235 protein-coding genes, 1 other RNA gene, 1 pseudogene, 1 riboswitch and 1 other annotated feature (2 of these 239 cut by a window edge) are annotated in these 230686 nt (G+C 41.0%); of the genes and pseudogenes, 189 read left to right on the top strand and 48 right to left on the bottom strand.

The window, feature by feature from the left end:
• From gpr to AA0Y26_RS14430, 30 genes are all read left to right on the top strand, one after another.
• Positions 1-556: the 3' portion of a GPR endopeptidase gene (gpr, locus tag AA0Y26_RS14575; RefSeq protein WP_413362812.1), read on the top strand. It extends 464 nt beyond the left edge of the window; only the last 556 of its 1020 coding nucleotides appear in the window; its start codon lies off the left edge, out of view; its stop codon occupies positions 554-556.
• Between the two features lie 53 nt (positions 557-609).
• Complete coding sequence (gene spoIIP / locus AA0Y26_RS14570; protein WP_413362811.1) at positions 610-1392, top strand: stage II sporulation protein P; 783 nt, start codon at positions 610-612, stop codon at positions 1390-1392.
• Between the two features lie 577 nt (positions 1393-1969).
• Positions 1970-3796 carry a translation elongation factor 4 gene (gene lepA, locus AA0Y26_RS14565; RefSeq protein WP_413362810.1) on the top strand — a complete coding sequence of 609 codons (1827 nt, stop codon included), beginning with the start codon at positions 1970-1972 and terminating at the stop codon, positions 3794-3796.
• A 493-nt stretch (positions 3797-4289) separates the two neighbouring features.
• Positions 4290-5075, top strand: coding sequence for a nucleotidyltransferase domain-containing protein (locus AA0Y26_RS14560; protein ID WP_413362809.1), 786 nt, complete (start codon positions 4290-4292; stop codon positions 5073-5075).
• Between the two features lie 791 nt (positions 5076-5866).
• Positions 5867-6193: a geranylgeranyl pyrophosphate synthase gene (locus AA0Y26_RS14555; protein ID WP_413362808.1), complete on the top strand. Its 327-nt coding sequence runs from the start codon at positions 5867-5869 to the stop codon at positions 6191-6193.
• Positions 6194-6313: 120 nt separating this feature from the next.
• Positions 6314-7459, top strand: coding sequence for a radical SAM family heme chaperone HemW (hemW, locus tag AA0Y26_RS14550; protein ID WP_413362807.1), 1146 nt, complete (start codon positions 6314-6316; stop codon positions 7457-7459).
• A gap of 90 nt (positions 7460-7549) precedes the next feature.
• On the top strand, positions 7550-8572 hold the full coding sequence (hrcA, locus tag AA0Y26_RS14545; protein WP_413362806.1) for a heat-inducible transcriptional repressor HrcA: 1023 nt from the start codon (positions 7550-7552) through the stop codon (positions 8570-8572).
• Between the two features lie 18 nt (positions 8573-8590).
• Positions 8591-9178: a nucleotide exchange factor GrpE gene (gene grpE, locus AA0Y26_RS14540; protein ID WP_413362805.1), complete on the top strand. Its 588-nt coding sequence runs from the start codon at positions 8591-8593 to the stop codon at positions 9176-9178.
• Positions 9179-9289: 111 nt separating this feature from the next.
• A complete protein-coding gene (dnaK, locus tag AA0Y26_RS14535; RefSeq protein WP_413362804.1) occupies positions 9290-11122 on the top strand; it encodes a molecular chaperone DnaK in 1833 nt (610 codons plus the stop codon).
• Between the two features lie 160 nt (positions 11123-11282).
• On the top strand, positions 11283-12404 hold the full coding sequence (gene dnaJ, locus AA0Y26_RS14530) for a molecular chaperone DnaJ (protein WP_413362803.1): 1122 nt from the start codon (positions 11283-11285) through the stop codon (positions 12402-12404).
• 15 nt (positions 12405-12419) lie between these two features.
• Positions 12420-13361 carry a 50S ribosomal protein L11 methyltransferase gene (prmA, locus tag AA0Y26_RS14525; RefSeq protein ID WP_413362802.1) on the top strand — a complete coding sequence of 314 codons (942 nt, stop codon included), beginning with the start codon at positions 12420-12422 and terminating at the stop codon, positions 13359-13361.
• A gap of 77 nt (positions 13362-13438) precedes the next feature.
• On the top strand, positions 13439-14182 hold the full coding sequence (locus AA0Y26_RS14520) for a 16S rRNA (uracil(1498)-N(3))-methyltransferase (RefSeq protein ID WP_413362801.1): 744 nt from the start codon (positions 13439-13441) through the stop codon (positions 14180-14182).
• A gap of 16 nt (positions 14183-14198) precedes the next feature.
• Positions 14199-15533, top strand: coding sequence for a tRNA (N(6)-L-threonylcarbamoyladenosine(37)-C(2))-methylthiotransferase MtaB (gene mtaB / locus AA0Y26_RS14515; RefSeq protein ID WP_413362800.1), 1335 nt, complete (start codon positions 14199-14201; stop codon positions 15531-15533).
• Positions 15534-15703: 170 nt separating this feature from the next.
• The gene (deoC, locus tag AA0Y26_RS14510) at positions 15704-16372 is read left to right on the top strand and encodes a deoxyribose-phosphate aldolase (protein ID WP_413362799.1); all 669 of its coding nucleotides are present in this window, start codon (positions 15704-15706) and stop codon (positions 16370-16372) included.
• Between the two features lie 111 nt (positions 16373-16483).
• A complete protein-coding gene (gene rpsU, locus AA0Y26_RS14505) occupies positions 16484-16657 on the top strand; it encodes a 30S ribosomal protein S21 (protein WP_004227078.1) in 174 nt (57 codons plus the stop codon).
• A 494-nt stretch (positions 16658-17151) separates the two neighbouring features.
• The gene (locus AA0Y26_RS14500; RefSeq protein ID WP_413362798.1) at positions 17152-18483 is read left to right on the top strand and encodes an NfeD family protein; all 1332 of its coding nucleotides are present in this window, start codon (positions 17152-17154) and stop codon (positions 18481-18483) included.
• A 3-nt stretch (positions 18484-18486) separates the two neighbouring features.
• Positions 18487-19488, top strand: coding sequence for a flotillin-like protein FloA (gene floA, locus AA0Y26_RS14495; protein ID WP_413362797.1), 1002 nt, complete (start codon positions 18487-18489; stop codon positions 19486-19488).
• A gap of 22 nt (positions 19489-19510) precedes the next feature.
• Entirely contained in the window at positions 19511-19960 is a 450-nt protein-coding gene (locus AA0Y26_RS14490) for a hypothetical protein (RefSeq protein ID WP_413362796.1), read from the top strand.
• Positions 19961-20005: 45 nt separating this feature from the next.
• Entirely contained in the window at positions 20006-20242 is a 237-nt protein-coding gene (locus AA0Y26_RS14485; protein ID WP_413362795.1) for a hypothetical protein, read from the top strand.
• Positions 20242-21339 (top strand): sporulation protein YqfD, encoded by a 1098-nt coding sequence (locus AA0Y26_RS14480; RefSeq protein ID WP_413362794.1) that lies wholly within the window; start codon positions 20242-20244, stop codon positions 21337-21339. Before AA0Y26_RS14485 ends, AA0Y26_RS14480 begins: the two co-directional genes overlap by 1 nt.
• A gap of 3 nt (positions 21340-21342) precedes the next feature.
• A complete protein-coding gene (locus AA0Y26_RS14475) occupies positions 21343-22302 on the top strand; it encodes a PhoH family protein (protein ID WP_413362793.1) in 960 nt (319 codons plus the stop codon).
• A 98-nt stretch (positions 22303-22400) separates the two neighbouring features.
• Complete coding sequence (locus AA0Y26_RS14470) at positions 22401-24521, top strand: HD family phosphohydrolase (protein ID WP_413362792.1); 2121 nt, start codon at positions 22401-22403, stop codon at positions 24519-24521.
• Positions 24518-24991, top strand: a complete 474-nt coding sequence (ybeY, locus tag AA0Y26_RS14465) for an rRNA maturation RNase YbeY (RefSeq protein WP_413362791.1) — start codon at positions 24518-24520, stop codon at positions 24989-24991. Before AA0Y26_RS14470 ends, ybeY begins: the two co-directional genes overlap by 4 nt.
• The gene (locus tag AA0Y26_RS14460; RefSeq protein ID WP_413362790.1) at positions 24991-25341 is read left to right on the top strand and encodes a diacylglycerol kinase family protein; all 351 of its coding nucleotides are present in this window, start codon (positions 24991-24993) and stop codon (positions 25339-25341) included. The genes ybeY and AA0Y26_RS14460 overlap by 1 nt, the downstream gene beginning before the upstream one ends.
• Before the next feature lie 26 nt (positions 25342-25367).
• The gene (locus AA0Y26_RS14455) at positions 25368-25781 is read left to right on the top strand and encodes a cytidine deaminase (protein ID WP_413362789.1); all 414 of its coding nucleotides are present in this window, start codon (positions 25368-25370) and stop codon (positions 25779-25781) included.
• Positions 25762-26682 (top strand): GTPase Era, encoded by a 921-nt coding sequence (gene era, locus AA0Y26_RS14450; protein WP_413362788.1) that lies wholly within the window; start codon positions 25762-25764, stop codon positions 26680-26682. The genes AA0Y26_RS14455 and era overlap by 20 nt, the downstream gene beginning before the upstream one ends.
• Positions 26683-26853: 171 nt before the next feature.
• Positions 26854-27633, top strand: a complete 780-nt coding sequence (gene recO / locus AA0Y26_RS14445) for a DNA repair protein RecO (RefSeq protein WP_413362787.1) — start codon at positions 26854-26856, stop codon at positions 27631-27633.
• A gap of 161 nt (positions 27634-27794) precedes the next feature.
• Positions 27795-29297, top strand: coding sequence for a spore germination protein (locus AA0Y26_RS14440; RefSeq protein ID WP_413362786.1), 1503 nt, complete (start codon positions 27795-27797; stop codon positions 29295-29297).
• A complete protein-coding gene (locus AA0Y26_RS14435; protein ID WP_413362785.1) occupies positions 29284-30387 on the top strand; it encodes a GerAB/ArcD/ProY family transporter in 1104 nt (367 codons plus the stop codon). The genes AA0Y26_RS14440 and AA0Y26_RS14435 overlap by 14 nt, the downstream gene beginning before the upstream one ends.
• The gene (locus AA0Y26_RS14430) at positions 30384-31586 is read left to right on the top strand and encodes a Ger(x)C family spore germination protein (protein ID WP_413362784.1); all 1203 of its coding nucleotides are present in this window, start codon (positions 30384-30386) and stop codon (positions 31584-31586) included. Before AA0Y26_RS14435 ends, AA0Y26_RS14430 begins: the two co-directional genes overlap by 4 nt.
• Positions 31587-31692: 106 nt before the next feature.
• Here AA0Y26_RS14430 and AA0Y26_RS14425 read toward each other — a convergent pair whose 3' ends face one another.
• The 3 genes from AA0Y26_RS14425 to AA0Y26_RS14415 form a co-directional block, all read right to left on the bottom strand.
• A complete protein-coding gene (locus tag AA0Y26_RS14425; protein WP_413362783.1) occupies positions 31693-32061 on the bottom strand; it encodes a hypothetical protein in 369 nt (122 codons plus the stop codon).
• A gap of 80 nt (positions 32062-32141) precedes the next feature.
• Positions 32142-32609: a hypothetical protein gene (locus AA0Y26_RS14420; protein ID WP_413362782.1), complete on the bottom strand. Its 468-nt coding sequence runs from the start codon at positions 32607-32609 to the stop codon at positions 32142-32144.
• A gap of 229 nt (positions 32610-32838) precedes the next feature.
• A complete protein-coding gene (locus tag AA0Y26_RS14415) occupies positions 32839-34227 on the bottom strand; it encodes a glycine--tRNA ligase (protein WP_413362781.1) in 1389 nt (462 codons plus the stop codon).
• A gap of 419 nt (positions 34228-34646) precedes the next feature.
• Between AA0Y26_RS14415 and AA0Y26_RS14410 the strand changes: the two genes are divergently transcribed.
• From AA0Y26_RS14410 to AA0Y26_RS14370, 9 genes are all read left to right on the top strand, one after another.
• Positions 34647-35285: a helix-turn-helix transcriptional regulator gene (locus AA0Y26_RS14410; protein ID WP_413362780.1), complete on the top strand. Its 639-nt coding sequence runs from the start codon at positions 34647-34649 to the stop codon at positions 35283-35285.
• Positions 35286-35294: 9 nt separating this feature from the next.
• Positions 35295-36113 carry a pyruvate, water dikinase regulatory protein gene (locus tag AA0Y26_RS14405; RefSeq protein ID WP_413362779.1) on the top strand — a complete coding sequence of 273 codons (819 nt, stop codon included), beginning with the start codon at positions 35295-35297 and terminating at the stop codon, positions 36111-36113.
• Between the two features lie 221 nt (positions 36114-36334).
• Positions 36335-38158 (top strand): DNA primase, encoded by a 1824-nt coding sequence (gene dnaG / locus AA0Y26_RS14400; RefSeq protein WP_413362778.1) that lies wholly within the window; start codon positions 36335-36337, stop codon positions 38156-38158.
• A 33-nt stretch (positions 38159-38191) separates the two neighbouring features.
• A complete protein-coding gene (gene rpoD, locus AA0Y26_RS14395; protein WP_036157863.1) occupies positions 38192-39316 on the top strand; it encodes an RNA polymerase sigma factor RpoD in 1125 nt (374 codons plus the stop codon).
• A gap of 298 nt (positions 39317-39614) precedes the next feature.
• The gene (locus AA0Y26_RS14390; RefSeq protein WP_413362777.1) at positions 39615-40172 is read left to right on the top strand and encodes a hypothetical protein; all 558 of its coding nucleotides are present in this window, start codon (positions 39615-39617) and stop codon (positions 40170-40172) included.
• A gap of 314 nt (positions 40173-40486) precedes the next feature.
• Positions 40487-40840 (top strand): cytochrome c550, encoded by a 354-nt coding sequence (cccA, locus tag AA0Y26_RS14385; RefSeq protein WP_413362776.1) that lies wholly within the window; start codon positions 40487-40489, stop codon positions 40838-40840.
• Positions 40841-40933: 93 nt separating this feature from the next.
• Positions 40934-41629 carry a tRNA (adenine(22)-N(1))-methyltransferase gene (locus AA0Y26_RS14380; protein WP_413362775.1) on the top strand — a complete coding sequence of 232 codons (696 nt, stop codon included), beginning with the start codon at positions 40934-40936 and terminating at the stop codon, positions 41627-41629.
• Positions 41626-42747, top strand: coding sequence for a Nif3-like dinuclear metal center hexameric protein (locus AA0Y26_RS14375; RefSeq protein ID WP_413362774.1), 1122 nt, complete (start codon positions 41626-41628; stop codon positions 42745-42747). The genes AA0Y26_RS14380 and AA0Y26_RS14375 overlap by 4 nt, the downstream gene beginning before the upstream one ends.
• A gap of 12 nt (positions 42748-42759) precedes the next feature.
• Positions 42760-42978: a hypothetical protein gene (locus tag AA0Y26_RS14370; protein WP_413362773.1), complete on the top strand. Its 219-nt coding sequence runs from the start codon at positions 42760-42762 to the stop codon at positions 42976-42978.
• A gap of 50 nt (positions 42979-43028) precedes the next feature.
• Here AA0Y26_RS14370 and AA0Y26_RS14365 read toward each other — a convergent pair whose 3' ends face one another.
• The gene (locus tag AA0Y26_RS14365; RefSeq protein ID WP_413362772.1) at positions 43029-43997 is read right to left on the bottom strand and encodes a 4-hydroxy-3-methylbut-2-enyl diphosphate reductase; all 969 of its coding nucleotides are present in this window, start codon (positions 43995-43997) and stop codon (positions 43029-43031) included.
• 135 nt (positions 43998-44132) lie between these two features.
• Entirely contained in the window at positions 44133-44672 is a 540-nt protein-coding gene (vrrA, locus tag AA0Y26_RS14360; RefSeq protein WP_413362771.1) for a VrrA/YqfQ family protein, read from the bottom strand.
• 122 nt (positions 44673-44794) lie between these two features.
• On the opposite strand from vrrA, the gene AA0Y26_RS14355 reads away from it, so the two are divergent.
• The 5 genes from AA0Y26_RS14355 to glnA all read left to right on the top strand — a co-directional run bounded on the left by AA0Y26_RS14355 (position 44795) and on the right by glnA (position 50781).
• Entirely contained in the window at positions 44795-46096 is a 1302-nt protein-coding gene (locus tag AA0Y26_RS14355) for a DEAD/DEAH box helicase (RefSeq protein ID WP_413362770.1), read from the top strand.
• A 60-nt stretch (positions 46097-46156) separates the two neighbouring features.
• A complete protein-coding gene (locus tag AA0Y26_RS14350) occupies positions 46157-47068 on the top strand; it encodes a deoxyribonuclease IV (protein ID WP_413362769.1) in 912 nt (303 codons plus the stop codon).
• 293 nt (positions 47069-47361) lie between these two features.
• Positions 47362-48801, top strand: a complete 1440-nt coding sequence (gene dacB, locus AA0Y26_RS14345) for a D-alanyl-D-alanine carboxypeptidase/D-alanyl-D-alanine-endopeptidase (protein WP_413362768.1) — start codon at positions 47362-47364, stop codon at positions 48799-48801.
• A gap of 266 nt (positions 48802-49067) precedes the next feature.
• The gene (locus AA0Y26_RS14340) at positions 49068-49397 is read left to right on the top strand and encodes a MerR family transcriptional regulator (protein ID WP_413362767.1); all 330 of its coding nucleotides are present in this window, start codon (positions 49068-49070) and stop codon (positions 49395-49397) included.
• A gap of 28 nt (positions 49398-49425) precedes the next feature.
• Entirely contained in the window at positions 49426-50781 is a 1356-nt protein-coding gene (glnA, locus tag AA0Y26_RS14335) for a type I glutamate--ammonia ligase (RefSeq protein ID WP_413362766.1), read from the top strand.
• A gap of 98 nt (positions 50782-50879) precedes the next feature.
• On the opposite strand, the gene AA0Y26_RS14330 is transcribed toward glnA, so the two are convergent.
• On the bottom strand, positions 50880-51116 hold the full coding sequence (locus AA0Y26_RS14330) for a hypothetical protein (RefSeq protein ID WP_413362765.1): 237 nt from the start codon (positions 51114-51116) through the stop codon (positions 50880-50882).
• Between the two features lie 103 nt (positions 51117-51219).
• Between AA0Y26_RS14330 and AA0Y26_RS14325 the strand changes: the two genes are divergently transcribed.
• From AA0Y26_RS14325 to AA0Y26_RS14285, 9 genes are all read left to right on the top strand, one after another.
• Positions 51220-51966: a metal ABC transporter ATP-binding protein gene (locus AA0Y26_RS14325; RefSeq protein WP_413368225.1), complete on the top strand. Its 747-nt coding sequence runs from the start codon at positions 51220-51222 to the stop codon at positions 51964-51966.
• A gap of 11 nt (positions 51967-51977) precedes the next feature.
• A complete protein-coding gene (locus tag AA0Y26_RS14320) occupies positions 51978-52829 on the top strand; it encodes a metal ABC transporter permease (protein ID WP_413362764.1) in 852 nt (283 codons plus the stop codon).
• 3 nt (positions 52830-52832) lie between these two features.
• The gene (locus AA0Y26_RS14315) at positions 52833-53243 is read left to right on the top strand and encodes a Fur family transcriptional regulator (RefSeq protein ID WP_413362763.1); all 411 of its coding nucleotides are present in this window, start codon (positions 52833-52835) and stop codon (positions 53241-53243) included.
• Between the two features lie 97 nt (positions 53244-53340).
• Positions 53341-53562, top strand: a complete 222-nt coding sequence (locus AA0Y26_RS14310; RefSeq protein ID WP_413362762.1) for a phosphate-starvation-inducible protein PsiE — start codon at positions 53341-53343, stop codon at positions 53560-53562.
• Positions 53563-53787: 225 nt separating this feature from the next.
• Positions 53788-54318 (top strand): bifunctional adenosylcobinamide kinase/adenosylcobinamide-phosphate guanylyltransferase, encoded by a 531-nt coding sequence (locus tag AA0Y26_RS14305; protein ID WP_413362761.1) that lies wholly within the window; start codon positions 53788-53790, stop codon positions 54316-54318.
• A complete protein-coding gene (cobS, locus tag AA0Y26_RS14300) occupies positions 54315-55082 on the top strand; it encodes an adenosylcobinamide-GDP ribazoletransferase (RefSeq protein WP_413362760.1) in 768 nt (255 codons plus the stop codon). Before AA0Y26_RS14305 ends, cobS begins: the two co-directional genes overlap by 4 nt.
• Positions 55055-55627, top strand: a complete 573-nt coding sequence (locus tag AA0Y26_RS14295) for a histidine phosphatase family protein (RefSeq protein ID WP_413362759.1) — start codon at positions 55055-55057, stop codon at positions 55625-55627. The genes cobS and AA0Y26_RS14295 overlap by 28 nt, the downstream gene beginning before the upstream one ends.
• Positions 55576-55992 carry a bifunctional adenosylcobinamide kinase/adenosylcobinamide-phosphate guanylyltransferase gene (locus AA0Y26_RS14290; protein WP_413362758.1) on the top strand — a complete coding sequence of 139 codons (417 nt, stop codon included), beginning with the start codon at positions 55576-55578 and terminating at the stop codon, positions 55990-55992. Before AA0Y26_RS14295 ends, AA0Y26_RS14290 begins: the two co-directional genes overlap by 52 nt.
• A 197-nt stretch (positions 55993-56189) precedes the next feature.
• Positions 56190-56894 carry an O-linked GlcNAc transferase gene (locus AA0Y26_RS14285; protein ID WP_413362757.1) on the top strand — a complete coding sequence of 235 codons (705 nt, stop codon included), beginning with the start codon at positions 56190-56192 and terminating at the stop codon, positions 56892-56894.
• A gap of 107 nt (positions 56895-57001) precedes the next feature.
• Here the strand turns inward: AA0Y26_RS14285 and AA0Y26_RS14280 are convergent, their stop codons facing one another.
• Positions 57002-57328, bottom strand: coding sequence for an AzlD domain-containing protein (locus AA0Y26_RS14280; protein WP_413362756.1), 327 nt, complete (start codon positions 57326-57328; stop codon positions 57002-57004).
• Complete coding sequence (locus AA0Y26_RS14275) at positions 57325-58032, bottom strand: AzlC family ABC transporter permease (RefSeq protein ID WP_413362755.1); 708 nt, start codon at positions 58030-58032, stop codon at positions 57325-57327. The genes AA0Y26_RS14280 and AA0Y26_RS14275 overlap by 4 nt, the downstream gene beginning before the upstream one ends.
• A gap of 144 nt (positions 58033-58176) precedes the next feature.
• Between AA0Y26_RS14275 and AA0Y26_RS14270 the strand changes: the two genes are divergently transcribed.
• Together AA0Y26_RS14270 and AA0Y26_RS14265 are read left to right on the top strand one after the other, a co-directional pair.
• A complete protein-coding gene (locus AA0Y26_RS14270) occupies positions 58177-58794 on the top strand; it encodes a DNA helicase (RefSeq protein WP_413362754.1) in 618 nt (205 codons plus the stop codon).
• Between the two features lie 12 nt (positions 58795-58806).
• Positions 58807-59454, top strand: coding sequence for an alpha/beta hydrolase (locus AA0Y26_RS14265; protein ID WP_413362753.1), 648 nt, complete (start codon positions 58807-58809; stop codon positions 59452-59454).
• A 167-nt stretch (positions 59455-59621) separates the two neighbouring features.
• Here AA0Y26_RS14265 and AA0Y26_RS14260 read toward each other — a convergent pair whose 3' ends face one another.
• The 8 genes from AA0Y26_RS14260 to AA0Y26_RS14225 form a co-directional block, all read right to left on the bottom strand.
• The gene (locus AA0Y26_RS14260) at positions 59622-61793 is read right to left on the bottom strand and encodes an EAL domain-containing protein (RefSeq protein WP_413362752.1); all 2172 of its coding nucleotides are present in this window, start codon (positions 61791-61793) and stop codon (positions 59622-59624) included.
• Positions 61794-61979: 186 nt separating this feature from the next.
• Positions 61980-62186, bottom strand: coding sequence for a CsbD family protein (locus tag AA0Y26_RS14255; RefSeq protein ID WP_413362751.1), 207 nt, complete (start codon positions 62184-62186; stop codon positions 61980-61982).
• 66 nt (positions 62187-62252) lie between these two features.
• A complete protein-coding gene (locus AA0Y26_RS14250; protein WP_413362750.1) occupies positions 62253-62648 on the bottom strand; it encodes a hypothetical protein in 396 nt (131 codons plus the stop codon).
• Positions 62649-62683: 35 nt separating this feature from the next.
• Positions 62684-63184 carry a 23S rRNA methyltransferase gene (locus AA0Y26_RS14245; protein WP_413362749.1) on the bottom strand — a complete coding sequence of 167 codons (501 nt, stop codon included), beginning with the start codon at positions 63182-63184 and terminating at the stop codon, positions 62684-62686.
• Positions 63185-63679: 495 nt separating this feature from the next.
• Positions 63680-64258 (bottom strand): hypothetical protein, encoded by a 579-nt coding sequence (locus AA0Y26_RS14240; protein WP_413362748.1) that lies wholly within the window; start codon positions 64256-64258, stop codon positions 63680-63682.
• An 18-nt stretch (positions 64259-64276) separates the two neighbouring features.
• Positions 64277-65398 (bottom strand): flavodoxin-dependent (E)-4-hydroxy-3-methylbut-2-enyl-diphosphate synthase, encoded by a 1122-nt coding sequence (gene ispG / locus AA0Y26_RS14235; protein WP_413362747.1) that lies wholly within the window; start codon positions 65396-65398, stop codon positions 64277-64279.
• Positions 65399-65495: 97 nt separating this feature from the next.
• Positions 65496-65819: a hypothetical protein gene (locus tag AA0Y26_RS14230; protein ID WP_413362746.1), complete on the bottom strand. Its 324-nt coding sequence runs from the start codon at positions 65817-65819 to the stop codon at positions 65496-65498.
• Between the two features lie 49 nt (positions 65820-65868).
• The gene (locus tag AA0Y26_RS14225; protein ID WP_413362745.1) at positions 65869-66375 is read right to left on the bottom strand and encodes a DUF1189 family protein; all 507 of its coding nucleotides are present in this window, start codon (positions 66373-66375) and stop codon (positions 65869-65871) included.
• A gap of 112 nt (positions 66376-66487) precedes the next feature.
• Here AA0Y26_RS14225 and AA0Y26_RS14220 point away from each other — a divergent pair, with 112 nt between their 5' ends.
• Positions 66488-66967, top strand: a complete 480-nt coding sequence (locus AA0Y26_RS14220; RefSeq protein WP_413362744.1) for a DUF456 domain-containing protein — start codon at positions 66488-66490, stop codon at positions 66965-66967.
• Positions 66968-67089: 122 nt separating this feature from the next.
• Positions 67090-67695 (top strand): superoxide dismutase, encoded by a 606-nt coding sequence (locus tag AA0Y26_RS14215; RefSeq protein WP_413362743.1) that lies wholly within the window; start codon positions 67090-67092, stop codon positions 67693-67695.
• Between the two features lie 220 nt (positions 67696-67915).
• Here the strand turns inward: AA0Y26_RS14215 and AA0Y26_RS14210 are convergent, their stop codons facing one another.
• Genes AA0Y26_RS14210 through crcB form a run of 3 tightly spaced genes read right to left on the bottom strand, consistent with a single transcriptional unit; the run spans position 67916 to position 69748 of the window.
• Positions 67916-69034, bottom strand: a complete 1119-nt coding sequence (locus tag AA0Y26_RS14210; RefSeq protein WP_413362742.1) for an S-layer homology domain-containing protein — start codon at positions 69032-69034, stop codon at positions 67916-67918.
• A gap of 19 nt (positions 69035-69053) precedes the next feature.
• Positions 69054-69386 (bottom strand): fluoride efflux transporter FluC, encoded by a 333-nt coding sequence (locus AA0Y26_RS14205; protein WP_413362741.1) that lies wholly within the window; start codon positions 69384-69386, stop codon positions 69054-69056.
• Positions 69383-69748 (bottom strand): fluoride efflux transporter CrcB, encoded by a 366-nt coding sequence (gene crcB / locus AA0Y26_RS14200; protein WP_413362739.1) that lies wholly within the window; start codon positions 69746-69748, stop codon positions 69383-69385. Before crcB ends, AA0Y26_RS14205 begins: the two co-directional genes overlap by 4 nt.
• A gap of 201 nt (positions 69749-69949) precedes the next feature.
• On the opposite strand from crcB, the gene AA0Y26_RS14195 reads away from it, so the two are divergent.
• The 7 genes from AA0Y26_RS14195 to rocF all read left to right on the top strand — a co-directional run bounded on the left by AA0Y26_RS14195 (position 69950) and on the right by rocF (position 77913).
• Complete coding sequence (locus AA0Y26_RS14195) at positions 69950-72163, top strand: peptidoglycan D,D-transpeptidase FtsI family protein (protein ID WP_413362737.1); 2214 nt, start codon at positions 69950-69952, stop codon at positions 72161-72163.
• Positions 72164-72342: 179 nt separating this feature from the next.
• Positions 72343-73296 (top strand): PstS family phosphate ABC transporter substrate-binding protein, encoded by a 954-nt coding sequence (locus tag AA0Y26_RS14190; protein ID WP_413362735.1) that lies wholly within the window; start codon positions 72343-72345, stop codon positions 73294-73296.
• Between the two features lie 59 nt (positions 73297-73355).
• The gene (gene pstC, locus AA0Y26_RS14185) at positions 73356-74282 is read left to right on the top strand and encodes a phosphate ABC transporter permease subunit PstC (RefSeq protein ID WP_413362733.1); all 927 of its coding nucleotides are present in this window, start codon (positions 73356-73358) and stop codon (positions 74280-74282) included.
• A 1-nt stretch (position 74283) separates the two neighbouring features.
• Positions 74284-75162, top strand: coding sequence for a phosphate ABC transporter permease PstA (pstA, locus tag AA0Y26_RS14180; protein WP_413362731.1), 879 nt, complete (start codon positions 74284-74286; stop codon positions 75160-75162).
• A gap of 12 nt (positions 75163-75174) precedes the next feature.
• Positions 75175-76008, top strand: a complete 834-nt coding sequence (pstB, locus tag AA0Y26_RS14175) for a phosphate ABC transporter ATP-binding protein PstB (protein WP_413362729.1) — start codon at positions 75175-75177, stop codon at positions 76006-76008.
• A gap of 13 nt (positions 76009-76021) precedes the next feature.
• The gene (gene phoU / locus AA0Y26_RS14170) at positions 76022-76681 is read left to right on the top strand and encodes a phosphate signaling complex protein PhoU (RefSeq protein WP_413368223.1); all 660 of its coding nucleotides are present in this window, start codon (positions 76022-76024) and stop codon (positions 76679-76681) included.
• A gap of 344 nt (positions 76682-77025) precedes the next feature.
• Positions 77026-77913: an arginase gene (gene rocF, locus AA0Y26_RS14165; protein WP_413362727.1), complete on the top strand. Its 888-nt coding sequence runs from the start codon at positions 77026-77028 to the stop codon at positions 77911-77913.
• A 38-nt stretch (positions 77914-77951) separates the two neighbouring features.
• Here the strand turns inward: rocF and AA0Y26_RS14160 are convergent, their stop codons facing one another.
• Positions 77952-78689: an alpha/beta fold hydrolase gene (locus AA0Y26_RS14160; RefSeq protein ID WP_413362725.1), complete on the bottom strand. Its 738-nt coding sequence runs from the start codon at positions 78687-78689 to the stop codon at positions 77952-77954.
• 192 nt (positions 78690-78881) lie between these two features.
• Between AA0Y26_RS14160 and AA0Y26_RS14155 the strand changes: the two genes are divergently transcribed.
• Positions 78882-79010, top strand: coding sequence for a pyrimidine/purine nucleoside phosphorylase (locus tag AA0Y26_RS14155; protein ID WP_413362723.1), 129 nt, complete (start codon positions 78882-78884; stop codon positions 79008-79010).
• 53 nt (positions 79011-79063) lie between these two features.
• Here AA0Y26_RS14155 and AA0Y26_RS14150 read toward each other — a convergent pair whose 3' ends face one another.
• Positions 79064-79915: a DUF6612 family protein gene (locus tag AA0Y26_RS14150; protein ID WP_413362721.1), complete on the bottom strand. Its 852-nt coding sequence runs from the start codon at positions 79913-79915 to the stop codon at positions 79064-79066.
• 193 nt (positions 79916-80108) lie between these two features.
• Here AA0Y26_RS14150 and AA0Y26_RS14145 point away from each other — a divergent pair, with 193 nt between their 5' ends.
• The 8 genes from AA0Y26_RS14145 (at position 80109) to AA0Y26_RS14110 (ending at position 85909) form a co-directional block, all read left to right on the top strand.
• Complete coding sequence (locus tag AA0Y26_RS14145; RefSeq protein WP_413362719.1) at positions 80109-80300, top strand: hypothetical protein; 192 nt, start codon at positions 80109-80111, stop codon at positions 80298-80300.
• A 139-nt stretch (positions 80301-80439) separates the two neighbouring features.
• Complete coding sequence (locus tag AA0Y26_RS14140; RefSeq protein WP_413362717.1) at positions 80440-81207, top strand: hypothetical protein; 768 nt, start codon at positions 80440-80442, stop codon at positions 81205-81207.
• Positions 81208-81362: 155 nt separating this feature from the next.
• Positions 81363-81568: a binding site (T-box leader), on the top strand.
• A 49-nt stretch (positions 81569-81617) separates the two neighbouring features.
• Positions 81618-83003 carry an anthranilate synthase component I gene (gene trpE, locus AA0Y26_RS14135; protein ID WP_413362715.1) on the top strand — a complete coding sequence of 462 codons (1386 nt, stop codon included), beginning with the start codon at positions 81618-81620 and terminating at the stop codon, positions 83001-83003.
• Positions 83000-83569 carry an anthranilate synthase component II gene (locus AA0Y26_RS14130; protein ID WP_413362713.1) on the top strand — a complete coding sequence of 190 codons (570 nt, stop codon included), beginning with the start codon at positions 83000-83002 and terminating at the stop codon, positions 83567-83569. Before trpE ends, AA0Y26_RS14130 begins: the two co-directional genes overlap by 4 nt.
• A gap of 11 nt (positions 83570-83580) precedes the next feature.
• The gene (locus AA0Y26_RS14125) at positions 83581-83913 is read left to right on the top strand and encodes a DUF5071 domain-containing protein (RefSeq protein ID WP_413362711.1); all 333 of its coding nucleotides are present in this window, start codon (positions 83581-83583) and stop codon (positions 83911-83913) included.
• Positions 83914-84151: 238 nt separating this feature from the next.
• Complete coding sequence (locus tag AA0Y26_RS14120) at positions 84152-84664, top strand: RNA polymerase sigma factor (protein ID WP_413362709.1); 513 nt, start codon at positions 84152-84154, stop codon at positions 84662-84664.
• A complete protein-coding gene (locus AA0Y26_RS14115) occupies positions 84648-85499 on the top strand; it encodes a hypothetical protein (RefSeq protein ID WP_413362707.1) in 852 nt (283 codons plus the stop codon). Before AA0Y26_RS14120 ends, AA0Y26_RS14115 begins: the two co-directional genes overlap by 17 nt.
• Positions 85500-85516: 17 nt before the next feature.
• Positions 85517-85909, top strand: a complete 393-nt coding sequence (locus AA0Y26_RS14110) for a carboxymuconolactone decarboxylase family protein (protein WP_413362705.1) — start codon at positions 85517-85519, stop codon at positions 85907-85909.
• A gap of 610 nt (positions 85910-86519) precedes the next feature.
• Here the strand turns inward: AA0Y26_RS14110 and AA0Y26_RS14105 are convergent.
• Together AA0Y26_RS14105 and AA0Y26_RS14100 are read right to left on the bottom strand one after the other, a co-directional pair.
• A complete protein-coding gene (locus AA0Y26_RS14105; RefSeq protein WP_413362703.1) occupies positions 86520-86990 on the bottom strand; it encodes a glutathione peroxidase in 471 nt (156 codons plus the stop codon).
• Positions 86987-87427 carry a MarR family winged helix-turn-helix transcriptional regulator gene (locus tag AA0Y26_RS14100; RefSeq protein ID WP_413362701.1) on the bottom strand — a complete coding sequence of 147 codons (441 nt, stop codon included), beginning with the start codon at positions 87425-87427 and terminating at the stop codon, positions 86987-86989. Before AA0Y26_RS14100 ends, AA0Y26_RS14105 begins: the two co-directional genes overlap by 4 nt.
• Before the next feature lie 227 nt (positions 87428-87654).
• On the opposite strand from AA0Y26_RS14100, the gene AA0Y26_RS14095 reads away from it, so the two are divergent.
• A complete protein-coding gene (locus AA0Y26_RS14095; RefSeq protein WP_413362699.1) occupies positions 87655-88506 on the top strand; it encodes a DegV family protein in 852 nt (283 codons plus the stop codon).
• A gap of 8 nt (positions 88507-88514) precedes the next feature.
• On the opposite strand, the gene AA0Y26_RS14090 is transcribed toward AA0Y26_RS14095, so the two are convergent.
• The 3 genes from AA0Y26_RS14090 to AA0Y26_RS14080 form a co-directional block, all read right to left on the bottom strand.
• Positions 88515-89723 carry an MFS transporter gene (locus AA0Y26_RS14090; protein ID WP_413368221.1) on the bottom strand — a complete coding sequence of 403 codons (1209 nt, stop codon included), beginning with the start codon at positions 89721-89723 and terminating at the stop codon, positions 88515-88517.
• A 199-nt stretch (positions 89724-89922) separates the two neighbouring features.
• Complete coding sequence (locus tag AA0Y26_RS14085; RefSeq protein ID WP_413362697.1) at positions 89923-90414, bottom strand: hypothetical protein; 492 nt, start codon at positions 90412-90414, stop codon at positions 89923-89925.
• The gene (locus tag AA0Y26_RS14080) at positions 90415-90861 is read right to left on the bottom strand and encodes a hypothetical protein (protein ID WP_413362695.1); all 447 of its coding nucleotides are present in this window, start codon (positions 90859-90861) and stop codon (positions 90415-90417) included.
• Positions 90862-91018: 157 nt separating this feature from the next.
• Between AA0Y26_RS14080 and rpmG the strand changes: the two genes are divergently transcribed.
• The 4 genes from rpmG (at position 91019) to AA0Y26_RS14060 (ending at position 94227) form a co-directional block, all read left to right on the top strand.
• Positions 91019-91168 (top strand): 50S ribosomal protein L33, encoded by a 150-nt coding sequence (gene rpmG / locus AA0Y26_RS14075; protein ID WP_008408521.1) that lies wholly within the window; start codon positions 91019-91021, stop codon positions 91166-91168.
• A gap of 69 nt (positions 91169-91237) precedes the next feature.
• On the top strand, positions 91238-91825 hold the full coding sequence (locus AA0Y26_RS14070; RefSeq protein WP_413362692.1) for a 5-formyltetrahydrofolate cyclo-ligase: 588 nt from the start codon (positions 91238-91240) through the stop codon (positions 91823-91825).
• A complete protein-coding gene (locus tag AA0Y26_RS14065) occupies positions 91822-92022 on the top strand; it encodes a YqgQ family protein (protein WP_413362690.1) in 201 nt (66 codons plus the stop codon). Before AA0Y26_RS14070 ends, AA0Y26_RS14065 begins: the two co-directional genes overlap by 4 nt.
• Positions 92023-92334: 312 nt before the next feature.
• A complete protein-coding gene (locus AA0Y26_RS14060) occupies positions 92335-94227 on the top strand; it encodes an LTA synthase family protein (protein ID WP_413362688.1) in 1893 nt (630 codons plus the stop codon).
• A gap of 110 nt (positions 94228-94337) precedes the next feature.
• Here the strand turns inward: AA0Y26_RS14060 and AA0Y26_RS14055 are convergent, their stop codons facing one another.
• Positions 94338-94520: a DUF2759 domain-containing protein gene (locus AA0Y26_RS14055; RefSeq protein ID WP_413362686.1), complete on the bottom strand. Its 183-nt coding sequence runs from the start codon at positions 94518-94520 to the stop codon at positions 94338-94340.
• A 146-nt stretch (positions 94521-94666) separates the two neighbouring features.
• Between AA0Y26_RS14055 and AA0Y26_RS14050 the strand changes: the two genes are divergently transcribed.
• Positions 94667-95311 carry an MBL fold metallo-hydrolase gene (locus AA0Y26_RS14050; RefSeq protein ID WP_413362684.1) on the top strand — a complete coding sequence of 215 codons (645 nt, stop codon included), beginning with the start codon at positions 94667-94669 and terminating at the stop codon, positions 95309-95311.
• A 55-nt stretch (positions 95312-95366) separates the two neighbouring features.
• Here AA0Y26_RS14050 and AA0Y26_RS14045 read toward each other — a convergent pair whose 3' ends face one another.
• Positions 95367-95606 carry a DUF2626 family protein gene (locus tag AA0Y26_RS14045; protein ID WP_413362682.1) on the bottom strand — a complete coding sequence of 80 codons (240 nt, stop codon included), beginning with the start codon at positions 95604-95606 and terminating at the stop codon, positions 95367-95369.
• Between the two features lie 343 nt (positions 95607-95949).
• Complete coding sequence (locus AA0Y26_RS14040) at positions 95950-96669, bottom strand: helix-turn-helix transcriptional regulator (RefSeq protein ID WP_413362680.1); 720 nt, start codon at positions 96667-96669, stop codon at positions 95950-95952.
• A 233-nt stretch (positions 96670-96902) separates the two neighbouring features.
• Between AA0Y26_RS14040 and comGA the strand changes: the two genes are divergently transcribed.
• The 10 genes from comGA to gcvPB all read left to right on the top strand — a co-directional run bounded on the left by comGA (position 96903) and on the right by gcvPB (position 105530).
• Positions 96903-97898 carry a competence type IV pilus ATPase ComGA gene (comGA, locus tag AA0Y26_RS14035; RefSeq protein ID WP_413362678.1) on the top strand — a complete coding sequence of 332 codons (996 nt, stop codon included), beginning with the start codon at positions 96903-96905 and terminating at the stop codon, positions 97896-97898.
• A 4-nt stretch (positions 97899-97902) separates the two neighbouring features.
• Positions 97903-98952 (top strand): competence type IV pilus assembly protein ComGB, encoded by a 1050-nt coding sequence (gene comGB, locus AA0Y26_RS14030; protein ID WP_413362676.1) that lies wholly within the window; start codon positions 97903-97905, stop codon positions 98950-98952.
• Between the two features lie 11 nt (positions 98953-98963).
• Entirely contained in the window at positions 98964-99296 is a 333-nt protein-coding gene (gene comGC, locus AA0Y26_RS14025; RefSeq protein ID WP_413362674.1) for a competence type IV pilus major pilin ComGC, read from the top strand.
• Positions 99293-99724: a competence type IV pilus minor pilin ComGD gene (comGD, locus tag AA0Y26_RS14020; protein WP_413362672.1), complete on the top strand. Its 432-nt coding sequence runs from the start codon at positions 99293-99295 to the stop codon at positions 99722-99724. The genes comGC and comGD overlap by 4 nt, the downstream gene beginning before the upstream one ends.
• Positions 99717-100043 (top strand): hypothetical protein, encoded by a 327-nt coding sequence (locus tag AA0Y26_RS14015; protein WP_413362670.1) that lies wholly within the window; start codon positions 99717-99719, stop codon positions 100041-100043. Before comGD ends, AA0Y26_RS14015 begins: the two co-directional genes overlap by 8 nt.
• Positions 100044-100048: 5 nt before the next feature.
• Positions 100049-100444, top strand: a complete 396-nt coding sequence (locus AA0Y26_RS14010) for a competence type IV pilus minor pilin ComGF (RefSeq protein WP_413362668.1) — start codon at positions 100049-100051, stop codon at positions 100442-100444.
• Between the two features lie 200 nt (positions 100445-100644).
• Positions 100645-101157, top strand: coding sequence for a shikimate kinase (locus AA0Y26_RS14005; RefSeq protein ID WP_413362666.1), 513 nt, complete (start codon positions 100645-100647; stop codon positions 101155-101157).
• A gap of 128 nt (positions 101158-101285) precedes the next feature.
• Positions 101286-101378, top strand: a riboswitch (glycine riboswitch).
• A gap of 232 nt (positions 101379-101610) precedes the next feature.
• Positions 101611-102708 carry a glycine cleavage system aminomethyltransferase GcvT gene (gene gcvT / locus AA0Y26_RS14000; protein WP_413362664.1) on the top strand — a complete coding sequence of 366 codons (1098 nt, stop codon included), beginning with the start codon at positions 101611-101613 and terminating at the stop codon, positions 102706-102708.
• A 15-nt stretch (positions 102709-102723) separates the two neighbouring features.
• On the top strand, positions 102724-104067 hold the full coding sequence (gene gcvPA, locus AA0Y26_RS13995; protein ID WP_413362662.1) for an aminomethyl-transferring glycine dehydrogenase subunit GcvPA: 1344 nt from the start codon (positions 102724-102726) through the stop codon (positions 104065-104067).
• A complete protein-coding gene (gcvPB, locus tag AA0Y26_RS13990; RefSeq protein WP_413362660.1) occupies positions 104064-105530 on the top strand; it encodes an aminomethyl-transferring glycine dehydrogenase subunit GcvPB in 1467 nt (488 codons plus the stop codon). Before gcvPA ends, gcvPB begins: the two co-directional genes overlap by 4 nt.
• A 325-nt stretch (positions 105531-105855) precedes the next feature.
• Here gcvPB and AA0Y26_RS13985 read toward each other — a convergent pair whose 3' ends face one another.
• Positions 105856-106239: a rhodanese-like domain-containing protein gene (locus tag AA0Y26_RS13985; RefSeq protein ID WP_413362658.1), complete on the bottom strand. Its 384-nt coding sequence runs from the start codon at positions 106237-106239 to the stop codon at positions 105856-105858.
• A 94-nt stretch (positions 106240-106333) separates the two neighbouring features.
• Between AA0Y26_RS13985 and AA0Y26_RS13980 the strand changes: the two genes are divergently transcribed.
• Together AA0Y26_RS13980 and AA0Y26_RS13975 are read left to right on the top strand one after the other, a co-directional pair.
• Complete coding sequence (locus AA0Y26_RS13980; RefSeq protein ID WP_413362656.1) at positions 106334-107164, top strand: biotin/lipoate A/B protein ligase family protein; 831 nt, start codon at positions 106334-106336, stop codon at positions 107162-107164.
• Between the two features lie 239 nt (positions 107165-107403).
• Complete coding sequence (locus AA0Y26_RS13975) at positions 107404-109974, top strand: vitamin B12-dependent ribonucleotide reductase (protein WP_413362654.1); 2571 nt, start codon at positions 107404-107406, stop codon at positions 109972-109974.
• A gap of 204 nt (positions 109975-110178) precedes the next feature.
• Here the strand turns inward: AA0Y26_RS13975 and AA0Y26_RS13970 are convergent, their stop codons facing one another.
• Positions 110179-110943, bottom strand: a complete 765-nt coding sequence (locus tag AA0Y26_RS13970) for a TSUP family transporter (RefSeq protein ID WP_413362652.1) — start codon at positions 110941-110943, stop codon at positions 110179-110181.
• Between the two features lie 210 nt (positions 110944-111153).
• Between AA0Y26_RS13970 and AA0Y26_RS13965 the strand changes: the two genes are divergently transcribed.
• The 3 genes from AA0Y26_RS13965 to AA0Y26_RS13955 all read left to right on the top strand — a co-directional run bounded on the left by AA0Y26_RS13965 (position 111154) and on the right by AA0Y26_RS13955 (position 113091).
• Positions 111154-111528, top strand: coding sequence for a DUF4181 domain-containing protein (locus tag AA0Y26_RS13965; RefSeq protein ID WP_413362650.1), 375 nt, complete (start codon positions 111154-111156; stop codon positions 111526-111528).
• 215 nt (positions 111529-111743) lie between these two features.
• The gene (locus AA0Y26_RS13960; protein ID WP_413362648.1) at positions 111744-112217 is read left to right on the top strand and encodes an RNA polymerase sigma factor; all 474 of its coding nucleotides are present in this window, start codon (positions 111744-111746) and stop codon (positions 112215-112217) included.
• On the top strand, positions 112210-113091 hold the full coding sequence (locus tag AA0Y26_RS13955; RefSeq protein ID WP_413362646.1) for a hypothetical protein: 882 nt from the start codon (positions 112210-112212) through the stop codon (positions 113089-113091). Before AA0Y26_RS13960 ends, AA0Y26_RS13955 begins: the two co-directional genes overlap by 8 nt.
• 77 nt (positions 113092-113168) lie before the next feature.
• Here AA0Y26_RS13955 and AA0Y26_RS13950 read toward each other — a convergent pair whose 3' ends face one another.
• Positions 113169-114056 (bottom strand): DUF1385 domain-containing protein, encoded by an 888-nt coding sequence (locus tag AA0Y26_RS13950; RefSeq protein WP_413368219.1) that lies wholly within the window; start codon positions 114054-114056, stop codon positions 113169-113171.
• A 178-nt stretch (positions 114057-114234) separates the two neighbouring features.
• Between AA0Y26_RS13950 and AA0Y26_RS13945 the strand changes: the two genes are divergently transcribed.
• The 5 genes from AA0Y26_RS13945 (at position 114235) to AA0Y26_RS13925 (ending at position 118036) form a co-directional block, all read left to right on the top strand.
• Positions 114235-114672: a hypothetical protein gene (locus AA0Y26_RS13945; protein ID WP_413362644.1), complete on the top strand. Its 438-nt coding sequence runs from the start codon at positions 114235-114237 to the stop codon at positions 114670-114672.
• 30 nt (positions 114673-114702) lie between these two features.
• Positions 114703-115134: a type II 3-dehydroquinate dehydratase gene (aroQ, locus tag AA0Y26_RS13940; RefSeq protein ID WP_413362642.1), complete on the top strand. Its 432-nt coding sequence runs from the start codon at positions 114703-114705 to the stop codon at positions 115132-115134.
• Between the two features lie 14 nt (positions 115135-115148).
• Complete coding sequence (locus AA0Y26_RS13935; protein WP_413362640.1) at positions 115149-116207, top strand: M24 family metallopeptidase; 1059 nt, start codon at positions 115149-115151, stop codon at positions 116205-116207.
• 17 nt (positions 116208-116224) lie between these two features.
• On the top strand, positions 116225-116782 hold the full coding sequence (gene efp, locus AA0Y26_RS13930) for an elongation factor P (protein WP_413362638.1): 558 nt from the start codon (positions 116225-116227) through the stop codon (positions 116780-116782).
• Positions 116783-116893: 111 nt separating this feature from the next.
• Positions 116894-118036 carry a DUF4085 family protein gene (locus tag AA0Y26_RS13925; RefSeq protein ID WP_413362636.1) on the top strand — a complete coding sequence of 381 codons (1143 nt, stop codon included), beginning with the start codon at positions 116894-116896 and terminating at the stop codon, positions 118034-118036.
• 309 nt (positions 118037-118345) lie between these two features.
• On the opposite strand, the gene AA0Y26_RS13920 is transcribed toward AA0Y26_RS13925, so the two are convergent.
• Positions 118346-119011: a vWA domain-containing protein gene (locus AA0Y26_RS13920; RefSeq protein WP_413362634.1), complete on the bottom strand. Its 666-nt coding sequence runs from the start codon at positions 119009-119011 to the stop codon at positions 118346-118348.
• Positions 119012-119384: 373 nt separating this feature from the next.
• On the opposite strand from AA0Y26_RS13920, the gene AA0Y26_RS13915 reads away from it, so the two are divergent.
• From AA0Y26_RS13915 to AA0Y26_RS13855, 13 genes are all read left to right on the top strand, one after another.
• Complete coding sequence (locus AA0Y26_RS13915; protein WP_036158132.1) at positions 119385-119594, top strand: stage III sporulation protein AC; 210 nt, start codon at positions 119385-119387, stop codon at positions 119592-119594.
• Entirely contained in the window at positions 119591-119968 is a 378-nt protein-coding gene (locus AA0Y26_RS13910; RefSeq protein WP_413362632.1) for a hypothetical protein, read from the top strand. The genes AA0Y26_RS13915 and AA0Y26_RS13910 overlap by 4 nt, the downstream gene beginning before the upstream one ends.
• Before the next feature lie 9 nt (positions 119969-119977).
• Positions 119978-120877, top strand: coding sequence for a stage III sporulation protein AE (locus tag AA0Y26_RS13905; RefSeq protein ID WP_413362630.1), 900 nt, complete (start codon positions 119978-119980; stop codon positions 120875-120877).
• Complete coding sequence (locus AA0Y26_RS13900; protein ID WP_413362628.1) at positions 120874-121035, top strand: hypothetical protein; 162 nt, start codon at positions 120874-120876, stop codon at positions 121033-121035. Before AA0Y26_RS13905 ends, AA0Y26_RS13900 begins: the two co-directional genes overlap by 4 nt.
• 26 nt (positions 121036-121061) lie before the next feature.
• Positions 121062-121436: a hypothetical protein gene (locus AA0Y26_RS13895; RefSeq protein WP_413362626.1), complete on the top strand. Its 375-nt coding sequence runs from the start codon at positions 121062-121064 to the stop codon at positions 121434-121436.
• The gene (locus tag AA0Y26_RS13890; RefSeq protein ID WP_413362624.1) at positions 121426-121959 is read left to right on the top strand and encodes a SpoIIIAH-like family protein; all 534 of its coding nucleotides are present in this window, start codon (positions 121426-121428) and stop codon (positions 121957-121959) included. The genes AA0Y26_RS13895 and AA0Y26_RS13890 overlap by 11 nt, the downstream gene beginning before the upstream one ends.
• Before the next feature lie 195 nt (positions 121960-122154).
• Positions 122155-122643, top strand: coding sequence for an acetyl-CoA carboxylase biotin carboxyl carrier protein (accB, locus tag AA0Y26_RS13885; RefSeq protein ID WP_413362622.1), 489 nt, complete (start codon positions 122155-122157; stop codon positions 122641-122643).
• 14 nt (positions 122644-122657) lie between these two features.
• On the top strand, positions 122658-124025 hold the full coding sequence (gene accC, locus AA0Y26_RS13880; protein WP_413362620.1) for an acetyl-CoA carboxylase biotin carboxylase subunit: 1368 nt from the start codon (positions 122658-122660) through the stop codon (positions 124023-124025).
• 341 nt (positions 124026-124366) lie between these two features.
• Entirely contained in the window at positions 124367-124765 is a 399-nt protein-coding gene (locus AA0Y26_RS13875; RefSeq protein WP_413362618.1) for an Asp23/Gls24 family envelope stress response protein, read from the top strand.
• Positions 124766-124926: 161 nt separating this feature from the next.
• Complete coding sequence (locus AA0Y26_RS13870) at positions 124927-126555, top strand: glycerol-3-phosphate dehydrogenase/oxidase (protein WP_413362616.1); 1629 nt, start codon at positions 124927-124929, stop codon at positions 126553-126555.
• A 28-nt stretch (positions 126556-126583) separates the two neighbouring features.
• On the top strand, positions 126584-127393 hold the full coding sequence (locus AA0Y26_RS13865; RefSeq protein ID WP_413362614.1) for an MIP/aquaporin family protein: 810 nt from the start codon (positions 126584-126586) through the stop codon (positions 127391-127393).
• Positions 127390-128880, top strand: coding sequence for a glycerol kinase GlpK (gene glpK, locus AA0Y26_RS13860; RefSeq protein ID WP_413362612.1), 1491 nt, complete (start codon positions 127390-127392; stop codon positions 128878-128880). Before AA0Y26_RS13865 ends, glpK begins: the two co-directional genes overlap by 4 nt.
• A gap of 74 nt (positions 128881-128954) precedes the next feature.
• Complete coding sequence (locus AA0Y26_RS13855) at positions 128955-130085, top strand: M20 family metallopeptidase (RefSeq protein WP_413362610.1); 1131 nt, start codon at positions 128955-128957, stop codon at positions 130083-130085.
• Between the two features lie 150 nt (positions 130086-130235).
• On the opposite strand, the gene AA0Y26_RS13850 is transcribed toward AA0Y26_RS13855, so the two are convergent.
• Positions 130236-130883: a hypothetical protein gene (locus AA0Y26_RS13850; RefSeq protein WP_413362608.1), complete on the bottom strand. Its 648-nt coding sequence runs from the start codon at positions 130881-130883 to the stop codon at positions 130236-130238.
• Between the two features lie 191 nt (positions 130884-131074).
• On the opposite strand from AA0Y26_RS13850, the gene nusB reads away from it, so the two are divergent.
• From nusB to AA0Y26_RS13790, 12 genes are all read left to right on the top strand, one after another.
• Positions 131075-131455 carry a transcription antitermination factor NusB gene (gene nusB / locus AA0Y26_RS13845; protein WP_413362606.1) on the top strand — a complete coding sequence of 127 codons (381 nt, stop codon included), beginning with the start codon at positions 131075-131077 and terminating at the stop codon, positions 131453-131455.
• Positions 131456-131488: 33 nt separating this feature from the next.
• The gene (folD, locus tag AA0Y26_RS13840; protein ID WP_413362604.1) at positions 131489-132364 is read left to right on the top strand and encodes a bifunctional methylenetetrahydrofolate dehydrogenase/methenyltetrahydrofolate cyclohydrolase FolD; all 876 of its coding nucleotides are present in this window, start codon (positions 131489-131491) and stop codon (positions 132362-132364) included.
• A gap of 182 nt (positions 132365-132546) precedes the next feature.
• A complete protein-coding gene (gene xseA / locus AA0Y26_RS13835; protein ID WP_413362602.1) occupies positions 132547-133893 on the top strand; it encodes an exodeoxyribonuclease VII large subunit in 1347 nt (448 codons plus the stop codon).
• Positions 133887-134120: an exodeoxyribonuclease VII small subunit gene (xseB, locus tag AA0Y26_RS13830; protein WP_413368217.1), complete on the top strand. Its 234-nt coding sequence runs from the start codon at positions 133887-133889 to the stop codon at positions 134118-134120. The genes xseA and xseB overlap by 7 nt, the downstream gene beginning before the upstream one ends.
• A 2-nt stretch (positions 134121-134122) precedes the next feature.
• Positions 134123-135007: a polyprenyl synthetase family protein gene (locus AA0Y26_RS13825; RefSeq protein ID WP_413362600.1), complete on the top strand. Its 885-nt coding sequence runs from the start codon at positions 134123-134125 to the stop codon at positions 135005-135007.
• A 92-nt stretch (positions 135008-135099) separates the two neighbouring features.
• Entirely contained in the window at positions 135100-136989 is a 1890-nt protein-coding gene (gene dxs, locus AA0Y26_RS13820; protein ID WP_413362598.1) for a 1-deoxy-D-xylulose-5-phosphate synthase, read from the top strand.
• Positions 136986-137807 (top strand): TlyA family RNA methyltransferase, encoded by an 822-nt coding sequence (locus AA0Y26_RS13815; protein WP_413362596.1) that lies wholly within the window; start codon positions 136986-136988, stop codon positions 137805-137807. The genes dxs and AA0Y26_RS13815 overlap by 4 nt, the downstream gene beginning before the upstream one ends.
• Before the next feature lie 283 nt (positions 137808-138090).
• Positions 138091-138540, top strand: coding sequence for a transcriptional regulator AhrC/ArgR (gene ahrC / locus AA0Y26_RS13810; RefSeq protein ID WP_413362594.1), 450 nt, complete (start codon positions 138091-138093; stop codon positions 138538-138540).
• Between the two features lie 16 nt (positions 138541-138556).
• Positions 138557-140248 carry a DNA repair protein RecN gene (recN, locus tag AA0Y26_RS13805; protein ID WP_413362592.1) on the top strand — a complete coding sequence of 564 codons (1692 nt, stop codon included), beginning with the start codon at positions 138557-138559 and terminating at the stop codon, positions 140246-140248.
• A gap of 91 nt (positions 140249-140339) precedes the next feature.
• Positions 140340-141275, top strand: a complete 936-nt coding sequence (locus tag AA0Y26_RS13800; RefSeq protein WP_413362590.1) for a SpoIVB peptidase S55 domain-containing protein — start codon at positions 140340-140342, stop codon at positions 141273-141275.
• A gap of 241 nt (positions 141276-141516) precedes the next feature.
• Positions 141517-142308, top strand: a complete 792-nt coding sequence (gene spo0A / locus AA0Y26_RS13795) for a sporulation transcription factor Spo0A (RefSeq protein ID WP_413362588.1) — start codon at positions 141517-141519, stop codon at positions 142306-142308.
• 528 nt (positions 142309-142836) lie between these two features.
• Positions 142837-144167, top strand: a protein-coding gene (locus AA0Y26_RS13790; protein ID WP_413362586.1) for an IS3 family transposase whose coding sequence is annotated in 2 segments (ribosomal slippage) — positions 142837-143215 and positions 143215-144167 — 1332 coding nt in all. Because the reading frame shifts where the segments join, the coding sequence is not laid out codon by codon here.
• Positions 144168-144256: 89 nt separating this feature from the next.
• Here AA0Y26_RS13790 and AA0Y26_RS13785 read toward each other — a convergent pair.
• Positions 144257-145975 (bottom strand): methyl-accepting chemotaxis protein, encoded by a 1719-nt coding sequence (locus AA0Y26_RS13785; protein WP_413362584.1) that lies wholly within the window; start codon positions 145973-145975, stop codon positions 144257-144259.
• Positions 145976-146914: 939 nt separating this feature from the next.
• On the opposite strand from AA0Y26_RS13785, the gene AA0Y26_RS13780 reads away from it, so the two are divergent.
• From AA0Y26_RS13780 to AA0Y26_RS13770, 3 genes and pseudogenes are all read left to right on the top strand, one after another.
• The gene (locus AA0Y26_RS13780) at positions 146915-147151 is read left to right on the top strand and encodes a hypothetical protein (RefSeq protein WP_413362582.1); all 237 of its coding nucleotides are present in this window, start codon (positions 146915-146917) and stop codon (positions 147149-147151) included.
• Between the two features lie 385 nt (positions 147152-147536).
• Positions 147537-149102 carry a DUF342 domain-containing protein gene (locus AA0Y26_RS13775; protein WP_413362580.1) on the top strand — a complete coding sequence of 522 codons (1566 nt, stop codon included), beginning with the start codon at positions 147537-147539 and terminating at the stop codon, positions 149100-149102.
• Positions 149102-149782, top strand: a pseudogene (locus AA0Y26_RS13770) (glycerophosphodiester phosphodiesterase); the annotation flags it as partial. The gene AA0Y26_RS13775 and the pseudogene AA0Y26_RS13770, both read left to right, overlap by 1 nt.
• Before the next feature lie 68 nt (positions 149783-149850).
• On the opposite strand, the gene AA0Y26_RS13765 reads toward AA0Y26_RS13770, so the two are convergent.
• Positions 149851-150120 (bottom strand): DUF2627 domain-containing protein, encoded by a 270-nt coding sequence (locus AA0Y26_RS13765; RefSeq protein WP_413368215.1) that lies wholly within the window; start codon positions 150118-150120, stop codon positions 149851-149853.
• Between the two features lie 285 nt (positions 150121-150405).
• Here AA0Y26_RS13765 and AA0Y26_RS13760 point away from each other — a divergent pair, with 285 nt between their 5' ends.
• The 10 genes from AA0Y26_RS13760 to AA0Y26_RS13715 all read left to right on the top strand — a co-directional run bounded on the left by AA0Y26_RS13760 (position 150406) and on the right by AA0Y26_RS13715 (position 163230).
• On the top strand, positions 150406-151500 hold the full coding sequence (locus AA0Y26_RS13760; RefSeq protein WP_413362578.1) for a Leu/Phe/Val dehydrogenase: 1095 nt from the start codon (positions 150406-150408) through the stop codon (positions 151498-151500).
• Between the two features lie 81 nt (positions 151501-151581).
• Positions 151582-152997: a dihydrolipoyl dehydrogenase gene (lpdA, locus tag AA0Y26_RS13755; protein WP_413362576.1), complete on the top strand. Its 1416-nt coding sequence runs from the start codon at positions 151582-151584 to the stop codon at positions 152995-152997.
• 282 nt (positions 152998-153279) lie between these two features.
• Positions 153280-154278: a thiamine pyrophosphate-dependent dehydrogenase E1 component subunit alpha gene (locus tag AA0Y26_RS13750; protein ID WP_413368213.1), complete on the top strand. Its 999-nt coding sequence runs from the start codon at positions 153280-153282 to the stop codon at positions 154276-154278.
• Complete coding sequence (locus AA0Y26_RS13745; RefSeq protein ID WP_413362574.1) at positions 154278-155261, top strand: alpha-ketoacid dehydrogenase subunit beta; 984 nt, start codon at positions 154278-154280, stop codon at positions 155259-155261. The genes AA0Y26_RS13750 and AA0Y26_RS13745 overlap by 1 nt, the downstream gene beginning before the upstream one ends.
• Positions 155262-155270: 9 nt before the next feature.
• A complete protein-coding gene (locus AA0Y26_RS13740) occupies positions 155271-156605 on the top strand; it encodes a dihydrolipoamide acetyltransferase family protein (protein WP_413368211.1) in 1335 nt (444 codons plus the stop codon).
• A gap of 131 nt (positions 156606-156736) precedes the next feature.
• Positions 156737-158419: a methylmalonyl-CoA mutase family protein gene (locus AA0Y26_RS13735; protein ID WP_413362572.1), complete on the top strand. Its 1683-nt coding sequence runs from the start codon at positions 156737-156739 to the stop codon at positions 158417-158419.
• The gene (scpA, locus tag AA0Y26_RS13730) at positions 158416-160563 is read left to right on the top strand and encodes a methylmalonyl-CoA mutase (protein ID WP_413362570.1); all 2148 of its coding nucleotides are present in this window, start codon (positions 158416-158418) and stop codon (positions 160561-160563) included. The genes AA0Y26_RS13735 and scpA overlap by 4 nt, the downstream gene beginning before the upstream one ends.
• The gene (meaB, locus tag AA0Y26_RS13725; protein ID WP_413362568.1) at positions 160563-161645 is read left to right on the top strand and encodes a methylmalonyl Co-A mutase-associated GTPase MeaB; all 1083 of its coding nucleotides are present in this window, start codon (positions 160563-160565) and stop codon (positions 161643-161645) included. Before scpA ends, meaB begins: the two co-directional genes overlap by 1 nt.
• 123 nt (positions 161646-161768) lie before the next feature.
• Entirely contained in the window at positions 161769-162209 is a 441-nt protein-coding gene (locus tag AA0Y26_RS13720; RefSeq protein ID WP_413362566.1) for a BrxA/BrxB family bacilliredoxin, read from the top strand.
• A 64-nt stretch (positions 162210-162273) separates the two neighbouring features.
• Entirely contained in the window at positions 162274-163230 is a 957-nt protein-coding gene (locus tag AA0Y26_RS13715; protein WP_413362564.1) for an aromatic acid exporter family protein, read from the top strand.
• A gap of 25 nt (positions 163231-163255) precedes the next feature.
• On the opposite strand, the gene prli42 is transcribed toward AA0Y26_RS13715, so the two are convergent.
• Complete coding sequence (gene prli42, locus AA0Y26_RS13710) at positions 163256-163351, bottom strand: stressosome-associated protein Prli42 (protein ID WP_413362562.1); 96 nt, start codon at positions 163349-163351, stop codon at positions 163256-163258.
• 110 nt (positions 163352-163461) lie between these two features.
• Between prli42 and mce the strand changes: the two genes are divergently transcribed.
• The 5 genes from mce (at position 163462) to AA0Y26_RS13685 (ending at position 168366) form a co-directional block, all read left to right on the top strand.
• Complete coding sequence (gene mce, locus AA0Y26_RS13705; protein ID WP_413362560.1) at positions 163462-163875, top strand: methylmalonyl-CoA epimerase; 414 nt, start codon at positions 163462-163464, stop codon at positions 163873-163875.
• 2 nt (positions 163876-163877) lie between these two features.
• Positions 163878-165437 (top strand): acyl-CoA carboxylase subunit beta, encoded by a 1560-nt coding sequence (locus tag AA0Y26_RS13700; protein ID WP_413362558.1) that lies wholly within the window; start codon positions 163878-163880, stop codon positions 165435-165437.
• Positions 165438-165725: 288 nt separating this feature from the next.
• On the top strand, positions 165726-166718 hold the full coding sequence (locus tag AA0Y26_RS13695) for a hypothetical protein (protein ID WP_413362556.1): 993 nt from the start codon (positions 165726-165728) through the stop codon (positions 166716-166718).
• A gap of 34 nt (positions 166719-166752) precedes the next feature.
• Positions 166753-167865 carry a M20/M25/M40 family metallo-hydrolase gene (locus AA0Y26_RS13690; protein WP_413362554.1) on the top strand — a complete coding sequence of 371 codons (1113 nt, stop codon included), beginning with the start codon at positions 166753-166755 and terminating at the stop codon, positions 167863-167865.
• 15 nt (positions 167866-167880) lie between these two features.
• Positions 167881-168366: a chemotaxis protein CheW gene (locus tag AA0Y26_RS13685; protein WP_413362552.1), complete on the top strand. Its 486-nt coding sequence runs from the start codon at positions 167881-167883 to the stop codon at positions 168364-168366.
• A gap of 179 nt (positions 168367-168545) precedes the next feature.
• On the opposite strand, the gene AA0Y26_RS13680 is transcribed toward AA0Y26_RS13685, so the two are convergent.
• Positions 168546-168695, bottom strand: a complete 150-nt coding sequence (locus tag AA0Y26_RS13680; RefSeq protein WP_413362550.1) for a hypothetical protein — start codon at positions 168693-168695, stop codon at positions 168546-168548.
• A gap of 144 nt (positions 168696-168839) precedes the next feature.
• Between AA0Y26_RS13680 and AA0Y26_RS13675 the strand changes: the two genes are divergently transcribed.
• Positions 168840-169499: a reverse transcriptase-like protein gene (locus AA0Y26_RS13675; protein WP_413362548.1), complete on the top strand. Its 660-nt coding sequence runs from the start codon at positions 168840-168842 to the stop codon at positions 169497-169499.
• 175 nt (positions 169500-169674) lie between these two features.
• On the opposite strand, the gene AA0Y26_RS13670 is transcribed toward AA0Y26_RS13675, so the two are convergent.
• Positions 169675-170088 (bottom strand): hypothetical protein, encoded by a 414-nt coding sequence (locus AA0Y26_RS13670; RefSeq protein WP_413362546.1) that lies wholly within the window; start codon positions 170086-170088, stop codon positions 169675-169677.
• Positions 170089-170193: 105 nt separating this feature from the next.
• Here AA0Y26_RS13670 and AA0Y26_RS13665 point away from each other — a divergent pair, with 105 nt between their 5' ends.
• The 4 genes from AA0Y26_RS13665 to AA0Y26_RS13650 all read left to right on the top strand — a co-directional run bounded on the left by AA0Y26_RS13665 (position 170194) and on the right by AA0Y26_RS13650 (position 173547).
• Positions 170194-171114: a carbohydrate kinase family protein gene (locus tag AA0Y26_RS13665; protein WP_413362544.1), complete on the top strand. Its 921-nt coding sequence runs from the start codon at positions 170194-170196 to the stop codon at positions 171112-171114.
• 13 nt (positions 171115-171127) lie between these two features.
• The gene (locus AA0Y26_RS13660; protein WP_413362542.1) at positions 171128-171493 is read left to right on the top strand and encodes a DUF423 domain-containing protein; all 366 of its coding nucleotides are present in this window, start codon (positions 171128-171130) and stop codon (positions 171491-171493) included.
• Positions 171494-171749: 256 nt separating this feature from the next.
• Positions 171750-173087 carry a dihydrolipoyl dehydrogenase gene (gene lpdA, locus AA0Y26_RS13655; RefSeq protein ID WP_413362540.1) on the top strand — a complete coding sequence of 446 codons (1338 nt, stop codon included), beginning with the start codon at positions 171750-171752 and terminating at the stop codon, positions 173085-173087.
• A gap of 124 nt (positions 173088-173211) precedes the next feature.
• Positions 173212-173547 (top strand): hypothetical protein, encoded by a 336-nt coding sequence (locus AA0Y26_RS13650; RefSeq protein WP_413362538.1) that lies wholly within the window; start codon positions 173212-173214, stop codon positions 173545-173547.
• A gap of 32 nt (positions 173548-173579) precedes the next feature.
• Here the strand turns inward: AA0Y26_RS13650 and AA0Y26_RS13645 are convergent, their stop codons facing one another.
• Positions 173580-174101 (bottom strand): YdcF family protein, encoded by a 522-nt coding sequence (locus AA0Y26_RS13645; RefSeq protein ID WP_413362536.1) that lies wholly within the window; start codon positions 174099-174101, stop codon positions 173580-173582.
• 158 nt (positions 174102-174259) lie between these two features.
• On the opposite strand from AA0Y26_RS13645, the gene AA0Y26_RS13640 reads away from it, so the two are divergent.
• From AA0Y26_RS13640 to AA0Y26_RS13600, 9 genes are all read left to right on the top strand, one after another.
• Positions 174260-175312, top strand: coding sequence for a glycosyltransferase (locus tag AA0Y26_RS13640; protein WP_413362534.1), 1053 nt, complete (start codon positions 174260-174262; stop codon positions 175310-175312).
• A 758-nt stretch (positions 175313-176070) separates the two neighbouring features.
• On the top strand, positions 176071-176412 hold the full coding sequence (locus AA0Y26_RS13635) for a hypothetical protein (RefSeq protein ID WP_413362532.1): 342 nt from the start codon (positions 176071-176073) through the stop codon (positions 176410-176412).
• Positions 176413-176553: 141 nt separating this feature from the next.
• A complete protein-coding gene (gene dinG, locus AA0Y26_RS13630; RefSeq protein ID WP_413362530.1) occupies positions 176554-179340 on the top strand; it encodes an ATP-dependent DNA helicase DinG in 2787 nt (928 codons plus the stop codon).
• 75 nt (positions 179341-179415) lie between these two features.
• The gene (locus AA0Y26_RS13625; protein WP_413362528.1) at positions 179416-179898 is read left to right on the top strand and encodes a DUF5590 domain-containing protein; all 483 of its coding nucleotides are present in this window, start codon (positions 179416-179418) and stop codon (positions 179896-179898) included.
• Positions 179899-179912: 14 nt separating this feature from the next.
• Positions 179913-181106, top strand: coding sequence for a pyridoxal phosphate-dependent aminotransferase (locus AA0Y26_RS13620; protein WP_413368209.1), 1194 nt, complete (start codon positions 179913-179915; stop codon positions 181104-181106).
• Positions 181107-181135: 29 nt separating this feature from the next.
• Positions 181136-182431: an asparagine--tRNA ligase gene (gene asnS, locus AA0Y26_RS13615; protein ID WP_413362526.1), complete on the top strand. Its 1296-nt coding sequence runs from the start codon at positions 181136-181138 to the stop codon at positions 182429-182431.
• Between the two features lie 173 nt (positions 182432-182604).
• Complete coding sequence (locus tag AA0Y26_RS13610) at positions 182605-183315, top strand: DnaD domain protein (RefSeq protein WP_413362524.1); 711 nt, start codon at positions 182605-182607, stop codon at positions 183313-183315.
• 11 nt (positions 183316-183326) lie between these two features.
• On the top strand, positions 183327-183986 hold the full coding sequence (gene nth, locus AA0Y26_RS13605; protein ID WP_413362522.1) for an endonuclease III: 660 nt from the start codon (positions 183327-183329) through the stop codon (positions 183984-183986).
• Entirely contained in the window at positions 183983-184324 is a 342-nt protein-coding gene (locus AA0Y26_RS13600) for a YpoC family protein (RefSeq protein ID WP_413362520.1), read from the top strand. Before nth ends, AA0Y26_RS13600 begins: the two co-directional genes overlap by 4 nt.
• A 249-nt stretch (positions 184325-184573) precedes the next feature.
• Here the strand turns inward: AA0Y26_RS13600 and AA0Y26_RS13595 are convergent, their stop codons facing one another.
• Positions 184574-187285, bottom strand: coding sequence for a PBP1A family penicillin-binding protein (locus AA0Y26_RS13595; protein WP_413362518.1), 2712 nt, complete (start codon positions 187283-187285; stop codon positions 184574-184576).
• 25 nt (positions 187286-187310) lie between these two features.
• Entirely contained in the window at positions 187311-187925 is a 615-nt protein-coding gene (gene recU / locus AA0Y26_RS13590; RefSeq protein ID WP_413362516.1) for a Holliday junction resolvase RecU, read from the bottom strand.
• A 147-nt stretch (positions 187926-188072) separates the two neighbouring features.
• Between recU and AA0Y26_RS13585 the strand changes: the two genes are divergently transcribed.
• The 10 genes from AA0Y26_RS13585 (at position 188073) to AA0Y26_RS13540 (ending at position 198721) form a co-directional block, all read left to right on the top strand.
• Complete coding sequence (locus AA0Y26_RS13585; RefSeq protein ID WP_413362514.1) at positions 188073-188294, top strand: hypothetical protein; 222 nt, start codon at positions 188073-188075, stop codon at positions 188292-188294.
• 46 nt (positions 188295-188340) lie between these two features.
• Entirely contained in the window at positions 188341-188706 is a 366-nt protein-coding gene (locus AA0Y26_RS13580) for a YppE family protein (protein WP_413362512.1), read from the top strand.
• On the top strand, positions 188699-190981 hold the full coding sequence (locus tag AA0Y26_RS13575) for a DEAD/DEAH box helicase (protein WP_413362510.1): 2283 nt from the start codon (positions 188699-188701) through the stop codon (positions 190979-190981). The genes AA0Y26_RS13580 and AA0Y26_RS13575 overlap by 8 nt, the downstream gene beginning before the upstream one ends.
• Complete coding sequence (locus tag AA0Y26_RS13570; RefSeq protein WP_413362508.1) at positions 190978-192222, top strand: ribonuclease H-like domain-containing protein; 1245 nt, start codon at positions 190978-190980, stop codon at positions 192220-192222. The genes AA0Y26_RS13575 and AA0Y26_RS13570 overlap by 4 nt, the downstream gene beginning before the upstream one ends.
• A gap of 84 nt (positions 192223-192306) precedes the next feature.
• Positions 192307-192606, top strand: coding sequence for a cell division regulator GpsB (gene gpsB, locus AA0Y26_RS13565; RefSeq protein ID WP_413362506.1), 300 nt, complete (start codon positions 192307-192309; stop codon positions 192604-192606).
• Between the two features lie 53 nt (positions 192607-192659).
• Positions 192660-193046: RNase P RNA component class B (gene rnpB / locus AA0Y26_RS13560), an RNA gene on the top strand.
• Positions 193047-193202: 156 nt separating this feature from the next.
• Positions 193203-194879, top strand: coding sequence for a putative bifunctional diguanylate cyclase/phosphodiesterase (locus AA0Y26_RS13555; protein WP_413368207.1), 1677 nt, complete (start codon positions 193203-193205; stop codon positions 194877-194879).
• Between the two features lie 3 nt (positions 194880-194882).
• On the top strand, positions 194883-196022 hold the full coding sequence (locus tag AA0Y26_RS13550; protein ID WP_413362504.1) for a THUMP domain-containing class I SAM-dependent RNA methyltransferase: 1140 nt from the start codon (positions 194883-194885) through the stop codon (positions 196020-196022).
• A gap of 137 nt (positions 196023-196159) precedes the next feature.
• The gene (locus AA0Y26_RS13545) at positions 196160-198061 is read left to right on the top strand and encodes an ATP-dependent DNA helicase (protein ID WP_413362502.1); all 1902 of its coding nucleotides are present in this window, start codon (positions 196160-196162) and stop codon (positions 198059-198061) included.
• Between the two features lie 96 nt (positions 198062-198157).
• Positions 198158-198721, top strand: coding sequence for a DNA-3-methyladenine glycosylase I (locus AA0Y26_RS13540; RefSeq protein WP_413362500.1), 564 nt, complete (start codon positions 198158-198160; stop codon positions 198719-198721).
• A 154-nt stretch (positions 198722-198875) separates the two neighbouring features.
• On the opposite strand, the gene AA0Y26_RS13535 is transcribed toward AA0Y26_RS13540, so the two are convergent.
• On the bottom strand, positions 198876-199238 hold the full coding sequence (locus tag AA0Y26_RS13535; RefSeq protein ID WP_413362498.1) for a hypothetical protein: 363 nt from the start codon (positions 199236-199238) through the stop codon (positions 198876-198878).
• Between the two features lie 257 nt (positions 199239-199495).
• On the opposite strand from AA0Y26_RS13535, the gene AA0Y26_RS13530 reads away from it, so the two are divergent.
• From AA0Y26_RS13530 to AA0Y26_RS13440, 19 genes are all read left to right on the top strand, one after another.
• Entirely contained in the window at positions 199496-199768 is a 273-nt protein-coding gene (locus AA0Y26_RS13530) for a GNAT family N-acetyltransferase (protein WP_413362496.1), read from the top strand.
• 499 nt (positions 199769-200267) lie between these two features.
• A complete protein-coding gene (locus AA0Y26_RS13525; RefSeq protein WP_413362494.1) occupies positions 200268-203402 on the top strand; it encodes a BTAD domain-containing putative transcriptional regulator in 3135 nt (1044 codons plus the stop codon).
• 204 nt (positions 203403-203606) lie between these two features.
• Positions 203607-204830, top strand: coding sequence for a substrate-binding domain-containing protein (locus tag AA0Y26_RS13520; RefSeq protein ID WP_413362492.1), 1224 nt, complete (start codon positions 203607-203609; stop codon positions 204828-204830).
• A gap of 93 nt (positions 204831-204923) precedes the next feature.
• Positions 204924-205697, top strand: coding sequence for an ABC transporter ATP-binding protein (locus AA0Y26_RS13515; RefSeq protein ID WP_413362490.1), 774 nt, complete (start codon positions 204924-204926; stop codon positions 205695-205697).
• Positions 205675-206382 (top strand): ABC transporter ATP-binding protein, encoded by a 708-nt coding sequence (locus AA0Y26_RS13510; protein ID WP_413368205.1) that lies wholly within the window; start codon positions 205675-205677, stop codon positions 206380-206382. Before AA0Y26_RS13515 ends, AA0Y26_RS13510 begins: the two co-directional genes overlap by 23 nt.
• Before the next feature lie 13 nt (positions 206383-206395).
• Positions 206396-207259, top strand: a complete 864-nt coding sequence (locus AA0Y26_RS13505) for a branched-chain amino acid ABC transporter permease (RefSeq protein WP_413362488.1) — start codon at positions 206396-206398, stop codon at positions 207257-207259.
• Between the two features lie 4 nt (positions 207260-207263).
• Positions 207264-208313: a branched-chain amino acid ABC transporter permease gene (locus AA0Y26_RS13500; protein WP_413362486.1), complete on the top strand. Its 1050-nt coding sequence runs from the start codon at positions 207264-207266 to the stop codon at positions 208311-208313.
• Positions 208310-209341: a 3-oxoacyl-ACP synthase gene (locus tag AA0Y26_RS13495; RefSeq protein ID WP_413362484.1), complete on the top strand. Its 1032-nt coding sequence runs from the start codon at positions 208310-208312 to the stop codon at positions 209339-209341. The genes AA0Y26_RS13500 and AA0Y26_RS13495 overlap by 4 nt, the downstream gene beginning before the upstream one ends.
• A complete protein-coding gene (locus AA0Y26_RS13490; RefSeq protein ID WP_413362482.1) occupies positions 209325-210245 on the top strand; it encodes an alpha/beta fold hydrolase in 921 nt (306 codons plus the stop codon). Before AA0Y26_RS13495 ends, AA0Y26_RS13490 begins: the two co-directional genes overlap by 17 nt.
• A complete protein-coding gene (gene fabG / locus AA0Y26_RS13485; protein WP_413362480.1) occupies positions 210229-210969 on the top strand; it encodes a 3-oxoacyl-ACP reductase FabG in 741 nt (246 codons plus the stop codon). The genes AA0Y26_RS13490 and fabG overlap by 17 nt, the downstream gene beginning before the upstream one ends.
• Positions 210970-210982: 13 nt before the next feature.
• Entirely contained in the window at positions 210983-212461 is a 1479-nt protein-coding gene (locus AA0Y26_RS13480) for an AMP-binding protein (RefSeq protein WP_413362478.1), read from the top strand.
• A gap of 218 nt (positions 212462-212679) precedes the next feature.
• Positions 212680-212979 carry a hypothetical protein gene (locus AA0Y26_RS13475; protein WP_413362476.1) on the top strand — a complete coding sequence of 100 codons (300 nt, stop codon included), beginning with the start codon at positions 212680-212682 and terminating at the stop codon, positions 212977-212979.
• Between the two features lie 81 nt (positions 212980-213060).
• Positions 213061-213300 carry a hypothetical protein gene (locus tag AA0Y26_RS13470; RefSeq protein ID WP_413362474.1) on the top strand — a complete coding sequence of 80 codons (240 nt, stop codon included), beginning with the start codon at positions 213061-213063 and terminating at the stop codon, positions 213298-213300.
• Positions 213301-213318: 18 nt separating this feature from the next.
• Positions 213319-214566 carry an Nramp family divalent metal transporter gene (locus AA0Y26_RS13465; RefSeq protein WP_413362472.1) on the top strand — a complete coding sequence of 416 codons (1248 nt, stop codon included), beginning with the start codon at positions 213319-213321 and terminating at the stop codon, positions 214564-214566.
• Positions 214567-214588: 22 nt separating this feature from the next.
• Entirely contained in the window at positions 214589-215605 is a 1017-nt protein-coding gene (locus AA0Y26_RS13460) for an NAD-dependent epimerase/dehydratase family protein (protein WP_413368203.1), read from the top strand.
• Entirely contained in the window at positions 215605-216657 is a 1053-nt protein-coding gene (locus AA0Y26_RS13455; RefSeq protein ID WP_413362470.1) for a dihydrodipicolinate synthase family protein, read from the top strand. The genes AA0Y26_RS13460 and AA0Y26_RS13455 overlap by 1 nt, the downstream gene beginning before the upstream one ends.
• Positions 216658-216723: 66 nt before the next feature.
• Positions 216724-218016 carry a hypothetical protein gene (locus AA0Y26_RS13450; protein ID WP_413362468.1) on the top strand — a complete coding sequence of 431 codons (1293 nt, stop codon included), beginning with the start codon at positions 216724-216726 and terminating at the stop codon, positions 218014-218016.
• Positions 217985-218842, top strand: a complete 858-nt coding sequence (locus AA0Y26_RS13445; protein WP_413368201.1) for a Gfo/Idh/MocA family oxidoreductase — start codon at positions 217985-217987, stop codon at positions 218840-218842. Before AA0Y26_RS13450 ends, AA0Y26_RS13445 begins: the two co-directional genes overlap by 32 nt.
• Before the next feature lie 106 nt (positions 218843-218948).
• Positions 218949-220442, top strand: coding sequence for a carboxypeptidase M32 (locus tag AA0Y26_RS13440; protein ID WP_413362466.1), 1494 nt, complete (start codon positions 218949-218951; stop codon positions 220440-220442).
• 41 nt (positions 220443-220483) lie between these two features.
• Here AA0Y26_RS13440 and AA0Y26_RS13435 read toward each other — a convergent pair whose 3' ends face one another.
• From AA0Y26_RS13435 to AA0Y26_RS13420, 4 genes are all read right to left on the bottom strand, one after another.
• The gene (locus tag AA0Y26_RS13435) at positions 220484-222178 is read right to left on the bottom strand and encodes a b(o/a)3-type cytochrome-c oxidase subunit 1 (RefSeq protein ID WP_413368199.1); all 1695 of its coding nucleotides are present in this window, start codon (positions 222176-222178) and stop codon (positions 220484-220486) included.
• A gap of 37 nt (positions 222179-222215) precedes the next feature.
• Positions 222216-222710, bottom strand: coding sequence for a cytochrome c oxidase subunit II (locus AA0Y26_RS13430; RefSeq protein WP_413362464.1), 495 nt, complete (start codon positions 222708-222710; stop codon positions 222216-222218).
• A gap of 40 nt (positions 222711-222750) precedes the next feature.
• Positions 222751-222873, bottom strand: coding sequence for a hypothetical protein (locus AA0Y26_RS13425; RefSeq protein WP_413362462.1), 123 nt, complete (start codon positions 222871-222873; stop codon positions 222751-222753).
• 216 nt (positions 222874-223089) lie between these two features.
• Positions 223090-223545: a chemotaxis protein CheX gene (locus AA0Y26_RS13420; protein WP_413362460.1), complete on the bottom strand. Its 456-nt coding sequence runs from the start codon at positions 223543-223545 to the stop codon at positions 223090-223092.
• Between the two features lie 289 nt (positions 223546-223834).
• On the opposite strand from AA0Y26_RS13420, the gene AA0Y26_RS13415 reads away from it, so the two are divergent.
• The 4 genes from AA0Y26_RS13415 (at position 223835) to AA0Y26_RS13400 (ending at position 230474) form a co-directional block, all read left to right on the top strand.
• The gene (locus tag AA0Y26_RS13415) at positions 223835-227446 is read left to right on the top strand and encodes a dynamin family protein (RefSeq protein WP_413362458.1); all 3612 of its coding nucleotides are present in this window, start codon (positions 223835-223837) and stop codon (positions 227444-227446) included.
• A 12-nt stretch (positions 227447-227458) separates the two neighbouring features.
• Positions 227459-228265: a sulfurtransferase gene (locus AA0Y26_RS13410; RefSeq protein ID WP_413362456.1), complete on the top strand. Its 807-nt coding sequence runs from the start codon at positions 227459-227461 to the stop codon at positions 228263-228265.
• A gap of 60 nt (positions 228266-228325) precedes the next feature.
• Entirely contained in the window at positions 228326-229462 is a 1137-nt protein-coding gene (gene solA, locus AA0Y26_RS13405) for an N-methyl-L-tryptophan oxidase (protein WP_413362454.1), read from the top strand.
• Between the two features lie 106 nt (positions 229463-229568).
• Entirely contained in the window at positions 229569-230474 is a 906-nt protein-coding gene (locus AA0Y26_RS13400) for a stalk domain-containing protein (RefSeq protein WP_413362452.1), read from the top strand.
• A 143-nt stretch (positions 230475-230617) separates the two neighbouring features.
• On the opposite strand, the gene rnz is transcribed toward AA0Y26_RS13400, so the two are convergent.
• On the bottom strand, positions 230618-230686 hold the end of the coding sequence (rnz, locus tag AA0Y26_RS13395) for a ribonuclease Z (protein ID WP_413362450.1). It continues 870 nt past the right edge of the window; the window shows 69 of its 939 coding nt (coding positions 871-939); its start codon lies off the right edge, out of view; the stop codon is at positions 230618-230620.

Below are 230686 nucleotides of genomic sequence, written 5' to 3'. Positions count from 1 at the left end.
GTCCGGCTTTGAAACAAAGGAATTTGTTGAAGCGCTTGTCAATAAAATTAAGCCGGGTTTGGTAATCGTCATTGATGCGCTCGCAACTCGTTCAAGTGAACGTCTATGCCGCACGATTCAACTTACAGATACAGGGATCCATCCTGGTTCCGGCGTAGGGAATCAAAGGGCTGAAATTTCCAAGGAATCACTCGGAGTTCCTGTTACTGCTATAGGTATCCCAACAGTAGTAGAGGCGACAGTGCTTTTGGCAGATGCAATTGATACCGTTTTTCGTACGATTGCTGGCAAAATTGCCGAGAAAAATGCTCCGTCAAGCAAGCTGTCTGTGACACCGTGGCAGCCTAGTGCCTCTACACCGATTGACTATAATTTACTGAAGCCGATTTTTGGAGAATGGTCTACATGGACAAAGGGAGATCGTGTTCAGCTTCTTCAAGAAACGTTTCAAAATAGAGAACGTTTAATTGTTACACCAAAAGAATGCGACATCTGGCTAATGCATTATGCAATGCTTGTCAGCAATAGCTTGTTCCGTTGGATTAAAGCTATTTAAACCGTTCTAAACGTACCATCTCTTCCATAAGATAGGGGGGAGGAGATGGTGCGATGAATAATATAAAACGATTTCTACTTTTTCTGTTGATACTATTTTTAATGCCGATTATTACCGGGCAACTACCGTTTCCAAACAATGAATATGAATCGGTTCATGTGCCAAAAGAACAAAAACTAGTTTATGCCTCTACTGAATTAGCAGTACCGGAGAAAAAAGTATTACTCGTATTTACTCACTCCCATGAAGCGTATAAACCTATCGTGGAAGCAAGTACCGGCATGCAGGAAGTATATAATGAGCAATTGAATATTTTCTCCCTGCGTGAAATGATGGAGGAGTACCTTTCCTTCCAAGGGCTGCAACCTAAAACTTTGCCAGTCGATTTGATGACAGAGCTAAAAAAACAAGGTAAAACGATTTCGTCTGCTTATAAGGTAGCTCGTCCATTTATTGCTGATGAAGTTGCCCTCCAGCCATATGATATGATTCTTGATGTACACCGTGACTCAGCCGGCAAAAAAGTAACGACATTAACAGCTGGTGATCTTTCTTATGCTAAAGTGGCATTTGTTGTAGGGATGGAGCATGCGAATCATAAAAGTAATCTTGCCTACTCCGAAAAGCTTCATACAGTCATGAACAGCATTATCCCTGGAATATCTCGAGGAGTCATGAAAAAAGAGGGTGAGGGTGTGGATGGTATCTATAATCAAGATCTTTCCCCTCAAATGGTGCTTGTAGAGATAGGCGGGATAGATAATACCGAGGAAGAAGTGACACGTACACTATCCGTCTTATCAGAAGCGGTAGCGAAAGTACTGCAGGAAAGCTGATCTCCTTCTTATCAATGAATGTATAGAGGGATATCCATGAAGAAGTACAAAGGAACACTTAGGAAAACCCCATTTTAAAATCTAAATAAGTGGAACAACACGTAATATAGCAGTCTGAAAAGGCATGAAAACGGCAGCGCCCGAGTTCATGCCTTTTACTATTGGTAAGCTTCTCGAGCAGCCGGTGATGTTTCGTGTAAATATTTAACCATCAGAAATCGCTTTTTAGAACAATTCATGCATTACTGAACGAAAAAGGCGGGTTTGCCAGGATTCCTTCTGTTCCAATGTTGTAGTTTTTATGATGTTCATAGTATAATTCAGTATAGTTTAAATTCATTCAGCCAAATTTTCCATTGAGACAGCAGTGGAACCAAATGTAGTTTGGCTATTTTTTATTGAGGATTAATGCCTGCTGAATGAATTTATTGCCTCCGGTGGATGTCACGGACTTTAAAGAGAGCGGTGAAACGAGCCTGTTTGTGAGGGGGAGGGAAACCTGTGTCTTGTATAGGCACATCTTAAAGTCTAGGCGCAATTACGCCGAGGCGTAATTGATATAGGAGTGGACAAATACATGAATCGAGAACAACGTTTAAAACGACAAGAGAATATCCGTAACTTCTCTATTATCGCGCATATTGACCACGGGAAGTCAACACTGGCAGACCGTATTTTGGAGCAGACGAAATCCGTCACACAACGTGAAATGAAATCACAGCTGCTGGATTCCATGGATTTAGAGCGTGAGCGCGGTATTACGATTAAATTGAATGCCGTTCAATTAAAATATACAGCAAAAGACGGAGAGACATATACGTTCCATTTAATCGATACACCGGGACACGTAGACTTTACGTATGAAGTATCGCGTTCTTTAGCAGCCTGTGAGGGAGCTATCCTTGTAGTGGATGCAGCACAGGGGATTGAAGCGCAAACGCTTGCAAACGTATATCTGGCGCTGGATAATGACTTGGAAATTCTACCGGTTATCAATAAAATTGACCTGCCGGCTGCTGATCCGGAGCGTGTGCGTCAAGAAGTAGAAGACGTTATCGGTCTAGATGCTTCCGAGGCGGTACTTGCTTCCGCAAAGGCTGGAATTGGGATTGAAGATATTTTAGAGCAAATCGTAGAGAAAGTACCCGCTCCACAAGGAGATCCGGATGCACCATTACAAGCATTGATTTTTGACTCTGTTTACGACGCATATAAAGGAGTTATCATCTCGATCCGTATTATGAACGGTACAGTGAAGCCTGGCGACAAAATTAAAATGATGGCGACAGGTGCAGAATTTGAAGTTATCGAAGTCGGTATCCATACACCAAAAGCAGTGCCGCAAGCAGAACTTACAGTTGGGGATGTAGGCTATTTAACGGCTTCCATTAAAAACGTAGGGGACACGCGTGTAGGGGATACGGTTACATCGGCTGTGAAAGGGGCAGCGGAGCCTCTGCCGGGTTATCGAAAATTGAATCCAATGGTATATTGTGGTCTTTACCCAATTGACACAGCAAAATACAATGATTTACGTGAAGCATTGGAAAAGCTGGAGCTGAATGACTCGGCATTACAATACGAACCGGAGACTTCTCAAGCACTAGGGTTCGGTTTCCGCTGTGGATTCCTGGGTCTATTGCACATGGAAATCATTCAAGAGCGTATTGAACGTGAATTTAATATCGATCTAATTACGACAGCGCCTTCCGTAATTTATGAGGTGCATATGACAGATGGTGAATCAATCAAAGTGGATAACCCATCGATGATGCCAGATCCACAAAAAATTGACCGTATTGAAGAACCATATGTGAAAGCGACAATTATGGTACCGAATGATTACGTAGGGGCAGTTATGGAACTTTGCCAGATGAAGCGCGGTAACTTCATGACGATGGATTATATTGATACAACACGTGTATCGATTCAATATGAAATCCCGCTTTCGGAAATTGTTTACGATTTCTTCGATCATCTGAAGTCTAATACAAAAGGCTATGCATCATTTGATTATGAGCTGATTGGCTACAAGCCATCGAAGCTTGTGAAGATGGATATTCTATTGAACGGCGAGCAGGTCGATGCACTAAGCTTTATCGTTCACCGGGACTTTGCATATGACCGAGGGAAAGTGATCGTAGAGAAGCTGAAAGAGCTTATTCCACGCCAGCAGTTCGAAGTACCGATACAAGCGGCGGTTGGTCAAAAAATTATTGCCCGTTCGACAATCAAGGCCATTCGTAAAAATGTATTGGCAAAATGTTACGGCGGGGATATCTCTCGTAAACGTAAGCTGTTGGATAAGCAAAAAGAAGGTAAGAAGCGCATGAAGCAGGTCGGTTCGGTAGAAGTACCGCAGGAAGCATTCATGGCGGTTCTGAAGATGGACGATACGAAATAATACTTACTGTATCAAGGTTTAGCGGTATATTGGTTGGCATTAAAAAGTTGAAAAAGGTGGCGTTTGCCACCGATATGCCACCACTTTAAAAATATCGCCAGTAATTATAAGTCTTTAGCGAGGGAGTCGAAAATATAAGCGGCGTCCCTCGCTATCTTTTTATTAAATGGACATGGCGGTCTGCTGGAGAAGCTGACCTCTATGTCCTAATTTTTTTGCAATGGTACTAATAGGTGTGCTCTTTTCCATAATATTGTGGTGTAAAGAGTGATAATTGGATACGATACTGAACTTGCTGTTCGTGACCCCATGTATGCAATGTTTAGTTGTACGCCGTATTGACAAAAGTGATTGGTTATTTGATTGAGAACGAAATATAAGAACTTTTCTGTAAAGTCTTGTTAATTTAATTGACGAACCCTTTCCTAAAGCGTTAAGTTGAAATGAATAAAAAATGGAAATTGTTCTTCGGAGCTTATAAGGGGATATGCAAATGAATGAAATCATTGTAAAAAAATTGTTGGAAATAGAAGAGAAATTTCAAGTGAAAATTTTATATGCCATTGAATCTGGAAGCAGGGCTTGGGGCTTTCCTTCAAAAGATAGTGATTATGATATTCGATTTATTTATATTCACCAACCAGAATGGTATCTTTCCATCGATCCACAGGGGATTGGGGGAAAAAGAGATGTAATTGAAGAGCCGATTAATGATTTATTAGATATAAGTGGGTGGGAAATTACGAAAGCGCTAAGGCTTTTCAGAAAAAATAACCCCCCTCTTTTAGAATGGTTAAAATCCGATATACTTTATTATCAAAAATATTCATTCGTTGATAATATAAGATCTTTGGAATCTAAAGTGTTCTATCCCAATGCTATGTTGCATCATTATTTAAATATGGCAAAAAATAATTATCGTGAATACTTACAGGGAGAGCAAGTAAAAATTAAAAAGTACTTTTATGTACTTCGGCCGTTATTAGCCTGTAATTGGATAGAGAAATATAATATGACACCGCCGATTCGCTTTCAAGAATTATTGGAAGACATCATTCCTGATAGCGAATTGAAAAACGAAGTTGAACATCTTTTAAAGCGTAAGTTACAGGGAGATGAGTTAGACATTGAATCTCGTGTTGAAGTAATTAACAATTATATAGAACATGAAATAAAAAGAATTGAGAAATATGTTAAATCGCTTAATGTTGAATTGAAGGATCCGACAAAATTATTAGATGAATTATTTAGACATACATTGAACGAAGTGTGGAACTAATTGTTTAGTAATTGAATAACGAAAGAGTTATCTATTTATTTTACGATATGGGTTTTTAACTTTACTTTAATTAAATCAAAATAAACTAAATAAAGTTATTGAAGAGCCGTAAATGATAATATGACCCTCATTTTGCATAAAATTCTCTAAAAACAATTTGGGAGACGCTGTTATATCGTTTGTTGATATACGAATAGGATAGAAATCGATGTTTAAGAAAGTTTTTCCGAAAGTCTAAAAGCTGCTAGGCGAGTAAGGATTAATTTGTTGAACAGCTTATTGTATAAGAAGCCTTAGCTAAATAAACTATTAATGACCACTCTGTTATGGAGTGGTCATTTTTAGATACCTACTTAAAAGTTAGTACATTCGTGCTCTATAAAATGGCTGCATTTTTATAATAATTCTATTTTTAAAAATTTCTGAACAAAAATGATAGAAAAGAAACATTCTACATCATCGCACCCTAACAAATACAATAATTACAATAAAATATTTATAAGGTAAAAAATACTAATACCAAAAATTTCATATTAAAAATAATTTTATTTACAGAACTTTTATTAAATTTATGCTTGTTAGAAAACAGAGTTAATAGTAATATTAAGTTATAAAGAGAAATAGTGCTAAAAGCTTTCCAATTTAAATGGCTGTTAGTACATATGTTGCGTTCATTAGAGGTAATGTCAAAATTTAGGTTTTTATTTTTGGTATTAGGATACCAAAAACAACTAGGGCGTGGATGAGCACTGGCCATACTAGCTGCTAATTTATTTTAGGGAGATGATGTAATGACAAAGCAGATCGAAATTAATGTACCAGAGTGGTTCGAAATGGATGAATTGGCAACATTGGATACAATTGTTAGCCCAACTTCGGAAAATGTAGGCATATTAGTAGCAGGTGAAAACTTGAATTATACAAAAACTTGCTGCCCAACTGTTCGTTTATATTTAATGCAATTGATTGATGGAAAATTTGAGGTGACAAAGGAATTGGATGCGTTTCCATTCCATTCTAGAGATGAAGCTGTTCATTTCTCTGGAAAGCTGCGAAATATGAATGCAATTGATTTAGTAATGTTAATGAATAAAGAACAACCGATTTTTACAGCCTAAATATTACACATTTTCCGTATTCGCAAAGCAGCGAATACGTTTTTTTTGCATGAAAATTGTATTTTATCTCTGAATAGGTACAATGAAAAGGAACAAAGTAAAAATGAGGGAAGTGATTGTATGGCGCGAGGAGTGTATATTCATATCCCTTTTTGTCATCAAATATGTAATTACTGCGATTTCAATAAAGTCTTCTTTAAAAATCAGCCTGTTGATGAGTATATAGAAGCTGTAGGAAGGGAAATGGAGATGGCTGTAAGCAGAAAGCCAGAAGCATTTTCGCATATCGAGACAATTTTCTTAGGCGGTGGGACGCCAACAGCTTTATCAGCAGGACAAATTACACGTCTACTAGAGCTGGTTCGTACACATATCCCGATGGAGCATGTTGTGGAATTCAGCTCGGAAGCAAATCCTGATGAACTTTCTGAAGAAAAGCTATCAGCCTTACTAGCAGGCGGAGTCAATAGATTGAGCATGGGCGTTCAATCATTCGATCAGGGCTTGCTGCAGAAAATAGGACGAACGCATTCCAATGAGCACGTATATGAAACGATTGCATTAGCAAAAAAGGTCGGCTTTACCAACATAAGTATTGACCTAATGTATGGTCTTCCTCATCAGACAATGGAACAATGGGAGGAAACATTGCGATTAGCACTCGATCTTAATCTCCCACATTACTCAGCGTACTCGCTCATTGTAGAGCCAAAAACAATTTTCTATATACAATATGCCAAGGGGCGTCTTGCTTTGCCAACTGAAGACCTGGAAGCGGATATGTATGATGTATTGATGAAGGAAATGGAGGCCCGTGGTCTTGATCAATATGAGATTAGTAATTTTGCCAAACCAGGATTTGCTTCTATTCATAATAAAATTTACTGGGACAATGATGAATATGCAGGTTTTGGAGCCGGGGCACACGGTTATGTTGATGGAGTAAGGTATTCTAATCACGGCCCGATCAAAAAATATATTGAAGCAGTTGAATCGGGTCAGCTGCCAATTATTCATGAGCATGAAGTATCCCTGTTAGAACGGCTGGAAGAGCAAATGTTTTTAGGGCTTCGTAAAGTAGAGGGTGTAGGAACCGCTGTCTTTGAAGAGAAATTCAATGAAACCATTTGGACGAAGTATCGTACTGTAATAGAGGAGCTCAAACTCAAAGGACTTTTAGAGAGTGATGAGAAGGGAATCAGGTTAACACGCAAAGGGAGATTTGTTGGAAACGAGGTTTTTCAACAATTTTTACTTGAAGAGTAAACGATTTCGTTGACAGAAAAACAGGGATTTGTTAATTTATTATATAGTATTAGCACTCGTATTCGATGAGTGCTAACAGAGGTGATGAGCATGTTAACAAATCGGCAGTTACAAATTTTACAAGTAATCGTTGATGATTTCGTGTCGTCTGCCCAGCCTGTTGGGTCTCGCCAAATTTCCAAAAAAGACTGGATTACATTTAGTCCCGCAACAATCCGCAATGAAATGGCGGATCTGGAGGAGTTAGGTTTTTTAGAAAAAACTCATACTTCCTCTGGACGAGTACCTTCTGAAAAAGGGTATCGTTTTTATGTGGATCATTTATTGCAGCCACAAATCATGTCAGCAGATGAAGTGAGCCAAATACAATCTGTCTTTAAACGCCAAATTGTCGAGGCAGAGCAGCTCATTAAGGAGTCGGCGAATATTTTGTCTGAGCTGACGACCTATACAACGGTATTGCTTGGGCCTGATGTACAACGTCATAAAGTGAAAAGATTTCAGATTGTCCCGCTTTCGGAAGAGAGTGCAGTGGCTATCATCGTGACGGACAACGGGCATGTTGAAAATCGTGTGTTCACATTACCGGAAGGCTTTAATCCTTCAGATATTGAAAAAATGGTCAATATTTTAAATGACCGTTTGCTTGGCGTTTCGCTGCAGGACCTTCATTTCAAACTTGAGCTTGAAGCACTTTCTGTATTGAAACAGCATATTCATACAGCGGATGCAGTGATTCATTCACTGATGCAGGTAACAAGCGGCCAAAAGGAAGGTAAAGTCTATTATGCAGGTAAGACGAATATGCTCAACCAGCCAGAGTTCCATGATTTAAACAAGGTCCGCTTGTTTATGGAACTGATGGATAAGGATAGCCAAGTACAGAGCTTATTTAAGCCGATAGATACAGGCATTCAGATCCGGATTGGTTCAGAAAACAACCACTTAGCTATAGAAAATTGCAGCGTTATTACAGCTTCATTTGGAGCAGGGGATGAACATGGCTCAATCGCCATCATTGGTCCGACACGTATGGATTATCAGCGTGTGGTGACAATTATGGATTTGATGCGCCGCGGGTTATCAAACGCTTTATCCCACCGTAATGACTGACTCTAAGGAGGATATGACGTGTCTAATTCGACAGACAACAACGAAACAAAAGAAGAATTGAAGCAACAAGCATCAGCTGAAGAGGCAGTGGAAGCTGCTGAACAGCCAATGGAAAATGTAGAAGAAGCAGCTGAGGAAACTGCAGTAGATGAAAAAGAGCAGAAGATCGCTGAATTGACAGCAAAATTGGAAGAAGAGGAAAATCGTTATTTGCGCCTGCGTGCGGACTACGATAATATCCTGCGCCGTCATAAGCTGGAGCGCGAGTCAGCGGAAAAATTCCGTGCACAAAGCCTGCTGACAGACCTGCTGCCGGTGCTTGACAATTTAGAGCGTGCTCTACAGGTAGAAGTAACATCTGATGATGCGAATTCTTTATACAAAGGTGTAGAGATGGTATATCGTCAATTCCTGGATGCTGCTGGACGTGAAGGACTTGAGGCTATTGCCGCTGAAGGAGAAGCTTTCGATCCAAATGTGCACCAAGCTGTTATGCAGGAACAGGATGCAGAAAAAGAGAGCGGAATCGTTCTTCGTGAACTGCAAAAAGGGTATAAGTTAAAGGACCGCGTATTGCGGCCTGCCATGGTATCAGTGAACGAGTGATAAATTGGGCTTTGTCCTGGAGAAAGGATCCGGGGTAAAGGCCAGAACATTCAGTTAACTTTATAAAATGAACACCAATTGTGTGTGTAACTATTAGGAGGCAAACTTAGTATGAGTAAAATTATCGGTATTGACTTAGGTACAACAAACTCTTGTGTCGCTGTATTAGAAGGCGGCGAACCAAAAGTAATTCCAAACCCAGAAGGTAACCGCACAACGCCATCAGTTGTTGCATTCAAAAATGGAGAAAAACAAGTTGGGGAAGTAGCGAAACGTCAATCTGTTACAAACCCAAATACAATTATTTCTGTTAAATCAAAAATGGGTACTGCTGAAAAAGTTAAGGCAGAAGACAAAGAATATACACCACAAGAAGTATCAGCGATGATCCTTCAATATTTAAAAGGCTATGCTGAAGATTACCTTGGTGAAAAGGTGACAAAAGCAGTTATTACAGTTCCAGCATACTTCAACGATGCACAGCGCCAAGCAACAAAAGACGCTGGTAAAATTGCTGGTTTAGAAGTAGAGCGTATTATTAACGAACCAACTGCTGCAGCTTTAGCTTACGGCTTAGATAAACAAGACCAAGATCAAAAAATCCTTGTATTCGACCTTGGCGGCGGTACATTCGACGTTTCCATTCTTGAACTGGGTGACGGAGTATTCGAAGTATTAGCGACTGCGGGTGACAACAAACTTGGTGGAGATGACTTCGACCAAAAAATCATTGATTTCCTAGTAGCGGAATTCAAAAAAGAAAACGGTATCGATTTATCAAAAGATAAAATGGCGATGCAGCGTTTAAAAGATGCAGCTGAAAAAGCGAAAAAAGATTTATCAGGTGTAACATCAACACAAATTTCATTGCCATTCATCACTGCTGGTGCAGAAGGCCCGCTTCACTTGGAAGTAACATTAACACGTGCGAAATTCGACGACTTAACTCGTGATCTTGTAGAGCGTACAATTGTACCAACTCGTCAAGCTTTATCAGATGCTGGTCTAGCGGCTTCTGAATTAGACAAAGTAATCTTAGTTGGTGGTTCTACTCGTATTCCAGCAGTAGTGGAAGCAATTAAAAAAGAAACAGGTCATGAGCCGCATAAAGGGGTAAACCCTGATGAAGTAGTAGCTATGGGTGCTGCTGTTCAAGGTGGCGTATTAACAGGTGATGTACAGGATATCGTCCTTCTTGACGTAACACCACTTTCACTTGGTATTGAAACAATGGGAGGCGTGTTCACGAAATTAATCGACCGTAACACAACAATTCCAACATCAAAATCACAAGTATTCTCAACAGCTGCTGATAATCAGCCAGCAGTAGACATTCACGTATTACAAGGTGAGCGTCCAATGGCAGCAGACAATAAAACATTAGGCCGCTTCCAATTATCAGATATTCCACCAGCACCACGTGGTGTACCACAAATCGAAGTAACATTCGATATTGACAAAAACGGTATTGTATCTGTTAAGGCAAAAGACCTTGGTACAAACAAAGAACAAACAATCGTGATCCAATCTGACTCAGGTTTATCAGAAGAGGAAATCGAGCGTATGGTGAAAGATGCGGAAGCAAACGCTGAAGCAGATGCAAAACGTAAAGAGGAAGCTGAGGTTCGCAACGAGGCTGACCAATTAGTATTCCAAGTAGATAAAACAATCACAGACTTAGGTGAGCAAATTACAGAGGACGAAAAGAAATCTGTAGAAGATGCACGTGATGAGCTGAAAAAAGCGTTAGAAGCTGGCGAAATCGAAGGTATCAAGTCTGCAAAAGAAAAATTAGAAGGCATCCTGCAACCGCTTGTTATGAAAGTGTATGAGCAAGCTGCAGCCGCTGCACAAGCAGCACAAGGCGATGCAGGTGCTGATGCTGGCAAGAAAGACGACGGCATTGTTGATGCTGACTTTGAAGAAGTTAAGGATGACAAGTAATCCTATAATAAAGTAAGTGTGAAAAAGTCAAAGACCGAAATGCCGGCTTTGACTTTTTCAATGTTAGGATAAAATTTCATATAGTAAAGGTACTTTGCATATACATCATTTTTTTAACATGTTAAAATATACGTTATGTAAAAAGAGCGGAGAGTGAACGATGAGTAAGCGCGATTATTATGAAGTGCTTGGCCTGTCAAAAGGCGCAAGTAAAGATGAAATTAAAAAAGCATACCGTAAACTATCAAAGCAATACCACCCGGATATTAATAAAGAGCCAGGCGCCGATGAAAAATTCAAAGAAATTGCTGAAGCGTATGAAGTACTAGCCGACGAACAAAAGCGTGCTCGCTACGATCAGTTTGGACATGAAGACCCGCAAGCCGGCTTTGGCGGCGGAGGTTTCAATGGCGGAGGTTTTGGCGGATTTGAAGATATTTTCTCTTCATTCTTTGGAGGCGGCCGCAGACAAGATCCAAATGCACCTCGTAAAGGGGACGATTTGCAATTCCGTATGATGGTTGATTTTGAAGAAGCGATTTTTGGGAAAGAAACAGAAATCGAAATTCCGAAAGAGGAAGATTGTGAGACATGTAATGGAACAGGTGCAAAACCAGGCACGACTCCTGAAACATGTTCACACTGTAAGGGAGCCGGTGAAATCAATCAGGCAGTCGATACTCCATTTGGCCGTATGATGAACCGTCGCACATGTCCATCATGCCGCGGCGCTGGTAAAATCATTGTGGACAAATGTACAACATGCCGTGGTGCCGGAAAAGTACAAAAAACAAAGAAAATTAAAATCAACATCCCAGCAGGCGTGGATGACGGCCAGCAATTGCGTGTGAGCGGCCAAGGCGAGCCGGGCATTAATGGCGGTCCAGCCGGGGATCTTTATATTGTATTTAGCGTCCGTAATCATGAGCTGTTTGAGCGTGATGGGGACGATATCTACTATGAGCTGAAGCTAACATTCCCACAAGCTGCTCTTGGGGACGAAATCGAAGTTCCGACTGTGCATGGCAAAGTGAAATTAAAAATTCCTGCCGGTACACAATCAGGTGCTCAGTTCCGTATCAAGGACAAAGGGGTAAAAAATGTCCATGGTTATGGAATGGGTCATCAATATGTAATCGTGAAAGTCGTAACGCCTACAAAGCTGACAGAAAAGCAAAAGCAGCTGTTGCGTGATTTCGCAGAGTTGAGCGGTGATATCCCGGAAGAGCAGGGAAGCTCGCTATTCGATAAAATCAAAAAGACCTTTAAAGGTGAATCATAAAGGAGAGAGTTGCAAGTGAAATGGACGGAATTATCGATTCTGACAACAAATGAAGCCGTTGAAGCTGTATCAAATATCTTACATGAGGCAGGCGCTAGCGGTGTTGTCATAGAAGATTCAAAGGAATTGACAAAAGAACGAATTGATCAGTTCGGAGAAATTTACGCATTAAACCCAGAGGATTTCCCGAAAAATGGGGTTGTAGTTAAAGCGTATTTATCCGCAACGAGCTTTTTGGCGGAAACGGTAGAGGAAATTAAACTTGCAATTGCAAACCTTGTAAATTTCGATATTAACATCGGTGAAAATATCCTGACGCTATGTGAAGTGGACGAGGAGGATTGGGCAACGGCTTGGAAGCAATACTATCACCCTGTAAAAATTTCTGAGCGGTTCACGATTGTACCTACTTGGGAAGAATATAAACCTGTCAGCACAGATGAGCTGATCATTGAGTTGGATCCGGGGATGGCTTTTGGAACAGGAACGCATCCAACGACAGTTATGTGTTTACAGGCGCTTGAAAATGTAGTTAGCAAACATGATACGGTCATTGATGTTGGAACAGGTTCTGGTGTGTTATCTATTGGTGCAGCGATGCTTGGAGCTGAAAAAGTGCATGCGCTGGATTTAGATGAAGTAGCTGTAACTGCTGCACGTGAAAATGTAGAACTAAACAAAGTAGACGATGTTGTGCGAGTATTCCACGGCAACCTGCTTGATACAGTCAAGGAGCCGGCTGATGTCGTTGTAGCGAATATTTTAGCGGAAATCATTGTGACGTTTACAGATGATGCCTATTCCATTGTAAAACCAGGCGGGGTTTATGTAACAAGCGGCATCATCGGTGCAAAGAAGGATGAAGTGAAGGAAGCTCTTGAAAACTCAGGCTTTACCATTGAAGAAGTATTAATGATGGAAGACTGGGTAGCCATTATTGCACGTCGTCCACAGTAAAACATGCAGTGAAAGCTAGTAGACAGGGTCATTTGGCTTTGTCTACTTTTTCATTAGAACGAAGGAGGAAGTACAACATGCAACGTTATTTTGTGGACGGACCGGCAAGCGAAGAGGGAGTATTCCTCATTATTGGTGATAGTGCTCGGCATATCGGAAAAGTAATGCGGATGACAGCAGGCGAGGAAATCATCGTTGTTTCAGAAGGAACCGCTCATGTATGTGAAATTGTAGAGATTGGTGCAGAAGTTTCTGTAAAGCCGACTGGGCGTATAATTCCTTCTTCAGAAATGCCAGTGAAAGTAACCATTGCCTGCGGACTGCCTAAAGGTGATAAATTGGAGCTGATTACGCAAAAAGGGACGGAGTTAGGGATGTATGCCTGTATCCCTTTTGCAGCAGAGCGCTCCATTGTCAAATGGGATGAGAAAAAGGGCCGTAAAAACCAAGAACGGCTCCAGAAAATTGCCCAAGAAGCGGCTGAACAATCACATCGTACACAGGTACCTGATATAAGGATGCCTATTTCCTTTAAACAGCTGCTTGCCATAGTGCCGGAATATGACGCTGTATTCATAGCGGACGAGGAAGATGCAAAGGCCGAAAAACGCACAAGGTTTGCGGATCAGCTAAAAAAAGTGTATGATAATGAATCGAAATCAATTTTATGTATTTTTGGTCCGGAAGGCGGTATCTCACGCAAGGAAGCTGAGGCGCTTGTAGCAGCAGGCGCACAAATTATGTCGCTCGGACCGCGCATTTTACGGGCAGAAACAGCACCGTTATATGCATTATCTGCAATTTCCTATGAATTTGAATGAAAGAGGTGTAGGGGCCTTGTCAACAGTGGCTTTTCACACATTAGGTTGTAAAGTAAACCATTACGAAACAGAAGCGATTTGGCAATTATTCAAAGAGCAGGGCTATGACCGTAACGAGTTTGAACAACAAGCTGATGTTTATGTAATCAATACATGTACAGTAACAAATACAGGGGATAAAAAATCCCGACAAGTTATCCGCCGCGCAATCCGTCAAAATCCGGATGCGGTTATTTGTGTAACAGGGTGCTACGCGCAAACTTCGCCAGCAGAAATTATGGCAATCCCAGGTGTTGACATCGTTGTGGGAACACAGGACCGCCATAAAATGCTCGGTCTAATTGATCAATACCGCGAAGAGCGTCAGCCAATTAATGCAGTTCGCAACATTATGAAAAACCGTGTCTATGAAGAATTGGACGTTCCAGCTTTTACAGACCGTACACGTGCATCACTGAAAATTCAGGAAGGCTGCAATAACTTCTGTACGTTTTGCATCATTCCATGGGCGCGCGGCTTAATGCGTTCTCGTGACCCGCAAGAAGTAATCCGTCAAGCCCAGCAATTAGTCGATGCAGGATATCTTGAAATTGTTCTGACAGGTATTCATACAGGAGGATACGGCCAGGACTTCAAAGATTATAACTTGGCACAGCTTCTACGTGATTTAGAAGCACAGGTAAAAGGGTTAAAACGTTTACGTATCTCCTCGATTGAAGCGTCGCAATTAACGGACGAAGTGATTGATGTACTGCAAAACTCAAATATTGTTGTAAACCATCTGCATATTCCAATTCAATCGGGCTCTGATACCGTATTGAAGCGTATGCGCCGTAAATATACAATGGACTTCTTCTCTGAGCGTCTGCGTAAGTTGGAAAAAGCATTGCCGGATTTAGCAGTAACATCTGATGTGATCGTCGGGTTCCCAGGAGAAACAGAAGAAGAGTTTATGGAAACGTATAATTTTATCCGTGACCACAAATTCTCGGAATTGCATGTGTTCCCATTCTCTAAACGGACAGGCACACCAGCTGCTCGTATGGAAGACCAAGTGGATGAGGAAATCAAAAATGAACGTGTTCATCGTTTAATTGCCTTAAATGATCAATTAGCAAAAGAATACGCTTCCCGATTTGAAGGTGAAGTACTGGAAGTAATTCCAGAAGAGCGCTTTAAAGATTCGAACAATGAAAACTTGTATGTCGGCTACACTGCAAACTACCTGAAAGTGGTGTTTGAAGCGAGTGAAGACATGGTCGGCAAGCTAGTAAAGGTGAAAATTACAAAAGCGGGTTATCCATATAATGAAGGACAATTTGTCCGTGTACTGGATGCTGTAGAGGCCTAATTCTATCGAAAAAGCCGCCTCCTCTAATGAACGGGGAAGCGGCTTTTTAGATGGAAAAAATAAGGAAAAATAAAAAGATGATAGACTAGTCTGTCTATTTTATGTATTTCTTATTTGGTGTTATGATATAGTTGTACGTACAACTAACAGATAAAAAGGAGCAATTGACCATGACGCAAAATTATGCTGCAATGATTGACCACACGCTATTAAAGGCGGACACTACTCGTCCACAAATCGAAAAATTATGTGAAGAAGCGAAGAAGTATGTATTTGCTTCTGTGTGTGTAAATCCTACATGGGTGAAATACAGCGCAGAACTATTGGCTGGTACAGAGGTAAAAGTTTGTACAGTAATCGGTTTCCCGTTAGGTGCGTCTACTTCCGCTGTAAAAGCATTTGAAACAAAAGATGCTATTGCTAACGGCGCGGGTGAAATTGATATGGTTATCAATATCGGCGCATTAAAAAATGGTGAATTTGATGTTGTCCGAGATGATATTAAGGCAGTAGTCGAGGCGGCAAACGGTACATTAGTAAAAGTTATCATTGAGACATGCTTACTAACAGAGGAAGAAAAGGTGAAGGCTTGTCAATTATCGGTCGAAGCTGGTGCAGATTTTGTTAAGACATCAACTGGATTCTCAACGGGTGGTGCCACTGCTGAAGATATCGCTTTAATGCGTAAAACAGTTGGCCCGGATCTAGGCGTAAAAGCTTCCGGCGGTGTACGTAATTTGGAAGATATGAAGAAGATGATCGAAAATGGAGCAACTCGCATTGGCGCAAGTTCAGGTGTTGCTATTATGGAAGGATTAACTTCTCAATCTGACTATTAATTATAATAGTTTTTGTTGACTAATCTAAAATGATGCGTTATAATTCTTTAGTACACATTAACTTATGATGTTAATGAGTATTGACGTGTGTTCGGAGGGAGGGAAAGAGAGATGTCAAAAACTGTCGTTCGCAAAAACGAATCGCTTGAAGATGCTCTTCGCCGCTTCAAACGTACTGTATCTAAAAGTGGTACAATTCAAGAAGTTAGAAAGCGCGAGTTCTACGAAAAACCTAGCGTAAAACGTAAAAAGAAATCAGAAGCTGCACGTAAACGTAAGTGGTAATTTTCCCGGTAAAATCCCTACGTTCATAACACGCAATTCGAGATTTAACTGAGCAGACAAATGATATACCCCGAAGCTACTTGTGAGCTTCGGGGTATTTGTATTTCCAGAGAAAATAGTGTACAAAGCCAATTTGTCATATATTGAAGGAGTTCATGTTATGATAAAGGCACCTGGATTATAGAGAGAGATGGTACTTGATAAAGTATGTGTTTGTTATTTAATAAAACAGTCCAATATGAAAAATACACACTAGGAACATCCAAGCTTTTTTTCACTTTCTCGATATTTTTTTTATAGGTCGGCAATACTGTTGTAGGAAGAGTTGGTAAAAACCTTTAGGTGAATCAAAATAAATAGGAAGAGAAATTGAGTTATTTAATAAAGAAATAAGGAAATACATAATAAAATTGAAAGAAAATAAAATAAAATGAAACAAAATGCGATTTCAATCGTATAACAGATAGGATCACTAAAAAGAAAGGAGGAATTGGATGAAGCAAAGAAGAATTTTCGCGTGGCTTTTATTGATGACGCTTTCATTTGTGCTCCTCATTCCAACTATTTATGCGGATTCGGCAAAAGTTTTTCATGTCCCGGTAGAGAAAAATGTAGAAAAGGGCTTGTTTTCATTTTTAGAGCGGGCGATTAAGGAGGCAACAGAGCAAAATGCCGAAGCAATCGTGCTTGATATACATACTCCGGGCGGCTTTGTTGATGCAGCTGAAGAAATCGGTAAGCTGCTGGATGCCGTAGATGATGAGATAAAAGTCATCGCGTATATCAACTCTAAAGCTCACTCGGCAGGAGCCTTTATTGCACTGCATGCAGATGAAATTTATATGACAAAAAATGCAACAATTGGTGCTGCGGGGATTATTGACGGCGAGGGTAATACAGCCGAGCAAAAAGCGGAAAGTGCTTGGTTGGCAGCAATGGAAGCTGCAGCCGTTTCTTCTGGCAGAGATCCGCATTATGCACGGGCAATGGCGGATAAATCAATTGATTTAACAAAATACCGTGCCCCGGTCGGCGAATTTTTAACGCTCACAGCGGATGAAGCCCTTGAGGTGGAATATTCCGAAGGGACAGCAAACTCCCTGGAGGAAGTGCTGAATAAAGCTGGGTTAAAAGGTGCAGAGGTGGTAGACCTTGAACCGACGCTTGCTGAAAATATTGCTCGTATTGTGACCAACCCAATCGTTGTTCCTATTCTTTTATCCATTGCCAGTCTCGGATTAGTTGCAGAACTGTATTCACCGGGATTTGGGGTGCCAGGTACGATGTCATTAGCTGCATTTGGTCTTTTCTTCTTTGGTCATACAATTGCTGGCTTTGCAGGATATGAGTCGATCTTATTGTTTGTTATCGGCGTTATTTTTGTCATATTGGAATTCTTTGTTCCTGGAGGTATAGTCGGCATACTAGGAGGTGCGTTAATCATCCTTAGTCTGTTATTTGCAGGTGCTAGTGTAACACATATGGCATATTCAATCATTATTGCAATGTTTATTGCAGTTATAGGAATGGTGATTCTTATGAAGTTCTTTGGGAAGAAGATGCATATATTCAATAAGCTTGTGCTAAGGGATGCCACAACGACAGAGGAAGGGTATGTTTCCAATACCAACCGCGTCGAATTGATTGGACGGACAGGAGAGGCAGCAACACCGCTTCGTCCGGCAGGTGTCATCCGTGTAGGGAATGAACGAATTGATGCAGTGTCTGAAGGAAGCTTTATTAACAAAGGTAGTCAGGTGGAAGTAATTAAGGTAGAAGGTTCGCGCATTGTCGTGAGAGAAATTTTTAAGAAAATGGAGGAATAGATAATGATTATTGATGGAGCAACAATCGGCTTAATTGCCATGATCGTAGGCGCATTCATCGTCCTAGCGGTATTCTTTACACTTGTACCGGTCGCACTATGGATTAGCGCCCTAGCAGCGGGTGTTCGTGTAAGCATCTTTACATTGATTGGGATGCGACTGCGCCGAGTTATCCCGTCGCGTATTGTTAACCCGTTGATTAAGGCTCATAAGGCAGGCCTTGATGTCTCGATTAATCAATTGGAGTCCCACTACTTGGCTGGTGGTAATGTAGACCGCGTAGTAAATGCACTGATCGCTGCACATCGTGCCAACATTGAATTATCATTCGAACGCGGAGCTGCAATTGACCTTGCAGGACGTGATGTATTAGAAGCCGTACAAATGTCGGTAAATCCAAAAGTAATCGAAACGCCGTTTATTGCGGGTGTTGCAATTAACGGGATTGAAGTAAAGGCAAAAGCTCGTATTACAGTGCGTGCAAACCTTGATCGTTTAGTCGGGGGTGCCGGAGAAGATACAATCATTGCACGTGTAGGTGAAGGTATTGTATCAACAATCGGTTCATCTGAATCTCATTCTAAAGTGCTGGAAAATCCGGATATGATTTCTCAGACAGTCCTTTCAAAAGGCTTGGACTCAGGTACAGCATTTGAAATCCTGTCCATTGATATAGCGGACGTAGATGTCGGTAAAAATATCGGGGCAGAGCTTCAAATCGAGCAGGCCCAGGCTGATAAAAACATTGCCCAGGCAAAAGCAGAGGAACGTCGTGCAATGGCCGTAGCAAGCGAGCAGGAAATGGTTGCAAAAGTTCAGGAAATGAAGGCGAAGGTAGTAGAAGCAGAAGCAGAAGTTCCAATGGCGATGGCAGAAGCATTACGCAGCGGCAATTTTGGTATTATGGATTATATGAACTATCAAAACATTCAGGCCGATACATCTATGCGTGATTCTATAGCAAAAGTGTCACAAGAGAATAAACCGGAAAAAGGCGAAAAATAATCGAGGAAGGGGGGATCGCTAAATGGAAGGATTAATCATTATGATCGTCATGTTTGTGCTCAGTACATTATTTACAAAAGATAAGACAAAGCAAAAAGAGACGAAGCAAATGCCGCCGTTTAGCAATAAGCAGGTCCCTCAGGAACATAAAAGGGAAGAACCACGTCGGGAAAGACCGAAAGTACGTTCACTCGATGATTTTGCAAAAGAAGTTTTTGGGCAATTAAGCGAAAAGACAGAGCCGGCTCAAAATGACCGTAAAATAATCGAGGAACCCGTTTTGAAGCCTGCCATGGAAGTAACCCGAGGGGAACGTAAATCGACTCGTCCTGAGCTGGGTGCTTCAAGACCGATTATACAAAGGCAGAAGACAAAATCCCCTGTCATCGTGCCAAGCACGAGGGAGCAGCTAGTGCAGGCAGTGATTACCTCTGAAATATTAGGACCGCCAAAAGCGAAGCAACGTAAATAATACATGCCCCCTTTTTTGCATACACTGTAAGAAAGGGGGCTTTTTTTGAAATCATTTATGCAATTAGATGACGTGCTGGAATGGATTCAATTCCGCCAGATTCGCTGGAATGGGCTATATGAAGTGCGGCAGGTAGCGTCCGATATATTCAGCTGTTCTTTAGGGAAGTTTCAGCTGACAATTGAAGGGGAAGGGATACTCGTCCAGTATTTGACGGAGGGCGGCTTTTTATTGAGTGCTGAAATGATCAACAAAATTAAGATAGAAGAGCATGTGATGTAATGGACCGCCGAAAAGTGATTGTGTCGCTTAAACAAGGGCCACGGGCAGATCGTTTATTTCACCATTTACATAAAGAGCGCATCGTCATGAGACAAGTTCGTTTTTCAAATAATGAGGTGTCATTTGAAATAACGAGAGACAACCTGCCAGCGTTGCGCCGTGCGAGGCGATTTGCCGGCGCCAGCCTCAAACTTCAATATGAAGATCTTGATTCTGTTCTTCAAATTACATTAAAGACAATTGTGGGTATACTATTATTAATTGCAATACCCATAATATGTACGCAGTTTATTTGGCGTATTCATGTAACAGGGGCTACACCGGAGTTAGCACAAAAGGCAGAGCAGTTTATTGACAGAGAAATAGGTGTAGGGATTCCTTTAGTAAAGCAATCCCTGCCTACCGATTATGAAATTCGCCAGCAGTTGATGGCAAAGTTTCCGGAGCTGTCATGGGTTCACTTTATGAAAAGCGGCGGAAATATTACCATTTCTCTTCAGCTGGCCCCTAAAACAGAAGTGAAAAAAAAGTCGGACGAACCTATGCATTTGATTGCAAGTAATAGCGGTGTCATCACCCATTACTTCTTAACAAGCGGCGTCAGGCTGGTAGATGCCAATACAACAGTCTATAAAGGAGATGCTCTTGTATCAGGTATTCTGGAAGCAGGAGAAGAACAACTCGTCATTGGAGCCGAGGGAGAGGTGTATGCGGATTACTGGCTTGAGACGGCCTTTACATTGGATCGAAAGACCACCTATTATACGCCGACTGAATCTGCTTGGAAGCTGACAAACAATCAGGAAGAAATGTACATTGATGAAATGCCCCTTCCCGGGTGGATGAAAAACTATGTTCGCATTGTAAAAGAGCAAGGCTATAAAAAGCAGGAACACGTATTAAGTGAAGAGGATTTAGATACGATTATTCGTCCGCTTCTTCATAAAAAGATATTGCAGAGTCTTCCTCCTAAAACAACGATCAAATCGGAAAAAATTTTACAGGTTACATTTGATAATGATACAGTAAAGGGGCAAGTCCTTTTTTTGGTAAATGAAAATATCGCAACACCATACCCTATTTATCAAGGAGAATGATTTATGTCAGAGAAAATGTCGGAACTTTTAGTCGATAATCCAAATGAAGCAGTGATGCTGCTTGGGATGTCGGATGGAAATGTAAAATTAATTGAAGAAACTTTTAATGTACAAATCATCACACGAGGAGGGCTCATCCAAATCGTTGGTGAAGATGATGATAAAAAAGATTGTGCTACTGCCGTGCTGCATGGTTTATTGCAAGTAATCCGGAAAGGTATCAATATTGATCAGAGAGATGTGGCGACAGCTATTGAGATGGCTGGTAAAGGAACAATTGAGTACTTTGCGGAGCTTTATGATGAAGAGGTAGCACGGAACGCGAAAGGTAAGGTGATCCGGGCCAAAACAATCGGTCAGCGCGAGTATATTAAAGCCATTCGGCACAAGGATCTTGTTTTCGGTATTGGTCCTGCGGGAACAGGGAAAACATATTTGGCGGTTATCATGGCAACACAGGCACTAAAAAATGGACATGTAAAGCGGATTATTCTAACGCGTCCTGCAGTGGAAGCAGGAGAATCACTTGGCTTCCTGCCGGGTGATTTAAAGGAAAAGGTAGACCCTTATTTACGCCCGCTCTATGATGCACTTCATGATATTTATGGAATGGAGCAGACGCAGCGCCTTATTGAACGTGGAACGATCGAGATTGCGCCGCTTGCCTATATGCGTGGACGTACACTGGATGATGCCTTTGTTATTTTAGATGAAGCACAGAACACGACTCATCAGCAGATGAAAATGTTCCTGACACGTCTTGGCTTTGGATCAAAGATGGTCATTACTGGCGATAAAACGCAAATCGACTTACCAAAAAATCAAGAATCCGGATTAATTATTGCAGAGCGTACATTGAAATATGTAAAGGATATCCATTTCCAAATCCTCGAACAGGGAGATGTAGTAAGACATCCATTAGTAGCTAAGGTAATTCAAGCGTATTCTGATCAGGAGCTATAACTAATAAAAAAGCAAAATCCTATAAGGGTTTTGCTTTTTTTTGTGAAATCACCTGCAGAAATTGGTAGAATAGAGGAAGGTATAATAGGAGGTGCTGAATGGAGAAGCAATTGAAGCGTTTTTTGGACTTAATGGGCTTTCGTTCATTCTTAGCAATCGTACTGATCATCACGGCATTCCTGCAGTTTGGGTTGATGATGGACAGCGTACGGGGCGTTACATATGACATATCGATGGGCAGCTTGGCACCAGAAACAATTCGAGCAGCAAAGACTGTGGAAGATACAGAAAAGACAGAGCTCGAACGTACCAATGCTGAAAATGCAATAGCTCCTGTATATGATTTTAATCAGGAAATAGCAGAGCAAAAGGCAAGCCTGCTTACTTTGTTGTTCGATTTAGCAATCGAAACAAAGAAAGAACTGGCCGAGCAGGAGGAATTGTCACAAGCTGAAAAGCTGGAAGTAATAAAAGAAAAATTGAAAAATGTCACAGATAAACAAGATACTTTGTCGCTTACAGATGATGAACTAAGGGCGCTGCTTAATGCTTCTGACGGTCAGCTTATAGAAGCGAAAAATACTTTAGTAGATATTACGAAAGAATCGCTTGCTGAAAGTATAAGAAAAGAAAATCTATCTTCTGCACGTACGAATATAGAGTCACTTATTCGTTCTTCCGCGATTGCTAATTCATTGCTTTCGACAGCTATTACATTGGGCCGTAATTCGGTGGTCGAAACAGAAACATTGAATGAAGAAAAGACTGCCCTTGCAAAGCAGCAGGCACGTGATGCAGTAGAGCCGACAAAAATTTTGCAGGGCCAGATCATTGTACTTGAAGGAGAAATTGTCGACAGAGAAAAGTATCGGCAGCTTGAACTGCTTGGTCTTATCGACAGCCAGGCTTCCTTAAAGCCGATTGGAGGCGTCGTGATTCTCATTTTCCTGCAAATGGTCTTTCTTTTCGCCCTTTTTGATGGTTATAAAGGAACTTTAAAAGAGAAAAGTAACCATTTACTAGTGACAGTCATCGTCTATTTGAGTGCAATCCTTATTATGAAATTAGTTAGTCTCGTTTCAGACAATTTTGATGTAGTACTAGGGTTTATTTTCCCTACGGCAATGGCCACAATGCTCATAAGGCTTTTAACGAATGATCGAGTTGCTGTTTTAGTGACTCTGTTGATTGCATCATCTGCTGGTATTATATTCCAGGAGAATTATGCGGCTGTTTTACAGATGGACATTGCATTGTACATTTTATTTGGTGGGTTTGCTTCACTTTTCTTTATGAGAAGTGTAGAGAAAAGATCGCATATTTTACGTGCAAGTGCTATTGTAACAGTCATTAATCTCGTGTTTATTGCTTTTTATTTATTAATGACACAATCAGATTATGGATTAACCGAGATTATGTTTTATGTAGGAGCGGGGGTAGTCTCAGGTTTGCTATCAGGTGCACTGACTATGGGACTGCTGCCATTCTTCGAGTCAATATTCGGTATTCTATCGACAATGAGGCTGATTGAACTTTCAAATCCGAACCATCCATTGTTGAAGAAGATTTTAACAGAGACACCAGGTACCTATCATCATAGTGTGATGGTTGCCAATTTGGCCGAAACGGCATGTGAGGCAATCGGGGCAGACGGTTTACTGGCCCGTGTCGGGTGCTATTATCATGATGTTGGAAAAACACGCAGACCTGCCTTTTTCATTGAAAATCAGATGGGAGCCAATCCTCATGATACATTGACACCAGAATCAAGCGCAGATATCATCATTGCTCACACAACGGATGGTGCAGAGCTGCTGCGGAAACATAAAATGCCGCAGGAGATTATTGATATTGCCTTGCAGCATCATGGTACAAGCCTGCTGAAATTTTTCTTCCATAAAGCAAAAGAAGAAGGAAAGCAGGTGGTTGAAAATGATTTCCGCTATCCTGGGCCAAAGCCGCAGACAAAAGAGGCAGCGATCATCAGCATTGCGGATAGTGTAGAGGCAGCGGTACGCTCTATGAAGGAGCCAAGTGCAGAAAAGATACAAAAGCTGATTCAAGCCATTATCCAGGACAGAGTACAAGACGATCAATTTGATGAGTGCGATATATCGCTGAAAGAGTTAAAAATCATCGAGGATGTATTATGTGAAACGCTAAATGGAATTTTCCATTCGCGAATCGAATATCCAAAAGAAAAGCAGGAGGAATTATGATTTTAAATATCGATTTTTTAGATGAAACAAACGTTGTGAAAGAGGAGCATATTGCGCTTGTAGAGAAGCTTTTGCAACATGCAGCAAAAGTTGAGGGAATTGAAGAAGGTTCAGAGGTTTCGATTACATTCGTAACCAATGAAGCAATCCATGAAATTAACAGAGAATATCGTGATAAGGATCAGCCGACAGATGTCATTTCATTTGCCCTTGAAGAGCTTGGGGAAGGAGAGGTCCAAATTGTTGGGGAAGATATTCCGCGTATATTGGGAGATATCATAATTTCCACTGACCGCACGCGCGAGCAGGCAGAAGAATATGGACATTCTTTTGAGCGCGAGCTAGGGTTTTTAGCGGTTCACGGCTTCCTTCATTTACTTGGCTATGACCATATGACACAAGCGGATGAGAAGGAAATGTTCGGTAAACAAGATGAAATTCTCGGCTCTTTTGGCCTGTCTCGTGAGTAATGGATATTCGCAAGTTCATTAGATCATTTGGCTATGCGGCAGAAGGTCTTATGACAGCTATGCGGGAGCAGAATATTCGTTTTCATTACACAAGTATAGTAGTGGTATTAATCATCGGCTGGGTGACCGGTCTTTCTGTACTAGAATGGATTATTTTAGTTTTGGTTATGGCATTGGTAGTAGGAGCCGAACTTTTCAATACAGCGATTGAACGCGTTGTCGATCTCGCCTCCCCAGAACTTCATCCACTAGCAAAGCAGGCGAAGGATATTGCAGCAGGGGCTGTACTTGTATTTGCTCTAGCGAGTGTTATAATCGGAATGCTCATATTTTTTCCAAAGTGGTTTTAAAATGAGAAGAAAGGGGTTGTTCTCCTATGAACATGGAACAATTACTACAAGAGTCGAAAATTGCACGTGAAAAGGCATATGTACCATATTCCAAGTTTCAAGTAGGTGCAGCACTGTTAGCAGAGAATGGAACAGTATATCATGGGTGTAATATTGAAAACGCCGGGTATAGTATGACTAACTGTGCGGAGCGAACAGCGTTTTTTAAAGCGGTATCAGAAGGCGTAACAAAATTCAAAGCATTGGCAGTCGTAGCAGATACAGACCGCCCATGTTCTCCATGCGGGGCATGCCGTCAAGTGATGGCAGAATTTTGTAAGCCGGATATGCCGGTTTATTTAACAAATTTAAAAGGCGACGTACAACAAACAACAGTGGGTGAGCTATTGCCTGGCGCATTCACACCGGAGGATTTAGATTATGCAGCAAGTAAACGATAATGGCTTTAAATCGGGTTTTATTTCGATTATAGGCCGGCCAAACGTCGGAAAATCGACATTTTTAAACCGTGTAATTGGGCAAAAAATTGCCATTATGTCGGACAAACCGCAAACAACCCGCAATAAAGTACAGGGTGTATTAACGCAAAGCGGCTCGCAGATGATTTTTATCGACACACCGGGCATCCATAAGCCAAAGCATAAGCTTGGCGAATTCATGCTGAAGGTAGCGAAAAATACACTGCGTGAAGTGGATGTTATTATGTTCATGGTGAATGCGGAACAAAAGATTGGGAAAGGTGACGAGTTTATTCTCGAAATGCTGGAGGGTAATAAAACACCTGTGTTCCTTGTAATCAATAAAATTGATCAAATACATCCAGATGAGTTGGTGGATATTATTGCATCCTACAAGGATAAATATCCATTTGCTGAGATTGTACCGATTTCCGCATTACAGGGTAATAATGTAGAGAACCTGCTAAGCGCAATTGAAAAGTATTTGCCTGAAGGGCCTCAATATTATCCTGCTGATCAAGTGACGGATCACCCAGAACGCTTTATCATTTCTGAGTTGATTCGTGAAAAGGTCCTTCATCTGACACGTGAAGAAATCCCTCACTCCATCGCAGTAGTAATAGACAAAATTAAACGTGATGAAGAGAATCAAGATAAAATCCGTGTTCAGGCGACAATCATGGTAGAGCGGGACTCCCAAAAAGGGATTGTTATCGGAAAACGCGGAGCTCTTTTAAAAGAAGTCGGTATTAAAGCCCGCAAAGACATTGAAATGCTGCTTGGCTCCAAAGTATATTTAGAGCTGTGGGTAAAGGTACAAAAGGATTGGCGCAATAAGCAAACGCACCTCCGTGACTTTGGATTCCGTGAAGATGAATATTAATTAGTACAAGGCTCTTTCTTATATACAGAAATTGCTGTATATAGGAAAGGATCATATTATACGACTCTGTATATTTACTACGAGTCTCGTAACAGGTGGAGCATGGAAGAGATGCTCCACCTGTTTTTTCGTGTATAATAGGAATATATAAGAGAGTAAGGACGGGTGTGCATGCTGCATAAATGGGAAGGTATTGTACTTAAATCAAGAGCATACGGTGAATCAAATAAAATTGTTACATTACTTACGCGTGAGGCAGGTAAGGTTGCGTGCATGGCACGAGGAGCGAAGAAACCAACAAGCCGGTTAGCCGGCGTGACGCAGCCGTTTATGCATGGTTCGTTTTTAGTACAGCGTACGAGCGGAATGGGCACCCTGCAGCAGGGAGAGCATTTTAATACAATGCGTACTTTGCAGACGGATATCATTGCAACAGCCTATGCCAGCTATATTGTTGAATTAATCGACCGGCTCGTGGAGGAAGGCAAGGAGGAACCATTTGCTTTTGAACTGCTGCTGCAGTCGTTAACAGCTATTGATGAAGGGTATGATCCGGAAGCGATTACGCTGTTTGTTGACTGGAAAATGCTGCCGTACACAGGTGTGCAGCCAATCCTGCATTGCTGTGCATCATGTGGAGCAGTGGAGGGGGAATTTGCCTTTTCGTTTACGCAAGGCGGCTTCCTATGTCATAATTGCTTTCATTTAGACCCTTATATTATTAGGCTTTCACCTACACAATTAAAGCTGATTCGAATGTTTTATACAGTGCCAATTGACCAGGTAGGAAAATTAGAGCTGAAGCCTCAAACAAAACATTTTATCAAGAAAATTGTCACGACTATCTATGAGGAGCAGACAGGTATCCGTTTGAAATCCCGTTCATTCATTGAACAACTTGAAAGGACGCCGCAGCTTCAACCGATACGTAAAAATGAAAAAGAAGAGTAATAGGGCTGTCATCCTGCCTCACTAACAAAGTGAGAGGAGGTGACAGCTTTTTTTATTGAAATTGGCAAGTCGGTTAAATTACTCCTGTCATTTTTGAATAGTGAGGGTGTATCAACCCATACTAACAAGAATGGTATAGATAAACAGGAAAGGATGTTTATATGTCACCTATTTTTAAAAAGAGTGCAGGCAGCAAAGAAAACAAGAGCTCTTTACCAAATAGTTCAATCATCCAAAAAGCACAATCGGTATACTTTACACCAAGCATAGAATATAATCTGGACCTATTTACATCCTTGTTACAGAAAGATGCGGATTTTCTTCTTAAAAGGTTTAAAGTTTTTGGAGAAATACCAGCTGTTCTTATATGTTTAAAATCGTTGGTTGACATGGAGAAAATTGAACGTGATATTATCAAGCAACTTCAAGATAAACAGCATCCTGAAAACGGTCATATATCTATTACAACATATGTTATGGAAGAGGTGCTCTACTATACAGCTGTTGGAAAAGTAAAGAACTTAGCAGCTGGTTTGGAATCACTGCTTGCTGGCAAGGCTCTTATATTTATCGAAGGAATCGAGCAAGCGATGGCATTGGATGTTTATACACAAGAAAAACGAAGTATTGAACAACCGGAAACAGAGCGAGTTGTTCGCGGCCCAAGAGATGGGTTCATTGAATCATTACAAACGAATGTTGCCTTATTACGTTATCGTCTTCCTGTACCTGAATTCCGTATCGAACAAAAGGAAGTTGGTACACGTACGAAAACCAAAATAGCAATCTGCTACTTAGATGACATTGTAAATCCCGAGCTGGTAGAAGAGGTACGCCAAAGAATCGATAAGATTGAAATTGATCGTATTCTAGACGCGGGTTATATCGAGCATTACATTCAAGACGATATAAACTCACCTTTCCCGCAAGTCCAAAACTCGGAAAGGCCGGATAAGGTAGTGGGGAATTTATTAGAGGGAAGAGTAAGTATCTTGGTCGATGGCAGTCCGTTTGCACTGATTGTACCAGCGATTTTTGTACAATTTTATCAAACAAGTGAAGATTATAATGAACGTTGGATTATTACATCGACGATAAGAATGATTCGATTAGTCGCTTTAGTATTTTCACTGACGTTTTCTTCCTTCTATGTAACAGTGTTATCTTTTCACCCAGAGCTCATTCCTGCTAACTTTCTTGTTGCAGCTTCGAGCGGGAGGCAAGGTGTACCGTTTCCGGTAGTGATAGAAGTATTAATTATGGAACTTGCTATGGAAATCTTGCGAGAAGCAACTGTACGAATGCCTCAACAGGTCGGTGGAGCATTGTCTATCGTTGGTGTATTAGTTGTAGGACAAGCAGCCGTACAAGCAGGATTTGTCAGCCCGATTACCGTTGTCATCATGGCATTGTCGACTATCGGATCATTCGCCACTCCGTCTTATAATGTAGCCACGGCATTAAACCATATGTTAGCGCTCCGCTCATTTGGTGTTCCGTATATGACGCCTTTTTCTCCGGGAAATTATCAAGAGTTAAAAGACTCTTTTCTGCGTTTTCCTATTCAGTGGACAAAAGGAAGGCCTGATCACCTTCAGCCTCAAAATGTGAAGCGGGTTAAAAGAAGGCAAGATAAGACGGGGGGGAGTAATGATGAAATCTAGCGATGTAGTGACACCCGTTCAACTTGCAGTAACGATAATAAGCACAATGATAGGTGTATCTCTATTAGGCATTCCTAATTTTGTGACTGAAAAAGTAGGGACAGCTGCTCCCCTTTCAAGCGTGCTCGGAGTCTTGATGGGAGGGCTTGGCATACTGGCTATTACCTTACTAGGCAGGCGGTTTCCTAAACAGACACTGATCGGCTATAATCAAAAGATTTTAGGAAAAAAACTTGGCAATTTTTTTAGTATTGTCATTATCCTCTTTTTTCTCATCTTGATGGGAGTGGAGACTCGGCATTTTGCAGAGGTAATCGTGGGATCGCTGCTCCCTGATACGCCTATTTCTATATCTATATTTTTTATGATTTTCTTATGTGCTTCGATCAGTTTTTTGAGTGTTTCAACATTCGTATATATTCATTTTTTTTACCTGCCTTTTATCATTATCCCGTTATTAATTATATTATTACCATCTATCAAGAATATTACCTTTTATCATTTGTTTCCTATTACGGGGCACGACGTCTCTATTGGCATGCTTTTTAGTGGAGGAATGAATGTCACACAAGCCATTTCAAATTTTATGGTAATTGCTATGCTGATTCCCTTTATGAAAAATCCTAAAAAGTGTGTAAAAAGCGGGATATGGGGTTATGTAATCGGCAGTCTCTTTTTTATCATGACAATTACAATCGCACTCGCTGTCTTTGGCCCTGAAGAAATGAAGCATTTATTATGGCCGACATTAATCCTCGGTCAAATGGTGCAAATACCCGGGGATGTATTATCGAGAGTCGATGCTATTTTGCTGATTGCCTGGATATTTGCTGTGTTTACCACGTTGTTTTCGTATTATTTTTTATATGTTCGCGGTGTAGCAGAGTTAGTTCGTTCTTCAAAATATCGATTGATTTCAAGCCTGGGGTTTCCTTTTGTATTTATTGTGGCATTATTGCCAAAAGATATTTACGAGGTGTATTACTATGTATTGGAAGTAACATTAGGGGGTCTTATTTTAACGATTATCTATCCTATGTGCTTACTCATCCTGGCCATTATTCGTAAACAAAGGGGGATAGCAGAGTGAAAAAGATAGGGATGATCACTGTAGTTTTTATAAGCTCATTTTTATTATCTGCTTGCTGGGATCGATATGAATTAGAAGAACGGGCCACCATTTTAGGATTAGCCATCGATTTGGGAGATGCTAGTGAAATGAGTAAACTACCTAAAGTCACACATCTAGAAGGTGAAGCTCCTGAAAGCGTCAGCGATACAGTATATAAAGTTACAGCTCAAATAGCTATACCAGGTAAAATTAAATTGGGCCCTGAGGGTAGCACGGGTGAAGGTTCTGAGAAAACAGCCTGGGTCCTTGAAGCATACGGTCATACAATGAGAGATGCATTAGCTACTATGCAGCAGCAGCTCGCTGAAAGACTATATTTGGGACATTTGCAGATTATTGTAGTCAGTGAGGATCTGGCAAGGCAAGGAATCCTAGATATTAGTGACTATTTAAGACGTAATTCTGAGGTAAGAAGAACAGCGTGGATGATTATCAGCGAGGGCGACGCCCATTCTATCTTAACAATTGCACCTCCTATTGAAACAGTACCTGCTTTATATTTAGCTGACACATTAGATAATGCCGTTCGATTTGGAAAATTGCCAGAGGAATATTTGGGGAAATTTTGGATTAATCTTTCCGATGTAGGGGTCGAGGCAATCATGCCACTTGTTAAACCTGTAGGCAATGACCGGATTTTTGTCAGTGGGTTAAGCTATTTTAATGAGGAAAAAATGGTTGGGAGTATGACGCCTTTAGAGATAGGTGCGTATTTGGCCCTGCTTGGAGAAGCTAAGGGCGGGTACTCTTTTATGGTTTCTTTAGATGAAGCGGTTTATATTCTAACCTCACATAAGAGGCGGTCTACTATAGAAGTGGAACTTCAAAATGGTAACCCATCTGCTGCCGTTGACATCCGTATCGAAGCGTATATTGACGAAGAAATTAACAATGGCAAGCTCAATGAGAAAAAAATTACGGAAATAGAAAAGGAAGCCAACACTTATCTAGAAGAAGTTCTATCAAAACTTTTAGAAAAATTACAGAGTGAGCAGTCAGATGTTTTTGGAATAGGGGCCAGAGTGCGTGCGAAATACAGTGATTACTGGACAGAGGAAGTAAAGACGGCTGTGAAATGGAGAGAGATTTATAAAGACATGGATATTAAAACGAATGCTCACATACAAATCAAACGAACGGGGATGGAATGGGAGTAAAAATATGAAATCTGACCTCTACACTTGATGGATACACTCATATTAAACAGACGGATTAAAAGTGAAAACCACCAGTAGTTATACTGGTGGTTTCAAGGGGAGACTATCAGAAGTTAGTCATTGGGATACGTGAAAAGGTTGATTTGTCTTCTGTGTATGATACAAGTGTTTGATTCAGCAATAAACGAATGCGGTTTACTATTAGGATGACATTTGCTTTGTAGCAGTCAGGGCAGTTTTTTTGAATTTCTTTGAAAAAAAGATTGAGAACGCGCAGTTCGGAAACTGATAAGCGTTTCAATTGGATTGGGACACCTTGCTTGGGAGATAAATCCTGCATAAGATTAGCGAAATGGATATTGCGCAAGCTTATATCTTCCAAGCTTAATATCATTCGAATTGCTAACGAACGATGTCTCATATGAAAAGTTTTTTGGATTAATGTATTAAGCACTTTATAATTCTTGGCTTGCATTTTTTTCACTCCTCTTTACAAGAGTATATTTACCCTGCATTTTGAATAAGTAATCATTCAAAAAATTGTTCGGGTTTGTTTTATTCAATTTGACATAGCATAGGGATGATCTCTTCTTTCAGCTCCTGGAAAAATACCGCTTCATCCTCCCTGGAAAAACAGAATGAGTGCCTAGCTTGATATTGCTCATAGCATTGCTCGATGGTTGTACTGGATAGACGAAAGTGATGATTGAAATGTTCCCTATCCCGCACGTCACATAAATACATATACCCTCTAGTCAAGCGATATAGCTTGTGATACATGTCCGACAGCGTTGTATAACGTTCCTGGTGAAAACGCCCAGGACTTGTGGAGACATTAATAAAACGGCGATGAATCTCCTTTGCTTGCTGGAGTGCTTCAAGTTTCATATTAGCAGTAAATAAGAGGTGATTTCGTGAATTGTGCTCAGGCAGGTCACGGATGAGACATGCTGTAACAATCTCTTTCATTTGGTCATATAAATCCCGTGTTACAATCGCTTTCTCCTTCGGTCGAAAGAACATATTCAACACTCCCTTATAACCTTTTTCATTTATTATAACTAATAATGGAGAGTTTTGTTCATTTTGTTCTTTTTATTTTTGTAAAATTCAGATTACAGGACATGAATGGATCTTGATCAGATGGTATATAAGCGATGGTCTAGCTGGATGAAATTTTATTTATGAGGTTTTTCATTACGAAGCAAAAAAAGAACTTGATCCGTTTCAGCAGATCAAGTTCTTCATCATATTAGAATTGTAAATGTTTTTCGATGTAGGCTTTTACATCTGCAATTGGCATGCGGATTTGTTCCATTGAATCACGATGACGTACAGTTACTTGGCCGTCTTCTTTAGAATCAAAGTCGTAAGTGATACAGAATGGTGTACCGATTTCATCTTGGCGGCGGTAGCGTTTACCGATTGATTGTGATTCATCATAATCAACTGGGAATGCTTTGCGTAGTTCTGCCCATACAGCAGAAGCTTCGTCTCCTAATTTTTTCGATAAAGGCAATACCGCAGCTTTGAATGGTGCAAGGGCAGGGTGGAAGCGTAATACGTTACGCACGTCGCCGCCTTCTAATTCTTCTTCGTCATACGCATCGCATAGGAATGCTAACGTAACACGGTCTGCACCGAGCGAAGGTTCAATACAGTACGGAACGTAGCGTTCGTTTGTTACTGGATCGATATAGGTGAAATCCTCACCTGAATGCTCCATATGCTGTTTTAAGTCATAATCTGTACGGTCAGCGATGCCCCATAGTTCACCCCAGCCGAATGGGAAGCGGAATTCGATATCGGTTGTTGCGTTTGAGTAATGGGATAACTCGTCATCTTCGTGGTCACGCAGACGCATTGAGTCTTCCTTCATGCCAAGGTTTAATAACCAATCTTTACAGAAGTTTTTCCAGTATGAATGCCATTCAAGGTCTTCCCCGGGTTTACAGAAGAATTCAAGCTCCATTTGCTCGAATTCACGTGTACGGAATGTAAAGTTACCAGGTGTAATTTCATTACGGAATGATTTACCGATTTGTGCAATACCAAATGGTGTGCGCTTACGCATAGAGCGCTGAACGTTTTTAAAGTTTACAAAAATACCTTGTGCTGTTTCAGGGCGTAAGTAAATTTCGTTTGATGAAGATTCTGTAACACCTTGGTGTGTTTTGAACATTAAGTTGAACTGACGGATATCTGTCCAGTCATTTTTCCCACAGTCAGGGCAGTTGACTTCTAATTCATCCATCTTCGCTTTCATTTGGTCGAAACTCATACCATCGACGATAATTTCTTTCCCTGTTTTTGTTAAAGAAGCATCTTCGATCAATTTATCTGCACGATGACGTGCTTTACAAGCTTTACAGTCGATCATCGGGTCGTTGAAATTACCAACGTGACCAGAGGCTACCCACGCACGTGGATTCATTAGAATCGCAGCATCTAAACCTACATTATGTTCAGATTCCTGAACGAATTTTTGCCACCAAGCCTTTTTTACATTGTTTTTCAGTTCAACACCTAGTGGACCATAATCCCATGTGTTTGCCAGACCACCGTAGATCTCAGAACCCGGGAAAACAAATCCTCTCTGCTTTGCTAAGCTGACGATTGTTTCCATTGATTTTTGAGCCATCAAATATTCCTCCTATTTTTGAACCGGTAGACGGAAACAAAAAAGCACCCGTCCACCGGACATATGATATGCCCGGGGACGAGTGCGTATCTTCTACACCCGCGGTTCCACCCCGCTTGCTTTTCAGGAAATGCCAAGCGTTTTCGTGAATAGAAAAACACATGTCCATAAAAAGCCTCTTTCAAAAAGTCAGCTCGCGGGTGCCGTTTCATTTTTCGAGTGCAGGCTTCCACTATCCCTGCTCGCTGATTATTTGAAAAATTACTTATATCCCGTTCATCGCCTATTTAATCTATACTGTAAATATGCAATAAAACTGTATCGGTGTCAATACAGAACCTTCAGGATTTTATTCTTAGCAATCCCTTACAAAATAGTATATAATAATAATGGAAAAAGTATAACATTATTTGAGGCGGGTGAGTCCAATAGAACTCAATAAACGTCAGGACGCCATTTTACAAATTGTAAAGGAGAATGGCCCAATTACAGGTGAACATATTGCAGAGCGCCTTAATTTAACAAGGGCTACCTTAAGACCGGATTTAGCAATTTTGACAATGGCGGGCTTTTTAGACGCAAGACCACGTGTAGGATATTTTTATGCCGGTAAAAAGAATACCGTTTCCTTAACAGAGTCGATGATGAATTTAAAAGTAAAAGATTTTCAGTCTATGCCGGTCGTAGTATCTGAAAATATGATGGTTTATGATGCAATTTTGCACATGTTTTTAGAAGATGTGGGTACGCTGTTTGTGGCTGATAAGGACAATCACTTGCAGGGCGTATTGTCTCGAAAGGATTTGCTTCGTACAAGCATCGGAAGTCAGGATCTAAATAAAATCCCAGTCAATATTATTATGACGCGCATGCCAAACATTGCGTATTGTGAAAAAAAGGATTCGCTCATAATGGCAGCGAAAAAATTAATAGAACGTGAAATTGATTCCTTACCTGTAGTGAATGAAACAGAAGAGGGTCTTGAAATTGTAGGTCGTCTAACAAAAACTAGTGTTACGAGGGCGTTTATTTCACTAGCGGAAACGCATGAGCTGTAGGTGTAACGCATGGAGAAATTACGTTTTTTTGTCGTGTCTGATTCAGTCGGTGAGACAGGGGACCTTGCAGTAAAAGCAGTCGTCAGTCAGTTTAGGCCACATTTCGAACAGGTAGAGATCCGGAGATTTCCTCACATTCATGGGGTGGATCATCTACAACAAATTATAAGTATTGCTCAGAAACAAGATGCTATCATTGTTTACACACTTGTCGAAAAAGAGTTGCGCGCAGCATTGTATGGCCTAGGGGTCAAACACAATGTTGCCGTAATTGATTTACTTGGTCCTATGATGGATTTATTGGAGAATAAGATAAAGCAGAAACCGCTAGAACAGCCAGGTATTGTTCACCAGCTAGATGATTATTACTTTAAAAAAATCGAAGCAGTGGAGTTTGCGGTAAAATATGACGATGGACGTGATCCAAGAGGAATTCTACTGGCAGATATTGTATTAGTAGGGGTATCCCGTACGTCTAAAACACCGCTGTCACAGTATTTGGCAAATAAACGATACAAGGTGGCAAATGTTCCGCTTTTACCGGAAGTAGATCCGCCTGCTGAATTATTTAAAGTAGATCCTAAAAAATGCTTTGGTCTAGTTATTTCGCCTGGGCAGTTGAATAATATCCGCAAAGAGCGTTTAATGGCCCTAGGTTTAGGGGAAAGTGCGACATACGCACAGCATGAACGTATAGAAGAGGAGATTGCCTATTTCTATAAAGTTGTGGAAAAAGTCGGCTGTGAGGTAATTGATGTTACGAATAAGGCAGTTGAGGAGACAGCTAACTGCATTATTGATAGAATAGAACAAGAGAAGATGCTTTAAATCCTTAAAACCACCTCGACTAAAGGAGGAGGTTTTTTTAACGTTGACTAGTAAAAAAATATGGAATTATTTTGCGAATTGTTTTATAATAATAAAATTGTGGTAAAAATACTCACATAGAGACGATAGTGTGAAAAATGTTAAATTTTTTGTCGAAATTTAAAGGGATTTTTCATTTTATCTCGAATTGTGTTTAAGGACAAAAAAAGAATGGTGATAACATGACTGGGAAAATTCCTGAACATTTAATTGAGCAGATTCGTTCACAGTCCGATATAGTCGATGTCATCAGCGACTATATGCAGTTGACGAAGAGAGGTCGTAACTGGTTTGGGTTATGTCCATTCCACGGTGAGCAGACTCCCTCTTTTTCAGTGTCCCAGGACAAGCAGATTTTTCATTGCTTTGGTTGTGGAGCAGGAGGGAATGCCATTACCTTCGTAATGGATATAGAAAATATTCCTTTTCCAGATGCATTGGCCAAGCTGGCAGAACGAGTCGGTGTACAGGTAGATGTGCAGCCGCAACATACGGATGGAGCAAAAGGTCTTTCTCCAGCAGAAGTGAAAATGCGGGAGGCACATGAGTTTGCGACCGAGTTTTATCATCATTTGCTTGTCAACACAGAAGACGGGGAGCAGGCATTAAATTATTTAATGGAACGTGGTTTTACACGCGAGCTCATTGACACTCATAAAATCGGCTGGGCTTTACCTAAATGGGATGCTCTTGCAACACTTCTCGAACGTAAAGGTTTTACTTTAGAGGATATGGCAACATGCGGCCTAATTATTCATAAGGAAAGCGATAATAGTTATTTCGATCGTTTCCGAGGCCGAATAATGTTTCCAATTCGTGATGAAAACGGAAAGGTAATTGCGTTTTCAGGGCGAATCTTAAATAGTGATGCAGATGAAGCAAAATATTTAAATAGTCCGGAATCACCGATTTTTCATAAAAGTCAGGTTCTCTATAATCTCGATAAAGCGCGCGCATCGATCCGCAAGACGAGAAAGGTCGTCTTAATGGAAGGATTCATCGATGTGCTGGCTGCAAACCGAGCCGGTGTACACAATGCTGTCGCAACGATGGGTACGTCACTCACACCTCAGCATGTCCAAAAGCTCAAGCGCTTAGTGGAGCAAATTACGATTTGCTATGATGGGGATAATGCTGGTTTTGAGGCTGCCAAACGTGCGGCGGAGATGTTACATGTGGAAAGGCTGAAAATTGAGGTTGCGGTATTACCTGATAAACTCGACCCGGACGATTACATCAATCGTTACGGAGCCGAGAGCTTTACCAATCAAATATTAGAAAAACCGTTTGCCTATATTGCATTTATGATGATGCATGCAAGACGGGGTAAAAACTTCCAGTTTGAAAATGATACGTTCCAATACATTCATGAGGTGCTTGGACATTTAGTCGGAAAAACGTCTCCAATCGAGCGGGATCTATACATTAACCAACTCGCAAAAGAGACGAACATTACGAAGGAAGCAATTGAAGCCGAGTACCGCAAGTTTGAAGCGGAGCAAGTGAAGCATCATAAACAAACTGAAAAAAAAATAGGGCTGGTAAATCAGCAGCTTCCTGCACAAACTAAACCATTGACTGCTACAGAGCGTGCAGAACGCCTGTTACTTGCGCATATGCTTCATAATGTATATGTTGTTGACAAAATTTTGAACAGCGACGATCCAGCTCCGTTCATCCGGGATGATTATAAGACAGTTTTCATTAAGCTGGTTGGATTTTATGAGGAATATTCCTCTTCTGACTATCATCGTTTTGTTGAGGGGTTGGAGGAAGCTGAGCTCCGTAAAATAGTAATGGAGGCAGCCTTAGTGGAGCGGGACCCTGACCATGGTGATCAGGAAGTGGCTGATTGTCTGAAGCATATAAAGAAATACCGCATCCAAATGGAAATAGACAATTTAATTCATGAAAGTAAAGAAGCGGAGAAAATGTTTGATTATTTACGTGCTCGTGATTTGGTTGCTAGGCAGATTCAATTAAAGCGGCAGCTAGCAAGCATGTGATCCGATTCGGTTTGCATAGAAGGAGGAAGGTTTATGGCGGACAAGTCAGAACGTTCGAAAGAAACAGGAAATGAACTTACTTTAGATGAGGTGAAAACTCTTCTTAAAGCTAAAGCGAAACAAGATGGCGAAATTTCCATGAAAGAAATTTCAGAGAAGCTTGCATCATTTGATTTGGATACTGAAGAAGTGTTTAATTTCGCAGATGAAATTGAAAAGAATGATGTGCAAGTGGAAGGCAAGGAAGAATTTGAGGAAGAGGCGCTGTCAAAACAAGAAGCAAGCGAAGAAGCATTCGACTTAAATGATTTAAGTGTTCCTCCTGGTGTGAAAATTAATGACCCAGTTCGCATGTATTTAAAAGAGATCGGCCGTGTTGACTTACTATCTGCAGAAGAAGAGATTCGTCTAGCAGAGCGTATTGAACAAGGTGATGAAGAAGCACGTAAACGTCTAGCAGAGGCAAACTTACGTCTTGTTGTCTCGATTGCTAAACGTTATGTAGGGCGTGGCATGCTCTTCCTTGATTTAATTCAGGAAGGGAATATGGGCTTAATTAAAGCGGTTGAAAAGTTTGACCACCGAAAAGGATTTAAATTCTCGACATATGCTACTTGGTGGATCCGTCAGGCGATTACACGTGCGATTGCCGATCAGGCACGTACAATTCGTATTCCGGTTCACATGGTTGAAACAATCAATAAATTAATCCGTGTTCAACGTCAGTTACTGCAAGATCTAGGCCGCGAACCGACACCGGAAGAAATCGGTGAAGAAATGGATTTAACACCGGAAAAGGTACGTGAGATTTTAAAAATCGCACAGGAACCAGTTTCTCTTGAAACACCGATTGGGGAAGAGGATGATTCGCACTTAGGAGACTTCATTGAAGACTCAGAAGCCCAATCACCTTCAGACCACGCAGCTTATGAATTATTAAAGGAGCAGTTAGAGGACGTATTAGACACGTTAACAGACCGTGAAGAAAACGTTCTGCGCCTTCGATTCGGGTTGGATGATGGACGTACACGTACACTTGAAGAAGTGGGTAAAGTTTTCGGTGTCACACGTGAGCGTATTCGTCAAATCGAAGCAAAGGCTTTACGTAAATTACGCCATCCATCTCGCTCAAAACGTCTAAAAGACTTTTTAGAATAGGGTTTATTCAGCACCTTAAGAAAAATTTCTTAAGGTGCTTTTTTTATGAAGCAGATGATTTCAGCGAAGTGAGAGGCCGTATGAAAAACTCTTTCCACTTACTGACTCACAGTACGCTCAATTCGCATGCCTATATAAAGTATAAACATTTGTTCTATTTGAAAAGAAGAAAACTTATGCAATTAGACACCTGAAATTGGGTCGTCATATAGTATGTTGTTACTTTTTACGGATGTCGAATTGCGGCGGTATCTATTAGAATAGTTTTATAAAACATATAAATTCTGGAGAATCGTCTATGGCAAATCAACGTAAACAAATTATTATTAATGAAATTGCTTTTTGGAAGCAAAATAAACTATTGCCAGAGCATTACTGCGATTTTTTAATGACCCTTTATACAGAAGGAGAGTATCAAGGGAAAGAAATGATCGGTGATGCAAAGCAGTCCGTAAAAGCGCAGGAAAAACGGAAAGGAAGATGGGTTTTTATTCTCGTTCCTGTTTTAGCCATTCTCTTTTTTGCATTATTATTTACAATTGAGACGATATGGCTGATTAGTATTCCAGCAGGGCTGCTGGCTGCAGCAAGCATAGCTGGCGCATTTTACTATGCCAAGAAAAAGGAGCTATTAGCGCCTATATTATATATAAGCGGTGCTCTTATATTATTTGGGCTTTCGGTCAAACTAAGTTTAGCCTATTTTCCTGAAAACAATACCGCTTTATACAGTGTCCTCATCGGAAATTGTTTATTTTGGTTGTTGTCCGGGATGACAATGAAGCTCATTTACTTTACGGTTTCAGGAATACTTGGTTTCCTCGCTATCATTATCTATATGGGTGTAAATATGTAAAACAATGGATTACAAAAGCAGTATAACTTATTCAAGTGCTGTAAAATGAAGAATTTACAGAGATTTATTAATTTTTTAATTATATCAATATAACGGTATGACCTATTTCATCTGTTTTCTATACCTATTGTTTCCATGGAGAGGTTATTTAATCCAGTAAAAGGGTAATGACGCATAAATGTCAAAATTGTTACAAAGGGAAGAAAAGTTGGTGTTTAGGTCTTTTCGTTTCCTCGCTAATGCAGTACAATAATGATTGTTGAAATGATTCTATATTTATAGAAGAAGCTTTTAAATGAGGGAGGGTACACACTATGAGAAACAATCCACTTATTCCTTACGTTCTTATCATGGCATTCGGTATCGGACTTATTTTCTTCATGTCATTAGATGGAGCAGGAAGCAAGGATGAAGCACATGAAGCAGGCGAAGGCGGCGGTGAAACTACAGACGTAGCAGACATCGATGCAGCAGCAATCGTACAAAAATCTTGTGTCGGCTGTCACGGTGGCGACTTAACTGGTGGCATGGGTCCAGCTTTAAATACAGGTTTGGATGCTGAACATGTAAAAGAGGTAGTAATGAATGGTCAAGGCGCTATGCCTGCAGTCATTCAAGATGAAGCAGAGGCGCAAGCTGTTGCTGACTACATCGCTGGTTTAGAATAACCCAACTGAAAAATCCTTAGTCGTTTAGGCGACTAAGGATTTATTTTTTTATATAATGGTTTTGATACGGAATTAGAAAAGTGAGGGGTATATATGAACGCACAAAAGCTTTCAAAACGTCTAGAAGCAGTAGCATCGTTTGTGCCAACAGGTGCTGTATTAGCAGATATAGGGAGTGATCATGCGTATTTGCCGTGCTATTTGGTACATAAAGAGGTCATCAGCCGTGCAATCGCTGGAGAAGTAGTAAAGGGACCTTATGAGTCGGCTGTACGTCAGGTGCGTACGGAGGGATTGACAGAGAACATCACTGTGCGTTTAGCAGATGGGCTTGCTGCCGTACATCCGAATGATAAGGTGGATACGGTGACCATTGCTGGTATGGGAGGGCCGTTGATTGTTTCTATTTTAGAGAAGCATCCTGAGGCGCTTGAAAATGTCACACGACTTGTCCTGCAGCCAAACATTCATGCAAAAGTAATTCGGGAATGGGCATTGCAAAATGGCTGGGCTATTTTAAATGAAGAAATTTTGGAGGAAGACGGCAAGGTATATGAGATTCTTGTCCTGCAGCGAGGAGAAGAAACACTTACAGAAGCAGAAATTCTACTTGGCAAACAGCTAATCGCTGCTAAGTCCGAAGTATTTATAGAAAAGTGGACGAAGGAAATAGCCAATTGGGAGCGAGTTCTGCAATCCATCGAAAAAGCAGAGGCTACCCCTGATATCGAGAAAAAACGTGCAGAACTACATTACCTGATCAGATTAGTTAAGGAGGTACTGGCATGAAAACAGTAAATGGACATGAAATCATTCAACTTTTTGAAAGCTGGTCACCGAAAAAATATGCCTGCATGCCGAACGATCCGATTGGGCTGGCGATCGGCACATTAAACAAGCCTGTTTCAAAGGTATTGGTGACATTGGATGTTACACATGCAGTGGTAGATGAAGCGATTGAAAATGGATGTGAATTAATTATCGCACACCATCCCCCTATTTTTATGAAACTGAGCAATCTTCGCACGGACAACCCTCAAGGGCAGTTGTATGAAAAATTATTGAAAAACGACATAGCGGTTTATGCCGCTCATACTAATTTGGATGTAGCACCAGGAGGAGTGAACGATCTGCTTGCTGAAGCGCTCGGACTTGTAGAAAGCCGGATTTTAGAGCAGACATTCAGCGAGCAAATGATGAAACTCGCTGTCATCATTCCAGCCGCAGATGCAAAAGAAATGCGAAGCGTGCTTGCAAAAGCGGGAGCTGGGAAAATTGGCTTATACGATCATTGCAGCTATACACTTAGTGGAACTGGACGTTTTCGTGTATTAGAAGGAGCTGATCCATATTTAGGGGAAGTAGGGGAAACAGAAGTAGCAGACGAAGAAAAAATTGAAGTGGTTTTCCCAGAAAGCATGAAAAATAAAATACTAAAGGCTATGCTGAATGCTCATCCGTATGAGGAACCTGCGTATGATTTATGGTCTCTCGATATCGCAGTGAATGAACAGGGGCTTGGACGCATCGGTAAACTGGAGGAGCCGATGACTTTACAGCAGTTTGCGGAACATGTAAAGGCAAAGCTGGACGTTCCAGCGCTGCGTGTAGTAGGTAACCTTGAAACATCGGTACAAAAGGTGGCAGTCATCGGAGGAGATGGTAATAAGTATATCCGTACAGCAAAGTTTGCGGGTGCTGATGTATTTGTAACAGGGGATATCGGATTCCATGTTGCGCAGGATGCTGAAGTAAGTGGACTGAATATTGTGGACCCGGGACATCATGTCGAAAAAGTAATGATTAAAGGGGTAGCAGAAAAAATGGGTAAGATGTGTGCCGAGAAAAAGCTGCCTGTTGAATTTATGCAGTCTGCGGTTCATACAGAACCATTTAAATTCATCTAAGGGGCATTTGAAATGAATGAGAAACAAGCAGTAAGCAATGGGAAAATGTGGCTTATTATCGGCGTAGCAATTGCCGTAATTGGGCTACTATTTACAATAGCAATGAGTGTCGTAAGCAGCCAAAATATCGATCGTCTCGTAACACAGTGTGAAAATAGCGGTGGAGCGGCTGATGTAGTAAAAAAAGGATTTATACTTACGACAAGCTACGAATTTACCTGTAAAAAGTGAAAAAAGGGACCTGTTCGATAGAATTAGCTTATCGGACAGGCCCCTTTCTATTAATATGGCATTATTTTTTCGACCGGTTTCGGCTCTTTGATTTTCGGTAGAATTTTATCAAGTGTTACCGTACGGACAATGTCATGTGTAGACGGATCGTTTTTATCGAACTTCTCTAGGAAGTTGATCACTTCTTTTACGATCGGTGTAGGTGTGGAAGCTCCAGCAGTCACCGCTACCTTTTCAATATTCATCAGCCATTCAACTTTCAACTCGGAAATATCTCCGATTCTGTAAGAAGGTGTACCTGCAATTTCGACTGAGACTTGTGTCAAACGGTTAGAGTTGTTTGATTTTGGATCCCCCACAACAATTAGAAGTTCAGCATTTCCTGCTTGCTCTGCAACAGCTTCCTGGCGTACCTGTGTTGCTAGGCAGATTTCTTTATGCACTTCTACATGAGGGAATTTCTCTTTAAGACTTTCCATTAGAAAGGCTACATCCCATTGACTCATTGTCGTCTGATTTGTTACAAGAATCTTTTTGTTCTCAAGTTGTAATGTATCAATATCCTTCATTGATTGGACAAGATGTACATGGTCTGGAGCAACGCCGATTGCACCTTCAGGCTCTGGATGTCCTTTTTTTCCGATATAAATAATGTCATACCCTTCAGCTGATTTCTCGCGGATTAAATCATGTGTGACTGTAACGTCCGGGCATGTCGCATCAATTGATACAAGACCTTTACGCTTGGCAATTTCGCGAATTTCAGGGGAAACCCCGTGCGCAGTAAAAATAACTGTTCCTGTTTCTACCTTTTCAATGATATCTTTTCGATTTTCGCCGTCCAGTGTAATGATACCGTCCTGCTCAAAGGCATCTGTTACGTGTTTATTATGAACAATCATCCCTAAAATGTAGATTGGTCGGGGTAATGTTTTATCAAGTGCTGCATTGCGCGCAATCACCATGGCATCAACTACGCCATAGCAATAGCCGCGTGGATTAATTTTAATGACTTCCATGCTTCGAACTCCTTTCAAGCTTGTCTCTTTCATTATAACGGAGGCTGTTCATTAATACAAAGAAACTATTTATAAAGCGGAAACGGTCAGTAGGTGAGGAAAGTAAAAAAGGAGGTCTCGAAAGGAGGCCTCCTGTTATGGTTGGTAGATTTTTGGGAGAGAAGGTCTAGGTGTGTTATCTACAGGCTGACTTCTTGAGCGTGAAGCAGAGCTGCTAAAGGAGGAACCTGGTGCTCCAGCTGCAGCGGAGGTTGCGGCAGTAGTTGCTGAATTTGTTGCGGATACATCAGGCATGCTTTGGAATCCTTTGTATAGTTTGAAGAGAGCAGGTAGGTTTTTTAGCATTGGCATAGCCTGTTGAACATATGGGGCATACGTTTGTGCAGTTTGCATAAACTGACCTGTAGATTGTAAAAATTGCTCGATTCGGGATGGTGAGGCGGCTGCTCCAGCAGCTCCAAGCGCTCCAGCAGCTCCAACTGCCCCAGCCGCATTCGGCATGTTGCCCATGTTCGGCATGTTCGGCATGTTCGGCATATTACCCATATTTGGCATGTTCCCCATGTTCGGCATTTGAGGCATCTGTGGCATTTGCGGCATATTCGGTATATTATTGGGCATATTCGGGGGACCCATCGGCATTCGATATGGATTGTTTCGATAAAACGGATACATGCTTTTCTCCTTTCGTTCGCATTAATAATTGACGCAATGCTTGATTAAAGCTATCATATGCAAATGGTCTACTAAATGTCCGTTTCATGTTACAATAGGAAAGATGTTAGAGGAGTGAGTAAATGTCAAAATACACAGATTATCAACTTAAACCATTTTTGCAGGACGCCATTGCAGAACTGGGTTTTAAAGAACCGACACCAATTCAAAAAGAAATGATTCCGCTCGTATTAAAAGGAAAAAGCGCGATTGGACAAGCACATACGGGTACAGGAAAAACACATAGCTTTTTATTACCGATTGTCGAACGGATTGAAGAGGGAAGACAGGAAGTACAAGCGGTGATCACATCTCCTACGCGTGAACTTGCGCAGCAGATTTTTGATGCGCTTCAGCAGCTGATTGAAAAAACAAATATTCAGGCAAAACTGTTTATAGGCGGAACAGATAAACAACGTTCTATCGATAAATTAAAAACACAGCCTCATATTGTGGTAGGAACGCCAGGGCGTATTAAAGACTTGGTGAAAGAAGGCGCACTTCTTGTGCATACAGCCCCAATATTAGTAGTAGATGAGGCAGATCTTGCGTTTGATATGGGCTTTATCGAAGATATCGACGGCTTTGCCTCTCACATGCCGGAAAAGCTGGAAATGTTCGTTTTCTCTGCAACTATTCCTGAGAAGCTTCAACCTTTCTTGAAGAAGTATATGGACTCTCCTGTTCATATTCAGATGAATGATAAGCGGCCTGTAGCAGAAAATATTGAGTTTGTGCTGGTTCCTGTACGTTCAAAGTCTCGTAATTCACGTTTAATGGACGTTATTAAAGGGATTAATCCGTTCTTGGCGGTTATTTTCTGTAATACGCGTAAGACGGCTGAGCATGTCGCCGGATACTTGGCTGAGCAAGGTGTACGGGCAGGTCAAATTCACGGAGATTTAAGTCCACGCGATCGTAAAAAAATGATGAAACAAATCCGTGATCTAGAGTTCCAATATATTGTAGCGACAGACCTTGCTGCACGCGGCATCGATATTCAAGGAATCTCCCATGTAATTAATTATGAAATACCGGAAGATCTTGAATTCTTTATCCACCGTGTTGGCCGAACAGCACGGGCAGGGAATAAAGGAACGGCAATTACGCTTTACCAGCCTGAGGATGAAGATGCACTGGCTCGAGTTGAAAAAATGGGTATTCCATTTGTGCAAAGAGATGTGAAAAATGGTGAATGGACGGATCTAAAAGACCGTCATCAACGTAAAAACCGTGTGAAGCATGAAAATGAAATTGACTTAAAGGCTAAGGCGTTAGTTCGTAAGCCGAAAAAGGTTAAGCCGGGTTACAAGCGTGCGATGAAGTGGGAAATGGATAAAATCAAAAAACGCGAACGCCGCATAAAAAACCGCGGAAAAAAATAAAAAAAGATATTTAATGGAAAAGCCGATCCTCGGCTTTTCTATTTTTAGGAGGAGTAGCAAATGCTGATTGGTTCACACGTTTCGATGAGTGGAAAGAAAATGCTGTTAGGTGCCAGTGAAGAGGCTCTTTCTTATGGTGCTAATACATTTATGATCTATACGGGTGCTCCCCAGAATACGCGCCGTAAATCGATTGCCGAATTGAATATTATGAACGGGCTGTTTCATATGAAAGATAATGGCATATCAAATATTGTTGTGCATGCACCTTATATCATTAATCTTGGTAATACAACAAAGCCTGAAACATTTGAATTAGGTGTTAATTTCCTTCAGGAGGAAATCAAACGCACAGCTGCCCTTGAGGCAACTCAAATTGTCTTGCATCCAGGCGCTCATGTTGGGGCAGGAGTGGATGCGGGTATCGCTAAAATTGTAGAAGGGCTGAATGAAGTACTGACGGATGAACAGCCGGTACAAATTGCCCTGGAAACAATGGCGGGTAAAGGCTCCGAAATTGGCCGAACATTTGATGAACTGGCTCGTATCATTGACGGAGTCACACATAATGAGCGTCTATCAGTATGTATGGATACTTGTCACATACATGACGGTGGCTATAACATCATAGAGGATTTTGACGGAGTACTGAATGAATTCGATAAAATCGTAGGTCTAGACCGCCTGAAAGTATTGCATATCAATGACTCAAAAAATGTCCGCGGGGCTGCTAAAGACCGTCATGAAAACATCGGTTTTGGTGAAATCGGTTTTGAAGCATTGAAGTATATTGTGCATCACCCACAACTGTTGCATATCCCAAAAATTTTAGAAACACCTTTTGTCGGAACAGATTCGAAAAATAAAAAGGCACCGTACAAAGCGGAAATTGCCATGCTTCGCGATGGCGTATTTCGCCCTGAAGAAATAGAAGTGCTCCGGGGAGAAAAAGAGGGCCTTCTGAATTTATAATTCGGCTCAATCCTGAAATCCGTTCTTGCCAAAGGGAAAAAGCACATGTTTAGGTGCAGAGCTTATAATTTTAATAATTAACTTTTTTAGATGATCGAAAGTGCCGTTATCAGGTATTTTCGATCTTTTATTTTGTATGTGTTCTTTAGCTGGAAGCTTATATACCTATAAAATTGTACAGAATGGTTAGGATAAGGTTAGTATGAACTGCATTTTGGGAAGAGGAGTAAAGGTGTGTATTTTTCTTGAAAAATTTCCACCGATAGATGGTATAGTAAAGCTGGAGGGATGATATGAAAAAGAAAATTTTAATTGCTGTACTGACGTTTGTCATGGCCTTTATATCGGTATGGATGCCTTCGCAGGTAGATGCATCTATGAACCTGAGTGGGGCTGTTAGCAAAAGCTTAGGCAATGCAGGAGTAGGAGTTTCCGTAAGAGACGGGGATACGGGCCAAATAATGTATGAGTATTATGGAAATACCGCAAGGAAACCAGCATCGAATATGAAGCTGCTGACGGGAGCAGCTGCCCTGTCCTTGTTAGGGGAGAATTACCGTTATGAGACTACGTTATACATAGATGGCTATATGTCAAATGGCATATTGAATGGTAATGTTTATTTAAAAGGCAGTGGGGACCCGACTCTGCAATACAGTCAATTGACTACATTTGCCACAGCTTTGAAAAATTATGGTATTCATAAGGTGAACGGCAATCTTTATGGAGATGAACGAATTTTTACTGGTGAGCAGTTGACTCCCGGGATTGCTGCAGAAGATGAAAGCGATTATTTTGCTGCTCGAACAACTGGGCTTGTTCTGTCACCAAATGACGATTTTGACGCAGGGACAATTATAGTGCAGGTGACTGGCGGAACGGCAGGAAAAAAGCCAGCTGTTCAAGCATTGCCAAATACGATGGGTATGACGCTTTCTAATAATGCAACAACAGGCAGTAAAGGAACGCGTAATACATTGTCAATCAAACGGAAATACGGGACAAGTCAAGTTGTCATTTCAGGAAATATCCCAGCAGGAAGCTCCGTAAAGGAATGGGTTAGCGTCAACAATCCAACCATTAATACCATGTATGCAATGCAGCAAGCGATGAAAGATCGCGGTATTGTCTTTGCAAAGACACCGGCTATTGGGAGAGGAGCCGTTCCTCAGGGAGCTACACGTATTTACACAGTGAAGTCTCGTACTTTAAAAGAGATGTTCCCTGCCTTTATGAAATTAAGTAATAACAGCATGGCAGATATTTTTGTAAAGACCTTGGGTGTAGAAGCCTATGGAAAAGGGGATACACAGACAGGGGTAAAAGTTCTGCTGGAGTATGGTGAATCAATCGGCTTAGACATGGAAAACTGGTCATTTGAAGACGGTTCAGGGATGTCCCATCAAAATCGGATTTCTCCAAATGGCTTTACGGCACTTCTCTATCATGCACGTGGAATGCAGGCATATGACACGTATTACAGCTCATTACCGCTTGGAGGGGCAAATAACCGGCTCGTAGGCGGTTCGCTGCGTACGCGATTTACGCTTTCTGCTTATCAATACCGGGTTGCCGCAAAAACGGGGCATATTACAGGTGTCTACACTTTGTCGGGTTATGTAAAGGCAAAGTCAGGTAAGACCTATATTTTCTCCATTATGACGGAGAATCAAAGAAACTCTACTATTACAGGTATAGATGCTGTTGTGTCGCATATCATAAATCATTATTAACAAGAAATCGAATTGATTGGCTAGCTCAATCAGTTCGATTTTTTTTTGCGTGAAAATGTGACAAAAATTCGTCTGAAAAAATGTTGAATGATTGCGAAGGCAAACATAAACAGTCCTTTGAAGTATTGATAGAGCAGGGTTTACCTTATTGATATCAAAAATAGATAAAATTGTTCGAAAAGAGCTATGTTATAAAAACTAACATTTCGTTGCTGTCAGAGCTTACATGTATTATTGTTAAAAATGTGAAAGGCGAGGTGATGTAAATGTTCAAACAAGTTAGAAGAGCTATGCCGGTCCTTCCAATCAGCACAGTCATACAATTGACGAATTTAACCGCAAGACAAATTCGCTATTACGAGGAGCACGAGCTGATTATACCAGAACGTACAGAGGGAAATCGCCGCATGTTCAGTCTCGATAATATTGATGAATTACTGGAAATTCAGGAACTGCTGGAGCAAGGTATCAATATAGCAGGCATTAAAAAAATATTTGCTCTAAAAAAGGAAGCAAAAAAACGTACATTCCGCGGAATGGATTTGGATGAATTGGATTTTCGGTCAATTGTCCAAAAGGAACTGCAGCATTTATAGAGTTTACATATATTAGGGGGATAAGAATATGACAGTACAAGTAGAGAAAAAAGGAAAATACACAAAAGAGGATATTCAAAAGCTCGTAATTGAAAAACAAGTGAAATTTATTCGTTTGCAGTTCACTGACATTTTAGGAACAATCAAAAATGTAGAAATCCCTGTCAGCCAATTAGAAAAAGCACTAGACAATAAAATGATGTTTGACGGTTCATCTATCGAGGGATTTGTGCGTATTGAAGAATCAGATATGTATCTTCGACCAGACTACGATACATTTATGATCTTCCCGTGGACAGCAGAAAAAGGGAAGGTAGCACGACTGATCTGTGATATCGCTCGTCCGGACGGAACGCCATTTGAAGGAGACCCGCGTTCTAACTTAAAGCGTGTACTGAAGAAGATGGAGGATTTAGGGTTTACAGGGTTTAATTTAGGGCCGGAACCAGAGTTTTTCTTATTTAAATTAGATGAAAAAGGGCAGCCGACATTGGAGTTAAATGATGACGGAGGTTATTTTGACCTTGCACCGACAGACCTTGGTGAAAATTGCCGTCGTGATATTGTTCTCGAACTTGAAGAAATGGGTTTTGAAATTGAAGCTTCTCACCATGAGGTAGCACCTGGGCAGCACGAAATCGACTTTAAATATGCAAATGCAATAGAAGCATGTGACAACATCCAGACATTTAAGCTTGTTGTAAAGACAATTGCGCGTAAGCATGGTCTGCATGCGACATTTATGCCAAAACCATTGTTTGGAGTCAATGGCTCGGGGATGCATTTCAACCTTTCTCTTTTCAAGGGAGAGGAGAACGCTTTTTATGATGAAAAAGCAGATTTGCAATTATCCGACACTGCACGTCACTTTATGGCAGGGGTACTAAAGCACGTACACGGATTCACGGCAATTACTAATCCGACAGTAAACTCCTACAAGCGTCTGGTTCCTGGCTATGAAGCGCCATGTTATGTAGCATGGTCTGCACAGAACCGCTCACCGCTTATTCGTATTCCAGCTTCTCGCGGGCTGTCAACTCGTATTGAGCTGCGTTCTGTTGATCCATCAGCTAACCCATACTTAGCAATGGCTGTTATTTTAGAAGCCGGTCTTGATGGGGTAGCGAATGAGCTGACACCTCCAGCGCCAGTAGATCGTAATATTTACGTAATGAATACAGAAGAACGCAAACAGCATGGTATTGATAATCTCCCTCCTTCATTAGATGCAGCATTAGAAGCACTGTCAAAAGATGAAGTTGTTATCGCTGGACTGGGAGAGCATATCTACGAAAATTTCAAAGAGGCAAAAGAAATCGAATATGATATGTTCCGCACGACTGTTCATCCTTGGGAACGGGAGCAATACATGAAAATGTATTAAAAAAACAAAAATGCGTATGCAGGCTCTAAAATTTAAATATTAATTTTAAACAAGAAGCAAAGGGCAATCCGAAAAGTTTTCACTTTTCGGATTGCCCTTTATTGTATTTGTTTCAGGAATTGCTGGACTCTTTCAGCACCAACAATACTTTCGGCTTTTTTGATCACGGATTCCGGAACCCCTGTAAACAACCAGCTTGCCTGGGCATTCTGAAAAACCTCTCGTAATTTCTTAATTTCGCTTTTTCTCAAATCGACACCATTATCTTTTAGAAACTGCTGAACTTCACGTGTTGGACCTTCCATTAAAAAGCGGAATAATTCTAGCTTTTTCATAACCTCATCCTTTCAAGCGTAAAACCTTTACAAAGAACGTAAATTCACTTATACTAAAAAATTGTAAATCGTAATGATTTTGAATTGGAAAGAAGAGAAATCAATGACAAAGACAATTATTGAACTGAAAAATGTATCGTTCCAGTATGACTATACGCAGGTATTAAAAAATATTTCCTTTCGAGTAGAAGAAGGCGATTTCCTAGCTCTGCTAGGTCCCAATGGATCAGGAAAATCAACGCTGCTTAAGCTCATTCTAGGGCTGCTTAAACCAATGAGCGGCGAAATTGAACTGTTTGGCAAATCGGCGGGTAATTTTAAAAATCGGGAGATGATCGGATACGTTTCTCAGAAGTCTAATGCTTTTAACTCTGGTTTTCCCGCAACAGTACAGGAAGTAGTAAAATCCGGGTTGACAAAGAAAACAGGGCTTTTTAAGCGACTGCCAAAGGACAGGGATGAGCGCATCTTCAGAGCATTAAAGGCCGTGGGAATGGAGCAATTCGCCAAACGAAATATCGGCCAATTATCAGGCGGTCAGCAGCAACGAGTATTCATTGCTCGGGCACTAGTTGCTGAACCGAAGCTGCTTATTCTGGATGAACCAACTGTCGGTATAGATCATGAAAATGTGCAAGCATTTTATGATATGCTGGCTAAGTTGAACGAGGAACAAAATATTACAATGATTCTCGTAACACATGATGTAGATACTGTTTCAAACCGTATCAGCCATGTGGCTTGCCTAAATCAGACAATCCACTTCCATGGCTATAAAAATGATTTTGACGCGATTAGTCAGGACGAGCTCGATGCTTGGTACGGACATGCGGTACGAAAGATACACTAAGGAGTGCGCATATGATTGAAGCATTAATGAATTATGAATTTTTACAGAACGCCGTTTTCTCCGGGATGATCATCGGCATTATTGCCCCTCTATTAGGTGTATTTATTGTGGTACGGCGTCTATCTCTCATTGCGGATGCATTATCACATGTAACATTAGCCGGGATTGCGGGGAGCCTTTATTTAAGCCAGACATTTTCTGCACTGGCCTTATTAAATCCAATTTATTTAGGAATTGTTGCATCTGTCGGAGGTTCAATGCTGATTGAACGGCTGCGCCGTCTATACAAGCATTATGAGGAATTAGCCATTCCGATTATTATGTCGGGCGGTTTAGGAATCAGTGCTATCTTCATTTCACTGGCAAGTGGTTTCAATACGGATTTGATGAGCTATTTATTTGGATCAGTTTCAGCCGTATCTAGACAAGATTTTGCTGTTATTGCAGCAATCGCGATTATTGTATTTATCTTTTTATCTATCTTTTTTAAAGAATTATTTGTCCTATCGTTTGATGAAGAATACGCTAAGGCAAGCGGTCTGCCTGCAAAATGGATTCACTTATTATTCATGATTGTTGTAGCACTTGTCATTGCCGCAAGTATGCGGATTGTCGGTATTCTTCTTGTATCAAGTCTGATGACATTACCTGTCGCAGCAGCAATGCGACTCGCTAGAGGATTCAAGGAAGCGATACTTTACTCCATCATTTTTGGTGAGCTGTCAGTCGTGATTGGGCTAGTCAGTGCGTTTTATTTAAACTTGGCACCAGGTGGGACAATAGTCGTAACATCGATTGTAATTTTACTTATTGTTATTTTAGCGAAAAAATTATTCGTCCAATTTTCTGCAAAAGGAGTGTAGATAATGAATATCACACGAGCTTGGGAAATTTTGAAGGAGAATGGCTATAAAAAAACAGATAAGCGGGAGCTAATTCTCAATATGTTTTCAGAAACGACAAAGTATCTGACGGCACGAGATCTCTTGACAGTACTAAAACCTCAGTTTCCGGGAATGAGTTTTGACACAATCTATCGCAATTTGGCGACGTTTGTAGAGCTTGGCATATTAGAAGAAACAGAGTTGAACGGCGAGCGCAACTTCCGTATGCATTGCGAGTCTGACCATCATCATCACCATTTTATTTGTAGAGACTGTGGGAACGTTAAGGAACTTTCTCTATGCCCAATGGATTTACTTGGGGAAAAACTGCCGGGCTATGTTGTAGAAGCACACAAATTTGAAATATATGGGAAGTGCCCGAATTGCCAGTGAAATAAGCAATGCTTCCGATTATTTTCTAATAAAGTTGCCAAAACTCCGGGTTGTTATGCTAAAATGAGTATGCATAAATATTAGGAGGGGTAGTAAAATGGCAAAGAAAGTTAAAGAAGGTCATATTACAGAGGCACGCTTAGAAGAGGGTTTACGAATCCGCAACGAGCTATTCATTGAATTAATTGCCCAAGTACTTCACGAGCAATTAGTAATCGAGCGCCCAATTCTTCATGAACGCCTGGCGAATCTTGTAGACTTAAGCAACCATGACGATGAGTTGAAAGATACTTTATATGCATTAATCAACAAGCTGTAAGAAGCTACATAAGGAAAGAGACTTCGAAAACGGAGTCTCTTTTTTTTATTAGAATAAAGAGGATAAACTATTGTTATATAGGCGCGTGTAAAGGTAGAATGATCTGAAAATGTAAAGATGTTAGTATGCTGAAAAAGAGTATTGTTATTCTAGTTTTTCATCTTAGGTTAATGATTGTACGGCCGTAATGTGCTACAGTCAAAGGATAGGAAGGGGGGAGAGCAGGTGAGAGGCAAGTGCATATTTATAACAGGCGGCGTACGCAGCGGAAAAAGCGCATTTGCCGAAGAATACATTAAGTGGTATAAACAAAATTGCCAGGCTGTTTATATTGCTTCGGGGGTAGCATTTGATGAAGAAATGCAGAAGAGAATTCACCGGCACCAATGGGATCGCAGACAGGAATCATGGTTGACGCTGGAAGTTCCAGACTGCTTCCCAAATGCTTTTAGCCGATTACATAAGGGGCATATACTGCTATGGGACTGCATTACTACGTGGCTGACAAATATCTTGGTAGAAAGCCTGCCTGTAGAAGACATGTTAGAGAAATTAAAGAGACAGTTGAATGATTGGCGGGAAAAGGGGATAACGGTTGTAGTTGTATCAAATGAAGTACTTGACGCTGGAATTTCAGAATATGAATTCACAGGAAATTATCAGCAGCTTTTAGGAGAGCTGAATCAGTGGTTGGTTGCCTTCTGTGATGAGGCTTATGAATTGGACTACGGAATGGCGAAGAGGTGGAAAGGTTGAAGCAAGTATTAACAGGCTTAGTGCTCTCCCTGCAATTTTTCACAGCACTTCCAATAAGGAAAGCATTTAAGATGAATGCCAAGTCAGCAACGATTATGTATGGTGCCATACCACTGATTGGATTAGGGATAGGCGCACTTCAGGCGATTTTTTTAACAGTAAATGATACATATTTTTCATTATCACCATTATTCACTGCTATTTTAATGGTGGTTATTCATTTCCTGGCGACAGGCGGCCTCCATATGGATGGTGTGGTCGATACGGGAGATGCATATTTCTCCTATAGGAATCAAAAGAAACGATTGGAAATTCTTGATGACCCCCGAATCGGTGCATTCGGGGCTATGACGCTCGTGCTGTTTGTCATATTAAAAATCGGCATATTATATGAGCTGTTGCTGCGTGGCGTTCCGTTTCTTTACATCATACTTGTCCCTTTTATCTCAAGACAAGCTGTAATTTTAGTGTTTATCACAACGAACCCATCAAAAGAAACAGGGATTGCAAGTTATTTTAAAAAGACGGTGAATGAACAGACACTTTTATGGATGACTATTACCTATTTTATTGTCATTTTAGCATTAGCGATTGCGCTGCAGAACTGGATCCTGCTGATTCTTTGTGGAGTATTGTTAGTTTTTACAGGTGTGTATCGGTCTTGGGCAAAGCGAAATTTCGGTGGGATTTCGGGTGATTTACTCGGAGCAATTTTTGAATGGGCGGAGTTGGTTTTATGGTTCGTACTACTGTGCATCTTGTAAGACATGAGCTGACACAGGCAAATATAGAGAGGCGCTATATCGGCTGGACGGATCAGCCGATTATTCAACGGGTGAAGGCAAATATTTCTGTTACACCGGCTGTTGTATTCGGAAGCGATTTGCTGCGCTGCAGACAGACGGCATCCTGTTATTTTCCCGATGTACCTTTTGTAGCAGATGAACGATTACGAGAGCTGCACTTTGGAGATTTTGAGATGAAAACTTATGAAGATCTGCAGTATCTTCCCCATTACCGTTCATGGATTGATGATCCTTTTCAAGCGACACCGCCTCGAGGAGAGAGCTTTGCAGCCTTCCAGCATAGAGTACTGACTGCATTCCAGGAAATTACCGCTGCATATTCCGACGCAGTATTTATCGTTCATGGGGGCGTTATTAAGCTCATCCTGGCATCCTGTTTTGAAAAGAAATTCCATGAGGTTCATGCTGCTCATCGAACAATGTATACAGTAAGCTGGGAGGAGGGAAAGACATGCATGTCATTATCGGAGGCGCCTATAACGGTAAGCGAAACTATGTTTTAAAACAACTAGGAAATTGCTCTTATGTAATATATGAGGGTGAGATTCCAACCGGAATAGTTCCAAACCAGGAATATGTCATCATTTCAGATTTCGAAAAGCTTGTAGTGTCTTATAGCCATTATGACGAGTTAGAGATTGCGGAAATGATTGTTGCTGAACTGAAGAGCCTGCAGAAAAGATCAAATGTAATTTGTATTTGCACGGATATTGGGCGGGGCATCGTGCCTATTGAAAAGGAACAGCGCTTCATCCGTGATGCTTGTGGCAGGGTGTACCAACGGTTGTTCAAAGAAGCAGAGACTGTGACTCGAGTATGGTACGGAATTCCGGAAGTAATAAAGAACGGGAAGGATAGCTTAGTATAAATATAGGCATGAGCCATTTGTCAAAATGGTGTCATGCCTTTTTGTCATTATGCGGACATATCTATCGAATGTATATTCACTGCTAAGTTTTTAGCTGAATTTTATAAGAGTAAATAGTATTCTGATGATAGAGGCCGTGGAGAGAAGGAAGCATGATATACTTTACACATTATGACCTATACAAAGGAGTTTATCATATGCATGAAATGGAACAGTATTTTTATAATGGGGAAGTCCATCGAAGCCTAAAAGCGGCTAAGCAGGTAAAGGAAGTTGCACCCGAGCGAGAGGCAGCCAAGCAGTTTATCGCATTGTTTGAACGGTTCGGAGTGCCGGGGATTCCGAGCTATACAAAGAAGGAAGGACAAAGCGTAGAACGTGCGGATGAAACTTATCCAGAAATGGATGAAGTGTATGCTATTCGAACAATCAAAGATGAAGAATCTTTTTCAGCACGTATAAAGGAATTAGAATGTACAGCTAAAGAAGGAAGTGAGGAAGAAAAAGCAATGTCCCTTTTTACACAAGGGCAGCTATTCTTATTTGCTCATCATTATGATGAAAGTGTCCACTGTTTGATTCAGGCAGTGAAATATAATCCAAATAAAGCTGTATACTACGGTATTGCAGCGCAAACTATGAACCGCTTCAGCTATCCTCCCTTTGAGGTATTAGGTTATCTGGAACGCGCTATTGAATTAGATTCCGTAAATGCACGCTGGTATTGGAATAAAGCACTCGTACTGACAACGCTATATAAGGACCTGCAAAAAGAAATGTTTTTGGAAAATGCGTTAATTACATTAGAGAAGGCTCAGGCTTCCTTAAGAAAGGAACAAAAATCTCTCAAGGCTGCAATTGACAATACGTTCGAAACGATGAGAGATTATCTGTTTCAATAACTTTTTCATAGTAATAACCAGCTGAAAAATCGACAATCTTTAAAAAGGAAGCGGCGCCGCTTAAGCGCCGCTTGCTTTATGATGAAAAATGCTTAAATGTTTAGTTATTATTCGAAAAACAGTCGTAGAAGCGCCATAGAGGCCACTCCTACTAGTACTGTTTTAGAGAGGCTTTTTGTCCATACTGCTATTGCAAGTGTCGGAATGGCAGCGAAAAAATAAAAGCTATTAATCACAACAAAATGGCCTTTCTCCTCAAACATACTTTCAAAAACAAGAGCACTTAATATACAAATGGGTATGTATTTCAACCAGCGCAGCACTACATTAGGCAGCTCGACGCTTTTTACGAATAAAAAAGGAATAATCCGCGGCAGCCAGGTTACCAGTGCACACCCAAGCAGCAGCAGCAGCATATTGACAGATGTCGTCATTCTGTCATCACTCCTATCGTTGCGACAATGACTGTAGCAATAAGTACAGCCAGATGTCCTGGCATGAAGTAAAGCAGGCAGTATAGGGTTAGTGCCATAATGCCGATCAACTTCAGGTAGCGCATAATCTGATGGCGGGGGCTGCTTGCCAGATTCAGCACGAGGAGTGCAATAAACATTGCAGCGAGCGCATAATCTAGCCCCCAGCTCTCTGCATCGGGCAGCCATTTCCCGAGGAGACCGCCAATTGTACATGCTGCTACCCATGTTGAATAAGCCGTAATATTCAATCCGTCCATCCATTTGCCGCCGAGGCGGTTTTCCTGCGCGATTTTTGTGACGGCCACACCGAATGTCTCATCAGTCAATAGTGTCCCAAAGCCGACATTGCGTATTGATGAATACTTAGTAAAATAAGGGGCAACGGTAAGAGACATGAGAAGATGTCGCAGATTGACGATAAACGTTGTTAAAATAATTACAGTTACAGGAGCGCCGGCCAAATACAGGCCGCAGAAGATAAATTGGGCAGACCCCGCATACACGAGCAAGGATAACAAAAAAATCTCCATTATTGATAAATTCGAAGTAGTTGCCACGACACCAAATGCCAGTCCTATACTGACATAGCCAAGTAAGGTAGGAAGACAGTCCTTTACACCTTGGCGAAATGTGTCCGGTGTGGCTATGTATTGCGTTTCCATTTCACTAAATCCTTTCCAATGAGTAAGTATGAAGATGATTTTACAATATATTCTTAAAATTCACAACTAGACAAGATTATACGTGAAGAGCGGGGAAAGCTAAATAGAGAAGAAAAAAGACATTAACAAGTGCCTAAATTGCAAATGAATGGTACGATAATAATGGCAAATGCAACAGTAGCAAGGGAAGTGAAAACAGTGGAAAATACAACACAGCAGCAAGTGAATCGCTATATCGAAATTATATTTGTCCAGCTAACTGCTAAAGCAGACAGTAAGCAATTTGAAAAAGTAATCAAAGAGAATATCCTGACAAAGAAATCATCTGCTAAAGATGAAGTGGACTATTTTGACCGATTAATGTTGAATATCACTTATTTTGTTGAAAATAAAGCAGCATGGAACAAAATCATGAGAGATACATACGGGCTGGGGCAGGTGCCGAAGATGTCCTATGTAGAAAATGAAGCTATGACGCAGCAAATGCGCATCCGCCAAGCAATCGGGGAAAAGATGGACGACTATACAAAGTTATTCCATAGTCAATACAAGGCGCTTCAAGTGACGGAAGAAGCTGTCGTTTATGACTATGCTTACGCTTCTGTCGAGCATTCCTTACGCTATGACTTTTTAACATATGTAACAATGCAAAAAGATGCTAGAACCTTGCTTGAAGGAGACTTTGAAGAAACATTACGAATTATTGACGGCTATGTAGCTTATCATGCAGACCAGGCCGTAAATCAAATGGAATTATTGTAGGAGGAATTATATATGCAATCACCATATACATTTATTCATAAAGCACCGGCAGCCAGTGCGGAAAAACAACCTGCCATCTTTCTGCTTCACGGCTTAGGAAGCAATGAACAGGATCTGCTTCAGCTTGTTGGAGCATTTGAGGGCAACTGCCACATTTTCAGCCTGCAGGGACCAATCAAGCACAGCCCAGGCTATGCCTTTTATACATTTGAAGAGGAAGGCTTCCCGACTCGTGAAGTGTTTGATAAAGTCATTCAATTTACACAGTCATTCATTTTTGAAGCTATTGCCGAATATGATCTTGATATCGAAAAAATCTATGTGGTAGGCTTCAACCAGGGTGCAGTTGTAGCACAAACACTGGCCCTTATAATGGGAAGTGCTATCCGTGGAACAGCAGCATTATCCGGTTATATTCCGGAATTTGTAGCAGTAGAATATAACAAGCTTCCGATGGATAAATCAAAAATCTTCATTTCGCATGGGGAATATGACTTTGATTTCCCCTTCAAATGGGGAGAAGGCAGCGCTGCTTTCTTTAAAGATTTCGGAGCTGATGTAACGTTTAAATCTTACCCGGATGGACATGGAGTAAATGCAGAGAATCTTAATGATCTTGTAGCCTTCATTGCGGCTGATATTTCTCCAACTGTAAATTAAAAACACGGGATATACGCACCCCAGGCTGTCCGATAAGCTTGCTGAATTATTCTTTCGGCAGTCTCTTCTTTACTGAAAGTAGAGACAATCATAAGCTATTTATAAGAAAGACCATTCCGGTTAGACATGGAATGGTCTTTTTAATTACGCAGAGCTGATTTGTCTTTCTAGTTAATTAATTTTGCAGCATCCTTTAAATCGAGCGGTTTATGGAAGTAGTAGCCTTGCCCAGTATGACAGCCCATTTTTTTCAGGCTTTCAAATTGTTCAGGTGTTTCAATACCTTCAGCGACAGCGTTCATCTGCAGATTCGATGCCAATTGCACAATGGTATGCACTACTGCATGCATGCCCGGATTATCCATTGCATTGATGAAGCTGCGGTCGATTTTGATTTCACGGAAGGGAAGCTGCTGCAAATAGCTGAGCGACGAGAAGCCCACGCCAAAATCATCGATCGAGCATTCAATACCATGTTGCCGCAGCTCTGAAAGGATTTCCTTCGCCTTTGAAAAATCAACCAGCTCCATGCTTTCTGTCACTTCTAATTTAATTAGATGAGGAGGTACTCTATAGCGCTTAATCAAATTGACAACCTGTTTAACAAAGCGCTCCTCATAAAAGTGAACAGGGGAAATATTAATAGCAATCGGCACTGTTTTTTCATCACTATCAAGTCTCTTTCGCTGCCATCTTAACACCTGCTTCATAACAAGCTCATCAATCTTTTTGATTTTCCCTGTCTGCTCAGCAAGCGGGATGAACACGGCAGGGGAGACAGGGCCCAGCATATGGCTATTCCAGCGGCAAAGTGCTTCAAAACCTTCAATCTCCAAAGTATTGATATTGATTTTAGGCTGCAGTACCACATAAAACTCTTTGTGCTGAAGGCCGTATGTGAGTTGATTCCGCACATCCATCTCTAACTGCAATTTTACATCATTCTGCTCTTCAAAAAACGCTACATTGGTCCCTGATATCTGCCGGGATCTAGAAAGAGCCGTGTCCGCCTGGCGGATCACTTCGTCCAATTGGCTATTTGGAGAAAAATGAGTCATACCAATCTTTAAAGTAATATAAAACTCCTTCTCCAGTATAAGGAATGGTTCCTTTGTCAGCTGGCGGATTCTAGACTCGTATAATTCTGGCTGGTCAAAGCCTCTATTACTCGCAAAAACAATACAGGAGTTCGAAAACTTAGCGATAAATTCTTTGCCTTCTTTCAATGTATGCTCCTGAAGCCGTTCAACCATCTGGCGTAGAATCTCGTCTCCTGCGCTGCGGCCATATACATCAACAATGCTTGAATATTCACCAGGCTGGATGATAATGATGAGCCCTCTTTCGCCCTGTTCCATCCAACTTTCCATTTCGGTATGGAAATAATGAAGATTCGGCAGCTTTGTCTCAGAATCAAAATAGGCAAGCTGACGGAGCTGTTGTGTTTGGGCAATATATTTAATGGATAATGAAATAAGCGGTACAAGCCGATTTAGAAACTCTATCTCAATAGACTTAATGTTTGGTTCCTTATCGAAGTACATCGTAATAGAACCGATTACTTCATTGGCTGTGCCGCAAATCGGCTTGCCCCAACAATGGTTAATTTCCATTTTTAAAGGACCCTGTGCTATTTTCTTTGCAGCAGCCAGTTCTTTCTTTGTGAACTGCTTTACAAAAATAGCATTTCCGTTTCCGTTCATCATGGAGTTTAACTCCAGGCAATAAAGGACATTTGCAATTTCTAACGGGAGGGTACCGCTTGCCTCGGCCGTCATAGAAATATTGTCCTTCATTAAGTGAATCGAACAATATATATTGCGTGTATAATACGTTTCAATCTGAGTTGTAATTAGTTGCAAAATATGTGAAAGAGAATCACCTTTTTCGATTTCCAGATAGACTTCATGTTCAAGTTTAGACAGCATTTTAAATAGCTTCTCATATGTTACATCTTTACTATGCACCATAATATATTGAGCGGCACCCTCCTGATCGCACATAGGATGGGTTACTAACTCATGCCAAAAGGGACTGTCATCTTTTTGATAATGAATAACGGATGTTTCGTATGGTAATGCATGTTTTACGTGATAATCTAGCTCCGCTAAAAGATCCGCTGCAGTTTTTAAACCAGCAAAGCAAGATAGATTCTTACCGATTAATTCAGTTTCATCATATCCCGTCAATGCTGCAAACGGCTCATTATAATAGACGAAAGGGCGGTGTGGGTGATGGGCATCTAAAATAGCAACGCCTGTACTATATTGTTTCGCCATACTACAAAGAGAACTAAACAGCTCTTCTCTTGATAGGGGCATAGTATTGTGAATAGACATTCAGTGTCCCCCTACAATAATAATGAAAACGATGTCGAATACCGTAGTAAATGTAAGCAACTATTTACATATTATACCTCTTTATATGCAGGTGAAAAGAGGGATATTCAAAAAAAAATAGAATAAAATAAAAGAAAAACAGGAAAGATTGATGTATCTTTCCTGCATTCCTTGTCATTTTATAGTTTATTTGTTTCTACGTTGAAGCTCATCGTCCTCATGTAAGAGATTATCTTTCATCTCGGCCACTTCTTCCTGTGCCTCACCGCGTAAACGGTCTAAACGGCCTTCTGCACGAAGCTGTGGGTCGTTTGTCGCTTTTCCGAGACTCTCTTTTGCCTCGCCTTTTAGTTTATTACCTGCACCTTTCATCTTATCTGATAAATTTGCCATGTAAAAAACCTCCTTAAAGTTTCGGTCTTAAGACTCTTCCCTTTAGGAGGTGTATTAAACGTAAAACTAGTAGTTTTGAGGATCAGTAATAATTTTAAACTGTAAACCTTTATTATGATCGCTTACTTCATGTCGGATGCTATCTAAATCGACGAGCTGGTTTGACCCAACGAATTGAGCCAATGTATCTAACAGCTGGGAAAAAGCATTCGTGAACAAGGTACGCATATTGTCAAAATCAATATTGCGGAAATTGCCTTCAATATCGTATGCTTCAATAGAATTCAGCCTTTTGGATGCACCAGCAAATCGGTCGTCATATACAGTATACTGTTCATCTGTAATAACGATAATATGTAATACCTCGCCTGTCACTGTACGAAGCTCCACATTTGTTTTATGTTTTTTTACATCTGTGATTTCGTGAATGCCGTGTTTATGCTTGATAAAAAATAATGCCATGGTAAAACCTCCATCTGAATAATAAGCTAAAAAGCTTAGCTTGTTGTGTAGTAGTCATATAAATAATGTAATATTTCCTGACCATTTTCAGCCAGCAATGTGTCCCCATGATAGAGCACAGTTACACTTGCAGCTTCTTCCTGAATTATATGATTTTCCACTTCTAATACTACCGTTACTTCTCCGTGGAGGGCAAGATCGTTTTTATTATTTTCTCCAATGCCATAGGCGGCAAACAAGTCAGGCTGCCAAGTGCCTGTCACCTTTAAATAAGTTTTGTCCCCACTGCGTTCATAATACCACTGGACGTCACGTAAAATGGATTTAAATAAATCGTTCACTGTAAAGGTTTGGTCATTGTATGAAATATCTATCGCTCGAATAGAATGGACATCCTGTGAAATAGCTGTTGCCGCCTTGTCAGCCGCCTCATTAATACCCGATGCCGCATTTTTGATATCTGCCATTGTATCAGAGCATCCTGCCAAATATAGCGAAAGTATACTAGCTGAGCATAAAATGAAAATTTTCCGCATCGTCGCCCCTCCAACACTCCATAAATCTTTCACATCTATCTTACTAAATCTTTTAACAGGAAAAATGGTGACTTCCCAACTTTATGTGACTATTTTTCAACATATTTACATAACGGGACTGAGGACTTTCCAGTGAGCCCAATGTGGAATAGGGAAGGTCTGAAATAGCAAAAACAAGGATTGGTATAACAACTTTTTAGTTTCTCAAAAAATACATGGGAAGGGAAATGGGTTATGCATATTGATGATGAAATGCTGGACAAATTGGGGATATATTTCGTTTATCACGGAGTTTATGAAAAGTATGGTATTACATTTGAAAGTTTTGTTGAGCGGTGGAGGAAAGGGATATTAGAAATCTAATACAGGTAGTTTGCTGAAAGGTTTCCTAATTATTGTTTGAAGAGAAGATTTGTCAGACCACTAGCAGGACAAGCCTAGTAATGACGTAAAAAAGTGTAGGAAGCACATTCATCTGCTTTCTACACTTTTTTGTTAGAATTTCTTTTGGATCCAGTCGTTTGCCTCAAGCCAGCTGTTAACACGGATGACATTTGAAGGCACAGCTAATTGGTTGTAGGGTGTATTGAACAGAATAACAGGAATGTTCAATTCCTCTGCAATCATAACTGCATTATCATGCTTATCTTCAAAAAATGCATCTACTTCATGCAAGCGGGCAGCCGCAATTTTATCATGACTGCCGATCAGTTCAATATGATCATACGGCACACATTGTTCCTGAAACCATTTTGTTGTAATGTCAAAAACATTTTCCCCACGTGCAGAAATATAGTAGAGCTCATAACGGTTTTTCCAAGCACTTAAAATATTCTTTGCATCGGCTGCCAATTCACTAACAGCATACATAGAAGGCTCATTTTCCTTAAACCATGCATCAAACTGTGTTCGGTCAACAGGATGTGGAAACGCACTTAAAAAGTCATATTCCACTACATCGTCTAACGTAATGTTGACGTTGTACTGCTTATTAATATGAGGAATGAGAGTGGCAGGACATGTGACCGTACCGTCAATATCGATGCCAAAGCGTGGTTTTAATTTTGCAGCCACTAGAATCATCCCTCCTTATTATGCATTAACGTTTGCTTGTGCTTGTGCTTCTGCTTCACGTTTTTCTGCCATTTCAGCAGCCAGTTTATCGATTTCTTTTTTCAGTTCTTCTACCATTGTTTCTTCCGGTACTTTACGAACAGTTTTACCTTTCATAAACAGAAGACCTTCACCCCGGGCTCCTGCGATACCAATATCTGCTTCACGGGCTTCACCAGGACCGTTTACCGCACATCCAAGCACCGCTACTTTCAATGGTACATTTAATTTTGAAATATATTCTTCCACTTCATTTGCAATGGAAATTAAATCGATTTCGATACGTCCGCAAGTAGGGCAGGAAATTAATGTAGCCATATTAGACGCAAGTCCGAACGACTTCAACAGCTCACGTGCAACTTTTATTTCTTCCACAGGATCAGCGGAAAGGGAAATACGCAGCGTGTTACCGATTCCTTTTGAAAGAATGGCACCAAGACCGGCAGCAGATTTTACTGTTCCGGCAAATAATGTACCGGATTCTGTAATTCCTAAGTGAAGAGGGTAGTCAAAAGCCTTTGCCGCTTTTTCATACGCTTCAATTGCCAAGTTTACATCCGATGCCTTCATTGACACTATGATGTCATGGAAATCAAGATCCTCTAAGATTTTGATATGGTGGAGTGCTGACTCTACCATGCCGTCTGCAGTTGGATAACCATATTTTTCTAGGATATGGCGCTCTAAAGAGCCGGCATTTACACCAATACGGATTGGAATTCCTTTTGCTTTCGCGGCATTTACAACCGCTTCTACTTTTTCACGGCGTCCAATGTTACCTGGGTTAATACGAACTTTATCAATCCCGTTTTCAATCGCTTTTAAAGCTAAACGGTAATCAAAGTGAATATCCGCTACAAGCGGAATGTTAATTTGTTTTTTTATTTCAGCAATCGCATCAGCAGCGCGCTCATCTGGAACAGCGACACGAACGATTTGGCATCCAGCTTCTTCTAAACGCTTAATTTCTGCTACAGTGGCTTCTACATCATGTGTTTTAGTTGTACACATACTTTGAATAACGACTTCGTTATTGCCACCGATCGTTAAGTTACCGACACGTACAGGACGTGTTTTTGTACGGTGAACGATTTCACTCATTTCATTTCTCTCCTTTTCAGGCCCTCATATGTAGACCGTCACTGTACCCTATTTTATCAGTCTCGGAAAGTAAATGACAAGAAAGAAGACCAGAATATTATTTTTCACAACGATTTATTTGTTTTACCGGGATTAAAACTTCCTCACCGGGAATAAGGCGCTGATTTTGAAGATGTGGGTTGTACGTAAAAAATAACGTAAGTCTCTCTGATTCGGGGATCTTTGTTACAGAAGGTGTAGCTGCGAATAAGCTGTAGATTGTATCCTTTTCTCTGATTTTGACGCGAACGGTTTCATACTCTATGGTTTCTGTACATGGCTCCTCATAGAAATTTGTTAGTGGCATCGTTCCTTCCTGTAAATCTATTTTAATAACAGCAGCGATAAGAAAGATGAGTATCGTCCAGCCTAATAAGCGCAAAAAAATCCCCCCTTGCACAACACTATATGTGCGAGTGAGAGATTCATGCTTACTTCTTTGGTTGTTTTGGGTATTTTGTTAATGCGATGATTATGAAGAACATTGTGATAAAGATTCCTATCATGGTTGTCCACACATCCGAGAACCGGAAAAACGAAAAGACAATAGATAATAGAGTCGCCCATGTTATCGCAAAAGCTGATGTCCGCCAAATATGGCGATACTCTCCGCGCCGTTTCATAACGTTTAATAGCGTATAGCCTGCTAGTGCATATAAACTTATACGTGCGAAAATAAGAAGGGAAGTCATGATAAACAAAAAGACAAAAGCAAACGGATAGAGCAGCCATTGGATATCAGCTAAATAGTCCGCTACACCGTCGATATTGAAAATGTCCTCAGAAAAGCCGGTAGTGAATTGACCGAATGAAAATACGGTTACAACGGTAATAAGCAGGAACACGTATTGAATGACCCTTCCAATCGACATAATTCGGTAGGCGGCCAGTTTTTTAGGGTTGATTAAGCTGTCGATGAATAATTGTGAGTGTTTCATATCGTTTCTCCTCCAAACGAAAGTTTACCATGAAAAAGACGGGAGGAAAATGGACATTGCATGAAACCTTTTAGAAGGTCATACGTAATTTGAGAGAAAGAAGGAGGGTATTATGGATATTATTGCTTGGATATTAATTATTGCATTTTTTGTCGTCGCATTTGTAGGGCTGATTTATCCTATTATTCCATCGGTTATATTTATTTTAGGTGGATTTGTTGTGTATGGATTATTTTATAGCTTCAGCGATTTGCCATGGTGGTTCTGGTTGATTGAGATTTTGTTTGTTGCACTGCTGTTTGGCGCAGATACAATTTCTAACCTTGTCGGTGTAAAGAAATTTGGCGGAACGAAGGCTGGGATGTGGGGAAGTACAATCGGTCTCCTGATAGGCCCGTTTGTTATCCCGTTTTTAGGCATTCTTATTGGTCCATTTTTAGGAGCAGTAATCGCTGAACTGTTTGTCACGCGTACATCATGGCAGCAGGCTCTGAAAGCTGGGGTCGGTTCACTTGTTGGATTTTTAACCTCCGTTGTGACAAAAGGAATCTTGCAGGCTCTTATGATTGTTCTGTTCTTCTTGGTTATTTAACTGGTCGTTTTCCGCCAAAAGGCTGATTTACCATTTTCGAGGGCTTTTTTAGTTGAACGCCCCCCAAAATTTTGATACTTTAGATATGGCATCATATTTATTTATTTCAAGGAGGAATTGTCATGGCTTACAAATTACCAGAATTAACTTATGCATACGATGCATTAGAACCACATATCGATGCACGTACAATGGAAATCCACCATTCAAAGCACCACAATACGTATGTAACAAACTTGAACGCAGCGGTAGAAGGCACTGAATTCGCTGACAAAGACATCAACGAACTAATCGCTAACCTAGATGCGCTTCCAGCAGACAAACAAACTGCAGTGCGCAACAATGGTGGTGGACACGCTAACCACACATTATTCTGGGAATTAATCGCTCCAGGCGGATCTAAAGAGCCTGTAGGCGAAGTGAAGGCTGCAATCGAAGCTAAATTCGGTTCATTCGATGCTTTCAAAGAAGAATTTGCAAAAGCTGCTACAACTCGCTTCGGTTCAGGCTGGGCTTGGTTGATCGTAGATGGCGATTCTGTTGCAGTTACTTCAACTCCAAACCAAGACTCTCCAGTAATGGAAGGCAAAACACCTATCCTAGGATTAGACGTTTGGGAGCATGCTTACTACTTAAATTATCAAAACCGTCGTCCAGACTACATCGGTGCTTTCTGGAATGTAGTAAACTGGGACGTAGTAGAGAAAAAGTTCCAAGAAGCTAAATAATAGCAAATAACCTTTCGCAATTCTCCTTTTGTGATGAAAACGTCAGCAAAGAGGGAATATGAAGTAATAAAAAGCTCGTATTACGCGAGCTTTTTATTATTTATACGGAAGGAAAGGCTCCAGATTTGTTCTACTTCCTTTTACTTAAAAAGAAAAACCACGAGTCATTCGGATAATTCCAATGATCCGCGGTTTTTTTGTTTTTATAAAAATCTGTTTCTTACATTGGATAGAGATTAAGCGCTGTTTCGAAATTCTCCACTGTTACGACTGCAGAGAAGGAGGCACTTACTCCATTGCCTGCCACTGTTACTATGTAATGCCCCGGTGTATAGATGGATAGTTCGAGACCATTTGATGCACGGCCGATATAATAGCTGCCTGCAGGCATTGTTTTCCCGTCTATTCCTTGTACGAGGACAGTTGATGGAATAAAGCTGAGCTGTAAATCCTCATATGTATAAAAATTTACATTGTGTGAAAGTTCTTCTGTAAGATTGCTGTCTGTCATATTGATTTGCAGTATGCCATTATTAGGCTGAACATTAACTTTATACAATTTGTATTGCATTGTCTGTGTTGCCGAAAGTGAAGAAGGGCCGGCTATGAGCAGGCGAGTAGAACCTTCCTTCACAGGCAATAAATGAATTTCTGTCCCTGATGAAACAATGTTGATAAGTTCCTTTTCAGTTGACCATTCTGTAAAGGCTGTCATCCCCATATTTTTCGCCGCTGCCAATGAGCCGTTCTTTGGCGAGGTTTCTGCACGTCTGATAAAGATGGCTAATTGTCCGCGTGTTACATGGTTTCCAGGAGAGAAGGTAGTAGCTGTCGTCCCAGTTGTAATCGCATAACTGTATAGTGCATTTACATATCCAAATGTTTCCGAGTCTTTTGCTGTATCTGAAAAAGGCAATGTTTGAAACACACCGGAAATCCGGAAGGCATTTGTTAAGATTTTTGCCATTTGTCCTCGTGTAATAGGACTGTTCGGCTTAAATGTTCCATCCGCATAGCCATTCAGTATTTTTCGTTCGGCAAGCGCAGCTATTGCACCGTAATGCTCATATGATTCGGGTACGTCTGAAAAATGAACCGAGGCATTTTTTGTATCAAGCTTTAAGACACCGGATAAAATTTTTGCAGCCTGTGCCCGTGTTACAACTTCGTTTGGACGGTAAGTTCCATCTTTATAGCCGCTGATAACGCCGCGATCAACAAGATTTGTCACAGCTTTTCCTACCTCTGTGCCGGGGGAGACATCACTGAATATGGTAGCTGCGGTGGTGTGAAATGGCGAACATACGATGAAAAATAGTGCCAGTAGCCATTTTTTCATAAAAATCTCACTCCTTTTATTATAAAAAAGCTGCAGTAAATGCAGCAAATCCCAAAATCATACTGCTGCCAATATAGATACCAGCAGTGAGAAAGCGTCTTGAAAGTAACAGCTGTAATGCTTCATAGCTAAAAGTAGAAAAGGTTGTAAACGCGCCTAAAAAGCCAACAGCAATCAGCTGGTAAAGTGCTGTGGGAAGTCCGCTGTTTACTGCAATGCCAAGAAGGAAAGAGCCAAGGGTATTAACGAATAATGTAGAAAAAGGAAAACTGCCATTAATTCCAGCGAGAACCTTTCCTATATAGAATCGGCTTATTGCACCGAACCAGCCGCCAACCATAACTGAAATCATTGCGTCACCCCGTTTCTGAGTTTATAACCCGCATAACTCCCTAATACCCCTCCCAATATGGAAAGGCAAATATAAAAAAAAGCCCATTCGAACTGCCCATTTTTAACGAGGGAAATCGTTTCATAGCTAAAGGTGGAGAAAGTTGTAAAGGAACCTAGAAGTCCTGTTGTCAGCGCCAGCTTTATATGAGGTATTCTTTTTAAAAAGGGCCCGCTTAAAAGAAGGCTCAGCAGAAAGCAACCTATCATATTAACAAGAAAGGTTGCCAGCGGAAATTCTGCATCATAGGAGATGAGATGGCTGACGTAAAAGCGAAGAAGAGCCCCAATAGCTCCCCCAAGACCGACAGCAATAAATTCCATTTCCTCCACTCCTCTATTTCGATATGTTTCTATTAAACAGGAAGAAGAAAAAAAATGAAACCTTTTGTGTAAAAATAGAGTCAAAACAATGGGAAACAATATGGCCCTGTAGTACTTTTTTTACCGGAGTGATGATGTTATACTAAAAGGCATGGGTTTTAATAATAGTAGAAAGTTATTTTTGAAGAAAGGGGATTTTAAATGCGAAAACCAATCCAGAACAAACGCAACCAAAAACCAAAGGCAAAGCAACGGGCAAGCCTGACATTCCGCATGAACGTCCTTTTCTTTTCGATATTCTTATTGTTTTCCGTACTTATTTTCCGCCTTGGATATTTGCAAATTGTGAAAGGGGAAGATTATGTAAGTAAATTAGCGATGATGGAGGAAGTCAAAGTAAACACGAGTGTTCCTCGAGGCCGTATTTATGACCGAAATGGCCGTATTTTAGTGGATAATGTGCCTGAAAATGCAATTACATATACAAAATTGCCGACAACGAAGACAGAGGAAATGGTCAAGATAGCCGAAAGCTTGGCTGCTCTAATCGATATGCCTACAAATCGGGTGACAGCTCGTGATAAGGAAGACTTCTGGATTTTGCTAAATGCTGAAGAAGCGAAGGAAAAGGTAACGACAGAAGAGATGAATAAATTCCGTCAAGCGAATGAGGGGATTGAAGAAAAAGAAGTAAACAGGGAGTACGATAAACGTGTTCGTGAGCGGATTACAGAAGAGGAGCTTGCCTCATTGACAGAGCAGGACATGGAAGTGCTGGCGATATACCGGGAAATGACAAGCGGCTATAATCTTTCGCCGCAAATTATTAAAAGCGAAAATGTAACCGACCATGAATTTGCTCTTGTCTCAGAGCGGCTATCCGAATTACCGGGGGTAAATACGACCACAGATTGGAAGCGCGTACGGCTTGCGCCTGTAGCAGTGCTAGGACGAACAACAACGCCGAATAAAGGGATTCCGAAAAGCCAATTGGATCACTATCTGGCGCGTGAATACTCCCGTAATGACCGGGTAGGAGAAAGTTATTTTGAAGCCCAGTACGAAGAGCTCCTGCAAGGAGAGAAATCAGTCGTTAAAAACGTTACGAATAAAAAGGGTGAGGTTGTCGAGACCCTTACTACGTATGACGGCGAGCCTGGTAAAGATCTCGTAACTACACTTGATATCGAGCTCCAGCAAAAAGCAGAAGAAATTGTAGAAAAATACCTGCTGGAGGCAAAAAGATCGGGCAGTGCCTCATTACTTGACCGGGCATTTTATGTGATGATGGACCCAAAGACGGGAGAAATCCTATCAATGGTCGGTAAAAAGATTGAGTATGATGAAGAAACAGGCGAGCGTTATCTTGTAGATTATTCATACGGCAACTTCACAACAGCTTATGAGGCAGGTTCCACGGTAAAGGGTGCCACTGTTTTAACAGGTTACCGGGAAGGGGCTATTCAAATTGGAAGTTCCCTTATTGATGAACGGCTTTATATCGGTGGCGTTGAGAAAAGTTCGGTTTTCAACCGATATGGCCGAATGAGTATGAACGACTTAGCTGCCCTTGAGCAGTCATCGAACGTATATATGTTTAAAATTGCTTTAAGCCTAGGCGGACTAACATATTATCCGGGTATGGGCTTGAATCTTGGAAATGATACTTTACAAAAGATGCGTAATGGATATAATCAAATGGGCTTGGGTGTCCGGACGGGCGTAGACCTGCCAGGAGAGACGACGGGGATTGCTACTGACCCAAATAATCCTGGTAATATCCTGGATCTTTCAATCGGTCAGTTTGATACGTATACGCCATTACAGCTTGCACAGTATGTATCGACGATTGCCAACGGCGGTTACCGCATCCAGCCCCGCATGCTGAAGGAAATTCGTAATCCTTCGACTGACGGTGAAACAATGGGTGCACTGGTAGAGGAAATAGAGCCTAAAATATTGAACCGTATTGATAATACAGAACAGGAAATCAATCGAGTGAAGGAAGGGTTCCGTCGTGTATATATAGGTGCAAAAGGTTCGGCAGCAAGATATTTCCGCGATGCACCTTATACAGCGGCAGGTAAGACTGGTACAGCTGAGGTAAAATACTATGACCCTGAAAAGTCGAAAAGCGGGATTGATACATTAAATCTTGTCCATGTAGGCTTTGCACCATATGAGAACCCTGAAGTGGCATACGCAGTTGTCCTTCCGTGGGCAACAACAAATTTCAATAGCTATCAATCGTATAATAATATGATTGCACGTGACGTTTTGGACGCTTATTTTGAGCTGAAGGAAAAACGAGCAGGCACAGACATCTCGTCTAGTACAGCCAGCCAGAAAATTCAGCCAGCCCTGTCTGAAGAAGTACTAAATGAGGATGAAGAAGAAGAAACGGTAAATGAATAGTTAAGTAAGGAGTAGTTCTTTAGGCGAAAGCTTATGGGACTACTCCTTTTTTATTTACAAAATTTACAATTGTTAATACCTCTTTACCTAGGATTAACAACCTATTCATACGCTCTCAATATTCAGAATCTATAGTTGGAAATGTAAGAATAATACCTTTGATTTGGAGGACATTCACAATGAAAAAATGGAAGTACTTAGGCGCAACAGCATTAGTAGGGGCTACTTTACTACTAGGAGCTTGCGGAGACGACACAGACTCATCAAAAGCAAACGGGGCTGAAACAGAAGAAGGCACTGCACAGCTTTCAGGAGATGTAGTTGGTGATGGATCTTCCACAGTGGCACCGATTATGGAAGCCGTTGTAGAAGAATATGCAGGTGAACAAGGCGACGTACGTGTCTCTGTCGGGGTATCAGGAACTGGTGGAGGATTTGAAAAATTCATCAATGGAGAAACAGACTTTTCAAATGCATCTCGCCCAATGAAAGATGATGAAGCGAAAAGCTTAGAAGATGCAGGAATTGATTATACAGAATTTGAAATCGCATATGACGGTTTATCGGTTGTAATCCATCCAGATAATACATGGGCAAAAGAATTGACAGTAGATCAATTAAAACAGCTGTGGGTAGAGGATGGTACGACGAAGAAGTGGTCAGATATCGACCCGTCATGGCCGGATGAAGAAGTAGTATTCTATTCACCGGGTGCAGATTCCGGTACATATGACTACTTTGACGAGGTTATTTTAGATGGGGAAGACCTAGTGAAGTCAGCGACTCTATCAGAAGACGACAATGTATTGGTACAGGGAGTTATTGCTGATAAAAATGCCATTGGATTCTTCGGATATGCATATTACCTGGCAAACGAAGACAAGCTGCAAGTTGTATCGATTGATGGAGTGACGCCTACGAATGAAACAATCGAATCTGGTGAATATTCACCGCTGTCACGCCCTCTATTCGTATATGTGAAGAATGAAGCGATGAAAGAGAACGAAGCAGCCTACGACTTTATGAAATTTACACTTGAAAACGCTGGCGATATGGCGGAACTTACTGGCTATGTCCGCTCACCACAGGAAAAATATGATGAAGGTTTAGCAGCTCTAGAAGCATTACGTTAAACCTGAGACGTGTGGTAAGGCAAGCTTACCACACATTTTTTATTAGAAAGGAAGATTTAATGAGTCAATCAGTTCAGTCCATGATTGCTGCTTCTCGTAATAGGAAAAGTAAGAAAATCATTGAAAAGCTTGTTCCAATAGCATTGTTCTTAGCAGCGGCGTTATCTGTACTTACCACTTTCGGCATTGTTTTTACGTTAATATTTGAGACATTTGAATTCTTTAGCCGCATTTCAATCACGGATTATATTTTTGGGACGGAGTGGCTTCCTTTTTCAGGAAAAGAGCCGCTGTACGGTGTACTGCCGCTTATTTTAGGGACTTTTAAAGTTACATTTATTGCGATTTTGGTGGCGGTACCGTTCGGGCTTGGTGCGGCGATATATTTGAGCGAGTATGCATCAGATAAAACACGTCGTATAGTTAAGCCTATTTTAGAAATTTTGGCGGGAGTACCAACGATTGTTTACGGCTTTTTCGCGTTGACGTTCATTACACCGGCCCTGCAGGAAATAATTCCGTCATTAAAAATATTCAATGCACTGAGCCCGGGGATTGTAGTAGGAATTATGATTTTACCGATGATTGCATCTATGTCAGAAGATGCTATGAGTTCTGTGCCAAATTCAATCCGTGAAGGTGCTCTAGGACTAGGGTCTACGAAATTTGAAGTTGCTATCAAAGTCGTGCTTCCAGCTGCTCTTTCCGGTATCGTAGCATCTGTGGTGCTCGCTGTTTCCCGTGCAATTGGAGAAACAATGATTGTATCTCTTGCAGGCGGATCGACACCGACATTTGAATTTGGGTTCACGGACTCTATTCAGACAATGACGGCCTATATCGTTCAAGTCTCTACTGGGGATGCTGGTTATGGTACGACAATTTACTATTCGATTTATGCAGTTGGTTTCACGTTATTCATCTTTACATTAGCTATGAATTTACTCGCACAATATATTTCGAAACGCTTCCGGGAGGAGTATTGACATGAAGTATTTGAATGATGTCCTTGTAATGAAACGGATGAACTCTCGTCTTACATTTAACAAGGTATGGAAAGCAATATTCCTTTTGGCAACAAGTTTTGCATTATTATCACTTGCTGTGCTATTGTTCCGTATCTTCTCCCAAGGTCTAGGTTATTTGAATTTTGACTTCTTAACGAATTTTGCATCTCGTATACCTGGAAATGCAGGTATTAAAGCAGCGTTAATTGGTTCGCTCTGGTTAATGGCAGTAGTCGCACCTGTTTCTATCATTCTAGGTGTTTCTACAGCAATCTATTTAGAGGAATATGCCAAAAAAAATAAAATCAATGATTTTATTCGTATGAATATTGCAAACCTGGCAGGTGTGCCATCGATAGTATTCGGGCTTCTGGGCCTTACAATTTTTGTTCGGATGCTGGATCTTGGAAAAAGCATTTTAGCAGCCGGATTTACGATGAGTTTGCTTATCTTACCTGTCATTATTGTAGCAGCACAGGAAGCGATTCGTGCGGTGCCGAATGAACAGAGAGAGGCATCATACGGGATGGGGGCTACGAAATGGCAAACGATTATACGTGTTGTGCTTCCAGCAGCCATTCCAGGGATTTTAACAGGAAGTATACTTGCTCTTTCTCGTGCGATTGGCGAGACTGCACCGCTTGTTGTAATCGGTATCCCGGTTATTCTGCAGTTTCTTCCGACAGGGCTGCTCGATTCCTTTACAGCGTTGCCAATGCAGATCTTTGATTGGGCGAAACGTCCTCAGGAAGAGTTTCAATACGTGGCAGCAGCAGGCATTATTGTTCTGATGACAATGCTTGTATTGATGAACTCTATTGCTGTACTGATTCGAAATAAGTTTCAAAAACGCTATTAAGGAGTGGATAAAATGATTCAAATAGCTGAACAAAAAACACCTAAAATTGTTGTGAATAATGCAAAGTCAAAAGCGGTAAGCAATTCGAAAAAAGAATTCGTTTTCCAAACAAAAAATTTCGACTTATGGTATGGCGAGCATCATGCGTTGAAAAACCTCAACATTGATATTGCGGAGAATGAGGTAACTGCAGTAATTGGACCGTCTGGATGCGGGAAATCTACCTATGTAAAAGCATTAAATCGAATGGTTGAACTGGTACCTACTGTACGTACGACTGGGGAAATCAATTACCGGGGACGTAATATTTTCGGCACTAATTATGAGGTGGAAGAGCTGCGTACAAAAGTAGGGATGGTATTCCAAAAACCGAATCCTTTCCCTAAGTCTATCTATGATAATATTGCTTACGGACCACGTATCCATGGAATTAAAAACAAGAAAATTCTTGACGAAATTGTAGAGAAATCATTGCGGGGTGCTGCTATTTGGGATGATGTGAAGGACCGTCTTCATCAGAATGCTTACAGTCTCTCTGGAGGGCAGCAACAGCGAATTTGTATCGCTAGATGTCTTGCCATTGAACCGGATGTCATTTTAATGGATGAGCCCACATCGGCACTTGACCCGATTTCTACACTCAAGGTGGAAGAGCTGGTACAGGAGCTGAAGGAACAATACTCTATCATTATTGTTACCCACAATATGCAGCAGGCAGCCCGAATTTCCGATAAAACAGCATTCTTTTTAAATGGGGAAATTGTAGAATTTGATCAGACGGACAAAATCTTCTCAAACCCAACAGATAGACGGACAGAAGATTATATTTCTGGACGATTTGGATAAGGAGTGAAGAAACATAATGGTACGTGAGAGATTTGAAAATGATTTACAGGATGTGCAGCAGGCATTTCTTGAATTAAGTACAAAAGCTATTGATGCATTTGAGCTTGCTTTTAAAGCTTTTGTAGAAAAAGATATGGACCTTGCACTTGAGATTATTGAAATGGATACGGATATTAATCGTTTGGAGGAAGCGATCAATGATCGCGTTATTCTGTTGATTGCAAAGCAACAGCCTGTAGCAACAGATTTACGAAGACTGATCGTCATGATCAAAGCCTCAGCCGATATGGAGCGCATTGGAGACTATGCTGTGAATATCGCGAAGGAAACGATACGGATGGGGAAAGATCCTTTTATTACAACAATCGAAACTTTAGAAGATATGCATTTCCGGACAACATCTATGCTTCGTCAGATTATAAAGGCATTTATTGAAGAAAATACGGCAAAAGCTAAAGAAATTGCAGATTTGGATGACCAGGTGGATGAACTGTATGGAGATACGGTTAGTAATCTGATGCGGCTTTCAAGTGTCCAGACAGAAAATCTATCGCAAATCACCTATTTATCTTTTATCGCCCGTTATATTGAGCGTTGTGCTGATTATGCAACAAATATTGCAGAGCACCTGTTTTATCTTGTGAAGGGGCAGCGGTACGAATTGAATAACTGATGAAAAGCGAAAAATGTAGTCCCGAAAGTTCGAATGGCTGGACTGCTTTTGGACTGCTGGCTGCCAAAATCTTTGTTTATGCGGCGGTACGTTAGCATATTCACATTTTCAGTATAAAGGGCGTGTCTCATAAATTTGAGATTCGCCCTTTGTTTGCTTTTGTTTTCTGAAAAATGACAGAGAAAATCTGTTTTGGTGCAAAAAAATAAGTTACAATAATTGTTAGACGACATTAAAGGGGTGCTTCATTTATTTGGTTTTGCCGAAAATCGGAAAAGCCAAGGTACTGTCGTCTAATCATATATTTTACTTGATTGCACAGTAATTAGAGGGGGAAGAATGAAATGAACACAGTTGGAATAGTAGGGGTTCCTATGGACTTAGGGCAGGAGCGGCGCGGCGTCGATATGGGACCAAGTGCTATACGTTATGCAGGCCTGCAGGACCGGTTATTGGAACTTGGCTATTCAGTTATTGATTATGGTGACATTTCGGTACAAGGGCGGTGTCCAGTACAAATCGGAGATGCCAATCTGAAAAATCTTCAATCGGTCGTAGAAGCAAGTCTTGGTGTGAAAGAAAGTGTTATAAAAATGTTGAAAGATGATGTATTTCCACTGATATTAGGGGGAGATCACAGTATTTCAATCGGGACGCTTGCAGCAATTAATGAAAAACGGAGCAATGTCGGCGTCATTTGGTATGATGCCCACGGCGATTTAAATATACCGGAAACGTCGCCATCAGGAAACATACATGGGATGCCACTTGCTGTAAATTTAGATCTTGGCCATTCATCCTTAACTTCCATCGGGGGAAATAAAATTAAACCTGAAAACATTGTGCTGATTGGAGCGCGGGCGCTCGATGAGGGAGAGAAGGAGCTCATTCACAGGCTTGGGATAAAAGTATTTACTATGCATGAAATTGACCGGATGGGAATGACGTCTGTCATTGAGCAGACGATTGCTCATTTAAAGGATACAGACGGTGTTCACTTATCTCTTGATCTTGACGCACTTGATCCGATGGAGTGCCCTGGAGTAGGGACACCAGTCCGTGGAGGCATTACATATCGTGAAAGCCATTTGGCGATGGAAATGCTTGCAGAAAGCAGGCTTATTACATCAGCAGAATTTGTAGAAGTGAACCCTATTTTAGATGATCGTAACAAAACAGCAGAAGTAGCCGTTGCATTAGTCGGTTCACTTTTTGGAGATAAGCTTCTATAAATAACAAGAACTGCGCAATGTGGCGCAGTTCTTTTACTTTATCCGAGAAATTGCTTGACTGCCTTTGTAAAGGCTTTTGCATCTTCCAGCATGCCAAGGTGTCCTGTTTTCGTTATAATTTTCTGAACAGCAATATTTTCAGTTTCGAGCGGTGGAACTACTGTATCCTCGCTGCCTTCAATTACAAGAATCGGAGTTGAAACTTCGTGGATAAAACTTGTCTGATCAGGTCTGGATTTCATCGCTTCTAATGCAGCTAGTAATCCTTCAACTGTTGTTTCATAGCCGACACGGCGAGCATAATCTACATCTTCCGAATGAGGGGTTTCACCAAAGAATGCATTGATGCCATTATCAACATATGCTTTTACCCCATCTTGTTCGATAGCTGCCTTCTGCTGATCCCGTTTCTTTTGTGCTTCCGGAGAGTCAGAGGCAGCAGAAGAATAAGCAAGGATTGCTTTATCAATTTCTGCTATTTCTTTTTCCAAAGCAGCAAGGGTAATATAACCACCCATTGAGTGCCCTAACCAAGTAGCATTCGAAACTTTTTCATATTTCAGTACCTCGGCAACCGCCTCAGCATAGTCATATACCGTATAGGAATCCAATTCTACATTGCTTTTTCCATGGCCAGGCAGGTCAATTCGGAGAATGTCATATTCCTTCTCCAGCTCTTCTAATACTTTATGGAATATGCCCAGCCCGCCAAGGAATCCATGAATCATGACGATTGTATCGCCGCCTGTATTACCATTTCGTTCGTAATGCAGCATAAAATAACCTCCTTCTATCTGTCCCTCTATTTGTAATTTCCTTCCTAGCGTATGTCCTAAACGTATTATCTCTAATTACGGTGGATTTTAGCAAAGAAAGTATAGGAAATAAGCTGAATTTTAAAAAATAAAATTAATTGAAGATATTTCTTGATACTATAGTAAAATGCACTGTAAATTGGAGATGTTTTTATGAGTACACTTGAAGATGTAACGGTACCAATTAGGGGGCACGATGTACTTTATATGCCGGCAAACAGTTCGTTTCAACTGAAAGTGGAGTCTGTTACACGTTATTGTTGTTCTTACGTAGCAGAGTAATACATAAAAGCAGCACCCATTTTAGTATGGTGTGCTGCTTTATTTAGATGTCGCTATTCTATTACTTGTGCATTATCAATAACTTCCTGTGGAATTGTGATTGCATCGATTTTATTAAAATCTGAATAGTTAACTGTCGCGCTTTGATTGATTGTCATTTTCCCCGTTTCTTCTTCCATTGTCATAACCATATCCATTTTCATATTGCTCATGTCGAATGTCTCTTTATCAATAATAAAAACATATTGCGCATCTTCGATGTTTAATCCATCCATACTGCCAAGTAATTGCTCTTCGCCGCCCATAGATGCTTTTGCCTGCTCAAGCGCAAATTCCTTAAATTTTTCTCCGTCCGTATCTAATGTTAAAATATACTCATCATCATTTTGTTCAAAAGTAAAATCCTTAACAAATTGTTCTAGCTGACGAAGCTGTTCAGAGGGGTCATTTTGGATGCCCGCTTGGTTCATAAGCTCGTCATATTCCCCTTGAGGCAGTTTAAGCCAACTGCCTGCAGTTTCCTCGTAAATATAAAAGCCATCACTTTGTGTCATATACATTTTCATAGGAGCTTCCATTTCTTCGCCGCTTTCACTGTCCTTCATAGCTGTCGTACCTTCTAGATAAAGCTGAATAGGATCGATGATCATATCCATATTGAAATCTGAAGTAGATGTCATTTCGAAGGCTCCTTCTTCTGAATCCACCCCGATTGTCTGGTCAACTTTCATAGTAGCTTTAGCACTTTTTAATTCCTGCTGTCTTTCAATTGTTTTTTCATATACTTGCTCTAATGTTAGCTCCGATTTTTCTGAGGCGTTATCCGTTACGGTTGCAGAATCACCACATGCTGCAACTAATACTGCGGAACCTAATGTCATGCCAATAAATAATTTTTTCTTCAAAATAGCCATCTCCTTTTTATGAGTTCTCTTAACCATACGTTAATAATCACGTAATGGTTTCAAAAAATTGAGAATTAAATTATAAAATGAATAATATGTATATATATACCAACAAAGGGAACATCAACATATTGTTTGAAATAGACAAAAAAAAGGAATAAATAAGATATCATTTCAACAGAGGAGGATGTTTATGAAAGATAGTATTGCGCTGCTGCTCATCGGTGGAATCGTGTTAAGTGTAAGTGTAGTATTATGGCTGCTGCATTATGTGATCCCGGGTCTTATACTATTTGGCGTTGCATCAGTCCTTCTGCTAGTAGGTATTTCACTAGTTAAACTTCGTGAAGGTCAGCCGATTAACCGACGGTCACGTACTGAATAACAGAACTTTCTCTTTTCTATTCACAGTTTCGTGATATTTTAAACACGTAAACGTGAATTTCCGACAACTTTACTATTTTTATTTTATTTTTTTCTATATACTAACAAGTACATTCAAAAATAAGGTGTGTGGATAGAAAGTGAAGACATTATTTTATGATGATGTTTTACGTTTTTTATATAGCAGTGAAATGTTTCAGCAGCTCACTGAAGATGCACAGCAAGCATTTCTGAATCAATTTGCCCGGGATGAGGAATTTATAAAGTCCATTGGGGTTGCGGTTGAGTTTCAGGATCGTCTGGGCAAATTAGAAGGCTCGGTCCCGCTCGTCACCCCTTATGAAGATGAAGGTTTACGTGATATACGCGCCATCCAACGCAAGTCAACTTTAAAGGATAAAGCTGTCACAAAAGGAAATGTAACATACGTTCCTTTTCATTATAAAATAGATTTTGTTGCTCCGTTGATTGTAGGGCTCGATACATCTCGGGGCATGGAGGAGTACGAAATTCAGGCAAAGGGACTGATTTTGCCATTATTAGAGTTATGTGCTGAGCAGAAAAGAGATTGCATCGTTGCTACAATTAATGACCGGTGTCTCTTCCCTCATGGTGAATTAACATCGGAAGGCATTCAGCGGCTACAGTATATTAAAATGGAAAATGAACAGGATATGGCGCTTCTTTTTAAACAAGCATTGTATCTTTTTGATGCTTATAAATTGAAGGAAGAAGCGGAATTTATGCTTCTAACTGCGAATACATTTAATCCTGCTTCTATTCCGGATTCTTTGATCGAGGAATTTGAGATAAGGGGGATTGAGTTATCGGCCATTGCCCTTAATTCGCAGCATTTTGAAGAGGCGCCCCTTCCGTTTTTGAAGAAGGTTTTTTTCCCAAATGGATAAACGCCAGCCAAGTGCAAAAGAAGCACTAATTTGAACTGCATTTTTCTCATCATGTGAGAAAATGCGGTTTTTATTTTGGAGAAGGTTACATTTCAGTATAAAGATATCGAAAAATTATTTGAATAATATAAAATTTTATAATAGAATAAAGCCAAGTAAAGGCTATGATGAAAAAATAGTAATGCTATAAAAAACAACAGAGAGCCGGTGTTTGGTGGGAATCCGGTGTGAAGGATAGCATGAATGGGTTTTCTAGCTGCGAAGAGGAAATGCTTCGACGTAGGTCTCACGTTACGAGAAAAGAGTGGACTATTATATGTAATAGTCAATAAAGGTGGCACCACGGCTCTCCGTCCTTTTTTGCGGAGGGCCTTTTTATGTGCAAAATGAGCTGAGAGAGGATAGTTGAGATGACAGTTGAGATTAGAGATTATGCAGTCCGAAAGCTACAGGGAGATATGCTGACTCCTGTGTCTATCTTTAATGCACTGCATGGAGAGCGCAAAGTATTATTTGAATCAAATGCTAAATACGAGGAAAGCGGAAGGTATTCCTTTATTGCAGTGAATCCAATTGCAGAACTAAAGGGAGGAAAATCGAGCTGTATATTCCGCTTTCAAGATGAAACGACAGCGTATGCTGTACCAGTGATTGAGCAATTGAAAAATTGTTTACCAATTCGTGAAGTGGAATATCCATTTGCTTTTTTTGGAGGGGCGATCGGTTATTTTGGCTATGAAACGGCCTTTCACTTTGAAAAAATCGGAGAAGTTCTGAATGATGCTTATCAGATGCCGGATGTACATGTGTATTTCTATGATACATTTATTGTAATTGATCATTTGAAGCAGGATATCACAGTGGCAGCCATCGATTTATTTCAGTCAGGCAGAACACAAGAAGAGCTAGAGGCAGCAGTTGCTCATATAGAAGAGCAGCTTTATCAGCCGCAGATGCAAACAATAGAAGAACCACTGGCTGTCTCCTTTACTCCGACAATTGAAAAGCAGCGATTTATCGATATGGTTGAAAAAGCAAAAGAACATATTCGTAATGGGGATATTTTTCAGGTGGTCTTATCGCAGACCTTTGAAACTGAATTTAATGGAAACCCGTTTACCTTATATCGTAAACTTCGCACAACCAATCCGTCACCCTATATGTTTTACATGGAATTCGGTCAGTATACCGTTTTAGGCACTTCACCGGAAAGTCTAGTGAAAGTCAGAGAGGGGATCGTAACAACGAATCCGATTGCAGGTACGAAGCCGCGGGGTAAGACAGCTGCCGAGGATGAAGCAATAGCAGCCGCACTATTGGCTGATGAAAAGGAAATTGCCGAACATAAGATGCTGGTCGATCTTGGTAGAAATGATGTTGGACGGGTAGCGAAAACCGGCAGTGTGAAAATAACAAAATATATGGCAATTGAGCGGTATAAATATGTCATGCATATTGTGTCGGAGGTAATTGGTGAACTGCGCAATGATCGGCATGTTGTTGATGTACTCGCATCCAGCTTACCAGCAGGAACGGTATCAGGTGCTCCTAAAATACGAGCCATGCAAATTATTAACGCTCTTGAGCAGAAAAAACGAGGCATTTATGCAGGCGCAATTGGTTATATATCGGTAACAGGTGCTATGGATCTTGCACTTGCCATTCGGACAATGGTTGTGAAGGATGGAAAAGCATATGTTCAAGCGGGCGCAGGAATCGTCCATGATTCCTTACCGGAATCAGAATATGAGGAGACGCTTAATAAGGCGCGTGCCTTGCTGGAGGTGGCAAAATGATTCTCCTGATCGATAATTATGATTCCTTCACATATAACCTTTATCATCAAATTGCTTCACAGGGTTCTGAAGTAAAAGTCATCCGCAATGATGAGTTAACAATTGAAGCAATCCGTCGAATGCAGCCAGAAGCCATTGTATTGTCGCCAGGCCCCGGTGCTCCGAGGGATGCAGGAATTACCGTACAAATTATTAGGGAGCTTTATAAGGAGTACCCTATTTTAGGCATCTGTCTTGGACATCAGGCAATTGGAGAGGCTTTTGGGGGTGACATCGTCCGTGCGAGTACGATTATGCATGGAAAGACAAGTATGCTAACGTATGAAAAACGAGGTCTATTTGAAAGCTTGGAAGAAGAAGTAGAAGTAATGCGTTATCATTCCTTGATTATCGACCCCGCTACACTTCATTCAGATTTTGATATATTGGCGACATCAAGCGATGATGGAGAAATCATGGCGATTCAGCATAAATCATATCCAGTGTTCGGGCTTCAATTTCACCCAGAGTCAATTGGTACCCTTGCTGGGAAGCAGATGGTTGCAGCGTTTCTGCAATATGTATAAGGAGGGAGTAGATGGAATACGAATGGATGGAGAGCTTGAAATACGCATCTTCTGAAGAAGTGTCTCCTTATATCCCGAAGCTATTGGAAGCTTTAGAGAATGATCAATATGAAGAGCGTGCATTGGAAATTTTGTTGCAATATCCAACGGAAAGTACTGTATTTATAGAAGAAGCGCTGCTTTCAGGTGATTTTATTCTACAGAAGATACTGCTTCAAAAGCTTATACCGCGCTTGCCGTTTTATTCAAAAATAGTCGTAGCAAATGCGGTTGAGCAAATTGCATTAATTCCGGGAGAGCTGCAACAGCTTGCTCAGACAGCGTTGCAAAGCTTTGAGCCATAACAAGTGAAGAGAGGTATATGCATCCTGAGCATATACCTCTTTTTAATGGATAACATTTACTTTGTTAAAGTGGTGGAATCTTGGTAAAAGCAATGCTGATCTTTCTTTAAATAAGTAAGCTTAGTGGAAATAGGACAGCTGGGGTGTAAGATAATTAAATGTCAGATAAATTTTTTCTTTAAAATGAGTCCTTGTTGTCATTTCTTCCGTCTGTAGGGTAAGAAAGGAGGCGTCCTCTATGGAAATTGAACAGTTGATTCATACATATGGCGATTATTTGTTCCGAGTCGCTTTTATTTATACAAAGGATGAACGTGCCGCCGAAGAGGTTGTGCAGGATGTATTTATGAAATTTTATCAAACGAGCCATCGCTTTGACGAACGTTCTTCCCTAAAAACATATTTGACTAAAATGACTGTCAACAGGAGCTACGACTATCTCCGTAGCTGGAAACACCGTACGTTTTCTTTGTTAGAACAATTGACAGGAACGAGCAGGGGAGCTGACTATCGTGTGTTGCAAAAAGAAGAACGCGGTGAGATTACAAAAGCGGTATTAAAACTTCCTGTCAAATATCGTGAGGTGCTGCTTCTCTATTATTATGAAGATTTACAGGTAAGTGAAGTAGCGGAATTTCTCCAGGTTCCTGTTTCCACAGTGAAAACAAGGCTGCAGCGGGGAAGAGAAAAGCTGAAACAACTGCTGCCGAAACAACAATGGGAGGTGTTAGCAAATGACGATTCAAGATAATTGGAAACGGGAATTAGATCAGTTTCATCTAACAGGAATTCAAAAACAACAAATGATCGATCATGTAAAATCAGGAAAGAAACAGAAGAAATCGTATGTGTCAGTCATACTTCCAGCCTTTGTTTTGTTAGCTATGTTTTCAGGCTGGCTGGCCCTACAGCCGAGTACTGCGATACAGCAAACAGCAGCGCCTGTAGAAACGATAAATGAGGCAATTTCCATAGAAGAAATCATTTGGCTAACCCTTACCTTGCTTCTGATGATGTCAGCCTATACACTAGCAGTCGTTTCGTTGCTTAAAGTAAAACGCTGGCAAAATGCAGCGTTCGTTCAGCGGCTAGTTGGGTTTTTAAAATCGTATCGGATCATTTGGGTGATTATTAGTTTGCTTGGTTTTGGCTTTGCTATGACACAGATTGCATCAGATTTGAAAGATCCTGTCGAATTTTTACAATTTTTCTTTGTTATATTCTTATTCGCGAACACATCTTTCATTCAAATCTTGCTGACACGCAACGAGCAACGTGCGCATTGCCCGCACTGCGGGATTGAACTAACAAACAAGGAAATGCTGAAAAAGAGCTTCATGATTTATGATGCAAAATGTAATGCTTGTAAAAAGAAAATGTACTATGACAGAAAGAAAAATCAAAGTTCGTATCTTATTCAAGCTCTTTGGATGCCAATATGCCTGCTAATGCCAAGTGTAGGCATTTCATTTTATTTAATGATTATTTATTTTGTCTTATATGCTGTCTTTACATTCGGCTATCTATTTTCTTATACAATACGATTTTCCGCACAAAGTGACGAACAACAACCTCCACTATGGTAAAATTTAAACGGGGAGGGATGACGATGGATCGTTTTAAAAAGGGCATGGAAACGATGAAAGACTATGTAACAGAAGATGCTTTGAAGCAGATGGTAGCATCAGATGCATTGGCTGACATTGCACCAGATCTGCGCAAAATGATTATTGAATTTGCCTATGGAGATATTTATTCAAGGGAAGGGCTGGGGAAAAAGAAGCGGGCACTCGTCGTCATTACAGCGGTAGTGACGCAAGGAGCTGCACCCCAAACGAAGACTCATATTACACGCGGGCTGCATGCTGGTTTGTCGCCGAAGGAGATTGTCGAGGCGTTGCTCCAGCTTGTACCTTATATCGGTTTTCCGCGTGTTCAAAATGCCTTAACAATCGCTCAGGAAGTTTTTCGTGAAAAGAAATTGCATGTGAAATAGGAAAGACCATAGAAGCTTGCAAAAAATTTGCATGATAAAAGGTCAAAAATATGGGGGGAGTACGTATTGGCTATATAATATGTGCTCCCTTTAAAGTTCTCTATATAAGTATCACAAATTTAGCTGCTGCTCCTTCATAAAATCTTATGTCTCTAGCCTTCTTATATATCCATTAGACCTAAAATCGAATGAAGTACTTTCCTCGCATTGACTGTAGAGGATATGATTAGTAACCTTGTAATTACAGTACTCAAATTTGAGTACTGTAATTTGTTTTTCAGACGAAAAGGTGAGGGAGGAGAGCTTTTGAAACAGGAAGTTATTTCATTTGAGGATATTAAACAGTTTCAATCGAGATCAGAACAATTTCATCCGCTAAATTGGTATAGGGACATGCTGCTGAATGAGCCTGTTAGTTACAGTGAGACGTCGAATACTTGGAATGTATTTAAATATGAAGATGTAAAACGTGTATTAAGCGATTATGAATATTTTTCAGGAGAAGGCGACGTTTCACGTTATAATCCTTTAATAAAAAAGGATGTAGACAAACTCCTGCTATTTTTGAGTTTGTCTACATCCTGTGGCAAAGTAATTACTTTGTCTTCTTTTATAAATACTTTTCGATTTCCTTTTCGAATTTTGATGGTTTATCAGTCGGGCCGAAACGTTTTACTACGTGGCCTTCCTTATCCACCAAGAACTTAGTAAAGTTCCATTTAACACTCTTGCCAAGCAAACCTTTTGTCTCTTCCGTTACTAATTGGAACAAAGGGTGCGCCTGATCGCCGTTGACTTTCACAATTTCATGCATTGGAAATGTAACTCCGTATGTTAGACGGCATGCTTGCGAGGCTTGGTCAGCAGTGCCGACTTCCTGTTTGAACTGATTGGATGGAAAACCTAATACAACAAAGTCACGATCTGCATACTTTTTATAAAGTTCTTCTAAATCCTCAAATTGCCCAACAAGCCCGCATTTCGTTGCTGTATTGACAATGAGCATTGTTTTTCCTTTATAGCGGTCGAGCTTATATGTTTCCCCTGAATCCGCTGTTACCTGAATGTCGTAAATGTTCATATTGTTTCCTCCTTGTTCATCATTCCCAAAAATTCATTCAATTGCTGCAAACGTTCTTTTAATGCCGGACCTTTACTAGAGATAAAATCGAAGCAAAACAGCTTTTCAACGATTGCCTGCTCAATGGTTGGCTGCATAGCCCTGGCTGTCTCGGTAAGTGAAAAATAGGAAGCCCGCTTGTCTTTCGTGGAGGGCTCTTTCTTTAGCAGGTCTTTTTCGACTAATTTTTGCAGAACGGGATTTAACGTTCCGATTCCAAGCCCTAATTTCTCGCAAAGGGATGACGTTGTTTGGCTGTCTTCATCTCCCAAGGCCAAAAGTACAAGGTACTGTGGATACGTTAAACCAAATGGCTGCAATGTTTTCGCATAAAGTTTGGTAAATTGGTTGGCTGCTTTATACACTTCAAAGCAAAGTTGTTGCTCCAATTTTTGCATGATGATTTTTCACCTCAATTTATATCGTATACGATATAAAATTGTTTGTAAAATAATTAAGTCCAAGAAAAAAATAAATTTTTACAAAATCTATGGTAGAAAAATGTCTAAATTATGTCTTGGATAATAAATAAAGTGCTCGTATATGACAATTGTCACTAGTAGAAAACGCTTTCATTCTATAAATTTAAAGCCATAAATCTATACAGCAAGGGGAATTACAGAAGTTGGCAAAGATTGCTTGGATTACTGATACGGCAGCATTTTTATCTCAAGAATTCATTAATGAAAATAATATTCACGTTTTACCTTTAAATGTAGTATTTGAAGAAGGAGCATTTCGTGAAACAGTCGATATGACACATAAAGAGTTTTATAATCGATTGCGAAATGCAAAAGTTCACCCTAAAACATCTCAACCAAACTTTGGAGAACAGGTAGCACTTTATGAAAAGTTAAAGAAGAGCGGCTATGATTGTGCCATTGCTGTTCATACCTCTTCTAAGCAATCAGGCACTGTAACGAGTGCCCCGATAGCAGCAGAGCAAGCAGGATTTAAAACGTATGCTATTGATGCAAAGATAGGATCGTTTCCTATGCAGAAAATGCTGGAAAAGGGAATGGAGCTTGAAGAACAGGGAGCAGCACCTGAGCAGATTGTTGAGGAGATAAAAAAGATACGCTTGCGCTCAGAGTTATCTTTCATCCCAGCAAGTCTCGAGAACCTTCATAAAAGTGGGCGGGTTTCCGGGACAGCAATGTTTTTAAGTAATCTATTAAATATTAAACTTGTAATCTCTTACATTGATGATGGGACATGCGTGGTGACAAAGAAGGTACGTGCAGATAAAAGGGCAAAAAAAGAGATTGAACATCTATTAGAGAGAGCAGTAACGGAATCCGGTGTAGCACAAGTAGCCGTTATCCATTGCAATAATGAAACGGGGGCTGACGCATGGAAAGCAGAATTACAGAAAGATTATCCGGCCATTGAATTCATTGTGACGCAGCTTTCGGCGGCTGTTGGTGTCCATGCAGGAGAGGGGACACTCGGCTTAAGCTGGGTACGATTAAAATAAGAACAACCCTAGTCAGTGTGACTAGGGTTGTTCTCTTTTTTTGATATAAGGGTGTAGCTGAGAGCTAAAATTAATGCAATGAAGAGCATACCGGAAATAAAAATGACAATGCCATTCCAGCCGTAGTAGTACCAGAATACACCGCCTGTTGTGCCTCCAACACTGGACCCGAAGTAATAGGCAAAAAGGTAAAGAGAGGATGCCTGCGCCTTGTCCTTTTTCGCGCGGAAGCTGACTCCTCCACTAGCAATCGAATGAGCACCGAAAAAACCAAATGTGAAAATGGTAATTCCGGCAATTTTGATAACTAGGTTTACTGGAAGCGTCAGCAATGCTCCGGAGAACATGATCAGGATACCGACAAAAAGAACACGTTGTCTTCCAAAACGGTCGGAAAGGCTGCCAAACCATGCCGAACTAAAGGTGCCTACGAGATAGACGATAAAGATCCAGCCAACAATACTGGCACTGAGAGAGTACGGTTCATCTAACAATTTATAGCTTATGTAATTAAAAAGTGTCACAAAGCTGCCCATTAATACAAAGGCAATACCGAATAAACTGACAAGTCCCGGGTCCTTAACATGCTGTAGCAATGATTTTGTGAGTATAGCGAAATTCAGTGGCCGGGCTTTAAAATTTCTAGAGGGCGGTAGGGCCCATATAAAATAGAGACTAATAACAATGCTTAAAATACCAAGTAAAATGATGCCGATGCGCCAAGTGAATAAATCCGTCATTGTTCCCATAAAAATTCGTCCTACGAGTCCACCGACTGAGTTGCCGCTTATGTAAAGTCCCATCGCTGCTCCGAGACTGGAGGGTTCCATTTCTTCGCCTAAGTAAGCCATTGCAATGGCTGGAACGCCAGCCAAAACAAAGCCCTGGACTGCACGTAATATAAGAAGCGATTCAAAAGATGGACTGTATGCTAAAATCAGTGTCAATACAGCTGAAGCAATAACAGAAACGGTCATAATGTTTTTGCGTCCCCAAGCTTCTGATAGGGAGCCAAATAAAATGAGGCTGAACGATAAAATAACAGTCGCTATTGATAAAGATAAGCTTGCTGTAGCAGGTGAAATGCCGAATTCATCTGAAAATACAGGTAACAATGGCTGTGTGATGTAAAGGTTAGCAAACGTACATAACCCAGCAGCAAAAAGAGCCAAGTTTGCTTTGGTAAAGTCCTTAGATCCCTTCTGAATATGCATTATCGAATTCTTCTTTCTATATTTGGTATCGTATCTATTATTATATTATAATATTTTTTGACAATTTAGTGAACAAAAAAAAGGGGGGAACCCCCTTCTCATAAATATGGAACGATAAATTTATAAAATAAAAACTATCCCTTTGTTTACATCAATCTTACTATGATAGCGAAAGGAAAAGCCGCTACGGATTCAACGATTCTTACTCTACTGTTTTTCCAGTTAATGTTCTGGCCATTTCTTCCATTGACATACCAGAATTTAGTTCAAACTGTCCTTTTTGAATGGAACGGGAATACTCCGGTTTTGATAAAAAAAGCTCTAGCTCTCGGCCATTTGGAATAATTCCTGAATCTTCGGCTTGTTTACCAATGTCATACAACGAAACTCCTTCATAAATATAGATGGTTCCAGAAACGGTTGTAGGTTTTTCAGTGTCTTCTTTGTTAGCAGAGGAAGTCTGCTCTGCTGTTTCCTCATCCTGAGGTGAAATTTCTTCTGTAGACAGGGAAGATGCTTTCAAGGATGCAATTTCTTTATTTGCATCAGTCAGCTGCCGTTTTAGCTCTGCGAGTTCTTTTTGTTCATTTTTTGCTGTTCCCTGAGAAAGGGGTTCGCCCATATAATCTAATACTGTAAATGTGGCGCCTGCCAAAAATAGACCAATGCCCATTCCACGCAGTAATTTCTTCATTTATATGCCTCCGTTGGATAAAATCGATCGTACTTGATCAGGCGTTAACGTAGAAAGCTTACTGATTTCTTCAATAGATAGCCCCTGTTTGTCTAATTCAATAACCTGACTAATTAAAATGCTATGTATAGGTTTTGTACTGCCGCTTGCTTGTTGAGCGGGCTTTGTTGAAGATGGGTTTACCTTTATTTGGGATGCTGCTTGCTGGAATGTTTCCATCGGTGTTTTCTTTGGAGCAGATTTTGGTGATTGAACTTTAAAATTAGGTTCAAGCAGCAGCTCTTCTTCTACGATTTTTAGTCGGCGTTTAATACCGTTCGTTTCCTGATAAATGCCGATTGACAGTTCCTCTACTTCTTTTTCGATTTGTTTTGTGCGGTCTTTTAAGAAGAAAGAGATGATGATGAGTACTATGCCAACACCCATAAAGATGAGTGATAAATTCATTTTTGCCTACCTCCTGTGCTTTGCCATGAATGATTTTATTATATCAAAAGATATTATGAATTGATGCTAGATTTTTTTTAAGATTGTGTTATAATGGGTTAGTCGTATAAATCATGCTCAATTTATTTATTCTTGATTTAGAGTGGGAGGGTTAATAATGCGCGTAAATATTACTTTAGCTTGCACTGACTGCGGCGAACGTAACTACATTTCTAAAAAGAACAAGCGTAACAATCCAGAGCGTCTTGAACTTAAAAAATATTGCTCTCGCGAGAAGAAATACACTCTTCACCGTGAAACGAAGTAATCGCTCAATTAGCCAAAGCCCACAGTGGTTTTGGCTTTTTACTTCTTATAAGAAAGGTTGCGGGGTTAAGTGGATAAAAAAGAAATTCGAAATATGGTCAGAAGCCACTTGATGGAGATGGATCGAGAGACATATCTTTCAAGATCAGACCTTATACAAAATAAATTATTGCAAGAACCTTCTATTAAAGAAGGAAAAACGATTGCTGTAACGATGTCCAGATTTCCGGAAGTGGAAACTCGTCGTATAATAGAAGCTTTTTGGAATATGGGAAAAACAGTTTGCGTCCCAAAATGTAATCCGTCAACTCGTGAAATGATCTTTTATGCTATATCGGATTTCAGTCAGCTGGAAAAAGTATATATGGATATTGAAGAGCCGATTGTCGGATCTACTGAGCCTATTTTAAAGGAACAAATTGACGTAATGATCGTCCCAGGAGTCGTTTTTAGTAAAGCAGGATATCGGATAGGCTTTGGAGGCGGATACTATGACCGCTATTTACAGCAGTTTATGGGCGCTAAAATTTCATTAGCTTTTCATGAACAAGTGAAGGATTCTATTCCTGTTGCCTCACACGACATTCCTGTAGATATTATCTTGACTGATAAAAAACATATCCACGCACGTATAAATCGGGAGGAACAGAGCATATGAAAACGATGATTGATATTTACGAGCTGCTCAAGCGGTTTGGCATCTATATTTATACAGGTGATCGTCTTGGGGATTTAGAATTAATCGAAGATGAAGTAAAAGAACTATATAAAACCCGTTTGTTAGAGGGTAAGGATTACCAGACAGCTATACTGATTATTAGGCAGGAAGAACGTAGAGTAAAAACGGGCAAATAATATTTAGTTGTAGTATAATAATGGAAGCTTTTTGTGGGGTTTTTTTGTATTTATGATTACTTGTACGTATCGTAAATGGAGGGAACAAAGAAATCTCAAGCAAGTAAGGTGATTTCCATTATTTCCATGAAACCTTTAGTAAGCAAGAACGTATTACCTTAATGGAGAGAATGGCATTTGACTCTCTATAATGTTTTCCCTTTACAAATTTAGGGAAATATTATTGAATAGTAAGGGAAAAGGATTAACATATTTATTGTTTTAATCCAACTAACAAAAAATTATTTCTAAAAACTGGAGAGGATGTTTTGGATGAACTCGAAATGGCCTAAACATTCGATATTGACTTTTGCTATTGTAGCAGCATGGATCAAAACAGTAGTCGTGTACTTGACTAGCTTTGATATGGGTATGGAAAATGCGATGCAGTATTTCATTTTAATTATTAACCCGTTAAGCTTTTTACTATTTATCTATGGTATTTCATTGTTCTTTAAAACAGCAAAAGTGCGAAATCGATATATTATCGGTACGAGTGTCATTTTATCCATCGTGCTGTATGGTAACGTGGCTTTCTACCGATTCTATAATGACTTTATAACGCTCCCTGTTTTGTTCCAGACAAGTAATTTCGGTGACCTTGGAACTTCGGCGGCAGCAATTATCAACTGGTATGACATTTTCTATTTTGTAGACGTGATTTTACTTATTTTACTTGTGAAGTTTATGCCTGCTTTAAGTCAGCAAACAACGGTGCGCAAGGAAGTGCGTCGTGCTTATTTTGTGACGTCAGTAGCAGTATTATTCCTAAATCTAGGCCTTGCTGAAACTGAACGTCCACAATTATTGACACGCAGCTTCGACCGCGAACTGCTTGTGAAAAATATCGGGACATATAACTATCATTTATATGATATTTATGTACAATCAAAATCTTCTGCACAACGAGCGCTTGCGGATGGCAGTGAACTTGTAGAGGTAAATAACTATGTGCGCGCGAACCAGGCCTCTCCTAACCCGGAGATGTTTGGGAAGTATGCAGACCGTAATGTCATTCTTGTATCAATGGAGTCACTGCAAAGCTTTGTCATTAATAATGAGATGAATGGGGAAGTGGTTACACCATTCTTAAATTCATTGACGAAGGACAAAGACACATATTATTTCAGTGATTTTTATCACCAAACAGGACTAGGGAAGACTTCCGATTCGGAATTTATCGTAGAGAATTCTTTGTTTGGTTTAGGACGTGGAGCGGTATTCTTCACTCACGGTGAAAATACGTATAATTCAATGTCAGAAAGATTAGGTGAAAACGGCTACCATACAAGCGTTATGCACCCGAATAACAAATCATTCTGGAACCGCGACCGGATTTATAAGTCGTTTAATATTGAAAAGTTCTATGACATTGATTCTTATACAGTGAACGAGGGAGAAGCTGTAAACTGGGGGATGAAGGATATTCCATTCTTCAACCAATCAGCCGACCTAATGAAGGAAATGCCTCAGCCTTTCTATACTCGTATGATTACGTTGACAAACCACTATCCATTCTATTTAGACGAAGAGGATAAATATATCAATGAATACACGTCAAACTCTGGAACATTAAATCGTTATTTCCAAACAGTACGCTATATGGATGAGTCGCTTAAATTATTCTTTGAGGATTTAAAAGCACAAGGCTTGTATGACAATTCGATTATTGTGTTATACGGTGACCATTATGGTATTTCTGAAAACCATAATAAAGCAATGGCAATGTATTTAGAGAAAGAACAAATTACACCATACGATAGTACGTTATTACAATCGGTACCATTATTCATTCATATTCCAGGATCGAATGACGGTCAGGAAATAACAGAGCCGGCAGGACAGATTGATTTACGTCCTACAATCCTGCACTTGCTTGGTGTTGATACATCAAAAGATATGCAGCTGGGAGCAGACCTGTTCTCTGAAGAGCATGATGGATTTGTAATTTTCCGTGACGGTCGCTTTGTAACAGATGACCTTGTTTATACAGATGAGGTTTGTTATGATCGAGCAACGGGCGAAGAAACATTAGTTGATGCGTGTCAGCCATATATCGAACGTGCAACGATTGAGTTGGAACACTCGGATAAAATCATCAATGGAGATTTACTGCGCTTTTACGATCAAAAAACAGGAAATCTGACTGATGGTAACGGTAAATAAATAAAAAGGAAAGGCAATGCCGAGTTTCGGCTTTGCCTTTCCTTTCACATTTTTTGAACAAAACAAAAGGGCGACCTAGCAAACACTAGGCCGTCCTTTTGTTTTAGCTATTAGTGGTGTACCGGTGGGTAACCAGAGTTTAGTACTGTCATTACTACGAACCATCCGAAGATAGCTGCAGAAGCAACGTTAAATACTACAGAAAGAAGATTCTTTTCTTTGATTGCCTGGAATGTGCCGACCACAGATAAAATAGCTATTAGTCCGAAAATGATCATTAAAATCCAACTCATGATATAGACACTCCTTTCGACATAAGAATGTCGTAAACAATATTTCTTTTATATTGTATAGCTTATTCTAGAGTTTGTCGAGCGGAAAAAATGACGTTTGTTTGAACATCCGATCATGTATAATGAGATAGAGGTGATATGATAAGATGCTAAATGTCAGAATTTACAGTCTAGGTCCGATTCAAACTAATTGTTATATTGTAAGCAATAAAAAGAAAGAGTGCCTAATTTTTGATCCAGGAGAAGAAGGCAATCGTCTTGTAAAAGAAATTCGTTCGCAAGGTTTGAAGCCGCTTGCGATTTTGTTAACCCATGCGCATTTCGATCATATAGGTGCTGTGGACATCTTACGAGATACGTTTAATGTACCGGTTTATATTCATGCAAGCGAAGTTGACTGGCTATCTGATCCACTTAAGAATGGCTCAGGAAAGTATTTCGAACTTCCTAACTATACAGTAAAGGCGCCGTTGGAAGAACATATTATTCGCGTTGAGCAGACGTTTGAAGTAGGAGAGTTTGTTTTTAAAGCCGTCTTTACACCTGGGCATTCGCCAGGTAGCGTGTCTTATATATTTGAACAGGATGGATTTGCTATTGTAGGGGATACATTGTTTGAAAGAAGCATTGGGCGTACAGATTTGATTGGCGGTAATATGAAAGAACTGCTGAAGTCCATTCACGATAAACTTCTCGCACTGCCAGAAGATACGATTATCTATCCGGGACATGGGGATTATACAACACCTGCAGCAGAAATGGAAAATAATCCATTTTTAAATGGTTTTTAAAAGGGTATAAAAGAAGCGTATCGCATATGCGATACGCTTATTATAATGGACGGGATTAATGGCCGCCAGGTACGTGCAAGAATGTTGTATAATAAGTAAATCCTGCGAAGAAGATAGTTAAATACGCACCAAAAATGTACATGTACATACGTTCTGAAAGGTTTAAGAAGCCTAATAATAAGAATAAACCTGTATTACCTACGAATAATAGCGAAACCTCGGGCATGTGTCCAAGATAGAACATAACGGCAAAAATCCCTGTCCAGAAAGCCATAACTTTATACATATTGCTCATGAAAATTCCCCTCCTTTTGCGAGTGAATACAATAGTCTCCCGTATATTATAAATGATGTTTATATAGAATGTAAACTGCAACTTCAGTGAACTTTGTGACAATCAAGTGGAATTTACAAGACCTTGCTGCGGCTTGGTATAGTAAGTCCGGAGACAGATTTGTTCTTTAGTCAAAAGAGAATGTAAATCAGTCAGTGGCTGTCATAATATTCGGCTGATTTATGCTGGTATCTCCTGTAAGAATGTTTATTTAAATTACAACATTTGCATGATACTTCCTTGCCTTTTTAAGAAGGGCAGAGCATCCAGCAAAAAGATGTCTAAATTCCAGTTCTTTTGTTCTTTAGAGAGTTGAGAGTCTTCTGCTGAAAGAAGCTACCTGGATTTCATACTGGCAATTCTCGCATTCGTGCAGCATACTGCCTGTCTGAATAAGTTCATGCTCTTCCGTGAACAGAGCATCTGTTTGACCTTGAAGATAAGCTTCGTGCAAAGCACAAACGGCTTTTTGATGATCAGAAAGCTGAGCGCGAAAAGGACAATTATAGATCATGAAATGAATGATTGTCTTTTCTTCAAGCATTTCAATGGAGGGCACATAGCCGATAAGTGCAGCCTGCTCTGTTAGTATAGCTGCCTTTTCTTCAAAGCTGTTCGTCATTTTTGTTTCTTTGATTTTTTCTTCCATTTCTTTATACCCATGGTTATAGGCAATTTGTTTTCCTTTTTCCAAAGCTTCTAATCCCAGACTTTCTGTTAATTCCAATAATATATGCAGCAGCATGGACTCTTCTCGTTTAGGGAATGTTAATGCAACGCCTTGTGCTGTTGCTCGATAGATACGTCCAGGACGGCCGCCTTTTCCTGTCTTAACAAACTCAGCAGAGACAACATTGATTTCCGATAGCTTTGTCAGATGGAGTCTAGCAACGTTTGGGTGAATATGGAATTGGTCAGCTATCTCCTGTACGGTGAATGAGCGCTTATTCTGCAGCATGAACTCATAAATATTATACCTGGTCTCATCCGCCAATGTCCCGGTTATTTTTAATGGATGCAGCACAGTATTCCACCTCTTTCTCTCTAATAGTATATGCCAAATCATAAATGAAACCTATCAATTTGAATATCAAATTGAATGTCCTCCTATTTCAAAACGCAAATTTAAACAAAATGTTTCATTGAGAGTCAAAATTAAATTTTGGGACTTATCATTCCATTTCAAGAGTCTACTCATTATAATGAGGCCATAGATAGCGATATGCCCATTATTTTTATACAAAAGAGGTGTATAAAATGGAGCATGAAACAGTTATTGCAACTCAAAGTGAACAGCTTTTATTGAAAGCTTGTCACTTCGGCGCTTCTGATCTTCATCTTATTCCTAAAAAAGAGCATTATTCTATTCTGCTCCGTAAATTTGGAAGGCTTGTCGAAACAGGGACTTTGCCAGATGAAGCAGCAATCCGCATTATTTCCTACCTTAAATATTTATCTTCTCTTGATATTAGTGAAAAACGTAAACCGCAAAGCGGCGCTTTTCAAAAGGAAATTGAAAAACATCTTTATGCATTTCGTATTTCTACATTACCTTCTGTATTTGCCAAGGAGAGCATGGTAATACGCGTATTACGCCAAAATTATGCCTATCCGGTCACTTCTCTTTATTACTATCCTCAACTTGCTGACCAATTAACCCATCTTGTCCACCATCACCAAGGGTTGTTGTTACTGTCTGGGGCGACGGGCTCCGGCAAGACGACGACCCTCTATTCACTTATTCAATATTGCCGAACGACCCTTTCCCGCCATGTTATCTCTTTGGAGGATCCCGTAGAGAGTAGTCAAGAAGATTTGCTGCAAATTCAAGTCAACGAACGAGCAGGCGTTACATATGCCGCAGGGCTAAAGGCTATTCTCCGACATTCGCCAGATGTGATTATGATTGGAGAGATACGGGACAGTGAAACAGCAAAAATTGCATTGCAGGCCTCCCTAACTGGTCACCTGGTCCTTTCCACTATCCACGCTAAAGATACTGTGAATTGTCTTTATCGCTTACTGGATTTAGGTATTTCCTTTGATGAAATGAGGCAAGCACTCGTCGGAATTGTTGCTCAAACCCTTATCCAGGTTGAGAAAAAAGAAGAAAGGAAAGCGTTATTTGAAATATTGAGTGATGAGCCCTTGCTGCAAGCGATTTCCGAAGTATCACGCGGCGGTTTTTATGAATTAGAAGAAGGGACAACTTTAGCTGATCAGCTGCAGAAAATTAAAGGGGGCAGGGGGTGAGTGTATGGCTGTTCTATCCCTGATTCGGAGGAAGAAAATGCAGGTTATTCAACTGCCTCAGCTGCTTACCAGGACAAGCATACTTCTTGAAGAGGGATACACGTTTGCTGAGTGTATTGAGATGCTCGTCCCTTATCATATAAAAAATTCGCCCCAATGGGAGAGTGTATTAATAGGGGCATTTAGGGATGGAGCAGGGCCGAGTGCAATTTTTAGTTTAATGGGCATGAAAAAGCAGCATCTGTTATCTGTTGAGTTAGCGGAGATGACGGGCAACCTTTCACAAACTTTATGTACAGTGGGAGAGCAGATCCGCTTTTCGGAGGAGACTAGAAACAGAATCGTGAAGCTGCTTGTTTATCCAGCCTTTTTATTTATTTTAATAGTTGGGTTATTTATCGCATTTAGAATAAAGTTTTTGCCAAATATCCAAGCGATGTTACTTACACGCACTGGATATAGTGAATCATCTAGTATCCAATGGTCCAAGTTCTTTCTCCATATGCCGGATTACATTATTATGCTGGCATTAGTGGCAGGTGGATTGCTGACAGCTGGTTTTATTTATGTAAGCCGAAAGAGAGTCAATTTGCAGCTGGCCATCTTTTTGAAAGTACCTTTCATTCGGTATTACTGGCGACTATTGATGACAAGGCAATTTTCACGAACGCTTGGAGAGCTCCTATTAACAGGCTTTTCGTTACAGGCGTCTTTAGAGCACATGGCAGAACAACCTCATCAGAAACAAATTGCTTATATTTCATCGTATATCCGCCAAAGAATCGTATACGGCGATTCTTTGGCACAGGCAGTGCTTGTAAGTGATTTTTTCTATCCGAGGTTCGAGCAGTTTATTGCACACGGAGAGTTAAGTGGTCTACTTGGCAGAGAAATGATTTTGTATGCTGAACTTTTGGACAGTAAGCTGCAAAACGGCATCAAACTTATCACAAAAACAATTCAGCCATTGTTGTTTATCATCATTGCACTTTGTATCGTGGCAGCCTACTTAAGCATACTGCTGCCTATGTATAATATGCTCGATGTCATTTAGGAGGGGAAAGAATGTTAAATGAAAAGGGTTTTACTTTAATTGAAATGTTAATTGTCTTATTGATCATATCAGTGCTTATCTTAGTTACGATACCAAATGTAACAAAGCATTTTTCTACAATTGATGAGAAAGGGTGCAGTGCATATGTAAGCATGGTACAAGGACAGGTCGAAGCTTATCGTGTAGATAAAATGGAATACCCGACAGTCGCTCAGTTGATTGAGGAGGGCTACATTTCTACGGACGAGGCGAAATGCCCCAGCGGCGAGAAAATCAAGATTGACCAAGATGGAAAAGCGTCTGTGGAGGGAACAAGGGCAGGAGACGGTGATGGCTCATCGTGAAACATAGCACAGGAGGGTTCACTTTACTCGAGACATTGCTTGTATTGTTAATAATGATGACAATTATCGGTGTTGTCATGTCTTTTTCCTATAGCCAATGGAAAGAAGCGCAGTATGAACAAGCTATTGAAAAGTTTAGGTTAACATTACACCAAGCGCAAATGGCAGCAATACAGGAACAGACTACTGTAAATGTATATATAATCGACAAAAAATATGTGAAAACGAGCAAGTCCTTTTTTAATTACGATCTTACATGGGAAATTCCAAATGGTATGAGTATTACCATTTATACCAATAAGACGTATATCACGTTTACACCACTAGGAAATGTCAGAGAGCTGGGGAAGGTTGAATTCCAGACACCGGAAAGGAAAATTGTATATTCGATTAATATGTCGAAGGGAAGGTTGCGGCTGATTGAGTGAACAAGGAATCACATTGTTGGAAACCGTTTTGAGTATTGTGATTTTATCGCTATTAACCATTACATTACTGCCGGCTGCCAACAATCTTCAAGAAAAACTCTATAATGAGAAACTGGCTTATTATGCTAGTGAAGCTGCATTTAATGGAATTAAGGAGTCAGCATATAGTGGATCTGCAGAGGGGAAGATTACAATTGAACATGTTAATTATAATTGGCAATACGGTAATGGAGAAATATGTGTCTTTTACAACGATTTAAAGGGACCGCAGAAAATGTGCGTCGATATAGAAGGCAAGAGGATGGATTCACATTTGTAGAGGCCTTGTTACAACTTGTACTATTAGTAGTGTTTGGCCAACTTCTCTTTTTTATATTCATAGAATATCAGGAAATGAATGATATAAAGAAAAAGAGACTGGAGACTGATTGGGAGATATGTGTAAATGATATCAATCAATCCTTACCGTATGGGAAGAGCGAGATTACCGTTTCGCAGGATGGATTAAGTATTACTGTCAGAACTCCTGATAAAGTATATAACATTCAGTTTCTTAATAAGGTTTTATGGAAACGAGAAAACAATGGGAATGAGACATTACTGACAGGTGTAAAAAGTGCAAACTTTGAAATGAACGATAATAGACTGCTGTTGAAAGTCAAATTAGAGGACGGAAAGGAAAGGGAGAGGATCTTTATTGTGGAACAGCATTCGGAATGAGAAAGGCGCTCTCTTTCCGTTATCTATTGTTTTACTGTTTTTAGTAACAGGTGCCTGTTTAACCTATGCTTTTACTTTCCAGGTGGAAATAAAAATTTATAATTCATTGGAATTGTCGAATGTTCGTGCTACGATTGATATACTACAGATATTAATCAGTGAGAACTAATTTTTTTAAGCGACAAAGAAGGTGATAGGCCATGCGGAAAATTTATTTAGTAGGATTTATGGGATGCGGAAAAAGCGCAATCGGACGAAGACTGAGCTACTTTTTGAAGATGCCATACTATGATATGGATCATGAAATTGTAAGACAGCAGGGAATGACAATCCCGGAGATTTTTGAAAAGTATGGAGAAGAGCGTTTCAGAGAGATTGAAACCGAATTTCTGGAGAACTTCCGTAATGAGGGGTGTATTATTGCAACAGGCGGCGGTGTAGCAATGAAAGAGGAAAACCGTCGGATTATGCGGAGGACTGGACTCGTATTTTTTCTCGATGCTGTATTTGAGGATATTTATGTCCGGATTCGAAACGATAAAAACCGCCCCATAGTGCAGCGTTTAACGAAAGAAGAGCTGCACGAGCTATATCAAACCAGAAGAAAATTATACAGAGAAGCCGGCCACATCCAAGTCTTAACAGAAGACAGGCCTATCAGACAAATTGTAGAGTATATAGCCTTCCAGGTGAACAGATTAAAAGGCGAATAATTTTTTTAAAATGAACGGAATTGTTCGTTTTATTCCTATTTTTAAAAAATGTTTGCCTTTACATCCCGTTCAATGTTAGGATATGGCTAAGAACATCTGGATAGACTGGTATGTTGAATAAGAAGCGGTTGAGTGTACGGGGAGAGAACGTAAAGTTGCGTCGCCGAAGGAGCAAGTAGAGAAACTATGAATCTCTCAGGCAAAAAGACCCGTACAGGACGCATCTCTGGAGAGTGCCGTTATCGGCCACCAAAGGGGAAAGCCTATATATGTGGCTTGGAGTCAATAGTAGGTGTAACTTTCAGGTGAAAGGACAGGGAATTCCACTCAAGGGATTCGTCTGTCTTTTTTTAATGGGGAAAATCGTCTTTATTGCCTCTCCAGCAAGAGAGATAGCATGACCTGAAAGCCTTAATAAATTTTTGCAACAATCTAAATTTGAGGAGGATTTTTATGAGCGAATTAAAACGCACACCATTATTTGAGTCATATAGCAAATATGGTGGAAAAACGATTGATTTTGGGGGCTGGGAATTGCCAGTGCAATTTTCTTCCATAAAAGAAGAACATGATGCAGTGCGTAACCGTGCAGGGCTTTTTGATGTTTCGCATATGGGAGAGATTTTTGTGGAAGGTCCGGATGCATTAAGCTATTTGCAAAACCTATTATCAAACGACATTTCAAAAATCCAAGTTGGCAGTGCGCAATATAACGCGATGTGTTATGAAACAGGTGGAGTTGTTGACGATCTACTAGCTTATCGTCTAGGTGAAAACCAATATCTTTTATGTGTGAATGCCGCTAACATCGAAAAGGACTATGAATGGATGCTTTCTCAAAAAAGCGGAGATGTTGTCGTTACGAATAGATCAGATGAATATGCTCAAATCGCACTGCAAGGCCCTTTAGCAGAAGAGATTTTACAAACTTTAACGTCAGAAAACTTAAACGATATCAAATACTTTAAATTCAAAGATAATGTAGTAGTTGCCGGACATCAAGTACTAGTTTCCCGCAGCGGTTATACGGGTGAAGATGGATTTGAAATCTATGGGCAACCCGCAGCTGTTATCGAACTTTGGGATGAAATTTTAGAAGCCGGTAAAGACAAAGGAGTAGTTCCTGCCGGGCTTGGCGCTCGTGATACTCTTCGCTTTGAAGCCTGCCTGCCGCTGTATGGACAGGAATTATCAAAAGATATCACCCCATTAGAAGCAGGTATTGGATTTGCCGTAAAATTAACTACTGATTTTATTGGTCGTGATGCGCTGGCTGCTCAAAAAGAAGAAGGCTTAAAGCGCAAACTCGTAGGAGTAGAAATGACTGGTAAAGGAATTCCGCGCCACGGCTATAAAGTTTTCAAGGAAGGCGAAGAGATTGGTGAAGTGACTACTGGTACGCAATCACCGATGACAAAACGTAATATCGGCTTAGCATTAGTCGATGCTTCCAAAGTTGAGATTGGAACGGAAGTGGAAATTGAAATCCGTGGAAAGCTCATTTCTGCAATTGTTGTTGAAACACCATTTTATAAGCGTGTAAAAAACTAGAAAAGAGGGGCAAATATGAAACATCGTTATTTACCAATGACGGAACAAGATCAAAAAGAAATGCTGGAGACGATTGGCGTTTCTTCTATTGATGAACTATTTTCTGATATTCCTGAGAAAGTTCGTTTCCAAGGGCTGTACAATATTAAAGAGGCAAAATCTGAAGCGGCTTTGGCAAAAGAGCTTACAGCACTTGCTGCAAAAAATGCTGATACGATAAATAATGTATCCTTCCTCGGAGCCGGGGTTTACAACCATTATAAGCCGGTAATCGTTGACCATGTTATCTCTCGTTCAGAGTTTTACACAGCTTATACACCGTATCAACCTGAAATATCACAAGGTGAACTACAGGCCATTTTCGAGTTCCAAACGATGATTGCCGAACTGACAGGAATGGATCTAGCCAATTCGTCGATGTATGATGGCGGGACTGCGCTTGCAGAAGCAGGCATGCTTGCTGCTGGCCATACAAAGCGCAAAAAGCTGCTTGTATCGGGAACGGTACATCCGGAGTATAAGGACGTCGTCACGACATACGCATACGGCCAGTCAATTGAAGTTGTAACGGTACCGACAAAAGACGGTGTAACAGATATGGAAGCGTTAAAAGGTTTGATAGATGATCAAACAGCCGCGGTAATCGTTCAGTATCCAAATTTCTACGGTCAAATTGAAGATTTAAAAATGATTGGTGAAATTACACACGACCAAAAAGGATTGTTTATTGTATCAGCTAACCCATTAGCACTTGGCGTGTTAACACCCCCTGGTAAATTAGGTGCAGATATTGTTGCAGGTGATGCACAGCCGTTTGGTATTGCCGAAAACTTCGGTGGTCCACACTGTGGCTTCTTTGCCGTAACGACAAAATTGATGCGTAAAGTGCCTGGACGTCTTGTGGGTGAAACAGTCGATCAGGAAGGGCGCCGTGGATATGTATTGACGTTGCAGGCTCGTGAACAACATATTCGCCGCGACAAGGCAACTTCTAATATCTGCTCTAACCAAGCTTTGCTTGCACTTGCGGCTTCAGTGGCTATGACTGCACTAGGTAAAGAGGGCATGCGGGAAATGGCGAAACAGAATATTATGAAAACTCGCTATGCAAAAAATGCGTTCGAAGCTGCTGGATTCCCAGTCGCATTCCAAGGCGCTCATTTTAACGAAATTGTTGTAAAAACAAATAAATCAGTAACTGAAATCAACAAAGGCTTGCTGGAAAAAGGCATTATCGGTGGATTCGATTTAGGACGTGTGGATCCAGAAATGGCTAACCACGCATTAATTGCTGTAACTGAGCTGCGCACGAAAGAAGAAATCGATGCGTTAGTAGCAGAAATGGGGGCATTACAATGAGTCACGAAAACCAACCATTAATTTTTGAATTAACAAAAGAAGGACGCGTCGGTTATAATCTTGAGCCATTAGATGTACCGGAAGTCGATTTGGAAGAGCTTTTGCCTGCCGGTTATATCCGTGAGGAGGCTGCAGAGCTGCCAGAGGTATCCGAGCTTGATATCATGCGCCATTACACAGCCCTATCAAGACGCAATCATGGGGTAGATTCTGGATTCTATCCGCTTGGGTCTTGTACGATGAAGTATAATCCGAAAATCAACGAAAACGTGGCACGCTATAATGGGTTTGCGAATATTCATCCTCTACAGGACGAGGAAACGGTTCAAGGAGCTATGGAGCTTTTATATGATCTGCAGCAATCGCTTGTAGAAATTACAGGAATGGATGAAGTAACACTTCAACCAGCGGCAGGTGCTCATGGGGAATGGACAGCGCTGATGATGATTCGTGCCTTCCACGAAGCGAATGGGGAAGGACATCGTAACAAAGTGATCGTACCTGACTCTGCCCACGGTACTAATCCTGCCTCTGCTACTGTAGCGGGCTTTGAAACAATTACTGTAAAGTCTAATGAAGACGGCCTTGTAGACTTAGAGGATCTTCGCCGAGTTGTCGGAGAGGATACAGCAGCATTGATGCTGACTAACCCAAATACATTAGGTCTATTTGAGGAAAACATTCTGGAAATGGCTGAAATCATCCATAGTGTCGGTGGTAAAGTTTATTATGATGGAGCCAACTTGAATGCTGTAATGTCGAAAGCCCGCCCAGGAGATATGGGCTTTGACTGTGTCCATTTGAATCTTCATAAAACGTTCACAGGTCCACATGGAGGGGGCGGTCCGGGTTCAGGACCTGTAGGCGTGAAAGCAGATTTAATCCCATATCTGCCTAAGCCTGTGCTTGTCAAAACTGAAGAAGGAAAATACCACTTCGACTATAACCGTCCACAATCCATTGGGCGTGTAAAACCTTATTACGGTAACTTTGGTATCAATGTACGTGCTTATACGTATATTCGTACAATGGGGCCGGATGGGTTAAAAGCGGTTACGGAATATGCAGTATTAAACGCAAACTATATGATGCGCCGCCTGGAAGAGTATTTCGACTTGCCATATAACCGTCATTGCAAGCATGAATTTGTACTGTCTGGCCGCCGTCAAAAGAAGCTTGGTGTGCGTACACTTGATATCGCGAAACGCCTGTTAGACTTTGGCTACCATCCACCAACTGTATACTTCCCATTAAATGTAGAGGAAGGAATTATGATTGAGCCGACAGAAACGGAGTCAAAAGAGACACTGGATGCATTTTGTGACGCTATGATTCAAATTGCCAAGGAAGCGGAAGCAACACCTGAAATCGTACAGGAAGCACCTCATACAACGGTTATATCCCGCTTAGATGAGACACGTGCTGCACGTACACCGGTGCTGCGTTATACAAAACAGGCTTAAAAAATGCGTTTTAGAAAAATGAATAGTAAGTCCTAAATAAGTAAAACGCACAGACGGACTCTGTGCGTTTTACTTTTTAAAAAAATTTTTTCTATTCTAAAATACATTTGCTAGATGTTTGACCTCATACAGCTTTTTTATTATATAGGAAGAAACTCTGGCGCTGAATCGATAAAACAGCACTGTTTGCTATAATGAAAGAAACCTCGACACCAAATTTTTAAACAGTAAGGGGTCAACTTTCGACAATTTTGCAATCAGTATTCTGAGCCGGGAAAAGTAAAAACTATAGAAAAAAGCCCCCCTAAAGGGAGCTCTACATACGCTATGCTTTTGATTTGACTTTACCTGTCCAAGTTTTAAAACCGCCTTGTAATTGGTAAATTTGATTATAGCCTTTTTTCTTCAGCATTAAAGCAGCACGTGCACTGCGACCTGTATTTTGACAGTATAGGTACACTGGTAAATCTGGTCGGATTTCTTTATGTCGCTGATTCATCTGCGTCATTGGGATATTGCGCGCCCCCAGGATATGACCAGCTTCAAATTCTTTTGGTTCCCGAAGGTCGATCAATTGTGCTTTACGGTAGCCTTGTATGAATTCTTCCTGTGTCAAATTTGTCACAGCCTTTTTTAAACGGAATGAATTGATCAACACATAGGCAATTATGACTCCTAGGATGATGGCGATGGTAATTAATACTTGCACGTTATTATTTCCCCTTTCTATCTATCAGGTATATTATAAAAGAGAACAGGACGTTCGTCGAGTAAGTAAACCAAATACTTTATGGAGGCATGTAATGAAACAATGGTATTTTATTAACTCTGGGCCTTGCAGCCCATCATATAATATGGCAATGGATGAGGCATTGCTCAATTGGCATAGCGAGAAACTCATCCCTCCGGTTATTCGTTTTTATGAATGGAACCCGGCAACATTGTCGATTGGCTACTTCCAGCAAGTACATAAAGATATTAACTTTGAAGAAGTGCGCCGTCAGGGGTTAGGTTTTGTCAGAAGACCTACAGGAGGGCGAGCGGTATTGCATGAGCATGAATTGACATATTCCATCATTGTCGAAGAGGATTATCCTAACATGCCAAAAACGGTAACAGAAGCATACCGAGTATTAAGTGAAGGGCTATTGCTTGGATTCCGCAATCTTGGGCTGGATGCTTATTTCAGCGTGCCTGATACGGAAGAAAAGCAGCAGGATCTAAAAAAACCAAAAAGTGCTGTTTGTTTTGATGCACCAAGCTGGTATGAGCTTGTTGTAGAAGGCAGAAAAGTAGCGGGTAGTGCCCAAACGCGTCAAAAAGGTGTCATTTTACAGCATGGAGCAATTTTGCTTGATCTAGAGGAAGAGAAGCTATTATCTTTGTTTAAATTTGCGAACGAGGAAGCGCGTGAGAAAATGCGTTTAAAGCTTCCTGAGAAGGCTGTTGCTATGAACAGGTTGGTAGATAAGCCGTTTACTATTGAACAATGTATACAAGCGTTTAAAAACGGTTTTCAGCATGCTTTGGATATTGAATTGATTCCTTATGAATTAACAGAGGAGCAATTAGCATATATAGAACAATTGGAAAAAGAAAAATATGCAAATGATGACTGGAATTTTAAAAAGTAGGAACGTTTGTTTGAAAAAATTTTTAGTTTAAGAAACGTTGATAAATGAACAGTTCCTAAAAATAAAAAAAAATCAAGCCCTTGTTTGAAAAAAAAATCTGTTGTAATCTTTTAAAAGTGTAAATACTGTGCCTATATATAGTTTAAGGCGGATAAATCAAACACAATATCTTGTGTTTGATTTCCATTTTTGCGGGTACAGAGTGAAGAAGCTTTATAATAATAAAGGGGGCTAAGGTGATGGCAAGTGTGTTGGAGCAAACCATCCAAGTAGATCAGCTCAATAAAGATATTGAGCAATTCCCGCAAGTGCATCCGATTACACCAGATATGCATATTACGCATAAAGGTGTATCACGTCTTGTGATGATTGACCGTTATTCATTCAAGGATACGGAGAAAAAAACATTAAAACCAGGGGACTTTGTTGTATTAACTGTAAAAGAAGACCCAAAATTCCCAGCGCGTGGTCTAGGAATCATTCAATCGATTGATAAGGAAGCCAAAAAGGCGGCTATCCTGATCGAGGAAGATTTCCGTCATGTACTGGAAGATGACCAAGAGCAAACAACAGGTATTATTACTCGTTCACTAGATATTATCGAAAAGCCGCTTGAAATTTATTATGAACAAATTGCAAAACGCAATGCGACAGGGCTGGCTGCTGTAGAAAAAACAGAAGAAGCTAGAAAAGAATGGTTCGAAAAGTTTTACGAGCAGCTTGTAGACCTGAAATTCATTCCGGCTGGCCGTGTTATTTACGGAGCAGGCTCTGAGACTGATGTAACATTCTTTAATTGCTACGTAATGCCATTTGTACCGGATTCTCGTGAAGGTATCAGTGATCATCGTAAGCAGGTTATGGAGATTATGAGCCGAGGTGGTGGTGTTGGAACAAACGGTTCTACACTTCGTCCAAGAAATACGCTTGCACGCGGCGTAAATGGTAAATCTTCAGGGTCAGTTAGCTGGCTTGATGATATCGCAAAACTAACTCATTTGGTAGAACAAGGCGGTTCCCGTCGCGGAGCCCAAATGATTATGCTGGCAGATTGGCATCCAGATATCGTAGAATTCATCATTTCGAAGATGCAAAATCCACGGATCCTTCGTTATCTGATTGAAAATACGATGGACGAGTCCATTATTCGTCTAGCAAAGGAAAAATTAAAATTCAAACCTTTAACACAGCAAGATGAAGCAATGTATCAAGGGATTGTAAACTATAAAAATATTCCTGGTATGGGTGGATTCGATGAGACAATCATCCGAGAAGCAGAGGCGAAGCTTCGAGACGGCGGTACCTATTCAGTGCATAACCCGGACTTCCTCACTGGGGCGAACATTTCAGTCACATTAACAAATGAATTCATGCATGCTGTCGAAAATGACCTAGACTACGAACTGCGTTTCCCAGATGTAGCAAACTATTCGCCTGCTGAGATGGATGTATACAATGAAGAATGGCATAAAGTAGGCGACGTGCGTGAGTGGGAAAAGCTTGGCTATGGTGTTCGCGTATACCGCAAGATTAAAGCACGTGAGCTTTGGAACCTGATTAACGTATGTGCTACATACGCAGCAGAGCCTGGCATTTTCTTTATCGATAACGCGAATGATATGACAAATGCAAAAGCATATGGACAGCAGGTTGTTGCAACAAACCCTTGTGGTGAGCAGCCATTAGCTCCATACAGTGTTTGTAACCTGGCAGCGGTTAACCTGGCACAATTTGCTTTGAAGGAATCAAAATCGGTTGATTATGATGCACTGCGTCAAACAGTAAAAGTAGGCGTTAGAATGCAGGATAACGTAATTGATGCAACACCATACTTCCTAGAAGAAAACCGTAAACAGGCGCTAGGTGAGCGTCGTGTAGGGCTGGGTGTTATGGGACTTGCCGATTTACTGATTTACTGTGAGAAAGAGTATGGATCAGAAGAAGGAAACCAATTGGTAGATGAAATCTTCAAAACAATTGCGATTGCAGCGTATGAAGCATCTATCGAGTTGGGGAAAGAGCGCGGCAGCTTCCCATTCCTGCAAGGAGAAACGGAAGAAGAGACAAAACGTCTGCGTGAAGCATTTATTCAAACTGGCTTCATGAAAAAAATGCCAGAGCATATTCGCGAAGATATTTTAGCAAATGGTATTCGCAACTCTCACTTGCTGACAGTAGCACCAACTGGTTCAACTGGCACAATGGTAGGCGTTGCGACTGGACTGGAGCCATATTTCAGCTTCACATACTATCGTTCAGGCCGTTTAGGGAAATTCATTGAAGTGAAGGCAGAAATTGTACAGGAATACTTGGCTGCAAACCCAGGAGCCGATGAAAACAACCTACCTCATTGGTTCGTTTCTTCTATGCAATTGACACCAGAAGCACATGCAGATGTTCAGTGTATTATTCAAAACTGGATCGACTCGTCAATTTCCAAAACGGTTAATGCACCAAAAGGCTATACGGTAAACCAAGTAGAAAAGGTGTACGAGCGTCTGTATCGCGGCGGGGCTAAAGGCGGCACGGTCTATGTTGACGGAAGCCGTGATACACAAGTATTAACTCTGAAAGCTGAAGAGTCTCATAGTGACGAGCAGCTGGAATTTGAAGAGTTAAAGCAGCAGGAAGAACAAACAAAGCGCGGGGTAGTATTAGTTGATACAATTGCTCCATTATCCCAAACAAATGTAACAATCGGCTCTGAGGTAGGGAATACCTGCCCTGTTTGCCGACAAGGTACAGTAGAAGAAATGGGCGGGTGCAACACATGTACAAACTGTGGTGCACAGCTAAAATGCGGTCTTTAAAATAAACGAAGCGGCTACAGAGAAATCTGCAGCCGCTTTTTTATTAAGTGGAAAATAAATAGTGATAAATAGCCGGTAAAGAGTAACAACTTCCGGGCTGACATTCTTATTTGCTTCTCAAGAGCACTTCAAAGCTATGTGTCTATGACAATTTGGTTTTTCTTCATTCATTTTTCAGACGAATAGGTACCAATGAATTGTAGGTTATGAAAAGAAATAGTCATAGCCATTCTTTAAAATTAAAACGGTAGTGACAATGATGAATAGTATGCGTATAAACTCTGTCCCCTTACTCAAGGCAATTTTGGAGCCTGCATATGCACCTAAAATCATTGCAAATCCCATAATAAAACCGTATGTAAAATTAACTGCTCCTAAAAATAAAAACATAATGAGTGCGGCTAAATTGCTCGTAAAATTGAGCAGTTTAGAACTGCCGGATGCCTCAATAAAATTGAATCCCATAAACAATAATACAAAAATCATGAAGGAGCCAGTACCTGGTCCGAAGAAACCATCATAGAAACCTAACCCAATCAAAAGAATAAGTCCCACAAGCTTTTTCTTTCCAATCGCTTTTTCTCCATCCTTTACTTTTCCCAAATCCTTTTTAATGAATGTATAGATAAGGACGCCTATAAGTAAGAAAAGCACAAGCGGACGTAAAATTTCTGAGTCAACATGATGGACAGTGAAAGCTCCCAGCATTGAGCCGATGAAAACAAACGGTACAATAGGCCCCAGCATTTTGATATCAATTTTCCCAGCCCGTAAGAATGTCATCATACTTGTGAAGTTACCTAATGATGCAGCCAGCTTGTTTGTAGCAATAGCTGTTGCAGGCGGTAGGCCGACAAAAAGTAAGGCAGGTAAAGTAATTAATCCACCTCCACCGACGACTGAATTGATGAAAGCACCGATAAACCCAAAGAAGAAAAGTGCTGTGATTGAAAAAAGATCGATGTCCATTTTTTAAACCTCGCAATCTGTTATTCAAATCATATAGCAGTAAAAAAACGATGTAAATAGCAAAAGTGACAGGGGATTTCTAATAAAAAAGAAATTGCAAGGGCAGATTTTTGTAGTGAAATAAATGAACGAACTTTAACTGGAATGTATTTTGCATAATAGAACCTATTTATGGTACATTTGTTAGACATAGAAAGTCAGGGTGTTGATATGGAATTTATTATTGTAATTGGCCTAGTTGCACTTTATCAATTTGTATTTATACCGCTTTTAAAAAAGAAGACAGGCTATCTAAAACCAAGCGAGCCGAAAATATTTTATGACTACAAGACGAAATGGCAATTGCCATTCGAATTAACTGTTATTGCATTTTGTATAGGAGGCATTCTGCTGTTGACACCAGCGCTAGGTCTCGTCTCAAGCATTTTTATTCCTGTTGCATTTGTCGTTATTTTACTAACAAGAGGGACCTTGGAAAAACGCTATGAATCGGATTTCCGTCATTACATCGTTTCTTTCGCTCATGCGGCCGCCATTACGATTACATTTGCAGGCTTACTCATTTATGCGCTTGTGCTGAATTAATCCATCAAATCTGATGGGTTTTTTTATTGCTTTAGAAACTATCAAATTTTGTGATGAAAGTGTGAGTGGAGAGGAGCCGCTATTTTAAGTCACTAAAAATCTTTTCAATTGTTAATGAGCTTCCTATCACATGATGCAGCGAAATGGAAATAAATCATTTTTAAGTGATTCCGTTCTTCCAATCGATCGTCTTTATAAAAGGAAGGGGGAAGAGCATGAAGGACGTCTATGAGGAGCATTATGATGCCATCTTCCAATACATATTGTTTTTGACAACAGATTCAGAATTAACGGATGATTTTGTCCAGGAAACGTTTTTTCGGTTTTTTAAGGCGCAGAACGTGCGTAATGACAAGGCAGTGCTGATTCGGATTGCAAGGAATCTTGTATACGATCATTATCGGAGAAAGAGTCTGTTGAAATGGCTTCCTATTGAGCAGGAAAAGCCAGATGAGCGGCCATTGCCTCCCGAGATTGTGGAGCATTCAGAGGAAGTCCGGAGACTCTATAGGGCATTGAGTGAAATAAGACTTAATTACCGGGAAGCCATTGTGCTTCGTTATATCGAAGAAATGTCCGTGAAGGAAGTAGCTGGGCACCTGCAGATGACAGAGGCCCAGGTAAAGAATAATACGGTAAGGGGCTTAAAGGCATTGCGCAAAATTTTAGGGGGTGATTCAGATGATTGAGGAACGTTTGAAGGAATTGTCATTAACACCTGATAAGCAGAAGAAGGCGCAACACTTTCAACAAATTGAGAGGCGTCTGCAGAGAAGCCGGCAACGGACGAAATGGCAAGTAGGCCTCATTTTGGCGCTTGTCTGCCTCCTCATAGTGTTTTTTATTGAAACAGGAGAGATCACAACCCGGCTTCAATCTTCAGCGGACACGAATATTACACGAGCATATATTACATTGGGTGAAGGCAATCCATACTCGGCGTTACAGAATAATGTAGATAAAGTGGATAATGCAAAATGGACCCGGTTTATGACCGAAGTTACAGAAGGCATGACGCCCGTAGACATTAAACTGTTCAACCAAGAAGCTGATTATACGATGCGTCTAGATTATCAGTATGGACCCCGACCGCTGTATGAGGTGTACACCACGGTTGATGGAAGTGTATACTTTGAACAGAAAGAAACAGGCCAGCTATATAAACTACAAGAAACATTCGAGGAATTCCACTCAAAGGCAATAGAACCCTTACATAAGAATAGCGCCATTCCCTACATGTTGGGGCTTTTAGCTACAGTATTTATCGTCAATTTATTGGCTGAAAGGAAATGGCATAAAAAAGATGAACAGGGCAGAAAGCCTCCAAAGCATTCCCATTCATCCCAGACGGTTATTGAGCTGATCATGGCTGGACTGGTAATTATCTTTATTGTATTTGTGTACAATATCCATTTCTTTGTGCCTGCTGGAATTATAATGACTGGGACAGCGGTGAACTGTTTGATCGAAAGCAGGAAAGGGAAAAGCAGAGATCGCCAGCTGATGCTGACCATGAATAGCCTTCAATATTTAACGGCCCTGGCGATCATCTACTATCTTTAAATCAAAAACGGACCAGCCCTTACATGGGGTGGTCCGTTTTGGCATTAGTAAATATGAAGTTTCCATGGCAGCTTCACCTAGCTATGATTCAATGTACAAGCAATTTCCGGGTTTTTTTCTACTTCATGCAATTTATTGAATGAAGCGATAGCAACCTCTACCTGATCATCTTTTGGTTCTTTTGTTGTTAAAAGCTGCAGCCATAGTCCGGGATAGCCTAGATAGCGAAGAACCGGTACATTACGTACTTTGTTCGTAGCTTGCAGTACTTCAAAAGAGATACCAATGACTACCGGAATCAGTAAAATACGAGATAACAGGCGAATCCAAAGTGGATCAGTCGGCACGAGGAAATATACAAACAGGCCAACAATAACAGTGAATAAAATAAAGCTAGAGCCGCAGCGGTAATGAAGGCGAGACTGTTTTTGTACATTTTCCACTGTCAATGGCATACCTGCTTCATAGCAGTTAATGACTTTATGTTCTGCCCCGTGATATTGGAAAACTCGCTTAATGATTGGCGCCATCGAAATAAAATACAAATAAGCCAGCAGTAAAATTAATTTAAACCCTGTTTCAAGTAAAATCTGTACTGTCTTACCAGGGAACCAGGGCTTTAAAAATTCAGCCAAAAACATAGGTACTAAGGTGAAAATGAATTTACCGAATAAAAAGGATAATACCCCGACTACTGCTACCCCAAGTATCATCTGAAGCTTGCTCATTTCTTCGCCTTCTGCCTCTTCTTCTTCCCCCGGGTTGACCTCATAGCGTGAGCTGGCAAAATCTAAATGGCGTGAGCCGAATCCAGCAGACTCAATGAGTGCTACTACTCCCCGAACAAACGGGATTTTCTTCAGTTTTTGGAAAATAGGCTTTTTCTTTTTTTTCAAATGATAATAATCAATTGAATCGTCATTGCGACGAATGGCAGTTACCATATGGTCCTGCCCAGCAAACATGACTCCTTCAAGAAGTGCTTGTCCCCCATATACAGGCGTTTCCTTGCTCAATATTGACACCACTCTCTATTAATCTCAAAATCTTTACTTTTTTATTGTACTAAATTTTTCAAGAAATCACTACCTGTCTGCATAGATTATGGAGATTTGGATACGCTAAAGTACTAGAGGTGATTATATGTTTAGAGTTGCAAATAGTACAAGTATTGCCGGGAGTTTATACATTACAGTTATGTTGAAAATTTTACAGCTGTTTAGCTGGATAGATTGGCACCCAACTAAATTTTTACATAACATAGACGATGGGCTGACGCGCTGGATTGTCCTTTTTGTTATATTATATATTGTATCATTCATATTCATGATGATTGTTCAGTATATACAAATGGTTCCCGCATTTCTCATAGGCATTCTTTTAGGGCTTGCCATTGCCTTTGTAGCGGAATGGATGATTTATGATTTGCCGGCCGAAGCAAAGTCCTTTAAGCGATTATCAATTCCTTTTCTTGTTGTTGTTATAACAACTTCATTGTTCCTGACAGATACAGCTACTTATCACCGAGCGCATATGGGCAAACGAAATGAGTTGCCGTACAAAGAGTCTGTGATAAAATAAAGGAAATGTGTGGGAAAGGGAGATGGAGGGATGAAGCTTTTTGTGCTAAATGGCCCAAATTTAAATCGTCTGGGAAAACGTGAGCCGGAGATTTACGGCTCTGAAACACTGGACGATGTAAAAGAAAAATGTGAATTGCTGGCAGAGGAGTACGGAGCAGCTATTGATTTTCGGCAGTCAAATCACGAAGGTATCTTACTTGATTGGATTCATGAGGCGGAAGATACAGGGATCGATGGTATAGTCTTTAATCCGGGAGCCTATACGCATACAAGCATCGCTTTACGCGATGCGGTCGCGGCAGTGAATGTGCCGGTGATTGAAGTACATATTTCTAATATTCATAAACGTGAAACATTTCGGCATGAATCAAAGCTTGCAGCAGAATGTGTCGGCCAGATTTCCGGACTGGGAACGTTCGGGTATGAACTGGCGATGAGAAAGTTTTTACAAAGACGATAAGGGGAAATGTAACCATGAAACTAGCAAAATTACGTGAAAGTTTACTCGATAAGGGGCTAGATGCCATTCTTATCACAAACGAATACAATCGCCGTTATATGACGGGCTTTACAGGTACTGCAGGTGTAGCAATCGTTTCCAAGGATGATGCTGTGTTCATTACAGATTTTCGTTATACAGAGCAGGCGGCAGAGCAAGTGAAAGATTTTCGTATTGTACAGCACACAGGTACGATTATTACAGAAGTAGCAGCGCAAGCAGAAGCAATGAATGTAAAGACACTTGGCTTTGAAAAAGAAGCTATGACATACGGCATGTATGAGTTGTATAACAAAGAGGTAAAGGCAGATTTCTTGCCGGTTTCGGGATTGATTGAAAAAATTCGCTTGATTAAGACAGAGCAAGAGATTAATATTATTAAGGTTGCATGTGAAATAGCAGATCATGCATTTACACATATTCTGGATTTCATCAAGCCTGGAAGAACAGAACTTGAAGTGTCGAATGAGCTTGAATTCTTCATGCGTAAACAAGGTGCTACAAGCTCATCTTTTGATATCATCGTAGCGAGTGGGATCCGCTCTGCGCTCCCACATGGTGTTGCGACAGATAAAATCATTGAAAAAGGTGATTTTGTAACGCTTGATTTCGGTGCATTATATAACGGTTACATTTCAGATATTACACGTACCGTAGCTGTTGGGCAGCCTTCAGAAAAACTTGTGGAAATGTACAATGTTGTACTAGAATCACAACTGCTGGCGCTTGAAAAAGTAGGACCTGGCATGACAGGCATTGAAGCGGATGCAGTAGCACGTGATTATTTAAAATCAAAAGGCTACGGTGAAGCTTTCGGCCACTCGACAGGTCATGGCATTGGCCTGGAGGTTCATGAAGGGCCTGGCTTATCATTCCGTTCCGAAACAATTTTGGAGCCTGGCATGGCGGTTACGATTGAACCGGGCGTTTACCTGCCTGGCATCGGTGGCGTTCGTATTGAGGACGATATTTTAATCACGGAAACTGGTAATGAAAAATTAACGCATTCGACGAAGGAATTAATTATTTTATAATAGTTGGAGGAATAAAAATGATCTCAGTAAATGATTTCCGTACTGGCTTAACTATCCTTGTGGAAGGAAACCTATTTCGTGTAATTGATTTCCAACACGTAAAACCAGGAAAAGGTGCAGCTTTCGTACGTTCTAAATTACGTAACCTACGTAACGGCAATGTAGTAGAGAAAACTTTCCGTGCGGGTGAAAAAGTAGAGAAAGCAATGGTAGAAAATCGTAAAATGCAATATCTTTATGCACAAGGTGATGAGCATGTATTCATGGACATGGAGTCTTATGATCAAACAACTCTTTCAGCTGCACAAATTGAAGACGAGTTAAAATACTTGTTAGAAAACATGGAATTGCATATTCAATCATACCAAGGCGAAATGATCGGTATCGAATTACCGAACACAGTAACGTTAGTTGTTGCTGAAACAGAACCTGGTATCAAAGGCGATACAGCTTCAGGTGGTACAAAACCTGCGAAAATGGAAACAGGCTTAATGGTAAACGTACCGTTCTTCGTAAATGAAGGCGATAAATTGATCATTAATACAACAGACGGCTCTTACGTATCTCGAGGGTAAGATGCTGAATACACTAGCACCCGCTTTATGAGCGGGTGTTTTTTTAGTTTGTCATTTTAACATGGCTATTATAATAGACAGTAAAGAGATCAGCTAAAATGAAGAAAGCAGGTGGAGAAGGTGTGGCATTTAACAATAGAAGAAAAGCGGAAGTTTGAGCGAACATCATTATTACCGATTCAAGAATCAGATGATAACTGGGACATCGTTATTCGGGAGGCAGAAGAAGAAGGGAGAAATCTGGATGAAGAGCTTTCAGCAGAATTACAAGAAATTCGTGAAGAACTGCTCACTTTCCTCCCTCAACGATTTCATCCATACATCCACAATAGGACAATTAATACGCCTCTTCTAGCGAAGGATGTACGGAATGATTACATAGAGTGGATGCACGGGCAGCAGCGGATTTTTGAAATGATACTTGAGCAAGCCGGACAAGGCAGGGAAGAGGTTATGCCTATTCTAACAAAAAATGCACAAGAGATTTTTCAGGACTCCTTACATGATGGGGTTATCGCCAATATTGAACGCAGTGGAAATGATGTAGCCATTATGCTTAATATGGAGAGTGGCTTTACTCCAAAAGCAATGATTGTTCTGAGATTTATAAATGTATGGAATGAAGAGGGATCTCCGGAAATCGGAAGCTGGTATATTTATGACGAGTTAAGGAAGGTAAATGGGAGAGTCGCCCTGCGTGTAATTTTTGACTGCCCGGAGATGCAATGGACAATTGAATGTGAAACAATCGAAGCGGCATATTATTTCAGGCCTGCATCGTATTTTGAAAGAGAAGAAGGGATAGGCTTACAGGATTATATAGAATCATTAAACTCTTCCTACAGGTATGCGTTCATTTCGGATTCAATCTTGCCTTGGGATTTGAAAATGCCGGCTGAAAAAGCTGATGGATTATATATTGAAGAAGTAAAGGTGGCGGAAACAGCTGCTGAATGTATTGAGCGTATTTATTGTGATACTTATGAAGACCCATATGCTGTTTTCAGCATACCATTACCTGTAGAGGAATTAGAGGAGGCAGCGCTTGGGGATGATGTAGAGCGGCGAGTGCGCGCTTTTAATACGTTGTATGATAACCCTTCGCCTAACAAGGAAATCATCAACCGGATCTTTCATAAAATCATCATTCATGAAGAAAATGAGATGATGGTCTCAATCATGGTCAATCACTTCAAAAAGATAGGTATTCTAGATGAAAAGAACACGAAAAAATTCCAAAATATATTGGATTAAACGGTGAGTCTTTTTCTAAACAATCTTATAAATAGAAAGAGAATCTGTCCCCTTCAGAGAAGTCCATCTTCAAAGGTTTCTCTAGAGAGGTCAGATTCCTGCTTTTATAGTGAATAAAATTCGTACGAAATCATCTGGACCAGCTGAAAGTGGCCGCCTGGGCGCAGTTTGCTGGTCCAAGGAGGCATTGAGTTTTAATCTTTGTTCCCTCAGCACTCAATTGATGGCATCCATCGGCTGCTGGATGCCACGGATTGGGCTTATATAATAATCCATGCATAAACTTATTGAGAAAATATAGCTGTTTTGTTAGGAAATGATACCTTGTGCTTTCGCCTCTTCAAGCCAGCTCGGGAATTCATCTAACAATGAATTATATAAATCTTCATCTGATGTATGTTCAAGTGCTTCTAAATGGAAGAAATTCGCGTTATCTATTAAGCGTCCTTCCATCGTATCCAATTTCCGCAGTACATCGAAATTTGAATTGCCTATGCCGACGAACTGCCAAAAGAGCGGTTTATTGGAAGAGCTCATAATCCATTTCTTTATACCACTTCTACATCCTCCGTCATTAACAAAGATAATAAAAGCCGGCTCCTTGCTAGGCTCCTCATTAACATATTTATTGACAACATCCTTCATGACCAGGGGTTCATCATTGCGCCCAAATTTATGGACAGCATCATTCTGCAGAATGGCACGCTCTACATACCCTGGAAGCTCCTTTTCTGAGACAGCCGGTAGACGGGAAAATGTATTATCATACACCCAGACATCAAGCATTCCATCATCATCAAATTGGCTGGCAACAGCCAATACACGCTCGACTGCATCTTGCACTATACCTTCACTGTAAAGCTTCCGCATAGAACCTGAAATGTCGAGGACTAAGGCAACACGCGCCTTCACCCCAACCAGCTTCTTTTTTTCCAGAACAATCTTCACCGTTTTCTTGCGTAAATCAATGGACATAATAATCCTCCTTAAGTAGAAAAATTCAATGATGCTTCATTAAAAATGGTCTCGTTTTTTGCCTGTTTATAGTAATGTGTTAAAAATGCTGCATGAAAACTAATCAGAAATGATTAATTCTCTTAATATTGTAGGAAGAAACATTGATTAAATCAAATAATTGTTCATATATTTTGAAATTTGGTTAATTTCAGGAAGAAAAGGATTAGTAATTTAATATGCTTAGTACATCAAACTCAGGCATCTGCTAAGTTTGGTAATTTGTCTACCTATTACCAGAATCTACTGAGACAAGGTGAGCTGTTTTAAGTTTAAGGTTCTGATTTCCACTACCCTTTCATATATTGCGGTACGGGAGGAGGGGAGAGTTGCTGTGGAGTTGCAAGATGTATTGCGCGTTGCTGCGGTCGGTTTGATCGTTGCGTTACTGCATATATTTTTTGAACAAACCGGGAAGAAGGAGTTTTCATTTTTTTTATTTTTCATCGCCTATCTATATATGACGATTGAACTGATTCGTTTTTTACAATTGTTTTTCGATGAACTAGCTCAGTTTTTGAAATGGCTCTCCTTTTCAATATGAAGTACTTGATTTTCACTGTCGTCTGCATGGTGCTCTTAAATTTTATTAAAGGAGCAATAGGGAAGCTTCATTCTATCATTAGTATTATTTTTTTCTTTTTATTCCTTACACAAATTTATCAATTTGTTCTCTATCCATTATTTTCGGAGCTTGTTTCTATTACGGATGTTCTTCCTTATAGTAAGCTCATCATCTACACTGCACTTCTTCTATTATTTAGTCAGCTGATCAAGGCCGTATTAGAGGAGCAGGAATATGATGCGCTTTCTCAAGGGGTGGATATTGCTGTTCGAGGATCACTTATATTGTTGTGGATCCAACAGCTGAAGCCTGCCATGTCGCAATTGACTGTGCTATTACAGAAATTGAGCTAGAGGGATACTATGTCAGCATTATTGAAGCCGCTAACTGAATCGATATCTATGTTGATTATGTTGCTTTTTTTGTTTCTTCTGATGGTGGTAATTGAAGGGTTGGCCAAGCAATCAAGGCAGTTTCTGTCGACTGTTTTTTTGTTTCTTATCCTGGTCATTGTAACAAAGCACCTAGTTGAGGCATTTACACTAATGAAAGAGCTCGCTTCCATTTTTTCGCACTTTTTTTTAGGATTCATTCCTCTAGTGAGCACCGTGCTTGTTATTGTCCAGTCAGTTATATCCTTTGTTGCGTGGAGTCCGGCAATTGTGTTTGTGCTACAACTGCTTGTCTATGTATGTGACAAGCTATTGATTCCCTCCCTTTTTATGGCGCTTGTGTTCGATGCCTGTTCGAGATTGTATCCACAAGTATCCTTTTTAAAGATTGCCGAGTTGATTCGAAAAACGGTATTCAGTATCATCGCAGCTTCAATTTTACTACTTTCTTCTATATTAACGTTTTCAAGTGTGGCCTTCTTTTCCATTCAGGAGACACTCTCTACACCATTAAAAAAGGTAATTGAACAAAATGTTCCGATTATCGGCTCGCTTCTAGTAGAAGGAATGTCTCTATTGAAGAACTTTCAATCGACTGCCACGACGATTACAGGCTTTACTACCATTACAGCACTCGTTCTCATGTCATTTTACCCGGCTGCTACCTTGTTAATTAAAGCCTTTACGTTTAAGCTGGCTGGAGCAATTGCAGAGCCGTTTGTGGATTCCCGTATAAGCCACCTGCTCGATGACATCGGTAAAACGCTTTTCATCCTTTGTGCTATAGGACTAGTATTAGCGATCGGCTTTATTGTGATCTGGCTTATTTTATTCTTCATTGTTCAAATTGGAACGGGGAAATCGCTATGACCGAGTTGTTATATATCATTATTTTCTCTGTTGTTCTCCAGGCAATACTAGGGGAAGAGGACTTTACTACCTTTGTGAAACTAGCGATATTTTTATGGATGTTTGAATTTATTGCAAGCAATATCAAGTATATTGGCGCAATATTTCTCATAGGATAAGTTGACAGAAAGGGGGCAAGCAATATGTGGCAACAAAAAAGGCGAACATAATCGCGTTGCTTGTCATGGCCCTCGTCGGTTTTATGCTTCTAAAACAAGACTCAAGCCCATCACAACAGCAATCGATTGAGGAGCAACTGGCTGCAACGCTGGCAAAAATTGAAGGTGTTGGACAAGTATCCGTATATCTCCATACGGACGCGTCAAAGGAGTCATCATTATTTTCATTCAGCGGAGAAAAAGACACTTCGACGTACACAGGGGTTTTAATCGTTTCCGAAGGTGCGGGTTCACCTTCAGTGAAGAGAAAATTGGTGCAGACAGTCAGTTCCGTCCTCCAATTATCTCCACATCGAATAGTTATTTTACCTATGGAAAAGGGGGAGCTTCATGAAAGTTAAAAAGAGAACGGTTTGGTTTTTGACACTAGTGTGTCTAACGGCGGTGATATCAGTCTATTATTTATTTGAAAAACCGAGTGATTTTAGTTTTACAACAATCTTTACAGATGATTCGTTAGATGGTGCAATCCTGACAGGGGTTGATGAAGCAGAAACAACACAAACGGATAGCTATGCATTTGAAGAATTCCGTCTGGAAATGAGCAATGAGCGCAGTCAGCTGAGAGAACAATTGACTCAAAAGATGGCTTCAGATGAATACACAGCTGAAGAAAAAAGCGCTGCATTTGATGAAATGAATGCTTTGATCGAACAGGAATCAAACGAAGCAATGCTTGAAATGCTCGTCAAATCGCTTGGTTATTCAGATGCACTAGTTCGCATTGATGACAAAAAAGTAAACGTTACAGTTATGTCAGAAGAGATGTCAAAGCAGCAGGCGAATGAAATTGTTCATCTTGTGATGACGGAACTTGATTCTAGCATTCAGGTATCTGTCGATAATTCTCCTAAGTACTACTAAATATAGAAAAAAGTAAATTGCATCTCTCGCGAATGTGTTATATAGCAGAGGATGCAATTTTGCATACAAAATGTAAGCGTTTGTACTAACTTATGTGTTATTTTTTTAATTTTAGAAATACCTATTTCAAAATAGCCCATTTAATTATAAAATAGATGTCGTAGTTTATAAATTACATACAAGGGAGAGTTATGAATGTTCAAAATCCAAGAAATCCGTGAAATCATTAAACTAGTGGATGCTTCTTCAATCGATGAGTTCGTATATGAAGCTGATGGATCAAAAGTGAAGCTTAAGAAAAACGGTGGTACTGTAGAAGTAGTTGCACCTAAAGCGGCGGCTCCGGCACCTACTCCTGTTGTAGAACAAGAACAAGCGGCACCAGCACCTGCTCCAGTAAAAGAGGAAGCAGCACCAGCAGCTCCAGTAGCAGCAGACGCGGATCTTCACAAAATTACTTCACCGATGGTAGGTACATTCTATCAAGCTCCATCACCGGATGCATCTGCTTACGTAAAAGTAGGGGACAAAGTGGGTGACGAAACAATCGTATGTATCGTCGAAGCAATGAAATTATTTAACGAAATCGAAGCTGAAATAAAAGGCGAAATCGTAGAAGTACTAGTGAAAGACGGCCAATTAGTAGAGTACGGCCAACCATTATTCTTAGTAAAACCTGAGTAAGGAGCGCTGCTGACATGAAAAAAGTATTAATTGCAAACCGTGGTGAAATCGCAGTACGCATTATTCGTGCATGTAAAGAATTAGATATTCAAACAGTTGCAGTATATTCAGAAGCAGATGCAGAGGCTCTTCATGTAAAATTAGCTGACGAAGCATATTGTATCGGTCCAAAACTATCAAAAGACTCATATTTAAGTTTTCCTGCCGTATTAGGTGTGGCTCAAAAGACAGGTGCTGATGGTATTCACCCTGGCTATGGCTTCCTAGCGGAAAATGCTGATTTTGCAGAGGCTTGTGAAAACGCCGGAATCAAATTCATCGGCCCATCATCACATTCTATTAAAATCATGGGAATTAAGGACGTTGCACGTACAGAGATGGAAAAGGCGGACGTTCCGCTTGTTCCTGGTACAGGCATTGTACCTGATATTGAAACAGCAAAACAATGGGCAAACGAAATTGGATACCCTGTCATTATTAAAGCTACTGCTGGCGGCGGTGGTAAAGGTATTCGTGTTGCCCGTACGGAAGAGGACCTTGTAAAAGGCATTGAAATTACGCAAAAAGAAGCCGCTGCCGCATTCGGTAACCCGGGCGTCTATTTAGAGAAATTCATTGAATACTTCCGTCACTGTGAAATTCAAGTGTTAGCGGATGGCCACGGCAATGTCGTACATCTTGGTGAACGTGATTGTACAGTACAACGCCGTATGCAAAAGCTTGTTGAAGAAGCTCCATCTCCAGCGTTATCACCAGAACGCCGCGCAGAGATGGGCGAAGCAGCTGTTAAAGCCGCCCTAGCTTGTAACTATGAAGGTGCAGGTACAATTGAGTTTATCTATGATTACCAAGATGACAAATTCTACTTCATGGAAATGAATACACGTATCCAAGTAGAGCATCCTGTTACAGAAATGATTACAGGTGTAGACCTTGTTCAACAACAGCTGAAAATTGCTGCAGGCGCTGAGCTTCCGTTTAAACAAGAAGACATCAAAATTAATGGCTGGGCAATCGAGTGTCGAATCAATGCTGAAAATGCATATAAAAACTTCATGCCTTCAGCAGGTACAGTAGACACTTATATTACACCAGGCGGCTATGGGGTACGTATCGACTCAGCTGTATATGCTGGCTATACAATCCCTCCATACTACGATTCAATGGTGGCGAAGCTGATCGTTCATGCAGATACGCGTGAAGAAGCGATCGCGAAAATGAATCGTGCACTTTCTGAGTTCGAAGTATCAGGACCTGGAATCCATACAACGATTCCATTCCACCTGGCGCTGATGAACAACGAAGTATTCAAATCTGCGAAGTTCAATACGAAGTTCCTAGAAGAGAACGATGTATTGGGTATAGCTGAAAAAGCGAAATAATCACCTTATTGAAGCTGTCCGGAAAGTTAAAACTTTCTGGGCAGCTTTGTGTTTTTATAACAAATACCTGCTGCCTCTTCAGCAGGTACGAAAAAATGGATTGTTTCCTTTACTGCTATAGAGAAATGGTGAAACGTTTTGAAAATACCTTTTTTCCGTTGAAAAGAAGTCTAGTATGTCCTGATATACCAACTTTCTAAAAGAAAGGGAGACTTTCAAATAAGGCAGGGTTTTCATCTCACATTATCAGAAAAATGGTGTATAATAGGGATGCGAGAAAGTAGAAATTTGACTGTATACGACTGGACTCGTCCGGTTATTGTAAAGAGAGGATGTTAATTATGGCTGAAAAACAACCGACATCATTTGTACAACCTACACCAACAGGGAAAGAGGAGCTTGGCCGCATTGAGGTAGCTTCAGAAGTGCTGGAAGTTATAGCGGGCATCGCGACTACTGAGGTCGAAGGTGTGGCTGCGACACGCGGCAATTTTGCGTCTGGGGTTGTAGAGCGCTTTGGCAAAAAAGTGCACTCTAAGGGCATTAAAGCGTCAATGACAGAAGAAGGACGAATTGCAGTTGATGTATTTTGTTCGGTGAAATATGGTTATTCCATTCCAAAAGTAGCAAAAGGCGTCCAGACATCTATCCGACAAGCTATTCTAAATATGACAGCGATTGAAACAAATGAAGTGAATGTACATATTACAGGCATTCAGTTCGAAAAAGAAGAGGCATAAGCATAAAACATAAGAGTAGGAAATGTTGCACCATAACATTCCTGCTCTTTTTCTTTTTTGCATATGAAGAGTCAGGGTAAACTGCGGAGTATGACGTTTTTGTTTAGGATATTCAGGGAAAGCACATTATGTATGGAAATTGACGAAAGGGTTGATGACACATGAAATTTTCAGTGCTACATCGTCACGAACAAATAGATCGAGCATCTGATGAAACTTTTGATTTACTTGTTATTGGAGGCGGCATTACAGGGGCGGGTATCGCACTTGATGCAGCAGCTCGCGGATTATCGGTTGTGCTATTAGAAATGCAGGATTTTGCTGAAGGTACATCCAGCCGTTCAACAAAGCTTGTGCATGGGGGGCTTCGTTATCTAAAGCAATTTGAAATAAAGGAAGTAGCAGAGTTAGGACGTGAGCGAGCGATTGTATATGAGAATGGTCCGCATGTCACAACACCTGTATGGATGCTCCTTCCATTTCATAAAGGAGGAACGTTCGGGAAATTTACTACTGCACTTGGATTAAAGGTGTATGATGTACTGGCTGGAGTGAAAAAGGGTGAACGGCGCTTTATGCTTTCAAAAGAAGAGACAATGGAGAGAGAGCCGCTTGTAAAAAGAGATGAGCTGCTAGGCGGCGGTGTTTATGTAGAATACCGTACAGATGATGCCCGCTTGACCATTGAAGTGCTCAAGGCCGCAAATGAACGAGGAGCAGTCCTTTTTAATTATATGAAAGCTGTGGACATTAATACAAATAACCTTGCGTTTAAAGAGGTGGCAGCAGAGGATGTACTCACTGGTAATCGCCATACATTCAAAGCGAGAAAGATCGTTAATGCGGCGGGGCCATGGGTGGATGAAGTCCGCAAGATGGACGGAGAAGTAACCGGAAAGCATCTGATTTTATCAAAAGGGGTCCATGTCGTATTCGATCAAGCAGACTTCCCGCTAAAACAAGCCATTTATTTTGATACGCAAGACGGGCGAATGGTATTTGCTATTCCACGTGAAGGCAAAACTTATGTAGGAACAACTGACACTTTCCATGAAGGTGATCCAAAAGATATGAAAGCTGAACAGTCTGATATTGATTATCTACTTAACGCGATTGCCTACATGTTCCCGACGACCAATTTAACACAGGAACATATCGAATCTACATGGGCAGGGGTACGTCCGTTGATTCATGAAGAAGGAAAAGACCCCTCTGAGATATCCCGGAAAGATGAAATTTGGCAATCTTCCACAGGTGTTATTACAATTGCGGGCGGAAAGCTGACAGGATACCGTAAAATGGCTGAAAAAATTGTCGATTTGATCGTAAAACAGCTGGAAGGCGAATACGGTAAAACATACCGAGCATGCTCAACGAAAAAAATTCCGATTTCAGGTGGAGACTTAAGCGGGTCGAAGCATTTTGAAACATATATCCAACAGAGTATTCAAAAAGGAAGATCACAAGGACTGACAGAGAAGGAAAGTGAGCGCCTGGCAAGGTTATACGGTACGAATATTGATCTGGTATTGAACTATATTAAAGATGCAGCTAGCTTACCTAACATGCTTTATGCACAACTTCTTTACAGTATTCATCATGAAAGTGTAGCAAAGCCAGTAGACTTCTTTGTTAGAAGAACGGGCGCACTGTTCTTCGATATCGCTGCTGTGGAAGCTCATAAAGATGCGGTTATTGATGAGATGCAGCGTATCCTCGGCTGGAAGGAAGAAGAAAAATTACGTTACACAGAGGAACTAGAAGCAGAAATAACAAACGCAAAAGTATAAATAACACGACAGCTGGGGAGGGCCGTGTATGTCAGAATTTTTGGGAGAAATTATCGGTACAATGATCCTTATTTTATTCGGAGGTGGCGTTGTTGCCGGCAACGTATTAAAATTTTCTAAAGGGGAAAATGGCGGCTGGATTGTCGTGACGATCGCCTGGGGGTTGGCGGTCGCCATGGGGGTATATGCAGTCGGCGATATCAGCGGTGCACATTTAAATCCGGCACTTACAATTGCTCTTGCATCAATCGGTGATTTTCCTTGGGGAGATGTACCGATGTATATTTTAGCTCAGATGATTGGAGCAATTATCGGTGCAGCTCTTGTATATATGATGTATTTGCCACATTGGGGAGCCACGAAGGATGCAGATTTAAAGCTGGCTGTATTTAGTACAGCACCTGCAATTCGTCATCCATTATCCAATTTGATTGCCGAGCTGGTCGGCACTTTCGCACTTGTCCTTGGGATTTTAGCAATCGGTGCTAATGAATTTACAGAGGGGCTAAATCCCATTATTGTCGGAACACTTATTATTGCCATTGGTATGAGCCTGGGGGGTCCAACAGGGTATGCGATTAATCCTGCCCGGGATTTAGGTCCTCGTATCGCTCATTTTTTGCTGCCAATTCCAGGGAAACGGGATTCGGATTGGGCCTATGCCTGGGTACCGGTGGTAGGCCCGATTGTCGGAGCCGTTTTTGGTGCTTTGTTTTATAAACAATTTTTCCGCAGTGAAAACTCAATTGCATTTTGGGTTTGTCTAGCGCTTGTGCTGGCAATCTTTTTCGCTGCACAAGTTTCCATGTCCAAGAGGAAGGTAGGGGATCATGTATGAAGAAATATATTATGGCACTTGATCAAGGAACAACAAGCAGCCGTGCAATTTTATTTGATGAAATGGGGAATCCTGCGCATATGGCTCAGCAGGAGTTTAAACAGCATTTTCCAAAGTCAGGGTGGGTCGAACATAATCCGGTGGAGATTTGGAGTTCTATTTTATCCGTCATCGCTCAAATATTATCCAAAAATAACATTGCTGCTGAACAAATTGAGGGGATTGGTATTACCAACCAACGAGAAACGACAGTTGTTTGGGATAAACATACTGGTGAGCCAGTCTATAATGCAATTGTTTGGCAATCTCGCCAAACAGCGGGCATTTGTGAGCAACTCAAAAGTGATGGCCATGAACAGTTATTCCGGGATAAGACAGGATTATTGATTGATGCGTATTTTTCCGGGACGAAAGTAAAGTGGATTCTAGATAATGTAGAAGGTGCCCGTGAAAAAGCGGAAAATGGGGATCTCTTGTTTGGCACAATTGATACGTGGATTATTTGGAAGCTGACGGATGGTGCGGTGCATGTAACAGATTATTCGAATGCATCAAGAACATTAATGTACAACATCTATGAACTGAAATGGGATGAAGAACTGCTTGAGATTTTGGGTGTTCCGTCCTCTATGCTTCCGGAAGTTCGGCCGTCTTCCGAAGTCTACGGAGCGGTAGTAGGCAAACATTTCTTCGGTCATTCTGTACCAATTGCCGGTATAGCAGGAGACCAGCAAGCGGCGCTTTTTGGCCAAGCTTGTTTTGAAAAGGGAATGGCCAAAAACACATACGGAACAGGCTGCTTCATGCTGCTTAACACAGGGGAAGAAGCAGTGAAATCTGAACATGGACTGCTTACGACAATTGCCTGGGGAATCGACGGCAAAGTACATTACGCGCTTGAAGGAAGTATCTTTGTCGCAGGCTCAGCCATTCAATGGCTGCGGGATGGACTAAGAATGTTCCGGAAATCGAGTGATAGTGAGGATTATGCTAAACGCGTAAAGGATACAGACGGTGTCTATGTTGTGCCAGCCTTTGTGGGACTCGGAACACCATATTGGGATAGCGATGTCCGCGGCGCGGTATTTGGATTGACAAGAGGAACGAGCAAGGAGCATTTCATCCGGGCCACATTAGAATCTCTTGCTTATCAAACGCGTGATGTATTTGCGGCAATGGCATCTGACTCTGGTATTGATACAAAAACACTCCGAGTCGACGGCGGAGCTGTGTCGAATGATTTTCTCATGCAGTTTCAGGCGGATATTCTCAACGTACCTGTCGAACGCTCGACCGTTAATGAAACGACAGCTCTCGGGGCTGCGTACCTTGCAGGTCTTGCAGTCGGCTTTTGGAAAAACAAAGATGCTGTACAAGAAAATTGGCAGCTTAGCCAAAAATTCGAACCTAAAATGGATGAAGAACAGCGAGAGACATTATTCGCTGGTTGGCATAAAGCCGTAAAAGCTGCACAAGCTTTTAAATAATCTATCGGTCTCTATTCTTTTTAGAATAGAGACTTTTTACTTTGGGTAAAAGAAAAAGAAAGGGGATGAGCAGTATGGAGGCACATGAATACTTCCTTTCCTATGAAAAGGAAATAATTGACGATATAAAACATCTTGTCATGGCTGAATCACCTTCTCTTCAGAAGGAGCGGGCTGACCAGTGCAAGGACGTCCTGCAAGGGTTATTTAAAACGTATTTTGGCAAAAAAGCGCAGGAAATGGTGATGACGGAGGTGGGGAATCACTTAAAATTCACATATGGACAGGCAGCTGAACAAGTGCTGCTTGTTGGCCACTATGACACAGTGTGGGAGCCAGGTGCCATAACTTACCGGGAAGTTTCAGATAAAATTTATGGACCTGGTATTTTAGACATGAAAGCAAGCTTGATTAGCGCCATCTGGTTTTTAAAGTACGTAGACGAATTCGATATACCGTTAAAGAAAAAAGTTGTACTTTTTATTAATAGTGATGAGGAAATCGGCAGTACAACATCGCGGTCCTTTCTTGAGGCAGAGGCAGCAAAAAGTGCAGCAGCTTTTATTTTAGAACCCCCTGTTGCAGGAACAGGGGATTTAAAGACAGCACGAAAAGGGACATCGAAATATTTACTCACACTTCAGGGACATTCCGCACATGCCGGAAATAATCCGCAGGAAGGCGTAAGCGCTATTAAAGAGGCGGCGAAGCAAATTTTAGATATTGAAGCCTTGACCAATTATGACAAAGGAACAACACTCAATGTAGGGATGGTTCAAGGGGGAGGCAAATTAAATGTCATACCTAATGAGGCACATTTAGGTGTGGATGTACGTGCTGCAACGAAGGAAGAACAGCATAAGATCGATCATTATTTTGAAGAAATAGAGCCGCATGACGAAAGAATGAAAATTGAAGTCGAGGGTGGTATTAATAGACCGCCTATGGAACGAACACATCAAACAGCTGAATTGTTTGAGATAGCTAAAGAGGAAGCTGAGGAGCTGGGAATGGACCTCCGAGAGGCGAAAGTAGGAGGCGGAAGCGACGGAAATTTCACAGCACCACTTGTCCGTACGTTAGATGGACTGGGTCTTGTAGGCGATGGCATACATGCCGAACATGAACATATCAAAAAAGAGCATATCGCCGAGCGATTTGCTCTATTAACGAAGACTGTGCTGGAAGTTATAGAGGAATGCTGACGATCGGCAAGAAAAGGGGGATTCTAGAAAGCCTTGGTTGCTGGACAGTTCTTTCTCGTACTAAATTGAATATACGTGAAATATGATTTTTATGGCAGTTTCATTCAAAGGGGCATTACCCTCATTGGTAAGGGCATCTTAAAATGACTATTAAAACTTTTTTCTTTGCTTTTTTTGCGGCAATTTAATCTTCTCATCTATCCGTTCTAAATAGAAGAAATTTGAAAAATACTGTATACCACGAGACTGGTTAAGTGCCTCCTTTTTTTGAAGTTCAAACTCAGTCATATTGCCCTTTTTGTAATGGAGAGTAGCTGCAATCATAGAAGACATCCATGGTTTTTGCAGAAGGAAGTTTTTAGATTTATCATTTCCTTGTGAAGCCTCAATAAGTGCCAGGTGATAGTTGCGCATTAATTCAGTAGGAATCTGAGAAGCGAAATCCTTTGCCGTGTTATAGTCATGCTCAAGCAGGGCCTTGTGAGACCGGTACATACCTTGTACAAGCGGGGACCGATAGGCGGCCAGCACTAAGTCAATTGCCTGCAACTGAACTTGAACTGATCCGCTTTTTAAAGAATAGGTATAGTGATAGAGCGGATTTTTTAGAGAGGACTGTAAAAAATGTTCGATCCGATCTACGTTTCGGCTCCTATACAATACATGTAGAACATAGAAAGTACGGGCAAGTGAAATACTGATTACCGAGAGGGTGAACAACCAAAATGGCAGCTTGAAGAATACGGTTAATATGCAGGCTATAATGGCATATAGCAGCAAGCCGAATGTAAAGCTCATATAAACACCTCCAATTATTTCCCCTTTATAGGATATTAGCTAATGATTCATAAATTTATCATACTTGTCTAATAGGAAGGGTTTTTGCTAAAATGAGACGTTATTCGTAAGAAAAGTTTATGGTAGCGGTGTACCACAACAGAAAATATGCTATCATAAACAGTAATGTGAACAAGAAGGAGATTTAATGTATGAAACGACATGATGCGCGCGCTAAGGCGCTGCAAGTATTGTTTCAATTAGACAGCACCGAGCTTCCTATCGAGGAAGCAATCGAACATGTTCTTGAAGAGCAAAAAACAGATGCTTTTTTAGAACAGCTTGTACGCGGGACAATTGAACATAAAGAGAGAATCGACGCAGCGCTGGAAGAAAAGCTGGAAAACTGGACACTTAACCGTCTACCAAAAATTGAAAGAACTGTTTTACGCCTATCCGTTTACGAACTTTTATACATGCAGGATGCACCTCAGCGAGTAGTACTGAACGAAGCGATTGAGCTTAGTAAAGTGTACGGGGATGAAAAATCAAGCAAGTTTGTAAACGGTGTACTTTCTAAATTTACACAATAAAAAGATTCGGTGAACATTGGAAGGAGTAACAACATGTCAAGTGCAATCATTAATGGTAAAGAAATTGGTCAAGAAATTCGTAAGTCAGTAGAAAAACGTGTGGAAGAGCTGAAAGAGCAAGGCGTTACGCCAGGGCTTGCAGTAATTCTCGTAGGGGAAAACCCGGCGAGCAAGACATACGTTGCGAACAAACAAAAGTCCTGTGAAGCGATTGGTATGTTTTCTGAGTTAATTAAACTGCCGGAAGATGCAACACAAGAGGCTTTGCTAGATCAAATTCGAGATTTAAATGAACGTGAAGATATTCACGGTATCCTTGTACAACTTCCTCTGCCAAAGCATATTGATGAGGAAGCAGTCATTGCAACGATTTCTCCAGAAAAAGATGTGGATGGCTTTTCCCCAGTAAGTGTAGGGAAAATGATGTTAGGACAGGATACGTACTTGCCATGTACTCCATTCGGTGTCATGAAGCTTTTAGAGCATTCAGGTATTGAAGTAGCTGGAAAACATGCTGTAATTGTAGGGCGCAGCCACATTGTCGGCAAGCCCATGGGACAGCTTCTTCTTCAAAAGGATGCAACGGTAACATATACGCATTCTAAAACACCTAATCTGCCTTCTTTCACGAAACAGGCTGATATTTTAATCGCTGCAGTGGGACGTGCTAAGTTTATTACAAAAGAACATATTAAACCGGGTGCTGTTGTAATTGATGTAGGGATCAACCGAGATGAGAACAACAAATTATGCGGCGACGTAGATTTTGTAGATGTGGATGATGTAGCATCCCACATCACTCCTGTTCCGGGCGGTGTTGGTCCAATGACGATTACTATGCTGCTCGAAAACACAGTGCAAGCTGCTGAAAAGAAGTTAGGACGGGACAAAGCAGTTAAAAACATGTAAAATAGGTGAAGTATTGATAAGGGTGTCTAAATGCCAAACAGACATCCTTTTCTTTTGGTGTAGAAGCGGCATATCATCTTGCCTAGTATGCATTGAATGAATAATGATCTATCTTTTCATATTATGGGCTGCACCTATCTAACCAAAATTAGTAAATACATAAAAGTAAAGGGGGCGCAAGCATGTCGTCTTCATACTTGAGCGTAAAAGCGCTGACAAAATATATTAAGCGGAAATTTGAAGCCGACCCACACCTTCGCGAAGTATATGTGAAAGGGGAATTGTCGAACGTAAAGATACATACATCCGGACACATCTATTTTACATTGAAGGACGACGGCGCACGTATTAATGCAACTATGTTCCGGGGACAGGCCGCAAAGCTATCGTTCCGTCCCGAAGAGGGTATGCAGGTGTTCATCCGAGGAGATGTCAACGTATATGAAGTGGGCGGTACGTATCAATTATATGCACAGACGATGGAGCCGGACGGTATCGGCGGCTTATTTGTCGCATTCAATCAATTAAAGGAACGCTTACAGAAAGAAGGACTCTTTAATCCGAATTTTAAGCAGCCAATTCCATTATATCCTCAAACAATCGGTGTTTTGACTGCAACAACAGGGGCCGCTATCCGTGATATTTGTACAACGATTGGAAGACGTTATCCTCAGGCTGAAATCTGCATTTATCCAACACTCGTCCAAGGGGCAAGTGCGGCGGCAGATATTGTAAAGAACATTCAATTGGCAAACAAACAGGCAATGTGTGATGTACTGATTGTAGGCCGTGGGGGCGGTTCGATAGAAGATTTATGGGCTTTTAATGAGGAAATTGTCGCCCGTGCAATCTTTGAAAGCCGGATTCCCATCATTAGCGCAGTTGGCCATGAAACAGATACGACTATTGCAGATTTTGTAGCGGATTTACGGGCACCGACGCCTACAGCAGCAGCGGAGATTGCGGTACCGAATCGCCAGGAACTGTATCAACGTGTTCTGAAAGGGCAATCACATATGCATCAGATGATGACCGCAAGACTTCATTTCGAGCGAACGCGTCTGACAAAGCTGCAGAATGCATACCCGCTTGCTATGCCTGAGCGCCTTTATCGGCCGTTTACGGAAAAACTTGCGCAAATGGATACACAGCTGCAGAATGCTACATCGCTTTATTTTATGAAACAGCGGAACGCCCTAGAACGTATGCAGACTCATCTCCGAATGCAGTCTCCACAGCAGCAAGTGACCTATGCAAAGCGGCAATTGGACAGTATAACCCAACAGCTTACTCGGTCAGCTTTTGCAAATATTCAGCAAAATAGACGGCAGTTCGATGGCGTAATCCGTACGCTGGGTGCATTAAATCCATTAGCTATTATGCATAAAGGATTTAATGTTTCCTATAAAGACGGAAAGGTAGTTAAATCAGTGGATCAACTGTCTCCTGAGGATTTGGTTGAAGTTGCTTTCCATGATGGAACGGCAAAGGCTAAAATACTTGAAGTAGAGAAGAAGGGGGAATTGTGATGTCACAGCAATCATTTGCAGCGGCGATGACAGATTTGGAAGAGGTTGTCCGTAAACTAGAGCAAGGGGATGTACCCCTTGAAGAGGCAATTGATTTATATAAAAAAGGCATGGAACTCTCGCAGTTTTGCCATGAGAAACTTACGAATGCAGAGCAGCAACTTATTTCAATAGTAGGTGAAGATGGTTCTAAACAGCCGTTTTCATCAAATATGGGTGAGGGATAAACATGAGTGGACGCTTACAGGATTTTATGAACAAGCATATACCGAATATTGAATCGCATATGTACGGACTAGTGAAGGATGTGCCTGGTCCACAGACTTTAAAGGATTCCATGCTTTATTCGCTTGAAGCTGGAGGGAAGCGCATACGTCCATTATTTGTGACGGCTGTCTGTGAAATGTTCAATCAGCCGAAGCAGGCGATGTATACAGTAGGAGCAACGATTGAAATTATCCATACTTATTCATTGATGCATGACGATTTGCCATGTATGGATGATGATGACCTGCGCCGCGGAAAACCGACGAATCACAAAATATTCGGAGAAGCTTTGGCTGTGTTAGCTGGAGATGCGCTGAACTCACTTAGCTTTGGCATCCTTGCACGAATGGAAGATGTGCCATCTGAACAGCGCCTAGAACTGATTCGGATGCTAAGTGAAGGAGCGGGAGCAGAGGGAATGGTTGGCGGCCAAGTACTTGATATGGAAGGAGAAAAGCGCCAGCTGAACCTAGAAGAGCTCGAAAACGTCCATATTAATAAGACGGGTGCCCTTCTTCGATTCAGTATCGAGTCAGGGGCAGTATTATCCGGTGCAACAAAGGAAGACCGTGAGGCATTGGTGGAATATGCACACCATATTGGTCTTGCATTCCAAATACAGGATGATATTTTAGACATCGAGGGAACGAGCGAGCAGTTAGGTAAAACTGCCGGCAAGGATATTGCCAGCGATAAGAGTACGTACCCAGCGTTGTTGACGTTAGAGGGAGCGAAAAACAAGCTGGACGAGCATTATAAAGCGGCTGTTGGCGCTTTAGAGCGTCTATCGGTGGATGCTGCGCTGCTGCATGAATTTGCTACGTATATTGTCCGTCGAAGCAAGTAAGAAGTGTAACGTTTTATTCTCACGTTTAACACTGTTATAATAGTGAGTATCGCAAACACGGTGAATAAATAGATGAAAAGGTGTGTGTAGAGATGGATTTAAACAAAATTTCTAGTCCATCCTTTTTAAAGGGCTTGAACAACAAACAATTAGAGGCACTAGCAAAGGAGATCCGTGCATTTCTAATTGAAAAATGTTCTGTCACTGGAGGTCACATCGGTCCGAATTTAGGTGTAGTAGAGCTAACGATCGCTTTGCATAAAGCGTTTAATAGTCCAACAGATAAACTTTTATGGGATGTAGGACACCAAGCCTATGTGCATAAAATTTTAACAGGGCGGGCAAGCCAGTTTGATACATTGCGCCAATTTAAAGGATTGTGTGGATTCCCGAAACTTGTTGAAAGTGAACACGACGAGTGGGAAACAGGGCATAGTTCAACTTCATTGTCTGCTGCAATGGGGATGGCTGCGGCACGTGATATCCGCAAAGGAAAAAACTTTGTTATCCCAATTATCGGGGACGGTGCATTAACAGGTGGTATGGCGCTGGAGGCGTTGAACCATATCGGCCATGAAAAAACGAATATGATTGTTATTTTAAATGACAATGAAATGTCGATTGCCCCTAATGTTGGTGCACTACACGGCGTATTAGGCCGACTTCGTACAGCGAAGGAATATTCGAAAGCAAAAGAAGAGCTTGAGCGTTTGATGCTAAAAATTCCTGTACTTGGGGATAAATTGGCGACGACGGCAGAGCGTGTAAAAGACAGCTTAAAATACCTTGTCGTATCAGGTGTATTTTTTGAAGAGATGGGCTTTAAATATCTTGGACCAATTGATGGTCATGATTTTGAAGCGCTGGAAGATACATTAGAATATGCGAAAAAAGTAAAAGGCCCAGTACTTGTCCACGTGATCACGAAAAAAGGTAAGGGATACAAACCTGCTGAAGAGGATACAGTAGGTACTTGGCATGGTACCGGCCCGTACAAAATGGAAAATGGGGAGTTCGTCAAATCGGCTGTTAAAGGGCCAGCTTGGAGTAGTCTTGTGGCTGAATCTGTAAGGAAGTGTATGAAGGACGATGAACGTATTGTTGCCATCACACCTGCCATGCCTGTAGGATCAAAGCTAGAACGTATCCAAAAGGACTATCCAGAGCGGTTCTTTGACGTTGGGATTGCTGAACAGCATGCTGCGACGATGGCAGCAGGTCTTGCAACACAACAAATGAAACCATTCCTGGCTATCTATTCAACATTCCTGCAGCGAGCATATGACCAAGTACTTCACGATATTGCTCGCCCAAATCTGAATGTCTTCATCGGTATCGACCGAGCAGGATTAGTTGGAGCAGATGGTGAAACACACCAAGGCGTATTCGATATTTCGTTCCTTCGACATATTCCAAATATTGTACTGATGATGCCAAAGGATGAAAACGAAGGCCAGCATATGGTAAAGACAGCACTTGAATACAATGACGGTCCAATTGCGATGCGATATCCGCGCGGCAATGGGGTAGGTGTAGAAATGGATGCAGAAATGAAGGCGTTGCCAATTGGTTCATGGGATGTGCTTCGTGAAGGAAAGGATGCAACAATTCTAACATTCGGTACTACCATACCGATGGCAATGGAAGCTGCTGAACTGCTGGCTGAACAAGGTGTCGATGTAAAGGTTGTCAATGCCCGTTTCATAAAACCATTAGATGAAGAGATGCTGCACGGCTTAATGAAGAAGGGTGCGCCAATTTTGACAATTGAGGAGGCTGTCCTGCAGGGAGGCTTCGGAAGCGCCGTTCTAGAATTTGCTGCAGATCATCACTACAAAACAGATATTGACCGGATCGGAATCCCGGATAAATTCATTGAACATGGAAATGTAGACCAGCTTCTTGCCGAAATCAATGTGACAACGGAAGAGACGGTCAAACGAGTAAAAGCTTTACTACAAAAGCAGGTAGAAACAGTATGACAAAACAACCAAAAGAACGTGTAGACGTTCTATTAGTGGAGCGCGGGCTATGTGAAACGCGGGAAAAAGCAAAGCGCTCCATTATGGCAGGGCTCGTTTATACAAATGAAACGCGCATTGATAAAGCGGGAGAAAAGATTGCCATCGATGCACCGCTTCAAGTAAAGGGCTCTGATTTAAAATACGTAAGCCGCGGCGGTCTGAAGCTGGAAAAAGCATTACAGATCTTTGATATGAATGTCGAAGGGAAGCTAATGCTCGATATTGGCTCTTCAACTGGCGGTTTTACAGATTGTGCTCTGCAAAATGGAGCGCGTCATTGTTACGCACTCGATGTCGGCTCTAATCAATTAGCATGGAAGATTCGTTCCGATGATCGTGTAACCGTAATGGAAAAAACGAATTTTCGTTATACAAAACCGGAAGACTTAAGTGAAGGTCTTCCGGATTTTGCAACAATTGATGTTTCCTTCATATCACTTTCACTTATCTTGCCAGTGTTAAAGACTGTATTGATGCCGGGCGGAGATGTAATGGCACTTGTTAAGCCGCAGTTTGAAGCAGGTAAAGAGAATGTTGGGAAAAAAGGGATTGTACGCGATTCAAAAGTCCATTTAGCAGTACTAGAGCAAACGGCTGAAATGGCAGCAGAGGTCGGTTTTGTCGTAGTAGATGCCTCTTTTTCACCGATTACCGGCGGAGAGGGGAATATCGAATTTCTCTTTCACTTAAAAAACCCAAAAGATGGCGAAGAGCTTGTACCGTTCACAGATTTTGCAAGTATTGTGACGGAAGCGCATGCACAATTAAAACAATAGCTTTTTGAAATTCACTAAATAGCTTATCAATGGATAAGAGAGATACAGTAATAAATTAATCGGGTCAAAACATTTGGTTTTAAGATCGAGGTATTTATAAGACAAAAGAATAGAAATAAGAAAAAGGTAAAATCTTATACGTAAGGTTTTGCCTTTTTTTATTTTTAAAAACGTGGAATTATTGAAATGAAAGGATTTAGAGCTTCATTTCCAATTTTTCTTGTATTTCTTTTATGCAGATGTTAGTGTAAAAATACAATCAAACTTTTTATGAGGTGAATATATGAATAAAGGTCAACGTCATATTCGTATTCGTGATATTATTACAAATAACGAGATAGAAACACAGGATGATTTGGTCGAACATTTAAAAACAGCAGGTTATAATGTTACACAGGCGACTGTTTCGCGGGATATTAAAGAGTTACATTTGGTGAAAGTACCTCTTCAGGACGGACGTTATAAATACAGTCTGCCAGCTGACCAGCGATTTAATCCGATACAAAAGCTGCATCGGGCGCTAGCAGATGCATTTGTATCCATAGATGGGGCTTCGCATTTTTTGGTGATGAAGGCGCTGCCGGGAAATGCAAATGCGATTGCCGCACTGCTTGACCATTTAGAGTGGAACGAAATTTTAGGAACAATATCAGGCGATGATACGGTTCTTATTATTTGCCGTACTGAAAATGATAGAGAAGATATTAAAAATCGATTATTAGATATGCTTTAATTCGAGGTGGAGATTATTGTTAAGAGAGCTGAGTATTCGAAACTTTGCCATTATAGATGACTTAACTGTCAGCTTCTCAGATGGTTTAACAGTATTAACAGGAGAAACAGGTGCAGGGAAATCCATTATTATCGATGCAGTTCACTTGCTGGCCGGCGGACGTGGATCGCTGGAGTTTATCCGTCATGGTGCAAGAAAGGCTGAACTGGGCGGCCTGTTTCAAATTTCCAATGATAACCATCCGATTTATGCAAAGCTAGAGGAAGCTGGACTTGAAGCGGAAGAAGGAAGCATTATCCTTCGTCGCGATTTGAATGATAATGGAAAAAGTGTCTGCCGTATCAATGGTAAGCTTGTTCCACTATCCGTATTACGAGATATTGGCGGCAGCCTTATAGATATTCATGGACAACATGAAAATCAGGAGTTAATGGATGAAAAGCAGCATATTCATCTACTTGATTATTTTGCCTATGAAGAGCTGAAGGATGTGCGGGAAGAATATAGTGAGCTCTATGATTCATATCGTGAACTCAAAAGAGAAGTACAAGCCCTCAATCTAGATGAGCAGCGTACAGCACAGCGTATTGATCTTTATCAATTTCAGATTAATGAATTGGAAGAAGCCGCACTGCAGGTGGATGAGGAAGAACGTCTGAATGAAGAACGCCGGCGCCTCATGAATTTTCATAAAATTTTTGAACGGGCCAATGTAGCATATGAGGCCATTTCTGGAGAGTCAAAAGGGCTGGATTATATCGGAAATGCAATGAACGCATTGGAAGATATTGATACTCTTGATGCTAATTTTAAAGAGACATCTGAAGCTGTTGCTTCAAGCTTTTATGCTTTGCAAGATGCAGCTTTCCAAATTAAGAATGTGCTGGATGATTTAGAGTTTGATCCTGAACGAATGAATGAAGTAGAACAGCGTTTGGCACAATATCAAGCAATGAAACGCAAATATGGAACGACTGTAGAAGAAATATTGACGTATCAGGCAAAAATTGAAGAAGAGCTGATGCAGCTTATCAATCGGGATGAAACAATCCAGCAGAGCGAAAAGCGGTTACGTGAAATGGAAGAGCAGCTGAATGTTCTGGCTGAAAAGTTATCATCTATTCGAGAAGAAAATGCCCAAAAGCTGAGCGATGCCATTATGAACGAACTGCGTGTTCTTCATATGGAAAAGGCAAAATTTATTGTGAAATTTGAGACATTGGAACATTTTGACGCAAACGGAAAAGATGACGTGGCTTTTTATATTTCAACGAACGTTGGCGAACCGCCAAAATCTCTACCGAAAATTGCATCAGGTGGAGAGCTTTCTCGAATTATGCTGGCGTTAAAAACGATTTTTTCTTCTTCGACAGGAATTACCTCCATTATTTTTGATGAAGTGGATACAGGAGTCAGCGGCAGGGTCGCGCAGGCGATTGCTGAAAAAATTTCGGATATCTCAGCAAATTCGCAGGTTTTATGTATTTCGCACCTTCCACAAGTTGCGGCCATGGCAGACCAGCACTATTATATAAAAAAACAGGTGGAGGATGACCGTACCTTTACAACCGTAACGGAAATTAAAAACGATGAGCGCATTGAAGAGGTAAGCCGCATGATGAGTGGGACAGAAATTACTGACTTAACGCTGCAGCACGCTTCTGAGCTGATTGAAATGGCTAGACAACGCAAAATGGAAATGAAATGAGTAATTAAGGATGTGTCTTCGGACACGTCCTTTTTTTTCCGTTCATAAACAATTAAAAGTGCAACATCATAAAGAAAAAAGGAGGTGGAGTATGAAAAAGAAGCTCATCCATTATGTAGTACTTATTTGGCTAATGGTTTTCACGTTTGCTATTCCTATCGAAGCAAAAAAACTCATTCCGATGGGAAACACCATCAGTGTTCAATTAGAAATGCCTCATTATTATGTCTTGAATGACGTTCTGTTGGACAGCGGTGAATGGCTCCGTAAAAGAGATCAAATACTGAAAATAGATGGCCAAGAAGTACGAGAGCTGTCAGAAGAAGATCCGCCGTCTAAGGACGCTAAAATGCTTGTCAAACGGGGTGGAAAAGAGCATACCATTCAGATCAGCGGTTCTGAACTGCAGCATTTGACGAGCTTCATCAAAAATGAAACAGATGGGATTGGTACGTTAACATATATAGACCCCGATGATATGGAATATGGGGCACTAGGCCACCAAATCATCGATCATTCGCTCGATATAAAGCCAAAAGTGATGAAAGGGTCGCTGTATCTCGCTAACATCTCACAAATCAAAAAAAGCCGCCCTGGAGAGCCCGGTTATAAGATCTCTAGTAGTGAGCGGCATGAAGCTCAGGTAGGCAGCATTTTGGAAAATGAAGTGTACGGCATTTTTGGCAAATGGCAACAACCTCTAAAACAAAGTTTGTATCCCCCGCTAGAAATTATACATGGAAAAGAAATTAAAACAGGTCCAGCACAAATGGTTACTTCAATTGAAGGCGCTACCATTGAAAAATTTGATATTAATATCCACAAGGTGACAGGAGAGACATTTCAGTTTACTGTTACAGATGAACGTTTATTAGAGAAAACAGGTGGCATTATACAAGGAATGAGTGGCAGCCCTATCGTACAAAACGAACAATTTGTAGGAGCAGTTACCCATATGTTCGTTGAAGAACCGACAAAGGGAGCGGCCATTACTATTGTGGAAATGATAAAAAAATCTCCTGAATGATGATAAAATGACTACACTTTTAAGGAAAGTGTAGTCATTTTTTCATTTTTTTATTAAAATAATAGTAATGAAAATTCGACAAAATGAAAATTAGTGATGTTGCTGTCGAAATACACGTTTTTTGTATTACTACTTAATCATTTTAGACTTTTTAAAAGGTTTTTTTTATAAACTGTCGAAATAGCAGAAATGTGTCAGTAGGCATAAATTTCAGGGGAAATTGTAAATAGGGGGAAAAAGGATGGCAAAAATTAAAGTTGCAATAGCTGATGATAATCGTGACCTTGTAAAAATGATGGAAACGTTTTTTGATAATCATGAAGCGATTGAAGTAATTTTTACAGCTTCAAATGGTAAAGTATGTATTAAAATGTTAGAACAGTATCAGCCGGATGTTCTACTGCTGGATATCATTATGCCGCATCTTGACGGAATGGGCGTATTGGAGGCTATGTATAACGATGATCAATTAGCAGATATCCCTGTCATTATGTTGACAGCATTTGGGCAAGACGACGTAATGAAAATGGCGGCTAATTATGGCGCGTCTTACTTTATGCTTAAGCCATTCGAATTCGAGCAGCTGGTACAAAAGATCCTTCATGTAGCCGGAGCAAAAATGGACGTTCCAAAGCGGAAAAGTATCTTACAGCCTGTACAAAGTCAGAAGATGGATCAGCGACAGCTTGATACGACAATTACAGCCATTATTAAAGAAATTGGAGTACCTGCTCATATTAAAGGATATTCTTATTTACGTGAAGCAATTCAGATGGTTTATTATGACATCGAATTATTAGGCTCAGTGACGAAAATTCTGTATCCTGAGATTGCAAAAAAATTTAGTACAACCCCTTCACGCGTAGAACGCGCTATCCGCCATGCGATTGAGGTGGCTTGGAATCGCGGCAGCTATGAAACGATTTCCGAAATGTTCGGCTACACAGTGCATCATATGAAATCAAAGCCGACAAATAGTGAATTTATTGCCATGATTGCGGACAAGATCCGGATTGAGATGGTGGCGAGCTAATCGTAGGTATGACAACATTTGCAGCGTAGGTGTGAGCGGAGAATGACCGGTAAACTTATTATAGATAACGATTATATTACGAAGTTTATAGCGCCTTCTAGGACAGTTTTTAACGACTGTTTTGGGCGGCGTATTTTTTATGGCATTAAGTCCGTTTTTAATCGCACTCGATCAACAATGCTCGATTACAGCGTAAAAGGTTTATCGAAAAAGCTGGTATGGGGCAGACGTTGGCGTTGTTTTGCATTGTATGTGTTGAACTCATTTGCCATGGATATTATGAAATATGCTATAGATGATCGGTAAAAAGATTATTCTTGAGGAGCATTACTCTTGTTTTGTGATTAACGTAAATATTTATATATAAATTCATCGAATAGGGTAAAAGAAAAGAACCGTTTTCCTGTTATGAACTGAACCCCGAATAGTGGACACTTTAAAAAAGGTGACATTATTCGGGGTTATTCTATTTTCATCAACTAAAAACCCCGTTATACTAACCATACCATTTATGAACGGGAGAGCATTATGAGTAAAATAATTTTCAATGAATATCAAAGAAGACAAATAGAAGCGAATCCGAATGTCATTTCAGTATCGGATCGATCGATCCAGTATACGGCGAACTTTAAATTAAAAGCCACTCAAGAAAATCTAATTGGCAAAGGACCGACTCAAATCTTTACAGAAGCTGGATTTGATTTAGAAATCATCGGTATGAAGAAGGCAAAAAGTGCAATCAGCCGGTGGAAAAAAATCTATCAAACGTACGGTGAAAAAGGCTTTTTAGAAGAACGTCGTGGAAAAGGCAGTACAGGTCGCCCTCGTGTTGAAAAATTATCGGCTGATAAAAAGTTGGAAAAAGCAGAGGCACGTATTCGTCTATTAGAGGCAGAACTAGCCCTACTAAAAAAGCTCGACGAAATGGAAAGGCAGGCGAAGAAGAATCGTTTCTAACACCCAAAGAGAAATATCAAGTAATCAATGAAACGATTCGTTTATATCAATTGAAACATATGACGAGCTATCTCTGTCAGGTAGCGCATGTCAGTCCAAGTGGTTACTATAAGTGGCTTCAAAATAGAGAGAAACATGCTTTACGTGAAGAAGCGGACTATCAAGACTACGTCTTGTTACAATCAATTTACGATCAAACGAAGGGGAAAATAGGTTATCGCGGATTTTACATGGCTTTGGTGGATATACTTGATACGCCTATGAACCATAAAAAGATTCTTCGTCTTATGCGTAAATTTAATTTGTATGCCAAAGTACGTCGTGCGAATCCATATCGCCAATTAGAGAAAGTTACAGAAGCACACCGTCATATTCCAAATCATTTAAAACGTGAATTTAAGCAAGAAGAACCTGGAAAAGTGTTTGTAACGGACATTACGTATCTACCATATAAAGGTGGCGGGACCGCTTATTTATCATGCATAAAAGATATCGCAACACGAGAAATTGTGGCCTATGAGCTGTCCACTACATTAAAGATGTCTATTGTTTATAACACGCTTGAGAAGTTAAAAACACATCTCGACGGCAATGTTCATTCGGAAGCAATGATTCATTCAGACCAAGGTTTTCATTACACACATCCTGAATTTCAACAGCGTGTGAAAGAGATGGGTCTCCTTCAATCGATATCTCGTAGAGGAAACTGTCTGGACAATGCGCCTATGGAATCGTTCTTTGGTCACTTTAAAGATGAAGTGAGCTATAAAGAAGCTGAAAGCTTAGCAGAATTACAGACTAGTGTGATGGAATACATGGATTATTACAACAACTGGCGAAAGCAATGGACATTAAAAAAGATGACTCCGGCTACTTACCGAAGTCATCTCATTGCGGCTTAACCACAACCTAGATCCCTTTTTATTAAACTGTCTACAAAATAGGGTGCAGTTCATTATAAGGAAAACGGTTCTAATACAAACAAGCATTTTTATTTGCGAGTTTTGAAGATTGACACCGATTCATTTAATTCTTCAGCCAAGTTCGCCAAAGAATGTGATGTTGCTGCGGTTTGTTCGCTGGCCGCCGCTGCTTCTTCACTTGTTGCCGCAATGCTTTCGACAGCTTGCATAACCTCAGTAGATTGTGCAGATTGCTGCGCGCTTGCTGATGCTATATTGTCTATTGCCATCATAACCTCAGTAGATTGTGCAGATTGTTGTGCGCTTGCTGCAGCAATTTCTAACGTCTTTTTATTAGAATGGGCAACCATCTCTGAAATTTGAGTAAAGGCATGTCCAGTGCGTTTTGTAGAGTCCATTCCATTTGATACAGCAAGGACACTTCGGGATGTGTTTTCCTGGATGCCTTTGATGATGGAGGTGATTTCTTTGGTAGCCCGACTAGATTCTTCAGCTAGTTTACGGACTTCATCCGCAACAACAGCAAAACCTTTCCCATGTTCTCCGGCACGCGCTGCTTCAATGGCTGCATTCAACGCTAATAAATTTGTCTGACTGGCAATATCATCAATCACTTTAATAATATTACCTATACGAGATGCATCCCTCTCAAGCAAGGCTATTTGAGTGCTTACATCCTCCATGCCATTAATAGATGCTTGTACGACCTCGTTGCCCTCAGCAGCCACTTTGTTCAGTTCATCACTTAATTTAGCTGTCTCATCGGCATTTGTTGCTACTGAATCAATCGCTATATTTAATTGCAGGAATAATTCCTTCATCGTTTGAGCATTATCTGCCTGGCTATCTGCGCCTTCTACAATCTCAGTAAACATTTCTGAGATTCTTTGAGAATCATTTGCTTGTGTAGATGCACTGCTAGCGACCTCCTCTGTTGTAGCCGAGATTTGCTGGGCGGATGCAGATACACTTTCAGCAGACTGTAAGATGCCCTCAACCGTTTTACGTAAACTGATTACCATGTGATTGATGGAACGGGCCAGGTCTCCGATTTCCTCTTTCGTATTGATAGTAGTTGTCTCTGTTAGATCGCCTTTAGATACTTTTTCAACTAATTGTGATACTTCTTTTAATGGCTTGGAGATAAGCCGTGAAATGGCTAATCCACTGACGATATTGAATAAAACAGACAGAATAATAACAGCTATAGTAATCGTTCGGGCAGAACTATATAATACATCTGACTCTTTATAGGTTGCTTGAGCTAAACTTACATTCAAATCAATTAAGTCTTTAAGATAACTCTGTACGGTGTTTCCTGATTCTGCAAACTCTGGAGCCATTAATAAATAGCTTTCTGTATCATTTGCATAAGCATAGCCGACTGCCGTCTCGTATAGAGATAAATAATTATCTAGTGCAGGGTGGAGCTGGTCCAGAATAGCTTGTTCCTCTGGCGTAATTATAGTTTCCTCGTATTTTTCGATACTGCTTTTTATATCCTTAATTGTTTGTAGCCGCACTTCATTGGTCGCATCTTTTTGTTCTTTAGTAGGTAACGTGAAGGCCATGTCTCTTATTTGCACACGAAGACGCTGATAATCGGTTTCGGCTCTTCCCATATCACTTATTGGCAACACACGCTCGTAATACATAAAATTAATATCTTCCTTCATAGTGCCTAAATTGATTAGTCCATAAATTCCAACCGCCCCAAGAACGAGACTCATTACAGCAAAAGTACTAATCAACTTAACAGATGTCCTCAAGTTTTTAAACCATTTCAAAATATGTTCCTCCACTTTCTTTAGTAGGTACTATCTATAATAAATTTTGTAATATACGGTCACAACAGGATATTTTGATAAAAAAATTGAGAAAATGCAATAATTCTCCCATAACAAAAACCTTTTTACTATTATAGCTTGTTTTGTAACCAGAAAAAAGTCCTATAAAGAAAAAATAATATGAGAGAAACATAATTTTCAATAACTGAGTGAGCAATATTAAAGACGGGGGTTCTTTTTAATTCTCCTCTTATAATCTTCCCAATTCATGAGCCTCAGCATATAGGGCGATTGAACACATTAGGCTGTTTTTCGCAAATGGTATATACGGACTTTTCTCTAACATGAATTTTCCTGCTTTCTAACAAGTTTACTTCTGTTTGCTGTTTGTGATAGCGTCATAATTCGACGTAGCACTGAGGGGATGAGACTTAGAGCCTCAATGGATTCGACAATTTTCGCCGTTGCGTTTTATATATAGCTCATGTATATTTAAACCATCGCGAAGCAAGTAGTACCGGTACAAAAGTATATAAATATATCAAAGCATACTAAACTAAACAGAGATTTTAGTTATCGGAGGTTCAGTTAGTTAGGCATTACGGGTGCAAACTAATCGGTAAACAGCATTAAAACTGCGTAGTTTCATGCAAGTTATCATAACAGGAGAATGCATTATTCGTTATGCAGTTGAAAGGGCTTTGAGGCGAGGAAGTTATGAAACAATTTCCGGAACGTTATAGAATGCACAATAACATCATGTAAAGTAAAACTAACGAATTGCGACTTCATCGCCACATTTATGGACAAAATCTACATTAAGATGGCAGCAGGCTAATTTAATTTGTTTTAAAGCTCGGGGATTTGGATAAAAACATATTGAAGTTGATAATGCATAATTCTTGTTTCATCTTGGACACTTCTCTAGGAGGGATTGGATTGAATACAGGCGGCTTATTACGTGCATTTGATTTGGCAAAGCATCATAAAATGGATGTCCGGACATTTACGAATATCCAGCGTATAGTAGAAAATGAGGTAAACTGTAAAGGTCTTGTAGCAGATGAAATTACGGAGCAAATTATCATGTATCTACGGTATTGTAAAGCAGCGATGTTGGATATTACAACGGTGCAAGATTTAAAACGGGAAATTACAATCATAGAACAACAATAATATGAGAGATCCAAATAATAGGTTTAATATATGTAGCAGGGGGTAAAAATAAACTAGCAAGCTATCTTGATATGTTTTACCTCCTTTCTTTATATTGTTTATGTCATGGAGTTGATATAAACATTTTAGCGCTCACTAAGTTACATGAGCGCTCTTTTTATGTAGTGAAGACCAACTTCTAAAAGATGAAATTCCAATTTCTCCACTACTTTTGTACTTTAAGAGCCAACTTTCCAGGGATAATGGGCATATTTGTAAATCAAAAGACATGATTCTAAAAGTATAAAAGTAAGGAAAAAGCAATATGTTCAGAAAATTGCTATTTATTTCTAAACAAACCTTTTTAGATTGTATATACTAGGTGGGAAGGGAAAGGAGGATTCGTATGCTTGTCTATAAAAATGACTATTTCGAAATTAGTGAAGACAATGGGAAAGTGTACATATCGACTGCTAAGTCGGGGTTCCCTCTTAAAGAATTTGACGGCATTTTACGCAGCTTTCCTCGTATAAAACTAACAAATTTTGCACTTTTAAAAAATGTATTATCAAAGCCAAGTTCGAACCCTGTGGAAGTGGGGCAATGGCTTCCGAATTTAGAAATTGAAGTTTCACGAGATAAAATGGCTGCTTCGTTATTTATCAATGAGACAATGGATTATGTTCGTTCACACATTGAGGAGCTAAGCAGTCAAGTAAACAGGCTATTACAGGACAATCAGATCACGCATGGTATATTATCCTTACATATGGAGAAGATTACTCCAGGAAAGGCAATATTAATTGCTCAAGGCACGCCTCCTGTTAAAGGAGCTGATGCTCAAATTATTTATTTGGAAATTCCAGATCGAAAGCCTGTAATAAGAGCTGATGGAAAAGCCGATTATTATGATATGAATTTTATTCACGAGATTAACGAAGGGGCCTGGTTAGGGGAAAAAATCCCTCCAAAGCCGGGCTGCGACGGAATGACGATTTATGGAGAAAGCATCCCTGCCCCGCCTGGTAGAGATGCAAATTTGAAATATGACCGCAAATCTGCCTATGAGGTGGAGGAAGAAGGAAAAATCATACTACGCTCTCGGATCGGCGGGGTCCTTGAACATAGTAGAGGACAAATCTCTGTCAATCATCATCTGCCGATTAATGGCGATGTAGGAATAGAAACAGGTAATATAGACTTTGAAGGATCAATTAGTATCCGCGGCACAGTACAACACGGCTATACTGTTATTGCTAGAGGAGATGTTTCTATTGAAGGTCCAGAGGGAGTTTCAGGTGCGAAACTAATCAGGTCGGTTGAGGGCGATATTTATATTCGGGGCGGAATATTTGGTTTAGGAGAAACACGTATAGAAGCAGGGGGCAATATTTTTGTAAAGCATGTAAATGAAGCAAATCTATTCGCAGGACAGAATATCAGTATCGGTTTTTATGCAATCGGTTCCAATTTAAACGCTGCTTCTATTTTTGTGGATGAAAGAAAAGGAAAAATCATTGGCGGCAGAGCAGTTGCGAAAAACCAAATCGTAACTTCGATATCTGGAAATCGCCTGGAAAGACGGACGGAGCTTATTGTAAATAGTGTGAATAAAGAAGAAGCATATACACATGTTCAGGAAAAAGCTGCGCATTTAAAAAGTCTTCATGAAGAAATTATAAGACTAGAAGAACAAGTAAACCGTCTAGATATTATTCGTTTAAACTCTCAACAGCTCGCTGCCCTGGAGCAGGCAAAACAGAAGCTGGACGGCTATAAGGAAGAAGCTGCGCATATTGATCAAGAAATCAAGCAGATAATGAATGATTTACGCAATGCAGGGAAAGAGGAAATTGTCGTAACGAAGATGGCCTATCCTGGGACATTCATTCAAATTGGCAGGAAGGCCTCCATTCTATCAAAAGCGACAAATGGGAAATTTCTATTGGAGTTTGGAGAGTTGAATGTATAATGGTGAAACACATCCCGGTTTACGCACATCGAGGTGCCTCCGCATACGTACTGGAAAATAGTATGGAGGCTTTTGAGAAAGCGATTGCCCTTCAGGCAGACGGTATTGAACTGGATGTCCAATGTTCAAAAGATGGTACAGTTTTTGTCTTCCATGATTTGAACTTAAAAAGACTGACGGGCGTCGATAAATTCATCCACGAATGTTCAGATAAAGAGCTAAGTGACTTTAGGATTGGTAGAAGAGTATTTCTCCGCTTTATTGGCAATAAGCGAATTCCTAAATTTGAGAAGGTGCTGGAGTGGGCCAACAAGCATAATATTAAGCTGAATATTGAAGTGAAAGAGTCGCTGATAGACAATTTAGCTCCGCTTATTCAGCTCTTAAAAAAGCATGTATTGCCCAAGGGGAGCCATGTATCGTCCTTTCATGATATCTTGCTAAGAGAGATAAAAGAGGGATGCCCACATGTGGAAACAGCCATCATTGTCACGAGAAAGTTTAATTGGGCAGCGTTACAGAGCATGAAGCATATTGACGCTGTTCATGCTCATAAAAGGTACTATAAGCCGCGCTTTTTACAAGTTTGCGAGGATGCAAAGAAACCTATGCGTTTTTATGCTATTGATGGAAAGGAAGCATTCCTTCAGTCACCGCATCCTATTGTTGCTGGTTGGATTACGGACTTTCCAGATCGGCTTGTTAAAAAAGAACGAAATCAGAAAAAAAGGTGTAGCCGCGTTTGCGGTTACACCTCTTTATTTTTTTCCGAAGAAGGTACGGGTTTCCTTTGCCAACGCGGTGCCACTTTACCTTTTTTTCTATCGCGGTGGAGCAGAAATCCTGCAAAAAAGCCGAAACCTGCGAGAAAAAAGATAATACCCACAATAAATTGGAGCCATAGCCATGGGAAAGGAAAAATTAAATTGCTAAATAACGTATCGCGCATGAACTTAATGCCCGCAGCTGCCATCAAGCCGGGAATAAGTAGTACGATAAACGCTGCCATACGAGCCATACGGAAACCTCCTAATCATATTATTATTGTACAATGACACAATGGAAAGTCAAGAACAGGCAACTTAACAAGGTTTTAGCAAAGAATAGCAAGTGTTTTAGAAAAGTTGGAATATTCTCAATAAAAGGAAGTTGTGTTTTTTTAGTTGCGTTCTGCCCGAATTGAAAGTATTGTAAATTTATAGGCCGAATCATTATTGTGGAAAAAACATAATATTCGCTTTAAGTAGAAAAAAGCTTTATTTAAGAGAAAAAATGTTCTTAAAAGCGAAAGGGGATATAGGTTATGGAGATTTTTAAATACATGGAAAAATACGATTACGAACAGCTTATCATGTGTCAGGATAAAGAATCCGGCTTAAAGGCAATAATTGCCATTCATGATACTACATTAGGCCCGGCGCTTGGGGGATGCCGCATGTGGACTTATGCTTCTGAGGAACAGGCAATTGAAGATGCCCTTCGTCTAGCAAGAGGAATGACATATAAGAATGCGGCTGCAGGATTAAATCTGGGCGGCGGCAAAACGGTTATCATCGGGGACCCTTTTAAAGATAAAAACGAAGAGATGTTCCGTGCATTAGGTCGATTCATTCAAGGGCTGAATGGCCGCTATATTACAGCAGAGGATGTAGGAACAACGGTTTCAGATATGGATATCATCCATGAAGAGACAAACTATGTAACAGGTATTTCACCAGCATTCGGCTCTTCAGGGAATCCTTCTCCAATTACGGCCTATGGTGTTTATTTAGGCATGAAGGCTGCGGCGAAGGAAGCGTTCGGTGAAGAAAGCCTGGAAGGCAAAAAAATTGCTGTTCAAGGTTTAGGTAACGTAGCGTATACATTATGTGAGTACCTGCACCGTGATGGCGCACAATTAATCGTCACAGACATCAATCAAAACGCAATTGACCGTGTCGTAGAAAATTTTGATGCAGTAGCGGTTGCACCTGATGAAATCTACAAGCAGGACGTAGATATTTTCGCGCCGTGTGCACTGGGAGCTATCATCAATGATGAAACAATCCCTCAATTAAAGGCAAAAGTGATCGCAGGCTCTGCAAATAACCAGCTGCAGGAATCACGTCACGGACAAATATTACACGAAAAAGGAATTTTATACGCACCTGATTATGTTATTAATGCCGGCGGTGTTATTAACGTAGCAGATGAATTATATGGTTATAACCGTGATCGTGCAATGAAACGAGTGGAAACGATCTATGAGAGCCTGACAAAAATATTTGCTATTTCAAAAGAAGAAGATATCCCAACATATGCAGCGGCCAACCGTTTAGCTGAACAGCGCATCGCTCGTGTAGCAAAATCACGCAGTCAGTTTTTGAAAAACGAAAAGAGCATTTTAAATGGCAGATAAATTGCTGCTTGTTAATGCAGGGTAAGTTAAAATGGGAGAGGAAGATTATCTTCTTCTCTTATCTTATAAGGGGGTTCGTTTATGGCAAAGGACTATGATGTAGTGATATTAGGCGGGGGAACGGGAGGCTATGTAGCTGCAATCCGTGCCTCACAACTAGGATTAAAGACAGCGGTTGTTGAACGTGATAAACTAGGGGGTACCTGTTTACATAAAGGCTGTATTCCGAGTAAAGCTCTATTGAGAAGTGCGGAAGTATATGCCCAATCGAAAAAAGCCATGGACTACGGAGTAGATGTCAATGGTATCAAATTAAACTTTGAAAAAGTACAATCACGAAAGAATGCTATCGTTGACCAGCTTTATAAAGGTGTCCAGCATTTGATGCAAAAAGGAAAAATTGATGTGTTTCATGGCACTGGAAGGATACTAGGACCTTCTATTTTTTCACCTATGCCTGGTACTATTTCTGTAGAGATGGATAACGGTTCAGAAAATGAAATGCTTGTACCGACTAATGTTATTATTGCTACAGGCTCTAGACCACGTGTCCTTGATGGGATACCAGTAGATGGCCAGACTATTCTTACATCCGATGATGCGCTGCAAATGGATGATTTACCAAAATCCATCCTTATCGTTGGCGGTGGTGTAATTGGTATAGAATGGGCTTCAATGCTAGCGGATTTTGATGTGGACGTTACAATTCTTGAATACGGAAATCGTATCCTTCCAACTGAAGACGAAGATATTTCCTCGGAAATAACAAAACTGCTGAAAAAACGTAAGATTCGTATTATTACAGATGCAAAAATGGATGTTACAACGCTCCGTACATCTGAAGAAGGCGTTTCTATATCGCTTGAGAATGGTGAAGCGTTTATGGCGGAAAAAATGCTGATTTCTGTAGGTCGGACGGCCAATGTGGAGAACATTGGCATAGAAAACACTGAAATCGAAATTGAAAACGCTTGCATAAAAGTAAATGAAAACTACCAGACGCGAGAGAATCATATATATGCAATTGGAGATGTTATCGGAGGTATGCAGCTTGCTCATGTAGCTTCACATGAGGGAATACGAGCGGTGGAACATATAGCAGGCATAAAGCAGGAGAGCCTGTCTTACGAAAATATCGCACGCTGTGTCTATTCAAACCCTGAGGTGGCGAGCGTTGGATTAACGGAGCGCCAAGCGAAGGAAAAGGGCCTTGAAGTGAAAATTGGAAAATTTCCCTTTAAGGCAGTTGGAAAGGCACTCGTACATGGTGATACAGAAGGCTTTGTGAAAATTGTTGCTGATGAAGAAACGAATGATGTGTTAGGAGTCCATATTATTGGCCCTCACGCAACAGACTTGATTTCAGAGGCAGCTCTTGGCATTTTCCTGAATGCTACACCATGGGAGATGGGGGCAGCTATTCACCCTCACCCATCATTAAGCGAAGTTATTGGCGAAGCAGCTCTTGCTGTTGAAGGAAAGGCACTTCACTTTTAACTCCATTTAACAAAAGTTTTTCAGCTTTATAAGTGGTGAGGTAATTATGGATGTAAGTTTCTTGTTTTGCAGTTGAGACATACGTTTAAAGATATGGAAATCACCAGAGGGTCCTGCGAATCTGAAGGGAACTTTTAAGAGAAAACAGACCTAATCTGGTCGCACCATGCGGCAGTAGTTAGCTGAACCACTTTTCAGCAGTGCCCAGGCATAAAACGTAAATCGAAAGCAATGAAGTTGAGACGTAATCAAGATGGGAAAGGGGATGTTTGCATGGAAGAAATGCTACATCATGAAAGTTTAGGTTTATCAAACGAAGATGTTCTGAAAATGTATGAGACAATGCTGCTTGCTAGAAGATTGGACGAACGTATGTGGCTGCTAAATAGAGCAGGCAAAATTCCGTTTGTAATCTCATGTCAGGGACAGGAAGCTGCCCAAGTAGGAGCTGCCTTTGCACTGGATCATACAAAAGATTATATCGCTCCGTACTATCGAGATATGGGCGTAGTTTTACATTTCGGGATGACAGCGAGGGATTTGATGCTATCGGCTTTTGCAAAAGCAGAAGATCCAAATTCCGGCGGACGTCAGATGCCTGGACACTTCGGTCAGAAAAAGAATCGAATTTTAACAGGTTCTTCTCCTGTGACAACACAAGTTCCGCATGCAGTGGGGGTAGCGCTTGCTGGGAAAATGCAGCAAAAGGATTTTATTACATTTGCTACACTCGGAGAAGGGTCCTCCAATCAAGGTGATTTCCATGAAGGCGCGAATTTTGCGGGCGTGCACAAACTTCCGGTCATCATTATGGTTGAAAATAATCAATATGCGATTTCTGTACCGGTTGAGCGTCAATTAGGTTGTGCAAAAGTATCAGATCGGGCGATCGGATATGGCATGCCGGGTGTAACGGTAGATGGAAAAAATCCGCTTGAAGTTTATAAAGTCGTAAAAGAAGCAGCAGATCGGGCACGCAGAGGTGAGGGACCAAGTTTAATCGAAACGGTGACGTACAGATTAACTGCCCACTCTTCGGATGATGATCATCGTCAATATCGTACAGCTGAGGATATTGAAGAAGGACGTGCAAAAGACCCGATACTTCTTTTCGAAAACTACTTAAAGGAAACGGGTACAGCGACGGAAGAAATGTTACAGCAGCTAAATGAAAAAATTGCAGAAATCGTGAATGATGCAACCGATTATGCTGAAGCAGCTCCATATGCCGCTCCAGAGCATGCTCTTAAATATGTATATGCTGAAGGGAGTGACGAGTAATGCCGGTAATGTCATATATAGATGCTATTAATCTAGCAATGAAAGAAGAGATGGAACGTGACGAACGCGTTTTTGTATTAGGGGAAGATGTAGGGCTTAAAGGCGGCGTTTTCAAAGCAACGATGGGACTGTACGAGCAATTTGGCGAACAGCGGGTACTCGATACGCCGCTTGCTGAAAGTGCAATTGCCGGAGTGGCTATCGGGGCAGCAATGTATGGCATGAGACCGATTGCTGAAATGCAATTTGCTGACTTCATCATGCCGGCGGTCAATCAGATCGTATCTGAGGCAGCAAAAATCCGTTACCGCTCTAATAATGACTGGTCATGTCCTCTAGTCGTACGCGCTCCATTCGGTGGAGGGATTCATGGAGCCTTATATCATTCTCAATCAGTAGAGGCCTTATTTGCTGGGACACCTGGGTTGAAAATCGTTATTCCATCAACTCCTTATGATGCAAAGGGCTTGTTGAAAGCAGCAATTCGCGATGAAGACCCGGTACTATTCTTCGAGCATAAGCGTGCTTATCGCCTTGTGAAAGGAGAAGTCCCGCTTGATGATTATACACTTCCCATTGGAAAAGCGGATGTGAAGCGTGAAGGGGATGATATTACAGTCATCACGTATGGTCTGGCCGTGCATTTTGCGCTGCAGGCAGCAGAGCGATTAGCAGCAGATGGAATTGAAGCTCATATCCTTGATTTACGCACAGTATATCCTCTCGATCAGGAGGCAATTATTGAAGCTGCTTCTAAAACAGGGAAGGTCTTACTCGTAACTGAGGATAATAAGGAAGGAAGCATCATGAGTGAAGTGGCAGCTATCATTGCAGAACATTGTCTGTTTGAACTGGATGCGCCAATCCAGCGTCTGGCTGGTCCGGATGTTCCTTCTATGCCTTATGCACCAACAATGGAAAAATTCTTCATGATTAACCCAGAAAAAATAGAACGAGCAATGCGTCAACTCGCAGCGTTTTAGGAGGGAACTATTATGATACAAAATATAACGATGCCTCAACTCGGGGAAAGTGTAACAGAGGGAACAATCGAACGCTGGCTCGTTAAAGTCGGCGATAAAGTCAATAAATACGATCCACTGGCGGAAGTTAATACGGATAAAGTACAGGCAGAAATTCCGTCCTCATTTACTGGAGTAGTGAAGGAGTTGCTTGCTGAAGAAGGAGAGACACTGCCGGTTGGAGCCGTGGTATGTACGATTGAAATTGAAGGCAAGGAGGAGCTGCCTGCTGCTCCTGAGCCGAAGAAATCAAATGTGAGTTCTGCAATTATGAATGCAGGTGTTCATACGCCGCTTCCGAAAAAGGAGGAGGCTCAGCCATCCCGTGAACTCCGCGAACCAAAAGGAAAAGCTAGATATTCTCCAGCTGTCCTAGCGCTTGCTGCTCAACATAGCATTGATTTGGAAAATGTCCAAGGTACAGGATTGGAGGGGCGTATCACTCGTAAAGATGTTTTAGCCTTCATCAATTCGGGAGGACATACAGCTAAAGTGCAGCCTGAGCAGGCGGAAGCAGAAGTAATAACTAATGCCCATGAAACGGTAGAGCGTGCAGAAATGCCGGCCCAGGCGGATAGAAAAGAAGTTGCAGCTTCTTCACATGGAGATGTAGAAATTCCAGTAACTAATATTCGCAAAGTAATCGCTAATAATATGGTACGCAGCGTCCAAGAGATTCCTCATGCTTGGATGATGATGGAAGTAGATGTTACGGACCTTGTAGCATACCGGGATTCCATTAAGGGTGAATTTAAAGCGAAGGAAGGCTATAATGTAACTTATTTCGCATTTTTCATCAAAGCAGTTGCACAAGCGCTCAAGGAATTCCCGATGATCAATTCCACTTGGGCAGGCGATAAAATTATACAAAAGAAAGACATCAATATGTCAATTGCCGTCGCTGCTGATGATCGATTATTTGTACCTGTTATAAAACACGCTGATGAAAAGTCAGTAAAAGGGATTGCTAGGGAAATCCAGGAGCTTTCCCAACTAGCAAGAACCGGGAAGCTTCGTCCAGAGCATGTTTCAGGCGGTACTTTCACGATCAATAATACAGGCTCATTTGGATCTATTCAGTCAATGGGAATTATCAACTATCCTCAAGCTGCTATATTACAGGTGGAAAGTATTGTTAAAAAACCGGTAATTATTGGTGAAAATATGTTCGCTGCAAGGGATATAGTGAATCTTTGTTTATCTTTAGATCACCGAATACTCGATGGACTCATTTGCGGGAAATTTCTAAAAAGAGTGAAAGAAATACTCGAAAACACGAATAAAAATACAATGTCAGTCTACTGACAACTCGCAGGAAGCCTGTAAATATAGGCTTCCTTTGATTTTTATACTTTCTTGTAAGCGCATTCTCATGTAAAATATTGAGTAGAATATAGTAAGGGGGGAAGCTGATTAGCGTCCACATGTCAACTAACATGAAAGAAATTGAATTTCAGGCAGCTAGTTATGAGCAATGGCAAGATCAGGCGACTAACGCATTAAAAGGCAAACCGTTTGAATCACTGTTCACGAAAACAATCGAAGGGGTAACATTGCAGCCTTTATACACACAAGAAATGTTACTAGAGAAACTTGGTGACCAGCTTGAAAAACAAGTAGCGACAATCCGTACGTTATCGGCGGCGAATGGACTACAAATCGCACAACAAATTACTGGCGACTCACCTGAGCAATTTTTTAATAACTTAGAAGATAGCTTATCGCGTGGAAATAAGGTTATCACAATAGATAGCCGTCTACCCTTCGGATTAGACGAGCAAATAATAGTAAAATTGTCGCATTATTTAACTGAATATTCATTTAAATTTATGGTAGAAAACAGCAATGACCCGCTTCTAAAGGTATTTGATACCATCGAAGAGAGCAAACGTAAGACTGTTGAAGGTTATATTATAAGCAAAGGCACAATTGAGTTAAAACAATATCCTAAAGTTCGTACATTGGGAGCAAACACAGTTTCCTATCATAACGAGGGAGCAAATGCTGTACAGGAGTTAGCTATTGCACTTGCGCTTGCAGCAAAGCAAGTGAAAGTAAGTGAATCATATGAAGAATTCGCTTCTAAATTCTTTGTAAACTTTGCGGTGGATACACAGTTTTTTGCTGAGATTGCAAAACTTCGTGCTTTCAAGGTGCTATGGAAAGCTTTTGCAGCTGGTATAGGAGTAGAAGCGATAGCAGTACCGATTGTTGCTGAAACTTCTGTACGAAGCTTCTCAAAGGTTGATGTTTATGTAAATTTATTACGCGCTGGCAACGAAGCATTTGCAGGTGCAATCGGAGGGGCAGATGTATTTACGGTGCATCCACATGATGTATTATCTAAACCTACTCCTACCTCTATCCGTATTGCACAAAATGTGTTGTTAGTCATCAATGAAGAATCTCAGGTTTTGAATGTATTAGATCCAGCGGGTGGCTCCTATTTTATTGAATCATTAACGGCAGATTACGTAAAGGCCGCCTGGTCGCTGTTCCTAGAGATTGAAGAAGCGGGTGGTATTGATGCCTACTTAGATACTTTAACGCAGCAGATTGCAGATGTTTATGCGAAACGGATCAAGGAAGTGGAAACGCGCAAGCATTCTTTAATCGGTACAAATATTTATGCAAATCCAGTAGATGAATTATCGGTAGAAGAAAATGCCCAATTTACAGATGTAAAGCGTTTAGCTATACCATTTGAAAATTTACGCAAGGATTTTGCGGCAGCAAATGCCAAAATCGCTATTTTAACATTTGGCGAACTAAAGAATTTCAAGCCGCGTGCTGACTTTGTAGCAGGATTCTTCAATACAGCAGGTATCATACCAGAACAATCTGGCGCAATTGATTCAATTGATGCAGCTAAAGCATGGTTAGCACAAGCAGACTTCGACTATGTGTGTATAGCTGCAACGGATGAGGATACAAAAACTCTAGTACCTGCTTTACTTATTGACAAGCCGGCTCACATTATTTTAGACGCAGCAGGCAAGTTCAAAGAGGAAGCGGATATATGGGTTTCACAAGGATTGAACGGCTTTATTTTTGCTGGTCAAAATATTATTGAAAAATTAAAAGCTTTAACTGCTAGCATGAAGGAGGTACAACGATGAACGCAGACTTTAAATCAGTTGTAATCGAAGACGTGCTAAAAGCAGAGCAAGTAGAAGCAAATGGCGCATTTTTAACAAATGAAGGCATTGAAGTGAAATCCGTATACCATGCAGAGGATATCAAAGATGTAAAGCATACAAAAGACTTGGCTGGTATTGCACCAAATACACGCGGACCTTACCCGACAATGTATGTTGCGCGTCCTTGGACTGTTCGTCAATATGCAGGTTTCTCGACAGCAGAGGAATCCAATGCATTTTACCGCCGTAACTTGGCGATGGGGCAAAAAGGTCTTTCGGTAGCGTTTGACCTAGCAACACACCGTGGATATGACTCTGACCATCCAAGGGTAACAGGCGATGTTGGGAAAGCCGGGGTAGCAATCGACTCTGTAGAAGATGCCAAGATTTTATTTGATGGTATTCCGCTTGATCAAATGTCTGTTTCGATGACGATGAACGGGGCGGTATTACCTGTTCTTGCCTTCTATATTGTTGCTGCAGAAGAACAGGGAGTAACGCCGGACAAGCTTGCAGGTACCATTCAAAATGATATTTTAAAAGAATACATGGTGCGTAATACGTACATTTACCCACCGGCAATGTCGATGAAAATCATCGCAGACATTTTTGAATACACATCCAAATTCATGCCGAAATTTAACTCCATTTCGATTTCGGGCTACCATATCCAAGAAGCTGGTGCAACAAACGACATCGAGTTAGGTTACACACTTGCAGATGGTCTCGAATATGTCCGGACAGGTTTACAGGCTGGTATTGAAATTGATAAATTTGCGCCGCGCTTGTCGTTCTTCTGGGCAATCGGTATGAATTACTATATGGAAGTAGCAAAAATGAGAGCAGGCCGTCGAATTTGGGCCCAAATGATGTCGACATTTAATCCACAAAATAGTAAATCATTAGCGTTGCGTACTCACTCTCAAACGTCTGGCTGGTCTTTAACCGAGCAAGACCCATTTAATAATGTTACACGGACATTAATTGAGGCGAATGCTGCTGCAATGGGGCATACGCAATCTCTTCATACAAATGCATTAGATGAGGCAATCGCTTTACCAACAGACTTCTCTGCACGTATTGCTCGTAATACGCAGTTATTCCTGCAAGAAGAAACAGGGATGACGAAAGTGATTGATCCATGGGGCGGCTCTTACTATGTAGAGAAATTGACTGAAGAACTACAGGAAAAGGCCTGGGCACTAATCGAGGAAATTGAAGAGCTTGGCGGTATGGCAAAAGCGATCGATACAGGCTTACCAAAAATGAAAGTTGAAGAAGCTGCAGCGAAACGTCAGGCAAAGATTGACTCGAAAGCTGAAACGATTGTTGGTGTAAACCGATACCGTTTAGCAGAGGAGGAGCCAATCGATATTCTTGATATTGATAACACAGTGGTGCGTCAGAAACAAATCGAGCGTTTGGAAAAAATGAAAGCAGGACGTAATGAAGAAGAGGTTCAAAAACATTTAGCACGCTTAACAAAAGCAGCTGAAGATGGCTCTGAAAACTTATTAACTGTGGCAGTGGATGCTGCACGTGCTCGTGCATCATTAGGAGAGATTTCTGATGCGATTGAAAAAGTTTCGGGTCGCCATAAAGCAGTCATCCGATCAATCTCTGGTGTTTACTCTTCAAACTTTGCAGATGATGAGCAAATTGCAGAAGTAAAACAGATGACAGAAGAATTTTTAGAGAACGAAGGGCGCCGTCCTCGTATTCTGGTTGCAAAAATGGGGCAGGACGGCCATGACCGTGGGGCAAAAGTTGTAGCAACGGCCTATGCAGATCTTGGCTTTGACGTGGATATTTCTCCACTATTCATGACACCTGCTGAAACGGCTCAGATGGCTGTAGAAAATGACGTCCATTGTGTAGGCGTTTCTTCACTTGCAGCAGGACATAAAACATTGGTGCCGGAATTGATTGCTGAACTGAAAAAATTAGGGCGTGAAGACATCATCGTCATTTGTGGCGGTGTAATTCCAGCCCAAGATTATGATTTCCTTTACCAAGCTGGAGCAAAAGCCATCTTCGGTCCGGGCACAGTTATACCAGTAGCGGCTCAAAAATTAATTGAGGAAATTTACAAACAGTTAGGCTATGAGGAAGTGGCCAACTAATGGAATATTTCAAAGGGATGGAAGAGAAAGGCTTAATTGTAATGGAAGGTGTGAAAGGCGGTCATGATGGTATGAGTCAGTCATCACCGAAACGATTCCGTAAAAAAAAGCAAGAGCAGCTTGATATCCCTACTCTGGCAAGCGAGGTGCGTACGGGCAGCCGTACTTCGCTTTCTAAGGCGATTACGCTTGTAGAGAGCTCTAATGCCTGGCACAAGGAGCAGGCGCAGGATTTACTACAAGAGCTGCTTCCTTTTACCGGCGAGAGTATTCGAATAGGCATTACAGGTGTACCGGGTGCTGGGAAGTCCTCTTTTATTGAGGCATTTGGTACGATGCTATGTAAGATCGGGAAAAAAGTAGCGGTGCTTGCTATTGATCCAAGCTCTTCTTTATCAGGAGGAAGTATTCTAGGGGATAAAACCCGCATGGAAGGGCTGGTTCGTCAAGAGAATGCGTTTGTTCGTCCGTCACCTTCTGCAGGTACACTAGGGGGCGTTCATAAAAAGACACGCGAGACGATGCTTCTCTGTGAAGCAGCTGGCTATGACGTCATATTAATTGAGACGGTTGGGGTTGGTCAAAGTGAGACATATGTCCGCGGCATGGTAGATTTTTTCCTGCTTCTTGTATTAACAGGAGCAGGAGATGAGCTGCAAGGTATGAAGAAAGGCATTATGGAATTGGCGGATGCTATTTTGGTCCATAAAGCGGATGGTGATAATCTTCGTCCCGCACGCAGGACTGTACAGGAATATAAGCAAATTTTACACTTCCTACAGCCATCCACACCTGGTTGGGCCAGTACATCGCTTGCTGTTTCATCGCTTGAAAGAACAGGGCTTGAAGAAGTGTGGCGTATGCTGGAGGCATTCGAGGAAACTATAAAAAAATCAAATTATTGGACAGTGCGCAGGCATGAACAAACCCGTGACTGGTTCCATTCAATGATTACGGATCATTTAATTGATTCATTTTATAAAAACCCGTCTCGAAAATCCCAGGTACGTAATTTAGAGGAAGCAATTTTACACGGACGTTTAACGGTGACACAAGGAGTAAACCAGTTATTTGAAGAATAACACTTCAATCCCAACAGTTTGGGAATAAATCGCTATGAATCGTCTGATTCTTTCCAATAAGCACTTTGCAAGGAATAAGGAACTTGCTATGATAAAATGGTATTGTGAAAGGAGCGATAATCGATGAATATGGACTACGATTTATTCATGCAACAAATTACAACAACAGCTCGTGCAGAAATGGAAGCAGCGGGCTACGAACAATTACGTACACCGGAAGAGGTGGAAGCAGCGTTTGCCCGCCAAGGCACTACGCTTGTGATGGTGAATTCGGTATGTGGATGTGCAGGAGGCATTGCCCGCCCGGCAGCGACATCATGTGTTCATTATGATAAGCGTCCAGACCATTTAGTAACTGTTTTTGCAGGACAAGATAAAGAAGCGACAGCAGCTGCACGCTACCATTTTGGTGAAGATCATCTGCCGTCATCACCATCTTTTGTTCTGTTAAAGGATGGTCAGGTAGTTGCTGAGGTTGGTCGTTACGAAATTGAAGGACATGATCCTGTCAGCGTTGTAACAAACTTACAAGGCTACTTCGAAGAATACTGCGACGAAGTATAATCGTTTATTGCTGCGGGCCCTGCTAACTGCAGGGCTCCCATCAATAGCATAAGGAGAGCGGTCGATGAAAAAGTTTTCAATCGGCTATCGCACATTAAAAACGGCACTTGGTGCTTCTATTGCGATAGCAATCGCCCAGTACTTTGATCTGCAATTCTTCAGTGCAGCAGGGATACTGACGATTCTCTGTGTCCAGCCTACTAAGAAGAAATCTGTTCATGCGGTTTATACCCGTGTTGTAGCAAGCTTTGTAGGGATTATTCTTGCATATCTATTTTTCGAAATATTCGGATATCAACCAGTAGTGCTTGGCTTGATGCTTCTATTATTTATACCGACCCTTGTTTCCTTTAAAGTCTCAGCTGGATTTGTCTCAAGTGCTGTTATTATCATGCATATTTATTCTGTAGCAGATTTTACGCTAGAGCTTCTCTATAATGAGCTTGCACTAATGGCGATTGGCTATTCAGTGGGGCTGCTAGTTAATATGTATATGCCGGATATTCAACCAGAGCTGAACTATTATCGTCAAAAAATAGAGGCGCTTTACAAAAAAATATTTTCTGAAATTGCGAAATATTTAAAGGAAGGCGACACACTTTGGGACGGGAAGGAACTGGTTGAGGCAGTTGAAGTATTAAATAAGGCAAAGGCACTGGCATTCCATGATGTTGAAAATCATCTCACACGAAAGGCTAACCTTTTTTATCTTTATTTCGATATGAGAGAGAAACAGTTAGAGATTATCGAGAGGGTGCTGCCGAAAATTACTGCCCTGCCTGTTATAGTACAACAGGCAGAATTAATATCTGTTTTTATGGAAGATTTAAGCGAAAACATACATTCTGGAAATACAGCAAGTCATTATAGAGAAAAGTTAGAAGAGGTAAAAGTAGAGTTTGCTAAGATGCCGTTGCCTGATGACCATCACACATTTTTAGCAATGGCCGCCTTGTATCAGTTTATTGAGGAAATGGATGCTTATCTAGCGATCAAGCAATCTTTCAAGGGGATGAAATAAAAAGATGGATGCGGCTGCATCCATCTTAACCAATCATTGCCACACCCATAGCAATCGTTGAAATTAGCATAATGATTACCATTGTGTATACAACGATCTTTTGAAATTTCTTATTGCTCATTAAACTCGCTCCTTCTTTTATCTTTAAATAGTGTATCAAATTTCTAAAAATTCTCAAGTAGTATCGTTAAGTCTAAGTGGCTGATGCCGCTTTTAAGGGGAGTTTTCATAATGGAAAAAGTAGACCACATTGGAATCGCAGTAAAAAATCTTGATGAACGTATTACATATTACACGGAGACGCTCGGACTTAAGCTTTTAAAAGTCGAGGAAGTGGAGTCTCAGCAGGTAAAAGTGGCATTCATCGATGCAGGCAACGTGAAAATTGAGCTTTTGGAACCGATGAGTGAAAAAAGTGCTATTTATGGATTTTTAGAGAAGCGTGGGGAAGGAATCCATCATGTTGCTTTTGGCGTAACAAATATCCGTGAACGTATGGCTGAGCTGAAAGAAAAGGGAGTCCGTCTTCTTTCCGAGGAGCCTGGTCCAGGAGCTGGCGGCGCTGAGGTGGCGTTCTTGCATCCGAAAGATTCTTTCGGCGTGCTATACGAATTATGTGATAAAAGTGGAAAAGGGGAACAATAATAATGACGATTACTCTAGATATGTTTGATAAAATTAATGAATTGTATGACCGTAAAGGCATTATTGAATTAGGCGGCGGGGACACACGTATTGAAAAGCAGCACGAAAAAGGCAAAATGACTGCACGCGAGCGTATTGATATGTTACTAGATGAAGGTTCCTTTGTGGAAATCAACCCATTTATTACTCACCGTACGGTTGACTTCGGTATGGACAAATTAGAAGGACCAGGTGATGGCGTAGTTACGGGCTTTGGTAAAATCAATGGACGCAATGTGTATTTATTTGCACAGGATTTCACAGTGTTCGGGGGAGCACTTGGAGAAATGCATGCGAAAAAAATCGCTACAGTTATGGATTTAGCAGCGAAAAACGGTACGCCATTCATCGGAATTAATGACTCGGGCGGTGCGCGTATTCAAGAGGGTGTACTTTCATTGGATGGGTATGGTCACATTTTCTACCGTAACTCAATCTACTCTGGTGTCATTCCGCAAATTTCTGTTATTATGGGGCCTTGTGCGGGTGGAGCTGTATACTCGCCGGCAATCACTGATTTTATTTTAATGGTGGACAAAACATCACAAATGTTTATCACGGGTCCAAAAGTTATTGAAACGGTAACTGGTGAGAAAATTTCATCTGAAGGTCTTGGCGGATCAAAGGTTCATAATTCGGTTTCTGGTAATGCACACTTCCGCGCAGCAAACGAAGAGGAAGCGATTAAACAAATTCAAGACCTGCTTTCTTACTTGCCGCAAAACAATAAGGAGAAAGCACCGAAAGCAGAATATACTGGCGGAGATGAATATCGCTCAGAGCTTGTGGATGTGGTGCCAATCGATCAGACGAAATCTTACGATGTTCGCAAAGTAGTTGAGCTTGTAGTAGATGAAGGCTCATTCATGGAAGTACAAAAAGAATTTGCGAAAAATATTGTAGTGGGTTTTGCTCGCATTGCGGGTGAATCAGTTGGGCTTGTGTGTAACCAGCCTAAATTCCTTGCAGGTGGTTTAGATATTGATTCATCTGATAAGCTGGCTCGCTTTGTCCGCACATGTGATGCGTTTAATGTACCAGTTATTACATTTGAAGACGTATCAGGCTTCTTCCCAGGTGTTAAACAAGAACACGGCGGTATTATTCGACACGGTGCGAAAATCCTTTATGCTTACTCAGAAGCAACAGTGCCAAAAATTACTGTTATTCTACGTAAAGCATATGGAGGAGCATACGTAGCATTGAACTCGAAATCGATCGGTGCAGACTTAGTCTTTGCTTGGCCAAATGCAGAAATCGCAGTGATGGGAGCTGCCGGGGCAGCAAACATCATCCACGCAGGTGAAATTGCAAAATCGGCCGACCCTGAAGCAACACGTGCACAAAAAATTGAAGAATATAAAGAGAAGTTTGCAAACCCTTATGTTGCAGCGTCACGCGGTATGGTAGACGATGTAATCGATCCGCGCGAAACACGTATTAAGCTGATTCAGGCATTGGATATGCTTTCTACGAAGCAAGAGGATCGTCCATATAAAAAACATGGCAATATCCCTCTATAAGGTAAGCAGTCTGTTAAATCGCTCTCTGAATGAGGGCGATTTTTAATTTCTATGAACGGAATATAAACATGCTATACGATTAAGTGCTTCTGCGACATTTTTTACATAGTAACAGTGGGAGGGGGTGTCGCAAGAAAAGCGAAAGGGTCGTCCCGCAAAGCGTTTAAAACAATAAGTTACCTGAGTATTCTTTGGTGAAAAGAAAACAGAAAGTAAGAATTGCGCTATTGCTTTCTTCTTTTCCTTTATCAGGAATAACCAGTACAATGGTAAAAAGGAGGAAAAGAAATGGAGCTAACAGAGATGCAGCACAAGCTTCAGGATGATAAAAGACAACTGAAGAAACTTGAAAAGCTGAAAAAGCAAAAAGAAATAATAGATACTCAGATTAGTCATGTTGAAAATGATATTGAAAACTATGAGCAAAGCTTAAGAGAAGCACGAAAGAGGTTAAATAAATTAGAAAACTTTTCTTTCGTCAATTTATTCCGCACATGGACTGGAAAGCAGGATAAGCTGCTGGAAGAAGGATACGACCGTATTGCAGAAAAGGAACTTAGGTTAATTGAATCCCAGCTTATTCAAAAAGATTTAACTGATGAGATAAGTGATCTAGTTGATAAAATAAAAGCCATCAATGAAGCAGATATAGTAGAACAAATAAAAAGCATGGAAAACAAAATTCAGATTTACTATATGGCCAACGATCCGCAAATGGCAGATAGATTAAATGATCTTGTAGAGCAGGAATTGTTAGTGCAGCAGCTGATCATTGAAATTACGGAAGCCATTGAAGCGGGAAGGGAAGCGCAGAAAAAGTTAATAGAAGCAAACGAGGCATTAAATACGGCGAGCAGCTACTCCGCATGGGACACCTTTCTCGGGGGAGGAGTTATTGCCACAGCATTAAAGCACCAGGAGCTGGATAAATCAAACAGCTATATACATAGTGCCCAGCGAGCACTGCAGCGTTTTCAAAATGAACTCCTTGATGTTCAGGAAATGAGACATGACACACTTCAAATTGAAACAGATGGATTTGTAAAGTTCGCTGATTACTTTTTTGATGATATTTTCTCTGCATGGTCCATTCATTCGAAAATTGCTACATCAACGAATCAGATTAGACGTGTTTTAGATGATGTGGCCAACACTTTGAATGAGCTGAAAAAGAAGTTGGAGCAGGCAGTAGAGAAGCAGGATGAATTAGCTGCTGAAAAGTCACAATTAATTTCAAATAGAGGGAAAGATTGTTTTAACAAGGAGACAGGAGTAAAATAGTTCCGTATCAGATAAACGAAAAGGAGAGTAACATATGACTACTCGATTAGTGGAAGAATTTTTAGAGCTTGTGCAAATTGACTCGGAAACAAAACATGAGGAAATCATTGCACCGATTCTTGTGAAAAAATTAGAGGATATGGGCTTTGAAGTTGTGCAGGATGATGCTCATCTGCGAAATGGCCATGGAGCAGGGAATATCATTGCTACATTAAAAGGTTCCCTTGCTGTAGAGCCAATTTACTTTACAGTCCATATGGACACTGTTGTGCCGGGTAAAGGCATTAAGCCGGAAATTCGTGAAGACGGCTATATCTATTCAGATGGCACAACGATTTTAGGTGCAGATGATAAGGCGGGTATGGCCGCATTATTTGAAATGGCACGCCGATTGAAGGAACAAAATATTGAACATGGTACAATCCAGTTCATCATTACAGCCGGAGAAGAGAGTGGTCTGGCAGGTGCAAAAGAGCTAGATCCTTCTATGATTATTGCAAAATACGGTTTTGCTGTAGATAGTAATGGAGAAGTGGGGGGCATTGTAACGGCTGCTCCATTCCAGGCGCGTATCGAAGCAAAAATTATCGGGAAAACAGCTCATGCAGGCGTAGCGCCTGAAAAAGGGATTTCGGCCATTACACTCGCAGCAAAAGCCATCAGCAAGATGAAGCTAGGACGTTTAGATGAAGAAACAACTGCTAATATTGGACGCTTTGAAGGCGGCCAGGCAACTAATATCGTCTGTGATGAAGTAAATATTTTAGCAGAGGCACGTTCCATTGACGAGAGCAAGTTGAATGCGCAGACGAAGCATATGAAAGAAACATTCGAAACGGTTGCACAAGAACTTGGCGGCCGAGCTGAGGTGGATGTAAAATTAATGTATCCGGGATTCCGGGCCGCTGAATCGGATAAAGTTGTCCAAGTAGCGATGAAAGCAGCACGTGCGGTTGACCGAGAGCCTGTTTTAGGTATTTCAGGCGGAGGAAGCGATGCGAATGTCATTGCAGGTTTTGGCATTCCAACAGTCAATCTTGCGGTTGGTTATGAAGAGATTCATACGACAAATGAGCGTATGCCAATTAAAGAGCTGGAGAAGCTTGCTGATTATTTAGTAGAAATCGTAAAATTTGCAGCGGAATAAGAGAGGGGAATTGCAGTGGGATTTGAAAAATCAGTTGTATTTGCTTGCGGGCAGGAAGAATATGCCGTCCCCGTTGAGCAGGTTGTATCTATTGAAAAGTTAGAACATATCACCCCGATTCCACATTTACCGAACTACCTGTTAGGGTTTACAAGAGCACGCGGGGAACTTATTCCGGTTATTGACTTCCAGCGCATTCTGTACAACCGCTCAAGTACTGGCGAGCAGGTACGCATCATTATTTTGAATACGGATGTTGTCAACTATGGGCTTGTCGTTTCAGATGCTCGTGAGATTCTAGATTTTGAGCCTCAAGTTCTAAAACAAGTAGGTCTTGTCAATTATGCAAAAACGGCCTATTTCACGGCAGTAGCTAATCTAGAAAGCCGAATGATTACATGTGTAGACCCAAAAGTGCTCGTCAATTCCTTGGAAGGTATAAGAGAGATCATCGCGTATCTTCATGAAATGCTTGCGGAGGAAAAAGGGCTTAATGCTTAGACTCTCGAATGTGAGGCTGAATCTTAAACGGCTAGTCTAACTAGTCCATCCAACGTACAATTAACAGTATTAAAAAGCGTATAGTAGGAGAAAAAACAAAACCGGGACAGCTCATCAATAAAAAGGCTGCCCCGGTTTTATTATGCGATTCTAAAAGAAAGAAGATGTAAAGGAGCAAGTTAATTTTCTGCTTCAATCAATATCCAGTCAATATGCTTGATTAACGCGTTAATAATCGCCTCATTTAAGTCATCGAATTGCCCAGCAGAAGGAGTCGGTATGTGAAATGTACGAGGAAGCGCTGTTTCCTCAGCGATCAGTGCATGCATTTTAGATATCATATTACCGCTAACAATTCTTTTATAGACATTTAGGGAGAACAGTAATAATAAACGCTGTCATCAGTTATCCTTCACGTATGAAGGATGGCTTTTTTGTTATAATAAAGGAAATATACGGGAGGTGTGCATTTTATGAAATTAACGCTTGAATGGACGTACAAAGCACCGAATGGAGCAATTGCGACATTTCGCTCTGAGGCAATGCCTCCAGCCCAGGCATTGATGCTTGCCGAAGATATTGAGAAGACAGGCCGTGTCCAGTTATTAGAAATCATTGATGAGTATGATAGTACCTGGATGATTAAGGAACTGAAAAAGTATTTAAAAGAAATGGAAACAGAGCCGCATAACATAACCGTTTATTTTGATGGAGGATTTGATATCCAGACAAAAGCGTCAGGACTTGGGGTAGCTGTTTATTATGAAAAGAATGGGAAATCGCACCGTCTGCGTCGTAATGCTTATGTATCAGGGCTGGATTCCAATAATGAAGCAGAATATGCAGCACTCCATCTTGCCCTTGTCGAATTAGATCTTATGGATGTACATCATCAGACTATTCGGGTAATTGGGGATTCCCAGGTAGTTATTAATCAGCTGAACGGAGAGTGGCCGGCATATGAAAAAAACTTGTCCGGATGGGCGGATAAAATTGAAGATAAATTACGTGCGCTTGGACTAAAGGCTGAATATCAACTTGTACCGAGAAAGGAAAACAATGAAGCAGACCGTCTGGCTACCCAGGCCCTACAGGGAACTGAGATATCAGGGGCTGTAGAAATTCAGTCTTAGAAAGAGGCGTTAACTCAATCTGTCAAAAGGAAGACAAGGACGGAGAAAAACCGCTATGACAGGAGGTCGCATAGTGGTTTTTCTTAATTGATGAAAAAATGGAACGTTAGCTGTGTAGTTTACTGTAAAAACGATTTTGATAAAGCAATAAATAGTCCTTTATTATTCATAACAGTTATTTTTGAGTTGCAGAAATATGGGCGACCCGTAACAAAATCCGCTCTCTAATGATATTAGTAACGGTTAGAAGTTTATTCTTACATTTAGTATGTATGGTGTTGTTCGAGGTAAAGGTAAATTGCGTCATATTTTTTTGACAAACTGGTACTGTATTTTGAGAGTTTTTTAAAAAAACTGTTTGTTTTGATGCGTTGACATACTGTTTTTCCCGTTCTAATAGTTCTGGATTGTTAGAAGCGGGGATTTCTATATTATCCACGCTGTATATTTCGTACTCTCCATTTACACCATACATGCTGCTAAGGCCGCTCTCATTCTCTACAGGCGCCTCCACTGCTCCTGCGGCGGCAGGAAATAACAGGCTTCCAAGTATGAAAGAAGTTATAAGGATTATTATTCCGTTTTTCATAGACACACTCCTTTTTTATTGCCTATTCCCGCAGGCTAAAAAAACAAACCTAACGTTCTATTCAATTTTTTTGTGAAAGGGTAAGATGATAATAGAGGTGATAAAGTGAAGAAAATATTATGTGTAGGAGAACTTCTGGTCGATTTCTTTTGTACAGAGACGAATATCAATCTAGCAGAAGGGAGTCATTTTATAAAGCAGGCTGGGGGAGCGCCGGCAAATGTATGCGCTGCGATTGCCAAACTAGGAGGGCAGGCAGCATTTTGCGGGAAAGTTGGGGAAGATGCATTCGGTGATTTTTTGGAACAGGAGTTAACAAAAGCAGGCGTTAATACGTCGCTGCTGGTGAGAGGGGAAACGCCTACGACTCTTGCGTTTGTATCTCGTACAGCAGCAGGAGAACGGGATTTCATGTTCAATCGAGGTGCTGATGAAACGCTCGTCATGAATGAAGTGAAAATTGAACAGCAGGATATAGGAGTTGCCCATTTTGGATCCGCTACTGCACTGCTTTCTAGTCCTTTCTACGATACGTATATGAATATTATGAAGATGCTGAGAAAACAAGGAGTGTTTATCTCCTTCGATCCAAATTATAGATACGATCTTTGGAAAGGAAAGGAGGAGGAATATGACAAACGAGTACGTACGTGTATCGACATGGCTGACTTTGTTAAAATGAGCGAGGAGGAGTTTGCTCGCTTCGGCCGCAGGGTGCCTCAGGGTAAATGGTTTGCGGTGACGAAAGGAGATCAAGGGACATGGATTTCTAATGGGGTAGAGGAAGCCGTGATTAAAAGCATCGATATAGATCCGATAGACACGACGGGGGCAGGAGATGCATTTGTAGGTGCTATGTTAAAATGTATTTCTGATTATCCGACACTAAAAGATATTGATTTCCATAAATTTAAGCAGTTAACGAGGTTCAGTAATATTGTAGGAGCTCTTGTTTGTACAGAAATCGGAGCAATGACCGCTCTTCCTTCTATGAAGGATGTGCTATCATATATGGAGCATGAGTAAAAGGAGTGTTTTTATGAAACTAGCCATTATTTTAGGCGCTTCAATGGCTTTTGTAGCAGTTGCCTTTGGAGCATTTGGTGCGCACGCACTGAAAGATAAGTTTAAGGAGCAGAAGTATGCTGATAATTGGGAGACAGCGTGCCGCTATTTAATGTACCATGCGTTAGGTCTAATTTTAGTTGGTCTTCTTATACATATCGTAGGTCAATCAGGACTATTGTCTGCAGCTACATGGTGCATGTTCCTAGGATCATTGATCTTTTCCGGAAGCTTATATATATTGTCCTTAACTGGAATCCGTAAGCTAGGAGCCATTACACCAATTGGGGGACTCCTGCAGCTTGCAGCTTGGTTATGTATTATTATAGGTGTGTTATAAAGCAAGAACGGCTTCCCTATGGGGAGCCGTTTTTTGTAGAAAGGTCCATTTTGCTTGCCAAAGAATGTAAGCACATAATGACACAATTGATTTAGTATGTAATACGTTCTGTTCATGTATAAAGTAACTAACGGAATATTGAATATTGGACAATGTCGATTATATAAACAGATTATGACAGAAAAAGGTAAATAACTGGGATTGTCGTTGGCATTTAGAGGCAGCAAATGGTATCGTAAAAACGAGGTGATCTTAAATGACTATGTATGATTTAGCTGTTATCGGTGCTGGGCCAGGTGGTTATATTGCTGCTATCCATGCAGCAAAAAGCGGCATGCGGGTAGTGCTTGTAGAAAGAAATAAAGTGGGCGGCGCCTGTTATAATGTGGGCTGCATTCCTTCGAAAATTATGCTTGAGCATAGTAAATTGGTGCAGGAAATCCGCCGGGGAACGGATTGGGGCATTACGGTACCTACAATTAATATCGATTTTCCCAAGTTAATGAGACGCAAGGATGCAGTGATTGAGGAACTACTGCGAAATATTGAGGGCTTTGTTGAAAACGCGCAAATTGACCTTATTTATGGAGAAGCAAAAGTTTCTGAGGATCGAATCATATCGGTAGGTGAGGAATCATTCAAGGCAAACAAAGTCATTCTGGCAACAGGCAGTCATCCTTTCGTCCCGCCATTCAAAGGAATTGAAACGGCTGATTATTATACCACAGATACTTTTTTCGATATTAAGGAACTGCCAAAGCAGCTGACGATAATCGGCGGTGGAGTTATTGCTATTGAGATGGCCTTTGCTCTAGCACCAATGGGAACAAAGGTTACTGTATTGAACCATAGCAATGAAATTTTGCAGACAGAAGAGCCCGATGCCCGGCCTATCATTATGGAGAATATGAAGAAACTTGGAATCGAGCTGATTACGGATTTTAAATTCGAAGAGATACGTGGCCGTGAGATCCATACTTCACGCGGTATTTTTACCTATGAAAATCTATTATTTGCTACGGGACGCAGGCCGAATATAGAAATTGCAAAGGAACTGAACCTGGCAATGGATGGGCGTTTGATTTCTGTGAACAATCATTATGAAACAAGCATTCCAGATATTTTTGCCATAGGGGATCTAGTTGGAGGGTTCCAGCTGGCACACTCTGCGAGCGCAGAAGGAATTCATGCTGTCGATTATATTTTAGGGAAATATCCTCGGGTCATTAATCAACAAGAAATTCCAAGGTGTGTATATACTCATCCGGAAATTGCTACATTCGGCATGCTGGAGCACGAAGCACCGGCAGACGCCATTGTGACAAAGATGTATTTGCCGACAAACCCGAAAGCATTATTGGAGGGGAATACGCAAGGATTTATGAAGTTTGTCGCAAGTCCGGAAGGGGATATCTATGGTGCCTGCGTTGTAGGAGACGGTGCCACTGAGATGATCAATGCCATGCTGGCTGCTAAAGTTACGGGAGGTTCTGTCAAGGATCTAGCGCGTATGATTTTCCCGCACCCAACAGTAAGCGAGCATATCGGTGATGCGGCGAGTGCTGTATTTGGTAAGGCAATTCATAAAAAGTAAATAATGATAAATTATAAAAGAGAAGGGGGGAGCCTGCAGTAAATGGAGGGCGTCCCTTTTTAAACACGAAATTCGCTCACTAGTCCGATATTTGCTATAATTGGGGACTATAGGAGGGGGTAGAATGGAAACAAATCTAGCAGCACTGGAAAAAGAAATAGAAGATTCTCTATTTCGACTGATGGAATTAGAAGTAGAAGAAAGCATAGTAGAGATGGGGCAGTTATTTGCAAAGTTGCTTGCCTCTGTTCAAAGCGCGGGTCTCATCAATTTTGCATTGGATGTGCTGGTAGAGCCGGATGAATGTCTCCCGGAAACACGGATGCTGCTGGAGAGCCTTTTGGACGTAAAGAAAAGATTCCAAAGGCGCCGTAAATTACTCACACATCGTGATATATTGAAAATCTGGCTGCGGAAGAATGATAGGTTTAAATCTGAATTTTTGCCAACTATGTTTTAAGGGCTGTTTGAACTAGCGTTCAGACAGCCCTTTTAATATCCAATAATCCAGTATTTTACGAGGGCAGCTACTTCCCTGATCTGCCAATAGAAACGGTCTGAAAAAGGCGTTTTGGCACTTACTACATCTACATTGTATCCAAGAGATGAAGCCATGGCTTGTGCGCGATATACATGGAAGTCACTTGAAATAATCGTAAAAGAAGAGTGATCCTCTGGTAGTAATTCAACGGAAAATAATATGTTTTCATATGTATTGGCGGCTTGATCTTCTACAATGATATTTTTTTCTTCAATGCCGTTTTCCAACAAATAGGTTTTCATCACATCTGCTTCCCCGGCACCACTCACAATATACGTAACATCATCATCTTCATAAGCGATTGCGGCATCTAAACGACTTTTCAGCAAAACGGATGGAGTACCATCTTCATTTACTTTCGTTCCCAAAATCAAAATATATGGGTCGTCATACCCGTCGTTTGGCAGCCAGCTGGCTAGTATTAACGGTAGACTTAATAGTAAAAGCAGGTAACAAGCTAATTGAATGCGCATAATATTCCTCTATATTTAATAAACTAACTACTAGTGTACCATCACGCTATTTTGATGAAAATAAGGAAATAGATACATATCAATAAGTTGTCACAAATTGAATATGTTTTAAAGAGGTTGGGTAATAGGATAGTACAGTATTGAAGGATGGTGACAAAATGAATGAAATCGGAATCATAATGCCGGCATATCAACCAGATGAAAAAGCCATTCGAGTAATTGAAGAACTTGTACAAGTACACACGGGTCCGATTATAGTGGTGGATGACGGCAGCGATGCAAGCTATGTCTTCAATAAGCTAGATACTTTTCGGCAAGTAACGATATTGCGCCACGCGGTTAATCAAGGAAAAGGGCGAGCGCTGAAAACGGCTTTTCATTATATTTACAATGAGCATCCGGAGTTACGAGGAGTTGTTACAATTGATGCGGATGGGCAGCATCTTACAAAGGACATTATGAACATTATTCACTCACTAAATGAATCTGATGATGCTCTTATTTTAGGGTCTCGAGATTTTTCGTATAAAAATGTTCCTCTTCGCTCGCGATTTGGTAACCAATGCACGAAAATTATTTATCGTATCATGACGCGCACTCGCTTAAGCGACACACAAACAGGCCTTCGAGGAATTCCAACAAAATATTTGCCGCAGCTTTTGTCAATTGAGGGCGAACGCTTTGAGTACGAGATGAACGTGCTGGCGAAATTAAAAGACTTGAAAATCCCAATTGCGGAAGTCCCGATTGATACAGTCTATTTGGAGGGGAATAAGTCATCACATTTTCGCCCATTGCATGATTCCTTCCAGGTATATAAGATATTTTTTCTATACGCCATGACAAGTGGTGCCTCTTTTTTAATCGATTTGGTATTATTCATGTTATTTGCTAAAGTATTTAAGATTGTAGCACCTATGTCGTTTCTGATTATCGCTACTATTCTGGCGAGACTTTTATCATCTCTCTTTAATTATTATATAAATCGCCATACTGTCTTTAAAAGCGGGTCCAGGAAATCCCTTTACAGATACTATTTATTGGCTGCTTTCATTATGATCACTTCTGCTGGTTCGGTTCAGCTGCTATATAGTGAATGGCTTCAGAACGGGGAGATCATCTTAAAGATACTTGTTGATACGACCTTGTTTCTATTAGCTTTTGTAGTACAGAGGAAATGGGTGTTTAAAAAAGAAAAACAGATTTCATAATGAAAACCTCCCCGGAAACAAGATTTTCGGGGATTTTTTATATTTGTCAGTTGTTTCGCAATATAGGGCTATTAAACCGCTGGTGCATTGTCAGGTGATAAATTTTATGTTAAGATAGTATTTAGGTGCCAAACAACCTATGTAAAGCATTGGCTTTACAACAAAAGCATCCACTAACAGCACGGACTTGCTGGGAAGCTTTTGCTATAGAGCAGGGAAGATGAGCCCCTGCTCGAACTATATATAATCAAGCGTTACCCTTTGGGGTAACGCTTTTTTGTATTGTAGGAACGCAGAGGATTTTAGCACACAGTTTGCTCCGAGTTAATACTCTTGATTTATGTTATTGCAAAAACATAAGCAATTTAGCATATCTTTAGAGAGAAGAAAGTATAAAAAAAATAAAGGTCGTTAATTTAAAAAGATCGAACCATCATAAACTTCACTCTATATGTAGGGAGGGGTGAAAGATATCAATGCTCAATTTTTGATGTAAATCGTTTAATCACCTAGTAAATACAGCACGACTTATGATAGAAAGCATAAATTGTCCAGTAATAGTGCCTTTTACTAGACAATATAGCTCGAATACTGAAGGGATTGACCATATTTCTTAAACAACATGAATAGTTTTTACACGGCTTTCTTGTAAATTAATCAATTCCTTGTCATTGTACAGGCAGAATTAAAGAAAATCATTTGAAACAAACGTAAGGGGTATGCGTACTAATACATAATAAGTAACTGGGGGGATGAAGATGGGCGGCAAATATACAACGGGGAAACTGAATAGGTTCATTAAACGATTCCTCTTTCAGCCGGATAAAGAGTTTTCAGCTAAAATAGACGGCCGATATTATTTGCAGCAGGAACTGACCTTTTATTATGAACAATTAGAAAAAGAGACGATCACAAAGCAGGATATACGAGAGCTTTGTAAAAGTGTGGAACGCTGCATCGAGCAAGAGGCAGTCAGTTGTGAAAGTGAAATAACTGATTATTTCCGTAATAGGATTTTTGCACAGGAGCGGAACTATGGGGTGTTAAAAGAAAAGCTGCTGTTGGTTAAGTCCCAATGGCTACATGAATATTTAAAATAGTGATGACAGGGAATAGGTGCAGAGAAGTCGGAAGTCGACTTTAACTGCACTTTTCGCTTTTAATTAGATGTATAGCATGACCGGAGAAAGCGTTCTATGATAAAATGCGCATATAATTATGAGAACTGTGAGTTGAGAGCAATGATGGAAAGTCAAAAATACGCAATTGTCGATTTAGAAACAACGGGTCATAACCCCGCCAATGGAGACAGAATGATTCAGATCGCGATTGTGATAATGAAGGATTGGTGTATTGAGAAGACTTTTACATCATTCATTCACCCGGGGCGCCCGATTCCGCTTTTTATTCAGGATCTGACGAATATTACAGACGAAGATGTACAAGATGCCCTTCCGTTTGAAGCACATGCTGATAGAATATATGAATTACTCGATGGAGCAGTTTTTGTCGCCCACAATGCAGACTTTGACCTCCCCTTTCTGCAGGCTGAATTCAAGCGGGCAGGTTTATCACAGTGGCACGGGAAAACGATTGATACGGTGGAGCTCGCAAAAATCGTTTTTCCGACAGCTTTAAGCTATAAATTAGGAGATTTGGCAAGCGAGCTCGGTATTCCTTTAGAAAAAGCACATAGAGCTGATGATGATGCAAAAGCTACTGCTATGCTTCTAAAAGCATGTTGGCAGGAGCTATTAAAATTGCCGCTTACTACTTTACAGCAGATGCATAAGCGCTCATTCAGACTGAAGTCAAACCTTGCACAATTATTTTTCGATGCTTTGCAGCTGAAACGTAGTAAGGTTGAACATTATGAACACCATATTTTTTATCATAAATTAGCGATAAGAAAACCTTCCAGGACGCTAGAAGCAGGATCAGAAACACTTCCTTATCCTGCCGCCCGGGTAGAAAAGATGGAAAGATTACAAGAAAAAGTACCAAACTTCGAAGAACGGCCTCAGCAATTCCAGATGATGGACCATGTATGGGATAGCCTGAATGGTCAAACAGAAGTTGTTATTGAAGCATCGACAGGAATTGGAAAGACGCTCGCTTATCTTCTTCCTATCTATCATTATGTACGTAAGTCTAATCGCAAGGTAGGGATCAGTACGTATACGTCCCATTTGATGGATCAGCTTATACAGGAAGAGATTCCACGCCTGGAGCGGGTTACAGGTGACAAGATCCGCGTCGCGCTTTTAAAAGGCATGAGTCATTATGTCGATGTAGCGCGCTTTTCACAGCTCTCTATGATGCATGATGACTCCTATGACGAAACATTGGTTATCTTGCAGGTACTCGTATGGCTTTCAAAAACAGAGACAGGGGATCTGGATGAACTCAATGTATCAGGCGGCGGACAGTTGTTTTTAGAAAAAATCCGAAAAACTGAAAATTCCCGTATGATTCAGAGAGAATTTGATTTTTATGAGCGGGCGGTTGCAAAAGCAGAGCAGTCAGATATTATTTTAACGAACCATGCGATGATGCTGGCTGACCTTGTACGCCAAACGCCGTTATTTCAAGAGATTGGGGGATGGGTAATTGATGAAGCGCATCAATTCATCCAGGCAGCCATCGCCCATGATGAAAAATTATTTTCTTTTAAAAGCTGGAAATATATTTTTGGACAAATAGGATTGTATACGGATGATGCCCAATTTACTAAGCTGCAGCGTGCGGCGGTTAAGTCACACCGTGTCCCATTACAAGTAATGCAGCGATTAGAAAAGAACTTTATGCAAATGATGACTAAATTTGATCAAGTAATGCAACACTTTATGCAGTTGCTTACGCAGAAGCTGCACTCAATCAACAAGCGAGAGATGAAAATATCGTTCTTTTTAGACGAGCTCGCAATTGACCGAACACAGTTCGAGCAATTTTCATCGGCTGTACAACGTTGGATTGACATGGCAGAGGAAGTGGCAACACAATTTGAAAGCAGTGTGGATGATTTGGCGCCGGAGCATGTCTATCTTCTGGATGAGTGGCGTTTTTGGGTACGTGAATACAAACTTGCCATAGCCCAGTGGGACGATGTGTTCCTGCGTTCAAATGACCACTACTCAACATGGGTAGAAGTCGATAAACGCAGTATGCCAAGCTCCATTCAGTTAATGAAAAAACCGATTCAGGTAACTTCCATCATTGAGCGGCTATTTAGCCATTACCGAAACAAAGTAGGGATAGTTTGGACTTCCGGGACAATGACGGTACCTCACAATATTTATTTCATTACGGATCAATTAGGTATTTCAAGAGACGTGAAGCTAGAAGTGCTGCAGGCGCCGCCTTCCTATTTCAATGGAGCGAAGGCCTTTGTTGTAACCGATATGCCGGATATTCAGTCTGTCAGTCAATCAGACTATATCGAAGCGGTTGCTCATGCCGTTACGCAAACAGTAAGGACAACAGAAGGAAGATGCTTTGTGCTTTTCACTTCGCAGCAGATGCTTCGGGAAACAGTAGAGCTCATCCAGGAGAGCGGGTTGCTTGAAGATTACATGTTGTTTGCCCAGGGAGTGACAGCAGGCAGCCGAATGCGTTTATTAAAAGCTTTTCAGAAGTTTAATCAATCCGTTCTATTTGGTACAAACAGCTTCTGGGAAGGAGTCGATGTGCCAGGAGACGGACTGGCGTCTGTTATTGTTGTGCGCCTGCCATTTTCCTCACCCGACGAGCCAACATTTAGAGCGAGAGCAGGCTATTTACAAGCAAAAGGGCAGAATTCATTTGCAGAATTATCCCTTCCTGAAGCCATTTTACGTTTCAAACAAGGGTTTGGTCGTTTAATCCGGTCGTCACAAGATAAAGGTGTTTTCATTGTACTTGACCGCAGAATCGAAACTAAATCGTATGGGCTTGAGTTTATTCGTGCATTACCGCCGATTTCTGTACAAAAACTATCTCTGGCTACTATGGTATTGGAACTTGAAGATTGGTATAATAATGAACGATGAGGAAGGAAAGCAGGTAAGCAAGATGAAGCGAATTGATAAACATTATTCGGCAGCAGCACAGAAGAAGGTGGAAGGATGAAGAACTGGATCATTTTCGGTGTCATTTTTACCTTATCGTTGGTACTTGTCATTACCTCTTTCGTACTCTGGAAAGCCGATGCGCCATTTAACGAAAAGGAACAGCAGGCTGAAGACTTGGCCATCACCTCCAAGTCTCTGGCAGTTGTTTCAGACAGTTATGTCTACAATGGCAATAAGCCGTACGTTACGGTATTCGGGGTAGACGAATACGGTAAGGAGAAAGCAATTTTTGTTCCAATCAGCCTTGAAGAGAATCTGATTCAGGAAGTCTATTTGCAGGACGGCGTTACAAAAGAGCAAGCGTTATCAGTGGTAAATGATGAGACGAATGTAAAAGAAATACTTCATGCAAAATTAGGCTATGAGGAAGCGGGCGCTGTATGGGAGATCACTTATCTGAACGACGCTGACAAGCTAAATTATGTGTATATTTTGTTTGAAGACGGACAATGGTGGAAACGCATATCGAATTTATAGAGGAGACGATTTCATTGAAAGAACTATTAGCTAATCGAGTAAAAACTTTAACACCATCTTCAACATTGGCGATTACCGCAAAAGCCAAGGAGCTAAAAGAGCAAGGCATCGACGTAATTGGTTTAGGAGCGGGCGAGCCGGACTTCAATACACCTCAAAATATTTTAGATGCAGCAGTAGAGTCGATGAACAAGGGATTAACGAAATATACACCTGCTGGAGGACTACCGGTATTAAAGCAGGCAATCATCGGCAAACTTGCACGTGACAACCACCTTACATACAAAGCAAATGAAATCATGGTAGGCGTTGGGGCAAAACATGTTTTATATACACTATTTCAAGTAATCCTCAACGAGGGCGATGAAGTCATCATTCCAATTCCTTATTGGGTTTCATATCCGGAACAGGTGAAAATGGCTGGCGGTGTACCGGTATATGTAGAAGGAACAGCAGAGCAGGGCTATAAAATTACTGCGCAGCAATTGGCAGATGCTGTGTCGGAAAAAACAAAAGCGGTTATCATCAATTCTCCGTCTAACCCATCAGGCATGATCTATTCTCGTGACGAGTTGGAAGCATTGGCAAAAGTAGCAGAGGAGAAAGATATTTTAATCATTTCAGATGAAATTTACGAAAAACTTGTTTACAATGGTGTGGAACATTTTTCTATCGCTCAAATTTCAGAGCAATTGAAAGCTCGTACAATTGTTGTAAATGGGGTAGCTAAATCGCACTCTATGACAGGCTGGCGCATCGGGTATGCGGCGGGAAATGCCGATATCATTAACGCAATGACAGACTTGGCGTCACATTCCACTTCCAATGCTACAACAACAGCCCAATATGCTACTGTGGAAGCATATAACGGCTCACAGGCAGCAGTGGAAGAAATGCGTCAAGCATTCGAATCACGTCTTGAAAAAATTTATCCCCAGCTTTCTGTGATTCCCGGCTTCAAAGTATTAAAGCCTCAAGGGGCATTTTACTTATTACCGGACGTATCAGAAGCAGCAGCTAAAACGGGTTATGAATCCGTGGATGCATTTGCAAAAGCATTGCTTGAAGAAGCGAATGTAGCAGTTATTCCGGGGTCAGGATTTGGAGCAGATGCTACGATTCGCCTGTCTTATGCAACATCATTAGAATTACTAGAGGAAGCAGTTCGCCGTATTGATTCATTTGTTAAATCAAAATGGCAGGATTAATCGCTGCTCTCTAATTTTGGAGGACTATTATGAAGAAGATTATGATCAAAGACATGCCGGCATCTATCGGTGAAACAGTCAAAATAGGTGCTTGGCTGGCAAACAAACGCTCAAGCGGTAAAATTGCATTCTTGCAGCTGCGAGACGGTTCTGGATTTGTTCAGGGCGTAGTCGTAAAGGAAGAAGTAGGAGAAGAGCTGTTTGCTGTAGCAAAAGGCATGACACAAGAAACATCTATGTATATTACAGGGGAAGTTAAGGCAGACGAGCGCTCTACATTCGGCTGTGAATTAAATGTTACGGGTATTGAAATTATCCATGCAGCAGAAGATTTCCCAATTACACCGAAAGAGCATGGCACAGAGTTCCTGATGGACAACCGTCATTTATGGCTGCGTTCTCGTAAGCAGCATGCTATCATGAAAGTTCGTAATGAAATTATCCGTGCAACGTACGAATTCTTTAATGAGAATGGTTTTACAAAAATGGACCCGCCAATCTTGACAGGTTCTTCTCCGGAAGGGACTTCGGAGCTGTTCCATACAAAATATTTTGATGAGGATGCATACCTTTCTCAATCTGGACAGCTTTATATGGAAGCTGCAGCGATGGCATTAGGAAAAGTTTTCTCATTCGGTCCGACATTCCGTGCAGAAAAATCAAAAACACGTCGTCACCTAATTGAGTTTTGGATGATTGAACCTGAGATGGCCTTTGTCGAGTTTGAAGAGAACTTAGAAGTACAAGAGCAATATGTGACGCATATTGTCCAGTCAGTATTAAAAAATTGTAAACTTGATTTAGAACGCCTTGGCCGTGATACGTCCAAGCTTGAGAACATCAAGGCACCGTTCCCGCGTATTTCATATGATGATGCAATTAAGTTCTTACATGAGCAAGGATTTGATGACATCCAGTGGGGCGATGACTTCGGAGCACCTCACGAGACAGCCATTGCGAATGCTTACGATAAGCCTGTATTTATCACTTGCTATCCAGTGGGGATTAAGCCATTTTATATGCAGCCACACCCAGATCGCGACGATGTAGTACTTTGTGCAGACTTGATTGCACCGGAAGGCTATGGAGAAATCATAGGTGGTTCAGAACGTATTCATGATTATGATTTATTAAAATCACGTTTAGAAGAACATAATCTTTCCATGGATGCTTATGCTTGGTATCTAGAGCTGAGAAAACAAGGTTCAGTACCGCATTCAGGTTTCGGATTAGGTCTTGAGCGTACGGTTGCATGGATCTCAGGTACTGAACATATCCGTGAGACAATTCCATTCCCTCGTTTGTTGAACCGTCTATATCCTTAAAAAGTCGATTCTGTTGGCAAATACGCCTGAGCGTATTTGAAACGGCGCATGAAATATATATTGGCCAACTTAGTATCAATATGGCTTACATAGGTCATTTGATAAAAATTGGAGAGCGTCCGAACAAGTCTTTCGGGCGCTCTCTATTCTCTTAAAGAAAGGAGTCACCATATATGACAAAAGACTACAACCGACTCCGTTCGTGGATACAGCAACGGCACGTAACTGTGCCGCATTTATTTTTTCAGCTATATAAAGAGCTGAACATTTCGGATGATGAAGCTCTAATCATTATGCATCTATTAAGCTATTTTGAGGAAGGAATAGAATTTCCCACACCTCAGGATCTAGCGACGCGTACAAATTTCCAACCAAATGATATCTCACTGAAAATGCAGCGTCTCATGCAAAAAGGCTATTTAGAAATCACGCAGGGAATTGATGCGAGTGATAAAATTTTTGAGAAATACTCTTTATTTCCGCTATGGGAATGTGTTCTACAATTGCTGGATAAAAAAGAGCAGATGCACGTTGACTTGACAGCTAAAAATGAAGAAGGCGAGATTTATTCATTATTTGAACAGGAATTTGGCCGGTTATTATCGCCGATGGAGCTAGAGACGATTGGTATGTGGCTGGACAAGGATGGGCACACTCCATCTATCATTAAAGCTGCATTGAAGGAGGCCGTCGTAGCAGGAAAAGTATCACTTCGCTATATTGACCGGATCCTGTTTGAGTGGAAGAAAAAAAATATTACGTCGACCCAGCAAATCGAAAAACATGCGGAGCAATTCCGCTCACGTTCAATTCAACCGGTTCAGTCCCAGCCGGCAGCAGCATCCAATGAAATGTTCTATAACTGGCTGGATGAGCGTGAATAGGAGGAAATGAAGTGCTAACGAAGGCAAAATGGCTTGAATTTCTTGATGTGATGGATGAGATGTTTCCGAACGCACATTGTGAGCTCGTTCATGAAAATCCATTTGAGCTGACAATTGCTACATTGTTATCAGCACAATGTACGGATGCACTCGTTAACCGGGTCACCAAGGATTTATTCCAAAAATATAAAACACCTCAGGACTACTTAAACGTAGAATTAGAGGAATTACAAAGCGATATTCGTTCTATCGGATTGTACCGTAATAAGGCCAAAAATATTCAGCTGCTGTGCCAAAGGCTAATTGATGAATACAATGGGGAAATTCCAGCCAATCGTGAAGCATTAGTGACGTTACCTGGAGTGGGGCGTAAGACAGCGAATGTTGTATTGTCTGTTGCGTTTGATGTACCTGCAATGGCTGTAGATACGCATGTAGAGCGTATTACCAAGAGATTGGGGCTATGCCGATGGAAAGATTCTGTATTAGAAGTTGAAGAGACAATTATGAAAAAAACGCCGATTGAACGCTGGAGTAGAGCTCATCATCAAATGATTTTCTTTGGACGCTACCACTGTAAGGCGCAAAACCCTCAATGTCATGAATGTCCACTGCTTTCGGATTGCAGGGAAGGACAGAAACGACTAAAGAAGGGCCTGGTCAAGTTATGATTGAAGTAAAACAGGAAGCTATCTCAAAGGAAATTATTGATGAATGGTTTAGTAACTGGGAAAAGCTTCGCGACCAGATTCATATCGCCCATGAGGAAAGAAGTAAAGAAACGGCTGTTTTAATGAAGCAAGGCATTGCGCATTATGAACAGCTGCTGCTGAATTCAGCAGGGCAGAATGCGACGTTAGAGAGTGATTTTGAGCTGTATCCGATTAACGGAAAAGAACGCCTCGAATTCATAAAAATGAAACCTGGCCAGTATGCCTGCTATCGGCAATTGGATGAACTCTACAAAGAAACCAAAAAACGTTGTGCAAGGCTACGCTTGAAAAAATAAACAAGAACTGTCCTGAAAGTCCTGAAAGCGGCTTTTCCAGGGCAGTTCTTTTTAGATAGTTTACTTTCAATGGGGAGATTATTTTAGGCGTTATTTCTACAGGAGAGACTGCAGTATTTAATTGACTTGGACTCATCTAACAGCTTACAAATTAAAAACAGGCAGGGAAAACGATTTGTTTTCCCTGCCTGTTTTATTTTTTTGACTCATTAGCTTTGGCTTTGTGTACTACAGTTGCTGCAAAAGAAATTAATTTTCTCCGTCTTCTTCATCTTCATCTTCAGTTGATGGAGGGGTTGGAGTAGTTGGCGGGACGCTAGGATTTGTTCCTGTTTGGCCACCTTGCCCATTATCCGGGTTGTTGCCGTTACCGTTGCCATTATTGCCATTACCGTTGCCGTTATTACCATTGCCGTTGCCGTTGCCGTTATTACCATTACCATTGCCACTACCGTTGCCGTTATTACCATTACCGTTGCCATTATTGCCATTACCGTTGTTATTGCCCGGCTGCTCTGGCTCATCAACTTCAGGTTCTTCCACTTCAGGATCCTCAGTCTCTGTTCCTGCTCCTTCGATATATAGGGAAACAGTTCCAGGTGCACTTCGGCTTTCACCGTCAGTTGCTACAACAGAGAATGTATAGGTACTTCCCGGTTGTGCGTTTGGAATAACAGCCTGTTTAGCACCGGTTGTTTGAATTACGACAGCTTCGCCATCGTCAACTTTCATTGTTACTTCATACGTATAATTTACCGGCTCTTCATCATCTTCATCTGCGGAGGCATTATGCGACCATGTTAATTCGATTTGTTGGCTGGCATCATTATATGTTGCATACACATCAGTAGGTGCTTCAATTTCGACTTCTTCCTCTACCTCTATTGCTACTTCTTTTGGCTCTGTTCCTTTAACGAACAGCTCAGTTGATTTCAAGTTAGATGGTGTATTTTTACCCGCGAGTTTTAATGGCTTACTACCGACAACAATCGTCGCAGATGTAACTGAATCTGGTTGTTTAAACTTCGTATTCGGGACGTTTTTCGACAAGTCCGTCATGATAGATTTGAATAAGTTTTGCGGAAGTCGACGCTCTTCCCAAGAAGTAATTGGCTCTGAGCGTTTTTCATAGCCGCTCCAAATAGCGATGGAGTAATTTGGCGAGTAGCCCGCAAACCATGAATCAGGTACTGCTGAAGAAGGCAGGTTATATTTCGCAAAATCATCTGCACCATAGTTTGTTGTACCTGTTTTACCAGCAATGTCTACTCCTGGTACATTTGCTGCTGTACCGGAAGCATTCGGCTTACTGCTTACTACATCGCGTAGAATATCCGTTACCATATAGGCAGTGGCATCGCTCATCGCAGAAACTGCTTTTGGCTTCAAGCTCTCAGTTGAACCATCTCGGTATTCAATTTTTGAAATAGAGTATGGCTCTGTGTAGATTCCTTCGTTACCAAAAGCAGCATAGGATGCAGCCATTTGGATAGGGGAGATGTTTACTTTACCTCCACCAATGGCGTCGGATTCTACTAAATGATCGACTTCAATACCCAATTTGGAAATGAATTCTTGTGATTTTTCAGCACCTACTTCGTTAAATGTCTGTACTGCTGGTACATTTCGGGATGTATAAAGGGCTTCTCGTGCCGTCATTGTACCTAGATATTTATTATCCCAGTTATTGATCCTTTTGCTTTTATCAGTTTTGTAGTTCATAGGTTCATCCACTGTTGTTTCTCCTGTTGACCATTTTAAATATTCAATGGCAGGCCCATAGTCTACAAGAGGTTTTAACGTGGAACCTGGAGAACGATCTTTCAAGTCATCTGCGTAGTTGAATGGCCGGCCTTCAAAGTTACGACCGCCTCCAATTGCAGCAATGGCTCCCGTTTGTGTATCAATAACAGAAATACCAGATTGAATCGTTTCTGTTGGGAAGTTGCTGTCATCATTCATTACAGATTCAACAATTTCCTGTGCAGCAGGGTCAAGTGTTGTATACACTTTAATACCTTCTGCCAATAAACTTTCCTTTTCTTTTTCTCCAAGTTCTTCTAAAACAACATCTAAATATGCTGGGTATTTTGATGCGAAATTCGTTTTACGGTCTTCTTCAGGAAGAAGACCTGCTGTTACATCCGTTTCCTTCGCTGCCTTTGCATCTGCTTCTGTAATCTTGTCGTGCTGTACCATCAAGCTTAGAACAATATCACGGCGCTGCGCAGCACGTTCAGGGTTTTTGAACGGGTTATAGTTGTTAGGACTTTGCGGCATACCAGCTAATAAAGCCATTTCCTCAAGTTTAAGCTCGTTAAGCTCTTTACCGTAGAAGTATTCCGCCGCTGTACCAAATCCGTATACTGTTCCCGACATTAATACTTTATTAAAATACATTTCAAAAATTTCTTCTTTAGAATATTGTCGCTCAAGCTGGATGGCAAGCCATGCCTCTTGTGCTTTACGTTCCAATTTCTTTTCATTTGTAAAGAAAGAGTTCTTCACTACCTGTTGTGTAATTGTACTTGCACCTTGTGCTCCAAATCCATCACGTAAGTTGGCAACGACAGCTCCGCCAAGACGCCAAATATCTATTCCAAAGTGATCGAAAAAGCGCGCATCTTCTGTCGCGATAATAGCATCCACCATTTCCTGTGGAATATCTTCATAATCTATATATTTACGGTTTTCACCCGCACCAATTGTCGCAAATAGTTCTCCATTTACATCATAAATTTCCGATGAAATTGGGTCCTTCAATGCTTCTTCATCAAGGTCTGGTGCTTTGCTTACATAATAGGCAAAGAGACCTGCGCCCCCGATAAAAAGAGCGATCCCTATGGCTACAACAGCTAATGCAATTCGTTTAAGCCATGTTTTTAAAGGGGAACGATTTTTTTTCTTTTCCATTTCACGTGCCTTTTTTATATCTTCACGTGTACGTCTTTTCTCTGTCACGTTTTCTTCTCCTCACTTTCACAAACTACTTGTTTGCGACAAACTTTTTTACGACTTGTAAGTAGTCGATACGCGGAGCATACCCTAGCGGCAGCTCCTCCGCAAACTCCTCAAAAATAGCTAATGGAATCGATTTTCTTCCACCGGCCTCCATATCAAGCCATGCCTTTTCGATTATCTGGAAGGGAGCAACAAATGTACGGTCCAGCTTTGAAAAACGCACAATGAAAAAGGCGATCCCTTTTTGATTTACAACAGCCTGCATATGCTTGATTTGGTGCGGATGGATATTTTTCAATGGAAACGAAGTTTTGCTTTCTGTTTCCTTTGCTTCGAAATCGATATAATAACCGTTCCATACGCCATTATAGTCCGTCGTGGAAGGCGTGCGGAAATAGGCTTCGCGTATTACCGCAGCACTCCGTTTCGGATACTCTACTTTGACGATTTGGATCGGAACAGGTTTCTTGTAAATATTGGCTAGGCCATTTGCTACATAAAAGTCATTCGTTTCATTCAAGTCGTCTTCTAGGCTTTTCCCTCGATTACCGAATGATATGTCTGTTTTTGGGGTCTTTTTTTTAGGCGACTCATTTTGTTTAGGTTGATAAACTTTTCCGTTTGGATAACGGATAGCCATGGAATCACCCTTTCTTTTACATTACGACATTAGTGTACCATAACATTTACGCAAAAAATCATACGTTTTAGCGAACGGTGACTAGTTTTAGCAAACGTGTAGGAACTTTTTAATTTTCGTCTAATACGTCTTCCAAAAGGGGGCTTAATGATGCGAAAAATTAATCGATTACTAAACCTTATTGAATGCATAGAAGAATTATTGACGGTGCGTATGGAATATGAGCGAGTACAGGCAAGTGCTGGACTGCAGATGAAAATAGCACAGGCTAATCAAAAGATAGTAAAAGCTCATCAAAAAATTAGCTTAGCAGAAAAAAAGTGTGACGTAAAGAATACACGTTCCCCTGTAAGTAGTGAAATAGGTTAGTTTTTGGTACACTTAAAAGCAATGAATATTCTTAGAGGTGTACAATATGGAATTACTTACAATGACAAATAAACTTCTTGCAGCGTGTGATGAGGCAGCAGCACGCTTTTACGATATGAGAGAACGAGACATTGATCCTAATTTCTTTGATGAAGTGAAGCCATATGCAGATGAAATACGAACTCTCCTTGAAACTTGGCAGCAGCTTGCCTATGAATGGATCGCTATAAACCAGCCGAAATATATGCACAAGCAGCAAATCGACCATGCGCGTGATGCTATGGAACAATTTGTTGTGCAATCGTTTTATAAAGCTACCAGCAAAAAACGATTAATCCAATCTATTGAATCGACTAAATATACACTAGGTACACTAAAGCGGTATGTAGAGGAGGGAGGTACGCATGTTTAGTAAGAAAAAGTCCATTAGCGAACTGCTTCAGGCATGGCAGTATGACGAAGAACTGAAAGAGAATATCGTCCACTGGCATACGCTGGATGGCAAAGCTGCAGAGTATGAGCCCTTTCCTGAGGAACTGCATCCCTCGCTGAAAAGTGCGCTGCAAAAACGCGGAATTGAACAATTATATACGCATCAACGAGAAGCATTTGATAAAGCGGTTCGTGGTGTCTCGTTTACTGCTATCACTCCTACTGCATCCGGTAAATCACTTTGTTATCATTTACCTGTTTTGCAAGAAATAATCAATAATAAATCGAGCCGGGCGATTTATTTGTTTCCCACAAAGGCACTTGCACAGGATCAGAAAACAGATTTGAATGAACTGATTGAAGCGACAGGAGAAGAGATCTTAAGCTATACCTATGATGGAGATACAGCTCCCGGTATTCGTACAAAAATACGAAAAGCCGGTCACATTATCATGACAAATCCTGATATGCTGCATTCCGGTATTCTCCCTCATCATACAAAATGGGTGTCATTATTTGAAAACATAAAATACATTGTCATCGATGAACTGCATACGTATAAAGGGGTATTTGGCAGCCATGTAGCACACGTCATTCGGCGCTTGAAACGAATCTGTGCATTCTATGGCTCAAATCCAATATTTATTTGTACATCAGCGACGATTAAAAATCCGAAAGAGCTGGCAGAAACTTTAACGAACGAGAAGCATGAGCTAATTGCAAAATCAGGAGCACCAATTGGTAAGAAGACATTCATCTTTTATAATCCGCCAATCGTTAATACGACGTTTGGTGTCCGCCGGAGTGTAGTGCTGGAGGTGCGCGATTTATCCAAAAGGCTATTCGAAGCGGGCATACAGACTATAATTTTTGCTAAATCAAGAGTTCGAGTAGAAATGCTTGTCACATACTTAAAGTCACTCACAGCTAAAAAAATACAGGATGAATCGATTCAAGGCTATCGCGGCGGTTATCTCCCGAGTGAGCGGCGGGCTATCGAAAAAGGCTTACGAGATGGCTCTATCCAAATGGTCGTTTCGACGAATGCTTTAGAGCTGGGGGTCGATATTGGACAACTACAGGCCTGCATTATGACAGGCTATCCGGGGAATATTGCGAGTGCCTGGCAGCAGTCAGGGCGTGCAGGTCGCCGTCAGGACGAGGCATTGATCATTTACGTAGCCCAGTCTACCGCCCTGGACCAATATATCGTTAACCACCCGACGTACTTTTTCGGTACGCATCCGGAAGAAGCACGGATCAATCCGGATAATATCATCATTTTAATGGACCATTTAAAATGTGCCGCGTTTGAATTGCCATTTTCCATGACGGACACATACGGGGAGTTTACTGTACAGGAGCTGCTTGCTTATTTAGAGGAAGAAGGAGTACTTGTTAAGACAAGCACACAATGGCACTGGATGAGCGACCGTTTTCCGGCTCATGAAATCAGCCTTCGCTCTGCGGCTCAGGAAAATGTCGTCATTATTGATATGACATTGCCGCAAAATAAGGTGATAGGCGAAATGGATACATATAGCGCCATGACATTACTTCATGAGGAAGCGATTTATATGCATCAAGGAACACAGTTTCAAGTAGAAGAGCTCGATTGGGAGGAAAAGAAGGCTTACGTACGCGAAGTGGAGGTCGATTATTTCACAGACGCGAACCTCGCTGTTGAACTGAAGGTACTGAGCGAGGACAAATCAGCTGCGTACAAGTCTGCAACGGTCAGCTACGGAGATGTTGGTTTACTAGCTATTCCAACAATTTTTAAGAAAATCCGTTTCAATACGCATGATAATATCGGATCAGGACCGATTTCAATTCCGCCGATGGAAATGCATACGAGTGCCACATGGGTAAGCTTTGATATGCCTGAAAACTGGTCGGAGGAGCAATTGACAGATGCATTGAATGGGGCAGCTTATGCGATGGGCAGCTTTATCCCGCTGTTTCTTCATTGTGATCGAAGTGACTTATCGGTCGTTCCGCAAGTAAAAGCTGTTCATAATGACAGACCGACAATATTTATTTATGATAGTTATCCAGGCGGCATTGGTCTAAGTGAAAGAATATATGATATTTTGCTTTCCTTGCTTGAACGGACAATCGAACATGTGGAAAATTGTCCTTGTAAATCTGGATGTCCGTCCTGCATAGGTGCCCAGGATAGTCTTGGTGATAGTAAAAAACAAGTATTAAAAGTCTTAACTATTTTAAAAGATGAGATGGAGTGGCTCCCATGAGTTATGAAAACAAAATACTCCAAATGAAAAAAATGCTTGGGAAAAAGACGGAAACAAAGCAGCAAAAGCCTGCGTTTATAAAGCCGGATGTGCCAAACTATATAGGAACATGGAAGCAGGCAGGACTAACTCTTGTTGAAAATGATTTCGGTGTATTATTCAAGCGGGTTGTGACATATCCTCTTACGTACAGACATGGACATTACGAGCTTCAAGAACTGTTTGACGCCATCGGATTATGGGAGCAGTCTGAAGAACATCCTTATGCTGTTACGTCTGATGAAACGCTCGTGTTTTTTGATACTGAAACAACTGGATTAAAGGGAGTGGGCACGCATATTTTCCTTTTAGGCTTCCTCGAGACGGATGGGGAGGAATTTACTTTAACTCAGTATGTCCTTGCCGATCCATCAAATGAAGCGGCCTTGTTATTTGAATCAAAGCTCTGGCAGCGGACAGCGACGATTGTATCCTATAACGGGAAAAGCTTTGATTGGCCGCAGCTTGAAACGCGCTGGACATTGAATCAGGCGTATATTCCTAAGCTGCGCCAGCAAAAGCAGATCGATTTGCTTCATAGCACAAAGCGCTTATGGAAAAATGACTTAGAGAAGATGAAGCTGACAACGATTGAACAAGAAAAATTGGGATTTCAGCGTGTAGGCGATATTCCGGGATTTCTAGCCCCGATTATCTATTTAGATGCTGTTAAAAGTGGACAGGCGGATGCACTCATGAAGGTACTTCATCATAATGAGTGGGATCTGTTATCACTTGTCACACTCTATATTCATTCAACTCAGTTATTGTTCCAAAAAGAAATAAGTGACTCTGCCGTAACATACACAAATATAGGGAAATGGTATAATGATTTAAAGCAAAAAAATACAGGAATAAATGTCCTTACTACCGTTACGGAACATTTTGATATAACAGATACTGGACTCGCACATTTTTATTTAGCGATGGAACAGAAAAGAGCATGCCAGTATGAACAGGCAGCAAAGTCACTTATCAAGGCATTGCCGGCAATTGATATACCCTTTCAGATCAGAGCATATGAACAACTCGCCATCATTGCAGAGCATCATTTACGAGACTACGAGGAAGCGAAGGTTTATACCCAAACTGGCCTGCAATTAATCAGCAGTCATGAAAAGTGGTCATCGCTTCAGAAGGAAAAGCAATTTTCAAAATGGGAGAAGAGATTACACCGGATTACAAATAAATTAAATAAATGAAATCCCTATACTTTCATTCACGTTTTTGTAGGCTTTGTGTTATAATGAGTCCACATATGTACAGAGTATGGAAGGGCGATGTGAATGGACATTAAATTAACTTCAAAAGTTATTTTGGAGAAGGAATTTAAAAAGAGTGTAAAAGGTTATAATATAGACCAAGTAGACCAATTTCTGGATCAAATAATGGAAGATTACGATAAATTTGAAGAAGTACTGAATACGCTTAAGGCTGAAAATGAGCGCTTAAAAGAAGAATTGGCGGGTAGCTCGAAAAAACCAATAGCTCAGCCAAGTACAAGTAATATGAATTATGATATTATCAAACGCTTGGCAAATCTAGAAAAAGCAGTATTCGGTGACAAACTTAGGGAAAGAATGTAATAATCCCGTATTGTCATTACACTTTATTTGCAGTATAATAAAAATACATCATGAAATTCGAGTAATCGCTGCATAGCTTGACTATGTAGAGGAAAGTCCATGCTCACACGGATCTGAGATGGCCGTAGTGTTCGTGCTTACTGAAAAAATAAGGTAAGGCAAAGCGCAGCTTTGACGGCGGAAGGAATGCCTAAGTCTTCGGATATGGCATACACTTCCTGAAAGTGCCACAGTGACGAAGCTTGCGGGGAAACCTGCAAGGTGGAACGAGGTAAACCCCACGAGTGAGAAACCCAAATTATGGTAGGGGCACTCTCCAAAAGGAATTGAACGGATGGAGGGACGCATTAGTTTACTTTTGCGTAGATAGATGATTACTGCCTGATTGTACGAGGGCACCGCCCGTTTGAGTACTCAGGAACAAAACATGGCTTACTGAATTTTACGATGCTTTTTTGTTTAATAAAAAGGCTCTCCATTTTTATTGGAGGGCCTTTCTTTTAGAGATGAGATAAGGGTGAAGTTCATTGGACAAACGTACCAAGGCCGGTGAGGAAAAGAAAAAAACACTCTCCCGGTATCCAGAACACCTGATCATGAAGATTTTTGAGAATGTAAATGAAGGAATCATGATTACGGATAAAAATAAAAAGATTATCAGTGTAAATCCTGCATTTGAATTTGTGACGGGATACAGTGTTGAAGAAGTAGTAGGTAAAAATCCTTCTATACTCCAATCCGGTATACATGATCTTTCGTTTTATCTTACTATGTGGGAAACCCTCTATAATAATGGAGTTTGGCAAGGAGAGATTTGGAACCGCCGTAAAACAGGAGATGTTTACCCGGAATGGCTCACAATTATGGCTGTAAAAGATCCTGCAGGAGAGATTACAAATTATTGTGGCATTTTTACAGACCTTTCGGAACGTAAAATCGTTGAAGATGAATTACAGAAGCGGGCACTGACAGATTCTTTAACCGATGTATGCAATCGCTTTGCTTATTTGGAGCGAATGAATGCCTTGTTGGAATCGAGTACACACGTATCTCATAATATACAGCATGCAGTTTTCTTTTTGGATTTAGACCGATTTAAACAAGTGAATGACACGCTTGGACATGCAGTCGGTGATTCATTACTAGTGGAAGTTGCGAATCGTATACAGGGACTGTTGAAAAATAAAGATATATTGGCGCGTTATGGGGGAGATGAATTTGTCATTACACTGACAAACATTGTACATCCGCGTGAGGCAGCCAAATTTGCTGAAAAAATTATACGAGTGATTGAAGAACCTGTCATCCTGGATGGACAGGAAATTTTTGTCTCTACAAGCATGGGGATTAGTATATTTCCAACAGATGGAGAGACTACGGACCTGCTAGTAAATCGGGCCGATAAGGCAATGGCCTTCTCTAAGCAAAATGGACGAAATGGCTTTTCATTCTACTTTGATGACTTACATACAGATACAAAGCGTGTATTACTGCTTGATACTGAGCTTCGAAAAGCAATAGACAATCGGGACTTCACTTTATATTTTCAGCCGAAAATTAATGCAAAAAATATGCAGCTGATTGGAGTAGAAGCGCTAGTACGCTGGCAGAATGACAAATTGGGGTTTGTCTCGCCAGCAGAATTTATTCCTTATGCTGAGGAAACGGGGCTCATCATTCCACTAAGTGAAATGATATTTGATTTGGCATGTGAAAGCCACAAGAAAATAATGGAAGCAGGGCTTATGAAAGTTCCAATAGCTATTAATATTTCCAGTATTCATTTCCAGCAACAAAATTTTCTTGAATCAATTCAACAGATTTTAGAAAGAAATAATACATCAGCCGTTAACTTTGAAATTGAAATGACGGAAAGAACCGTGATGAACAGCGCTTCTGAAACAGTCAGCAAGCTGGTTAGACTCAAACAGATGGGGTTCAAGCTTTCGATTGATGATTTCGGCACAGGCTACTCATCATTAAGCTATTTAGTTAGATTTCCGCTTGATATTTTGAAAATCGACCGCAGCTTTATTCAGCACATATGCTCTTTAGATGATAAACAGGCGGTAGTAGATGCGATTATTCAAATGGCGCATCGTCTGAAAATGAAAGTCGTCGCAGAAGGGGTTGAAAGTGCGCAGCAAGTGGAATTACTAAAGGAAATGGGCTGTGATTATATCCAAGGATATTATTACAGTAAACCATTACCAATCACTGAACTGATAGATTTTATACAGTTCTGGGAAGTCGAACATCAAGGAAGGTATTAATTTATGACAAAATTTCAATTAGTGGCAACAGCTGCAATGGGACTAGAAGCCATCGTAGCAGAGGAAGTACAGGCTTTAGGATATGAAACACGCGTTGACAATGGGAAAGTGTATTTTGAAGGAGACGAAACGGCGATTGCTCGATGCAACTTATGGCTGCGTGTAGCAGACCGTGTAAAGATTGTTGTTGCGCAATTTCCGGCCACAACATTTGATCAATTGTTTGAGAGCACAAAATCGATTGAATGGGAACGTTATTTACCTGTTGACGCTGCCTTCCCGGTATCGGGGAAATCAGTTAAATCAAAACTGTTTAGTGTACCGGACTGTCAGGCGATCGTAAAAAAGGCGATTGTTGAGCGAATGAAATATCATTACAAACGTTTAGGATTTCTGGATGAATCTGGTGCAACTTTCAAAATTGAGGTATCAATTTTAAAGGATGTGGCGACATTAACAATAGATACATCCGGTGCTGGACTTCATAAACGGGGTTACCGTCAAGTACAAGGTGAAGCTCCATTGAAGGAAACATTGGCAGCTGCACTTGTAAAAGTATCAAAATGGAATCCGGATCGTCCATTCGCAGACCCATTTTGCGGCTCTGGGACAATTCCTCTAGAAGCAGCTATGATTGGGCAAAATATTGCGCCTGGCTATAATCGGGAATTCATTTCAGAGGACTGGAACTGGATGAAAGCGAAAATCTGGGATGAAGTACGCAATGAAGCTGATAGTTTAGCCAACTATGACCAGCCGTTAGAGATTATGGGCTCGGATATTGACCATCGAATGGTCAGCATTGCACAAGAAAATGCCATGGAAGCTGGGTTTGGAGATATTATTACATTCAAACAGATGCAGGCAACAGATTTCACGACGAGATTAACAGATGGTGTTATGATTTCTAACCCTCCGTACGGCGAGCGGATCGGGGAGAAGGAAGCCATTGAGGGCGTTATTCGCCAACTCGGTCAAGTTATGAATAATTATCCGACTTGGTCAGTGTACATGTTATCTTCAATGGAAGATTTCGAGGCGTTTTACGGGAAAAAAGCTACAAAGAAGCGTAAACTATTTAATGGCTTTATTCGCACGGACCTTTATCAATTCTGGGGACAAAAGTCGAAGCGAGAAGAGTAACGAACGGAAGGAGAGCTCTCCTTCCGTTTCGTATTGCAAAAAATATTTGTATGAAGGAAAGCTCTAGGAGCCAATTTATTGTATAAAGGCTCCGGTTTTCTGATTTATATGATTGGATAATAAGGGAGAAAGAAACTATGAGACAACCTTTACCTTTTGAGCTCTCAAAAGATAGTTCGTTTTATGATTCGCTTGGAGACTGGCTTGGCGATACATTGTACGATGTTTTGCCGGAAAAAGGCTTCGAATGCCGTGACGAACAAATTTTTATGGCCTACCAAATTGAACAGGCATTGAAAGAAAAAAATGTGTTATTTGCAGAAGCTGGGGTCGGAACTGGGAAAACAATTGCTTACCTCCTGCCTGCAATTTCCTATGCACGTTACACGGGACGCCCGGCATTAATTGCTTGTGCAGATGAAACATTGATAGACCAGCTTGTAAAAGAAGGCGGCGATATTCATAAGCTGCGTGATGTACTAGAACTGAATATCGATGTGCGTCTAGCGAAATCGCGTGACCAATATTTATGCTTAAAGCGTTTTGAAGAGGCAGAGAAGGTAGAAACGGATGAATGGATTGATGATATTGCCTTTACCATTCCGGAAGAGGTGTATGCAGCTGGTCCAATGACAAAAGCTGTTCCTTATGGGGAACGCTCAGATTTTCCATCTGTCAGCGATGAAGACTGGCAGAAGGTGAATTATAATTCCATTATGCAATGTGCCGTATGCGATATGCGAAACCGCTGCGGGCAGACATTACACCGAATGCATTATCGCCAATCAACTGACCTGATCATTTGTTCTCAGGACTTTTTGATGGAGCATTTAGCAACAAAAGAATCGCGTGAACGTGAAGGACAGCTTCCACTGCTTCCGGAAGTATCGATGATTGTGTTGGATGAAGGGCATCTGCTTGAGTATGCTGCACAAAAGGCAATGACAGTGAAAATCCAAGCATCGACAATTGTCGGCATGCTGGAGCGATTGATGGTTGATGGTGTGCGGGAGCGGACATTATATGCAATGGAGACATTGCAGGATCATCATGAATTGTTCTTTGACGAGCTGCGTGATTGTCTAGTAGAAACGATGGAGGATCGTAAACGGATCAATAAATCTGCACGTCTTTTAGCAATAGGCAAGAAGGTTGTGGAGGCTGTTGATCAGTTACTCGAGGAATTTGTATTTGAATCAGAGCTTTATATGATTCCAGAGTACGATTTAAATATGGCTGAGGAGTTTTTAGAGCAATATGTAGCGGCGATGCGGATCTTTATCGCACAAGGTGATGCGGTAGATTGGCTGGAAAATACAGATGGAGAAGAGACACTTGTCATCATGCCTCGTTTAATAACAGACGTGCTGCAAGAAAAGCTGTTTTCCAAAAAGCTGCCAATGATTTTCTCATCTGCGACATTATCCGTTAAAAAAGACTTTTCGTACATCGCCTATAGCCTGGGGATTAAAAACTACCAGTCGTTTAGTGTTCCATCACCATTCGATTATGATGAAGTGATGAAGATTTATATACATGAGATGGTACAATCTGAGAAAGTGAAAAAGGTCCAAGAACTAATCCGTGACGGAGAAAAGACGCTAATTCTGTTTAAATCAAAGCAGGCAATGCTGCAGTTTAAAGACAGCCTGTCTATGGTAGACCGAATGCATGTTGCGTTTGAAGGAGACCGTGAGCTTTCTGCAATCATCAGAGATTTCCAGGAAGGCTCGATACAAACACTATGCTCTTATCATTTATGGGAAGGTTTAGATCTCCCTGAGGAAGCGTTAACAAGAGTGGTAGTATATGATTTGCCATTCCCGCCACAGGATCCGCTATTTGATGCGAAGCGGTCATTTGCTGAAAATCCGTTTGAAGAAGTAGAGCTCCCATTCATGCAGCTTCGCTTGCAGCAGGGAATGGGCCGACTTATCCGTACTTCTCGTGACTATGGTGATATTCATATTTTATTAAATGAAGAGGAAGCAAAGGTAAGAGCTGAATTTGAAGATATTTTACCGGTAGAACCTTCCTGATAGACAGTGTAGGATAAGAATAGAAGCTTATCCTGCACTTTTTTGTATCTAGTAGGATGCTGCAGATCATTTAACGCATAGAAAGTTGGGATAATAATGAAACGATGTGCATGGGTTAAAGAAGAAGAGCCTCTCTATGTAAAATACCATGATGAGGAGTGGGGCAGGCCGGTCCATGAGGATCGCCTGTTATTTGAAATGCTTTGCCTCGAAGGTGCCCAGGCCGGTTTAAGCTGGTGGACAATTTTACAGAAGCGGGAAAATTACCAGAAGGCATTCGATTTTTTCGAGGCGGAAAAAATTATTCACTATTCGGAGGATAAGATTCAGGAGCTTCTCGAAAATCCAGGAATTGTTCGAAATCGACTAAAGGTAAATAGTGTTGTGAAAAATGCCAAAGCTTTTCTTAACATCCGTGAAGCGTTCGGCAGCTTTGATCATTTCATTTGGGGCTTTACAGATCATCAGACGATTCACAATCATTGGAAGTCGATAGAAGAGGTGCCCACCACTTCTGTGATCAGCGATCTGATGAGTAAAGAACTGAAGAAGCGGGGCTTTTCCTTTGTCGGCAGTACGATTTGCTATTCTTTTATGCAAGCGGTCGGTATGGTGAACGATCATACAATGGACTGCTTCTGCTACAGTAAAGACAAGTAAAGGCAAAGTCGCTCTTCGACTTAGTTTTACGTTTTTAGATGACTTCGCAAAAATATTTGAGCCTATTTTGAAAACACTTGCTAGACAACGCGTGTCAGTGAGCGGGGCAAGCAGCGCAGTATAAGAGCGTGTGTCAACAGGCTGAAGGCCCCTATTAGCGAGAGTTCTTTATTATATAGTGATGATATCCATACCAAAGCGCTCCTGATAAACAAACCATTGTCACACTAAATATAAGATATATACGTAATATATAACCTTCAGTCATCTCGACTGTAATTTCATCAAGCTCCCAGAATACCCTTCCGAAAATCACAAGGATAAACAGAGCAAGAAATGAGGTCATGTAAATCGCATGCTCCTTGCTTTTTACTGAAAATAACCAAGCAGCAATTCCCCCTATGATGAGCAGCGGAATCATAGAATGGATTATATTCATTGAAAAATAGGAAAAGTGGATAACATTGGCACAAGCCGCTATTAATATGGCAATAAAGATAATGAGGGCATTTTTCATTATATTCCTCCCAGCATAGATAATGGCACCTGAAATTCCTTACAACAAAAAACTTGATAAAAAGTTGAAATCAAACAGGAAATGAACAGCCCATTAACAATCGTTACATAACTATATGCACCTTCCGTCTTTATCACATCCAGTTTTAAAAAACAATTTTAATGATCAGTAATGAAGAATGGCCAAGACGGCTGGTGTGTTTAATTTTCAAGTCAAGGGGAAGCCTTACAATATATCTACAAAGGGAGTGAAGCTCGATGAAAATTACACAAATGGAATCAAAGGATGGGTTCGAATATATACAGGATGGTAACAGTAAGGCTCGCATTATCTGGGCACAGGAAGAAGACACCATGGTAATGAATGGCACACACGTGTCAGAAGAGCTGCGTGGTCAGGGAGTCGCCAAGAAGCTTCTAGACGAGGCTGCAGATTATGCGAGAAAAAATGGCTACAAGATGAAGGCGGTCTGTCCATATGTTGCAGATTCCTTTGAGAAGAACAGTGAATATAATGATGTCAAAGCTTGATGGCAATTAATCATTCAGGTTATCCGTGACAGGCAGATTGGTTTGGGCTCTACCCGGTATAAGGGTAGAGCTCAGCCTGTTGACAAACGTTTTCATTCAGCGTTGCTTGCCTCGCTCGTCCTCTCATGAACTTAGGTTCTATTCGCGTCTTCGCTCGTCGGCGCGCCTTGTCTGGCAATCGTTTTCAAGACAGGCTGGGCAAAACTTTACTTTAAAAAACCAGCTGAAAAAACGTAAAGCCAAAGTCAACAAGTGACTTTGCCTTCACTCTGAGCTTTACCCGGTATAAGGGTAGAGCTTTTTTTATTACTCAAGGAGGGGAAAGTGGATTTTATTACAATTGAGATAGAGCTATTTGAATCTCAATCATTAACGAAAAAAGAGACTCATATAATAAATCAGCGGGAAATACAGGAATTTACACTAAAGGGAAATTGCCATTAATAGAAAACTTCTATATGATGTAGATAAAATTGATAGAAAATGAGGAATAATGGGGGTGACAGAGAAAATGGATATTATCTATTCAAAAATAATGGCGCCAAATCCAGCCTCTCAATATATGCGGAAGTCTTCCATTATGAAAAAGTTAAAGAAATGCAGTATTTCAACACTTACGCTATTACATAGCGGTCCAGGGTTTGGGAAAACATCTTCACTGGCCCAATTTTTTGCTGATGCAGAGATTCCGTTCAGCTGGTATCAGGTAACAGAAAGTGATGATGAAATTCTGCCATTTTTAAAATATTTGTTTGAAAGTATAAAAGCCATCCACAAAGAATTCGATTTGCTGGACTCCACCTGGGATCAAGTAACGGCGTTTTTAAAAATAGAGGATTTGAACAAACTATTCACTTTATTTTGTAATGCACTGTCCCGTATTTCTCAGGAAATCTATATTGTTATTGATGATTTTCACCTTGTGAACCATGTATTTCAAATCAATTATGTTTTCGAACAGCTGGTGAAATTTGCACCATCTCATGTTCATTTCATTGTAGCCACACGTATCTATCCAACATGGGACTGTCTGCATCAGTTAAAAAGTAAACGCTTGCTCAATAATGTGACAGAGGAGGACTTTGTATTTACTCCAGATGAAATCGGCATCCTTTTTGAAGATTATTATGAAACGTTATTGCGGGAAGACGAGATCAAACACATCTATGAAATTACAGAAGGATGGGCAATGGCAGTTATTCTACTTGCTATGCAGACAGAGAGTGAGCGGCATCCCTTCGATTTTTCAAAAATTACATTGCAGGATTTTAACGATTATTTATCCTATGAGCTATTTCAGCAGCTGGAACCCGCTCTTCAACAGGCACTTATGAATTTTAGCTTGTTTGATACCTTTTCAGAAGGAATCATACACGATCTTTTCGGGGAGAAGGAGGTAGAACGGCTGGACCATATTTATCATCATCATGCCTTTATACAAACGTTAGGAAATAATAAAGAGTACCGTTTTCACAGTTTGATGAAACAGTTTCTTATGCAGCAATATATGAGAATGAGTCGACAGGACGTTGCAGAGCGGCATAAAAAGATTGCTATCTATTTCATAGAAAAAAAGGATATCATTCAAGCGTTTTATCATATTAGTCAAACAGACGATGAACGATTTATTTGTGAAATGCTGATTCATTATGCCGATTATTTTATGCAAACGGGACGCTATAAATGGCTGCTTGAGCAGATAAAAAAATGCTCTCCGTCGATACGTGAGGAATTTTATCCGCTTACTTATATAGAAGGGGAGTGCCTGCGGCTGAGCGCTTTCTACAGGAAAGCACAAACCAGCTTTGAAATGTGTATCGAAAAGGCGCAGCTGCATGCAGATTTGTTGACGATTGTCAGAGCGAAGGCGGGGCTGGCAAGAATTTTTGTAGATACATTGCAGCCGTCTATAGCAAAGGGTTATCTTCAGGAAGCACTGCAGCTGGCCGACCAATGCCAAATTCCAAGGCAAGAGTTTATTCATTTGAATCTTCAGTATGTCGAAAATCTCGTGAACATCGGTCAGGCTTTCAATGGTATCGTGTATTGGCAGAAATTACATTTAGATAATGAACTACTACAGGAAGGCAATATTGATATTCGAATGCATTTAAGACAGGGTGCCCTACAGCAGGCAAAGGAACTTGCGGAATCCAGGCTATTCACACAGCAGATCGGTACATCTGCACATCGGGAGACTGATGCCTTATTGTCCCTTATTTATGCGATGATGGGCAATCGAGTCCGTGCGAAAGAAAGTGCTTTTAGGGGGCTGCAAAACAGTATTTTGTCTCATGAGGCATTCAATATTGCTGTTGCTAACATACGTAATGGACATGCCGAGCTATTATTGAATCCATACGACTCCACAGAAGCAATCCACTATTATGAATTGGCAGCCAAGCAAATGGAACAGCTGCAGGTAAAGCGTATAAAGGCAGAATGTTATGTAGGACTTGCACTTGCATATGGAAGAAAAGGAGACGTAACGCGTGCCTCGCGTTATGCAATGCACGGATTAACGGCTACTGAAAAGGTAGAGGATCGCTGGGTAACGGGCCTGCTGAAACTGGCGCTGCTCATTCTTTATGTGGAAAATGAAATGCTCGAAGAAGCTGCGCAGATGGCAGCTGAAACAATAAAGGTCTTTGAAGAAGTAAAAGATTCTTATTGCCTGATGGTTACGTACTTTTGGCATATGGTTCTATCTAGGAAGAAGAATGACCGAAACGGATATGCTCAATTTTCTAACTTGTTTGAAAAGATTCTGGAGGAGAATGGATATGACTTCTTTTTAAACAAAGTAACCTTATTTGGCCCAAGAGATTTAGCCCAAAAACAGCAGGTACTGGCTTTTCCAGAAGATGAGAATAAACCGGCTATCTATATCAAACTGTTTGGACCGATGCTGCTAATCCGTGACTGGCAGGTAGAACATGAAAAAGTATGGCAGAGAGGGAAGGCTAAGGAGCTGTTTATGTATCTCTATATTAACCGCAGCCGATTTTGTGCAAAGGAAGAGATTATGGCGGCCTTATTTCCTCACAGTACGGAAGAAGTAGCGATCAGGGATTTCAAGGTCGCCTATAATGCGTTATTGAAGGTGCTGGAGCCCGGGCGTACTGCAAGAGAGGAACCGGTCTATATTGAGCGAAAGCAGACAATGTACCGCATTCATCAGGCACCATATATTTTGAGTGACATTGCCTGCTTTGAACTATTAGTAGAGCTTGCTAAGAGAGATGCTGAGCCATGTCAACAGAAGCAGTGGCTGCAAAAGGCTATTGCGCAGTATACAGGTGATCTGTATGAAGAAAACATGCAAGCCGATTGGATTGAGCATGAAAGAAGCCGCTTAAAAACACTTTACTTGAAGGCAATGCAGCAACTCGCCACGCTCAGCTATAAGGAGCAGCAGTATGAGGAATGTTTGCAGACATGTGAAACAATTTTACAAAAGGATCCTGCTTGGGAAGAGGCTTACCGGCTTATGATGTGGTGCCACTTTTATCTTGAGAATAAAGTAGAGCTGCAAAAAACGTATGACCGGTGCGAGAAAATACTGGCACAAGAATACGATATTGAGCCTATGCATACGACAACTGAAATATTTGAAAAGCTAATCAGAATGTAAGAAAGAGCTGCCCGGTAAAGATGGGGCAGCTTTTTTATTAGTTTCTATAAAGCCTGTATGACCCTCTCAGCATGAGGCAACTGTCAAGAAAACAAATGAAAAACAGTTTTTTCTAATGTTATGTAACTCTTTTGTAACTCTCTCCCGGTAGGATGATGTTAACGCAAAATGAAAGCGCTTAATTAGAAAAGGGAGGAATGATGAATGATAAAGTTTCGATCGTTTTTATTTTTATGTATATTTGCTATTATACTGGCTGCCTGTTCTGATACAGGAGACTCAGACTCTGCTGCTAGCAATAGCGATGAGGGGGCAGAGGAAGGCGGCACAATCAAAGTAGGAGTTCTCGCTTCCTTGACAGGGGCGCTTGAGTCCTACGGCAAGCAAACGCAGCGAGGCTTTGAGCTTGGGTTAGAGTATGCAACTGAAGGAACAATGGAAGTCGAAGGAAAGAAAATAGAAGTTGTTTGGGAAGATACAGAGACGAAGCCCGAAGTAGCAGTTCAGAAGGCAACGAAGCTTCTAGAAGACGACGGTGTTGACTTTTTAGTAGGCTCCTCCAGCTCGGGGGATACACTGGCCGTCCTTCCGCTGGCAGAAGAATACGAGAAAATTATGATTGTAGAACCAGCAGTAGCTGATAGTATCACAGGCTCAGAGTTTAATGAATTTATATTCCGGACAGCCCGAAACTCTTCACAAGATGCCTATGCAGCAGCTGCGGCGATTGCGAAAGAAGGAGTAAAGATTGCTACTTTCGCGCCGGACTACTCATTTGGCTGGGATGGGGTATCTGCCTTTAAAACGGCTGCTGAGAAACTAGGTGCTGATATTGTATTAGAAGAATATGCAGATCCAGCAGCGACAGACTTCACATCGAATATTCAAAAGATTGTGGATGCAAAACCGGATTACCTATTCGTTGTATGGGCTGGTGCAAACTCACCTTGGCAGCAAATTTCAGATATGAAGCTACAGGAAAAAGGCATCAAAATTTCTACAGGAGCTCCTGATATCATTGCGCTCCAGCTGATGGGGCCGCTTGTTGGCATGGAAGGGTTCAGCGTATATTACCATACGCTTCCGGATAATGAAGTAAATGATTGGATGGTAGAAGAGCACAAGAAACGCTATGACAATGAGGTACCAGATTTGTTCACACCAGGAGGCTTCTCGGCTGCTGTAGCCATCGTAGAGGCATTGAAAAAATCAGAGGGTGATGCTGATGGTAATACATTAATTCCGCTTATGGAAGGTATGTCATTTGAAACACCGAAAGGCACGATGACATTCCGTGAAGAGGATCATCAAGCATTGCAGCCGATGTATTCTATTCGTCTTGAAACAGTTGAAGGAGTAGATTATCCGGTACCTATTTTAATCCGAGAGTTGTCACCGGAAGAGACAGAACCCCCTGTTATGAATTAGATGAATGAATCAGACCGTAAGCAAAAACGGTCTGGCTCTCTTAATATTTCTCGTTAAGGAGCATTAAGAAAGTCAGATCGAAGGAGGATGAAAATGGAGACTATTTTAAAAACATCACAGCTGGGCATTCAATTTGGCGGGCATAAGGCAGTGGATAATGTCACAATCGACATTCCAAAAAAGCATTTCAAATCGATTATCGGTCCTAATGGAGCCGGCAAGACAACCTTTTTTAATCTCATCAGCGGGGAGCTGCAGGCAACAAGCGGCGAAGTATTTTTCAACGGAGAGAATATTTCAAAACGATCACCGGTTGAACGTACACGGCTAGGACTAGGGCGTTCATTTCAAATAACGAATGTCTTTCCAAATCTGACTGTACTGGAAAATGTGAGGCTGGCTGTACAATCCCGGGAGAAGGTTCGTTTTCATGTTCTACGGCATTTCACCTCTTATAAGCGCATTACAAAAGATGCTATTACCATTCTAGAGCAGGTCATGCTGACAAATAAGCTGCATATGCCAGCCAGTCAATTGTCTCATGGTGAGAAAAGGAAGCTGGAAATCGCGATGCTGCTCGCGCTCGACACGGAGGTGCTGCTTTTGGATGAACCGACTGCTGGCATGTCACTAGAGGAGGTACCTGCAATTTTAGATGTAATCCGAAGCATCAAGCATAGCGGAGAAAAAACCATTTTACTGATTGAGCATAAAATGGATATGATTTTGGACTTGTCCGACTCCATCATGGTGCTTTTCAATGGTGGTCTGCTGGCTGATGGGACGCCAAAGGAAATCATGGATAATGAAACGGTCCAAAATGCATATTTAGGGGGGCTTTATGATGAGCAGCTTACTATGTCTTAAAGAGGTGCATACCCATATCGGACAGTACCATATTTTGCAGGGTATCAATCTTACTATTGTAGAGAATGAAGTGAATGTCCTCCTTGGCCGCAATGGAGCGGGCAAGACGACAACCTTGAAAACAATCATGGGCCTGACGCCTGCCTCCAAAGGTTCCATTCACCTAAAAAATATAGAAATTACGAAAAAAATGACGCACGATATCGCCAATCTAGGTATTGGCTATGTGCCGGAAGATCAAGGGATTTTTGGTGACCTTACGGTGGAGGAAAATCTCCGGGTAGCAATGAGAAAAGAAAATGAACAAACGTTGCAAAAGCAAGAATATATCTTAACGCTTTTCCCGGATTTGAGAAAGTTTTGGAAGAAGGCAGGCGGGAAGCTGTCAGGCGGTCAAAAGCAGATGCTGGCGATGGCGCGTGCATTTGTGAACGATAGCCAGATGCTACTAATCGATGAACCGTCAAAAGGCCTGGCACCGATTGTCGTTGAAAAGGTAATGGAAGCAATCCATGAAATGAAAAAGACGACAACAATTGTACTGGTGGAACAAAATTTCTTAATGGCCAGCCGGATCGGTGACAATTATACAATTATTGATGATGGAGAAACGGTTCACCAGGGGCCGATGAAGTCGTTAATCGAGGATGAGAAACTAAAAAGAAAGTATTTAGGAATCGGATAAGGAGGGATGACAATTGGAGCTTATTATTAGTCTCATCATCAATGGCTTAGCTACTGGAATGCTTATATTTCTTTTAGCTGCAGGTGTTACATTGATTTTTGGCTTAATGGATGTATTAAATTTCGCACATGGCGGACTTTTCGTCTGGGGAGCATACAGCGGCATATTCGCTTATGCAGCAACAGAAAGCTTTACAGTCGGGATACTCATCGCTCTCTTGACAGGGGCTGTGCTCGGTTTTATTACGGAGAAGCTGATTATCACACCTGTATATGGTAATCATGTACAGCAAATATTGATTACGCTTGGGTTTATGATTGTTCTCTCTGAATGTATCAAGGTCGTATTCGGACCAAATGGTATTCCGGTCAGTGTACCGCCGCTATTGGCAGGGAGCTGGGAAGTCGGCGATATTATCATTATTAAGTACCGCATTTTCATTATCGTGGCAGGTTTCCTTATCTACGGTTTGTTCCATTACATTTTGACAAAAACAAAAATCGGGCTGATTGTCCGGGCGGGTGTTATGAATAGAGAAATGGTGCAGGCGCTCGGTATCAATATTAAACGTGTATTTCTATATGTATTTATGGTAGGAGCAGCACTTGCCTCGCTTGGCGGTGTCCTGATGGCCCCATATTCCGGTGTGATCTATGCGGAGATGGGAATGGAATATTCAATATTAGGCTTTATCGTTGTTGTTATTGGAGGAATGGGCAGTTACTCCGGCACGCTCTTTGCTGCGATCTTGGTAGGGCTTGCAGGCAGCTTTATGGCCTACTATGTACCGTATTTATCACTCGCGGTTAATATGATCATTATGGTAATAGTGCTTGTGTTCCGGCCACAAGGATTATTCACAGTAGCAAAGGGGTGACGGAATGATGAAAAAACCAACAATATTTACAGCTTCTAATACATTCTTTTGTCTCATAGCAGTCATTCTCGCCATCGTGCCCTTTGTATCTGACTCCAGAACGATGCTCATTCTTTTGACTCAGATCTTCATTTTCGGCATTTTGGCAATGAGCTATGATATGCTGCTCGGCTATACAGGAATCGTGTCATTCGGTCACGCAATGTTCTTTGGTATAGGAGCTTACACCTCTGCCATTCTGCTGAATATGTATGAAAGCACAATGTCGATTTTTATTATTTCCATCGCTGTGGGCATGCTGCTCTCTGCTATTTTGAGCTTCTTTGTCGGCCTCTTAACACTGCGTTTAAAGAGCCATTATTATGCGATGCTCACACTGGCCATTTCAGGATTGCTGCTTGTCGTTGCAGAGAAGTGGAGAACGATGACGAAGGGCAATGATGGTTTTACCTTCCGGGCACCGGAATTTTTCAGAGATCGTATGATGTTCTATCTGTTTGTGCTGGCATGCTTAATCGTCATTTATATCCTCTTTAAACGATTTGTCGGGTCGCCGCTTGGACGAGTGCTGATTGCCGTACGGGAAAATGAACAGCGAACAGCATCCCTGGGTTATAAGACCCTTTATTACAAGGTAATTGCCTCAGTGCTAGCTGGTGTTGTAGCGAGTCTTGCGGGTTCTTTGTATGCTGTATCACTTCGCTTTGTAAATACGAGCGTCATGTCGATGGATATCACCCTTGATGCCCTCCTTATGACAATTATCGGGGGCGTAGGGACATTGGTCGGACCATTGCTTGGTGCAGCTGTTATTGAATTTGCCCAGCACTATTTGTCCGAGCTTGCACGGGACTACCCGATTTTTGAACGCTGGATTATCATCTTTGGAATCATCTACATTTTGGCTGTTATCTTCTTCCCGCGAGGCATTGTCGGAACGCTTAGCCAAAAGGTGAGAGAATGGAAAATGAAAAGAAAGCCCGCAGCGGTTGAGGAATCCTTTCAGAAGATACAGCCTCCTGGTATGGCTGATGAGAGTGGTGAGTGGAAATGAATGTAGGAATTCTATCGACAGGCATTTATCTGCCTATTAACCGAATGACAGCAGAGGAAATCAGCAATCGATCAAATATTCCGCTGGCCGTTGTGATTGAAAAGATGGGTATACAGGAAAAGCCAGTAGCCGGTGAACAAGACCATACAGTTCAGATGGGCATTTGGGCGGCGCAGAAAGCGATGGAAAAGGCAGGCATCGACCCCAAAAATATTGATGTTATTATCTATATCGGTGAAGAGCATAAGGAATACCCTCTCTGGACCGCTGCCATTAAAATGCAGGAGGATCTAGGCGCAAGCAATGCATGGGCATTTGATGTACAACTCAGATGCGGAACCGCCATTATGGCAATGAAAATAGCCAAAAGCCTCATGCTGACGGACGAATCAATTCAGACAATTTTACTGGCAGGCGGATACCGTAACAGCGATTTTATAGATTACGAGAATGAGAGAACACGTTTTATGTTTAATTTAGGGGCAGGCGGCGGCGCAATGATTCTTCAAAAGAATTTGCAGGAAAATCTTGTGCTTGAAGCAGAAATAATAACGGACGGCTCATTTTCCGAGGATGTCGTTGTCCCAGTTGGCGGTACAAAGCATCCGCTGACCCCAGAGCTGCTGGCACAAGGGGCATATCGGTTAGATGTTCTTGATCCGGAAGGGATGAAAATCAGGCTGGAGGAAAAGTCGCTTAGTAACTTTATAAAAGTGATTCGCGCATCACTTGCTAAAAGCGGCTATAGCGAAAAGGATCTACGCTATATTGCCATGCTGCATATGAAAAGGTCCGCTCATGATTACGTACTGGAAACGCTTGGATTATCGGGAGCTCAATCCATCTATTTAGAAAAGTATGGCCATATCGGTCAGTTGGATCAAATCTTGTCGCTGGAGCTGGCGCTTGCTCAACATAAAATCAAGCAAGGGGATGTACTGACATTTGTCAGTGCAGGGATTGGCTATGCATGGGGTGCCATCACAATCAAATGGGGGAAGGTGGAAGAGGATGAATACAGTAAATAAATTGAAAAAAGTGCGGCTGCCAAACGGGGAAACGCTAACATATCGTGAACGAACAGGTGAAGGCCCTCTTGTGATACTCGTTCATGGGAACATGACTTCATCAAAGCACTGGGATTGCCTAATGGATAGTCTGGATGAGGCTTATCATATTATCGCACCGGATTTGAGAGGATTTGGCGGCTCAAGCTACCATGAGCGTGTCACACATATCCGCGACTTTACACATGACTTGAAGCTGTTTGTCGATGCATTAGCTTTAGAAGAGTTTGCCCTTATCGGCTGGTCGACAGGCGGGATGGTTTGTATGCAATACTGCGCACTATACCCTGATGATTGTACTAAACTCGTGCTGCTTGCTTCAGGATCCACACGGGGCTATCCATTTTATGGTACAGCATCCGAAGGGCAAGCAGACATCAATAACCGGTTGACAACAGTGCAAGAAATCGAGCAGGATGCATCGAAAACAAAAGCGATGCAGGGTCTGTATGATACACGAAACAAGGAAGGGCTAAAGGCGGTATGGAATGCTGCCATTTATACGCATTACAAGCCTGATGAGGCAAAATATGAAGAGTATCTTGAGGATATGCTGACACAAAGAAATCTAGCTGATGTCTACCATTCTCTCAATACCTTCAATATTAGTACAATCGATCACGTAGCTGGAAAAGGAACTGGGGAGGTCAGGCTTATAACTCAGCCAGTGCTTATCATTTTCGGTGAACGGGATTATGTTGTACCGGAATACATGACAAATGAAATTATGGAGGATTTTGAAGGAAAAGCAGAGGTTGTGAAGCTGGAGGATTGTGGTCATTCACCGCTTATTGATCAACTACAGCAGCTAACAGCAGAAATTGAACGGTTTTTAACGGAGGGGTTATATGCGACTGAAGGATAAGGTAGCCATTATTACAGGCGGGGCGGGGGGAATCGGACTTGCAGCTGTACAAAAATTCGTTGAAGAAGGTGCTTATGTTGTCATTGCCGACTACAATGAAAAGGCAGGAATGCAGGTACAGGAGAACTTTGTAAATGAGGAGAGACCTGTTTTGTTCATCCAGACGGATACAGGGGACCGAGGCGGTGTTGAAGCCCTTGTCAATACAACGATTGAGAAATACGGACGAATCGATATTCTTGTAAACAATGCAGGCACGACAAAGGACGCTATGCTTATCAAAATGACGGAGCAGCAATTTGATGATGTAATCAATATCAACCTGAAAGGTGTGTTTAACTGCACCCAGTGCGTCATTCCTTATATGATTTCACAAGGCAGCGGGAAAATCATTAATACGTCCTCGGTAAGCGGAATTTATGGGAATGTTGGACAGACGAACTACGCAGCTTCCAAGGCAGCTTTGATTGGTATGACAAAAACATGGGCAAAGGAATTTGGGCGAAAAGGCATACATGTGAACGCCGTAGCACCAGGGTTTACACTGACGCCAATGGTTCAAAAAATGCCAGAAGAAGTACTGGAGAAGATGGAGGCGGCTGTCTCCTTACGACGTCTGGGAAAACCGGAGGATATCGCCAATGCCTATCTATTCCTTGCATCTAATGAATCTGATTATATTACAGGTCATGTGCTTCATGTAGACGGAGGCATTGTGATGTAGGGAGGGCGGCCATATGTATGATGAGCAACAATGGATTTTAAATCGCATTCGACTAACCCCGCAGAAAGAAGCGCTTGTTGAAATAGAGACGGGCAGGAGCTGGACATATGGCCAGCTTGGGAAGGAGATCAGTAAGTGGCGTCACATATTATGCGTGCACAGTATTGAGGCAGGTGACCGGGTGTGCATGATCAGCGAAAATAACATTGATACTTTTGCTATACTGTTTGCATGTGGGCTGGAGGGTGCAATTTTTGTCCCCTTTAATTGGCGCCTTGGTGAGAAGGAAATTGCTGTTCTTGCATCCGACTGCAAGCCGAAGCTATGTATTTATGAAGCATCATTCGAAAATGTAGCCAGCAATCTGTCAGTTGCCTATACATGGAAACTGGGAAAAGAGCTTGCTCATACGCCTGCGCTGCAAGAGATAAAGACTTCCTGGCAGGCTGCAGATCCCTGGCTTATCATTTACACAGGAGGCACAACCGGTCATCCGAAGGGAGCAGTATTATCCTTTGACTCAGTGAACTGGAACGCAATGAATACAATCATCAGCTGGAGCTTAAACAGCACAGATTGTACTATCAATTACATGCCGCTGTTTCATACAGGCGGAATCAATGCGCTGGCGATCCCGCTATTAATGGCAGGCGGGAAGGTCGTAATAGGAAGAAAATTTGCTGCAGAAACCGCAGTGCGAGCGCTGGATGAATATGACTCTACCATTTCCTTATTTGTTCCAACGATGTATCAGGAAATCGTTCACAGCTCTTATTTCAGCCAATCTAACTTTCCATCGGTGAAGGTATTCCTATCAGGCGGCGCACCTTGTCCGAAGCCAATTTATGCGCACTTTCAAGAAAAAGGACTGTTATTTAAGGAGGGCTACGGCCTAACAGAGGCAGGTCCGAATAATTTCTATATTGATCCTATTGAAGCACTGAGAAAGGGAGGTGCTGTAGGAAAAAGCATGCAGTTTAATCAAGTGCGCATCTTGAAGGAAGATGGTACCTTATGCAAACATGAAGAAGTCGGCGAGTTGCAGCTCCGGGGGCGTCATTTATTCAAAGAGTACTGGCAGAATGAGCTCGCAACAAAGGATGCATTTGACGGCGATTGGTTTAAAACAGGTGACCTCGCGAAAATGGATATGGATGGGGATGTATTTATCGTCGGACGGAAAAAGGACATTATTATTTCCGGAGGAGAAAACATCTATCCGCAGGAAATCGAACAATGCATTATTAAACATCCAAACGTAAAGGAAACAGCTGTTGTCGGAACAGAAGATGATTACTGGGGAGAGGTAGTTACGGCTTTCATTGTATGTGAAAAAATGATTGAAGGTTTTGAAGCTGAAATCCGCGCCAGCTGTCTAGAGCATTTAGGGAAATTTAAAATCCCGAAGAAAATCTACTTCCTGAATGAACTACCAAGAACAACCGTTGGCAAGATCGATAAAATGAAGCTGAAACAACTTGTCGTAAACTAATAGAGATTCATTTAGACATTGTGGTAAGGGTAAAAGGCATTTGGAACAAGGCTTCCAAATGCCTTTTGAGTTGGCAGGGGATAGAAGGGGAACGGGTACCGTAAAATTGTAGATGCCTACAATTATAAAAAATGAGAGAATCCTTTATCCGTCCATCTCGTTCTTAGTTGTGAAGTAAAGTAAGCTTGTTTTGATTTGGCTAATAGGAGATGAACGCTATGGATGCAGCCGTTTGGCAAAAAAGCGTAAATACTGGGGCATTTATCTTGTCTATTTTCTGTATTGTGCCCTCTGTTGTTTTTAGTTTTATACCAGGTGAAACGGAGCTCATCTTTCGCTTTCATCCGTTAAAGATCAATTTATGTTTGGTTATTTCTACCTTCTTTTTAGGGGTGATCGGCTTTTCCGGTGCCGCAAATGGAAAGAGGTATTTGATGAGTATCGCGACATTACTTATTACCTCGCTCCTTTCTGTTTTGCTCCTGTTTATTCTGGGAGCAGGAGGGTTATTGTCGTAAAGTGTATTCAATGTAACCCTGAACTCAAATAATCAATCGCTCTCCATTCTGTTTTTGATAGAATGGGGAGATTTTTTATGTTTGAAGAAGTATGCAGGAGGGTTAGATTTATATGTCAAAAATGAACTTAATATTTATTACCTATATAGGGGAAAAGCTGTTGTTTTATTTAGGTTCATAGGAATCTTGGTATTTGTAAATAACAGATATAGCATCTACAGAGGCAATTCACTTGGAATAGACAATGAATTAAAGACCATTTTAGGACATGGTAAAAATATCAACCTTTTAATAATATTAAAGAAAGAAAATTCTGAATAGTAAAAGGGGGTTAAAAAGATGGTTACGAAAGATGAAATTACATCCAATGTAACAACGGATAAAAAGGGTGGTTTATCAAAATTTTTGAAAGTATTGGGGCCTGGTTTAATTACCTCTGCTTTGGTCCTTGGACCTGGTTCGATTACCTTGTCATCCAAAATTGGAGCGATTTATGGATCACAGCTTGTATGGACGTTGGTAGCAGCAGTTATTTTAATGGCTTGTTATACAGAAATGAGTGCCCGAATTGGAATAGCAGGTAAAGAATCCTTCATTAGTCTGGTTAATCAGAAGTGGGGAAAAATCGCAGGCGTATTTATTGGTATTGGTGCTTTTCTAGTTTGTGCGTCCTTTCAGGCCGGAAATGCTATAGGTACAGGGATTGCCATTGAAGCAGTAACGGGATTTAATGCGAAAGTATGGATTGTCGTAGGAACACTATTAGCGATTGCCTTATTGTTCTCTTCACAATTCTATAAGGTACTAGAGAAGTTAATGCTTGTGCTCGTTGTTATCATGCTGCTGGCATTTCTTATTACCATTATTGTTGTAAAGCCTTCTATAGCTAATATTTTTTCTGGTTTTATTCCTCAATTTCCTGACGGCAGTATGGGACTGGTTGTTGCCTTGTTCGCTACTTCTTTCTCAATTGTGGGAGCACTCTATCAATCTTATTTAGTACGGGAGAAGGGTGTTAGAAGAGAAGAAGCAAAGACGAGTATGATGGAGTCGCTATTTGGTATTTTTCTGTTAGGCTTTATTTCCTTTTTAATTATGGTAACAGCTGCCACGGTTTTAAAACCAGAAGGAATTGTCGTCAACAATGCAATCGAGATGGCTGAAATATTACGACCTTCATTTGGCGGCTTTGCGGTATTTGTGTTTGTACTCGGACTATTCGGTGCTTCCTATTCCTCACTAGTTGGAAATGCAACAATTGGAGGAGGGCTTCTGGCGGATGGTATGGGGCTTGGACATAAATTAACTTCTATGAAAGTAAAAATAGCAATTATTGCTGTAATGGTTTTCGGATCGGCGGTTGCCTTGATATTCAACGGAAACCCAGTGAATCTTATTACATTTGCACAGGGCATTACAATTTTTGTCGTACCATTCATTGCTTTGGCCATTCTTGTAATTGCAAATTCTAAGGAAGTCATGGGCGATTTGAAAAACGGAATATTCAGCAATGCACTAGGTATCATAGGGCTTATTGTGCTACTTTATCTAGCAATCAATAACTTTAAGGCAATTTTCTTAAATTGATGAAAAAGGGGATACGAAAATGATTAATTCAGTAGAACAGCTCGAACAATATATGTCCATTCCTTCCGAGGCCTTGATAGCTGATGTACAGCAGATAGAGGGAGACTTTATCATTCTTGGTATTGGTGGAAAAATGGGGCCAACACTTGCCTACCTATTAAAAAATGCAATTGATGCAGCGGGTACCAAACAAAAGGTAATTGGAGTATCGAGGTTTTCAAATGGCACATTAGAGCAGCAATTAAATGAAAAGGGTATTAAAACGATTGCATGTGATTTATTGAATGATGAGGAAATGAAGAAGCTGCCATTTGTGCCCAATGTCATTTTTATGGCAGGAAATAAGTTTGGGACACACGGTAATGAGCATTTTACGTGGGCAATGAATAGCTATCTTCCAGGGCGTGTAGCTGAACATTTTAAAGATTCTCGTATTGTTGTTTTCTCAACAGGGAATGTCTATCCACTATCAGAGTTAAAAATGGGAGGTTGTGATGAAAAGGCATTACCTAATCCAGTAGGAGAATACGGCCAGTCTTCGTTAGGAAGAGAACGTATATTTACTTATTTTTCTCATCTACACAAGACAAAGATGGTGATTTTCAGACTCAATTATGCTATTGATTTACGGTACGGTGTTCTCGTAGAAATCGCACGGTCTGTCTATAAAGAGGAGCCAGTAGACGTGACAATGGGGCATGCGAATGTTATATGGCAGGGCAGCGCCAATGAGTATGCCATCCGTGCATTGCTTCATGCCGCAATTCCTCCAAACATCTTCAATGCAACTGGTCCAGAAACGCTATCCGTACGCTGGCTGGCTCAGGAATTTGGAAAATGTTTTGGAAAGGAAGCTAAAATTGTAGGAGAAGAAGCCAATACAGCCTTGCTAAGTAATTCATCAAGGGCACACCAAATGTTTGGTTACCCTTCTGTTTCCGTTCGGGAAATGATCGATTTGATCGCCAATTGGATTCAGAATGATGGAGAATTGTTAAATAAGCCGACACATTTCCAAGAGCGAAAGGGGCAGTTCTAATGTTAGAGACGAATATTAAAGAGAAGCTTCTAACTGGTTCTTTCATTCCGGCACATCCACTTGCTTTATTAGAAGATAAAAGTTTGGACGAAGCCTCTCAGCGGAGGCTGACAAGGTATTATATTGCTTCAGGAGTAGACGGAGTGGCCGTAGGGGTTCATACGACACAATTTGAAATTCATGATAACTTTTTATTATATACAAAAGTATTACGGCTTGCATGTGAAGAAATTGAAGCACATGCAAAAAAGGATTTCATAAAGGTGGCAGGGGTGAGTGGTGATGTAGAGCAGGCAAAAAAAGAAGCTAAACTTGCAAAGGAATTAGGTTACCATCTTATACTCCTAAGTAATAATGGTTTATCACATAGCAGTGAGTCACAGTTGATTGAGCGTGCCAAGGAGGTTGCTTCCATCATACCTGTTATTGGCTTTTACTTGCAGCCAGCAGTAGGTGGTAGGATTTTTAGTAAAACTTACTGGGAACAGTTTTGTGAAATCCCAAATGTATATGCGATAAAAGCAGCTCCGTTCAACCGTTATTTAACGATTGATGTGGCAAGAGCTATTATGTATTCAAGCAGGGCTGATGAGATTGCTTTGTATACAGGGAACGATGATACAATCATTCATGATTTATTTACCCTATTTGAAGAGAAAGTAGACGGTGTAGTAAAACAGAAACGAATTGTCGGCGGGCTTTTAGGGCACTGGGCTGTATGGACTTCTAAAGCAGTGGAGCTGTTCCAAGAGATAAAAAAGCATCGAGAGCAGCACTCGATCGATGAGAAATGGATGAAGATTGCTCAGCAGGTGACGCATGCGAATGCGGCATTTTTCGATGCACATCATCAATTTAAAGGGAGTATTGCAGGAATAAATGAAGTATTGAGAAGGCAAAGGTTGCTTGCAACGAACATGTGTATTAGTGAAAGAGAAGTATTAAGCAGCGGACAGGCCGAACTGATTGACGAAGTATATGCCTTATATCCTCATTTACATGATGACGAATTTGTACAGGTTTTTTTAGAAAAAGAGACTCTCCTTATTTAACAAATAATGATCGAATGGTTTATTATTAAATCATTCGATCATTTATTTTGTTAGGGTGTGAGGAAGGTGTTAAAGGTTGGGTTCATAGGCCCTCTATGGATTGAAAAAACAATAAAAAGCTGCTTTGCAATGTTTCCGCATCTAGAGGTACAATATCGTTTATCTGATGAAATTAATGACGCCCTCTCATTTACAAGGGAGTTAGCAGAAGATGTAGACTGCTTCCTATATTCCAGCCGCTCCACTTATCAATTAGTGCAGCAATCAATGAAACTGTATGTTGAAAGCTATTATATTCCTTTAAAGGGGGCCGGTCTGTATGAGGCATTGTTTCATTTAACCAGAGATCGGGATATCCGATGTGTAAGTATTGATGGCATCCCTGTACAATATATAGAGACAGCAATGTCAAATATTGATGGATTGTTGTTTGAATCGTTCGAATATTTCGATAATCTGTTGGAGCTTGATAGAATTATTCAGCGTCATTTAGAAGTAAGGGGAGAAAAGGAGGATTTTGGGGTTATTACTTCTCTAAAAAAAGTAGAGGAGGCACTCATGAAAATCAATATACCCGTTGTATGGCTAAAACCAACTAGAGAAGATATTATCGTATGTATTGAACGGATGATGCTCTCTTCCTCACAACGGCGGCAGCGGGAGAGCCAAATAGTGTTTGGTAAAATCTCATTAAAATACGTAAATAATGAAGTTTGGACAATAAAGCAAATGACATTACGAAAAGAAAAGCTGGAGAGGGATTTGTATAAATATATTGAGGAAATGAATGGTCATGTTTTTCAAATAGACGATAAAGAATATCATTTTATTGTCCATCGTGGCGAGTTTGAAAGGATAACAGAAGGTTACAAAGTGCTGAACATATTGAAGGAAATAAAGAACATTGAAAACTATACGCTGCATATTGGCATTGGCTTTGGAATTTCAATACCATCTGCTGTATTCCATGCTGATTTGGCCCTTCGTCAATGTAAACAATATACGGCTAATAGTGCTTTTATTGTAAATGAAAAAAGGCTTGTGATCGGTCCACTCGAGTTACATGCACCGACTGTGTATCAGTTGAACCGGTCCAGTGAGAAGGGAAAGTTCGAGGAAAAACAAATAGCAATGATAAAAACATATATGGCGAAAAACGAACTGAACCATTTCACCTCAGATGAAGTGGCAAATACACTAAAAGTAACAAAAAGGGCTGCCAATCGCATTATTTCCAACTGGATTGATAATGGAATAATAGAATTGGGCGGTCTAGAGAAAGTAAATAGCAGAGGCAGGCCACGTCAGTGCTATAAATTTAGAGGTGATGAAAATGAAAATCGGATTGATAGGAAATGACACAACACATGTTGCTATTTTCGCTCATATGCTGCATGACGTCACGAACCCTTTTTATCATCCAGGAGCGAGATTTGCCGGATATATTAAATCTTATTCAGAGGATATGCCAATCAGCAGGGATCGTGCTAATTACTTTGAAAGCTTACTTGAGGCCTTTCATATTCCTTGTTACGAAGATATCGAAAGGCTAAATGAAAAGGTAGACGCATGGATGATTGTTACGATAGATGGAAGAAACCATCTGGAATGGTTCGAAAAGATTGCTGCTTTTCAAAAGCCGGTTTACATTGATAAACCGATGACAATTGGTATGAAAGCTTTCCATCGCATGGTAGAAATAGCAGATACATTTGGTACACCACTATTCTCTTCATCAAGTCTTCGATTTAGTGAAATTCTGAAAGGATTTGACAAAAATGAGGTGAAATCGCTATACGCGTTTGGCCCTCTTCCGTTGCAGGACAAGATGCCCGGCTATTATTGGTATGGTATTCATACGCTGGAATGGATTGATGAAGTATTCAATGCAGAGGTGGAGAATTTTACTAGAATGAAATTTGAAGACTACGAGCTTTTGAGCCTGCAGTTTGAAGATGGCAGACAAGCAGTTTTCCGCGGAGAGTATAAGTGGAACGATAAATTCGGAGGTGTTGTACATTCTCGGGAGGAGCCCCTTATCCTCCAATTCTGGAAAATGGAAAAGCCATATTATGCCTCGCTTTTAGAGCAAATTGTAGTCTTCTTTCAAACTAGCAGAACACCTGTGAATTTAAATAGGACAAAAAGAATACTTGGCTGGATTGAGGAAATTAATAAGCAATAAGCCTAATTAGACTGAATGATAAACAAAATAAAAAGCAGGCCACCTATTATTAGGTGGTTTTAATTCGTATGGCGAATTATAATGAGAGAAAGGGGGTTGTTTTAAAATGTCAGTAAAACAACAATTTATCGATTATGTAAAGAAAATGCAAAATTATAACGAGGCGTTATCCGTTATATATTGGGATATGCGTACAGGAGCGCCAAAGAAAGGGCTTGCGCAACGAGCGGAAGTCGTAGGTACTTTGTCTGCTGAAGCATTCGCTTTGGCAACTTCTGAGGAACTTGGAAGGTTGTTAGATGAAATCTCAAAGGAGCAAATGGATTTCGTTACAAAACGCCTGTATGAAGAAGTAAAAAAATCCTATGATGAATCGAAAAAAATCCCTGCAAAAGAATATAAAGAATATGTCATTCTCCAATCGAAGGCAGAGACTGTATGGGAGGAAGCGAAGGAGAAAGCTGACTTCCAGCTGTTTCTTCCTTACTTGAAGCAAATTATAGAATACCAGAAGAAATTTGTTCACTATTGGGGTATTAAAAATGGCTCTGCGTACAATACGCTATTAGACAAATACGAACCAGAGATGACAACTGATATTTTAGATCGGGTGTTCGGCCAGCTTCGTGAGACAATTGTACCGCTTGTTAAAGCAATAAACGAATCGCCAAACAAACCGGATACATCGATGTTATTTAAGCATTTTCCAAAAGAAGGGCAGCGTGCCGCTTCACTTGAGCTGCTAGAGCAGCTTGGCTATGATTTTGAAGCAGGCCGGCTGGATGAGACGGTACATCCGTTTATGATCGGATTAAACAGCGGTGATATCCGTGTGACGACAAAATATGATGAAAATGACTTCCGTTCAGCCGTATTTGGTACAATCCATGAATGTGGTCATGCACTTTACGAGCAAAATATCGATCCGAAACTAAACGGACTACCACTATCGACCGGAACATCCATGGGGATTCATGAGTCACAATCGCTATTTTACGAGAACTTCATCGGGCGTAATCAACAGTTCTGGAAGTACAACTTTAAGCTTCTTCAGAAATATTCTCCAGAGCAGTTTGGAGATGTGGAAGTGGAGGATTTCTTACAGGCAATTAACTATGTTGAACCTTCATTTATCCGGATTGAGGCAGATGAGCTGACGTACCCGCTTCATATTATGATTCGTTATGAAATAGAACGCGAATTATTTGACGGGAACCTTCAAGCAGAAGATCTCCCGAAAGTATGGAATGATAAATATGAAGCTTATTTGGGTATCCGCCCGAAAAATGATGCTGAAGGCGTATTACAGGATATGCACTGGAGCGGCGGAAGCTTTGGATATTTCCCTTCCTATGCATTAGGTTATATGTATGCCGCGCAGTGGAAAGCAGCCATGGATAAAGACATTCCCAACTTCGATGAACTATGTGAGGAGGGGAACCTACAGCCGATTCGTGAATGGCTGACAGAAAAGGTCCACCAGCATGGTTCATTGAAAAAGCCGTTCGAGTTACTACAGGAAGGTACCGGTGAAGGACTGGATGCTGCTTATCTTGCAAACTATTTAAAAGATAAGTATACAAAACTATATCAATTATAATAAAATCCCCTTTTCTGTTATTTCAGAAAAGGGGATTTTCATTACCAAAGCATGAAGCCTTTTGAGCCAGCGGGCGAATTTGAAATAATTTCGATAATTGGCATTGTGTAAGCAAAGATAATTAGTGCGACTAAAATGACACCCCATACTTTAAAGTTTTCAAGAATAGCAGGAGTCTTTTCTGCACCAGGTGCTACTGCAGCAACTGGGAATTCTTCTTCGCCTTTAGGCGCAAACCAAATCAGCTGTACAACGATATACATAATCAGCAGAATGGCAATAAATAGTATGGTTCCGCCGACTGCCTGTGCAATCTGATATGGAATCCACTCGTAAGCAGTCTGAGAGCCGCCGTAAGTGGAGAACTCGGAGCGACGCGGTGCACCAAGTAAGCCTGCAAGGTGCATGGATAACGACATAATAAACATTCCGATTCCCCATAGAATTCCTGAAACATTTCCGAGATAATTCAGCTTTGGCGTAAGTGTGCGACCAGTTAAATGCGGAATGAGCCAGAAGGCGACACCAAAGAATGTTAATACAACCGCAGTTGCCACAGTTAAGTGGAAATGACCTGTTACCCAAATCGTGTTATGCACGAGCTGGTTCATTTGGTAAGAAGCATTGACAATACCGCCGGCACCACCGGGAATAAACGCAACCATACCGATAAATGGGACAAGGAAGCGGGCATCCCCCCATGGAAGGTTTTTAAACCAGCCAAGAACCCCTTTGCCACCAAGCTCACGACCACGCATTTCAAACGTGGCAAAGAGTGAGAATGCGGTCATTAACGATGGAATAACAACAAAGAATGTTAATACAACTTGAACGAATTTCCAGAATCCTTCAATCCCTGGTTCAGTCAGCTGGTGGTGAATACCAACTGGGAATGAAAACAGCAGGAATAACATAAAAGATAAGCGGGCAAGCACATCTGAAAAAATATGGCCGCCTATAATTTTTGGTACGATAACATACCAAGCCATATAAGCAGGAAGCAGCCAAAAGTATACTAGTGCATGACCGAAATACCAGAATAGCGTCCGAGATAATAGTACATCAACACGTTCAACGAGTCCTAATGACCATGGCAGGAGCTGGAATAGGACTTCAACTGCAACACCTAGTGAACAAGTAATCCAAAGGATCGAATTTACGACTGCCATAAATGTAAGAAGTGGGGAAGTCTGTCCTTTGTTTTCCCTTTTCCATTGATAATATTTCATAATTTGCATAATACATAGCAGCCAAGAGCCTACAACAACGAGTGTAAGACCGAGATAGAAGATCCAGTGTGCCTTCAGGGGAGCATAAAATGTATAGAGTACTGTTGCTTCATTTAATAGAACCATGGCAGCAGCGGAAGCAGTCCCAACAACCATTAGCCAGAAGCCGACCCATCCAATTTTTCGCTGCACATTGGTGAATGCCCCGGCTGTGCGGCTGATAGAGGCTAATTGGAAGCCCATAATGAAGAATGTCGTTAAAATAAGTGCAAGTAAAATACCATGTACTGTTAGAATTTGATAGTAACCAATTTTAATGCCCATTGGTAATTTAAATTCACCAGAGCGTACTAACACTTGAAGCAATCCGGCAAGACCACCTAATAATAGAGCGATAAATGCAACATACATATGGGCCATTGCTAATTTTGCATCTTTTTTATCCACACGGATAAAGTTAGCTGTTAGTTTTTGTTTTATCGGAGACGATTTAATCTCTTTTTCCATCAAGGCTGTGTCTTTTTCTTCTACCGCTACGTGACTACTAACTGTCTTTAGCATTTTCGTCCACCACCTTCAGCGTACCGTACATATACGTATGTCCTGTACCGCAATATTCGTTACATACAATCAAATATTCACCGGCTTTATTCATCTCAGCTACATATTCAGAAACATATCCTGGCTCCAGCATCATGTTGATGTTTGTCTGAGCGATTTCAAAACCGTGGATTACATCTTTTGTTGTTGCAGAAAATTTTACAACTGAGCCAAGCGGTACCTCAATTTCACTGGGATTATAGCTGAAAGCTGAAGCTACAAGCACAACCTCATAATCCCAATCCTTACCTTCAACTTTATGAACACCAGGATTATCGAACGGTGCAATGCTGTCTACTTTTTCGTAGTCAACTGTTATTTTCCCTTCGTTCGGATGTGTGCCATTATGGAATGCTCCAATGGCCAAAATGACTAAAAATGCTACTAATGTGGCACAGCCGAATACAAGCCACCATTTTTCATACTTATGTATGTGCATGAAAAATTCCCCTCCTTTTTAAGCGGATCTATTAATTTGATTAGAAACGATCGGTAAATAATCCAAAACAATAAGCCCAGACAATGATGATGACAAAGCCTACAGCAAATGTCATATAGAGTGTACCTTTCAAGTTTTCCTCGGCTTTTTTTTTATTTGCCATGGTGCGACCTCCTATCAAATTTTATTGGAGTAATACTTGCCTTCATCATATAGAAAAAAAATGAGGGAAGATGTGAGAAAAATCACACGTATAGGCAATTTTTATGAAGAAAATGTGAAATTAAGTGTATTTTTCTCAACAAAAAAACAGGTGAAATCAGCTATTGATTTCACCTGTTCTATGTATAAAATTGCCTGGGTTTTCTTGCTTTCTCTCTTATTCTTCATCAATTGTGAATAAGATGTTAATCTCTCCTATCCCTTCAATTGTAGCAGGGAGGCGAAATGCGTGCTGGAATCCGTATAATTTCGTGTTGCCGACCATCACGGTGGGGGGCGTGATATCAAGCTCCAAATTATTTTGCCCGGCATGTGTACAAAGGTTGCCGGCAATCATGTTGCCAAACTCTCCAGTAAAGGATTCCAGCATTTCTCCTTCTAAAGGCATGCCAAACATGCTCGAGCCAATATTGCCGAATATAGCAGGGGAACCATCAATGATGACGCGTCCCTTCAAATCTCCAACTAGCCCAATCAATACACCCATTTCCTGTTGAATATAAGGTTCAGCTGTAAGGGAGGGGGATGCAATATTCATATTCATAGGCAAAAGCGTTTTTAAAGCATGAACGGTTCCATTTAAAATGGTTTGGATGTGGACAGACGTACTCATAAACTTATGCACCCTTTTCCTAACTATTTTTCCCATCTTATCATGCCAAAGTTCTTGATGTACAGAACAAACGACAGGACGAATGGACGTAATATACTGATATTACCATAGAATACCAACATATTTCGACAAAAAGTATGATTTTCTTTTTTATTTATCTTTTACTACATACTTAAAAATGAAAGTTACAGAAAAGTGAGCGAACTAATAATTTTTTAGCCGATTTTCAAGCGCATCCATGTTACTATATCATTATGACAAAATACTAAACAAAGGGGCATTAGAAAGAATGAATGCTTTAGATCAACAAATTGAAGAATTGCTGCAGCAATCTTCCCTTCAATATACAATTTATAAAGAAAATAAAGATACAGAAAGAATGGAGAAGCTTCATCTATTTGCGCGTAAACTGCTGCAGAAGGAGTACGTGATTGGTTTTGCAGGGCATTTTTCGGCAGGAAAGTCGAGTATGATCAATGCCTTATCAGGAGAGAACATTTTAGCGACGAGCCCCATTCCGACAAGCGCTAATATTGTTAAGGTACATAAATCTGAAGAGGACTTTGCTATTCTTTATTTACATAATGAAAAACCCGTGAAGTTTGAGGCAGGTTATGATATTAAACAGGTAAAAGAGCTTAGTAAAAATGGAGATCTAGTTTCGCAAATTGAAATTGGACATAGCACATCAAGCCTACCGCTAGGTGTTACAGTGATGGATACACCTGGTGTGGATTCAACAGATGATGCTCACGCCATGAGTACAGAATCAGCTCTGCATATTGCTGATGTCGTATTTTATACAATGGATTACAACCATGTACAATCCGAGTTGAACTTCCAATTTACAAAGCAATTGATGAAATACAATTCAAATGTCTATTTGATTGTTAATCAAATTGATAAGCACCGAGATGCGGAACTTTCGTTTGAGGATTTCAAACAATCGGTACACAATTCGTTCGCAGCCTGGGGGGTATACCCAAAGGATGTCTTCTTTACATCCTTAAAAGCACTTGATCATCCTCATAATGATTTTGCCAAAGTGAAGAAAATCGTGATGGATTCGATGGAGGATTGGCAGGAACAGCTTGTTGCCACAGCGAAAAATACATTGATAAAACTTCATCATGAGCATGAGGCATTTTTGGCGGAGGAAAAGCAGGACTTGTTTGAAACTCATCAGGAGTTAATCTCTGAAGACGATTGGGCTCACCGTGAGGATTTGTTAGAGCAATACGATAAATTAACACGCCAAACGGAGCTGTTTTCATTTGAACAATGGAATGATCGGTTTGAGGAGCACCGGAAGGATATTTTGGACAATGCAGCCATTATTCCAGCAGATTTTCGTGAAAAGTTACGTTCTTATTTAGAGTCCCGTGAAGAAGGCTTCAAGGTGGGCGGCTTTTTCTCAGCTAAAAAGAAAACGGAAGAAGAAAAGCAACGCCGTATTGAAGATGCGAATGCAAGCTATCAAACAATCCTTCAATCACAATTGACAGGCCATATGAAATCCCTGATGAAGCAGGCGTTGAAGGATGTAGGTGCACTAACGGATGAGCGTGCAGCTCAAATTGATGCACGACCATTCCAAGTACCGTTTTCAGTCATTGAAGACCAAGTTCAAAGCAATGTCATGGTAACAGGAGATGCAGTACTGAATTTTGCTAACCGGGTAGCGGAAGCGACGAAGCGCTATTTCATCCGCGAAACAGATGCCTGGAAAGATGAGCAGCAAGCTGTATTAAAGCAAGTTGCCGAGGAAGCTGCGGCACCTGTACAGATGAAAATTAATGCAATGAAGGATAAAATTCAGGCAATTAAAGAAATTCAAGCAATCGATGGGCAGAAGCAATTCAGCGATCAACAAATGAAACAAAGCTCTAAAGAGGTAAGATCAGCTGCCAAAACACAGGTGGCAGCATGGCAGACAGATTATGAGCAGGCACTTGCTGATATCCGTCCATTTAACGAGTCAATGCTTGCAACGAAAGAACAAAAGCAGGAAGTCATAGAGGAAGATGCTCACGTACAGGCAGGGGCATCGCATAATACAGAGGCGGTTGTCGCTAATGCATTGAAAACGGCACAGGCAGTTGGTAACGTTCAAGGTTTCAAGGAAGTCGCAAACTATCTGACAAAGAAAGTGGAGCGTTTACAGCAGAAGGATTTTACTATTGCCTTGTTCGGTGCGTTTAGTGCAGGAAAATCCAGTTTCTCGAATGCCCTGATGGGTTCAAAAGTGCTGCCTGTATCACCAAACCCTACGACAGCTGCAATAAATAAAATCCGTCCAGTGACACCAGAACACCCTCATGAAACAGCTGACGTGCAATTAAAAACAGCAGCACAGCTTCTTGAAGACATTCAAGGTTCATATGAAGCAATCGGCCTGCAGGTGGGATCGTTGGAAGAAGCGTTCAATCGGTCTTCAGAAGGCTTGGCTGTACAATTATCGGATGAGCGCCTGAATGTCCATAAATCGTTTATTCGTGCATATGCGGAAGGGTATGAAGAATTTAAGGAAAAGCTTGGTACTGTTATTCGCGTAGGACGTGAGGCTTTTGAAAAGTTTGTTGCACAAGAAAATAAGTCTTGTTTCGTGGATAATATCGATTTCTACTATGATTCACCGCTTACACGAATGGGTGTCACGCTTGTTGATACGCCAGGGGCTGACTCGATTAACGCCCGTCATACAGGCGTTGCATTCGACTATATTCGGAATGCGGATGCGATTTTATTCATTACGTATTACAACCATGCCTTTGCAAAGGCAGACAGAGAATTCCTTATCCAGCTTGGTCGCGTAAAGGATGCCTTCGAGCTTGATAAAATGTTCTTTATCGTGAATGCGATCGACTTGGCTTCAACAGAAGAGGAAGCTGAAGAAGTAAAAGGTTATGTAAAATCAGAGCTGCAGCGTTTCGGTATCCGATTCCCGCGTTTGCATGGTGTTTCTAGTTTAATGGCACTAAAGGAAAAACAGGAGCAGGCAAATCATCAATCTGGTATGGCACCGTTTGAAGAAGCGTTCCACCACTTCCTAAATGAGGAGTTAATGGGGATTGCAGTACAGGCGCTTCATGAAGAAGTTGAGAAGACACATGTCCGTCTGCATGACCTGATCCAGCAAACAGAAGAAAACTTGAAACGGAAGGATGAACGTCTTGCAGAGCTTGCACAGTTAGAGCAGCATGTGAAGAATACGTATCAGTCGACGAATACAGCAATGCTTGAATCAGACGCTAAGCAGGAGCTGGATGAGCTGCTGTATTATGTTATGCAGCGTGTGTACTATCGCTATCCGGATTTCTTCCGCGAGTCATATAATCCCTCAACGTTTGCACAGCTGCCAGCGCAACAGGCCCTGGATACAGCGTTAAAAGAAGTACTGCAGGCGCTAAGCTTTGACTTTGCACAGGAAATGCGTGTAACGAACTTCCGTCTGGCGCAGTTCGTCCAAAAGAAAATGAAGGAGCGTTTCAAAGAAGATGCCCAGAATTTGAAGGAATTCAATCATAGCTTCTCCTTCCTTGCTTTTGAGCCTGAAGAGCCGAACATCCTTGATTTCTCGGGTCCTTTTGCAGAACGTTCAAAATATGCAAGTGTAAAATCCTATTACAAAAATCCAAAGTCTTTCTTTGAGAAAAACGAAAAAGAGCAACTTAAAGACGCCCTTGAAAATCTTACAAAACCTGATGCCCAAACATATGTAGAAGGAGAGAAAAATCGCCTCCAGAAATGGGCAATGGAATTTATTGCAAAAGAAGCAGAAGACTTGCGTCTGCACCTGTTTGAACAGGCAATCGAACAAATTGAAACAGAGCGCATGCTGCTTCAGGAAGAAAGCCGTCTAGCTACATGGAAAGAGATCTATGCACAACTTCAAAAATAAGGAGTGTTCAAGATGGGAAATGTTTTTGTAACAGTGGAGCAAGTGGAAACACCGGCACGTTTTATTGATGTACGATTTAATTTAATGGATGCTTCTGAGGGCCGGGCACTTTACGAGAAGGAGCATATTGCAGGGGCCGTATATTTTGACTTGGAAAAGGATTTGTCTGACATGTCAAAAATAGAAGGGCGGCATCCGATGCCGGAAAAAGAACAGCTTGTCGAATTGTTCGAAACTGCCGGCCTATCGCTGAACGATCGCATTTATGTGTATGATCAGGGGGGCACACCGTTTGCACCGCGTGCATGGTGGATGCTTACATTTGCAGGCTTTACAAATGTACGGGTAGTCAATGGAGGATTTGGGGCGTTAAAGCAGGCAGGCTATGCAGTGACTTCTAATAAGGAATCCTTTGATCGAACACAGCTGGCACCGGAGTGGAAGGACGAAATATACGCGAATCGCGAGTATGTAAAGGCAGTAGTGGATGGCGAGAAATCCTCAATGCTTCTTGATGCGCGTGCGGCTATCCGTTATCGCGGTGAGCATGAGCCGCTAGATCCGGTAGCTGGGCACATCCCGACTGCAAAAAATTTCGACTGGGAACAAGTAAAGGCAGGCAGCCATTTAGTTGTAACAGATGATTTAGAGCGCTCCGTTCCTAAAAATCAAGAAGTCGTTGTCTATTGCGGCTCAGGTGTAACGGCATCTCCATTGTATGCTGTTTTGAAGCAAGCGGGCTATGAAAATGTGAAGCTATATGTTGGCAGCTTTAGCGACTGGATTACTCAGTATGAGGCAGCCATTGGCGAAGAATAAATTACGTCTAGGTGCCCCTCAATTGCAGGGGCACCTTTTTGGGTAGGAGGAAGTAGTGGAATGAATTTCGATTGTATTATTGTGGGCTCTGGCTCTATAGGAATGGCAGCTGCCTATTTTTTAGCAAAGGCCGGAAAAAAGGTCTGCTGTATTGATGCATATGAACCACCTCATACGAATGGCAGTCACCATGGAGAAACACGTATTATCCGCTATGCCTATGGAGAAGGGGAAGCGTATGTTCCGTTAGCGCTTCGATCAGCGCAGTTATGGAATGAGCTCGCTGCACAAGTAAAAGAGCAGTTGTTTTTGCAGACAGGTGTCATCAATGTGGGAGATAGAAGCAATCCTTTTATCCAAACGGTTATTGAAAGTGCACGAAAATATGAGCTTCCATTGGAAGTTCTGCAAGCAGGGGAGGTTATGGAGCGTTGGCCGGGAATGTCACTTCCAGAGAATATGATTGCAGCATATGAACCGACTTCAGGTGTCCTGAAGGTAGAAAAATGTGTAGAGGCTTATAAAAAATGTGCAATCGAAGCAGGGGCATCCCTGTACTTTAACGAACCAGTTCGTCAGATTACCGCGGGAGAAAGTGTGACTGTAAAAACAGATACATATACCTTTACTGCTGAGCAATGTCTCGTGAGCAGCGGTGCCTGGACAAAGCAACTGCTTGAAACAATGGATGTTCACCTCCCGCTTTCACCCATCCGCAAAACATTTGCCTGGTATGAGGCAGATGAACAGCTGTATGGCAATCCCGCTTTCCCCGCATTTGCATTTGAGCTGGAGGAAGAGTGTTATTATGGCTTCCCAAGTATTGACGGAGCCGGCTATAAAATCGGACGCCATGACGGCGGGGACCCGATCGATCCGATGAAGGAGCTTCTTCCATTTAATGAAACGGATAGAATAGATTTAGATGGATTTATCCGGCGTTATATGCCTCAGGTAGGACGGTTAACGGAAGGTAAAGTATGTAAATATACGATGACACCTGATGAGCACTTCATCATTGATAGATTACCACAGGCTTCGAATATCATTGTTGCTTCTGGATTTTCGGGTCATGGCTTTAAATTTGCCAGTGTCATTGGAGAAATAGTTAGTCAAATGGTTATGGAAGGCGACTGTCAATATGATATTGATTTGTTTAAATTAAACCGCTTTAAAGAAGAGCTCCTTGGTGTTTAACACCATGGAGTTTATTTGTCTTTCTTATAAAAACCATAAAAAATTGTAACCTTTTTGAATGGTAGACGACAAATCCTTCGAATACCATTGTAAAGGAGACGTAAATATGAAAAAAAACATTCCAATCGCTTTATCATTTGCACTAGTAGCAGGGGTAATGGCTCCATCAGCCTTTGCACAATCCCCGGACGCACCAGTAACAGGGGAAGCGTCAACTGGTGAAGAAACAGAACAAATCCAAGAAAAATTCATCAAACTAACAGGTACCTTCCAATCATTTGAGGAACGCACAAATGGAGCGTTGTATGCGTTAATCGAAAAAGGAGAAGAGATTTTTGCTATTGTAGTTGATGAAAACACTGTAGTCGTAGATAATGCCGGTAATCCGATTGAACTTGAAGAAGGAATGGAATTTACAGCCTTTGTCGATGCTCAAAAACCGATGCTGATGATTTATCCTCCTCAATATTCACCAGAGTTAATTGTTGTTCAGACAGAAGAACAAGGATTTGTAGAAGTTGATACATTTGATAAAGAATTTGCCGGCAAAAAACTCAAGCTGAACATTTCAGATGAAACTGTCATTGAAAACTTGTCTGGTACAGAGCTTGAGGCTAGTGCTGTAGCAGAAGCAAATGCAGCTGTGTTCTACACAGTATCGACTAGAAGTATCCCTGCACAAACGACGCCTTCTAAGGTAATCTTATTGAGTTATGATGAAAAACCGGTTGATAAGGAAGCTGTACAGGAACTGATTGAAAAGGACTTCTATGAGGTGGATGGGGTGAAAATGGTTCCGCTTCGTCTAGTAGCAGAGCAGCTCGGCTGGAAGGTTGATTCAACAGGGAATGGTGCTGTTGTCTCAAAAGATGATGCAATTTTTACAATCACTCGCGGAACAAAAACATATGATCATAACGGAGAAGGCTCTCAATTCAAGGTTGCACCTGACTTACTTGAACCAATTAAAACATACGTACCAGTTGATTTTGTAGATTATTTAATGAAATAAGGAGATTTGTCAGCATAGACAAGTATTCACAGAGAGATTGTTTTCTCTGAAATTTTTAAAACCCTTTATAAAGAGCCATGTGCACAACACATAAAGCAAACCGGGTGACGACAAAGGTATTATTCCATTTTGTCGTCGCCCTTTCATTGTTTAGTAATTTTTCCACCCTTCAATTCAAACTGGGAAAAGTCATCTGCGGAAAAAGTTGATGG

Source organism: Lysinibacillus canaveralius (assembly GCF_047301505.1).
In the GTDB taxonomy this organism is placed as follows: Bacteria; Bacillota; Bacilli; order Bacillales_A; family Planococcaceae; genus Lysinibacillus_B.
The sequence above is the reverse complement of the archived record's forward strand: the minus strand, read 5'-3'. Positions and strand labels throughout refer to the sequence as shown.

Coding starts and splice junctions, on each gene's coding strand:
- AA0Y26_RS13510 (WP_413368205.1), top strand. CDS start 205,675: ATGAGCAGCTTACTATGTCTTAAAGAGGTGCATACCCATATCGGACAG.
- AA0Y26_RS14455 (WP_413362789.1), top strand. CDS start 25,368: ATGAACATGGAACAATTACTACAAGAGTCGAAAATTGCACGTGAAAAG.
- xseA (WP_413362602.1), top strand. CDS start 132,547: ATGTCGTCTTCATACTTGAGCGTAAAAGCGCTGACAAAATATATTAAG.
- AA0Y26_RS13700 (WP_413362558.1), top strand. CDS start 163,878: ATGACGATTACTCTAGATATGTTTGATAAAATTAATGAATTGTATGAC.
- cccA (WP_413362776.1), top strand. CDS start 40,487: ATGAGAAACAATCCACTTATTCCTTACGTTCTTATCATGGCATTCGGT.
- AA0Y26_RS13715 (WP_413362564.1), top strand. CDS start 162,274: ATGAAAAAGTTTTCAATCGGCTATCGCACATTAAAAACGGCACTTGGT.
- recU (WP_413362516.1), bottom strand. CDS start 187,925: ATGGCTATCCGTTATCCAAACGGAAAAGTTTATCAACCTAAACAAAAT.
- AA0Y26_RS13850 (WP_413362608.1), bottom strand. CDS start 130,883: ATGAGCTTTACATTCGGCTTGCTGCTATATGCCATTATAGCCTGCATA.
- AA0Y26_RS14365 (WP_413362772.1), bottom strand. CDS start 43,997: ATGGAAGTCATTAAAATTAATCCACGCGGCTATTGCTATGGCGTAGTT.
- AA0Y26_RS14005 (WP_413362666.1), top strand. CDS start 100,645: ATGCGGAAAATTTATTTAGTAGGATTTATGGGATGCGGAAAAAGCGCA.
- AA0Y26_RS13690 (WP_413362554.1), top strand. CDS start 166,753: ATGACTACTCGATTAGTGGAAGAATTTTTAGAGCTTGTGCAAATTGAC.
- AA0Y26_RS14420 (WP_413362782.1), bottom strand. CDS start 32,609: ATGTTCTTTCGACCGAAGGAGAAAGCGATTGTAACACGGGATTTATAT.
- rpmG (WP_008408521.1), top strand. CDS start 91,019: ATGCGCGTAAATATTACTTTAGCTTGCACTGACTGCGGCGAACGTAAC.
- AA0Y26_RS14245 (WP_413362749.1), bottom strand. CDS start 63,184: ATGCGGAAAATTTTCATTTTATGCTCAGCTAGTATACTTTCGCTATAT.
- AA0Y26_RS14375 (WP_413362774.1), top strand. CDS start 41,626: ATGAAAACAGTAAATGGACATGAAATCATTCAACTTTTTGAAAGCTGG.
- AA0Y26_RS13575 (WP_413362510.1), top strand. CDS start 188,699: ATGTTTAGTAAGAAAAAGTCCATTAGCGAACTGCTTCAGGCATGGCAG.
- deoC (WP_413362799.1), top strand. CDS start 15,704: ATGACGCAAAATTATGCTGCAATGATTGACCACACGCTATTAAAGGCG.
- ispG (WP_413362747.1), bottom strand. CDS start 65,398: ATGAGTGAAATCGTTCACCGTACAAAAACACGTCCTGTACGTGTCGGT.
- AA0Y26_RS13750 (WP_413368213.1), top strand. CDS start 153,280: ATGCTACATCATGAAAGTTTAGGTTTATCAAACGAAGATGTTCTGAAA.
- AA0Y26_RS13870 (WP_413362616.1), top strand. CDS start 124,927: ATGAAATTTTCAGTGCTACATCGTCACGAACAAATAGATCGAGCATCT.
- AA0Y26_RS13415 (WP_413362458.1), top strand. CDS start 223,835: ATGAATGCTTTAGATCAACAAATTGAAGAATTGCTGCAGCAATCTTCC.
- pstA (WP_413362731.1), top strand. CDS start 74,284: ATGAAGTATTTGAATGATGTCCTTGTAATGAAACGGATGAACTCTCGT.
- AA0Y26_RS13970 (WP_413362652.1), bottom strand. CDS start 110,943: ATGGACATCGATCTTTTTTCAATCACAGCACTTTTCTTCTTTGGGTTT.
- AA0Y26_RS14190 (WP_413362735.1), top strand. CDS start 72,343: ATGAAAAAATGGAAGTACTTAGGCGCAACAGCATTAGTAGGGGCTACT.
- AA0Y26_RS13650 (WP_413362538.1), top strand. CDS start 173,212: ATGGAAACAAATCTAGCAGCACTGGAAAAAGAAATAGAAGATTCTCTA.
- AA0Y26_RS14125 (WP_413362711.1), top strand. CDS start 83,581: ATGGAATACGAATGGATGGAGAGCTTGAAATACGCATCTTCTGAAGAA.
- AA0Y26_RS13640 (WP_413362534.1), top strand. CDS start 174,260: ATGAATGAAATCGGAATCATAATGCCGGCATATCAACCAGATGAAAAA.
- pstB (WP_413362729.1), top strand. CDS start 75,175: ATGATTCAAATAGCTGAACAAAAAACACCTAAAATTGTTGTGAATAAT.
- AA0Y26_RS14205 (WP_413362741.1), bottom strand. CDS start 69,386: ATGATTTCAGTTATGGTTGGCGGCTGGTTCGGTGCAATAAGCCGATTC.
- AA0Y26_RS13625 (WP_413362528.1), top strand. CDS start 179,416: ATGAAGAACTGGATCATTTTCGGTGTCATTTTTACCTTATCGTTGGTA.
- AA0Y26_RS14275 (WP_413362755.1), bottom strand. CDS start 58,032: ATGGAAACGCAATACATAGCCACACCGGACACATTTCGCCAAGGTGTA.
- solA (WP_413362454.1), top strand. CDS start 228,326: ATGAATTTCGATTGTATTATTGTGGGCTCTGGCTCTATAGGAATGGCA.
- AA0Y26_RS14425 (WP_413362783.1), bottom strand. CDS start 32,061: ATGCAAGCCAAGAATTATAAAGTGCTTAATACATTAATCCAAAAAACT.
- AA0Y26_RS13530 (WP_413362496.1), top strand. CDS start 199,496: ATGAAAATTACACAAATGGAATCAAAGGATGGGTTCGAATATATACAG.
- AA0Y26_RS13440 (WP_413362466.1), top strand. CDS start 218,949: ATGTCAGTAAAACAACAATTTATCGATTATGTAAAGAAAATGCAAAAT.
- AA0Y26_RS13490 (WP_413362482.1), top strand. CDS start 209,325: ATGAATACAGTAAATAAATTGAAAAAAGTGCGGCTGCCAAACGGGGAA.
- AA0Y26_RS13570 (WP_413362508.1), top strand. CDS start 190,978: ATGAGTTATGAAAACAAAATACTCCAAATGAAAAAAATGCTTGGGAAA.
- AA0Y26_RS13680 (WP_413362550.1), bottom strand. CDS start 168,695: ATGCATGCACTGATCGCTGAGGAAACAGCGCTTCCTCGTACATTTCAC.
- AA0Y26_RS13980 (WP_413362656.1), top strand. CDS start 106,334: ATGAAACAATGGTATTTTATTAACTCTGGGCCTTGCAGCCCATCATAT.
- AA0Y26_RS13775 (WP_413362580.1), top strand. CDS start 147,537: ATGCTTGTCTATAAAAATGACTATTTCGAAATTAGTGAAGACAATGGG.
- AA0Y26_RS14310 (WP_413362762.1), top strand. CDS start 53,341: ATGGCAAAGAAAGTTAAAGAAGGTCATATTACAGAGGCACGCTTAGAA.
- AA0Y26_RS14415 (WP_413362781.1), bottom strand. CDS start 34,227: ATGGCTCAAAAATCAATGGAAACAATCGTCAGCTTAGCAAAGCAGAGA.
- AA0Y26_RS13455 (WP_413362470.1), top strand. CDS start 215,605: ATGTTAGAGACGAATATTAAAGAGAAGCTTCTAACTGGTTCTTTCATT.
- AA0Y26_RS14390 (WP_413362777.1), top strand. CDS start 39,615: ATGGCAAATCAACGTAAACAAATTATTATTAATGAAATTGCTTTTTGG.
- recO (WP_413362787.1), top strand. CDS start 26,854: ATGCTGCATAAATGGGAAGGTATTGTACTTAAATCAAGAGCATACGGT.
- AA0Y26_RS13580 (WP_413362512.1), top strand. CDS start 188,341: ATGGAATTACTTACAATGACAAATAAACTTCTTGCAGCGTGTGATGAG.
- AA0Y26_RS13480 (WP_413362478.1), top strand. CDS start 210,983: ATGTATGATGAGCAACAATGGATTTTAAATCGCATTCGACTAACCCCG.
- AA0Y26_RS14290 (WP_413362758.1), top strand. CDS start 55,576: ATGCATGTCATTATCGGAGGCGCCTATAACGGTAAGCGAAACTATGTT.
- AA0Y26_RS13540 (WP_413362500.1), top strand. CDS start 198,158: ATGAAACGATGTGCATGGGTTAAAGAAGAAGAGCCTCTCTATGTAAAA.
- AA0Y26_RS14315 (WP_413362763.1), top strand. CDS start 52,833: ATGAATATCACACGAGCTTGGGAAATTTTGAAGGAGAATGGCTATAAA.
- gcvPB (WP_413362660.1), top strand. CDS start 104,064: ATGAGTCACGAAAACCAACCATTAATTTTTGAATTAACAAAAGAAGGA.
- AA0Y26_RS14055 (WP_413362686.1), bottom strand. CDS start 94,520: ATGAGTTGGATTTTAATGATCATTTTCGGACTAATAGCTATTTTATCT.
- AA0Y26_RS14065 (WP_413362690.1), top strand. CDS start 91,822: ATGAAAACGATGATTGATATTTACGAGCTGCTCAAGCGGTTTGGCATC.
- dacB (WP_413362768.1), top strand. CDS start 47,362: ATGAAAAAGAAAATTTTAATTGCTGTACTGACGTTTGTCATGGCCTTT.
- AA0Y26_RS13920 (WP_413362634.1), bottom strand. CDS start 119,011: ATGTCCATTGATTTACGCAAGAAAACGGTGAAGATTGTTCTGGAAAAA.
- AA0Y26_RS14370 (WP_413362773.1), top strand. CDS start 42,760: ATGAATGAGAAACAAGCAGTAAGCAATGGGAAAATGTGGCTTATTATC.
- AA0Y26_RS14340 (WP_413362767.1), top strand. CDS start 49,068: ATGTTCAAACAAGTTAGAAGAGCTATGCCGGTCCTTCCAATCAGCACA.
- AA0Y26_RS14260 (WP_413362752.1), bottom strand. CDS start 61,793: ATGTCTATTCACAATACTATGCCCCTATCAAGAGAAGAGCTGTTTAGT.
- AA0Y26_RS13675 (WP_413362548.1), top strand. CDS start 168,840: ATGAAATTAACGCTTGAATGGACGTACAAAGCACCGAATGGAGCAATT.
- AA0Y26_RS14325 (WP_413368225.1), top strand. CDS start 51,220: ATGACAAAGACAATTATTGAACTGAAAAATGTATCGTTCCAGTATGAC.
- AA0Y26_RS13420 (WP_413362460.1), bottom strand. CDS start 223,545: ATGAGTACGTCTGTCCACATCCAAACCATTTTAAATGGAACCGTTCAT.
- spo0A (WP_413362588.1), top strand. CDS start 141,517: ATGGCAAAAATTAAAGTTGCAATAGCTGATGATAATCGTGACCTTGTA.
- AA0Y26_RS13745 (WP_413362574.1), top strand. CDS start 154,278: ATGCCGGTAATGTCATATATAGATGCTATTAATCTAGCAATGAAAGAA.
- aroQ (WP_413362642.1), top strand. CDS start 114,703: ATGAAGCTTTTTGTGCTAAATGGCCCAAATTTAAATCGTCTGGGAAAA.
- AA0Y26_RS14350 (WP_413362769.1), top strand. CDS start 46,157: ATGCTGATTGGTTCACACGTTTCGATGAGTGGAAAGAAAATGCTGTTA.
- accB (WP_413362622.1), top strand. CDS start 122,155: ATGTTCAAAATCCAAGAAATCCGTGAAATCATTAAACTAGTGGATGCT.
- dnaG (WP_413362778.1), top strand. CDS start 36,335: ATGACTGGGAAAATTCCTGAACATTTAATTGAGCAGATTCGTTCACAG.
- AA0Y26_RS13660 (WP_413362542.1), top strand. CDS start 171,128: ATGAAACTAGCCATTATTTTAGGCGCTTCAATGGCTTTTGTAGCAGTT.
- AA0Y26_RS13760 (WP_413362578.1), top strand. CDS start 150,406: ATGGAGATTTTTAAATACATGGAAAAATACGATTACGAACAGCTTATC.
- AA0Y26_RS13585 (WP_413362514.1), top strand. CDS start 188,073: ATGATGCGAAAAATTAATCGATTACTAAACCTTATTGAATGCATAGAA.
- hemW (WP_413362807.1), top strand. CDS start 6,314: ATGGCGCGAGGAGTGTATATTCATATCCCTTTTTGTCATCAAATATGT.
- AA0Y26_RS14500 (WP_413362798.1), top strand. CDS start 17,152: ATGAAGCAAAGAAGAATTTTCGCGTGGCTTTTATTGATGACGCTTTCA.
- AA0Y26_RS13945 (WP_413362644.1), top strand. CDS start 114,235: ATGTTTAGAGTTGCAAATAGTACAAGTATTGCCGGGAGTTTATACATT.
- dnaJ (WP_413362803.1), top strand. CDS start 11,283: ATGAGTAAGCGCGATTATTATGAAGTGCTTGGCCTGTCAAAAGGCGCA.
- efp (WP_413362638.1), top strand. CDS start 116,225: ATGATCTCAGTAAATGATTTCCGTACTGGCTTAACTATCCTTGTGGAA.
- prli42 (WP_413362562.1), bottom strand. CDS start 163,351: ATGAGCAATAAGAAATTTCAAAAGATCGTTGTATACACAATGGTAATC.
- AA0Y26_RS14265 (WP_413362753.1), top strand. CDS start 58,807: ATGCAATCACCATATACATTTATTCATAAAGCACCGGCAGCCAGTGCG.
- comGB (WP_413362676.1), top strand. CDS start 97,903: ATGGCTGTTCTATCCCTGATTCGGAGGAAGAAAATGCAGGTTATTCAA.
- AA0Y26_RS14330 (WP_413362765.1), bottom strand. CDS start 51,116: ATGAAAAAGCTAGAATTATTCCGCTTTTTAATGGAAGGTCCAACACGT.
- AA0Y26_RS14220 (WP_413362744.1), top strand. CDS start 66,488: ATGGATATTATTGCTTGGATATTAATTATTGCATTTTTTGTCGTCGCA.
- AA0Y26_RS14405 (WP_413362779.1), top strand. CDS start 35,295: ATGGAGAAATTACGTTTTTTTGTCGTGTCTGATTCAGTCGGTGAGACA.
- rpsU (WP_004227078.1), top strand. CDS start 16,484: ATGTCAAAAACTGTCGTTCGCAAAAACGAATCGCTTGAAGATGCTCTT.
- AA0Y26_RS14440 (WP_413362786.1), top strand. CDS start 27,795: ATGTCACCTATTTTTAAAAAGAGTGCAGGCAGCAAAGAAAACAAGAGC.
- AA0Y26_RS13865 (WP_413362614.1), top strand. CDS start 126,584: ATGTCAGAATTTTTGGGAGAAATTATCGGTACAATGATCCTTATTTTA.
- AA0Y26_RS14520 (WP_413362801.1), top strand. CDS start 13,439: ATGCAACGTTATTTTGTGGACGGACCGGCAAGCGAAGAGGGAGTATTC.
- AA0Y26_RS14255 (WP_413362751.1), bottom strand. CDS start 62,186: ATGGCAAATTTATCAGATAAGATGAAAGGTGCAGGTAATAAACTAAAA.
- AA0Y26_RS13495 (WP_413362484.1), top strand. CDS start 208,310: ATGAATGTAGGAATTCTATCGACAGGCATTTATCTGCCTATTAACCGA.
- AA0Y26_RS14160 (WP_413362725.1), bottom strand. CDS start 78,689: ATGCTGCATTACGAACGAAATGGTAATACAGGCGGCGATACAATCGTC.
- scpA (WP_413362570.1), top strand. CDS start 158,416: ATGAACGCAGACTTTAAATCAGTTGTAATCGAAGACGTGCTAAAAGCA.
- gcvPA (WP_413362662.1), top strand. CDS start 102,724: ATGAAACATCGTTATTTACCAATGACGGAACAAGATCAAAAAGAAATG.
- AA0Y26_RS13720 (WP_413362566.1), top strand. CDS start 161,769: ATGAATATGGACTACGATTTATTCATGCAACAAATTACAACAACAGCT.
- AA0Y26_RS13550 (WP_413362504.1), top strand. CDS start 194,883: ATGACAAAATTTCAATTAGTGGCAACAGCTGCAATGGGACTAGAAGCC.
- hrcA (WP_413362806.1), top strand. CDS start 7,550: ATGTTAACAAATCGGCAGTTACAAATTTTACAAGTAATCGTTGATGAT.
- AA0Y26_RS13610 (WP_413362524.1), top strand. CDS start 182,605: ATGACAAAAGACTACAACCGACTCCGTTCGTGGATACAGCAACGGCAC.
- AA0Y26_RS13520 (WP_413362492.1), top strand. CDS start 203,607: ATGATAAAGTTTCGATCGTTTTTATTTTTATGTATATTTGCTATTATA.
- glpK (WP_413362612.1), top strand. CDS start 127,390: ATGAAGAAATATATTATGGCACTTGATCAAGGAACAACAAGCAGCCGT.
- AA0Y26_RS13975 (WP_413362654.1), top strand. CDS start 107,404: ATGGCAAGTGTGTTGGAGCAAACCATCCAAGTAGATCAGCTCAATAAA.
- AA0Y26_RS13910 (WP_413362632.1), top strand. CDS start 119,591: ATGAAGTACTTGATTTTCACTGTCGTCTGCATGGTGCTCTTAAATTTT.
- fabG (WP_413362480.1), top strand. CDS start 210,229: ATGCGACTGAAGGATAAGGTAGCCATTATTACAGGCGGGGCGGGGGGA.
- AA0Y26_RS14100 (WP_413362701.1), bottom strand. CDS start 87,427: ATGCAAAAATTGGAGCAACAACTTTGCTTTGAAGTGTATAAAGCAGCC.
- AA0Y26_RS14210 (WP_413362742.1), bottom strand. CDS start 69,034: ATGAAAAAATGGCTACTGGCACTATTTTTCATCGTATGTTCGCCATTT.
- AA0Y26_RS13875 (WP_413362618.1), top strand. CDS start 124,367: ATGGCTGAAAAACAACCGACATCATTTGTACAACCTACACCAACAGGG.
- AA0Y26_RS14435 (WP_413362785.1), top strand. CDS start 29,284: ATGATGAAATCTAGCGATGTAGTGACACCCGTTCAACTTGCAGTAACG.
- AA0Y26_RS13445 (WP_413368201.1), top strand. CDS start 217,985: ATGAAAATGAAAATCGGATTGATAGGAAATGACACAACACATGTTGCT.
- asnS (WP_413362526.1), top strand. CDS start 181,136: ATGAAGAAGATTATGATCAAAGACATGCCGGCATCTATCGGTGAAACA.
- AA0Y26_RS14115 (WP_413362707.1), top strand. CDS start 84,648: ATGACGATTCAAGATAATTGGAAACGGGAATTAGATCAGTTTCATCTA.
- AA0Y26_RS13515 (WP_413362490.1), top strand. CDS start 204,924: ATGGAGACTATTTTAAAAACATCACAGCTGGGCATTCAATTTGGCGGG.
- AA0Y26_RS14215 (WP_413362743.1), top strand. CDS start 67,090: ATGGCTTACAAATTACCAGAATTAACTTATGCATACGATGCATTAGAA.
- comGA (WP_413362678.1), top strand. CDS start 96,903: ATGGAGCATGAAACAGTTATTGCAACTCAAAGTGAACAGCTTTTATTG.
- vrrA (WP_413362771.1), bottom strand. CDS start 44,672: ATGTATCCGTTTTATCGAAACAATCCATATCGAATGCCGATGGGTCCC.
- AA0Y26_RS13435 (WP_413368199.1), bottom strand. CDS start 222,178: ATGGAAAAAGAGATTAAATCGTCTCCGATAAAACAAAAACTAACAGCT.
- AA0Y26_RS14295 (WP_413362759.1), top strand. CDS start 55,055: ATGGTTCGTACTACTGTGCATCTTGTAAGACATGAGCTGACACAGGCA.
- AA0Y26_RS13905 (WP_413362630.1), top strand. CDS start 119,978: ATGTCAGCATTATTGAAGCCGCTAACTGAATCGATATCTATGTTGATT.
- AA0Y26_RS13635 (WP_413362532.1), top strand. CDS start 176,071: ATGGGCGGCAAATATACAACGGGGAAACTGAATAGGTTCATTAAACGA.
- AA0Y26_RS13535 (WP_413362498.1), bottom strand. CDS start 199,238: ATGAAAAATGCCCTCATTATCTTTATTGCCATATTAATAGCGGCTTGT.
- AA0Y26_RS13600 (WP_413362520.1), top strand. CDS start 183,983: ATGATTGAAGTAAAACAGGAAGCTATCTCAAAGGAAATTATTGATGAA.
- folD (WP_413362604.1), top strand. CDS start 131,489: ATGTCAAGTGCAATCATTAATGGTAAAGAAATTGGTCAAGAAATTCGT.
- lpdA (WP_413362540.1), top strand. CDS start 171,750: ATGACTATGTATGATTTAGCTGTTATCGGTGCTGGGCCAGGTGGTTAT.
- trpE (WP_413362715.1), top strand. CDS start 81,618: ATGACAGTTGAGATTAGAGATTATGCAGTCCGAAAGCTACAGGGAGAT.
- ahrC (WP_413362594.1), top strand. CDS start 138,091: ATGAATAAAGGTCAACGTCATATTCGTATTCGTGATATTATTACAAAT.
- AA0Y26_RS14560 (WP_413362809.1), top strand. CDS start 4,290: ATGAATGAAATCATTGTAAAAAAATTGTTGGAAATAGAAGAGAAATTT.
- mce (WP_413362560.1), top strand. CDS start 163,462: ATGGAAAAAGTAGACCACATTGGAATCGCAGTAAAAAATCTTGATGAA.
- AA0Y26_RS13500 (WP_413362486.1), top strand. CDS start 207,264: ATGATGAAAAAACCAACAATATTTACAGCTTCTAATACATTCTTTTGT.
- AA0Y26_RS13400 (WP_413362452.1), top strand. CDS start 229,569: ATGAAAAAAAACATTCCAATCGCTTTATCATTTGCACTAGTAGCAGGG.
- AA0Y26_RS13935 (WP_413362640.1), top strand. CDS start 115,149: ATGAAACTAGCAAAATTACGTGAAAGTTTACTCGATAAGGGGCTAGAT.
- AA0Y26_RS13475 (WP_413362476.1), top strand. CDS start 212,680: ATGGATGCAGCCGTTTGGCAAAAAAGCGTAAATACTGGGGCATTTATC.
- crcB (WP_413362739.1), bottom strand. CDS start 69,748: ATGGAATTTATTGCTGTCGGTCTTGGGGGAGCTATTGGGGCTCTTCTT.
- AA0Y26_RS14060 (WP_413362688.1), top strand. CDS start 92,335: ATGAACTCGAAATGGCCTAAACATTCGATATTGACTTTTGCTATTGTA.
- AA0Y26_RS13890 (WP_413362624.1), top strand. CDS start 121,426: ATGAAAGTTAAAAAGAGAACGGTTTGGTTTTTGACACTAGTGTGTCTA.
- AA0Y26_RS14555 (WP_413362808.1), top strand. CDS start 5,867: ATGACAAAGCAGATCGAAATTAATGTACCAGAGTGGTTCGAAATGGAT.
- AA0Y26_RS13765 (WP_413368215.1), bottom strand. CDS start 150,120: ATGGCTCGTATGGCAGCGTTTATCGTACTACTTATTCCCGGCTTGATG.
- spoIIP (WP_413362811.1), top strand. CDS start 610: ATGAATAATATAAAACGATTTCTACTTTTTCTGTTGATACTATTTTTA.
- AA0Y26_RS13695 (WP_413362556.1), top strand. CDS start 165,726: ATGGAGCTAACAGAGATGCAGCACAAGCTTCAGGATGATAAAAGACAA.
- AA0Y26_RS14145 (WP_413362719.1), top strand. CDS start 80,109: ATGAAAGATAGTATTGCGCTGCTGCTCATCGGTGGAATCGTGTTAAGT.
- AA0Y26_RS13465 (WP_413362472.1), top strand. CDS start 213,319: ATGGTTACGAAAGATGAAATTACATCCAATGTAACAACGGATAAAAAG.
- AA0Y26_RS13410 (WP_413362456.1), top strand. CDS start 227,459: ATGGGAAATGTTTTTGTAACAGTGGAGCAAGTGGAAACACCGGCACGT.
- AA0Y26_RS14250 (WP_413362750.1), bottom strand. CDS start 62,648: ATGGCATTATTTTTTATCAAGCATAAACACGGCATTCACGAAATCACA.
- AA0Y26_RS13900 (WP_413362628.1), top strand. CDS start 120,874: ATGACCGAGTTGTTATATATCATTATTTTCTCTGTTGTTCTCCAGGCA.
- AA0Y26_RS14110 (WP_413362705.1), top strand. CDS start 85,517: ATGACGATGGATCGTTTTAAAAAGGGCATGGAAACGATGAAAGACTAT.
- AA0Y26_RS14050 (WP_413362684.1), top strand. CDS start 94,667: ATGCTAAATGTCAGAATTTACAGTCTAGGTCCGATTCAAACTAATTGT.
- AA0Y26_RS13965 (WP_413362650.1), top strand. CDS start 111,154: ATGGAATTTATTATTGTAATTGGCCTAGTTGCACTTTATCAATTTGTA.
- AA0Y26_RS13670 (WP_413362546.1), bottom strand. CDS start 170,088: ATGAAAAACGGAATAATAATCCTTATAACTTCTTTCATACTTGGAAGC.
- AA0Y26_RS13425 (WP_413362462.1), bottom strand. CDS start 222,873: ATGGCAAATAAAAAAAAAGCCGAGGAAAACTTGAAAGGTACACTCTAT.
- dinG (WP_413362530.1), top strand. CDS start 176,554: ATGATGGAAAGTCAAAAATACGCAATTGTCGATTTAGAAACAACGGGT.
- accC (WP_413362620.1), top strand. CDS start 122,658: ATGAAAAAAGTATTAATTGCAAACCGTGGTGAAATCGCAGTACGCATT.
- rpoD (WP_036157863.1), top strand. CDS start 38,192: ATGGCGGACAAGTCAGAACGTTCGAAAGAAACAGGAAATGAACTTACT.
- AA0Y26_RS14225 (WP_413362745.1), bottom strand. CDS start 66,375: ATGAAACACTCACAATTATTCATCGACAGCTTAATCAACCCTAAAAAA.
- floA (WP_413362797.1), top strand. CDS start 18,487: ATGATTATTGATGGAGCAACAATCGGCTTAATTGCCATGATCGTAGGC.
- era (WP_413362788.1), top strand. CDS start 25,762: ATGCAGCAAGTAAACGATAATGGCTTTAAATCGGGTTTTATTTCGATT.
- nusB (WP_413362606.1), top strand. CDS start 131,075: ATGAAACGACATGATGCGCGCGCTAAGGCGCTGCAAGTATTGTTTCAA.
- AA0Y26_RS14480 (WP_413362794.1), top strand. CDS start 20,242: ATGGACCGCCGAAAAGTGATTGTGTCGCTTAAACAAGGGCCACGGGCA.
- AA0Y26_RS13430 (WP_413362464.1), bottom strand. CDS start 222,710: ATGCACATACATAAGTATGAAAAATGGTGGCTTGTATTCGGCTGTGCC.
- AA0Y26_RS14155 (WP_413362723.1), top strand. CDS start 78,882: ATGAGTACACTTGAAGATGTAACGGTACCAATTAGGGGGCACGATGTA.
- AA0Y26_RS13960 (WP_413362648.1), top strand. CDS start 111,744: ATGAAGGACGTCTATGAGGAGCATTATGATGCCATCTTCCAATACATA.
- AA0Y26_RS13825 (WP_413362600.1), top strand. CDS start 134,123: ATGAGTGGACGCTTACAGGATTTTATGAACAAGCATATACCGAATATT.
- AA0Y26_RS14285 (WP_413362757.1), top strand. CDS start 56,190: ATGCATGAAATGGAACAGTATTTTTATAATGGGGAAGTCCATCGAAGC.
- AA0Y26_RS13955 (WP_413362646.1), top strand. CDS start 112,210: ATGATTGAGGAACGTTTGAAGGAATTGTCATTAACACCTGATAAGCAG.
- AA0Y26_RS14320 (WP_413362764.1), top strand. CDS start 51,978: ATGATTGAAGCATTAATGAATTATGAATTTTTACAGAACGCCGTTTTC.
- AA0Y26_RS13800 (WP_413362590.1), top strand. CDS start 140,340: ATGAAAAAGAAGCTCATCCATTATGTAGTACTTATTTGGCTAATGGTT.
- AA0Y26_RS14355 (WP_413362770.1), top strand. CDS start 44,795: ATGTCAAAATACACAGATTATCAACTTAAACCATTTTTGCAGGACGCC.
- AA0Y26_RS14475 (WP_413362793.1), top strand. CDS start 21,343: ATGTCAGAGAAAATGTCGGAACTTTTAGTCGATAATCCAAATGAAGCA.
- AA0Y26_RS14130 (WP_413362713.1), top strand. CDS start 83,000: ATGATTCTCCTGATCGATAATTATGATTCCTTCACATATAACCTTTAT.
- AA0Y26_RS13645 (WP_413362536.1), bottom strand. CDS start 174,101: ATGCGCATTCAATTAGCTTGTTACCTGCTTTTACTATTAAGTCTACCG.
- lepA (WP_413362810.1), top strand. CDS start 1,970: ATGAATCGAGAACAACGTTTAAAACGACAAGAGAATATCCGTAACTTC.
- AA0Y26_RS13950 (WP_413368219.1), bottom strand. CDS start 114,056: ATGTTTGCTGGGCAGGACCATATGGTAACTGCCATTCGTCGCAATGAC.
- meaB (WP_413362568.1), top strand. CDS start 160,563: ATGGAATATTTCAAAGGGATGGAAGAGAAAGGCTTAATTGTAATGGAA.
- AA0Y26_RS14270 (WP_413362754.1), top strand. CDS start 58,177: ATGAATGGTACGATAATAATGGCAAATGCAACAGTAGCAAGGGAAGTG.
- AA0Y26_RS14085 (WP_413362697.1), bottom strand. CDS start 90,414: ATGAAGAAATTACTGCGTGGAATGGGCATTGGTCTATTTTTGGCAGGC.
- AA0Y26_RS13815 (WP_413362596.1), top strand. CDS start 136,986: ATGACAAAACAACCAAAAGAACGTGTAGACGTTCTATTAGTGGAGCGC.
- AA0Y26_RS13855 (WP_413362610.1), top strand. CDS start 128,955: ATGGAGGCACATGAATACTTCCTTTCCTATGAAAAGGAAATAATTGAC.
- AA0Y26_RS14280 (WP_413362756.1), bottom strand. CDS start 57,328: ATGACGACATCTGTCAATATGCTGCTGCTGCTGCTTGGGTGTGCACTG.
- gpsB (WP_413362506.1), top strand. CDS start 192,307: ATGGACATTAAATTAACTTCAAAAGTTATTTTGGAGAAGGAATTTAAA.
- AA0Y26_RS14195 (WP_413362737.1), top strand. CDS start 69,950: ATGCGAAAACCAATCCAGAACAAACGCAACCAAAAACCAAAGGCAAAG.
- pstC (WP_413362733.1), top strand. CDS start 73,356: ATGAGTCAATCAGTTCAGTCCATGATTGCTGCTTCTCGTAATAGGAAA.
- AA0Y26_RS14490 (WP_413362796.1), top strand. CDS start 19,511: ATGGAAGGATTAATCATTATGATCGTCATGTTTGTGCTCAGTACATTA.
- AA0Y26_RS14105 (WP_413362703.1), bottom strand. CDS start 86,990: ATGAACATTTACGACATTCAGGTAACAGCGGATTCAGGGGAAACATAT.
- AA0Y26_RS14080 (WP_413362695.1), bottom strand. CDS start 90,861: ATGAATTTATCACTCATCTTTATGGGTGTTGGCATAGTACTCATCATC.
- glnA (WP_413362766.1), top strand. CDS start 49,426: ATGACAGTACAAGTAGAGAAAAAAGGAAAATACACAAAAGAGGATATT.
- dnaK (WP_413362804.1), top strand. CDS start 9,290: ATGAGTAAAATTATCGGTATTGACTTAGGTACAACAAACTCTTGTGTC.
- dxs (WP_413362598.1), top strand. CDS start 135,100: ATGGATTTAAACAAAATTTCTAGTCCATCCTTTTTAAAGGGCTTGAAC.
- AA0Y26_RS14380 (WP_413362775.1), top strand. CDS start 40,934: ATGAACGCACAAAAGCTTTCAAAACGTCTAGAAGCAGTAGCATCGTTT.
- comGC (WP_413362674.1), top strand. CDS start 98,964: ATGTTAAATGAAAAGGGTTTTACTTTAATTGAAATGTTAATTGTCTTA.
- AA0Y26_RS13735 (WP_413362572.1), top strand. CDS start 156,737: ATGAAAGAAATTGAATTTCAGGCAGCTAGTTATGAGCAATGGCAAGAT.
- AA0Y26_RS13545 (WP_413362502.1), top strand. CDS start 196,160: ATGAGACAACCTTTACCTTTTGAGCTCTCAAAAGATAGTTCGTTTTAT.
- rocF (WP_413362727.1), top strand. CDS start 77,026: ATGAACACAGTTGGAATAGTAGGGGTTCCTATGGACTTAGGGCAGGAG.
- AA0Y26_RS14120 (WP_413362709.1), top strand. CDS start 84,152: ATGGAAATTGAACAGTTGATTCATACATATGGCGATTATTTGTTCCGA.
- AA0Y26_RS13555 (WP_413368207.1), top strand. CDS start 193,203: ATGAAGATTTTTGAGAATGTAAATGAAGGAATCATGATTACGGATAAA.
- lpdA (WP_413362576.1), top strand. CDS start 151,582: ATGGCAAAGGACTATGATGTAGTGATATTAGGCGGGGGAACGGGAGGC.
- AA0Y26_RS14470 (WP_413362792.1), top strand. CDS start 22,401: ATGGAGAAGCAATTGAAGCGTTTTTTGGACTTAATGGGCTTTCGTTCA.
- ybeY (WP_413362791.1), top strand. CDS start 24,518: ATGATTTTAAATATCGATTTTTTAGATGAAACAAACGTTGTGAAAGAG.
- gcvT (WP_413362664.1), top strand. CDS start 101,611: ATGAGCGAATTAAAACGCACACCATTATTTGAGTCATATAGCAAATAT.
- AA0Y26_RS14460 (WP_413362790.1), top strand. CDS start 24,991: ATGGATATTCGCAAGTTCATTAGATCATTTGGCTATGCGGCAGAAGGT.
- AA0Y26_RS14045 (WP_413362682.1), bottom strand. CDS start 95,606: ATGAGCAATATGTATAAAGTTATGGCTTTCTGGACAGGGATTTTTGCC.